General features: G+C 62.2%; 229 protein-coding genes, 6 tRNA genes and 2 pseudogenes (2 of these 237 running past the window's edge). 128 read left to right on the forward strand and 109 right to left on the reverse strand.

Features of this window, described 5'->3' with window-relative positions:
• From dnaK to FR699_RS03400, 7 genes are all read left to right on the forward strand, one after another.
• A protein-coding gene (gene dnaK, locus FR699_RS03370; protein ID WP_158854029.1) for a molecular chaperone DnaK crosses the window boundary here: on the forward strand, window positions 1-1849 show its 3' portion. 80 nt of this gene lie to the left of the window's left edge; the window shows 1849 of its 1929 coding nt (coding positions 81-1929); its start codon lies beyond the left edge, outside the window; the stop codon is at window positions 1847-1849.
• 379 nt (window positions 1850-2228) lie between these two features.
• Entirely contained in the window at window positions 2229-3032 is an 804-nt protein-coding gene (locus tag FR699_RS03375) for an aldo/keto reductase (RefSeq protein WP_158854032.1), read from the forward strand.
• A gap of 49 nt (window positions 3033-3081) precedes the next feature.
• On the forward strand, window positions 3082-4161 hold the full coding sequence (locus FR699_RS03380; protein ID WP_154551803.1) for an ATP-NAD kinase family protein: 1080 nt from the start codon (window positions 3082-3084) through the stop codon (window positions 4159-4161).
• A 160-nt stretch (window positions 4162-4321) separates the two neighbouring features.
• Window positions 4322-5356 (forward strand): phosphate uptake regulator PhoU, encoded by a 1035-nt coding sequence (locus tag FR699_RS03385; protein WP_158854035.1) that lies wholly within the window; start codon window positions 4322-4324, stop codon window positions 5354-5356.
• A 56-nt stretch (window positions 5357-5412) separates the two neighbouring features.
• Window positions 5413-5595: a hypothetical protein gene (locus tag FR699_RS03390; RefSeq protein ID WP_158854038.1), complete on the forward strand. Its 183-nt coding sequence runs from the start codon at window positions 5413-5415 to the stop codon at window positions 5593-5595.
• A gap of 39 nt (window positions 5596-5634) precedes the next feature.
• The gene (locus FR699_RS03395; RefSeq protein ID WP_154551800.1) at window positions 5635-5859 is read left to right on the forward strand and encodes a hypothetical protein; all 225 of its coding nucleotides are present in this window, start codon (window positions 5635-5637) and stop codon (window positions 5857-5859) included.
• A gap of 36 nt (window positions 5860-5895) precedes the next feature.
• Entirely contained in the window at window positions 5896-6324 is a 429-nt protein-coding gene (locus FR699_RS03400; protein ID WP_154551799.1) for an SRPBCC family protein, read from the forward strand.
• 373 nt (window positions 6325-6697) lie between these two features.
• Here the strand turns inward: FR699_RS03400 and FR699_RS03405 are convergent, their stop codons facing one another.
• The gene (locus FR699_RS03405) at window positions 6698-8803 is read right to left on the reverse strand and encodes an AAA family ATPase (RefSeq protein WP_158854040.1); all 2106 of its coding nucleotides are present in this window, start codon (window positions 8801-8803) and stop codon (window positions 6698-6700) included.
• Window positions 8804-8925: 122 nt separating this feature from the next.
• Between FR699_RS03405 and FR699_RS13390 the strand changes: the two genes are divergently transcribed.
• Complete coding sequence (locus FR699_RS13390; RefSeq protein WP_255470249.1) at window positions 8926-9060, forward strand: hypothetical protein; 135 nt, start codon at window positions 8926-8928, stop codon at window positions 9058-9060.
• 1 nt (window position 9061) lies between these two features.
• On the opposite strand, the gene FR699_RS03410 is transcribed toward FR699_RS13390, so the two are convergent.
• Window positions 9062-9490 carry a DUF5796 family protein gene (locus FR699_RS03410; RefSeq protein ID WP_154551797.1) on the reverse strand — a complete coding sequence of 143 codons (429 nt, stop codon included), beginning with the start codon at window positions 9488-9490 and terminating at the stop codon, window positions 9062-9064.
• A 92-nt stretch (window positions 9491-9582) separates the two neighbouring features.
• Here FR699_RS03410 and FR699_RS03415 point away from each other — a divergent pair, with 92 nt between their 5' ends.
• Window positions 9583-10431 (forward strand): shikimate kinase, encoded by an 849-nt coding sequence (locus tag FR699_RS03415; protein ID WP_154551796.1) that lies wholly within the window; start codon window positions 9583-9585, stop codon window positions 10429-10431.
• The gene (locus tag FR699_RS03420) at window positions 10428-10733 is read left to right on the forward strand and encodes a chorismate mutase (protein WP_154553200.1); all 306 of its coding nucleotides are present in this window, start codon (window positions 10428-10430) and stop codon (window positions 10731-10733) included. The genes FR699_RS03415 and FR699_RS03420 overlap by 4 nt, the downstream gene beginning before the upstream one ends.
• A 15-nt stretch (window positions 10734-10748) precedes the next feature.
• Here FR699_RS03420 and FR699_RS03425 read toward each other — a convergent pair whose 3' ends face one another.
• Entirely contained in the window at window positions 10749-11429 is a 681-nt protein-coding gene (locus FR699_RS03425; protein WP_154551795.1) for a carbonic anhydrase, read from the reverse strand.
• 200 nt (window positions 11430-11629) lie between these two features.
• Between FR699_RS03425 and FR699_RS03430 the strand changes: the two genes are divergently transcribed.
• The gene (locus FR699_RS03430; protein WP_370454833.1) at window positions 11630-12091 is read left to right on the forward strand and encodes a DapH/DapD/GlmU-related protein; all 462 of its coding nucleotides are present in this window, start codon (window positions 11630-11632) and stop codon (window positions 12089-12091) included.
• A gap of 8 nt (window positions 12092-12099) precedes the next feature.
• Here the strand turns inward: FR699_RS03430 and FR699_RS03435 are convergent, their stop codons facing one another.
• From FR699_RS03435 to FR699_RS03460, 6 genes and pseudogenes are all read right to left on the reverse strand, one after another.
• On the reverse strand, window positions 12100-12882 hold the full coding sequence (locus FR699_RS03435) for a mechanosensitive ion channel domain-containing protein (RefSeq protein ID WP_154551793.1): 783 nt from the start codon (window positions 12880-12882) through the stop codon (window positions 12100-12102).
• Window positions 12882-13688: a diadenylate cyclase DacZ gene (gene dacZ / locus FR699_RS03440; RefSeq protein ID WP_154551792.1), complete on the reverse strand. Its 807-nt coding sequence runs from the start codon at window positions 13686-13688 to the stop codon at window positions 12882-12884. Before dacZ ends, FR699_RS03435 begins: the two co-directional genes overlap by 1 nt.
• A 205-nt stretch (window positions 13689-13893) precedes the next feature.
• Window positions 13894-14220: pseudogene (locus FR699_RS03445) on the reverse strand (restriction endonuclease); the annotation flags it as partial.
• Between the two features lie 9 nt (window positions 14221-14229).
• Window positions 14230-15606, reverse strand: coding sequence for a hypothetical protein (locus tag FR699_RS03450; RefSeq protein WP_158854042.1), 1377 nt, complete (start codon window positions 15604-15606; stop codon window positions 14230-14232).
• Window positions 15599-17137: a MoxR family ATPase gene (locus FR699_RS03455; protein ID WP_158854044.1), complete on the reverse strand. Its 1539-nt coding sequence runs from the start codon at window positions 17135-17137 to the stop codon at window positions 15599-15601. The genes FR699_RS03450 and FR699_RS03455 overlap by 8 nt, the downstream gene beginning before the upstream one ends.
• A gap of 739 nt (window positions 17138-17876) precedes the next feature.
• Window positions 17877-17960: transfer RNA gene (locus FR699_RS03460), tRNA-Leu, on the reverse strand.
• Between the two features lie 84 nt (window positions 17961-18044).
• Here FR699_RS03460 and FR699_RS03465 point away from each other — a divergent pair.
• Window positions 18045-18353 carry a transcription initiation factor IIB family protein gene (locus FR699_RS03465; protein WP_158854047.1) on the forward strand — a complete coding sequence of 103 codons (309 nt, stop codon included), beginning with the start codon at window positions 18045-18047 and terminating at the stop codon, window positions 18351-18353.
• On the opposite strand, the gene FR699_RS03470 is transcribed toward FR699_RS03465, so the two are convergent.
• Genes FR699_RS03470 through FR699_RS03495 form a run of 6 tightly spaced genes read right to left on the reverse strand, consistent with a single transcriptional unit; the run spans window position 18354 to window position 22478 of the window.
• Window positions 18354-18848 carry a phosphopantetheine adenylyltransferase gene (locus tag FR699_RS03470; protein ID WP_158854050.1) on the reverse strand — a complete coding sequence of 165 codons (495 nt, stop codon included), beginning with the start codon at window positions 18846-18848 and terminating at the stop codon, window positions 18354-18356.
• A gap of 53 nt (window positions 18849-18901) precedes the next feature.
• Window positions 18902-19390 carry a helix-turn-helix domain-containing protein gene (locus FR699_RS03475; RefSeq protein ID WP_154551789.1) on the reverse strand — a complete coding sequence of 163 codons (489 nt, stop codon included), beginning with the start codon at window positions 19388-19390 and terminating at the stop codon, window positions 18902-18904.
• A 46-nt stretch (window positions 19391-19436) separates the two neighbouring features.
• Window positions 19437-20522, reverse strand: coding sequence for a glutamate--cysteine ligase (locus FR699_RS03480; RefSeq protein ID WP_158854053.1), 1086 nt, complete (start codon window positions 20520-20522; stop codon window positions 19437-19439).
• Window positions 20523-20571: 49 nt separating this feature from the next.
• Window positions 20572-21198, reverse strand: coding sequence for a fibrillarin-like rRNA/tRNA 2'-O-methyltransferase (locus tag FR699_RS03485; RefSeq protein WP_154551787.1), 627 nt, complete (start codon window positions 21196-21198; stop codon window positions 20572-20574).
• A complete protein-coding gene (locus FR699_RS03490) occupies window positions 21195-22034 on the reverse strand; it encodes an NOP5/NOP56 family protein (protein WP_158854057.1) in 840 nt (279 codons plus the stop codon). The genes FR699_RS03485 and FR699_RS03490 overlap by 4 nt, the downstream gene beginning before the upstream one ends.
• A gap of 57 nt (window positions 22035-22091) precedes the next feature.
• Window positions 22092-22478, reverse strand: a complete 387-nt coding sequence (locus tag FR699_RS03495) for a secondary thiamine-phosphate synthase enzyme YjbQ (RefSeq protein ID WP_154551785.1) — start codon at window positions 22476-22478, stop codon at window positions 22092-22094.
• A gap of 237 nt (window positions 22479-22715) precedes the next feature.
• Between FR699_RS03495 and FR699_RS03500 the strand changes: the two genes are divergently transcribed.
• Genes FR699_RS03500 through FR699_RS03510 form a run of 3 tightly spaced genes read left to right on the forward strand, consistent with a single transcriptional unit; the run spans window position 22716 to window position 24438 of the window.
• A complete protein-coding gene (locus tag FR699_RS03500) occupies window positions 22716-23102 on the forward strand; it encodes a DUF5820 family protein (RefSeq protein ID WP_158854060.1) in 387 nt (128 codons plus the stop codon).
• A 26-nt stretch (window positions 23103-23128) separates the two neighbouring features.
• Window positions 23129-23578, forward strand: a complete 450-nt coding sequence (locus FR699_RS03505; protein WP_154551783.1) for a UPF0179 family protein — start codon at window positions 23129-23131, stop codon at window positions 23576-23578.
• A gap of 8 nt (window positions 23579-23586) precedes the next feature.
• Window positions 23587-24438 (forward strand): isoaspartyl peptidase/L-asparaginase, encoded by an 852-nt coding sequence (locus FR699_RS03510; protein WP_158854063.1) that lies wholly within the window; start codon window positions 23587-23589, stop codon window positions 24436-24438.
• Window positions 24439-24468: 30 nt separating this feature from the next.
• Here FR699_RS03510 and carA read toward each other — a convergent pair whose 3' ends face one another.
• Window positions 24469-25512 (reverse strand): glutamine-hydrolyzing carbamoyl-phosphate synthase small subunit, encoded by a 1044-nt coding sequence (gene carA / locus FR699_RS03515; protein ID WP_158854066.1) that lies wholly within the window; start codon window positions 25510-25512, stop codon window positions 24469-24471.
• Between the two features lie 102 nt (window positions 25513-25614).
• Here carA and FR699_RS03520 point away from each other — a divergent pair, with 102 nt between their 5' ends.
• The 3 genes from FR699_RS03520 to FR699_RS03530 all read left to right on the forward strand — a co-directional run bounded on the left by FR699_RS03520 (window position 25615) and on the right by FR699_RS03530 (window position 27036).
• Complete coding sequence (locus FR699_RS03520) at window positions 25615-26028, forward strand: Lrp/AsnC family transcriptional regulator (protein WP_154551780.1); 414 nt, start codon at window positions 25615-25617, stop codon at window positions 26026-26028.
• Between the two features lie 125 nt (window positions 26029-26153).
• On the forward strand, window positions 26154-26744 hold the full coding sequence (locus FR699_RS03525; protein WP_158854068.1) for an NUDIX domain-containing protein: 591 nt from the start codon (window positions 26154-26156) through the stop codon (window positions 26742-26744).
• 94 nt (window positions 26745-26838) lie between these two features.
• Window positions 26839-27036 carry a heavy-metal-associated domain-containing protein gene (locus FR699_RS03530; RefSeq protein WP_154551778.1) on the forward strand — a complete coding sequence of 66 codons (198 nt, stop codon included), beginning with the start codon at window positions 26839-26841 and terminating at the stop codon, window positions 27034-27036.
• Window positions 27037-27067: 31 nt separating this feature from the next.
• Here the strand turns inward: FR699_RS03530 and FR699_RS03535 are convergent, their stop codons facing one another.
• Together FR699_RS03535 and FR699_RS03540 are read right to left on the reverse strand one after the other, a co-directional pair.
• On the reverse strand, window positions 27068-28750 hold the full coding sequence (locus FR699_RS03535; protein WP_158854071.1) for a histidine kinase N-terminal 7TM domain-containing protein: 1683 nt from the start codon (window positions 28748-28750) through the stop codon (window positions 27068-27070).
• Window positions 28751-28793: 43 nt separating this feature from the next.
• The gene (locus tag FR699_RS03540) at window positions 28794-29036 is read right to left on the reverse strand and encodes a hypothetical protein (RefSeq protein ID WP_158854074.1); all 243 of its coding nucleotides are present in this window, start codon (window positions 29034-29036) and stop codon (window positions 28794-28796) included.
• Between the two features lie 119 nt (window positions 29037-29155).
• On the opposite strand from FR699_RS03540, the gene FR699_RS03545 reads away from it, so the two are divergent.
• Window positions 29156-29776, forward strand: coding sequence for a molybdenum cofactor biosynthesis protein B (locus FR699_RS03545; RefSeq protein WP_158854077.1), 621 nt, complete (start codon window positions 29156-29158; stop codon window positions 29774-29776).
• Between the two features lie 41 nt (window positions 29777-29817).
• Complete coding sequence (locus FR699_RS03550) at window positions 29818-30519, forward strand: MBL fold metallo-hydrolase (protein ID WP_158854080.1); 702 nt, start codon at window positions 29818-29820, stop codon at window positions 30517-30519.
• 108 nt (window positions 30520-30627) lie between these two features.
• Here the strand turns inward: FR699_RS03550 and FR699_RS03555 are convergent, their stop codons facing one another.
• From FR699_RS03555 to FR699_RS03565, 3 genes are read right to left on the reverse strand one after another with little or no spacing between them, the layout of a single operon-like run.
• Window positions 30628-30942 carry a CTP synthetase gene (locus FR699_RS03555; RefSeq protein WP_158854083.1) on the reverse strand — a complete coding sequence of 105 codons (315 nt, stop codon included), beginning with the start codon at window positions 30940-30942 and terminating at the stop codon, window positions 30628-30630.
• 1 nt (window position 30943) lies between these two features.
• Window positions 30944-31861, reverse strand: coding sequence for a glutamine-hydrolyzing GMP synthase (gene guaA / locus FR699_RS03560; RefSeq protein ID WP_158854086.1), 918 nt, complete (start codon window positions 31859-31861; stop codon window positions 30944-30946).
• On the reverse strand, window positions 31861-33516 hold the full coding sequence (locus FR699_RS03565; protein WP_158854089.1) for a CTP synthase: 1656 nt from the start codon (window positions 33514-33516) through the stop codon (window positions 31861-31863). The genes guaA and FR699_RS03565 overlap by 1 nt, the downstream gene beginning before the upstream one ends.
• 125 nt (window positions 33517-33641) lie before the next feature.
• On the opposite strand from FR699_RS03565, the gene FR699_RS03570 reads away from it, so the two are divergent.
• The 4 genes from FR699_RS03570 (at window position 33642) to FR699_RS03585 (ending at window position 38632) form a co-directional block, all read left to right on the forward strand.
• On the forward strand, window positions 33642-34478 hold the full coding sequence (locus tag FR699_RS03570; RefSeq protein WP_154551771.1) for a PspA/IM30 family protein: 837 nt from the start codon (window positions 33642-33644) through the stop codon (window positions 34476-34478).
• 121 nt (window positions 34479-34599) lie between these two features.
• Complete coding sequence (locus tag FR699_RS03575; protein WP_158854092.1) at window positions 34600-36459, forward strand: threonine--tRNA ligase; 1860 nt, start codon at window positions 34600-34602, stop codon at window positions 36457-36459.
• Window positions 36460-36584: 125 nt separating this feature from the next.
• A complete protein-coding gene (locus tag FR699_RS03580) occupies window positions 36585-37022 on the forward strand; it encodes a universal stress protein (RefSeq protein WP_154551769.1) in 438 nt (145 codons plus the stop codon).
• Window positions 37023-37093: 71 nt separating this feature from the next.
• The gene (locus FR699_RS03585) at window positions 37094-38632 is read left to right on the forward strand and encodes a hypothetical protein (protein WP_158854095.1); all 1539 of its coding nucleotides are present in this window, start codon (window positions 37094-37096) and stop codon (window positions 38630-38632) included.
• Here the strand turns inward: FR699_RS03585 and FR699_RS03590 are convergent.
• Both FR699_RS03590 and FR699_RS03595 read right to left on the reverse strand, forming a co-directional pair.
• Window positions 38629-39519, reverse strand: coding sequence for a Vms1/Ankzf1 family peptidyl-tRNA hydrolase (locus tag FR699_RS03590; protein WP_158854097.1), 891 nt, complete (start codon window positions 39517-39519; stop codon window positions 38629-38631). The two genes, FR699_RS03585 and FR699_RS03590, sit on opposite strands and share 4 nt — an antisense overlap.
• A 26-nt stretch (window positions 39520-39545) precedes the next feature.
• A complete protein-coding gene (locus FR699_RS03595; protein WP_154553199.1) occupies window positions 39546-39902 on the reverse strand; it encodes a DUF5802 family protein in 357 nt (118 codons plus the stop codon).
• Window positions 39903-40144: 242 nt separating this feature from the next.
• Here FR699_RS03595 and FR699_RS03600 point away from each other — a divergent pair, with 242 nt between their 5' ends.
• The gene (locus FR699_RS03600) at window positions 40145-41263 is read left to right on the forward strand and encodes a hypothetical protein (protein ID WP_158854099.1); all 1119 of its coding nucleotides are present in this window, start codon (window positions 40145-40147) and stop codon (window positions 41261-41263) included.
• Window positions 41264-41382: 119 nt separating this feature from the next.
• Window positions 41383-42030 (forward strand): metalloregulator ArsR/SmtB family transcription factor, encoded by a 648-nt coding sequence (locus FR699_RS03605; protein WP_154551765.1) that lies wholly within the window; start codon window positions 41383-41385, stop codon window positions 42028-42030.
• A gap of 5 nt (window positions 42031-42035) precedes the next feature.
• Here FR699_RS03605 and FR699_RS03610 read toward each other — a convergent pair whose 3' ends face one another.
• A complete protein-coding gene (locus FR699_RS03610; RefSeq protein ID WP_158854102.1) occupies window positions 42036-42572 on the reverse strand; it encodes a hypothetical protein in 537 nt (178 codons plus the stop codon).
• 86 nt (window positions 42573-42658) lie between these two features.
• Here FR699_RS03610 and gatD point away from each other — a divergent pair, with 86 nt between their 5' ends.
• Window positions 42659-43900 (forward strand): Glu-tRNA(Gln) amidotransferase subunit GatD, encoded by a 1242-nt coding sequence (gene gatD / locus FR699_RS03615; protein ID WP_154551763.1) that lies wholly within the window; start codon window positions 42659-42661, stop codon window positions 43898-43900.
• 143 nt (window positions 43901-44043) lie between these two features.
• On the opposite strand, the gene FR699_RS03620 is transcribed toward gatD, so the two are convergent.
• Window positions 44044-44325, reverse strand: a complete 282-nt coding sequence (locus tag FR699_RS03620; protein WP_158854104.1) for a ubiquitin-like small modifier protein 1 — start codon at window positions 44323-44325, stop codon at window positions 44044-44046.
• 201 nt (window positions 44326-44526) lie between these two features.
• Between FR699_RS03620 and FR699_RS03625 the strand changes: the two genes are divergently transcribed.
• Window positions 44527-45693, forward strand: coding sequence for an NAD-binding protein (locus FR699_RS03625; RefSeq protein ID WP_158854108.1), 1167 nt, complete (start codon window positions 44527-44529; stop codon window positions 45691-45693).
• A gap of 288 nt (window positions 45694-45981) precedes the next feature.
• Here FR699_RS03625 and FR699_RS03630 read toward each other — a convergent pair whose 3' ends face one another.
• The gene (locus FR699_RS03630; protein WP_154551760.1) at window positions 45982-46842 is read right to left on the reverse strand and encodes a DUF63 family protein; all 861 of its coding nucleotides are present in this window, start codon (window positions 46840-46842) and stop codon (window positions 45982-45984) included.
• A 204-nt stretch (window positions 46843-47046) separates the two neighbouring features.
• Window positions 47047-48933 carry a PGF-CTERM sorting domain-containing protein gene (locus FR699_RS03635; RefSeq protein WP_158854109.1) on the reverse strand — a complete coding sequence of 629 codons (1887 nt, stop codon included), beginning with the start codon at window positions 48931-48933 and terminating at the stop codon, window positions 47047-47049.
• A 155-nt stretch (window positions 48934-49088) separates the two neighbouring features.
• On the opposite strand from FR699_RS03635, the gene FR699_RS03640 reads away from it, so the two are divergent.
• Window positions 49089-50342 (forward strand): tRNA (N(6)-L-threonylcarbamoyladenosine(37)-C(2))-methylthiotransferase, encoded by a 1254-nt coding sequence (locus FR699_RS03640; RefSeq protein ID WP_154551758.1) that lies wholly within the window; start codon window positions 49089-49091, stop codon window positions 50340-50342.
• Window positions 50343-50357: 15 nt separating this feature from the next.
• Here the strand turns inward: FR699_RS03640 and amrB are convergent, their stop codons facing one another.
• Window positions 50358-51185, reverse strand: a complete 828-nt coding sequence (gene amrB / locus FR699_RS03645; RefSeq protein ID WP_158854112.1) for an AmmeMemoRadiSam system protein B — start codon at window positions 51183-51185, stop codon at window positions 50358-50360.
• A gap of 270 nt (window positions 51186-51455) precedes the next feature.
• Between amrB and FR699_RS03650 the strand changes: the two genes are divergently transcribed.
• The 3 genes from FR699_RS03650 to FR699_RS03660 all read left to right on the forward strand — a co-directional run bounded on the left by FR699_RS03650 (window position 51456) and on the right by FR699_RS03660 (window position 56482).
• Complete coding sequence (locus FR699_RS03650) at window positions 51456-53441, forward strand: ATP-binding protein (protein ID WP_154551756.1); 1986 nt, start codon at window positions 51456-51458, stop codon at window positions 53439-53441.
• A 1614-nt stretch (window positions 53442-55055) separates the two neighbouring features.
• A complete protein-coding gene (locus FR699_RS03655) occupies window positions 55056-55457 on the forward strand; it encodes a DUF5805 domain-containing protein (RefSeq protein ID WP_158854115.1) in 402 nt (133 codons plus the stop codon).
• On the forward strand, window positions 55454-56482 hold the full coding sequence (locus FR699_RS03660) for a tyrosine-type recombinase/integrase (protein ID WP_158854118.1): 1029 nt from the start codon (window positions 55454-55456) through the stop codon (window positions 56480-56482). The genes FR699_RS03655 and FR699_RS03660 overlap by 4 nt, the downstream gene beginning before the upstream one ends.
• Window positions 56483-56638: 156 nt before the next feature.
• On the opposite strand, the gene FR699_RS03665 is transcribed toward FR699_RS03660, so the two are convergent.
• The gene (locus tag FR699_RS03665) at window positions 56639-57595 is read right to left on the reverse strand and encodes a carbohydrate kinase family protein (protein ID WP_158854121.1); all 957 of its coding nucleotides are present in this window, start codon (window positions 57593-57595) and stop codon (window positions 56639-56641) included.
• Between the two features lie 59 nt (window positions 57596-57654).
• Window positions 57655-58830 (reverse strand): AGE family epimerase/isomerase, encoded by a 1176-nt coding sequence (locus FR699_RS03670; RefSeq protein ID WP_158854123.1) that lies wholly within the window; start codon window positions 58828-58830, stop codon window positions 57655-57657.
• A gap of 131 nt (window positions 58831-58961) precedes the next feature.
• On the opposite strand from FR699_RS03670, the gene FR699_RS03675 reads away from it, so the two are divergent.
• The gene (locus tag FR699_RS03675) at window positions 58962-60815 is read left to right on the forward strand and encodes a PINc/VapC family ATPase (protein ID WP_158854126.1); all 1854 of its coding nucleotides are present in this window, start codon (window positions 58962-58964) and stop codon (window positions 60813-60815) included.
• Window positions 60816-60833: 18 nt separating this feature from the next.
• On the opposite strand, the gene FR699_RS03680 is transcribed toward FR699_RS03675, so the two are convergent.
• From FR699_RS03680 to FR699_RS03725, 10 genes are all read right to left on the reverse strand, one after another.
• Window positions 60834-63572 carry an ATP-dependent helicase gene (locus FR699_RS03680; protein ID WP_158854146.1) on the reverse strand — a complete coding sequence of 913 codons (2739 nt, stop codon included), beginning with the start codon at window positions 63570-63572 and terminating at the stop codon, window positions 60834-60836.
• 48 nt (window positions 63573-63620) lie between these two features.
• On the reverse strand, window positions 63621-64571 hold the full coding sequence (locus tag FR699_RS03685; RefSeq protein WP_158854149.1) for a metal-dependent hydrolase: 951 nt from the start codon (window positions 64569-64571) through the stop codon (window positions 63621-63623).
• 31 nt (window positions 64572-64602) lie between these two features.
• Entirely contained in the window at window positions 64603-65277 is a 675-nt protein-coding gene (locus tag FR699_RS03690; protein WP_199268282.1) for a hypothetical protein, read from the reverse strand.
• Between the two features lie 2 nt (window positions 65278-65279).
• Window positions 65280-65891, reverse strand: a complete 612-nt coding sequence (locus FR699_RS03695; protein WP_154551718.1) for a hypothetical protein — start codon at window positions 65889-65891, stop codon at window positions 65280-65282.
• A 75-nt stretch (window positions 65892-65966) separates the two neighbouring features.
• A complete protein-coding gene (locus FR699_RS03700; RefSeq protein ID WP_158854151.1) occupies window positions 65967-66245 on the reverse strand; it encodes a 4a-hydroxytetrahydrobiopterin dehydratase in 279 nt (92 codons plus the stop codon).
• 83 nt (window positions 66246-66328) lie between these two features.
• Entirely contained in the window at window positions 66329-67648 is a 1320-nt protein-coding gene (gene hemA, locus FR699_RS03705) for a glutamyl-tRNA reductase (protein ID WP_158854154.1), read from the reverse strand.
• On the reverse strand, window positions 67645-68298 hold the full coding sequence (locus tag FR699_RS03710; protein ID WP_158854157.1) for a bifunctional precorrin-2 dehydrogenase/sirohydrochlorin ferrochelatase: 654 nt from the start codon (window positions 68296-68298) through the stop codon (window positions 67645-67647). The genes hemA and FR699_RS03710 overlap by 4 nt, the downstream gene beginning before the upstream one ends.
• A 112-nt stretch (window positions 68299-68410) precedes the next feature.
• Window positions 68411-68809 carry a DUF5778 family protein gene (locus FR699_RS03715; RefSeq protein ID WP_158854160.1) on the reverse strand — a complete coding sequence of 133 codons (399 nt, stop codon included), beginning with the start codon at window positions 68807-68809 and terminating at the stop codon, window positions 68411-68413.
• Window positions 68810-68914: 105 nt separating this feature from the next.
• Window positions 68915-69109, reverse strand: a complete 195-nt coding sequence (locus FR699_RS03720) for a cold-shock protein (protein WP_154551713.1) — start codon at window positions 69107-69109, stop codon at window positions 68915-68917.
• Between the two features lie 2 nt (window positions 69110-69111).
• On the reverse strand, window positions 69112-69306 hold the full coding sequence (locus FR699_RS03725; protein WP_154551712.1) for a cold-shock protein: 195 nt from the start codon (window positions 69304-69306) through the stop codon (window positions 69112-69114).
• Between the two features lie 98 nt (window positions 69307-69404).
• Here FR699_RS03725 and uppS point away from each other — a divergent pair, with 98 nt between their 5' ends.
• Window positions 69405-70334 carry a polyprenyl diphosphate synthase gene (gene uppS / locus FR699_RS03730; protein WP_158854162.1) on the forward strand — a complete coding sequence of 310 codons (930 nt, stop codon included), beginning with the start codon at window positions 69405-69407 and terminating at the stop codon, window positions 70332-70334.
• Between the two features lie 30 nt (window positions 70335-70364).
• Here uppS and FR699_RS03735 read toward each other — a convergent pair whose 3' ends face one another.
• Window positions 70365-71507: an aldo/keto reductase gene (locus FR699_RS03735; protein ID WP_158854165.1), complete on the reverse strand. Its 1143-nt coding sequence runs from the start codon at window positions 71505-71507 to the stop codon at window positions 70365-70367.
• Window positions 71508-71663: 156 nt separating this feature from the next.
• Entirely contained in the window at window positions 71664-71915 is a 252-nt protein-coding gene (locus tag FR699_RS03740; RefSeq protein ID WP_154551709.1) for a hypothetical protein, read from the reverse strand.
• Window positions 71916-72294: 379 nt separating this feature from the next.
• On the opposite strand from FR699_RS03740, the gene FR699_RS03745 reads away from it, so the two are divergent.
• Window positions 72295-72379: transfer RNA gene (locus FR699_RS03745), tRNA-Leu, on the forward strand.
• A gap of 140 nt (window positions 72380-72519) precedes the next feature.
• Window positions 72520-73506: a Gfo/Idh/MocA family protein gene (locus FR699_RS03750; RefSeq protein WP_158854168.1), complete on the forward strand. Its 987-nt coding sequence runs from the start codon at window positions 72520-72522 to the stop codon at window positions 73504-73506.
• Window positions 73507-74180: 674 nt separating this feature from the next.
• Here FR699_RS03750 and FR699_RS03755 read toward each other — a convergent pair.
• Window positions 74181-74284, reverse strand: a tRNA-Gln gene (locus tag FR699_RS03755).
• Window positions 74285-74606: 322 nt separating this feature from the next.
• Between FR699_RS03755 and priS the strand changes: the two genes are divergently transcribed.
• Window positions 74607-75767, forward strand: a complete 1161-nt coding sequence (gene priS / locus FR699_RS03760; protein WP_154551703.1) for a DNA primase small subunit PriS — start codon at window positions 74607-74609, stop codon at window positions 75765-75767.
• 12 nt (window positions 75768-75779) lie between these two features.
• Window positions 75780-76679, forward strand: a complete 900-nt coding sequence (locus FR699_RS03765; RefSeq protein ID WP_158854171.1) for a hypothetical protein — start codon at window positions 75780-75782, stop codon at window positions 76677-76679.
• 6 nt (window positions 76680-76685) lie between these two features.
• On the opposite strand, the gene FR699_RS03770 is transcribed toward FR699_RS03765, so the two are convergent.
• Window positions 76686-77825 carry a S1C family serine protease gene (locus tag FR699_RS03770; protein WP_154551701.1) on the reverse strand — a complete coding sequence of 380 codons (1140 nt, stop codon included), beginning with the start codon at window positions 77823-77825 and terminating at the stop codon, window positions 76686-76688.
• Window positions 77826-77915: 90 nt separating this feature from the next.
• Between FR699_RS03770 and FR699_RS03775 the strand changes: the two genes are divergently transcribed.
• Window positions 77916-78626 (forward strand): metal-dependent hydrolase, encoded by a 711-nt coding sequence (locus FR699_RS03775; protein ID WP_154551700.1) that lies wholly within the window; start codon window positions 77916-77918, stop codon window positions 78624-78626.
• Window positions 78627-78652: 26 nt separating this feature from the next.
• On the opposite strand, the gene FR699_RS03780 is transcribed toward FR699_RS03775, so the two are convergent.
• Window positions 78653-79495 (reverse strand): TatD family hydrolase, encoded by an 843-nt coding sequence (locus tag FR699_RS03780; protein WP_158854174.1) that lies wholly within the window; start codon window positions 79493-79495, stop codon window positions 78653-78655.
• A gap of 86 nt (window positions 79496-79581) precedes the next feature.
• Window positions 79582-80028 (reverse strand): NYN domain-containing protein, encoded by a 447-nt coding sequence (locus FR699_RS03785; RefSeq protein WP_154551698.1) that lies wholly within the window; start codon window positions 80026-80028, stop codon window positions 79582-79584.
• Window positions 80029-80164: 136 nt separating this feature from the next.
• On the opposite strand from FR699_RS03785, the gene FR699_RS03790 reads away from it, so the two are divergent.
• Window positions 80165-80239, forward strand: a tRNA-Glu gene (locus tag FR699_RS03790).
• A 232-nt stretch (window positions 80240-80471) separates the two neighbouring features.
• Window positions 80472-81653, forward strand: coding sequence for a bifunctional sugar-1-phosphate nucleotidylyltransferase/acetyltransferase (gene glmU / locus FR699_RS03795; RefSeq protein ID WP_158854177.1), 1182 nt, complete (start codon window positions 80472-80474; stop codon window positions 81651-81653).
• Between the two features lie 31 nt (window positions 81654-81684).
• Here glmU and FR699_RS03800 read toward each other — a convergent pair whose 3' ends face one another.
• Window positions 81685-85323 (reverse strand): MMPL family transporter, encoded by a 3639-nt coding sequence (locus FR699_RS03800; protein WP_158854180.1) that lies wholly within the window; start codon window positions 85321-85323, stop codon window positions 81685-81687.
• A gap of 252 nt (window positions 85324-85575) precedes the next feature.
• On the opposite strand from FR699_RS03800, the gene FR699_RS03805 reads away from it, so the two are divergent.
• Both FR699_RS03805 and FR699_RS03810 read left to right on the forward strand, forming a co-directional pair.
• Window positions 85576-86382: a hypothetical protein gene (locus FR699_RS03805; protein WP_158854184.1), complete on the forward strand. Its 807-nt coding sequence runs from the start codon at window positions 85576-85578 to the stop codon at window positions 86380-86382.
• Between the two features lie 87 nt (window positions 86383-86469).
• The gene (locus FR699_RS03810) at window positions 86470-87078 is read left to right on the forward strand and encodes a TetR/AcrR family transcriptional regulator (protein WP_229770542.1); all 609 of its coding nucleotides are present in this window, start codon (window positions 86470-86472) and stop codon (window positions 87076-87078) included.
• A 19-nt stretch (window positions 87079-87097) separates the two neighbouring features.
• On the opposite strand, the gene leuS is transcribed toward FR699_RS03810, so the two are convergent.
• Window positions 87098-89791, reverse strand: coding sequence for a leucine--tRNA ligase (gene leuS, locus FR699_RS03815; protein WP_154551694.1), 2694 nt, complete (start codon window positions 89789-89791; stop codon window positions 87098-87100).
• Window positions 89792-90285: 494 nt separating this feature from the next.
• On the opposite strand from leuS, the gene FR699_RS03820 reads away from it, so the two are divergent.
• Window positions 90286-90651, forward strand: coding sequence for a sterol desaturase (locus FR699_RS03820; protein ID WP_158855704.1), 366 nt, complete (start codon window positions 90286-90288; stop codon window positions 90649-90651).
• A 120-nt stretch (window positions 90652-90771) separates the two neighbouring features.
• Here the strand turns inward: FR699_RS03820 and FR699_RS13460 are convergent.
• The 4 genes and pseudogenes from FR699_RS13460 to nrdR all read right to left on the reverse strand — a co-directional run.
• Window positions 90772-91109: pseudogene (locus tag FR699_RS13460) on the reverse strand (ribonucleotide-diphosphate reductase subunit beta); the annotation flags it as partial.
• Between the two features lie 89 nt (window positions 91110-91198).
• Window positions 91199-92893 (reverse strand): ribonucleoside-diphosphate reductase subunit alpha, encoded by a 1695-nt coding sequence (locus tag FR699_RS03830; RefSeq protein ID WP_158854186.1) that lies wholly within the window; start codon window positions 92891-92893, stop codon window positions 91199-91201.
• A gap of 2 nt (window positions 92894-92895) precedes the next feature.
• A complete protein-coding gene (locus FR699_RS03835) occupies window positions 92896-93906 on the reverse strand; it encodes a ribonucleotide-diphosphate reductase subunit beta (RefSeq protein ID WP_158854189.1) in 1011 nt (336 codons plus the stop codon).
• 132 nt (window positions 93907-94038) lie between these two features.
• Window positions 94039-94527 carry a transcriptional regulator NrdR gene (gene nrdR, locus FR699_RS03840; protein ID WP_154551690.1) on the reverse strand — a complete coding sequence of 163 codons (489 nt, stop codon included), beginning with the start codon at window positions 94525-94527 and terminating at the stop codon, window positions 94039-94041.
• 1056 nt (window positions 94528-95583) lie between these two features.
• Here nrdR and FR699_RS03845 point away from each other — a divergent pair.
• On the forward strand, window positions 95584-96339 hold the full coding sequence (locus FR699_RS03845) for an MBL fold metallo-hydrolase (RefSeq protein ID WP_154551689.1): 756 nt from the start codon (window positions 95584-95586) through the stop codon (window positions 96337-96339).
• 7 nt (window positions 96340-96346) lie between these two features.
• Here FR699_RS03845 and FR699_RS03850 read toward each other — a convergent pair whose 3' ends face one another.
• The 4 genes from FR699_RS03850 to rqcH form a co-directional block, all read right to left on the reverse strand.
• Window positions 96347-96745 carry a PPOX class F420-dependent oxidoreductase gene (locus FR699_RS03850; protein WP_158854192.1) on the reverse strand — a complete coding sequence of 133 codons (399 nt, stop codon included), beginning with the start codon at window positions 96743-96745 and terminating at the stop codon, window positions 96347-96349.
• A 93-nt stretch (window positions 96746-96838) separates the two neighbouring features.
• Window positions 96839-97996 carry an ATP-binding protein gene (locus tag FR699_RS03855; protein ID WP_154551687.1) on the reverse strand — a complete coding sequence of 386 codons (1158 nt, stop codon included), beginning with the start codon at window positions 97994-97996 and terminating at the stop codon, window positions 96839-96841.
• Between the two features lie 71 nt (window positions 97997-98067).
• Window positions 98068-99135 carry an mRNA surveillance protein pelota gene (locus tag FR699_RS03860; RefSeq protein WP_154551686.1) on the reverse strand — a complete coding sequence of 356 codons (1068 nt, stop codon included), beginning with the start codon at window positions 99133-99135 and terminating at the stop codon, window positions 98068-98070.
• Window positions 99136-99265: 130 nt separating this feature from the next.
• Window positions 99266-101362, reverse strand: coding sequence for a ribosome rescue protein RqcH (rqcH, locus tag FR699_RS03865; protein WP_158854195.1), 2097 nt, complete (start codon window positions 101360-101362; stop codon window positions 99266-99268).
• A 139-nt stretch (window positions 101363-101501) separates the two neighbouring features.
• On the opposite strand from rqcH, the gene FR699_RS03870 reads away from it, so the two are divergent.
• The gene (locus FR699_RS03870) at window positions 101502-101726 is read left to right on the forward strand and encodes a hypothetical protein (RefSeq protein ID WP_158854198.1); all 225 of its coding nucleotides are present in this window, start codon (window positions 101502-101504) and stop codon (window positions 101724-101726) included.
• A gap of 15 nt (window positions 101727-101741) precedes the next feature.
• Here the strand turns inward: FR699_RS03870 and FR699_RS03875 are convergent, their stop codons facing one another.
• From FR699_RS03875 to FR699_RS03895, 5 genes are all read right to left on the reverse strand, one after another.
• Window positions 101742-103394: a tRNA uridine(34) 5-carboxymethylaminomethyl modification radical SAM/GNAT enzyme Elp3 gene (locus tag FR699_RS03875; RefSeq protein ID WP_154551683.1), complete on the reverse strand. Its 1653-nt coding sequence runs from the start codon at window positions 103392-103394 to the stop codon at window positions 101742-101744.
• Window positions 103395-103507: 113 nt separating this feature from the next.
• Entirely contained in the window at window positions 103508-105700 is a 2193-nt protein-coding gene (locus FR699_RS03880; RefSeq protein WP_154551682.1) for an OB-fold nucleic acid binding domain-containing protein, read from the reverse strand.
• Window positions 105701-105773: 73 nt separating this feature from the next.
• A complete protein-coding gene (locus FR699_RS03885) occupies window positions 105774-106358 on the reverse strand; it encodes a YIP1 family protein (RefSeq protein ID WP_154551681.1) in 585 nt (194 codons plus the stop codon).
• A gap of 67 nt (window positions 106359-106425) precedes the next feature.
• Window positions 106426-107004, reverse strand: a complete 579-nt coding sequence (locus tag FR699_RS03890; protein WP_154551680.1) for an NADPH-dependent FMN reductase — start codon at window positions 107002-107004, stop codon at window positions 106426-106428.
• 116 nt (window positions 107005-107120) lie between these two features.
• Entirely contained in the window at window positions 107121-108038 is a 918-nt protein-coding gene (locus FR699_RS03895; protein WP_158854201.1) for an A/G-specific adenine glycosylase, read from the reverse strand.
• A gap of 92 nt (window positions 108039-108130) precedes the next feature.
• On the opposite strand from FR699_RS03895, the gene FR699_RS03900 reads away from it, so the two are divergent.
• Both FR699_RS03900 and FR699_RS03905 read left to right on the forward strand, forming a co-directional pair.
• On the forward strand, window positions 108131-108904 hold the full coding sequence (locus FR699_RS03900) for a PHP domain-containing protein (RefSeq protein ID WP_158854204.1): 774 nt from the start codon (window positions 108131-108133) through the stop codon (window positions 108902-108904).
• Between the two features lie 76 nt (window positions 108905-108980).
• Window positions 108981-109310, forward strand: a complete 330-nt coding sequence (locus FR699_RS03905; protein WP_158854207.1) for a hypothetical protein — start codon at window positions 108981-108983, stop codon at window positions 109308-109310.
• 12 nt (window positions 109311-109322) lie between these two features.
• Here FR699_RS03905 and FR699_RS03910 read toward each other — a convergent pair whose 3' ends face one another.
• Window positions 109323-109598 (reverse strand): PadR family transcriptional regulator, encoded by a 276-nt coding sequence (locus FR699_RS03910; RefSeq protein ID WP_154551678.1) that lies wholly within the window; start codon window positions 109596-109598, stop codon window positions 109323-109325.
• 539 nt (window positions 109599-110137) lie between these two features.
• Between FR699_RS03910 and FR699_RS03915 the strand changes: the two genes are divergently transcribed.
• Window positions 110138-110869, forward strand: a complete 732-nt coding sequence (locus FR699_RS03915) for a TFIIB-type zinc ribbon-containing protein (protein ID WP_158854210.1) — start codon at window positions 110138-110140, stop codon at window positions 110867-110869.
• Here FR699_RS03915 and FR699_RS03920 read toward each other — a convergent pair.
• Window positions 110858-111751 (reverse strand): bifunctional methylenetetrahydrofolate dehydrogenase/methenyltetrahydrofolate cyclohydrolase, encoded by an 894-nt coding sequence (locus FR699_RS03920; protein ID WP_158854212.1) that lies wholly within the window; start codon window positions 111749-111751, stop codon window positions 110858-110860. The genes FR699_RS03915 and FR699_RS03920 overlap by 12 nt on opposite strands.
• Before the next feature lie 112 nt (window positions 111752-111863).
• Window positions 111864-113111 carry a serine hydroxymethyltransferase gene (glyA, locus tag FR699_RS03925; protein ID WP_154551675.1) on the reverse strand — a complete coding sequence of 416 codons (1248 nt, stop codon included), beginning with the start codon at window positions 113109-113111 and terminating at the stop codon, window positions 111864-111866.
• Window positions 113112-113341: 230 nt separating this feature from the next.
• Between glyA and tbsP the strand changes: the two genes are divergently transcribed.
• Both tbsP and FR699_RS03935 read left to right on the forward strand, forming a co-directional pair.
• On the forward strand, window positions 113342-114142 hold the full coding sequence (gene tbsP, locus FR699_RS03930; RefSeq protein ID WP_229770539.1) for a transcriptional regulator TbsP: 801 nt from the start codon (window positions 113342-113344) through the stop codon (window positions 114140-114142).
• 37 nt (window positions 114143-114179) lie between these two features.
• Complete coding sequence (locus FR699_RS03935) at window positions 114180-115892, forward strand: YcaO-like family protein (protein ID WP_158854215.1); 1713 nt, start codon at window positions 114180-114182, stop codon at window positions 115890-115892.
• Between the two features lie 6 nt (window positions 115893-115898).
• Here the strand turns inward: FR699_RS03935 and FR699_RS03940 are convergent, their stop codons facing one another.
• A complete protein-coding gene (locus tag FR699_RS03940) occupies window positions 115899-117044 on the reverse strand; it encodes a DUF63 family protein (RefSeq protein ID WP_154551672.1) in 1146 nt (381 codons plus the stop codon).
• A gap of 116 nt (window positions 117045-117160) precedes the next feature.
• On the opposite strand from FR699_RS03940, the gene FR699_RS03945 reads away from it, so the two are divergent.
• The gene (locus FR699_RS03945; protein ID WP_158854218.1) at window positions 117161-117937 is read left to right on the forward strand and encodes a hypothetical protein; all 777 of its coding nucleotides are present in this window, start codon (window positions 117161-117163) and stop codon (window positions 117935-117937) included.
• Here FR699_RS03945 and FR699_RS03950 read toward each other — a convergent pair.
• Together FR699_RS03950 and FR699_RS03955 are read right to left on the reverse strand one after the other, a co-directional pair.
• Window positions 117897-118640, reverse strand: coding sequence for a hypothetical protein (locus tag FR699_RS03950; RefSeq protein WP_154551670.1), 744 nt, complete (start codon window positions 118638-118640; stop codon window positions 117897-117899). The genes FR699_RS03945 and FR699_RS03950 overlap by 41 nt on opposite strands.
• A gap of 58 nt (window positions 118641-118698) precedes the next feature.
• A complete protein-coding gene (locus FR699_RS03955) occupies window positions 118699-120066 on the reverse strand; it encodes a geranylgeranyl reductase family protein (RefSeq protein ID WP_158854220.1) in 1368 nt (455 codons plus the stop codon).
• Between the two features lie 144 nt (window positions 120067-120210).
• Between FR699_RS03955 and FR699_RS03960 the strand changes: the two genes are divergently transcribed.
• The 3 genes from FR699_RS03960 (at window position 120211) to FR699_RS03970 (ending at window position 125241) form a co-directional block, all read left to right on the forward strand.
• The gene (locus FR699_RS03960; protein WP_158854223.1) at window positions 120211-121434 is read left to right on the forward strand and encodes a hypothetical protein; all 1224 of its coding nucleotides are present in this window, start codon (window positions 120211-120213) and stop codon (window positions 121432-121434) included.
• Window positions 121435-121530: 96 nt separating this feature from the next.
• A complete protein-coding gene (locus FR699_RS03965; RefSeq protein ID WP_158854226.1) occupies window positions 121531-122808 on the forward strand; it encodes a heptaprenylglyceryl phosphate synthase in 1278 nt (425 codons plus the stop codon).
• 324 nt (window positions 122809-123132) lie between these two features.
• Window positions 123133-125241 carry a bifunctional UDP-sugar hydrolase/5'-nucleotidase gene (locus FR699_RS03970; protein ID WP_154551666.1) on the forward strand — a complete coding sequence of 703 codons (2109 nt, stop codon included), beginning with the start codon at window positions 123133-123135 and terminating at the stop codon, window positions 125239-125241.
• 154 nt (window positions 125242-125395) lie between these two features.
• Here FR699_RS03970 and FR699_RS03975 read toward each other — a convergent pair whose 3' ends face one another.
• The 5 genes from FR699_RS03975 to FR699_RS03995 form a co-directional block, all read right to left on the reverse strand.
• Entirely contained in the window at window positions 125396-125728 is a 333-nt protein-coding gene (locus FR699_RS03975) for a hypothetical protein (protein ID WP_158854229.1), read from the reverse strand.
• A gap of 53 nt (window positions 125729-125781) precedes the next feature.
• Window positions 125782-126441 carry a DUF420 domain-containing protein gene (locus FR699_RS03980; protein ID WP_158854232.1) on the reverse strand — a complete coding sequence of 220 codons (660 nt, stop codon included), beginning with the start codon at window positions 126439-126441 and terminating at the stop codon, window positions 125782-125784.
• 104 nt (window positions 126442-126545) lie between these two features.
• A complete protein-coding gene (locus FR699_RS03985) occupies window positions 126546-127217 on the reverse strand; it encodes a cytochrome c biogenesis CcdA family protein (protein ID WP_158854236.1) in 672 nt (223 codons plus the stop codon).
• Window positions 127217-127726, reverse strand: coding sequence for a TlpA disulfide reductase family protein (locus tag FR699_RS03990; RefSeq protein WP_158854239.1), 510 nt, complete (start codon window positions 127724-127726; stop codon window positions 127217-127219). The genes FR699_RS03985 and FR699_RS03990 overlap by 1 nt, the downstream gene beginning before the upstream one ends.
• 2 nt (window positions 127727-127728) lie before the next feature.
• Entirely contained in the window at window positions 127729-128394 is a 666-nt protein-coding gene (locus FR699_RS03995) for an SCO family protein (RefSeq protein ID WP_158854242.1), read from the reverse strand.
• A 179-nt stretch (window positions 128395-128573) separates the two neighbouring features.
• Here FR699_RS03995 and FR699_RS04000 point away from each other — a divergent pair, with 179 nt between their 5' ends.
• From FR699_RS04000 to FR699_RS04020, 5 genes are read left to right on the forward strand one after another with little or no spacing between them, the layout of a single operon-like run.
• Window positions 128574-129239, forward strand: a complete 666-nt coding sequence (locus FR699_RS04000) for a nitrous oxide reductase accessory protein NosL (RefSeq protein WP_158854244.1) — start codon at window positions 128574-128576, stop codon at window positions 129237-129239.
• Between the two features lies 1 nt (window position 129240).
• A complete protein-coding gene (locus FR699_RS04005; RefSeq protein ID WP_158854247.1) occupies window positions 129241-131139 on the forward strand; it encodes a NosD domain-containing protein in 1899 nt (632 codons plus the stop codon).
• Window positions 131136-131882: an ABC transporter ATP-binding protein gene (locus FR699_RS04010; RefSeq protein WP_158854250.1), complete on the forward strand. Its 747-nt coding sequence runs from the start codon at window positions 131136-131138 to the stop codon at window positions 131880-131882. Before FR699_RS04005 ends, FR699_RS04010 begins: the two co-directional genes overlap by 4 nt.
• Window positions 131875-132687 (forward strand): ABC transporter permease subunit, encoded by an 813-nt coding sequence (locus FR699_RS04015; RefSeq protein WP_158854253.1) that lies wholly within the window; start codon window positions 131875-131877, stop codon window positions 132685-132687. Before FR699_RS04010 ends, FR699_RS04015 begins: the two co-directional genes overlap by 8 nt.
• Window positions 132688-132732: 45 nt before the next feature.
• On the forward strand, window positions 132733-133662 hold the full coding sequence (locus tag FR699_RS04020; RefSeq protein WP_158854256.1) for an alpha/beta fold hydrolase: 930 nt from the start codon (window positions 132733-132735) through the stop codon (window positions 133660-133662).
• A 25-nt stretch (window positions 133663-133687) separates the two neighbouring features.
• On the opposite strand, the gene FR699_RS04025 is transcribed toward FR699_RS04020, so the two are convergent.
• Both FR699_RS04025 and FR699_RS04030 read right to left on the reverse strand, forming a co-directional pair.
• Window positions 133688-133963 carry a hypothetical protein gene (locus FR699_RS04025; protein ID WP_154551655.1) on the reverse strand — a complete coding sequence of 92 codons (276 nt, stop codon included), beginning with the start codon at window positions 133961-133963 and terminating at the stop codon, window positions 133688-133690.
• A 70-nt stretch (window positions 133964-134033) separates the two neighbouring features.
• Window positions 134034-134531, reverse strand: a complete 498-nt coding sequence (locus FR699_RS04030) for a hypothetical protein (protein WP_154551654.1) — start codon at window positions 134529-134531, stop codon at window positions 134034-134036.
• Between the two features lie 127 nt (window positions 134532-134658).
• Here FR699_RS04030 and FR699_RS04035 point away from each other — a divergent pair, with 127 nt between their 5' ends.
• The 4 genes from FR699_RS04035 to FR699_RS04050 all read left to right on the forward strand — a co-directional run bounded on the left by FR699_RS04035 (window position 134659) and on the right by FR699_RS04050 (window position 139970).
• Window positions 134659-135915, forward strand: coding sequence for a Glu/Leu/Phe/Val dehydrogenase (locus tag FR699_RS04035; RefSeq protein WP_154551653.1), 1257 nt, complete (start codon window positions 134659-134661; stop codon window positions 135913-135915).
• A 40-nt stretch (window positions 135916-135955) separates the two neighbouring features.
• Window positions 135956-136435: an SRPBCC family protein gene (locus FR699_RS04040; RefSeq protein WP_154551652.1), complete on the forward strand. Its 480-nt coding sequence runs from the start codon at window positions 135956-135958 to the stop codon at window positions 136433-136435.
• Between the two features lie 61 nt (window positions 136436-136496).
• The gene (locus FR699_RS04045; RefSeq protein WP_158854259.1) at window positions 136497-139001 is read left to right on the forward strand and encodes a hypothetical protein; all 2505 of its coding nucleotides are present in this window, start codon (window positions 136497-136499) and stop codon (window positions 138999-139001) included.
• Between the two features lie 54 nt (window positions 139002-139055).
• Window positions 139056-139970, forward strand: a complete 915-nt coding sequence (locus tag FR699_RS04050; RefSeq protein WP_199268283.1) for a DMT family transporter — start codon at window positions 139056-139058, stop codon at window positions 139968-139970.
• A 3-nt stretch (window positions 139971-139973) separates the two neighbouring features.
• On the opposite strand, the gene FR699_RS04055 is transcribed toward FR699_RS04050, so the two are convergent.
• Both FR699_RS04055 and FR699_RS04060 read right to left on the reverse strand, forming a co-directional pair.
• A complete protein-coding gene (locus tag FR699_RS04055) occupies window positions 139974-140771 on the reverse strand; it encodes an RIO1 family regulatory kinase/ATPase (protein ID WP_158854262.1) in 798 nt (265 codons plus the stop codon).
• A 91-nt stretch (window positions 140772-140862) separates the two neighbouring features.
• A complete protein-coding gene (locus tag FR699_RS04060) occupies window positions 140863-141396 on the reverse strand; it encodes a GNAT family N-acetyltransferase (RefSeq protein WP_158854265.1) in 534 nt (177 codons plus the stop codon).
• Between the two features lie 96 nt (window positions 141397-141492).
• Between FR699_RS04060 and FR699_RS04065 the strand changes: the two genes are divergently transcribed.
• Complete coding sequence (locus tag FR699_RS04065) at window positions 141493-141903, forward strand: DUF1648 domain-containing protein (protein ID WP_154551647.1); 411 nt, start codon at window positions 141493-141495, stop codon at window positions 141901-141903.
• Between the two features lie 69 nt (window positions 141904-141972).
• Window positions 141973-142662 (forward strand): endonuclease III, encoded by a 690-nt coding sequence (gene nth / locus FR699_RS04070; RefSeq protein ID WP_154551646.1) that lies wholly within the window; start codon window positions 141973-141975, stop codon window positions 142660-142662.
• Window positions 142663-142713: 51 nt separating this feature from the next.
• Here nth and FR699_RS04075 read toward each other — a convergent pair whose 3' ends face one another.
• The gene (locus tag FR699_RS04075; protein ID WP_158854268.1) at window positions 142714-143208 is read right to left on the reverse strand and encodes a hypothetical protein; all 495 of its coding nucleotides are present in this window, start codon (window positions 143206-143208) and stop codon (window positions 142714-142716) included.
• 150 nt (window positions 143209-143358) lie between these two features.
• On the opposite strand from FR699_RS04075, the gene FR699_RS04080 reads away from it, so the two are divergent.
• The 8 genes from FR699_RS04080 to FR699_RS04115 all read left to right on the forward strand — a co-directional run bounded on the left by FR699_RS04080 (window position 143359) and on the right by FR699_RS04115 (window position 148465).
• Window positions 143359-144228, forward strand: coding sequence for a hypothetical protein (locus FR699_RS04080; protein ID WP_233263367.1), 870 nt, complete (start codon window positions 143359-143361; stop codon window positions 144226-144228).
• A 120-nt stretch (window positions 144229-144348) separates the two neighbouring features.
• Entirely contained in the window at window positions 144349-144999 is a 651-nt protein-coding gene (locus tag FR699_RS04085) for a halocyanin domain-containing protein (RefSeq protein ID WP_158854271.1), read from the forward strand.
• A complete protein-coding gene (locus FR699_RS04090) occupies window positions 144999-145397 on the forward strand; it encodes a hypothetical protein (protein WP_154551643.1) in 399 nt (132 codons plus the stop codon). The genes FR699_RS04085 and FR699_RS04090 overlap by 1 nt, the downstream gene beginning before the upstream one ends.
• 2 nt (window positions 145398-145399) lie before the next feature.
• Complete coding sequence (locus FR699_RS04095) at window positions 145400-146269, forward strand: ubiquinol-cytochrome c reductase iron-sulfur subunit (protein ID WP_154551642.1); 870 nt, start codon at window positions 145400-145402, stop codon at window positions 146267-146269.
• A gap of 3 nt (window positions 146270-146272) precedes the next feature.
• Entirely contained in the window at window positions 146273-147076 is an 804-nt protein-coding gene (locus FR699_RS04100) for a cytochrome bc complex cytochrome b subunit (protein ID WP_154551641.1), read from the forward strand.
• A 3-nt stretch (window positions 147077-147079) separates the two neighbouring features.
• Window positions 147080-147847 carry a cytochrome bc complex cytochrome b subunit gene (locus FR699_RS04105; protein WP_154551640.1) on the forward strand — a complete coding sequence of 256 codons (768 nt, stop codon included), beginning with the start codon at window positions 147080-147082 and terminating at the stop codon, window positions 147845-147847.
• Window positions 147848-147849: 2 nt separating this feature from the next.
• On the forward strand, window positions 147850-148209 hold the full coding sequence (locus FR699_RS04110; RefSeq protein WP_195837632.1) for a hypothetical protein: 360 nt from the start codon (window positions 147850-147852) through the stop codon (window positions 148207-148209).
• The gene (locus FR699_RS04115) at window positions 148202-148465 is read left to right on the forward strand and encodes a hypothetical protein (protein WP_154551639.1); all 264 of its coding nucleotides are present in this window, start codon (window positions 148202-148204) and stop codon (window positions 148463-148465) included. The genes FR699_RS04110 and FR699_RS04115 overlap by 8 nt, the downstream gene beginning before the upstream one ends.
• A 303-nt stretch (window positions 148466-148768) precedes the next feature.
• Here FR699_RS04115 and FR699_RS04120 read toward each other — a convergent pair whose 3' ends face one another.
• Window positions 148769-149206: a hypothetical protein gene (locus FR699_RS04120; RefSeq protein ID WP_158854274.1), complete on the reverse strand. Its 438-nt coding sequence runs from the start codon at window positions 149204-149206 to the stop codon at window positions 148769-148771.
• A gap of 65 nt (window positions 149207-149271) precedes the next feature.
• On the reverse strand, window positions 149272-150156 hold the full coding sequence (locus tag FR699_RS04125; RefSeq protein ID WP_158854276.1) for an NAD(+)/NADH kinase: 885 nt from the start codon (window positions 150154-150156) through the stop codon (window positions 149272-149274).
• A gap of 97 nt (window positions 150157-150253) precedes the next feature.
• Between FR699_RS04125 and FR699_RS04130 the strand changes: the two genes are divergently transcribed.
• The 14 genes from FR699_RS04130 to hpt all read left to right on the forward strand — a co-directional run bounded on the left by FR699_RS04130 (window position 150254) and on the right by hpt (window position 163221).
• Entirely contained in the window at window positions 150254-151318 is a 1065-nt protein-coding gene (locus FR699_RS04130; RefSeq protein ID WP_154551636.1) for a polyprenyl synthetase family protein, read from the forward strand.
• A 92-nt stretch (window positions 151319-151410) separates the two neighbouring features.
• Window positions 151411-152052 (forward strand): halocyanin domain-containing protein, encoded by a 642-nt coding sequence (locus FR699_RS04135; RefSeq protein ID WP_158854278.1) that lies wholly within the window; start codon window positions 151411-151413, stop codon window positions 152050-152052.
• A gap of 227 nt (window positions 152053-152279) precedes the next feature.
• Window positions 152280-152696 (forward strand): type IV pilin, encoded by a 417-nt coding sequence (locus FR699_RS04140; RefSeq protein ID WP_158854280.1) that lies wholly within the window; start codon window positions 152280-152282, stop codon window positions 152694-152696.
• 419 nt (window positions 152697-153115) lie between these two features.
• Window positions 153116-154273, forward strand: a complete 1158-nt coding sequence (coaBC, locus tag FR699_RS04145; RefSeq protein WP_158854282.1) for a bifunctional phosphopantothenoylcysteine decarboxylase/phosphopantothenate--cysteine ligase CoaBC — start codon at window positions 153116-153118, stop codon at window positions 154271-154273.
• A gap of 163 nt (window positions 154274-154436) precedes the next feature.
• Window positions 154437-155552 carry a monovalent cation/H+ antiporter subunit E gene (locus FR699_RS04150; RefSeq protein WP_154551633.1) on the forward strand — a complete coding sequence of 372 codons (1116 nt, stop codon included), beginning with the start codon at window positions 154437-154439 and terminating at the stop codon, window positions 155550-155552.
• A complete protein-coding gene (locus tag FR699_RS04155) occupies window positions 155552-155842 on the forward strand; it encodes a cation:proton antiporter (protein ID WP_154551632.1) in 291 nt (96 codons plus the stop codon). Before FR699_RS04150 ends, FR699_RS04155 begins: the two co-directional genes overlap by 1 nt.
• Window positions 155839-156159, forward strand: a complete 321-nt coding sequence (gene mnhG / locus FR699_RS04160) for a monovalent cation/H(+) antiporter subunit G (RefSeq protein WP_154551631.1) — start codon at window positions 155839-155841, stop codon at window positions 156157-156159. Before FR699_RS04155 ends, mnhG begins: the two co-directional genes overlap by 4 nt.
• The gene (locus FR699_RS04165) at window positions 156159-156695 is read left to right on the forward strand and encodes a DUF4040 domain-containing protein (protein ID WP_154551630.1); all 537 of its coding nucleotides are present in this window, start codon (window positions 156159-156161) and stop codon (window positions 156693-156695) included. The genes mnhG and FR699_RS04165 overlap by 1 nt, the downstream gene beginning before the upstream one ends.
• A complete protein-coding gene (locus tag FR699_RS04170; protein ID WP_154551629.1) occupies window positions 156692-157147 on the forward strand; it encodes an MnhB domain-containing protein in 456 nt (151 codons plus the stop codon). The genes FR699_RS04165 and FR699_RS04170 overlap by 4 nt, the downstream gene beginning before the upstream one ends.
• Complete coding sequence (locus FR699_RS04175) at window positions 157144-157509, forward strand: cation:proton antiporter subunit C (RefSeq protein ID WP_154551628.1); 366 nt, start codon at window positions 157144-157146, stop codon at window positions 157507-157509. Before FR699_RS04170 ends, FR699_RS04175 begins: the two co-directional genes overlap by 4 nt.
• Window positions 157502-159016, forward strand: a complete 1515-nt coding sequence (locus FR699_RS04180) for a monovalent cation/H+ antiporter subunit D family protein (RefSeq protein ID WP_158854284.1) — start codon at window positions 157502-157504, stop codon at window positions 159014-159016. Before FR699_RS04175 ends, FR699_RS04180 begins: the two co-directional genes overlap by 8 nt.
• Before the next feature lie 19 nt (window positions 159017-159035).
• Window positions 159036-160718 (forward strand): cation:proton antiporter, encoded by a 1683-nt coding sequence (locus FR699_RS04185; protein WP_154551626.1) that lies wholly within the window; start codon window positions 159036-159038, stop codon window positions 160716-160718.
• A complete protein-coding gene (locus FR699_RS04190; protein ID WP_158854286.1) occupies window positions 160718-162544 on the forward strand; it encodes a Na(+)/H(+) antiporter subunit D in 1827 nt (608 codons plus the stop codon). Before FR699_RS04185 ends, FR699_RS04190 begins: the two co-directional genes overlap by 1 nt.
• 107 nt (window positions 162545-162651) lie before the next feature.
• A complete protein-coding gene (gene hpt, locus FR699_RS04195; RefSeq protein WP_154551624.1) occupies window positions 162652-163221 on the forward strand; it encodes a hypoxanthine/guanine phosphoribosyltransferase in 570 nt (189 codons plus the stop codon).
• Between the two features lie 246 nt (window positions 163222-163467).
• On the opposite strand, the gene FR699_RS04200 is transcribed toward hpt, so the two are convergent.
• The 3 genes from FR699_RS04200 to FR699_RS04210 form a co-directional block, all read right to left on the reverse strand.
• A tRNA-Met gene (locus FR699_RS04200) sits at window positions 163468-163542 on the reverse strand.
• 53 nt (window positions 163543-163595) lie between these two features.
• A complete protein-coding gene (locus FR699_RS04205) occupies window positions 163596-164093 on the reverse strand; it encodes a GtrA family protein (RefSeq protein WP_154551623.1) in 498 nt (165 codons plus the stop codon).
• Window positions 164090-164860: a glycosyltransferase gene (locus FR699_RS04210; protein WP_154551622.1), complete on the reverse strand. Its 771-nt coding sequence runs from the start codon at window positions 164858-164860 to the stop codon at window positions 164090-164092. The genes FR699_RS04205 and FR699_RS04210 overlap by 4 nt, the downstream gene beginning before the upstream one ends.
• 103 nt (window positions 164861-164963) lie before the next feature.
• Here FR699_RS04210 and FR699_RS04215 point away from each other — a divergent pair, with 103 nt between their 5' ends.
• Window positions 164964-167222 (forward strand): DUF2298 domain-containing protein, encoded by a 2259-nt coding sequence (locus FR699_RS04215; RefSeq protein WP_158854288.1) that lies wholly within the window; start codon window positions 164964-164966, stop codon window positions 167220-167222.
• Between the two features lie 8 nt (window positions 167223-167230).
• On the opposite strand, the gene FR699_RS04220 is transcribed toward FR699_RS04215, so the two are convergent.
• Window positions 167231-167482, reverse strand: a complete 252-nt coding sequence (locus tag FR699_RS04220) for an HAH_0734 family protein (RefSeq protein WP_154551620.1) — start codon at window positions 167480-167482, stop codon at window positions 167231-167233.
• Between the two features lie 171 nt (window positions 167483-167653).
• On the opposite strand from FR699_RS04220, the gene FR699_RS04225 reads away from it, so the two are divergent.
• The 5 genes from FR699_RS04225 to FR699_RS04245 are packed head-to-tail and all read left to right on the forward strand — an operon-like array spanning window position 167654 to window position 169845.
• Complete coding sequence (locus FR699_RS04225) at window positions 167654-167935, forward strand: 50S ribosomal protein L44e (protein WP_158854290.1); 282 nt, start codon at window positions 167654-167656, stop codon at window positions 167933-167935.
• Window positions 167936-167937: 2 nt separating this feature from the next.
• Window positions 167938-168111 (forward strand): 30S ribosomal protein S27e, encoded by a 174-nt coding sequence (locus FR699_RS04230; protein ID WP_158854292.1) that lies wholly within the window; start codon window positions 167938-167940, stop codon window positions 168109-168111.
• Complete coding sequence (locus FR699_RS04235) at window positions 168108-168908, forward strand: translation initiation factor IF-2 subunit alpha (RefSeq protein WP_158854294.1); 801 nt, start codon at window positions 168108-168110, stop codon at window positions 168906-168908. The genes FR699_RS04230 and FR699_RS04235 overlap by 4 nt, the downstream gene beginning before the upstream one ends.
• Window positions 168905-169087 carry an RNA-protein complex protein Nop10 gene (locus FR699_RS04240; RefSeq protein WP_158854296.1) on the forward strand — a complete coding sequence of 61 codons (183 nt, stop codon included), beginning with the start codon at window positions 168905-168907 and terminating at the stop codon, window positions 169085-169087. The genes FR699_RS04235 and FR699_RS04240 overlap by 4 nt, the downstream gene beginning before the upstream one ends.
• Before the next feature lie 5 nt (window positions 169088-169092).
• Window positions 169093-169845, forward strand: coding sequence for a proteasome assembly chaperone family protein (locus FR699_RS04245; protein ID WP_154551615.1), 753 nt, complete (start codon window positions 169093-169095; stop codon window positions 169843-169845).
• A 39-nt stretch (window positions 169846-169884) separates the two neighbouring features.
• Here the strand turns inward: FR699_RS04245 and FR699_RS04250 are convergent, their stop codons facing one another.
• Window positions 169885-171060, reverse strand: a complete 1176-nt coding sequence (locus FR699_RS04250) for a pyridoxal-phosphate dependent enzyme (protein ID WP_154551614.1) — start codon at window positions 171058-171060, stop codon at window positions 169885-169887.
• A gap of 105 nt (window positions 171061-171165) precedes the next feature.
• Between FR699_RS04250 and FR699_RS04255 the strand changes: the two genes are divergently transcribed.
• On the forward strand, window positions 171166-172416 hold the full coding sequence (locus tag FR699_RS04255) for an NAD(P)/FAD-dependent oxidoreductase (RefSeq protein WP_158854298.1): 1251 nt from the start codon (window positions 171166-171168) through the stop codon (window positions 172414-172416).
• A gap of 11 nt (window positions 172417-172427) precedes the next feature.
• Here FR699_RS04255 and FR699_RS13395 read toward each other — a convergent pair whose 3' ends face one another.
• Window positions 172428-172550, reverse strand: coding sequence for a hypothetical protein (locus tag FR699_RS13395; protein ID WP_255470250.1), 123 nt, complete (start codon window positions 172548-172550; stop codon window positions 172428-172430).
• 40 nt (window positions 172551-172590) lie between these two features.
• Window positions 172591-173277 carry a metallophosphoesterase gene (locus FR699_RS04260; protein WP_158854300.1) on the reverse strand — a complete coding sequence of 229 codons (687 nt, stop codon included), beginning with the start codon at window positions 173275-173277 and terminating at the stop codon, window positions 172591-172593.
• Between the two features lie 105 nt (window positions 173278-173382).
• Between FR699_RS04260 and FR699_RS04265 the strand changes: the two genes are divergently transcribed.
• The 5 genes from FR699_RS04265 to FR699_RS04280 all read left to right on the forward strand — a co-directional run bounded on the left by FR699_RS04265 (window position 173383) and on the right by FR699_RS04280 (window position 176551).
• Window positions 173383-174147 carry a MarR family transcriptional regulator gene (locus FR699_RS04265; RefSeq protein ID WP_154551611.1) on the forward strand — a complete coding sequence of 255 codons (765 nt, stop codon included), beginning with the start codon at window positions 173383-173385 and terminating at the stop codon, window positions 174145-174147.
• 78 nt (window positions 174148-174225) lie between these two features.
• Complete coding sequence (locus tag FR699_RS13105) at window positions 174226-174372, forward strand: hypothetical protein (protein WP_195837631.1); 147 nt, start codon at window positions 174226-174228, stop codon at window positions 174370-174372.
• A 100-nt stretch (window positions 174373-174472) separates the two neighbouring features.
• Entirely contained in the window at window positions 174473-175522 is a 1050-nt protein-coding gene (gene dph2, locus FR699_RS04270; RefSeq protein ID WP_158854302.1) for a diphthamide biosynthesis enzyme Dph2, read from the forward strand.
• Between the two features lie 137 nt (window positions 175523-175659).
• Window positions 175660-175797 (forward strand): hypothetical protein, encoded by a 138-nt coding sequence (locus FR699_RS04275; RefSeq protein WP_154551609.1) that lies wholly within the window; start codon window positions 175660-175662, stop codon window positions 175795-175797.
• 130 nt (window positions 175798-175927) lie between these two features.
• Window positions 175928-176551: an METTL5 family protein gene (locus FR699_RS04280; protein ID WP_158854304.1), complete on the forward strand. Its 624-nt coding sequence runs from the start codon at window positions 175928-175930 to the stop codon at window positions 176549-176551.
• A 24-nt stretch (window positions 176552-176575) separates the two neighbouring features.
• Here the strand turns inward: FR699_RS04280 and FR699_RS04285 are convergent, their stop codons facing one another.
• Complete coding sequence (locus FR699_RS04285; protein ID WP_158854306.1) at window positions 176576-178306, reverse strand: rhomboid family intramembrane serine protease; 1731 nt, start codon at window positions 178304-178306, stop codon at window positions 176576-176578.
• Between the two features lie 87 nt (window positions 178307-178393).
• Complete coding sequence (locus FR699_RS04290; RefSeq protein ID WP_158854308.1) at window positions 178394-179743, reverse strand: FAD-dependent oxidoreductase; 1350 nt, start codon at window positions 179741-179743, stop codon at window positions 178394-178396.
• 124 nt (window positions 179744-179867) lie between these two features.
• On the opposite strand from FR699_RS04290, the gene FR699_RS04295 reads away from it, so the two are divergent.
• On the forward strand, window positions 179868-180080 hold the full coding sequence (locus tag FR699_RS04295) for a hypothetical protein (RefSeq protein ID WP_158854310.1): 213 nt from the start codon (window positions 179868-179870) through the stop codon (window positions 180078-180080).
• Window positions 180081-180154: 74 nt separating this feature from the next.
• Window positions 180155-181135 (forward strand): oxidoreductase, encoded by a 981-nt coding sequence (locus FR699_RS04300; RefSeq protein ID WP_158854312.1) that lies wholly within the window; start codon window positions 180155-180157, stop codon window positions 181133-181135.
• Between the two features lie 31 nt (window positions 181136-181166).
• Here FR699_RS04300 and FR699_RS04305 read toward each other — a convergent pair whose 3' ends face one another.
• From FR699_RS04305 to FR699_RS04320, 4 genes are all read right to left on the reverse strand, one after another.
• Window positions 181167-182384: a radical SAM protein gene (locus tag FR699_RS04305; RefSeq protein WP_199268284.1), complete on the reverse strand. Its 1218-nt coding sequence runs from the start codon at window positions 182382-182384 to the stop codon at window positions 181167-181169.
• Between the two features lie 80 nt (window positions 182385-182464).
• Window positions 182465-183505 (reverse strand): ABC transporter permease, encoded by a 1041-nt coding sequence (locus FR699_RS04310; RefSeq protein WP_233263416.1) that lies wholly within the window; start codon window positions 183503-183505, stop codon window positions 182465-182467.
• A gap of 64 nt (window positions 183506-183569) precedes the next feature.
• On the reverse strand, window positions 183570-185420 hold the full coding sequence (locus FR699_RS04315; protein WP_158854315.1) for a PrsW family glutamic-type intramembrane protease: 1851 nt from the start codon (window positions 185418-185420) through the stop codon (window positions 183570-183572).
• A gap of 2 nt (window positions 185421-185422) precedes the next feature.
• The gene (locus tag FR699_RS04320; protein WP_158854317.1) at window positions 185423-186343 is read right to left on the reverse strand and encodes an ABC transporter ATP-binding protein; all 921 of its coding nucleotides are present in this window, start codon (window positions 186341-186343) and stop codon (window positions 185423-185425) included.
• Window positions 186344-186442: 99 nt separating this feature from the next.
• Here FR699_RS04320 and FR699_RS04325 point away from each other — a divergent pair, with 99 nt between their 5' ends.
• Both FR699_RS04325 and FR699_RS04330 read left to right on the forward strand, forming a co-directional pair.
• Window positions 186443-187156: an SDR family oxidoreductase gene (locus FR699_RS04325; protein ID WP_154551604.1), complete on the forward strand. Its 714-nt coding sequence runs from the start codon at window positions 186443-186445 to the stop codon at window positions 187154-187156.
• 168 nt (window positions 187157-187324) lie between these two features.
• A complete protein-coding gene (locus FR699_RS04330; protein WP_154551603.1) occupies window positions 187325-188707 on the forward strand; it encodes a sodium-dependent transporter in 1383 nt (460 codons plus the stop codon).
• Between the two features lie 60 nt (window positions 188708-188767).
• On the opposite strand, the gene FR699_RS04335 is transcribed toward FR699_RS04330, so the two are convergent.
• The 4 genes from FR699_RS04335 to FR699_RS04350 all read right to left on the reverse strand — a co-directional run bounded on the left by FR699_RS04335 (window position 188768) and on the right by FR699_RS04350 (window position 192275).
• Window positions 188768-189394 carry a uracil-DNA glycosylase family protein gene (locus FR699_RS04335; protein WP_370454829.1) on the reverse strand — a complete coding sequence of 209 codons (627 nt, stop codon included), beginning with the start codon at window positions 189392-189394 and terminating at the stop codon, window positions 188768-188770.
• A 106-nt stretch (window positions 189395-189500) separates the two neighbouring features.
• Window positions 189501-190502 carry a DUF5784 family protein gene (locus FR699_RS04340; protein ID WP_158854319.1) on the reverse strand — a complete coding sequence of 334 codons (1002 nt, stop codon included), beginning with the start codon at window positions 190500-190502 and terminating at the stop codon, window positions 189501-189503.
• Window positions 190503-190551: 49 nt separating this feature from the next.
• Complete coding sequence (locus FR699_RS04345; RefSeq protein ID WP_154551600.1) at window positions 190552-191379, reverse strand: inositol monophosphatase family protein; 828 nt, start codon at window positions 191377-191379, stop codon at window positions 190552-190554.
• A gap of 110 nt (window positions 191380-191489) precedes the next feature.
• A complete protein-coding gene (locus tag FR699_RS04350) occupies window positions 191490-192275 on the reverse strand; it encodes a TSUP family transporter (protein ID WP_158854321.1) in 786 nt (261 codons plus the stop codon).
• Window positions 192276-192828: 553 nt separating this feature from the next.
• Between FR699_RS04350 and epsC the strand changes: the two genes are divergently transcribed.
• From epsC to FR699_RS04365, 3 genes are all read left to right on the forward strand, one after another.
• Entirely contained in the window at window positions 192829-193704 is an 876-nt protein-coding gene (epsC, locus tag FR699_RS04355; protein WP_158854323.1) for a serine O-acetyltransferase EpsC, read from the forward strand.
• A 340-nt stretch (window positions 193705-194044) separates the two neighbouring features.
• On the forward strand, window positions 194045-194872 hold the full coding sequence (locus FR699_RS04360; protein ID WP_199268285.1) for an alpha/beta fold hydrolase: 828 nt from the start codon (window positions 194045-194047) through the stop codon (window positions 194870-194872).
• Between the two features lie 191 nt (window positions 194873-195063).
• Window positions 195064-196131, forward strand: coding sequence for a CNNM domain-containing protein (locus tag FR699_RS04365; protein WP_158854325.1), 1068 nt, complete (start codon window positions 195064-195066; stop codon window positions 196129-196131).
• Between the two features lie 614 nt (window positions 196132-196745).
• Here FR699_RS04365 and FR699_RS04370 read toward each other — a convergent pair.
• The 4 genes from FR699_RS04370 to FR699_RS13290 form a co-directional block, all read right to left on the reverse strand.
• Complete coding sequence (locus FR699_RS04370) at window positions 196746-197087, reverse strand: hypothetical protein (protein WP_158854327.1); 342 nt, start codon at window positions 197085-197087, stop codon at window positions 196746-196748.
• The gene (locus FR699_RS04375; protein WP_158854329.1) at window positions 197084-197407 is read right to left on the reverse strand and encodes a helix-turn-helix domain-containing protein; all 324 of its coding nucleotides are present in this window, start codon (window positions 197405-197407) and stop codon (window positions 197084-197086) included. Before FR699_RS04375 ends, FR699_RS04370 begins: the two co-directional genes overlap by 4 nt.
• A gap of 456 nt (window positions 197408-197863) precedes the next feature.
• Window positions 197864-197936 (reverse strand) — tRNA-Arg (locus FR699_RS04380).
• A 51-nt stretch (window positions 197937-197987) separates the two neighbouring features.
• A complete protein-coding gene (locus FR699_RS13290; protein ID WP_158854331.1) occupies window positions 197988-198566 on the reverse strand; it encodes a 2Fe-2S iron-sulfur cluster-binding protein in 579 nt (192 codons plus the stop codon).
• A 308-nt stretch (window positions 198567-198874) separates the two neighbouring features.
• Here FR699_RS13290 and FR699_RS04390 point away from each other — a divergent pair, with 308 nt between their 5' ends.
• Genes FR699_RS04390 through FR699_RS04400 form a run of 3 tightly spaced genes read left to right on the forward strand, consistent with a single transcriptional unit; the run spans window position 198875 to window position 201552 of the window.
• On the forward strand, window positions 198875-200038 hold the full coding sequence (locus FR699_RS04390) for a thiolase domain-containing protein (protein WP_158854333.1): 1164 nt from the start codon (window positions 198875-198877) through the stop codon (window positions 200036-200038).
• Window positions 200035-200418 (forward strand): Zn-ribbon domain-containing OB-fold protein, encoded by a 384-nt coding sequence (locus tag FR699_RS04395; RefSeq protein WP_158854335.1) that lies wholly within the window; start codon window positions 200035-200037, stop codon window positions 200416-200418. Before FR699_RS04390 ends, FR699_RS04395 begins: the two co-directional genes overlap by 4 nt.
• Window positions 200419-200460: 42 nt before the next feature.
• Window positions 200461-201552: an aminopeptidase gene (locus tag FR699_RS04400; protein WP_158854337.1), complete on the forward strand. Its 1092-nt coding sequence runs from the start codon at window positions 200461-200463 to the stop codon at window positions 201550-201552.
• Here FR699_RS04400 and ilvD read toward each other — a convergent pair.
• Window positions 201549-203291: a dihydroxy-acid dehydratase gene (gene ilvD, locus FR699_RS04405; RefSeq protein WP_158854339.1), complete on the reverse strand. Its 1743-nt coding sequence runs from the start codon at window positions 203289-203291 to the stop codon at window positions 201549-201551. The two genes, FR699_RS04400 and ilvD, sit on opposite strands and share 4 nt — an antisense overlap.
• Window positions 203292-203353: 62 nt before the next feature.
• The gene (gene tmcA, locus FR699_RS04410; RefSeq protein WP_158854341.1) at window positions 203354-205624 is read right to left on the reverse strand and encodes a tRNA(Met) cytidine acetyltransferase TmcA; all 2271 of its coding nucleotides are present in this window, start codon (window positions 205622-205624) and stop codon (window positions 203354-203356) included.
• Between the two features lie 167 nt (window positions 205625-205791).
• Here tmcA and FR699_RS04415 point away from each other — a divergent pair, with 167 nt between their 5' ends.
• The 6 genes from FR699_RS04415 (at window position 205792) to FR699_RS04440 (ending at window position 209877) form a co-directional block, all read left to right on the forward strand.
• Complete coding sequence (locus FR699_RS04415; protein WP_158854343.1) at window positions 205792-207252, forward strand: methyl-accepting chemotaxis protein; 1461 nt, start codon at window positions 205792-205794, stop codon at window positions 207250-207252.
• A 240-nt stretch (window positions 207253-207492) separates the two neighbouring features.
• A complete protein-coding gene (gene rpl7ae, locus FR699_RS04420) occupies window positions 207493-207855 on the forward strand; it encodes a 50S ribosomal protein L7Ae (RefSeq protein ID WP_154551589.1) in 363 nt (120 codons plus the stop codon).
• A gap of 11 nt (window positions 207856-207866) precedes the next feature.
• Entirely contained in the window at window positions 207867-208094 is a 228-nt protein-coding gene (locus tag FR699_RS04425; protein WP_154551588.1) for a 30S ribosomal protein S28e, read from the forward strand.
• Window positions 208094-208417 carry a 50S ribosomal protein L24e gene (locus tag FR699_RS04430; protein ID WP_154551587.1) on the forward strand — a complete coding sequence of 108 codons (324 nt, stop codon included), beginning with the start codon at window positions 208094-208096 and terminating at the stop codon, window positions 208415-208417. The genes FR699_RS04425 and FR699_RS04430 overlap by 1 nt, the downstream gene beginning before the upstream one ends.
• Window positions 208414-208896 carry a nucleoside-diphosphate kinase gene (ndk, locus tag FR699_RS04435; protein WP_158854345.1) on the forward strand — a complete coding sequence of 161 codons (483 nt, stop codon included), beginning with the start codon at window positions 208414-208416 and terminating at the stop codon, window positions 208894-208896. Before FR699_RS04430 ends, ndk begins: the two co-directional genes overlap by 4 nt.
• 87 nt (window positions 208897-208983) lie before the next feature.
• A complete protein-coding gene (locus FR699_RS04440; protein WP_154551585.1) occupies window positions 208984-209877 on the forward strand; it encodes a hypothetical protein in 894 nt (297 codons plus the stop codon).
• A 33-nt stretch (window positions 209878-209910) separates the two neighbouring features.
• Here FR699_RS04440 and FR699_RS04445 read toward each other — a convergent pair whose 3' ends face one another.
• Both FR699_RS04445 and FR699_RS04450 read right to left on the reverse strand, forming a co-directional pair.
• Window positions 209911-210360 carry a universal stress protein gene (locus FR699_RS04445; RefSeq protein WP_154551584.1) on the reverse strand — a complete coding sequence of 150 codons (450 nt, stop codon included), beginning with the start codon at window positions 210358-210360 and terminating at the stop codon, window positions 209911-209913.
• Window positions 210361-210415: 55 nt separating this feature from the next.
• Window positions 210416-211438: an amidohydrolase family protein gene (locus tag FR699_RS04450; protein WP_158854347.1), complete on the reverse strand. Its 1023-nt coding sequence runs from the start codon at window positions 211436-211438 to the stop codon at window positions 210416-210418.
• A gap of 231 nt (window positions 211439-211669) precedes the next feature.
• Here FR699_RS04450 and FR699_RS04455 point away from each other — a divergent pair, with 231 nt between their 5' ends.
• Window positions 211670-212077: a DUF2178 domain-containing protein gene (locus FR699_RS04455; protein WP_154551582.1), complete on the forward strand. Its 408-nt coding sequence runs from the start codon at window positions 211670-211672 to the stop codon at window positions 212075-212077.
• 2 nt (window positions 212078-212079) lie between these two features.
• Entirely contained in the window at window positions 212080-212292 is a 213-nt protein-coding gene (locus FR699_RS04460) for a helix-turn-helix transcriptional regulator (protein ID WP_154551581.1), read from the forward strand.
• Between the two features lie 29 nt (window positions 212293-212321).
• Here the strand turns inward: FR699_RS04460 and FR699_RS04465 are convergent, their stop codons facing one another.
• Together FR699_RS04465 and FR699_RS04470 are read right to left on the reverse strand one after the other, a co-directional pair.
• A complete protein-coding gene (locus FR699_RS04465) occupies window positions 212322-213545 on the reverse strand; it encodes an HD domain-containing protein (RefSeq protein WP_158854349.1) in 1224 nt (407 codons plus the stop codon).
• Between the two features lie 95 nt (window positions 213546-213640).
• Complete coding sequence (locus FR699_RS04470; RefSeq protein ID WP_158854351.1) at window positions 213641-214189, reverse strand: dual specificity protein phosphatase family protein; 549 nt, start codon at window positions 214187-214189, stop codon at window positions 213641-213643.
• A 111-nt stretch (window positions 214190-214300) separates the two neighbouring features.
• Here FR699_RS04470 and cofD point away from each other — a divergent pair, with 111 nt between their 5' ends.
• The 7 genes from cofD to FR699_RS04505 all read left to right on the forward strand — a co-directional run bounded on the left by cofD (window position 214301) and on the right by FR699_RS04505 (window position 219282).
• Entirely contained in the window at window positions 214301-215293 is a 993-nt protein-coding gene (cofD, locus tag FR699_RS04475; protein ID WP_158854353.1) for a 2-phospho-L-lactate transferase, read from the forward strand.
• Window positions 215293-216087, forward strand: a complete 795-nt coding sequence (locus FR699_RS04480) for a tRNA-dihydrouridine synthase (protein WP_158854355.1) — start codon at window positions 215293-215295, stop codon at window positions 216085-216087. Before cofD ends, FR699_RS04480 begins: the two co-directional genes overlap by 1 nt.
• The gene (locus tag FR699_RS04485; protein WP_158854357.1) at window positions 216084-216926 is read left to right on the forward strand and encodes a triphosphoribosyl-dephospho-CoA synthase; all 843 of its coding nucleotides are present in this window, start codon (window positions 216084-216086) and stop codon (window positions 216924-216926) included. The genes FR699_RS04480 and FR699_RS04485 overlap by 4 nt, the downstream gene beginning before the upstream one ends.
• Window positions 216923-217519, forward strand: coding sequence for a DUF447 domain-containing protein (locus tag FR699_RS04490; protein ID WP_158854359.1), 597 nt, complete (start codon window positions 216923-216925; stop codon window positions 217517-217519). The genes FR699_RS04485 and FR699_RS04490 overlap by 4 nt, the downstream gene beginning before the upstream one ends.
• 24 nt (window positions 217520-217543) lie before the next feature.
• Window positions 217544-217735, forward strand: coding sequence for a 30S ribosomal protein S17e (locus FR699_RS04495; RefSeq protein ID WP_154551574.1), 192 nt, complete (start codon window positions 217544-217546; stop codon window positions 217733-217735).
• Between the two features lie 84 nt (window positions 217736-217819).
• Window positions 217820-218857: an aspartate-semialdehyde dehydrogenase gene (asd, locus tag FR699_RS04500; RefSeq protein ID WP_158854361.1), complete on the forward strand. Its 1038-nt coding sequence runs from the start codon at window positions 217820-217822 to the stop codon at window positions 218855-218857.
• A gap of 44 nt (window positions 218858-218901) precedes the next feature.
• Entirely contained in the window at window positions 218902-219282 is a 381-nt protein-coding gene (locus FR699_RS04505; protein ID WP_158854363.1) for a hypothetical protein, read from the forward strand.
• A gap of 128 nt (window positions 219283-219410) precedes the next feature.
• Here FR699_RS04505 and FR699_RS04510 read toward each other — a convergent pair whose 3' ends face one another.
• Window positions 219411-220421 (reverse strand): NADP-dependent oxidoreductase, encoded by a 1011-nt coding sequence (locus FR699_RS04510; protein ID WP_158854365.1) that lies wholly within the window; start codon window positions 220419-220421, stop codon window positions 219411-219413.
• 222 nt (window positions 220422-220643) lie between these two features.
• On the reverse strand, window positions 220644-221603 hold the full coding sequence (locus FR699_RS04515; RefSeq protein WP_154551571.1) for a D-2-hydroxyacid dehydrogenase: 960 nt from the start codon (window positions 221601-221603) through the stop codon (window positions 220644-220646).
• Between the two features lie 219 nt (window positions 221604-221822).
• On the opposite strand from FR699_RS04515, the gene FR699_RS04520 reads away from it, so the two are divergent.
• Entirely contained in the window at window positions 221823-222461 is a 639-nt protein-coding gene (locus FR699_RS04520; RefSeq protein WP_158854367.1) for a response regulator transcription factor, read from the forward strand.
• 24 nt (window positions 222462-222485) lie between these two features.
• On the forward strand, window positions 222486-223850 hold the full coding sequence (locus FR699_RS04525) for an NAD(P)/FAD-dependent oxidoreductase (protein WP_154551569.1): 1365 nt from the start codon (window positions 222486-222488) through the stop codon (window positions 223848-223850).
• A gap of 687 nt (window positions 223851-224537) precedes the next feature.
• Here FR699_RS04525 and FR699_RS04530 read toward each other — a convergent pair.
• On the reverse strand, window positions 224538-225218 hold the full coding sequence (locus FR699_RS04530; protein ID WP_154551563.1) for a helix-turn-helix domain-containing protein: 681 nt from the start codon (window positions 225216-225218) through the stop codon (window positions 224538-224540).
• A 180-nt stretch (window positions 225219-225398) separates the two neighbouring features.
• On the opposite strand from FR699_RS04530, the gene FR699_RS04535 reads away from it, so the two are divergent.
• Window positions 225399-225698, forward strand: the 5' end (the start) of a protein-coding gene (locus FR699_RS04535; RefSeq protein ID WP_233263368.1) for an amidohydrolase family protein. It continues 1131 nt past the right edge of the window; the window shows 300 of its 1431 coding nt (coding positions 1-300); it begins with the start codon at window positions 225399-225401; its stop codon lies off the right edge, out of view.

Below are 225698 nucleotides of genomic sequence, written 5' to 3' on the forward strand. Positions count from 1 at the left end.
GATCATCGTCAACAGCGAGGGCGATCGGACGACAGCCTCGGTCGTCGCGTTCGACGACGGTGAGCAACTGGTCGGTAAGCCGGCGAAAAACCAGGCCGTCAAGAATCCCGACGAGACCATCCAGTCCATCAAGCGCCACATGGGCGAGGAAGACTATACGGTCACGCTGGAGGGCGAAGAGTACACGCCCGAGCAGGTGTCGGCGATGATCCTCCAGAAGATCAAACGCGACGCCGAAGAGTACCTCGGTGAGGACGTCGAGAAGGCGGTCATCACGGTGCCGGCGTACTTCAACGATCGCCAACGCCAGGCGACGAAAGACGCCGGCGAGATCGCCGGCTTCGAGGTCGAGCGGATCATCAACGAGCCGACGGCGGCCTCGATGGCTTACGGCCTGGACGACGAATCCGACCAGACCGTCCTCGTCTACGACCTCGGTGGCGGGACCTTCGACGTCTCGATCCTCGATCTGGGCGGTGGCGTCTACGAGGTCGTCGCGACCAACGGTGACAACAACCTGGGTGGCGACGACTGGGACCAGGCGGTCATCGACTGGCTGGCCGAAGACTTCGAAGACGAACACGGGATCGATCTTCGTGAGGACCGCCAGGCCCTCCAGCGTCTCAAGGACGCCGCCGAAGAAGCCAAGATCGAGCTCTCCTCCCGGAAGGAGACCGAGATCAACCTGCCGTTTATCACGGCGACTGACGACGGGCCGGTCCACCTGGAGACGGACATCACCCGGGCGAAATTCGAGAGCCTCACGGCCGACCTCATCGAACGGACCGTCGAACCGACCGAGCAGGCGCTGGCCGACGCCGGCTACTCGAAATCGGACATCGACGAAGTGCTGCTCGTGGGCGGGTCGACCCGGATGCCCCAGGTCCAAGAGCAAGTCGAGGAACTCACTGGCAAGGAACCGAAGAAGAACGTCAACCCGGACGAGGCCGTCGCGCTGGGCGCGGCGATCCAGGGTGGCGTCCTCTCGGGTGACGTCGACGACATCGTGTTGCTCGACGTCACGCCGCTCTCGCTGGGTGTCGAGGTCAAGGGTGGCCTCTTCGAGCGACTCATCGAGAAGAACACGACGATCCCGACCGAGGAGTCGAAGATTTTCACCACGGCAGCGGCCAACCAGACGTCGGTCCAGATCCGCGTCTTCCAGGGCGAGCGTGAAATTGCCGAAGAGAACGAACTCCTGGGTGAGTTCATGCTCTCGGGCATCCCCCCGGCACCGGCTGGGACGCCCCAGATCGAAGTCACGTTCTCCATCGACGAGAACGGCATCGTCAACGTGAGTGCCGAAGACCAGGGCTCGGGCAACTCCGAGGAGATCACGATCGAAGGTGGCGTCGGTCTCTCAGACGAGGAGATCGAAGCGATGCAGGAAGAGGCCGAGGAACACGCCGAGGAAGACGAAAAGCGGCGTGAGCGAATCGAGGCCCGCAACGAAGCCGAGGCCGCGATCCGCCGGGCCGAGACGCTGCTGGAAGAAAACGAGGACGATATCGACGAGGACCTCCGTGAGGACATCGAGACCGAGATCGAGGCCGTCCAACAGACCCTCGAAGACGAGGACGCGACGAAAGACGACTACGAGAGCGCCACCGAACAATTGACCGAAGCGCTCCAGGAAATCGGCAAACAGATGTACCAGGAGCAGGCCGCTGAAGGCGCTGCTGGTGGCCCGGGCGGCGCGGCCGGCCCCGGTGGTATGGGCGGCATGGGTGGTGCCGCTGGCGGCCCCGCTGGTGCGGGCGGTCCCGCCGGCGCAGGTGCCGGTGACGACGAGGAGTACGTCGACGCCGACTTCGAAGAGGTCCAAGACGAAGACGACGAAGACGAGTAAACCGAGTGCGAGTCGTCTTCGTCTCGGGCTCGCGAATCTCCGACTTGCGGTGTCTCGGCGTCCGAGCATAGCGAGGACTTCGATAGGCGAAGACGCCTAACCCGAATCTGGCGACCTTTTGGCGGCTCGGAAGACGGCCGAACTGATACCGACTGCAGCGAGACTTCGATGGGAACGGGAAACAAAGTGATCCGTGAGCGAAGCGAGCGAGTCTTCCGGTGTCTCGATGTCCGAGCACAGCATGGACTTCGAGTTTGACCAAGCCCACGAAGACGAGTAACGCGTTCGCTTCGCCGAATGTGGCACAGCCGGCAATTTGTGACGTAATTTCTCGCCGTAGATAGAAACACCCAAACCGTTCCCCGACCATGCGTGAGACATGACGGAACTACCAGACATCGGACTCGGGACCTGGCAGAACGAGGATCCCGCCCAGTGTGCAGAGAGTGTCCGGACGGCCCTGGAAACGGGGTATCGGCACATCGACACGGCGGAGATCTACGGCAACGAGGAAGCCGTCGGTGAGGGGATCGCACAAGCTGCCGTCGACCGGGAAGAGATCTTCCTGGCGACGAAAGTCCACGCTTCCTCGACGAGTCTGAGCTACGACGGCGTCATCGAGACGGCACACAATAGCCTCGACCGGCTCGGCGTCGAGTACGTCGACCTGCTGTACGTCCACTGGCCGACCGGCGACTACGATCCCGCGGACACGCTGCCCGCCTACGACGAGCTGTACGACGAGGGTCTCATCCGGAACGTCGGCGTCTCCAACTTCGAGCCATTCAACGTCGAGACGGCCCTGGAAGTCCTCGATGTGCCACTGTTCGCGAACCAAGTCGAGATGCACCCACTGCTCCAGCAGGATGCGCTCCGCGCCCACGCCGACGAACACGATTACACGCTCGTCGCCTACTCCCCGCTGGCTCGGGGCGACGTCTTCGACGTGCCGGAAGTCGTCGAGGTGGCCGAGAAACACGACGTCAGTCCGGCCCAGGTCAGTCTCGCGTGGCTGCGCGAGAAGGGTGTGTCCACGATCCCGAAAGCCACCAGTGAGGGCCACATCCGCGACAATTTCGAGAGTCTCGCTCTCGAACTCGACGACGAAGACGTCGCGACGATCGACGGAATCGAGCGCGAGGATCGCCACCTCGACTTCGACGTGGCCCCCTGGAACGAGTAACCGCCGGTAACCCCCGTGCTTTTCTGACTGATTGCCGTACGTCTACTCGATGCGACGCGTCGGCTTCCTGATCAACCCGATCGCCGGCTTGGGTGGCCGTGTCGGGTTGAAAGGGACCGACGGGAAGGTCGCCGACGCCCGCGAACGCGGCGCCACACCTCGGGCACCGGATCGTGCCCGGCGAGCACTCGACGGACTGGCTGCTCACGAGGTGGACGTGATCACTGTCGGAGGGGTGATGGGGGCCGACGTGGCACGCAAAGCCGGCTTCGAGCCAGTCGTCGCCTCCCGCCCAGCAGCAGGCCCGTCGGCAGACATCAGCGCGACGTCAGTGGCGGATACACGCCGAGCCGTGGCAGCGTTTGTGGCTGCCGGGGTCGACGTGATCCTCTTTGTCGGTGGTGACGGCACGGCCGTCGACGTGGCCCAGACCCTCGCGGGGCTCGAAGCCGACGTGCCGATGCTCGGCGTTCCGGCTGGAGTGAAAGTCTACTCGGGAGTCTTCGCCGTCGATCCCGAGGCCGCCGGCGAGATTGCAGCGACCTTCCAGCGGGTCGAGCGAGCCGACCTGCAAGATCTCGACGAGGACGCTTTCCGAGACGGGGCTGTCGTCCCCGAACTGCAGACCACCGCGTTGACGCCGGTCGCGGAGTTGCGCCAGTCACCGAAAGAACGAGCCGGCGGGAGCGTCGAAACGCTTGCAGCGGGCGTCGCCCAGGAAGTCGACTCGGGGACCACGTACGTCTTCGGGCCTGGCAGCACCGTCGGGGAAATCGAACGACAGCTTGGAATCGACCCGTCACCACTCGGCGTCGATGTCTGGCGGGACGGCGAGGTACTCGTTGCCGATGGCGGCCAGTCGGCAATCCTCGATGCACTCGGGGATCGCAACGTCGTGATCGTCTCACCGATCGGCGGCCAGGGATTCGTCTTCGGACGAGGAAACCAACAGCTCTCGCCGGCTGTCCTTCGAGAGTGTGACGTCGAGATCGTTGCCTCGCGCCGGAAGCTGGACGGGCTGGGCGTGCTACGCGTCGACACGGGCGATCCGGACCTCGACGAGACGCTTCGTGGCTGGCAGCGCGTCCGCGTCGGGCGACGCGAACGTCGGTTTCTGCAGCTCGTCTGAGCGTGGCTCAGGCCTCCGTTCTCGGCCGGACCGAGCACGGTCGGAAACTGGGTTGACTCTTCGAGTCAGCAGGGGCGGTCCCTAATAGATCTTAGATCGTACTTTAGGACATCCGGATGCTACTCACAAACTTAAGGCCATAGGGATGCCTACACCGAGTATGGATACACGGAAAGTCCAGCAACTCGGTCCATCGACGCTGGCGATGACACTTCCGGCGGCCTGGACGAGCGACACCGACGTCCAGAAAGGTGACGAGCTGTCGCTTCGTGTCGGTGATAACGGAACCCTGACCGTGCTTCCGGATTCCGTTTCCTCGGGAGACTCAGAGGCCACGATTGCTGCCTCGTCGCTGGACGCTGATGCGGTCGAGCGGGCGATCGTCGCCCAGTACGTCCTCGGTCGCCGGGTCATCAACGTCGAGGCCGACGAGGGCGAGACGTTGGCCAGTTCCCACATCAACGCCGTCTACACCGCCGAGACACAGCTGATGGGCCTTGGCGTGATCGAGGAGACGCCCGAGCGCATCTCGATTCGCTGCTCGGTCGACCCGAGTGACTTCACGCTGGATACCCTGCTCGAACGCCTAGAGAGTACGGGCTCGACGATGCGAAACGAGGCCGTCAAAGCCCTCGCCCACGGGAATCCGGATCTTGCCCAGCGGGCGCTCAACCGGGAACGACAGGCCAACAAGATTTTCGTCCTCGTGTTGCGACTGATCTTTACCGCCTACCAGAATCCGAACTTTGCTCAGGCGATCGGCCTGGACGATAGCTTCCCGCTGATCGGGTACCGGTCGATCGCGAAGAATCTGGAACTGATCGCGGACAACGCTGAAGACATCGCAGATATCGCAATGGAAGCAGAAGGGCACAGTCTCAGCGTCGATGCCGACACCATGGAGCGGATTCGGGATCTCACCGAGCAGGTCGACGACCTGACTGAACTGGCCGTGCAGGCGGCGATCGATCGCGACCACACGACGGCTATCGACGTCCGCGAACAGTTTCGTGAGATCGATGCCCTCGAAGACGACTTGCTCGATGGCCTGGCCGAGATGAGCAACGAGGATCTACTCGCCGTTCGAGAAGTGCTCGTTGCCCTCCAAGAGACGGCCCAGTATGCCGTCCGGAACGCCGAAATTGCCACGAACCTCGCGTTGAAAGACCAGTCCGAGCACGTGACCGTCGAGTGAACGGCCTCCTCGCCGGCAGGCAAACTTACAAGCCAGTTCCGGACGATCGAACGGATATGGCCGCGTCCAACGCGTCTGAGAAAGGCATCGGGTTGACGGTTCTGTTCGTCGTTTTCGCATTGGCGGGCGCACTGACGATGGGACTCGGTGCCGAAGATCATCTCCTCGCCGGCCTGGGCTTTGCCGTAGCCGTCGGGGCCGGCTCGCTGGCGGTCGCCGCTGGGCACGTCTACGCCTGAACGGACGAGCTTTTATCGCTGGACGGCCTATTCCCTCCTATGGCGGAGTTTAGTGACGAAGAACGCGCTATCCTCGAGTACCTCCGGGACCGTGTCGGCGGTGGTGAAGGGTACTTCCGGGCGAAAGGAATCGCCGAGAGTATCGGCCTCTCGGCTAAACAGGTCGGCGTCCGGCTCCCGACACTCGCCGAAAAGGCCGACGAGGTCGATATCGAGAAGTGGGGGCGTACCCGTTCGACAACCTGGCGCGTCACTCGCAGCTAGCGGCGGGTTTTTGCCGTCCGCGCCCGGACTAGGCCTATGGCGATTCGCCTGGAGCGGGTGCTCGATGTGCCAGCCAAGCCGGCGGACGTGTGGACATTCATCGCCGATCCGAAATACCGCGCACGTCACGTGAGTGTCGTCGATGACTTCGAAGTCGATGGTGATGGGAGTGCTACGTGGCATCTCTCGTTGCCGATCCCGGTGATCGATCAGACCATCGCTATCGAGACTGAAGATGTCGAACGACGACCTCCGGAGTTTGTCAAGTTCATCGGCCGCTCACGAGCGATGCGCGTGGTGGGCGAACACGAACTCGAAGCGACCGAGACCGGGACCCGACTCACCAACCACTTCACGGTCGAAGGCCGGATCCCCGGCATCGAACGGTTCTTCCGGGACAACCTCGAGGCGGAGTTCGACAATCTCGAAGCCGGGCTCCGTGCGTATCTCGACGGCGAGTCATAATCCGGCCACCCATTCGACTCGGCAGCGAGCCGGGAGTCGTCGAGAGTCACAATCTACGCGATATCGGTCGGGTCAGCGCGCCTTTCCCACGTTTGCAGACTGCGGGCCGTGGTACACACCTGAGTCAAGACTGTCCGTCATACGGGGATTTATATTCGACAGTGACAAATGTCTCACTGCCGGTACGACGCTTTTCTCGTCATCCCGGCACAAAGATCCGACCACGCAACCGGCCTGAAGCTCCCGTCCGGACGACTGATCCCACGTCCTGGACATCCAGTCCCGTCCTCTCTTCGTCGCCGCACTGGCCGACGTACCCCAACGTCGTCTTTCCGCGCCGCTATGTGACGTCTCACAGCTGTCTGTGCCGTAGTCACCGGCCAGACGGATCGACGCGATCACACGCTGTCTGAAGGTGGGCTTGGGTAATCGTCACGTCGTCAGCCAAGTCGTTGCCAGCGTCTGGGTCGTGGTCGCCGGCTATTTCCCGGATCGCTGTGAGTGAGGCCTCGCGGAGAACGGCTGCCAGATCGGCACCCGAGTACCCGTCTGTCCCGGTGGCGATCTCCTCGAGGTCGACCGATTCGCCGAGTGGCTTCCCCTCGGCGTGGACGGTGAGAATTGCGTGCCTGGCCTCGGTATCCGGTGGTGGTACTTCGACGTGAGACTCCAGTCGCCCGGGACGCAACAGTGCGGAATCGAGCGCGTCGCGCCGATTCGTTGCCGCGAGGACGACGAGATTCGGGTCTTCGGCGGCGGTGTCAAGTTCCGTCAGCAACTGAGAGACGACACGCTCGGTCACCTCGTGGCCGCCACCACGTTGGGACGCGATCGCGTCGATTTCGTCGAGGAAGACGATCGCGGGTGCGGTCTGGCGCGCTCGCTCGAAGACTTCACGGACGGCTTGCTCACTCTCGCCGACGTATCGATCCAGTAGTTCGGGGCCAGCAACCCGAATAAAGTTGACACCAGTTTCGCCGGCGAGTGCCCGCGAAAGTAGCGTCTTGCCCGTCCCTGGCGGCCCATACAGGAGGATCCCCGACGGCGGGTCGGTGTTGGTCGCCTCGAACAGCGGGCCGTACTTTAGGGGCCACTCGGCGGCCTCTTCGAGCGTCGCCTTCGCGTCTTCGAGGCCGCCCACGTCACTGAAGTCGACTGTCGGTGACTCGGCGACGTATTCGCGCATCGCAGAGGGGTCGACGCTGGCCAGCGCACGGTCGAAGTCCGCGCGCCTGACTTCGGGCTCGTCTCGTTGTCGCCGGAGCGCAGCCATCGCGGCCTCAGTTGCGACCGCCGCGACGTCGGCTCCGACGAACCCGTGCATCGTCCCTGCAAGTGTGTCCAGATCTACGTCTTCACCCAGGGGCATGCCGCGGGTGTGAACCTCCAGAATCTCGCGGCGACCGGGTTGGTCTGGGACGCCGATCTCGATTTCCCGGTCGAAGCGCCCGCCACGCCGGAGGGCTGGATCGACGGTATCGACGCGATTTGTCGCACCGACGACTGCGACCCGGCCGCGCTCTTCGAGGCCGTCAAGTAACGTGAGCAACTGTGCGACGACACGATTCTCCATATCGCTGTCTTCGTCGCGCGTGCCGGCGATCGAGTCGATTTCGTCGACAAACAGGATCGAAGGGGCGTTGGCCTCGGCCCGCTCGAAGGCTTCTCTCAGTTGCTGTTCGCTCTCGCCTTTGTACTTCGAGACGATTTCCGGCCCGGAGATGGATTCGAAGTACGCATCGACCTCGTTGGCGACTGCTTTCGCGATCAGCGTTTTGCCGGTCCCGGGCGGCCCATACAGGAGGACGCCCTTCGGCGGCGTGATGCCGAGACGATCGAAGACGTCCGGGTCGGACAGCGGCAGTTCGATCATCTCTCTGATCCGGTCGAGTTCGTCGTCGAGGCCACCGATGTCCTCGTAGGTGACGCCCTGGGATCCAGTCGACTCTGCCGCCGTCGATTGCTCGTCGTTACTTGATTCGGTTGGATCGGATTCGACCGGTTGGCCGATGCGGACGGTGGTGTCGGCTTCGATTCTGACCGTTCCGGCCGGATCGACGTCGGCCACACTGAAAGAGCCGAGTTCGGGCACGGTGACCCGATCACCGTCACTAACCGGCTTGTTTCTGAGTCGCTCACCGATCGATCCGCCAGCGTTCCCCTCGACGCTCGCATCGATCGGCCGAAGCTTCACCCGGTTTGCCGCGTCGAGATCGGCTGCCCGGAGTGTGACCGTCGAGCCGATCGTGACTTTGGCGTTCTGTCTGGTGTCGGCGTCGATCCGCACGTATTCGCCGTCACTATCCGCCGGCCAGACTTTCGCGACCGTCGTCCGTTCGCCCTCGATGAGGACTGAATCCCCGCTCAACACACTCAGTCGATCCCGAACGGACTCGGGGAGTCGGGCGATTCCACGGCCGGCATCGCGCTTGTGTGCCCCCTCGACACTGACGTCGATGCCCTGCTCAACAGCGACCATAGCGCCAGTAGCACCGTCCTGCCCTTGAGAATTCTCCCCGTCCCGGCTGCTCAGCACCGTCTTGTGGCACGGTAGGCCATGGCACGAAAACGCATTTATTCGCGGCCCTCGGACGATCATACATGGTCCAGACAACCCAACGCGATGATATGACGTGGTATCAATGCGAGCAGTGTGGGATGTTGTTCGACGAGCAGGCAGACGCTCGCCAGCACGAGGACACGTGCGACGCCGAGGAGCCGTCGTATATCCAGTAACTTACTCGCCAGGGGTGACTTCGAAGGCACGTTCGCCCATTTCGTCCTCCTCGAAGACGAACACGCGCCCATCGACGGTCTCGAAGTCTACATCGACGTGGACGCGATGGGCCTCACTCGTCGCTTTGACGCCTGGGAAGACCGTCGTCGTTTCGCCCGGATCGAGCAGGACGCGACCGACACCGCTCGATTCGAGGATGTCTTCGTGCGTGACGCGATCGTTGACGTAGACGAGGACGCCCTGACTTTCGGACTCGTCGGTCACGAGGACGTGGGCCTGCTTGCCTGGAGCAGTCGTGACTGACGCCTCTTTGCGAGTGGGAACGCCGTGATAGAACGCCTCCCGGCCGTCGAGATACTCGACGACGACCCCCTCCTCGGTCAGTTCGACGCCGATGGTATCCGGTGGGACGTCCTCGCGAATGCTCATACCGCGTTGTTCGGCCGAACAGGGGAAAAACACCGCGCTTGCACGGCGGCGTAACCACCACATCTATATGCGCCCTCGGCCACCCTCGCGCCATGAACGGAACGGCTGTAGCCCCCGCCGCAGGGACCGTCTTGAACGCCCTCGCGACGGGGACTGGCTCGGCGTTCGCCATCGACACCGAGCTTCGCGCGGAGGTACAGCTCACCGCTGAGGACGGCATCACGGGGACAATTGCCGACGATCCCGACGCCGAGACGGCCCTCATCGAGCGGTGTGTCGAACTCGTCACCGAGCGCTTTGGCGACGGCGAGGGCGGGACCGTCCGCACCGAGAGTGACATTCCACTCGCCTCCGGGCTGAAGAGTTCGAGCGCTGCCGCGAACGCGACCGTGCTGGCGACGCTTTCCGCACTCAATGTGGCCGAAGAGGTGTCGAAGGCTGACGCCGCACGTATCGGCGTCCAGGCAGCCAGAGACGTCGGTGTGACGGTTACCGGCGCGTTCGACGACGCCAGCGCCAGCATGCTCGGCGGCGTCACGGTGACGGACAATACGGCGGACGAACTGTTGGCCCACGAGGCCGTCGAGTGGGACGTCCTCGTCTGGACGCCGCCCGAACGGGCCTACAGCGCCGCGGCCGACGTCGAGCGCTGCCAGCAGATCGCCCCGATGGCCGAACTGGTGGCCGAGATGGCTATGGAGGGCGAGTACGGTCGCGCGATGACCGTCAACGGGCTGGCCTTTGCCGCCGCGCTCGGCTTCTCGCCGGATCCACTTCTCGAGGCGATGGCCCACGTCGAGGGTGTTTCTCTCTCCGGGACTGGACCGAGCGTCACGGCAATCGGGAACCGGGAGGATTTAGAGCGCGTGCGTGAAAGCTGGGCCCAACGAGAGGGTCGCACATGGTTCACAACGACACAAAACACGGGGGCGACGACATGACTCGCGAGAACGTGACCGAACAGACGCCCGAGGAAATGGATCTCGACGAGCTCCGGGAGGAAATCCGCTCGATCGACGAGCAACTCGTGGAACTGATCGCCCGACGAACCTACGTCGCCGACACGATCGCGGCCGTCAAAGACGAGCAAGGACTGCCAACGACCGACCAACAGCAGGAACAGCGCGTGATGGATCGGGCCGGCGAGAACGCCGAGCAGTTCGACGTCGACGCCAACCTCGTGAAGGCAATCTTCCGACTCCTGATCGAGTTGAACAAGGTCGAACAGCGAGAACAACGCTAATTCGGATCGTCGCCGTCAGTACGTCCACAATCGCCGAATTCGTGACTCGATGGCCGGCTGCGCGTCCCGGAGTGTCTCGGGGTCGGTCTCGCCGTCGACGTTGATAACCTGTAGCTCCCCACGGCGATCGGTGTAGACATCTTGGAAGTCGTAGACGACACCGATCAGGTCCGTTTCAGCGGGCACGTGCTCGCTCGATTCGAGATACTCGATTTGCCGGTCGACGTTGTACTCGACGAGACGGTTGATCGCTTCTTCGCGATCGATATCGTCGGGCAACGCGTCGACGCCAGCTTCGAGGTGGTCGGCTAAGAGATCGACGCAGTGGTCGATCCCCGGCGGTTCGGAGAGGCCGTCCGTGAGGTGGTCGTACGTCGCGGTGACCGCGCCACAGCCGGTGTGCCCGACGACCACCGCGACGTCGGTGCCCGTGTGTGCCAGCGGATAGAGGACGTCCCCGGAGACGACTGTTTCACCGGCAGTTCGCTGGACGACGCGGTTCCCGATGTTCCCACACGTAAAGAGGTGACCAGGGTCGTCGTTGGAAAAGAGGTGATCTTGCAGCACCCGCGAGTCCGAACAGCACACCGTGACGGCTTCGGGGGCCTGTCCGTCCTGAAGCTCCTCAAACGACGCATCGATCGTCGCTACGTGCTGTTCGTTCCCATCGAGTAACGCCTGGACGACATCGTGCATGGCTGTGGTCAGCGCCCTCGTCGGTTTAGCTTTTGACGTTCGGGCGGATTTCGCCACCACGACGACGGATGGGTCCCCTCTTGACGAAGGCACCCGCGACTTTCTTGGTCGGTCGCGCCGAACGACAGCGCGTGAAGCACGGGCCATCTCGAGGTCCCGACTCGGAGACCTCGCGACACGACCGGCTGGAGCGCCACACAGTGTCCGGACCGCGTAACTCGCTTCGCTACTGGATCCGCACGCGAAACCCGATCTGGATGCTGGTCGTGCCGGCGATCATCTGGGCGCTCGGACTCGTCCCGAGTGTGCGCCTGAAAAACGTCGTTTTGCGCGCCCTCGGTGCTGACGTGGGCGAGGGTGTCGCGCTGGCGTTCGGGGCCACGCCAGACATGCTCTGGCCGGACCGGCTCGTCATCGAGGACGACGCCATCGTCGGCTACGACGCGACGCTGCTCTGTCACGAATATCTACAAGACGAGTACCGCACGGGTGAAGTCGTAGTCGGCGAGCGCGCGATGGTCGGCGCGGGGGCGGTCGTTTTACCTGGTGTCCGCATCGGGGCCGATGCGCAAGTTTCGGCGAACTCGCTGGTGACCGAAGACGTCCCACCCGGTGCGACAGTAGCCGGGGTACCTGCTGAAGTCGTCTCGGCGCCAGAGTGAGTGTCTCCTCAGCGGAAGCGAGTGATCCCGGACCGTACGACGCGCTGGTTCGGAATGATGAACTCCGCTTCGTCGCTCTCGACGTGCGTCACGAACACGTCGATCTCCTGGACGACGCCGCGTCGATCGTCGATCTCGACCTCGTCGCCGATACTGTACGGTTCAGTCAACAACAGGTAGGTCCCGGCCGCCGCCGCCGTCAGCAAGTCTTTGAACGCAAGCGCACTCAGGAACAACAGACCGAACGCGTAGGCGGCCAGCAACACGACGAGCGCGGTCGTCGCGACGCCTAGTTGACCCAGGGCGATCAACGCAGCCACGTAAAAGATACTGTACTTGGCGAGCTTGGGCAACAGCGTTACTTCTGGCAGTTTGACACTCTTGAGGCGCTCACTGATCGCCAGGGAGACCTTATCGCCGATCACTAACCCGACGATGACCACAACGGCGGCGATGAACAACTGGGGCAGATACTGGGGGAAGCGCTGCCAGAACAGATCCGCGTCGAGGATTTCTGCAACCTGTAACGCGACGAATACCGCAAGCACGTAGACGAACAGCGCCGCCATCTGTGACAGCACACCCACTGTCGAGAGACCGAAGTTCTGGATGGTCCGTTCGAAAGCTGTCCCTTCGACTGCCTCCGGAACGTTGAGGTGAGTGAGCACGTTCCGCGTCGTTCGCCACACCAGATAGCCGGCGACCGCCCCGATGAACAGCACACCGATCGCCACGGTCACGGCTGTCTCTTCGGAGAACAGCGTCCGGACAATATCTGCCAGCTCGACCATCAATACTCCTCCGGATCGAGTTCGAAGATCAGTTCACCGCCCTTGAATGCCCTGACGAGCCCGTCGCTCTCGCTGAGAACGATCGCGATGGCGTTGGTATCCCGCGTGATCGCCCCGGCTGCCATGTGCCGGGCTCCCAGGCCCTTTGGAATGTCGACGCCCTCCGCGGAGGGTTCGAGATACCGGTAGGCCGAGACGATTTTCCCCCCGTCGGAGATAACGAACGCCCCGTCAAGCCGCGAGAATTCCTTGAGCATCACGTTGACGATCGGATCGCCCACGTGGACGTGGCTCTTCTCGAAGGGGTTGTAGCTGAGTGGGCGGGACTTGTTCATGACCTTCCCCGCGTCGCCGACGACGAACAGTGCCCCGACCGGCTTGCCCTTCTGACCTTTCTTGCCCAACTCGACGGCCACATCGACGACGTTCCGGATAACTCCCGGTTCGGCCCTGGAGTTGACGAACAGATCGTAGACCCCCGTCTCGGTGAACTCCCCGGCCCGGACGCGCACCGCCGTATCCAGGCTGTCGCCGTACGTCGTCGCCAGACAGAGTACCTGATCGTTTTCGCCGAGGTACTCCTGGGCGAGTGCGCCTTCGATCCCAAAGCGCACTCGATCGCTCAATTCCGAAAACTCGACCGGCAACTCCACGAACCGGTCGGCCTCCCGCTCGTTTTCCGCGCCGATTACGATGACCTCGTAATCCGCGGTGAGCCCCTCGTACAACTCGGCATCCGGACTGAAAAGCACAACTCCATCCAGGTCGGCCGCCAGAGAATCCAGCACGTCTTCGATATGGCTCATTGTCCTATCAGATCATCGGACAGGAAAAAAGCTTTGCGGCCCACCTTTTTACTGCGTCGGGTGCGCTCGCTCGCCCCACACGGCTCGCTCGCTAACCCTCCTCGCAAAAAGCTGGACCAAAAACACCCGCTCGCTCGGGCGCGCCCTGCCGGGTCGCGCCCTCGTTCGCGGTGAACCGCGTCGCGCCTTCGGCGCTCCGCGGATGCTACTCTCCCACTGCTTCCTCGACAATCTCGATTTCCTCGTCAGTCAGCCCATACAACTCGTACACAATTTCGTCGATCAGATCGTCGGTGCGCTCGATCTTCGCTTCCAGTTCCGCGGCGCGTTCCTTGGTCTCGACGTAGCTTTCCAGCCCCGCTTGCACGTCCTCGACGGCGGGCAGCGTCAGCTTTCGCAGGCGATCCACAAGCGAGTTCGTCTTCGTGGCGGTCTCGCGGAAGTCCGCGAACCCACCCGCTTCGTCGACGACGACGGGCACGAAGTGCTCGATCAGGTCTGCCTCCGCCTCGGTGAGGTCCGAGATGCGCAATGGCGAGTGTCAATTGACCGTGTTTGAGAGGTTCTTGTCTTGAGCGTCGAGCAATCGGGTGACGATTTTCGGAAGTTGGGACTCAAGTTCCGACGCCTGGAGTATCTTGATGAGGCGTTGTTTCTCGATCGGAGCGGTCGGTTCGGAATCGATATCCCTGGTTACCAGTACGCCGTTCCACCCGTCTCCAAACATCTGTGTTTCATCGTGTACTAATTCGCCATCGTCCCGAAGAAACGCGAGATATTCGAGTGTCTCCTTGATGCCTTGCTCGACGGTCTCCTGGCGGTTAGAGTACTTGACTTCGGTTATGAGATATTCGACTGTGTCTCCCGACTCGATTTCAAGCACGATGACGTCCGGTCGCCCCGTGTGATGACGTGATTCACTATCGAGAAAGTACTCGTCACTTACTCGTTCTGTCTCGTACTGGATCCGCTCAGTACGGGACAGCGAGATTGGCTCTTTCTCCCGGATATCGGAGACGAACTCGAGATCCTGTGCGCGGGCAGCACTGTCGTGATAGACGGCAATCGCCTGATTGTCTGCTTCGAGGCGAGCAACCTGTTGTGAGCCAGTCTCGATTGTCTGCAACTCGAAACGATCGTCAGTTAATCCCTCGATGACGCTGATATAGCGAAACAGAACGAACAGTTCGAACAATGTCTCGTCGTCGTCCGGCGCGATGGCTGTCGAATCGAGTAATTCCGTGATCGCAGTAGCTTCTCCAGCCAGGGTTTGTCGATAACGTGAGAGTAACCTCGCGGCTTCTCTATACACTTCTTGTCGCGATTCTTGTGCTCGCTGCAGCATCCGATCGGTCGGTTCGTAGGCTTCCGGGCGTCGAATACGAGTGAGGTGGACGTTTCGCTGCACGGCCTCTCGTAGGGTCTCAACCAGGTCGGCTTCTCCCTTCCATCGTTCATTGATCCATGCGTAATCCCTTTCGAGATACTGTTCACATTCCTCAAGCGTTTCGTGAATGATCGCCAATAGCCGCTTCAGGACGAGATTTTCGTCGATATCGTAGTTTTCAGTTCGATTCTCGCAGACGAAGATCGACGTATCGCCGGGATTTCGGCTGTGGCGTTCGCGGTACGTTGCTGACCAGTTTATCTTGCCATCGATTGACCCCTGATTGACCCTCGCGACGTTTTCTGTCTGGGTTTTCACACGACGAAGACGTGCTGGTAGCTCTGCGACGAAATCCACGACATCCGGTCGGAGAATGAAGTGGAGACGAACCAGCATCTCGTAGTCGTGAAACCGCTCCTCGAGTTCGGACGGTGCGATTTCTTGGGCGATGTGTTGCTCGGGAAACGTCCCGTGCATCACGTACGCCAGGATGTCCTGACTCAACTGATCGAGGAGTTCGTCCCTATTCATCGAAACGAATCTGGAGGAGATCGCCCCCGACCGAACGCAATCTGTCTTCGTGCAATTGGTCGAGAGTCGCCAGGCCGTCGACGATCTGTTCTCGGCGACGAACGCCTTCGAGTTGCGGGAAGACGTAACTCATGACCGCTTCCGTCAGTACGTCCTTCCGGTCTTGTTTCGAGTTGGATGCGTGGGCGAGGATGTCCCGGACCAACGCTGGACCGATCCGTCGTTCGTCGACCCCTGCGTTGAGGACGTGCCAGATCTCGCCGACATCCTGTAGAAGTCGCTCCTCAGCGTCGATATCCCAAACGTTCGCGTATTCTTCGACAAGCCGCCCTTGTTCTATCCTATCGTCGGGAACCGCCGGAGCATCGATGTAAATGAACGCAAATCGGCGCATGAATGCGTAGGACATCTCATACAGCGAGGCCTTGTCGTAGCTGTTCATCGTCGCGAAGATTCGCCACGAAGACGGTACGACATACTCGTGTGGCTCGAGGGATCCGTCCGTTTCATTCGCCGGTTGGATAGTAATCTCCTCGTTGTCTCGAGTGAACGGGAGCTCGATACCCTGCCCGGACAGGAGCGTGAACAACTGACCAAATGATTTGTCGATATCCGACCGATTGATCTCGTCGATGATCAGCAGGTCGTTGCGCTGTTGGTTGCGTTCCTTGAGACAGCGAAGTACCTGTCCTGCCTGAAATTCAAGGTCATCGCCGCCCTCTTCACCCGGCATGTACCCACCGACTGTCTCGAATGTGGACCAGTCTGCAGTCGCCGTCGTCATCTCGAAACCGGTGAAAACGTCGTCGTGGGACGAAACAATGTGATCACTCACTCGTCGTGCGATCTCAGTTTTTCCAGTTCCTGGCGGTCCAGTGAAAATGATATGTTTGCCTGCGTTGAATGCATCGTTTATCTTCTCTACGAGGGCTTCCTTCCCCGTGCCGTGGTTCTCTGGGAAGTGGAGTCCATCAAGCGCCTCTACAGGGACTGTTACCTCCGGCTCACTGGTGACATCTACTGTTGTCGGTTCGGAGTCGCCGTATACAAATGATTCTACGGAACCGAACCGCCCTCTGATTCCACCGACCCCCATGTCGTTGAGCGGGGCGAATCCCATGGGATAGTCAATATCGTATCCTGCGAGATCGTGTATCAGCGAGGAATCGACTCCGAGTTCGACAGGCTCGCGAAGATAGATGATACAGAGCCATGGGCTCCCGTCCTCAAAGTTCGGCCAGATGTTTCTCCCGAGTGGTTCGTTCTGCTCCGTTCCGATGACTTCGGCCGCGTATTCGTACGTCCCATCGCGGTAGAAGATGAGAAAGTCACCCGGGGTGATGTTCGACCACGTTCCTTCGACTGATTCTTTCGTCCCCCAGACGCGAACTGGATCAGTATCTGGAACGTCTTCTGCGTAGCCCGCTATCCTCGTCCGGTCAACACCGTCGAGAACCGTGTTGCGGAAGTTCTCCTGTGCAGCAGAATTTCCAATCGGGGCGCGGAAAATAGCTGGCCCGTCGTAAGTCATGTTGTCGGGCTATCTCGGCGCGATATAAAATAAGTGCGGGTCCCGTCCTTTATCTTTGAGAACGGAACCACGTGCACTCGATGCGGTTCCGCAAACATGACGAAGCACTTTGTCGGCACTGTCGAAGGGAGTCTGTCTGGTATGGACTGAAAGAAGAAGCAACCGGCTGGAAGGTTCTCTGTTTTTGCGAACGAGACGAACAGTGTGGACACGAGTGGAAAGCTGGATGGATTCCCGCGAGTCAAGTTGCCTCAAGAGACGAGGCGTATCGGCGAGGGGAAAGACTCTGTGGATGACTAACACTGAACTGTAGCAGTCGACTCACGACTCGCTTCGATCGCTTCTGATTATAATTGAGACACTTTCGACAGTCGTGTCTCGCGCGGGACCGGATTTGAGCCGGACCGAGACATACTCGCTCGCGGTTTCACCGCTCGCAATCCGAGATGCTCCCACAGGTCGGGTCTCGCACTCGCTGTGCCTTCCTCGCAGGGTTCAAATCCCAATCTCGATTGCAGTCGATCGCGAACAAATTCGCGATCGACTCACGGTTCGCTCCGCTCACCGTTCGTCGTTTTCGAGGCGCTCACTCCGTTCGCGCCTCGCTATGCGCGGGACCGGATTTGAACCGAAGGAAGACATTCCGGCTCGCCTCGCTTTGCTCGGCTTCGCGGGCTGTGACTTCCAGGGTTCAAATCCTCATTCGGCATTTGCGGCTCACGTATTGTTCGCCGCAAAATGCGCGGGACCGGATTTGAACCGGCGGACCCCTACGGGACAGCGTCCTAAGCGCTGCGCCGTTTCCTGGCTTGGCTACCCGCGCTCAGCGTACAATTCCCGCCCCGGAAAATGAACCTGACGCTTTGCCCCACAGGGATTTAAGCCGGCGACCACCCTACGCCCGTCCATGTACCGCGCTCGCGATCAGGTCGAAAACGAGGAGTGGATCGACGCCATCGAGGACGCGGCCGAGACACTCGACCTGACCGAGACCGCCACGTCGCGAGCGACCGACGTCTTTCTCACTAACGTCCCGGACGAAGACCGCTCGAAACAGGCGATCCTCGCGGCCAGTATCTACGTCGGCGCACTGGTCGCCGGCGATCAACGATCCCAGGGCCAGGTCGCCGAGGCGACCGACGTCTCACGACTCACTGTCCAGCAACACTGGAAAGAACTGCTCGAAACGGCGGGCTTTGACGCCCCCGACTGGTAGTTACTCTTCGACAGCGGGCTCGCGGCCGTCCCGATCGGGCGTCAGATTCCCGTGTTCGTCGATCTCGCCGCGGACGATCCGCGTCGACGAGATCGGCTTGCCGTCTTCGGCCGTGACGTGATCGACGACATCGATTTCTAAGACTTCGCGGCCGTTCTCCTGGCGGATCTCGTTGATGCGCTTGCCACCGGTCTCGGTCTCGGGCGAGACGACGAGCACGTCGAATTGGGCCTCGGTCGCGATGCCGGTCGGGGCCTCCAGTTTCCGGATCTCGCAGTCTCGGTCGTAGTCCTCGGCAAAAGCCGACAACTCCGCCCGGAGGTCGGCAAGTCGGTCGGTGTAGTCCCGGATCGGCCGTCCTTCCTGACGGGTGTCGGGGGCGAGCTTGTCGCTCGTCAGTCCGACAGTGACGTCGCCGCGTTCGAATGCGCGTTCGAAGAGTGCGCGATGGCCGTCGTGGATCGGATCGAACGTGCCCCCCAGCGCGATCTGCATGTCTCAGTCCACGGCGGCGGGCGATTTAGTGCCTTCGGAACGGCCACTCCCAGTTACGTTTCCGCGTCGGTTTCCCCGGCTTCCTCGACGGTAATCGTGATCGGCTCCTCGGTGTCTGTCTCTTCAGCGTGCAGGTGTGAATCGAGGTTGACCACCGTATTCAACTGCTCTTGGACGTCGCCGACCACGTCACCGACGAGCTCGCTTGGCGCGATCGCACTGTACTCGTAGGGATTGTTTCCGGCCCCATCGTGTTCGCGCTTTGCGCGAGTGACGACTTCTTCCTCGTGTAACTCCGCCAGCGCCTCCCGAACGGTACTCGGGTACAACCCGGTCCCGTCAGCGATCTCCTCGCTGGTGCTCTCTGCCGTCGATCGCAGATAGATGTAGATCCGCGCTCGGGTCTCCGTATCCAGCAGCCACGACAGCAGATCGATCAGTCGCTCGTCGAACTCTTCGACCGCGCGATCGGCCCCCTCCTGAAGCCGCTCGCGGACGTCCTCGCCCTCGGTCGGCTCGTCCGTTGGTGACTCGTCAGTCATGTCCTTTCTACGGGGACAGAAGCCGTGCCGAGCTAAAAATGCTTGGCTACTGCGGATCGGCCACCACTACCGACTCACAGAGGGCGTCGACTCCCGCTTCGGCACGGAGCCGGCGCTGGCGCTCGGCCCCGCTCTCGGTGTCGACCAGCGCCTCGATCCGCGAGACGTCTAGTCGGTCACGATCCCGCTGGATCACGGTCTCCAGAGCCACAGTGCCCTCCCCATCGCGCGCAATAAACGAGGCCTCGCGGCCGTACCGGATCGCTCGCCACTTGTTCTCATCGAGCAGTTCCCGCCGGATGGTCGTCCCAGTCTCTCCGTCTTCGTACCGGGCGGCCAGGTCTACGACCAGTTCCCGGATATACTCGACCAGCGCCAGGACGCGATCGATCGCCGCCTGGCTGTCGGGTGTCCGTATTTCGACAGTCCCATAGCCCGTGTGCGGGCGAACGTCGAACCACAGCTCTCCGCGATCGTCGACCGAATCCGTCTCGATCATCCGGCGTTCGTACTGCTGAAAGGACTCGAAGGAGTCGAAGGCAGAGGGCATCCCGGTGTTCGGTAGCCCCTCGAAGATCTTTGCGCGGGCAGATTGCAGTCCTGTATCGAAGCCATTCCAGTACGGAGAGTTCGCCGACAGCGCCAGCAAGACGGGGAGATGCCAGCGGATCTCGTTTGCGATCCAGACGGCCTTGTCGGGATCGTCGACGCCGACGTGGACGTGCAGTCCGGCCGTCGTATTGCGGTGCTGGGGATACTGGATGCGATCGAGTTGAGCCTGATACCGCGGCTTTTCGGCGTGTTCCAACTCGCGCCACTTGGCTGCCGGATGCAAGCCTGCGGCGGCGATCCTGTAGCCGTGATTCCGGGCGTGTTCTACTAACGCGCTGCGAACGGCAGCCAGTTCGTCCTGCGCAGTCGCCGGATCGGCGATCACTGGCGTCTGGGTCTCGATGACCGTTTTGAACAGCTCGTGATCCAGCCGCTCTTCGAGAATCTCGGGGGGATCAGTTTCGTAGACGAGCGTGTCGGTCCCGGACACCGGTCGACCGTGATCGTCGACGACGTAGAATTCCTCTTCGATGCCCAGCGTCCCCTGACGGTCGAACACATCTTCCGGAGCCGTCGCCATCGCCTCGTTCGTTGGATTCGGTCGGGCTAAAGGGTTCTGTTCGTCACACTCACCGCGGCCGGGCGACCACCGCGAGGTGGTCGTCGTGGTACGGTTCCAGTCGGGTGCGATCGAGTATCTCGTAGCCCGTCGAGAGGGAATCGAGCACGTCCTCGAAAACGGTCTCTGGTGATTGCGTGACGTCCTCGCTGCGGGCCTTGATCGCCATGTACAACCGGCCATCGTCCCGCAAGAACCGGCGGTTGGCCAGTGCCACCGCGGCCTGTCCGCGAGTCGCGACGTCCTGGACGATCACGTCGACTGGTTCGACGACGTGTGCGTAGGTTTCGGGCGCTCGTGCGTCTTTCAACAGCGGAAACAGCCGCTCACGGTCGCGAGCTACCGCGACCAAATCCCGCATCGGTCGGGCCGCAAATTCGACGGCGTAAGTCGGGCCGGCGAAGTCAGCGACGTGGCTCACTGTCGTCCCACTGGCCGCACCGAGGTACAGCACCGTCTCGCCGCCGTCGAAGTCGGTGTGGATGTCCGTCTGTAACATCGCACCGAGCTTCGATCGGTTCGGATCCCAGCGACGCCACCCCTCGACCACCGGCTCGCCGTAGACCGGCGGCCCCTGCGTTGCCAGTCCCGATTGCCCGTCGAACTCACGCCGTTCGACGCCCGCGGGGAGGCTCATTCGCTCTCACCCCGCGACTGGATCGCCTCGATGCGCTCGTCGAGTTCTGCCGCCAGTTCCGGGCGGCGATCCCCACTGTAGTGATCGATCCGTGCGGCGATCGAGAGCTTTCCCGCGAGCGCCCGGGCAGCCGATCCCCGATGCTCGGGGTCTGTCCCTCGGACGTACTCGTGCGTGTAGATAACTCCGTGCTTCGGCGACGGGGCCGATCCCTGCAAGTGGGCAAAGAGGGCGTCCTCCGCACCTAGGACCTGCACCGTCCCGCTGGGCTTTTTCGCCAGCGTCTCTAGCCCCCCGGCCAAGGATAGCAGCCTGGCTGCAAGGACAGGCCCCGCAAGCGCTGCGAGGTTGGGCGCGACATCCGGCGTCGTCGTCTCGACGTACTGTCGCAACGTGGCTGCCTCCTCGGCGAGCCCCGCGACGCGACTGGCCAGTTCGACGAGTCGCGCTTGGGCTGGATCGTCCGGCTCGCGTTCGGCCAGCTCCCGCGCGTACTCGACTCCCGTGCCGGCGTCGTCGAACCGAGTGCCCGCCCACTCGGCGATGCGTTCTGCTAGTTCGTTTGCGGTCCGTTCACAATCATCGAGCGAGCGGATCGCGTGGACCAACTGTTGATCGTCGGCCTGTTCACGTTCGGTCACTCCGGTCTTTGCCGCTTCGATCGTGGCTGTCCGGAGTCGCTCGTAGTAGGTCGCTTCCGCCGGTGCGAACCCCGATTCGACCGCGGTAGCCGGCCACGCAGCCGGCTCCTCCGCCCGTCCGTCCGCGATGGCTGTCGCGGCCGCCCTCTCATCGTCAGGATCGACCCCCCGAAACCAGCCGTCGTCGCTGTCCATGTAGGGAGGTCGGTACCCACGTCGATAAAAGTCCCCAAAGTGAGACCACCGGTCGGATCAACTCGTCTGGACGCGCAGTGTCCGGGTACGCGGCCCGTCACATTCGACGAACAGGATCGACTGCCAGGTTCCCAACTCGAGTTGTCCGTCCGCGACCGGGACGGTCACGCTCGGGCCGATCAACATCGATCGCACGTGTGCGTCTGCATTGTCGTCGATCCGGTCGTGGTCCCAGCCATCATCCGGGACCAGATCTGCCAGCGCCGTCTCGAAATCAGCCAGCAACCGCTGTTCGCCTTCGTTGATCGTAACACCAGCCGTCGTGTGTGGCACGAAAATGGTGCACGTCCCGGTTGCCTCGGGTGGCACAATATCTTGGACACGACTCGTTACGTCGATGACCGACAGCCGCCCGTCAGTGTTGACAGATAGCGTCTCGGACATAGTTCTACTTCCATCGGGTGTCTGTATAAGCGCTCGGTCGAATGTGGGACTCGAAACGTGACTGATTGTCGGCGTTGGGGTCGTCGCTCCCTGCCCGTCCAAAGGGGGGACTCACGATCAGCGATAGGCGACGCTCCCGGATGAACGTCGCCGGACTTCGCGTAGGTGTCCAGTGTGCCTATCGCACGGACCGGCACCGACCGAGAAGTTCTTTGGACCGTGGTTCGTGGTCCGACCGTGCCAATCGATTCGGTGCCCGATGGGTGGTCCGTCTGGAGCGAGGAGCCGACCACACTGGTCTTCGTCTATCGACCGGATGTCTTCGATTCCGAGGCGTTTCCGGCTCCGTGTCTTCCGACGCTGTACGTCACCCGCGGTCGGCGACAGCGACGCCCGGGCCGGCCTGAACCCGATCCCGACGACCCGTGGCGTGTGACGCTGTTTCTGGAGCCGGAGATCGAGAGCGAGACTCGTGAGTACGACGACCGGGACGCGGCGCTGGACGGCGCACTCGAACTGGCTCGTGCGTTCACGGCCGGCGAGATCGACTATCGGACACTGTACCAGCAGCCACGGGCGGCGTACCTCGACCGACTCGATACGCTGACCGGTCGGGAGACTTAATCGGCGCGGCCGCTTATGCCGGTCTAATGACAGAGATCACCTTACTCGGGACGCGGTTGGCCGATCCCGGCAGCGAGTTCGTCTACCAGGGGGAATCGGCCGCCTGTGAGGGTTGTCCCTATCGTGACCAGTGTCTGAACCTCACGGAGGGCCGGCGCTATCGCGTCACCGAGGTCCGGGACAACGCAAACACGTTGGAGTGTGCGGTTCACGACGTCGGCGTCACAGCCGTCGAAGTCGAACCTGCCCCGATCCAGGCGAACGTCGCTGCCCAGAGTGCCTACGCCGGGAGCAAGGTCGATCTCGAAGGCCCCTGTCCACACGAGGAGTGCCCGAGTCACGCCCTCTGTGAACCGGCTGGCGCTGACTTCGAGACGACCTACCGGATCGATAGTGTCGTCGGCGAACCGCCCCACGACTACTGTATGCTGGAGCGAGACCTCACGCAGGTCGAACTCGCCCCGCCCGAGGAGTGACCACGGCCGTGCGCATCATCGCTCACGGCGGCGCTGGGTCGCCACCCGAGCAGCCACCAGAAAGACAGCAGCGAATCGAGAACGCAATCGATGCAGGCCTCGCCCAGGAGACGCCCCTCGAAGCGGTCTGTGAGACGATCACCGCCCTCGAAGCTGATCCGTGGTTCAACGCCGGGGTTGGCAGCGCCGTCCAGACTGACGGGGCGGTTCGGACCGACGCCGGGCTGATGACCGACGACCGGGAGTGTGGGGCCGTCGCCGGGCTCGAAGGCGTCGCCAATGCGATCGACGTCGCCCGGGCGGTTCTCGAAGAGACGCCCCACGTCATGCTCGCTGGCGAACCGGCGATCGACTTCGCTGGGGCCAACGGCGTCGAAACCGACGTCGATTGCTGGGCAGATCGGACCCGGGAGCGCTGGAACGAAACCACGCCGCCTGGGGATGCTGTGGCCGAGCAACTCGACTGGCTAGCTGAGAACTTCGGGGGCAACGATACAGTCGGTGCGGTCGCGACTGACGGCGACCGGATCGTCACCGGCACGTCGACCGGCGGACGGTGGGCGGCACTTGCCGGGCGGGTCGGCGACGTCCCACAGGTCGGTGCTGGCTTCTATGCCACCAAGGCTGGCGGCGCAAGCGCGACCGGTGCGGGCGAGGACATCGCGAAAGAGGCTCTGGCCCGCCGGGCCGTCAGGTGCCTCGAAGACGGCGATTCACCCGAGCGAGCGGCGACGCGGGCGATCGATCGGTTCGACGATCGAGTCGAGGGGACGGCCGGGGTTATCGTCCTCGATCGAGACGGCAGCGCCGGCAGCGCGTACAACAGCGCGGCGATGCAGACGGCCCGTGGCGAGCGATAAGCCCGCTCTGTGCGGCGTACCGCGGGGCGATCACTCGGCCAGTTCCAAAACGTCGTCGAAGAACGACAGCGAGTCGTGCGGGCCGGGATTGGCTTCCGGGTGGTACTGGCGCGTGATGATTTCTAGCTCGTCGTTCTCTAAGCCCTCTGGCGTGTCGTCGTTGACGTTGATCTGAGTCACATCGAGGTTCTCGCCCGGCTCGGCGACCGTGTAGCCGTGATTCTGGGTCGTCATGACGACCTGATCGGTCCGGAGGTCACGAACGGGCTGGTTGACGCCGCGGTGGCCAAACTCCATCTTCTCGGTTTCCCCGCCCAGAGCGTTGGCGACGACTTGCTGACCGAGACAGATACCTGCCAGGGGAATCTCACCGACGTATTCGTCGACCAGATCGGCGGTGGCCTCGAAGTTCTCCGGATCGCCCGGGCCATTGGAGACAAACAAGAGGTCCGGATCGAGGGCCGCGATCTTGGCCGGTGTCGTGTCGTACGGGAGGACGTGGACGACAGCGTCACGCTCGACCAGTGACTCCTGGATCGAACCCTTCGCGCCACAATCGATGAGTGCGACGTCGGGGCCATCGCCGTCTTCGTTGTAGACGACTGGCTCGCTCACACTGACCTGACTGCCGATATCGGTGTGTTCGCTCATGTGCTTGCACTGCCGGAGTTCGGCCAGTGCGTCCTCTTCGGTGACGTCCTCGCCGGCGGCGATCCCACACTTCATCGCACCTTCGTCACGGATCTCGGTGACGAGTTCGCGCGTGTCGATGTGATCGACGGCCGGCCGGCCTTCCGCTTGCAGCCACTCGGCGACGTCGTCGGTCAGCTCGCGAGCGACGACCCCGCGCGGGTGGACGCGATCGGACTCGAATCGTTCCTCGCGGACGCCGTAGTTCCCGATCAACGGGTACGAGAACGTCAGGATCTGCTCCTCGTAGGAGGGGTCGGTGAGGCTCTCCTCGTAGCCGGTGTATGCTGTCGTAAAGACCAGTTCCCCGCGGGTCGTGCCCGGCGAGCGAGCGCGTGCTTCGACGATGCGCTCACCCTCCAGGGCTACATAGGCGTCCGTCATTACGAGATCCGTACGGAAGGTCGGGTGATAAGCGTTGCTTTCGAAACAGAGTTACGAAATTCGTAATCCTCAAGTGTGGACCTGCGGTAACCACACACCTCGATGGATGATCTGGACCGCGAGATACTGAGTATTCTCCGGCGGGACGCCCGCACTCCCTACACGGAGATCGCCGACCGTGTCGAGACGTCGGAAGGGACTGTCCGTAACCGCGTCGAGCAACTCGTCGAAGCGGGGATTATCGAGCGGTTTACGGTCGCAACCCGGACGGGAAACGTCAAGGCCATGATCGAGATCGGTATCGACGTCAACGTCGACCACAGTGCCCTCGCGGACGCGTTCGCCGAGTGGCCCGAGGTCGATTTCGTTTGGGAGGTCAGCGGCGAGGAAGACGTCGTGTTGATCGTCGATTGTGCCGACACGAGCGAAGTCAACGAACTGATCACACGGGCCCGCGAACGTGACGAAGTTGTCGGGACGAAGACGAGGCTGATTCTCGAAGAACGGGTTGGGTGATGGAGTCGTGTCGGTACTGGCGAGAGGAGTTCGTGGGCTAAGAGCAACTGGGAAGTCGCCCCTTCCCGGGGCGGTATCTTCCGCGAGTCGAAGACTGTTTGAACCCGCTCACCGAGAATTCGAGTATGAGCACGAGCGAGGAGTCGGAGAGTGCGTCCGACCCTGCAGAAGCCGAACTGCGGCACGAAAACGAACGACAAGACGTTATCGCTGTCGATGCTGAGGACACCAAACTGGAACTGGTCAATCGACTGGACGCCCACACCGGCGAGGGGATCCGACACCGGGCGTTTACAGCACTGCTGTTCGACGAAGACGACAACATCTTACTCGCCCAGCGGTCGCCGGACAAGCGCCTCTGGGCAACGCACTGGGACGGCACGGTCGCGTCCCACCCCGTCGAGGGCCAATCCCAGGAAGAAGCCACACGCCAGCGGCTCGAAGAGGAACTTGGCATCACGGCCGATCAGTACGACGACCTGCAGGTCACGGACAAGTTCGAGTACAAACGGTACTTCGAAAACGCTGGCGTCGAACACGAGGTCTGTTCGGTCCTACAGGCGACGCTGACCGACCGGACACTCGATCCCGACCCCGAAGAGGTAGCGGGATTCATGTGGGTTCCCTACGAGCGGTTGCACGAACATCCCGAGTGGTATCGCCAGCTCAGACTCTGTCCCTGGTTCGAGATTGCGATGCGGCGCGACGTCGAGTGAGCGACAGTCCCGTTGACAATCCGGACTTCGGTGGCGCTGTGACTTTCGATTCTGAGGCGAAATCCCGAAAAACACTGCTCCCCTACAGTCGTCCATGTCACGCACGATCACGGTCACTGGGATGAGTTGTGAACACTGTGAACAAAGCGTCGTCGAGGCCCTCGAAGCACTGGACGGCGTCGCGGCCGCGAGTGCCGATCACGACGCCGACGAAGCGACCATCGAGGGTGAGGCCGACCCTGGCACACTGGTCGCTGCCGTCGAAGACGCAGGATACGAGGCCAGTCCCTGAGGGTCGTAGACCCTGGACGGCAAGCGGTTCGTTATGGCTCGCTTTTGGGCAGTTGCACGACCACAGTCGTCCCGACGTCGGCCTCAGCAAAGGACAGGGTGCCTCCGTAGGTCCGGACGATCCAGGCGACCAGCCAGAGCCCGATCCCGCTGCCGTGTTCGAGCGCCGTTTCTCGGCCACGCTCGATGACGGCGCGCTCCTGGCGGTTGATTCCCGGTCCATTGTCGCTGATCCGGACCGTCACGTCGGCTCCTGATGGGGGAGCCGCGGTGACTGTTACTGTCACCTGTGGGTGGTCGCTGTCGTTGTGTTCGACTGCGTTGTGCAGCAACTCCTCGAACGCGACGCCGAGTGACGCCGCACCCTCGACGCAGTGGTCCGGATCGCCGTCGAGAGCGATCGTTGCTGCCGGATACTTGGCCGTGACCGCGCCGATCGCGTCTCGCAAGACTGCTTCGAGGTCGATCGAGGCCGGCTCGTCCTCGAAGGCCCGCGTGAGGGTCCCGACTTTGTTACTCCGCTCGGTTACGGTATCGACCGTCTCGACGATTCGATCGACGCGTGAGTGCTGGGATTCTGTCTCGAGCGACTCGCGGAGTAGTTCTGCCTGCCCGCGAACGACGTTCATCTCGTTGCGGATATTGTGCCTGAGTAACCGATTGAGGACGTCGAGTTGTTGTTCCCGTCTGGTCTGTTCGGTCACGTCACGCACGCTCACGATGGTGCCGGAACGCTCACCGAAGGGGCTGTCGAGTGGCGATAGCCGACAGTCGTAGGTTCGAACGGAGCCATTCCGTTCGATTGTGACGATCTGGTTGTCTGGGATGTCTTCGATGGGGAACACAGACGAAAGCGCCGGGAGGAGATCGACGAGCGATTGGCCTACCACCCTGTCGGTCGTCTCATCGACGAGAGTGGCACCAGCGGGGTTGCAGTCGTTGACGACACCGTTGCTGTCGAGGATGAACACTGCGTCGTCGAGCTGATCGACGATCTCGTCGCGGCCGATCTCGCGCGTCCCAGCTGCGACGCTCAGCAACTGTCGGCGAAGGATTGCGGCCGTGATGACAGTCCCCGAGGCGACGAAGGCAATACTCGTCATGTCGATTCCATCCGGGGAGAGTCCAAAGAGTGCCGCCGTATTGGCGACGAGCGGAATTACGATCGCCACGAGCAATGCGGTACTCTGTGTGCGATAGAGCTCGTTCGCACGGAGGATGACACGGACCAAGAGGAGGGCGCCGAGTGCAATCAGCCCGTAGGAGTAGACGACGTGCCCCCAGTAAGCGAGTCCGCGTGTCGCGACGACCGTCGTGTAGGGTCCGATTGCGGAGGGTTGCAGATTCGACCAGACGAGGCCGTGACTCCCGGTTGTCCAGACGAGCCCGGTAAAGACCAGCGGTTCGACGAGCAACCCGAGTAAGTGCCTCGAGGTAAGGACGCGATCGTAGCCGGTGTATTCGACGGCCGTCAGCAGCCAGGCCAGGGGCACGACAGCGGTAATAGCGAGCCCGAGCTTGGCCCAGAACAGCGTCTCCGAAGCGCCGAAGGTAGCCAGACTCAGGCCGTCAGTCGTCGCCCACATCGCGGCCCCCAGCAACAGCAGTGCCAGCGGACCGGCACCAGGTGTCTCCTGGTGCAAGAGCGTGTACAGCGAGAGTGCAGTGCCAAAGACCGCGGCGAAAAACACCACAGCGAGATACAGGCGCCACATTGGCAATCACTTTCGGCGACTGGGTGAAAAAGGGTCGGCCAGGCTACGGGCCTCCTGAGCGAAGGGCTGTCCAGACTGCGAGTGCGCCCAGGCCGAGTGCGGGGACGAGTGGCACGACGAGATACGCGTCTCGGAAGGAGAGCCCGATCCCGCCCACAACGCCCCGGACACTTGGCAAGAGTATCAACGCCCACGGAATGGCGATCAGCGCAACGAACAACCCCCCGAGCAACACCCAGTGTGCCGGATCGGCTCTCTCGCTGTCGTCGTCTACAGCACTCGCCATACATCGCGGATCGGGGCCGGCGAACTAAACCGTGCCGCTCCACCCCAGGTGCTTTCCCACCCTCCTGGCGGTCGGCCGAACTGACGGTCTATTTGAGGGTAGAAGCGCAACGGAGAGTCATGGTCGACTTTCAATCCCGGGACACACGTCGAGGGCGGTCGGACGACGAAGCCGAGACACGGACCGGAGACGAGCGCGACGAGCAGTCAAACGGGTCTTCGAGTGACCCAGCGACTGCGAAGCCGGACGAGCAGCCACGCAGTGTCGAGACCGGAGTGTTCGTGCTCCGTATCGGCGATGGCGCAGACGAGATGGCTGCCGATCCAGTGGCCGTCGTCATCGACGCGCTCGACGGTGACGGCCGAACCGTCGCCGGGCAGGATACCGTCGAATCCGGATTCGACGCCGTCCAGACGGCAATCGACCGGGTTGTCTCCCGTCGGGACGTCGACGTCGTCCTCACTGTCGGTGGCACGGGCGTCGGTCCATCGGACGCAACTGTCGAAGCCATCGAACCGCTCTGGGAGAAAGCGATGCCGGGGTTCGGTGAGCTCTTTAGGGTGAGCTATCACGAACAGGTCGGCCCTGAGGTTATCAGCATGCGGCCAACGGCAGGTATTATCGACGACGTCCCCGTATTCTGTGTCCCCGGCGAGGCCGACGCCGCTCGCTTTACCGTCTCCGAGATCGTCCTCGAAACGCTCGATGGACTCCTCGAAGACGTGGCTGACCCATCGTAGCGACGCCGACACTTTTGGCTACCCCGGTCCTCCCGTCTCCCATGGCCACCGAACTCGACGACGGAATCTGGTGGTTCGACCTTCGCGGCGTCAACGCCTACCTGCTGGTCGCGGACGGTTCCTCGGCCGACGAGACACACCGAAGCGACGACGTGACGGTGATCGACGCGGGCGCTCCCTGGACACGCCGGGCGCTGTGTCGACAGCTCACCGAGGCCGGGTTCGATCCGCGTGACGTCGATCGGATCGCACTCACCCACTACGACCTCGATCACGTCGGCGGTCTCGGCGCGCTGGGATTCGACTGTCCAATCTATGCCGGCCAGCCGGACGCTGCGATCGTTCGGGGCGATCGCTCACCCGGCTGGAGCGACCGGAAAGCGGCCTTTCAGTCGCTTGCCCATCCGCTCACGACGGCGCCAGACCACCCTGTCGAAACGATAACAGAGGGGGACACGGTGGGCGCACTCGATGTGTACACGACGCCTGGACACACCCGTGGACACGTCACGTACGTCGATGCGTCCCGATCGGTCGCCTTCATCGGCGACCTCGTCAGGGAATCGGGCGGCCGACTCGAAGCGTCACCGTGGGCACTGAGTTACGACACGTCGGCACTCGCGGACAGCATTCGTCGGCTGGCCGAACTGGACCTCGACGTTGACGTTCTGGCGATGGGACACGGCACACCGTTCGTCGAAGGGGCCAGTGAGCGGCTGGCAGACCTTGCCGCGCGGCTGTAACTGCGCGGCATGGCCGGCCACGAACTCCACACACGCGTTGGCTCTCGAAAACGAGCGGTGGGATCCGTCCACCGTACCAGCCAAAACGAGTCTGTCCGCCAGGAGACGTTACTCCAATTCCTCGGCGACGGCCTCGGGATCGAGCAGCCGCGGATCGACGACCAGATCAGCCTGTCGAGTGGCAAACTCAGGCAACGACCCCTCCGCGTAGACGACGACTCGGACGTCCGGATTGTGGTCTTTCGCGACCGCAATCGAAGTAGCCTGGCTCATCTCGGTCAGGACGTACGTCTCAGCCTCGACGATCCCTGCGTCCGCAAGAGACTCGCCAGTCCCGACGTCGACAGTCGTCACGTCGTGGCCTTCTTCCTCGATAGCACTGGCGATCTCGGTGTCGTCCACACCGGCGACGATTACCTTCATCTTACTCGTACTCGATTGTCGCGGGCGGTTTGTGTGTTACGTCGTAGACGACACGCGCGACCGACTCGTTTTCGCCAGTGATACGACTCTGGATGCGCTGGAGGGTCTCCCAGTCGATCTCCTGGGCGCGGGCGGTCATGCCGTCGCGGGACTCGACCGAGCGGACGGCCACAACCCAGCCGTGGACGCGGTTGTCGCCTTTGACGCCAGTGGCCTTGCCGATCACTGCGGCCAGCGCCTGCCAGGGGTCGTATTCTTCGAGTTCTTCCTCGACGACGTGGTTGGCCTCCCGCGCAACTTCGAGTTTCTCCTCGGTCACTTCGCCGATGATCCGGACGGCCAGTCCCGGCCCGGGGAACGGCATTCGCTCGCTGATGATCGCCTCTAAATCGAGTTCCCGAGCGACTTCCCGAACCTCGTCTTTGTAGAGGTCAGCCATTGGTTCGACGATGCCGTCGAAATCGATGCGTTCAGGCAGGCCGCCGACGTTGTGATGGGACTTGATCGTCCCTTCACTCTCGATGCGGTCGGGGTAGATCGTCCCCTGGACGAGGTGGTCGGCGTCGACCTCCTCGGCGACTTCCTCGAACTCGCGGATGAACTGCTCGCCGATCGCGTGGCGTTTCTCTTCGGGGTCGGTGACGCCCGCGAGTTCATCGAGAAAGCGGTCTTTGGCGTCGACGATCCGAAGACTGTCCATGTAGTCGAAGGTCTCGCGGATCTGGTCGGTCTCGCCTTTCCGCATGAGGCCGGTGTCGACGTAGACTGGCGTGAGTTGATCGCCGACGGCCTCGTAGGCCAGGGCGGCAGCAGTCGAGGAGTCGACGCCACCGGAAAGGGCAATGACGGCCTCGTCGGCACCGATTGCTTCGGCGATCTCGGCTTTTGCCTCGGGGATGAACGACTCGACGTCGACCATCAGTGTTCGACCTCCGCTGGCGCGTGTTCACGCTGGTCGAGTACTGCTTCGACGAGTCCGACGAACGGTGGCGACGCGCGGGTCGGCCGCGACCGGAACTCGGGGTGGAACTGGGTCCCGAGGAAGTACGGGTGCTCGTCGGTCGCGAGTTCGAGAATCTCCATGCGTCGGCCCGAGACGCCCGAGAAGGTCATGCCGGCCGCTTCGAGGTCCTCGATGTACTCAGGGTTGACCTCGTAGCGATGGCGGTGGCGTTCCCGACAGGTGGTGTCGTCGTACAGGTCAGCAGCGAGTGTGTCCGGGTCGATTTCGGTCTCTTGGGTCCCCAAGCGCATCGTCCCGCCCATATCTTCGACACCCTCCTGTTCGGGCAGGATGTCGATGACGGGGTGGGGTGTCTGTTCGTCCATCTCCGCCGAGTGGGCACCGTCCAGATCGAGGACGTTGCGTGCGAACTCGACGACAGCCATCTGGAAGCCAAGACAGAGCCCGAGGAAGGGGATATCGTTCTCGCGGGCGTAGCGGATCGCCTCGACCTTGCCTTCGGTCCCGCGAGCGCCGAACCCGCCAGGAACGACGACGGCATCCACGTCCGCAAGTTGGCCGTCGTGGCCGTCCGCCAGATCCTCCGAATGGATCCACGTCGTCTCGACGTCGACGTTGGTCTCTAAGCCAGCGTGCTTCAGCGATTCGTGGATCGAGAGATACGCGTCTTCCAGCCCGTACTTACCGACGAGAGCAACGTCGATCGAGCCGCTTTTCTCCTGGGTGACCAGTTCGCGCCAGCCGTTCTTCCGTTCGTCTTTCGGGAGGGCCTCCTCGGCCAGGTTGAGTTGCTCCATGACGTACTCGTCGAGTCCCTCGTCCTCGACGACCAGCGGGACGCGATAGATGTCCTCGACGTCGGGATTCGAGAAGACGGCATCCGTCGGCACGTCACAGAACAGGGCGATCTTCTCTTTGACGTCCGGGTCGAGTTTGTCCTCACACCGGCCAACGAGAATGTCCGGCTGGAGGCCGATCGATCGGAGTTCCTTGACGCTGTGTTGGGTTGGTTTCGTTTTCTGTTCGCCGTTTTTCGAGTAGGGCACCAGCGTGACGTGGGTAAAGAGAATATCGTCGTCGTCTTCCTCGTGGGCGAACTGCCGCAGGGCTTCGAGATAGGGCATGCCCTCGATGTCGCCGACGGTGCCCCCGACTTCGATGAGACAGACGTCGCTTCCCTCCGCGACCTCCCGGATGCGACGCTTGATGTCGTCGGTGATGTGCGGGATGATCTGGACGGTGCGACCGAGATAGTCGCCGGCGCGTTCTTTCTCGATGACCTCTCGGTAGACCTTCCCCGTGGTGACGTTGTGATCGGAGGTCATGTCGATGTCGAGGAACCGTTCGTAGTTCCCCAGGTCCAGATCGACTTCGCCCCCGTCTTTCAGGACGTACACCTCGCCGTGCTGGTAGGGGTTCATCGTCCCGGCGTCGACGTTGAGATACGGGTCGATCTTGACCGCAGTGACGTCGAAGCCGGCGTTGGCGAGCAAGCGGCCAGTACTCGCGGCGGTAATGCCTTTCCCCAGGCCTGACATTACCCCGCCGGTGACGAAAATGAACTTCCGTCCCAGCTCCTGATCGTAGTCGGTTTCGGGCTCGTTCGGCATACCGACGGTGGGCGTGCCCGGACCTAAACCGTTTCGGGAACGGCCGGGTTCGGTGGTCACTGGCACGGATAAGCGATGGACCAACGAGTGCGACTTTTAAGACGGCCCATCCCTAACAGACGCCCATGGGAATCCTCTCGCGCGCCTCCTACGTCATCCGGTCGAAGGTCAACACCCTTCTGAATCGGGCCGAAGACCCCTCCGAAACGCTCGATTACTCCTACGAGCAATTACGGGACGAACTCCAAGACGTCAAACAGGGGATTGCGGATCTGACGACCCAGAAAAAGCGCTTAGAGATCCAGAAACGCCGGCTCGAAGAGAACGTCGAGAAACACAACGACCAGGCTCGGGAAGCGGTCAAGCAGGATCGTGAGGATCTGGCCAGGCGAGCCTTAGAGAAGAAAAAGCAGAAGATGAACGAGATCGAGGAGTTGGAGAGTCAGATCGCCGACTTACAGGCCCAACAGGACCAGCTCGTCGAGCAGAAAAGCGAGCTCCAGGCCCAAGTCGAGCAGTTCCGGACCAAAAAGGAGACGATGAAAGCTCGCTACGAGGCTGCAGAGGCCTCCGCCCGTGTCTCCGAGGCGATGTCGGGTGCCGGCGACGAATTCGAGGACGTCGGCCGGGCAATCGATCGGGCACAGGAACGAACCGAAGAGATGGAAGCCCGTGCGTCCGCGATGGACGAACTACGCGACAGCGGTGCCTTCGACGACGCGATTACCGACCAGGACCAACTCGACCGCGAACTGGCTGATTTACAGTCCGACAGTGAAGTCGAATCCGAACTAGAGACCCTCCAGGCAGAGATGGGCGCAGAGACTGGAGCAACTGAGGCGACGACGGCCGACGAATCAACGACGACACAAGCAGCTGGCGACGTCGACGGTGAGGGAGAAGCAGTCGATACGGATGCCATCGACGAGGAGCTAGAGACACTCAAAGACGAAGAAGCGTAGCGGAATAGTTCGGCATCGTGCCACACGGAATCTGGGTTCGTCGTGGCTCGCTGGCACGAGCGTCGACGGTTGTGTGATCGCATTCGGCACGCTTTTTACCGGCCGTCGGGAGTCTATGCCTATGCGACTACTGTTCATCCACTCGGACCATCTGGAGTTCGAGACGACCGACAAGGCAGGCGGCGGTGACCTCGCCGAAACCGAGGGCGTCCCGATGGAGGGACGCATGGAAGACTGCGTGACGGTGTTCATCAGCGTCGAGAGCGACGACGAGGGCGACATCGAGGGCGTCGTCGAGAACGCACTGACGGAACTACAAGACGTCACCGACCAGCTCAACACGACTGACGTCGTGCTGTATCCCTACGCCCACCTCAGTGACGACCTGGCCGCGCCGGACGCTGCAAAGGACGTCATGCAACGGCTCGAAACGGAGATGGAAGCCGCTGGCTACACCATCCTCCGTGCGCCGTTTGGCTGGTACAAATCCTTCGAGGTCTCCTGTAAGGGCCACCCGCTCTCGGAACTGTCCCGCCACGTCGCTTCCCATCGCGACGAGGACGAGGGAGGCAAAGCCGATGGCGAACCCGACCGTGAGCCAAGTGACTGGAAGGTAATGACGCCCGAGGGAGACGTTCAAGACGCCGTTGCGGCGAAGGATTCGGTTGGCGAGGACCTCACGGCGTTCATCGAAGACGAAGTAGAGGGCATCCTCAGCAACGAGGGCGAGGAACCACCACACGTCGACCTGATGCAGGAGAAGGGCCTGGTCGGCTACGACGAACTCTCAGACGTCGGTAACCTGCGATGGTATCCCCGTGGGAAACTCATCCGGGACGCTCTCATGGAGTACGTCAACGATCTGGTCGTCGAGTACGGCGGGATGCCCGTCGAGACGCCGATCATGTACGACCTGGGCGCCCGTTCGATCGACGAACACGCCGGGAAGTTCGGCGAGCGCCAGTACCGCTTTGAGTCGGGCGATCGCCGGATGATGCTGCGCTTTGCGGCCTGTTTCGGCCAGTTCTCGATCATGCGAGACATGCACATCTCGGTCAACGATCTGCCGATGCGGATCTACGAGATGTCGACCTACTCGTTCCGTCGTGAACAGAAAGGCGAGGTGACCGGCCTCAAGCGTCTGCGCGCGTTCACGATGCCGGATATGCACACGGCCACGGAGGACATGGACCAGGCACGGGAAGAACTGCGCAAGCAAGCCGAACTCGCCCTCCAGACCTCCGAGGACCTCGGCATCAACTACGAACCCGCCCTCCGGATGACTCGCGAGTTCTACGAGGAAAACGAGGCGTGGGTCGAAGATGTCGTCGCCGAGCTCGGGAAGCCATCGCTCGTCGAGATCATTCCCGAACGCCACCACTACTGGTCGGCGAAGATCGACTTCGCCGCCATCGACGGCCTGGGCCGGCCCATCGAGAATCCGACGGTCCAGATCGACGTCGAGAGCGCAGACCGGTTCGACATCGAGTACACCGACGGCACCAATACGCACAATCCACCGATCCTCCACTACTCGCCGTCGGGCGGGATCGAGCGCGTGCTGGCTGCTCTCTTAGAGGACACCGCATCGATGGAGACACCCCAGTTGCCGACGTGGCTCTCGCCGACGCAAGTACGATTTATCCCGGTCAATCCCGATTCGCACTTGGAATATTGTGAGGGCCTCGTCGACGACCTCGAAGCTGCAGACGTGCGGGCCGACGTCGACGACCGCGACGAGTCGGTCGGCAAACGGATCGCTCGGGCCGAGACCGACTGGGTACCCTACTACGTCGTCGTCGGTGATCGAGAGATCGAAAGCGACGAACTCGGCGTCAACGTCCGACTCGACGACGACGAGATCGATATGACGCCCGCGGAACTGCGCGAGCGCGTCCTCAACGATGTCGAAGGGCTCCCACAGCAACACCGCTACCTGCCCCGCCACGTCAGCGATCACCCGAACTTCACCGGTCGATAACCCGCTCGCTCTCGCGATTTTCGCCGTTCGACTCCGCGAGGGCTCCCTCTCGAAAGCGTAACTTTCGTCGCGTGGTACCGTGGCACGTACAACTATTTACTAGGCCCGTGAAGATCTAGGTGGTCATGTACGATACGATCCTGGCGCCGACCGACGGCAGCAGCGGGACCGCGGCAACGCTCGAACACGCCATCTCGATTGGGGCGGACAACGATGCGACGATTCACGGACTGTACGTGCTCGACCGGCGGATGTACCTCGCCGCCGAGAAGGAAGCCCAGGACGAAGTGATCGACTCACTCCGGGAAGACGGCGAGGCCGCGCTCGATCGTCTCCGGACGCAAGTGGCAGACGCCGACGTTCCGATCGAGACGGCGCTTCGGAAAGGGATCCCACATCGAGATATTCTCCGATACGGCGAGGAGATCGGCGCGGATCTGATCGTCATGGGTACGCACGGTCGCACCGGTCGAGACAGACTTACCAATCTCGGCAGTGTGACCGAACGCGTCGTCGAGAACGCGACCACGCCAGTGCTGGTCGTCGACATCGCCGAGGAGTGAACGCGGTGGAGCCGGGCGGGTCAGTGCCGCTGTACGTACGTATTTGTGGGGGGCCGGCGAACGGACCCACAATGACTGGGCCGATCGACCTCGTTGCCCGCTCGCTGCGGACCGAAACGACAGCCCCCTTTCGTGAACGACTCCACGAGCAAGCGGCGTTCCTGCGAGAACAACTCGATGCCGGCAGACTGGAGACGGCGGACTTTGCGATCGGTCTCGAAATGGAAGTCTATGCGGTTGGGGCTGGTGACGATGGCCACGCTCTGGCCACGATCCCGGCCGATTTCTTCGGCGTCGACGACCGCATCAGCAAGGAATTGGGTCTTCACAACGCCGAGATCAACACCGACCCCGTGGCTCTCCGGCCCGGCGGGTTCGAGCGCCAGTCGACGGCCGCAGCAACTGGCCTCGAACGGGGACGTGAGGCAATCGGAGACGACAGGACGCTCGTGACGGACGCCATGTGGACGATCCCGCCTGCACGCGGGAGCGATGCGTACCTTTCGGCCCACGAAACGCGTGACGGACTCACGATCGCGACGCACATGCGGTCGAATCCACGCTACTACGCGATCGACAACGAGGTCCTTGACCTGACCGACGGCGCGGTGCCGTTGGACGTACCCGGTGTCTCCCGCTCGTTTCCCAGTATCCTCTTTGAATCTCTCGCCACGTCGATCCAGCCACACCTCCAGATCCCCGACGTTGGGGCGTTTCCAGCGTATTTCAACGCCGCAATCCGGACGCTCGGGCCAGTCCTTGCGCTGTCGACGAACGCGCCGTTCATGCCACCGGATCTGTACGACGACGGTATCGATCCGTGGGACTTACTCGAAGAGACACCACACGAACTGCGCATCGCCGTCTTCGAGCAGTCGGTCAACCACAGCGAGCACCCGAAAGTCCGCGTTCCCGACGACATTGCCACGACAGCGGACGGTATCGACCGCGTCGTGGCCGACGATCTCTATGCCCCGTTCCTCGCTGACTGGGCCAACGGCCACGACGACGAAACCTTCAGCGCCCAGTTTCCCGAATTCGAACACAAGCGGGGGACCTACTGGCGCTGGGTCCGAGCCGTTATCGGTGGCGATCCAGTCCCCGAGGCCGGCGACGAGCGCTCGATCCGTCTCGAATACCGTCCGCTCCCGACACAGCCGACGGTTGCCGACAATATCAGCCTGCAGGCCCTGACGGCTGGCTTACTGCTCGGCCTCGTGGATGCTGAACATCCCGTAACAGAACTTCCCTGGACGGACGCTCGGGACAGTTTCTATGCCGCCGCCGAAGATGGCCTGGGAGCCGACCTGCAGTGGGTGGACGCTGACGGGGAACGAACGACAGACAGCGAGACGATCTTTGCAGAAGTATTCGAGTACGCGCGCCGTGGCTTGGCCGTCCAGGGCTTTGCCGACAGCCGGATCGACGAGGTGCTCGGCCCGATCGAAGCGCGGTGGACCCAGCAATCGACGCCGAGCCAGTGGAAGCGTGAGACGGTTCGACGCCGGCTTGCCGACGGGGCGACATTGGAGAGCGCGATTCGGGAGATGCAACGGGAGTACGTGCGCCACAGTCAGCGGACGGACTCTTTCGCCGAGTGGCTGGACTAAATCGCGTACAGCGTCGTCGTCCAGAAGTCCCAGAAGGCATCTTCGAGGGCGTCCTCGGGATCGCCGGTCGCGTCGACAGCTGCTGTGGCGTTTGCCTCGGCGGCGACGTCACCCAGCACCGAGCGTTCACCGACGACATAGAGGCGGTCTGTCGTCCGCTCGTCGAGTGCGGCCCGGCAACGATCGAGGTGATTGTCGATCTGTTCGTCACGCAGGCGCTCGAAACGGGCCTGTGAGAAGCCCCCCTTCGAGTGGTTGCGCCCGAGGTCGCTGTCGAACCCGTGAAACGCGACTCGTTCTCGACCACGATATTCCCCCATCGCGAACAGATCGGACCGGACCAGCGCCAGGGTAAACTCGCCAGTCGGCTCGAACAGTGAGCGATCGATGTCGAATCCAGGTCCCCACTCGACGAACGGCATCGGTGTGATCGGCGGATCGAGTGCGACACTGCAAACGCCTGCATCGTCAGTGAGTGCAAAACAGGGGCTTTTCTCGGCGATGAGTGGAGCTCGGTCACCGAAGGCCTCACGAACGTGGGCCGGAACGGCTCCGTTGCCGATGAACGCTGTGAGCGCTCTGTCTGGGCCGGCGTCGATGGATTCGAGTCGATCCAAGACGGCGGTAAGGCGCTCTCCCTGAAGGCGCTCGCGGTGCCGAACGGAGAGGTCACGATCCGTGTTCTGTAAGCGCTCGATCCGGTCTTGCAGTTGGGCAACTTTGTCTTCGAGCTCGTTGACGCGGCGCTGGGCCGCTTGGCGCTCCGTCACCGCGTCTGCCCGTCGGTCCGATTCGGCCGCTAGTTGCTGCTGTAGATCTTCTTTCTCGGATTCGAGTGCCTCGATCCGTGTTTTGAGGCTCTCTCTCCCGAGTAGCTTATCGAGCATTACTTCGATCCGACAGCCCGAGCGGCTTAAATCCCAGCAGGCTCGTTGGCGACGCCGACCAGCGCAAGGAGTTGCTCTGCCCGGTCTTCGGTCGCCAGGAGCACCTCCCGTAGCGCCGGTGGGTGCTCGACGGGTGTATCTGTCAGCACGTCTGGCGGTACGGCAAGCGTGTCACTGGGGACCGATCGCGCACCGGTCACGGGAAAGTGTCGCGATCCGAGTTTCATCACGAGCGGGTGTCCGTCCGAAGCGGGTGGGGACTGGCCGTACAATTGCGTGTGGACGTGCTGGTATTGCTGGTCGCACATGACTGCAGTCTCTCGTTTGCCGGACTGGACGTACAACCGGCCGAGATAGTACGACCGTGAGAACTGTTCAAACATGCGGTACACTAACATGTACCATACCAAGTCGAAAAAGCGTTTTGACTGCGGCGGTCATTGCCGCCCGCGGGCACGACGCTACGTCAGCCCCATCAAGGGCGCTTTCGACACATTCCCGCAGTCACGAGATCCATCGAGACAGCGCTATAAACGCTACTGGACAATTAGCACGTGTTACGTTGATGAATGAACAGCACGAACGAAGCTCTGGGTTTTAGTAGATACCGGTGGGACGATTGGGTATGACCGTCCGAGCCAGCGTGTTCGTCACACTCGTCGTCGCGTCACTTGTCGTTGCCCCGGCGCTGGCGTTTACGGGTGGGGGATCGCTTACCGCGGTGTCACAGTCAGCCGATGCGCCATCGGACGCAACACCATCGACAGAGGCGAACACGACGGCGACCAACGAAAGTTCGCCATCACTTGGCAGCCAGCTAAGTGCCTTCATGCAATCGAACGCCGTCGAGGCGAACGCATCCGTCGAAACCGGGATGTGGGCTGCCAGTGTTCGGGCTAATGCATCCGCGGCGAATCGCTCCGTGTCGAACCGCATTCGCACGCTCGAAGGCCGTCTAAACCGACTCCAGACTCGTTTGGATCGCTTCGAGAACGGCAGTTCCGATGTCGCTGGGCCGGCCAAGGCCGCCCAGGTGTCGAGACTCGCAGCTCAAATCCGGACATTACAGTCCGCAATCAACGAGACTGATCGGGTCGCAACGCAGACAGGTGTCAACACCACACGACTCGAGTCGCTACGAACGCAGGCCGCAAACATGACTGGCCGAGAGGTCGCCTCCATGGCCCGGAATCTCTCCGCTGGGCCGCCTGATGCCGTTCCCGGTGGCCCGCCCGCCGGTGCCGAACGCGGCCCACCGAACGGGACCGCTGGGCCACCAGCCACTGACGAGCAAGGCCCGCCGAACGGGACCGCTGGGCCACCAGCCACTGACGAGCAAGGTCCACCGAACGGGACCGCTGGGCCACCAGCCACTGACGAGCAAGGTCCACCGAACGGGACCGCTGGGCCACCAGCCACTGACGAGCAAGGCCCGCCGAACGGGACCGCTGGGCCACCAACCACTGACGAGCAAGGTCCACCGAACGGGACCGCTGGGCCGTCATCCGGGCCGGGAGACGGGACGACTGAAACCGATCATCCGACAAACGGGGCCGACGATGCTGCGGAAACTGGGGATACTGGACAGTCGAGCGACGATACTGGGTCGTCGAAAGACTCCGGCGGGAAAGACAGCAAAGATACCGATACTCCAGGCGGGAGTAGCCAGGGTTCGAGCGGTGGACCGGATTCGAACGGGGCGGCGACAGGATCTGACGACCACGGTCGCGACCGACCGAACTGAGCGGTTCTACGCGCCGGGGCGTTCTCATGGAGACATCCCTCACATCGTCTGTTGTCGCGTCAATACGGTTTCGACCACGTAGGAAAGAGTTATCAAGGGTAAGAGGTAACGTCACGTAAATGGACTCCGCGGAGTTGCTCGATTTATTGGGGAATGCAAATCGGCGACGGATCCTCCGTCTGCTGGCGCGCAAACCCTGCTTCGTCACCGAAATCAGCGACTACCTCGGTGTCAGTCCAAAAGCCGTCATCGACCATCTTAGACAGCTCGAAGAGGCGGGGTTAGTCGAGAGCCGAACCGACGATCGGCGCCGCAAGTACTTTTATATCTCTCGGGGGTTCCGGCTCGAAGTCTCGGCATCTCCCTACAGTTTCGGGACGAAAACGGCCTATCCCGCGAGTTCGGGCTTGGATATGGCCTCTTGCAGACATCTCTCGATCGATGTCGATCCCGATGGGGCCGGAAATCTCTCTGAGCTAGCGATCGAACTCCGACGACTACGGCGACTCCAGAACGAACTTTCGTTGGCACAGCGATGGGTCCAGGGCCGACTAACCGATGTCATGGAAGGGATCGGCGATCATATCGACGACGACAGTCGGATCGTCGTCGAAGTGATGGCAGCATTGGCTGACCAGCCAACTGACATCGAAGATATCAGTCGCGAAGTCGAAGTACCACCCTCGGTCGTCGAAGACGTGTTACACACCCTAGAGTCACGTGGTGTCGTCGAGCAGGATGGCCAGCAGTGGCAACTCGACGGGTGAGGCCGTCACTGGCCCTCGATATCTGTCGTCATGCCGGTTCGGAGGTCACGCCCGAAGTAGTGGCCAAGCAGTGCCGCGATCGCACCGCTTCCGGCGCCGAAGATCGCGAGTAATTCGCCTTGTCCCACGACGGCGACGACCATGAACTTCGAGATCGTGCCCAGCGCTGCCGTCGCCGCACCGGCGAGTGTAAATTCGAGATACGATCGACGTGAACCAAACACGCCCGCGACGAATGCGGCGGTAAAGATCCCGCCAAGCGCCGCGAGCGAATCGAAAAACGGGATCGCAATGCCAAACCCAATTGCCCCCAAGACGCTCCCCGCGAGCGCGAGCAGAAACGAGCGAATCGAGAAGATGCGACCGAGCTGGGGGCGAACCGAGACCAGCCCGCCCAGCCGTGCGCGAATGCGGGCGAGACGACCGCCCGATGGCGCAGTCGCGTCTTTGGCCGCGTCCTCGGGCGTGTCCAGTAACTCTTCGAGGTCAGTGTCTCCCATGGATTCCTCGCCACGCGAGAGCTGATCGGACCGCTCTGCCATACTGTCTCTCAGTTCCTGGGAGACTTGGACTTTGCCCCCGGGCGAGAAAGATGGTTTCAAGTCGCCTGCCCCGGTAGCCGGCCTACATGAACCCAGGAGATCGCGTGCAGGTCGATCGCGACGACCAGACCTTCGAGGGGGTCTTGTTGCCGTCCTCGAACGACCAACGACTCGTCGTGAAACTGGAGAGTGGCTACAACGTTGGCCTCGATCGCGAGGCGGCCGAGGCGACGGTCCTCGAAGCCGACGTCTACGATATCGAATCCGGTGACGCCAGCGACCAGTCGACCGTCGAGTTCGACGACGACCTCCCGACGATTTCGCTCATCTCGACGGGCGGGACGATCGCCTCGACCGTCGACTACCGGACCGGTGCTGTCACTGCTCAGTTCGACGCCGAAGACGTCCTCCGGGCCGTCCCTGAACTGGCTGGTCTGGCGAACTACCGCGGCCGTGTCGTCGCGAATATCCTCTCTGAGAACATGACGCCGGACGTCTGGCAGGATCTCGCCGAGGCGATCCACGACGAAATCGAAGCGGGCGCCGACGGCGTCGTCGTCATGCACGGAACGGACACGATGCAGTTTACGGCCAGCGCGATTTCGTTCATGCTCGAGACACCGGTCCCGATCGTCTTCACCGGCAGCCAGCGCTCGGCTGACCGGCCATCGTCGGACAACGTGATGAACGCTGTCGCTGCCGTCGCAGCCGCCAAAAGCGACGCCGCAGAGGTGATGATCTGCATGCACGCTGCCGAGAGCGACGACGTCTGTGCTCTCCACCGAGGGACGCGAGCCCGCAAGAACCACACGTCCCGTCGGGACGCGTTCGAGACGATCGGTCGTGAGCCCCTGGGCACAGTCGAGTACGAGACCCGCGACGTCACGTTCAGACGGGACTACGCCGAACGTGGTGAGACAGAACTCGCCTTCCAGGCCGATCTCGAAACGGACGTCGATCTCGTGAAGTTCGCCCCGGGAGCCGGACCGTCGATGCTCGATCCGGTTGCGGGATCGGCCGGACTCGTGATCGAAGGGACCGGATTGGGTCACGTCAACACCGACTGGATCGACCGCATCGAAGCCCTGGTCGAGGACGGGACGACGGTCGTGATGACCAGCCAGTGTCTCGACGGCCGGATCTGTGATCGCGTCTACGACACCGGGCGTGACTTGCTCGATGCGGGCGTCATCGAAGGTGAAGACATGCTCCCGGGCACGGCGATGGTCAAACTCATGTGGGTACTGGCAAACCGTGACGACCCTGCGGAGGCGATGCAGGAACCACTGGCCGGTGAAATCACCGACCGGTCGACACCCTGGGAGTGACGACACCAATCAGCCTGTTCGTGTCATAACTGATTTCTGGTCTCGACTTGCGTTGCCAGCAGTTGGAACAACCACGCCGACCCAGAACGCCTTTGCTCGATCGCTGCGGGCGTCGATGCTGACGTCTGCTACCCAGCGCTCGCTCACCCGCCACTGACCGGCGGAAACAGCGCGAGCTCGTCTCCGCGTGTAACCTCGCGCTCGGATTGTAGCGGCTCTTCGACGTCTTCGCCGTCGTGGAGCGTTCGAACGTGTTCGTAGACACCCTGCTCGTCGTCACGAGCTTCCTCGGCGACGACGGGATACGCTTCAAAGAGAGCCTCGATCGCGGTAGCAACAGTCGGGTCTCCCGAAACGTCGACGGACACCTCGTTGTCACCGGCCGCTTCGCCCAGCGTGGCAAAGAGTCGCCAGGTTACGTGCATAGGTAATCTGGGGACCGCCGACGGAATGAACGTTCCGGGCTGCACTCACTCCGGTCTCGGTCTGCTTGTATCAGTCGTTTCGGTCACTGTGCCCCAATTCGAGCGTGGTCGAGACGAGAGCTCCCAGGGGAGGCCAGTCTCAGGTCAGTGTCGGCGATCGCAGGCGACGGATTTTATTCGCTCCCAGTCGGAACTCTGGGTATGGACGAGCTACGGGACTGGCTCGGTCCCAGGCCGGCGATCTACCTGACGGCTGCTGTCGCCGTCCTCTCGGTAGCCACTGGTCTGATCAACGTCGGCGCACAGTCCATCTCCGGGCCGCTTTCCGCTATCGTGCCGCCGACGATTCAGCGGACGGCCGGCTTTACCGGCGCACTCACGGGCTTTCTGATGCTCGGTTCGGCATATGGCCTGCGCCATCGGCTTCGCTCGGCGTGGTTCTCGACGATGATCCTCTTGCCGGTGACGGCTCTGCAGGGGCTCGTCCAGACGAACGTCGCGTCGCTCCCGTTGATCGGGCTATCAATACTTTCGATGCCGACGGTGCTGGTGAGCTACCGACGATTCGATCGGACGATCGACCTCTCGACGGCTCAACTCGCTGCCCTGGCTGCCCTCGTCGGGACTCTATCCTACGGGACGATCGGGACCTACACCCTCCGAGACAGCTTCGAGGGTGTCCAGACGCTGACGGACGCCCTCTACTATACGATCGTGACGGCCTCGACAGTTGGGTACGGTGACGCGATCCCGTCGGGGAGCGACGGTGTGCGACTGTTTGCACTGTCGGTGGTCCTGCTCGGGACGGCATCGTTTGCCCTCGCACTGGGCTCGCTTATCGGCCCACTCATCCAGGCACGACTCGCAGCAGCACTCGGTACGATGACCCGCTCACAACTCGACCAACTCGAGGATCACGTCCTCGTGCTTGGCTACGGCGATCTCACGGAACCGATTCTCGAAGAACTGCAGGCAACGGTCAACTTCATCGTCGTCACACCCGACGAGGAGACCGCGACGATGCTCGGAAATCGCGACATCAACGCCATCGTCGGCGATCCAAGCGACGAAGAGCCGCTCCAACGCGCTGGGATCGAACGCGCACGCGCCGTCTTGGTGGCAACGAACGACGACGCTCAAGACGCACTCGGCATCTTGACAGCGAGCCAACTCAACCCGGACGCACGGATCGTCGCTGCCGCCACTGATCGAGAGAACATCGAGAAACTCCGTCGGGCCGGCGCAGAGTCGGTCATCAGCCCCGCTGTTATCGGTGGCCACCTCCTCGTGCAGTCGGCTATGGGCGGGATGGGGATGGAAGCGATTGCCGATCGATTACTCGAAGTCGAAGACGAATCCGAGATCTAACCGAACCGACGTGCATACTGCTGTAGCCCTTCAAGCCCACGGCCGCAGCGGAAACCGTCAGAATCTGAGTTCGTCCAATCGCTCGAAATTTGACTCGCCATTGTGTGTGATTGCTTCGGCCACTGTACACTGGCTGATCTGGGCGACGCACCCGCGACCATCCGGAACCAATGCAGTCTGAGGGCGGTCGCCGGGTTCGACCAGTGTGGCTGTTTTGTCATCGCCGAACTTCCACACCCGAGAGTAACAGGAACGAACAGTCTGGCTCGACGGTTGCTGTGGGTCAGGTCACCCGAGCGTGAAGATGACGAAGTTGTTCGCGGCCGGCCCCAGACCGACCGCTGTGACGAACACCAACAGGAGACTCCCCTGTATGGGGTGTTCATCGAGCGTGTCCGCGATTGCGACCACGATGAGACCGGCCACCACCAGTTTCACGAGGACGAACAACCAGCCAGAGCCGAGATACTCCGCCGTCGGTAACGACGCCGCAAAGTCCATGATCGCTTCGGGAAGGGGGCTTCGCTCGGTCACATCCAAAATGTCTGTGCCGATCGCTGTCGTGATGCCGTCGAAGGCGTGTGCGAAGACGACACTGCCACCGGCCAATCCGGCACGGGCGGCCTGTGTCGTCCACCGAATACTAACCAGTGCGTACGTGATGCCAGACAGTGGCACGGCGATGATGAAGCCGACGATCGGCCACAGGGGCGAAAAGTCGAGAGCGTCACCGAGTCCTTGCCAGACGATCGCCCCGAGGAAGACGAGCAACACGCCAGTCCCGACAGCACCCAGGTACGTCCCCACACGATCGAGACGGCCGCTCAAGGCCCCAACCATGGTCAGTGCGAGCCAAACGCCACCGACGACAACGTAGATCGTCACGTACACTGCCGGTGCTGAGAACAATGGCGCGACCCACTCCGGATACAGCCCCGGTGGACTGGTTACCGTCGGCGGCACCGATAGTTGATACAACGCGTGGCTGATACCCCCCACTGCGATCCAGGGGACGAACGCGACCACGTGGCCTTTCCTCACGGGCGGTTCGATCCCCACGAGAAAGACTGTTGTCAGCAACCCGCCCAACCCGAGCGCGAGGAGGTACGGCAGATCCGGCACAACGAGTCCGCTTGGCAATAGCGGCATATGTCATATCCCTTTTGCCTCTGTGGAAAACGTTCCGGTCTCATCGACAAGAGACTGTCAAGGCCACACACTGGCCACGGCCCACTGTTTGCTATCGGATCGTCCCGCGGCTATCGGCGCTCAGAGGGCTTTGGGCCAATTACTGTGGACATGGCGAACAAAAAATATTTTCCGTCGATAGCGCCGACTCGCCGGGTCAGCCACTCACCGCCGCCAGACGTAGACGACCGCGCCTGCGGCCAGCACCGCGACACCGGCGCCGCCGCCCAGCAAGGGCAGCGGGAGGTCGCCCGACTCAGAAGCTGCGGCGTTGGGGACGTACGAACGCACTGACTGGGCGTCCATCGTCGGGAACGACGCCGACTCCTGGTCCCATTCGTCCGATGAGTGAACCGTCGTTTCTTCTGAGACCATTTCCAACTGGCGAACAGCAGACTCGTTGGACTCACTATCGACGGCGTTGGCCATCCGGAGATAGGCCGTCGTCCCGTTGTCGGCCTGTTCGACGTACGCTCGCTCGATGGTCCCGTTGCCTGTTCGGTCCGCGACCTGACTCGTGATCGCCGAAAGATTCTCGAAGGCCATACCTCCTTCGAGGACAGCACCAGATCGATTCACCGACGCATCGAGGCGTGCACCCTTGAATCCAGCCGCTTCGAGGTCACCGAGCCACTCGACGGGTGCCGTCGTCGACTGTGCTACGGACTGTTGATAGCTCTCTATCGTCCGATTGTAGAGGTTCGCCTGCTGGACCCAAAACGAGCCGTTCCCGTCGATCCGATCGTCAGTGGCTGCCATCTGGAGCGAAAACCGCTGGGTACCGATCGGCGGCAGATCGCGGTCTTGTCGCTCAGTGACCAACGTCTCCCAGTTTGTCGTTCGCGTCTTGGCGTCGAGGTCGAGTTCGATCGTTCCCTCGTCTGTCGACTCGACCGTACTGTTCCAAGAGAGGGTCCGCGAGAATTCTGCGGCCGCCATGGCGTCGAGTTGGGAACGGAAGTTGTCGATGCGGTCTGAGACGTTCCCCTCGACGGACGCTTCCATGGCCGTGAAATACGCCCGTGCGAGACCGTCGTAGTTGTCGACCGTCAGGTTCCAACTCACATTGCCACCGCTCGATCCCAGGTCGGCAGTGACGACGGCTCGATCGATCGAAACGTTCGCCAGGCTGTCGCTGATCGCGTCAGTCGTCGGCCCGAAAGACTGGTCAGCACCTCCTGTCTGAGTGGCCAACCCGTCCGTGACGGCCTGTTGCAGCATCTCGTTGAGGCCTTCGATTTCGACCGTGTACGCAAGTTCTAGAGTCGCTCCATCGTTCGTTCGCTCGAAGGCATAGGTATCGAGGGAGACCGCACTCGATGTCCCGTCCATCGAGGAAATGCTTTCGAACTGTCGGCGGAGCCGGTCGGCAGCCCGCTCGCGGGTCGCCCACCGATCGGCGTTCCGTCCGGTGACGTGACTCTCGCGGGCGACCTCGAGGACGTGGCCGTCCTCGGTGGCACGCAATCGATAGTCGACGCTGGTCGAGGACGTACCGGGTAGCATCATCGAGAGGTTCGCTGTCCCCGCAGTCGAGAGTCGCGTGCCGCTCGTGTAGATCTCACCACTCGTTTGGGCCTGACTGAAAATGGCGGCGAGCATCTTGCTGTCGTCCGGGAGCGCGATGGTTGCGTCCACCGTCGCGTCACTCTTGGCGACATCTTCGGTCTGGCGACTCTGGACGTCGACGTCGAGCTCTTCGAGGGCGTCCGGCCGCGGGGCGGAGATCGTTCCCGACCCGTTGAGCCGCGAGCGATTGGCGGCCATCGTCATCGACCCGGTGACGTTCGATTCGACCGCCGCCCACTCGTAGATTCCATAGGCGAGGCCTTTCTCGACGTTCATGCCGAGGTGGCCACTCCCCGGAGTCGAATCATTCTCTTCGAAGACCAGCACGACGTCCCCGTCGCCGGCGACGTACGCGTCTTGGGCACCACTCGTTTCGTTTGCTGTCGGTTCTCCGCGTTCTGCAATCCCGATCGCCCCAACTGTCGAACTCCCCACCAATCCAAGGAGGACTACAATCAGGACGGCTCGCTGCAGTCGTGACATGCAAGTGGATGATTTGGTGAGCGACAGTTAACTGTTGTGAGAAGCGATTGCGGCCTCGATTGCCGCTATTCTGGCTTCTGACGGGCTGCACTGGCGATTGAGTCGCCTTCGATGCGTCGCCCTTTTGTTCGCGTACCCGTAGACATGGATAGCGGATGGCCCGATATCACATCGAGACGTACGGCTGTACGTCAAATCGTGGCGAGAGCCAGGCGATCGAGCGGTCGCTCCGCGATGGGGGCCACCACCCGGTCGACGATCCATCTCAGGCGGACGTCGCGATTCTCAACACCTGTACCGTCGTCGAGAAGACGGAGCGCAATATGCTCCGGCGGGCCGCGGAACTCGACGAGCAGACGCCCGCGGATCTCGTCATCACGGGCTGTATGGCCCTGGCCCAGGACGAGGCCTTTCGGGACGCTGGCATCGATGCCGAGATCCTCCACTGGGATGACGTCCCCGAGTACGTTCGCAACGGCGAGTGTCCGACAGTGACGCCCGATACTGACGTCCTCCTGGATGGTGTGACCGGGATCCTCCCGATCGCTCGTGGCTGTCTCTCGGATTGTTCCTATTGCATCACGAAACACGCGACCGGGACGATCGATTCCCCGCCCGTCGCCCACAACGTCGAGAAAGCCCGCCAACTGCTCGACGCCGGCGCACGGGAGCTTCGGATCACGGGCCAAGACACCGGCGTCTATGGATTGGAAGACGGTGAACGGAAACTCCCAGAGCTGCTTGGGCGGATCTGTGAACTGCCCGGGGAGTTCCGTGTCCGGGTCGGCATGGCGAACCCGAAAGGCGTCTATGGGATGGCCGACGAACTCGCTGCCGTCTTCGCCGAGTACGACGAACTGTACAACTTCCTGCACGCGCCCGTCCAGTCGGGCAGTGACGACGTGCTCTCGGATATGCGACGCCGACATCGCCGCCCGCAATTCGAAGAGATCGTCGCCGCGTTCGACGAACACCTGGACTACTGGACGCTCGCGACCGACTTCATCGTCGGCTTCCCGACCGAGAGCGACGCCGATTTCCAAGCGAGTTTGGATCTCCTCCGGGCGGTCGAACCCGAGAAGCTCAACGTCACCCGGTTCTCGAAGCGACCGGGCACCGATGCCGCCCAGTTGGACGGTCTGGGCGGCACGGTGAAAAAAGAGCGCTCGAAAGCTATGACCGAGGTGAAAATGGATGTCGTCGGCGCGGCCCACGAGGCGATGGTCGGTGAGAACCAGCGACTCCTCCTCGTCGAAGACGGGACCGAGGAGTCACTGGTGGGCTACGACGAAGCTCACCGACAGGTCGCCGTCCCGAAAGCGGAAACGATGGGGCTGTCGCTCGGTGATTTTGTCACCGTCGAAATCACCGGCCACAACACAGTGTACGCGCTCGGCGAGCCAGTGTAGACAGCGCCGGGCTGCTCAGGACTCGATTGCGACGGCGCCGTATCCGACGACTTCTGCCATCGAACCGGCCGTCTCTCCGCTACTCGCGTGGGCGAGAACGTCGACGCTTCCCTCGAGGGCATACAGCAGTGTCGCGATCGCCCCGTACCCACAGACAGAGAGGGCTTCGCGCTCGACTGTCTCGATCAGTGCGTCCGGGTCGTGCTCGCGGATCGGGTCTAACGCCAGTTCGTCACGTGCCATCGCGACGTCGTGGGGTTCGTAGTGCGTGAAATCCGACGACGCGATCAGGACTGTTCGTTCGGTGAGTGTCTCGGCGATTGCACTCCCCAGCTCTCGGGCCGTGGCTTCGTCCTGTTGCCGGAGGCTGATCGGGAGGACCGAGACGGAATCGTACAGCTCTTGGAGGAAGGGGAGTTGGACTTCGGTCGCGTGCTCTCGGGCGTGTGCTCGATTATCGACCGTTGCGTCAGTCGTCTCGACGAGCTGCTCGCGAACTGTCCCGTCGATTGGGACCGTGCCCAGCGGCGTTTGCCACGCGTCGTGCCCTGGGATCGCGATGTTCGCACCGATCCCGGTGTGATTCGGGCCGATGACGACGACCGTCTCCGGTGTCCCTCCGGTACCAAGGGCGGCGTAGGCATGGGCGGCGACAGGCCCCGAAAACGGCAGCCCAGCGTGGGGTGTGAGAAGGCCCGCGACAGCCGGTGTCCCCGCTGGTGGGGATGGACGAGTCCCTGGACCGATTTGGTGATCGTAGCAGGCGCGCAATTGCTCCTGTAGCGCCTCTGCCTGGCTGGCGTAGAACCGGCCGGCGACTGCCGGCTCTCGCACGCCAGCCATTATGCACCCTCCCGAACCCGAGCTGCATCCGCCTGCACTTTCGGCTGTGTGTCCATATCTGAGTGGTGGAACGCCTGCTGTTCAATAGTTGTGGCTGTGTTTGTCCATCGCATGGGCTTGCGGACAATCGTACTCACTCTCTGGGTGCCCGGGCCTTCGATCGGTTCCGATCGGGCCCGCGCACGATATTCCTGATATGCTACACGTGGGGGAGGATTAACGTGGCCCGACGCGGAACGGTTGGGCACTGTGGAGTTCGCGTATCACTATTTGAACCAAGAGCCCACTGTTTTGCTCGTCGGTGCGAGCGACGAAGCGGCGCCGCTCACTCGGGCGCTGTCGCCGGACGACAATTTCTATCGAGTCGAACACGTCGAGACGGGACGCCAGGCACGTCGCGCCGTCGACGAGTCCGTCTGTTGTGTCGTGGCGGACCAAGAGTTGCCCGCATCACGGGGCGTTGATCTTGCTCGGAAACTCGCCGAGACTGCGATCGAGCCACCAGTCGTTATCAACGCCGAGACTCTCGACCCCGAGCTCGTTGCAGCGACCGGCGGGCCCGTCACCGCGGTCGTCCCGCCGTCCCATCGAGAGACGCTTCCCGAGACGGTCCGCACGCAGGTCGAGGCGCACTTACAATCTTTCGAAGAGACCCTCAAGACAGATGCCATCGAAACGCTGTTCGAGAACCTCGAGTACACGGTCATGGTCAAAGACGACCAAGCTCGCTTCCTGCAGTTGTTTTCGGGGTTGACTGGGCCAAGCGACCAGGAGGCACGCGGTCGGACGGACCGTGAACTGTACGCTGGGCGGTTCAACCTCGGCGAGCAGTGGTATGCCGACGATATGCAGGTTCTCGGAGGCGACCCGATCCACCAGGAGGTCAAACAATACGGCGAGGAGAGCCCGTTCTGGATCGAATACACGAAGCTCCCCTGGCGGGACGAAACCGGTGATATACGCGGACTCGTCGGGTTCTCCCAGCAAGTCACCGACCGGGTGAGACTCAAACAGCAGCTAGCCAGACAATCCAAGCGACTCGAAGCGTTTTCGGACTACATCGCACACGACCTCAAAAGCCCGCTGCAGGTCGCCAGTGGTCACCTTGACCTTGCGCGGGACGGCCAGGAAGCGAGTTTCGCGGAGGTGCAAGGCGCCCTCGATCGCATGGACCGCATGATCGACGATATCAAGATTCTGGCTCGGCGGGAGCGAGAAGACCAGCTACGGCTTCACGAAGTCCCGATCGTCGAACCCATCCGGACGATCTGGGAGAACCTCGAGACAGGCGAGGCCACACTCGAACTCGAACTCCCTCAAGATATGTACATCAATGCGGCCAAAGGCGAGTTTCGCCCTCTCTTGGAGAACCTGCTTCGAAACGCTATCGATCACGGGGGCTCTGACGTGACCGTGACGGTCGGGCCGCTCAATGCAGGCTTCTTTCTCGAAGATGACGGGCCTGGGATCCCGCCCGACGATCGGGACGCTATCTTCGAACACGGCCACACCACGGCCGACGATGGAAGCGGTATCGGTCTGGCGATGGTCCAAGACGTCGTCGATTCACACGATTGGACCATCGAAGTCTGCGACAGTTCCGAGGGCGGCGCACGATTCGAAATTACGAACGTCCTCTCGGTAACCGAGCCGGATCGGAACGTCCAGACTGGCGAATCCGTCTCGCTCACCACTGCGACTGATGTCGGCAACCCGGTCAGCGCAGGTGACGCGATATACGATCCGAATGCCCAAACGTGGTCGATCACGGGCGCTGGAGCGGACATCTCGGGCCCGGAAAACGAGTTTCACTACGTCTTCACGCGAGTTGCCGGTGACGCGCGAATCCAAGCCCACGTTGCCGATCTCGAGGCCGTCGGTCCGTACAGTAAGGGCGGGGTCATGGTCCGTAACTCGCTCGATGAAGACTCGCTGCATGGGTTCGTTGGGCGGACAGCCGAACACGGGACTGAACTGCTCTGGTGTGATCGACCAGGAACCAAAACGACATCCCAGCACCTCGAGGAGGCCAACGACGACTACGAATGGCTCCGAATCGACCGAGAGGGCGACGTGCTCACCTGCTCGGTATCACGGGACGGGGCCACTTGGAATCTGATCGACCAGCGACACGTCCCGCTGGCCAAAGAAGTCTTGGTCGGATTGGCAACTTGCAGTGCTGTCGCCCGACGAGCCACGACAGCTACATTTGAAGACGTTACTGTCCGACGAATCGACACTGACGCCCCTTCGTAGATCTGTGTTCTATGGATCTCACGTCTCACGAGTTGACTCGCGTGTATCCGTAACTCGTCAGTCGGTCGCTCGGACTCGGATGGAGCTGTGCTATATTCGATCACCCTGATCGATCACGTTCCGACGTCGAATTCGATCTGTGGTGGCCGATTGTACACGCCTGTCCGCGAATACTGAGCGAGGAACTGCTCTCTCCGTGCCTGATCAGCGTTGACGCCAGCACCGATCGATTCGCGGCCACAGGCTACACGTTCGGCGATTCGTGCTGTGTACGGTCCCAAACGAAAGGCCCGTGTCACACTCTTCATTCGATATATCGTTATTTGGTTTACGTCTCGACCACGAAACGAGAGCACTGGCACCACTTTGCAGTTGTATAAACGGCCCTCCTTGGGATAGTGTACAGGCGGCCAGAAACGAGGTCACGGTTAGACAGCCAGCGAGGGAAGACACGTCGATTACACCTGGGTAGCAGTGCAGCCGAGCCGGTTGGGGGCCAACGACATTGCCTCTCCTCCCAGTTGGATTGTCGACGAGACCGAGAACGAATCGCAATCGTGAATCGGCTCGCTCGGGCGAGCGGTGGATTCACCGGTCGTGGGATTGCGCCGAGAGCGGTCGCTCACCTAGTATACGCACTACGATTTCGAGAAGCTCGAAGTACGCACGATATACGCTCAGGGACAGCATGTGGGGCTCGGACGGCGACACTGTTACCGTAGGGCAAGGGGTGGAAACGCAGTGACAGCCACTCGAAACACACGTACGGGAGGATCTGCCCAAGTCAAAACCACGGCCAGAGGAAAAGTTCTGTCTCCACGAACGATTGTAGACTCCAACGCTCCCAGAGCCTCAGTAATGGTCGTGGTAGACGTAGTACCGATTGCGGGCAGCTAGCCCAGCCAGACACAGGGAAACATGTGACTACCGGGGTAGGGCTATCTTCCGTGGACCAGCCCAATTCGAGGAGAGGCCCAGACTACAGAGAGACGAACACGGCAATCGTACCAGTGGTGCCCAGCAGCGGGACGTGATACTGGGTGTCGGCTCAGCGTTACGGATTCGACACTGCGCGTCGTGGCGATACTCCAAACGTCGCCAGACTGTCTCTGTCCAGGAACTCCCCCCTGGTCGGACCGGCCGATAGCTATCCTCCTCCGCTCGTAATTCGAGAACTGGGACAGGCTCTCGAACGTCGCTGGGCATCGCTTCGTGGGACACTGGATCGCGTTTCACGCATACCAACTACTCGTGCTGGCGGTCCGTGTCGAAATCGTTTTGTGGCCAGTTGTGAGCTATCGGCCCTCGGTGATCGCGATATTGGGATATGGCCGAGAAATGGCATTCGTGGGGTGTGGCCCCTGGGGTCGAAGCACCGAGATGCCCTCTCCTCGAACGGGTGGCCCGACTGATACTCCGAGAGAGGGGAACCGTGCTGTGCACTTGGCGTTTGACTTTTATTTGGTTACATAGGCACAATAGGCAGATTATGGGTCCAGATATGCACCTAATATTTGCATATCGGCCGAATAGAGAGTTACACAATTACAGATAACTCCCCTTATCTGGGTTTGTAGGGATAGATTGAAGGACATCACAATCCAAGCACCGACAATGGCCGACGAGACGCCTACATCTCGAAAATCAGTAAAAACGTACATCCCGGCGTATCAAAAAGAGGCCTGGCAGGACCACGCGGACGATCTCGACATGAGTCAGAGTGAGTTTGTCCGGACCATGGTCCAGGCCGGTCGTCGACACTTTTCGGACGAAGACCTCTCTGAACAACCGGCGTCAGAGTCACAGTCAGCATCGTCCGCCAGCGAGCAGATCGAACTGACCGAACAAATTCGTCAATTACTGGAGGCCCACCAGGTACTGACGTGGGAGGAGTTGGTCGAAGAAGTGATCGGCGACCTCGAACGGGATCTCGAAGAAAGTCTCGACGAGCTCCAGGAAGCAAACGTCGTCAAATACAGCGGTCGTGACGGTGGCTACCGCCTGGTCGATACATGAGTAGTGCAAACGTCGATCCGGAGACAGTAGAAGATCCCATCGAATACTTCCTGACAGATATTTCCTACCAGGGTAAAAGTGAGCGGACGCGAGACGCCTACGAGCGTGTCCTCCGTGACTTCGAGCAGTTTTTGACAGCCAACATGGGGAGTATCAAAGAGGCTTCACATCGAGATTGCATGGCGTGGATTCACGAGCAACGTGCCGGCAGCGCCGAGAGTACCGTCGCGACCTACGCGTCGTACTTACACCGATTTTACTCTTATATGACCCAGGTCGGCGTCTTCGATTCGAACCCGATGGCGATCGTCATGGAAGAACTCGATGAGAGTATCGAGACTGACCCGGCACGACGAGATCTCTCGATCGCCGATATGCGGGGTCTCGTCGATACCGTGACTCATCCGCTCGAACACGCACTCGTCCTCACACTCCTCAAAACAGGGATGCGTGTCGGGGAGCTCTGTAATCTCGATCAACGGGATTTGCACCTCGCGGACGATCCTCGCGACGACGTGGCGCTTCGGCCAAGCCTCGAACAACGGCCGGATTCGCTGTACGTCTCGAGTGAACCACAACGCGGTAGCGTCGTCAACGGTGACCGCCGGTCAGCTTCGAACAAACGCCGACGTGATACCGTCATTCCCGTCGATGCGGAACTGGCAGCGGCGCTGCGTGCCTGGCTCGATATTCGCCCGGATCCGGTCTCGGACGCACGGCCACTGTTTACCCGGACAGCAGATAACTGGGGTGAGCGCGTGACAACTGACGCAGTCCATCATATCGTGACCACCCGTGCGAGAGACCGAGGGTGGTACGATAGCGGGAGCAACGCTGCCGAAAACGTCACCCCCCACTACTTCCGGCACTTTTTCACCACCCATCTCCGGGATCGAACCGGCGATCGTGGCATCGTGAAGTACCTGCGGGGCGACGTCGCCGAAGATATCATCGACACGTACACCCACGATTGGGGCGACCGCGTCCGGACCGTCTACGAGGCGAACATCTACCAACTGCGCTGAATAGTTATCGGGTGACTGGCTTGTTGCTCGCGTATGGCCACAGGACTCTGTTCGACCAGCGACTCGTAAATCATATATCGCTATATGAATGGTGTGGCTCGTCTCGCATCTCTTTCGATTGGCGTGGCGCGATAAGACTGTTGTGTGGGTAGGGATCTACCCGAGGAGCTGTTCGACGTCTGCACGTGTCGGGAGGGGAGCCATGGCGCCCACCTCAGTCGTGGTGAGTGCGCCGACTGCGTTGGCAAACTCGACTGCCGCTTCGAGTGACTCACCGTCGATCAGACTCCTGATCGCGCCAGCAGTGAACGCGTCTCCGGCACCAGTCGTGTCAACGGCCTCGACGTCGGCAGCCGGCTCATCAGCCACAGCCGGACCCCACGGGGCGCTCTCTGTCGCCAGCGCGTAGGTACCTGCCTCACCCTGCGTGAGCAAAACCGTGTGCGGGCCAAACGTCGTCAGTTCTTCGGCAACCGCACTGATCGCTCCGTCGGGGTCGGACAACAACGACGCCAGATCCTCGCGATCGGTCTTGATCACGTCGGCGAGCGCGAGTGCGTCACGCATCGTTGGCCCTATTTTTTCGGGATCCGGCCAGAGGTCCTCGCGTGTGTTTGGATCGAACGAGACCGTACAGCCGGCGGCCTTCGCGCGTTTGGCGAGGTCGAGCATCGCCGTCCGGGCCGGCTCTTCACACAGCATGACACCGCCAAAGTGGACCCACGACAGGTCGGCGAGCACCTCATCTGGCACTGTCTCGGGTTCCATCGCCATCGTCGCCGTTTCCTCCTTGTAGAAGACGAACGACTGGTCGGCGTCGGGATCGTCACCGACCAAGGTGTGTGCCGTCTTTCGGGACGGATCGATTTCCAAAAAGCGGTCCGGAACCCCCTGTTCGGTCAGGACGTCTTCGAGGTGGGTACCAAACGGATCGTCGCCCAGCTTCGTCCAGAGATACGGTGCCGTTCCGAGGCGTGCCATCGCGACGGCGAGATTCGCTGGAGCACCACCGGCCCGTCGTTCGAAAGTGTCGACAGCAGCCAATCGCCCACTGGTCGTCGGAAACATGTCGATCAACGCTTCACCGGCCACGAGCGCGTCTGGTGTTGTCATGGCTGTGGCCTTGCAGGCCGTGGCTTATTGTTCTATCTACACCGATCCCGGCGAGGCAGTCACAGCGAACGAAGTCCCTCGAAGCACGCGCCGATCGGGTGGTATCCAGGTTCGACTGCTGGGCCGTCGTCTGTCGAGGATGGCTCGTTGTCGCGAGTGAGTTTGACGTAGAAATTCCCCTCCGGGGCAGTCAGATTCGCCTGGGCGTATGCCCACAACCGGTCGTACCAGTCCAGATACTGCGCGGTTCCCGTCCGTTCGTACAGGGCGGCAGCTGCCCCGATACCTTCCGCGACCGGCCAGCCGTACTTGTCGTCGACGATGGGTTCGCCGTCGGGATCGAAATTGTAGTAGAAGCCGCCGTAGTCGTCGTCCCAGCCGTCCTCGATCGCGATTTCGAACAGCTCCTCGGCCCGTTCGATCGCCCAGTCGACGTCGGCGTAGCGATCGAGCACTGCCAGCAATTTGGCCCACTCGATGTGATGGCCGGGTTGGTAGCCCCACGGACGGAAGAGATCGTCTGGTTTCTGGCGGTTGTAGTCCATGTCGTGGTCCCACTCGTCGGTGTAGTGTTCCCAGAGGTAGCCGTCGTGGTCGGCTGCGAGATCGACTGTCAGCGCGTGGGCGATCTCTCGGGCGCGGTCGAGATACCGCTGCTGACCAGTCGCCTCGTAGGCGGCGAGCATCGCCTCACAGGTGTGCATGTTAGCGTTTTGGCCGCGATACGCCGACGCGTCCTCGAAGTCGCCGTCGAATTCACTCTGACAGAGGTTGTATTCGGGTTCCCAGAAGCGATCCAGCAGGAGGTCGTAGGTAGCTTCGAGATCGGCTTTGGTGCCGTCGATTCCCGCTTCGACGGCACGAGCGTAGGCCAGCAGGACGAACGCGTGGCCGTAACAGACGCGCTTGCGGTCTACTGTCTCTGTCCCCTCAAGAAGCCAGTCGTACCCACCAGTGTCGGGGTCGTGGTGGCCTTCTCGGAGAAACTCGATGCCGTGTTTGGCCGCTTCGAGCCACGGGTCCGGCCCGTCGAAACGCGCCCCGAGGCAGAAATTCACGACGTATCGAGAAGTGGCGACGAGGTGCTTCGAATCGCGGTCGTAGATCTCGCCCGATTCTCCGTCGAGTTGGGCAACGTAGCCGCCGCGGTCGTCGATACCGTCGGGATAGTAAAACTCGAGGATATCGCGGAGCCGAGCTGCGAGCCACTCGGTATCCTGGTACTCTGGGGCCATCGTCGGACGTTCCACTGGCGTCGACAAGAACGTTGGGTGCCGGCCGGTATCCTGTTGGACCATCGCGACGGCCCGGCAAGATGGGGAGGTGGATGCGGGCGTTTATCAGCGACGGGACCCCACTCACAGACATGAACGTCGTACCGGACACGAGCGTCATTATCGACGGTCGGGTGTCCGATCGCGTGGCCGAGGGGGAGTTCGCCGACGCCACCATATCGGTCCCCGAAGCCGTCGTCGGTGAACTCGAAGCCCAGGCCAACGAAGGTCGCCAGACCGGCTGGGACGGCCTCGAAGAGTTACAGCGACTGGCCGACCTGGCCGAGGAGGGAACGATCACTGTCGAGTACATCGGCCGACGCCCGGAACACGCCGAGAAACGAGCAGCCGCGGACGGAGACGTCGACGCACTCATTCGGGATCTCGCCGAAGAGCGCGGGTCGACGCTGGTCACCAGCGATGTCGTTCAAAGCGAGGTCGCCCGCGCGAAAGGACTGGACGTCGTCTTCATCGAACCCGTCGGTCGGGACGTCGAGGAACTGGACATCGAGTCGTTCTTCGACGAGACCACGATGAGTGTCCACCTCAAAGTCGGCGCGAAGCCAATGGCAAAGCGCGGCGAGATCGGCGACATGCACTACGAGTCGATCCGGCAAGATCTCTCGACAGAAGACCAACTCACGGCGTACGCCCACGACATCGAGGAGAGCGCCCGGGCGAGTCCCGAGGGGTTCATCGAGATCGACGAACCGGGCATGACGATCGTCCAGTTCCGGGAATACCGCATCGCGATCGCTCGGCCGCCCTTCGCGGACGGCTTAGAGATCACGGCTGTCCGCCCGATCGTCCAGACCGACCTAGACGATTACGAGTACGCTGAGGAACTGCGCGATCGGCTGCTCGAACGCCAGCGCGGCGTGTTGATCTCGGGTGCGCCAGGAGCCGGCAAGTCAACGTTCGCCCAGGCTGTCGGGGGTTTCCTCGCCGACTCGGACTTCTCGGTGAAGACGATGGAGAAACCGCGAGACCTCCAGGTCGGCCCGGAGATTACCCAGTACACGGAACTGGCCGGCTCGATGGAGCGGACCGCAGACTCTCTGTTGATGGTCCGGCCGGACTACACGATCTACGACGAAGTCCGCAAAACCGACGACTTCGAAGTCTTTGCAGACATGCGCCTGGCCGGCGTCGGCATGATCGGCGTCGTGCACGCGACACGAGCGATCGACGCCCTACAGCGCCTCGTCGGCCGCGTCGAGCTGGGCATGATCCCACAGGTCGTCGATACCGTCGTCTACATCGAGGCCGGCCAGATCGAGACAGTCTACGACGTAAATACTGAAGTGAAAGTCCCCGAAGGCCTCATGGAAGAGGATCTCGCCCGGCCGGTCATCGTCATCGAGGACTTCGAGACGGGGGTTCCGGAGTACGAGATCTACACGTTCAACCGCCAGGTCGTCACCGTGCCACTCGGCGACGACGAGGGTACCGAGAGCGGCGTCGACCGGATCGCTCGCCAGGAGGTCGAAGGTGAGATTCGGAAGATAGCCGACGGCCACGTCGAGGTCGAGGTCCGCGGGCGCGACCGGGCGGTCGTCTGGGTCGAACAGCACGATATCTCCCAGGTCATCGGGAAAGGCGGGGGCCGGATCACAGATGTCGAGAACCGCCTCGGTATCGACATCGACGTCCGGACGCTCGACGAGCGTGAGGGCAGCCAGTCGAGCGCGCCGAGTGGGACATCAGGCAGTTCCGGCGGACAGGCGGGACGGACGGTCACACCAGAGATCACGTCCAGACACGTGGTCGTTCCTGCCGAAGGCCTGGCCGGCGAGACGGTCGAGGTGCGGGCCGACGGCGAATATCTCTTTACGGCGACAGTCAGCCGCGGCGGCGAGGTCCAAGTCTCCCGTGGGAGTGCCATCGCCGAAGAACTGGAACGGGCGATCGATCACAGCCGGCAGATCACTGTCGTCCCGTCTTGAGGAACCTAGGGATCGGGATCACTCGAAAGCGACCGCCGCGTCGTCGATCGCCTCCTGAACCCGTTCGTGAAACTCCTTGAGGACGGCGGACTCGTCTTCGGCGAGGACGACGTCGCTGGCCATCAAGGTAGCGAGGCCAAAGGCCCGCGGCGTCGGAGAGTCGACGCGATGATGGACGACATCGATCTCGTCGTCACTGATTGCGCCGAGCACGCCCTCGATCGCTTCGACGTTGAGTTTGTCTTCGAGGATTTCCCGGTAGGTCTCTTCGACGACGGCAAACTCATCGAGATCCTGTGCGAACCCGAGGAGCATCTCGCTGTTTACCTGCTGTTCGCTGGCGGACTTCTCGTAGCCTTTGTAGCGTTTGAGGATCATCAGCGAGCGCGTCGCGTTGATCCGGAAGTACCGATCGAGGAGGTCCGTCCCGTCGAGGCTTTGACGCAAGTCTGTACGCACGTCGTCTGGGTCGATCGACCGGAGGATACCGGCGACGTCGACTTTCCGGTTGAGCGGCATCGAGAGCGTAAAGCCGTGGTCGGCGACGGCGACCTGCACGTTTGCGGTCGCTTCTTGAGCGACGTGAGAGGCCAACAGTCGTGAAAGGCCATCGTTGAATCGCCGTCCGTAGTTCGAGTGGACGTAGTAGCGTCGCTCGTACTCGTCGCGATCACGCTCTTCTTCGATCACGAGGCGCTCGTCCGTGCTGATGCTGTCAGTACCGGCGTACTGGCGTTGGTCATCGAACATCCGGACGATTGCCCGGACGCTGTTTTCGTCGAGTGGGAACTCCCGCAGCCAGACGCGGGCCTCGGCCCGCCCGCCGCGATCGAGGCGTGAAAGCAACTCGCGTTGGAACGACAGGATCTCCCGGCCGAGATCGTAACTGAGAGGGAGGCGTTCGGAGTACCACGAGGGGACCGTCGGTCGCGCGCTCGTGGGGTCGACGTAGACCTTCGAGCCGCGGCGGTACCGGTACTCATAGCGGTCGCCGCCGAGGACGAACACGTCGCCGGATTCTACGGTATCGAGATACGACTCGTCGAGTTGGCCGACCCACTCGCTGTCAGCGCGAGTGAGGACGTCACACGTGAACGAATCCGGGATCGTGCCGATGTTCGTCATGTAGATAACGCGGGCCAGGCGGCCGCGCTTGCCGATCAGTGGTTCGCCGACCGGGAACTCCTCGTAGTGGTACTCGCCGTCGGGCGGATCGTTCGTGTCTCGCCAGATCTTCGCGTAGACGTTCTCGTCTTCCATTCCCGGATAGTCTGCGGTGAGATATCGGACCAGTTGCTCCCACTCCTCGTCGCCGTACTCTCGGTACGGATAGGCCTGCCGGAGGATGCCTGTCACTTCAGCCTCGGGCCGAACTTCGTTGATCGCCATGCCATAGACCTGCTGGGCGGCGACGTCCTGGGCATTCTCGGGAACGAACACGCGATCGACGAACCCCTCCTCGGCCTTCTTGAGCATGACGGCACACTCGACTAGCTCGTCTCGATCGAGAGCGATGACCCGTCCTTCGACGGTCTGGCCGAGTTGATGACCCGCCCGGCCGACACGCTGGAGCAGCGCCGCGACGGACTTGGGCGAACCGACCTGGACTACCAAGTCGATGTGAGGCATGTCGATCCCGAGTTCGAGGCTCGTCGAAGTCGTCACTACATCGATGTCGCCCGATTTCAGGTCGGATTCGATGGCTTCGCGCTTGTCCTTCGAGAGGCTGCCGTGGTGACAGCCCGCATTGGCCTCGTCGTAGGCGTCGAACCGTTCTCTGAGGTTGTGCAAGACGCGTTCGGCCCCGGACCGCGTATTGGTAAAGATCAGCGTGTTCGTGTGATCCTGGATTAGCTCGTGCAACTGGTCGTAAAACCGATCGTTGACGGTCGATTGCGGGGTGTGGATCAGATCATCCGTCGGTGTCGTAAGCTCGATGTCGAACTCGCGGGCAAAGCGGGCGTCGACGAGTTCGTACTCGCGTGGATCCCCGCCCGGTTCCTGGCGGCCGACCAGAAACTCCGCCATGGTGTCGAGCGGTTCGACCGTCGCCGAGCAGCCGATTCGGGTGGGCGAGGTTTCGGCCATGGCTTCGAGCCGTTCGAGCGAGACCGACAGGTGCGTCCCACGCTTGTTTGCCGCCAAACTGTGAATCTCGTCGACGATGACGTACTCGACGGTCTGGAGTTTCTGCTTGAATTTTGGGGAGTTGAGCAGGATAGCGAGTGTTTCCGGGGTCGTGTTGAGGATGTGTGGCGTCTCTTCGAGCATCGCTTGCCGGTCGCTATCGGAGGTGTCTCCGTGCCGGATCGCGTGGCGAATGTCCACATTCTCGCCACGCTCGTCGAGTTTGGCGGTAATTTCCTCGAGCGGGACAGCCAGATTGCGGTGGATATCGTTGGCGAGACTCTTCAGCGGGGAGATATACAGGCAGTACACCGAGTTTTCCAGGCCATCGGTACGGCCGCGTTCGAACAGTTCGTTGATGATGGCGGCGAAGCTCGCCTGGGTCTTGCCCGAGCCCGTCGGCGCGGCGATCAACGCGTTTTGGCCGTCGTGAACGAGCGGAATGGCGTCTTTTTGCGGTGGGGTGAAAAAGCCGCCGTTGTCGGGGACGAACGGGCCGAACGTCTCGACCCACCACTCTCTGACGGCAGGCTCGAACAGCTCCAGCACCTCGCCGTCGTCGATCGACACCGCTCTCGGGTCGAATTCGACCGACTGTTCGACGGCTGCCAGCAGCTCTCGGCCTCCCATAGATTCACTCGAATCAACGAGGCCGATCGCCTTGTGCACTCGGGTTAGTTATACCGGACCCGTGACAGTCACGTACGCGAGCGTGAATCCGAGCCAGGCGAAAGTGATCGTCGCGAGGGCAGTGAGGGCAGCTGTCACGGTCGTGTCGCTACTCAGCGGCCGTCGAAAGCTAACGACACCGACCACGCCGACGAGGAGGATCGTCGCGACGAACGGCGTCGCATTGTCGACGCTGGGTTGGCGTAAGACGAGTGCCATCGGGGCGTAGGCAATCCCGACGGTGGCGGCAGCATGGACGTGTCGACGGCAGTCGATACCGGCGAGCCACAGCCCGACCAAGAGACCAAACCAGATGACAGCAAGTTCCGTGCCGAACGCCAGGAGGAGATTGAGCGTTGGATCTACGAAGGGCTCGATGCGACCGCCGATCACGTCGAACTCCCAGGGGGCGAAAAACAGCGGAGGCTCTCCCGTCAGCAGATCCGTAAACGGGTGGATCGAGAGCCCAACCACCGCCGCAGTAAAGATCGATCGTCCCGCGAGCCCGGTCTTGAGGGCAAGCGTCACGACGAGGAGGCCGACGAGTACGAAAACGGTCATGACCGCACCGCCCACGATGCCACCAGCCACTGCGCCGAGTGCGACGACACCGGCGAGGACGCCCAGCCCAAGCCAGCGGCCAACGGGCCAGAGCGCGAAGCCAACACTCGCTGCCACTGCGACGACCAGCGAGTGAGTCGTCGTCCGATGGCGTTCGCTGGTGGCTGCCCAGAAGTGATCGAACGCCGTCGACTCCTCCGGGAGCGTCACGACCTGGAAGGCCGCGTGAGCAACGTCAACGTCGGGGAGTGACGAAAAGAGGGCGGCTGCGAGCCCGACGGCGACGGCGGACCCGACGGTCACGCCGCCAGGGAGCCCAAGCGGGCGGGTCTCGGGCCCGTAGCGGCCTGCGATCAGCGCGACGATCCCAAAGGCGAGGAAGGCGTGACCGACGAACACGGATAGATTTGGCGACCGGTGTATAAAACGGTCACTCCCCGCCGTCGGCGTCGTCGTTTGCGATCCCAACGGCTGTCAGGAGCTGGGTCACGAAGTCGTTGAGATAGATGGTTCCCCACGACGCCACGACGATGGCCCCGATCGTGTTGAAAATTAGGTCTTTCATCGTATCTTCCAGCCCGTACTGGGTCAAGACCGGCGACCCACCGATCGCCGTTGCGGCGGCACTGGTCGTAAACTCGATGACTTCCCAGATCACCCCGAACGCGAGGACGAACATGAGGATGAACACGAACACGAACTGCTCGGGCAACTGCACGTCGTCCCAGTGAACATCCAGGGCTCGCGTCGTCGCGTAGCCGACGCCTGCCACGACCGATGCCGACAGCGCGTGCGTGAGATGATCCCACCCCGGAATCGTGCTGTAGAATCCTTCACCGCCGGGGATACCGACAGTCCCCAGCGAGTGCAGGAAGACGGCACTCGTGATCCACAGCGTCAGCCGCGGGTCCATCGAGACGCTGTAGTCCCGTTCGAGCAGCGGCGGAATCTGGAGGACCAAAAGCCCCATCACAGCATTGATCGAAATCCCGGCCGATCGGCGTTCCAGTCCGATGAACAACAGCCCGATCAACGCGACTTCCATCACCCAGGTAAGCTGGCGCTGTTGGGCCTCGGTGAGACGGAGGCGTGACGTGAGTCCCACGCTCAGTCACCCCCTGGGCGAACGTGGACGTACCGGCGGACGTACAACTCGAAAGTGAGACCGGCGAGGACACCGGCAACCGCCGAGGCGACGAACTCCCACATGAGCTGTTCTTCGATCACGGATTCGGCGATTGCCGGGTCGACGAGCAACGTCGTTCCGAGGTACAGATCTGAGAGCCACCGTGCGACCGCCCAGAGGCCGGCCAAGGCGAGTGTCGAGACGACGACAAACAGGAGCGCGAACTGGTAGTTCATCTCGACGTCAGTAAAGAGGTGGAGCTCTACAGCCACGATGAGTGCAAGCGCCGCCACCGAAAGGTAGGTCGGTATCCCCCTGAAGGCGAGGCTGACGCCGAACGTGTTCCCCAGCAAGGGCAACGCGGCCAGGACGAACACCTCCCAGGGGATCATCGCCATCGGATCGCCCTGTGCCAGCGGGGGAAGCACAGCCAACCCGCCGACGACGGCCGCGAAACCAGCCCACAGGACGTTCCCCAAGAGGACGTTTCCGCCAACGATCATGGCGATCACGCCGGTCAACAGCCAGCCGAGAGCGGCGTTGAGTCGCGTCGTTCGAAGCAGCGATGCAATCCCTTCCGCACGCGAGTCCATATCCGTACACGGGATGCCGACAGGCAAAAAACCAGCCGTTCACACGGGGGACTCGATCAACACCGTTGCCGGCAGTCAGTCCCAGATCTCGTTCAGTCGAGCAGCCAGATCGAGGTCGGCCTCGGTGATGCCCCCGGCGTCGTGGGTCGTCAGGCGTATCTCGACCTCTCGCCACCCGATCCGTATCTCCGGATGGTGAAAGGCCTCTTGAGCGAGGCCCCCGGCGGCCGACGCGAATCCGATCCCGTCGAGATAGGCGTCGAATTCGTAGGTGCGAACGATTTCGTCCCCGTCTCGCTGCCAGTCGCTTGGCAGTCGGTTCTCGATCTCTTGGTCGCTCAACAGATCTGCCATGTGTGGCCACACACCACCGTGGCAAAAGAACGTTCGGCCGGCGGCAAACGAGCGCGTCGACGCGGACTGTCGGCACTGCCTGTTCAGTCGTCGGCGTCGACGAGTGCCGAGAGACGGTCGTGGACCTCGTCTTCGGCCATCGCGACCGACGGGGGCTGTTCCCCGCTGCCGAAGTGTGGATCGAACAGCCGCAGGGCCGTATCGATGGTCGTCCAGTCGTCGTCTTCGGCGGCGTCCCTGAGCGATTCGGTGGGGGCAGCGAGCAATTGATTGACCAGTGAGTCAGCCATCGACTCGACGACTTCCTGTTGGTCGTCGTCCAGATCCAGTTTGCCAAACGCCTCTTGGAGTTCCCGGGCTTTGACACGCTCGGCACTCTCGTACATGCTCGAAATCACGTCGTCAGCCCGGTTGCGTTTGAACTGGGTGAGCAAGTTTCGGAACTCCGACTCGACGATCTCCTCGACGGCCTCGGCGGCCGCGTCCCGACTGGCTCGCGTCGCTGCAGTGATCGACTCCAGGTCGTCGAGATCGAAAACCGAGACGCCCGCGTACTCCCCAGCGCCGCGTGGCACGTCCCGCGGCTGACCGATGTCGACGACAACTGTGTCACCCACCGTCCCAAACGTCTCGACGTCGAACACTGGCTGGGGGCTGGCGGTCGCCGAAACGACGAGATCCGCCGTGTCTACCGCCGAAGGAAGCGCCCCGAGGCCGGTCGCCGAGGCTGAGACGTCGACGGTCGAGACAATGTGTTCGGCGTGTGGGACCGTTCGATTTGCGACGAGTAAGTGGTCCACCCCTGCTCGATCCGCGAGCGCCTCGGACGCGAGCGTCGCGATCTCGCCGGCTCCGACGACCAACGCAGTCGCCGACGCGAGATCACACTCACGCCCGGCAAGTTCGACGGCGGCACTGCCAAGCGAGACCACACCGTCGTTAATGGCGGTCTCGGTCCGGGCGCGTTCGCCAACGTGAATCGCTTTCGTCACTGCGTCGTCCAAGACCGGCCCGAGTCCGCCAGCGTGGCGTGCGTCCTCGCGGGCATCTCGCACCTGGCCGAGAATCTGGTCTTCGCCTGGGACGAGCGATTCGAGTCCCGCCGCAACTCGCAACAGGTGTCGCAGACTCTCCTCGTGGTCCATCTCTGCGACGGTTCCCGCCGGGAGATCACTGGTCGAGGACGCGAGGACGTCCCGGCCCCGCTGTGGGTCCTCGGTGACGACGTACCGCTCGGCACGGTTGCAGGTTTGTAAGACGAGGGCTTCAGCGACGCCGTCTCGTGCCAGTAGCTGTTCGACGGCCTCACGTTGACTCTCCGCAGAGGCCGCGTCGATGGCTTCGACGCTGGCGTGGTGGTGGGCAACGCTCACGCCCGAGACAATACCTGGCTCTCGCGTCACGATGTATCACCGATCACGTCCGAGATCACGTCTGCTGCTACTTCCAGAGTGTTAGAACCGCTGCTATCTAAAGCCTTCCAAACCCGGTCCCGCTTGACGACTTCGCGAATAGCTTGCTGGCGACGGTCTGGATCTACGCCTGTTTCCTGTAGCTGCTTGCGCAACTCGGAAGTGATTCGAGCCATCTCTCCAGCCTGTCGGACGTAAGTCTCGTTTTCGAGCCGTTCTCGAAGCACTCGACTCACGGCCGGACTCTGGCCACCCGTTGCGATCGCGAGGACGACCGGATCCTGCCGGATCGTCGCCGGCACGACGACGCTGCCGGCGTCTCGCGCACCACGCTGGTCTGCGCGATTGAGCAGTATGCCCCGCTTGCGGACTGCCGTTTCGATCGCCCCGTTGAGTGACTCGTCGTCGGTCGCGGCGACGACCAGCGCCGGAGCGGTGCGGTCGAGCCACGTGTCGACGGCGGACTCGTCGGGGGCAGCACGGATCCGCTCGGCCCCACCGAACGCTACGTCGGCGAAGGTCGGGCTAACGACGATCGTTTCGGCCTCCCGTGCGAACCGACGGGCTTTCCGAGCACCGACGCTCCCGCCGCCGAAGATCAACACGCGCTCGCCATCGAAGTCGTGGAAGAGTGGAATCATCCGTTCGCTGCTCGCTTTGTGGGGTCACGATGCCAGACGACCATTACCGTCGAGCCTGCCTGTTGTACTGTATTTGTTCCGTTCTCATCGGGTGTGGCTCTGTTCTCTCCGTTCAGGGAGATTCGACGTCGGTGACTTCGTGGTCGTTCTCACGAAGATCCTCGAGAATGGCATCCGTCTCAGCGCTGTCTCGATAGTAAAAGACCACGTCGAAGGTTCCATCCCGGAGGAGTTGCTGGCACTCCCAGACGAACTCGTCGCCGTCGATCGTCAGTCCCTGGTGCTGGTTGAGGCCAAATTCCGGATCCTCTGTACCCGAGTAGACGTACGTGTCCGCGTCGGTGGCGGCGTGTTCGGCGATCGTGTCTCCAACTTCGATGGTCAGTTGATTGAGTTCCGGCTCTTGATCGTTCGACAATTCGGTGTGGACGATCAACCCGCGAAGCTCGATCTCGCCGGGTTGCAGTAGCTTTCGGGTCTGTGCGTAGAGATCATCGACGTTCGCGTCCATATCCGTACGTCGGCGTCGCTGGTAATACGACTCACGGTCTCAGACAGCGCAGCTGCTCGACGGGATGAGAGCGGTAGAAGACGGGTGGGACCCGCCGTACCGTGTTTACAGCCGCGTCAGGTTCGTCGCGCGCGGGCCTTTCTCGGCTTCTTCGATCTCGAACTCGACTTCCTGACCCTCCTCTAGGTCAGGGCCGCCGACGTCTTCCATGTGGAAGAACACGTCGTCGTCGGCCGCGTCGGTCTCGATGAAGCCGTAACCACCCGTATCGTTGAAGAAGTCCACGGTGCCTTCCGCCATGCTTAGAGCCTCGTGAGATTCTTCGCGCGGGGGCCTTTCTCGGCCTGCTCGATGTCGAACTCAACCTCTTGGCCTTCTTCGAGGTCAGGACCGCCGACGTCCTCCATGTGGAAGAACACGTCTTCGTCTGCGTCCTCAGTCTCGATGAAACCGTAACCGCCAGTGTCGTTGAAGAAATCAACCGTACCGGTCGCCATTGCAACTGGTACGTCGTGGTCGACACATTAAAACCCTGCGGGTTCTCCGGCGAAGCGAACAGAAGACTCATCCCATCCGCGCGTATCGGTTCTGTTAAATGGTCTCTGTGGTGCGTCAGTGGGCCTCGAAGCTCTACGAGCAGTTGCTCGAACGGGAGGTGTCGGGCGCGCCGGACCACGTTGCTGTCATCCAAGACGGGAACCGACGGTATGCCCGCGCGCACGGCGAGGAAACCAGCAACGGGCATCGTGCAGGCGCACAGACGACGGAATCACTGCTCGAATGGTGTGACGATCTCGGGGTGGCAGAACTGACGCTGTATGCATTCTCGACAGAGAACTTCAACCGGCCGGCAGATCAGCGAGCCGTCCTCTTCGATCTCATCGAGGACAAACTCTACGAGTTTGCCGACCACGACCGGGTCCACGAAGCCCAAGTCCGGATCAGAGCGATCGGAGAGTTGGATCGGCTCCCCGAACGCGTCCGTGAGGCAGTCGCCTACGCCGATCGGCAAACGCGTGGCTACGACCAGTTCTACCTCAATATCGCGCTGGCCTACGGCGGGCGGGCTGAACTACTCGGTGCAACGCGCTCGATCGCCGAAGATATCGAAAACGGCTGTCTCGATCCGACAGACATCGACGCTGGGACGATAGAAGATCGATTGTACGACGGGCCGACCAGCGACGTCGACCTCATCGTTCGAACCGGCGGTGACGAGCGCACGTCGAACTTCCTCCCGTGGCACGCAAACGGCAACGAGGCTGCGGTATATTTCTGTGCCCCGTACTGGCCGGAGTTCCGAAAGATCGACTTCTTGCGTGCGATCCGAACCTACGAGCATCGCGCAGAGTCCTGGCGACAGACGCGTGCACGGCGGGCACTCGCCCTGCTTCGGGCCGTCGGGAGTGCGGAATTGAGCGAGGCAAAAGGGATCGTCCGGCGGTTCCGGGACACGTTACCCTCCCGAGAACTGGAAGACGTCGATCTTTCCAGCGAGAGCGACCCGGAGCCACAGGCCGACTGAGTTCGGGACCGGTTGGACTCTCTGGCACGGTCAAGCGCGCACAGCGTCCAGTCGGGCGTGAGTTTCTTCCAGCAAAGAGATGATCTCGAGGTTCTGTGGGCAGGCAGGTTCACACTCGCCACAGGCAACACAGGCGTCGGCTCGTGCGTGCTCGTCCAGCTGTTCATACTCGTCTAGCACGGCCGTCGGGTCGTCGCTCGTCTCCAGGCGGTTGTACAGATCGAAGTTGCCTGGAATATCGACGCCGGTCGGACACGGCATACAGTAATCACAGCCCGTACAGTCGACAGCCATCAGTTCCTCGAACCGCTCACGGGCTCGCTGTACGGTCTGGAGATCGCTCTCGGAAAACTGGCCGACCCCGGATTGGGCGGCGAGGTCGACGTTCTCACGCACTTGCTCGAGGGTGGACATCCCGCTCAAGACGGTCGACACTTCAGGCTGGTCCCACAGCCACTGCAACGCCCATTCGACGGGCGACCGCTCCGAATCGGCCTCCTCGAAGGCCTCGCAAACAGGATCGGGCAGATCCGTCGCGAGTGTCCCGCCACGGAGCGGTTCCATGACGACGACGCCCAATCCTCGCTCGGCGGCGTACTCGAGACCCGCCCGCCCAGCCTGAAATTGCTGGTCGAGGTAGTTATACTGGATCTGGCAGAAATCCCAGTCGTAGGCGTCGACGATTTCCTCGAAGAGATCGAGATCGTCGTGGAAGGAAAACCCGACGTGACCGATTTCCCCCGCAGCTTGTTTCCGTTCGAGCCACTCGAACGTATCGAGTTCTTGGTATGTATTCCAGAACTCCTCATCGAGTGCGTGCAGAAGATAACACTCGACGTGATCGGTAGCAAGTCGGTCGAGTTGGCGCTGAAAGTACTCCTCGAGGTCCTCGTTCGTCTCGAGTTTCCACGAAGGCATCTTGGTCGCGAGAGAGACGTCTTCGCGATAGTCGCCCGTGAGTGCCTCGCCGACGACCCGTTCGCTCTCGCCGTCGTGGTACGGCCAGGCGGTGTCGACGTAGTTGACGCCCTCGTCGATCGCTGCCCGAATCATGTCGATCGCGTGTTGACGGTCGATCGTCCCCTCTTCTCCCTCGGTCGGCAACCGCATCGCACCGAATCCCAGGGCCGACGGTTCGAAATCGATGGCCGTCCCGAAGTCTCTGTATTCCATCCCGTCTTGGACTGCTGTGAGGCCCCTATTTATTGTTTGGTTACGTATTTCTTCAGAGAGCGGTTACCGAAGCGATGTCTCTCGTAGGTCGATCCGCATTCACGGCACACGACACAGTTACCCAGGCAGAAAGACAGGTACTCGATCGCGTTGTGGTCAGATATCCCGGCCCGTGTTCTGTCGAACGCGATCGTACATGTCGTCAGGGGGATCCACGTCACTGGTTACGTCGGTACCATCGTAATCGGAAACCCGAAGCAACACCGGTCCATTGGCCCCGATCTGCCAGTAAAACGTATAGCGCTTGGTCTGTGTCTTCATCGCCACGTCTGCTGTTTGGTCGGTCGTCACTTCGTGGGCAGTGAACGACGTCCGGTTAGCGGGAGACGCGTTACTTTGACAACTCATAATCCTATCGTACACTATGTAACTCCAACCTTATAAGTACCTATATTCGAACAGTATTTTCATAGTGTGCAATGGTACCATGGTAACACGTGTTACGGGCATCTCAGCCGAGTATTCTCCATATTTTCTATCCCAGGTAAGATATCTCGCAGTCGTTTCCCAAATACCATAATATTACTTTCATACTTAGAAGACGATTATAGACAATATTCTTATCATACTCCGGTCGAATAGTATCGGACGGTCCATCGAGACAGGCCGCTCTCTACGAACTATCCACAGAGCGAAATGACGCCACGGGAGACAACTGGACGGGGCGAATCGACAGTCATTTTAATCCCCCTCCGGAACAATGAAACGCGAGTTAATCGCAGGAAGCGCGTGGGTAGCCAAGCCAGGCCAACGGCGCAGCGTTGAGGGCGCTGTCCTGTAGAGGTCCGCCGGTTCAAATCCGGTCCCACGCACTCCTCTTATCGGAGAACAAAAACTCGACAGTCGGATCGTTCGCCAGAGCCAGTATACGCGTAATACGATCATCGACAAGTGGCGATTGACTTCTGCCAGAGCCCGGAGCTTCAAGGCAGTGCCAAGCGAAGCCAGTCGTATGCGATTTGGGATCATTAGTACGGCCGGGATCGCACAGAAGGCACTCATCCCCGCAGTCGAGCGCAGCGAACACGAGGTCACGGCAATCGCGTCTCGGGGTGGTGATCGAGCCACAGCGGTTGCCCAAGAGAGGGGCATTCCCAACGCGTACGGGAGTTACGAGGCGCTGTTCGAGGAGGCCCCGATCGATGCGGTGTACAACCCGCTCCCGAATGGCCTCCACGCGAAGTGGACAAAGCGGGCCGCCGACGCTGGAGTGGACATCCTGTGTGAGAAGCCGATCGGAGTCGACGCCGACGAAGCGGCGGAGATGTTCGAATACTGCGCCCAACAGGACGTGACGCTAATGGAGGCGTTCATGTATCGGTTCCACCCACGAACCGAGCGCGCAGCCCAGATCGTTCGCGAGGAGTTGGGTGATCTCAGAGCTGGGTCCGCATCGTTCACGTTCTCGTTGCGCGGTCGCCCTGACGATATTCGGCTGAATCCGGATCTCGCCGGCGGCTCACTCATGGACGTCGGCTGTTATGCCGTCAGCGCGATGCGGTTGTTCTTCGGCGAACCGGAGCGCGTCTACGCAACGCAGGCCGACACGCGCGACAGCGGGGTCGATACGCAATTGACTGGCATTCTGGAGTTCGAGTCCGGGGCGACGGCCCGTGTCCATTCCGGATTCGATACACAGCTCACCGAATCGTACCGTGTCGACGCCGTCGACGGATGGCTCCGTGCGACGGACGTCTTCGGAGCCGATCCCGACCAGCGTGTCTCGATCGAATACGAAATCGACGGCCGGCGCGTCACCGAAGAGTTCGAACCAGTTGATCCGTACCAGCGTGAGGTCGAACACTTTGCTGATGCAGTCGAACGTGGCGAGACACCACGCATCGACGTCGAAGAATCCGTCCGAAATATGCGGGTCATCGACGCATTAGCTGAAAGTGCCGCCCGCGGCGAGCCAGTCGCGATTACCGAATCGTCGTAGCGCGCCAGGGGGATGATGGAATCGGCGTGCTGTGGGCAGACTCTCCAGGCGGCACGGGCCGAGGCGGTTCACAGTGCGGAATATGATGATCTATACTAACCTTTTTACTCAACAGTCGCGTACCCTTCAGGGATGGCGCCCTCGCAACCGTCACCGGGAAGTTGTGGGCCACGACGACGAAAGTCAGTGTTGTTCTGTGCGAACTGTGGGCACGATAGCCACGTCGACGGAGACTGGATTCTCCACGAGCGGAGTGGCTCTCGGTCGATCTGGTACCAGTGCCCGGAGTGTGGTCGCGCCGTGTCGGTCCGGCCCTCACAGTCACTCGAAGACTCGCGTCTCCCCTCACCCATATCGCCACGCCTCGCGCGGGGGAGGTATGGGATGCCACCCGATGGCACGCCAGACGAACGACTCTGGCGGGACTTCTGGACGACGTACCGTAACGTGACCGCAGCCTGGTTGCGGCCCTGAGGCCCGTCTCCGTTCACGCTGCGTAAGGCCGACATCGGGGACAAAACGAGCTACCAGCGTAGAATCAACGGTGTCGCTTCCGTAACTGGTCGCGAGAAGATAGTCCCGGGCGGATTCGAACCGCGGGAACTCCGCGTCGCATCGTTCCCAGTTTCGAATCCCAGACACATCTCTCGCTCACAGAATTGGTCGCGAGAAGATAGTCCCGGGCGGATTCGAACCGCCGTCAGAGGCTCTCTTCCGGCATCTGAACACTCAAATCCCGTCCAAAGGCCTCTATGATTGGCCACTACACCACGGGACTTCACCCCAGGCTATTGGACCTGACTTCTTATTCGTTCCGACATCCGGTCACGGCCCAGTGGGGCGAATCCCGCGGGCGTCTGGGTTTCGATCCTCGCGTGTCTGTGCCCGATGGGATACGACGGCGGACGCGAACGGAGGGCAGACGGCCGCCAAAGCGAACGAGCGTGTCCTAGCCGGCTACTTGCAGGTGTGAACGGCCTCGGGGTCAAGTCCCGAGGCACTCGGCCTGCTCCGCTTAGAGTAGAGACACGGCACTGGGAGCTCGCTTGCGGGCAACAGGATCAACACGCCTTTGCTGGTCTCGCCCGAAATCGGGGACGATGGAAGAGCGAACCCGTGCCTATCTCCGGGGTCGGTTCGGCGATCACTACCGGCGCGTCGACCTTTCGCCGCCACCCGATGCCCACGAGCGTGAGTGGGGCTACATCCCCTGGACCGAGGGGCCGGGCGAGACAATGGTTCGGCACAAGTCGTTGCTCGATCTCGGCGAGTTGGAGTCATTTCTCGCACGCGAGCGCCCCCGCCACGTGTACTTCTCGGCAGGCCGATACGCCGACCCGAGCGCCTCCTCGATGGCTGAAAAGGACTGGCACGGGTCGGATGTCGTTTTCGACCTCGACGCAGATCACCTCCCGAGTGTCGATCCGGCCGAGACGACCTACGCGGAGATGCTCGCTGCGTGTAAGGACGCGCTCATGCGATTGCTCGACTTTCTGGAGACGGACTTCGGATTCGAAGACTTGACGATTGTGTTCTCGGGCGGGCGCGGGTATCACGTCCACGTGCGCGAGGAGGGTATCCAGCAACTGGACCGGGAAGGGCGACGCGAGATCGTCGATTACGTTCGCGGGATCGGACTCGATCTCGACGGCCTCGTGACGACCGAGATGCGAGGCAACGTCACCGCGCGCCGTCTCCGAACGGACGGTGGCTGGGGCAAGCGCGTCCACGAAGCGCTGCTGGCGTTCGTCTCCGAGATCGAATCGCTCTCGGAAGCCGACGCCAAAGATCGTCTCCAGGAACTCGATGGGATCGGTGAGGGTCGTGCAACGACTGTCTACGGGGCGATCGATGCAAACCGGGATGCCATCGAGAACGGGAATCTCGAAGCCGGTGGCCCGGGCATCCGCAAACTCGTCGATGCACTTACCCACGAGGTCATCACAGCCCAGAACGCGCCGATCGACGAACCGGTCACGACGGACACGAACCGCCTCATCCGCCTCCCTGGAAGCCTTCACGGCGGCAGTGGGCTCGCAGTCCGGACACTCCAACGAGACGAGATCGACAGCTTCGATCCACTCGTCGATGCGATCCCAGACACGTTCCGGGGCCACGAGATCACTGTCGAAGTGACAGCGCCAGGGAAGGTAGAGCTCGACGGCGATACCTTTACACTCTCGGAGGGAGTCAGTACCGTTCCGGAGTACCTTGGCGTGTTCCTCATGTCGAGAGGGCGCGCACAGAAGGGACCTGAGTAACGCAGAGGAGATATGGACTTAGACGAGATCCAATCAGTACAGAGTCGCGAGCGCCAAACCGACAGCCTCCAGCAACTTCGCGATTCGTTCTACGAGGAGGCTGGCGAGTTCGTGCGTGCGCTCCGTAAAGAACGCGAGCGAGTGGCTGCAAACGCGGACGATCCCTTCGATGCGCCCGAAGTCAACCGGCTGAGCGACGACATCGCGACCGCCGAACAGACACTCGAAGCCATCTACGAACGACGGGTCGGGAAACTCGTCAAGATGGCCTCGATGGCGGCCGCGGACATGCCAACCGAAGACGGCGGACTGACAACCGAAGAGCAAGACCTCTTCGAGACGCTCGTCGAAGCGATCGAGAACAACCGGACGCGTGTCTTCGACGTCCTAGACGGCGAGACGGCTGATATCGGGCTCGACGAGACGGCCGGGATCGAAGCCTCCACAGACCCTGCCGGCAGCGACCCGGCCGAGGAGGATCCCGAGTCCGGCCAGCCGAGTAAGGCTCCCAGTCAACAGGAAACACAGCCCGACGTCTCTGCCGCCGATCTCATGGGGAGTCCCGATCCCGTCCAGCAGGACGACCCCGACGACATGAGTGACAAACCCGTCGACACGCCGCCGGCCACAAGTGCCACGTCCGGCGGGAAGACAGTCGACGAGGCGACGCGGGGCGACGGCGGCACACCCGGACACGGTGGGGCGAGTGGCAGCGATGGCCCAGGGGCTGTTCCTGCAGACGGCGTGGCTGACGGTATCGACCGAACCACGGTCAAGATCACTGACGACGTCGGCGAGATACTGGGTATCGACGATCGAGCGTACGATCTTGCAACTGACGACGTGGTAGCACTTCCCGAGACCAACGTGGCGCCACTACTCGAACAAGGCGTCGCCAAACGGCTAGAGTAACCTCACTTACTGGGGCCGCACACCGATGTCGACTTCGACAGACTGTTCCGATCCGTCCCGCCAGATACGCAACTCGGCTGGTTCGCCGGGCTGGGTGCCCAGTGCCAGCACACTCGCGAGCGCGTCCGACGTCGGGACTGGCTGGCCTGCAACGCGGAGAATGACGTCGCCACCGACAGGGACAGATTGGCCATAGACGTATTCACGGCCCGTCGAACCACGGAGGACGCCGTCGGCCGGCCCGTCTGTGACGACGCGAGTGACGTAGACCCCGGTCGCTTCGGGCATGTCGTTGGCCGCAGCCAGTTCCGGAGTAACGTTTTGCAGTCCGATCCCGAGGTACGGGTGCTCGTAAGAGCCGGTCGCGATCAAATCAGGGATGACCTGTCTGGCCAGCGGTGCGGAGATCGCGAGTCCGATATTGTCACCGCCACCGGCACTGATGACGCCGACGACTTGTCCTCGTAAATCAACCAGTGGCCCCCCACTGTTGCCAGGGTTGACGGGAGCGTCGGTCTGTATCGCATCGGGGATGTTGAAATTATTCGGGGCCGACAGCGTTCGATCGACACCGCTGACGATCCCGCTTGAAACCGTTCCCGAGAGGCCGAACGGATTGCCGATCGCGATGACTTCGGTGCCGACGGCTGGGTCTGCCTCGACAAGCGGAAGGGGTTGGGCCGCATCCGGGTGATCGTCGACACGAAGGACAGCTAGATCGCTATAGACGTCGGTTCCCACGACTTCGGCGTCGCGCCAGCCGGTTGTTCGATATCGAACGAACAAGTCCTGGGCATCGGCGACAACGTGTTCGTTCGTCACCAGATGTGACTCGTCGTAGATAAACCCCGAGCCCGCACTTTCGCCGCTCGCTGTCAGCACCCTGATCTGTACAACCGAATCTCGAACCGCTTGATAGACTTCGCTAAATCGAGCGGTCCCGTCGTCATTTAGTTGATCGATCGGTTCTCCGTCGATGAGATCGCCATCCTGGAGTTCGATCGGCGTTTGCGTCGATCGATCCGAAGTGGCAGTCTGGGTCGGTGTCCCACTCGACGGTGAGTCGGCACACCCAGCCAGGCTGAGGGCTGTCGCGGCACCGACCGTCCGGAGGAAGCCACGCCGTGAGACGCCATCCTCAGACATACACGTACCTAGGTAGCGGTTCGCATAAACGCTTGGGCCAGGGCCGCCCTGCAGTGTTAAGTGACCGACACCCATACGACCGGATGACGTATGCACCTCACCTGGCACGGTCATTCGACCTGGAGTGTCGTCGTCGACGAGACGCGCCTGCTCGTCGACCCATTTTTCGACAATCCGAAAACAGCCCTGTCACCTGCCGAGGTCCAACAGCCGGACTTCGTGTTGCTCACGCACGGCCACGCCGACCACATCGGGGACGTAGGTGCCTTCGACGCGACTGTCGTGGCGACGCCGGAACTAGCTGCCTACGTCGCAGACACCCACGGCAACGAGACGATCGGTATGAACCTCGGCGGCACCGTCGAGGTCGGTGACGCCTACGCGACGATGCACCGGGCCGACCATACCAACGGCATCAACACCACCTACGAGGTCGGTTCGGCAGGCATGCCCGCCGGGTTCGTCATCTCGGATGCGGAACCGACGCGGACACGCGACGAGGAGACGACGGCCTTCTATCACGCCGGCGATACCAGCCTGATGACCGAGATGCGGGACGTGATTGCCCCGTTCCTCGAACCCGACGCTGCCGCCGTACCGATCGGTGATCACTTCACGATGGGGCCAGAGCAGGCCGCCGTCGCAGTCGACTGGCTGGCGGTCGATCACGTCTTCCCGATCCACTACGATACGTTCCCGCCGATCGAACAGGATCCCGAAGACTTCGCCCGCGAAGTGGAAGCCGTCGGTAGTGACGCCGACGTGCACGTCCTCGACGGTGACGAGACGTTCGAACTGTAAGCAGCGGTCGTCTTTCCACTTGGCGATTACAGCGTCGCTTCCGTGTCGATTCCGTAGACTGACGCCGGCGTCTCGACGTGTGCGGTCCGGACGGCATCTTCGTGTCCGTTTTCGAGCAGCCACTCGGTGCGACGCGGAACTGTTTTCGGCCCCAGGACTGCGCCTGGCCGGTCCGGATCGTCGATGAAGTCCGTCTCCAAAAAGAACGGCTCGGCTATCTCGGCGGCGATTTCGAGTTCATCTTTGTCCGCGAGAACGCTTTTGGTTGGGCCGTCGAGACGGCCCTCCGAATAGTGTTTGACGACTTGCGTTGCGGGGAGGCCCCGCTCCTCGGCCCATGCCCCAACCTGAGTAAAATCCTCGCCACCTTCCGTGTGCAACTGGACCGCACAGCCAGTTTCCGCGCCGAGTTCGAAGGCGTGTTGCATCACGGCGTTCGAGGCGCCCCAGACCGGATCACCGACCTCGTAGTGAGGCCGTCCGGATTTCAAGCCAAGCGCCGGGCCGTCGGCAACGTACTCGGCGGCGATGTCGAGCCCAGCCTGCATGATCTCTCGGGCTTGTTCGGGCGTGTAGCCACGACCAGTCAGCTTCGAGATCAGTGCCGGATGGACGCCCAAGATCGGCCAGGCACGTCCGTCCAGGACGTCACTGGCTTGTTGGACAGCTTCGATCGTCGTCTCGAAGACCGACTCGAAGATAGCCTCGTCTTCGGGAATCTCGGCGATCATCCAGGAGGGCTTGTTGACGACGAGCATGTGCGTACCACCGGCCCGGGCAAAGTCCTCGACGGCGTCGATCCCTCGTCCGTGCTCGGGATCGAGGTGCAGGTGGTTGTCGAGGATTGGCCCGTCGTACGTGTCGGTCATGTGCTGAAAGGCAGGCGCGGGAGTCAAAAAGACGTTCGTCTCCGAGTGATGCCCCACCCAGGGACAACACCCCGGAGGACCGTCGATCAGTCTCCCAGCGTGTGACTCTCGTGAGCGGTCGCTGCCAGCCCAGCAGAGCGACCGTACTCGCCGGGCGCAACTGCGACGGTCTGGCAGCCAGCTTCCGCCGCGACTTCGAGAACCGGTTTGAAGTCGATGTCCCGAGAGGCAACCACGACCGTCTCGAGGTGATTCTCGCTGACCGCCCGCGTCCCGTCGACTGCGAGTTTGACGTCCACATCCCCGCTGGTGGTCACGACCGCGAACCCGTGTGCCTCCCCGGCCTGGATGAGCCCCGGCGTCGCGTGTTCGTCGAGATAGAGCTTCGCGGTCCGAACGTCACCGTATGCGGAAGCGATCGAACGTAGATCGTCGAGATCGACGTCGAACTCCGAGCGAAAGACGTTCGGGCCATCGACGAACAGGCCAACGCCGGCACGTTCTCGGCCGAAAAGCTGTCCAACCAGTCCCATGCTACTGACGTGGGCCAGCGCCACCTTGGAGGTTCCGTCTCGGGCATCGACTCTGTGGCTCCATAACACGCCACAGAGCAGCGACGATTGACGGCATTTATTAGGCAGCAGTCCCTCGATTCGATTGCAGTTGATCGCTCGGTTGGTGTAGTCCGGCCAATCATTTCGGCCTTTCGAGCCGATGACCTGGGTTCAAATCCCGGACCGAGCATTTCTCAGCGAGCAAGTCCGCGAGCTATGGCTGTGAACGGAGGGATTTGAGTTAGGGGAGATCGAGCACAGTGCAGTCTGGTCTCGCGTCCACATTCCAGACTGGCTGTTCGTTTTCGTGCCGTCGCCTGCCTGAGCGTGGGGATGGGTCAGGACGCTGCTTGGCGAGTGGTGTGGGGAACATAGCGCCGTCGAGCGGTAAGTCTATCTGTCCGCATCGAGAGGCCACGGGCATGCAGACAGTTATCCTCGCCGCCGGGGAGGGGACGCGGATGCGTCCGCTGACGGCGAAAACACCAAAGCCCATGTTGCCGGTCGTCGATCGCCCGGTACTGGCACACGTCGCTGACGTGGCCGTCGACGGAGGTGCGTCGGAATTGATTTTCGTCGTTGGCTACCACGCCGAGAGTATCCAGTCTCACTTTGGGGAATCGTATCGTGGCGTGCCCGTCACGTACGTCGAGCAACCGAAACAAGACGGGACGGCCGACGCTGTACGTGCGGCCGAGTCCCACCTCGATGGTTCATTTGTCGTTCTCAATGGGGACAATCTCTACGACGCCACGAGCGTCCAGGCCCTCTTCGAGAACGGGCCTGCCCTCGGGACCTACGAGGTTTCGACGCCCTCGAACTACGGTGTCGTCTCTGTCACAGACGGCAGCGTCACGGATATCGTCGAGAAGCCGGCCGATCCGCCGACGGATCTCGCAAACGCCGGTGCCTACGCCTTTCCGGCAAAGGCCCGCGAGTGGCTCGACGTCCCCCGGAGCGAACGGGGCGAACACGAGATTACCGATGTCGTCACGAAAGTCATCGACGCCTACGACGTCAGTGCGGTCGAACTCGACCGGTGGCTCGACGTGGGTCGGCCCTGGGAGTTACTCGAGGCCAACGAGACCGTCCTTGCGAGCATCGAGCGGGATATCCGGGGTACCGTCAGCGACGACGCGGATCTCCGCGGCTCGGTCGTCATCGAAGCGGGGGCGACAGTCGAACCGGGAGTCGTCATCGACGGCCCAGTCTACGTCCGTTCCGGGGCAGAGATCGGGCCCAACGCCTACGTTCGGGGCGCGAGCATGATCGGTGCCGACGTCCACATCGGTAATGCCGTCGAGATCAAGAACAGTGTGGTCCGAGCGGACACGAACGTGGCTCACCTCTCGTACGTTGGCGATAGCGTGCTCGGGAAGTCTGTCAACTTCGGTGCGGGGACGAAAGTAGCGAACCTCCGTCACGACGGGGAGACGATCCGGGCGACAGTCAACGGGGACCGTGTCTCGACCGGCCGACGGAAGTTCGGCGTCGTCGCCGGCGACGACGTCAAGACTGGGATCAACACCAGCATCGATCCGGGCGTTATGCTCTCGACAGGGATAGTAACAGACCCAGCCGAGCGAGTCTCACGCGACCGATAGCCGACGAAAGTACTTCTCCAGTCGTCGTTAGCTACCGTTCGTCCTCGATCCAGAGCCGACAGAGCCGTTCGAATTCACTCTCCGAGAGGCGGCCGTCGGCAACGTGTCCAGTCGCCAGCCGTAACTCGCCCTGTGATATTTGCCCTTCCGATCGGACCAGATCGAACAGGTCGGACACGACGGTAACCGAGTCCTCTCCGTCGATGGCAACATCCGGGCCGGAGGTCAAGACGACGCCGTCGAATTGCAGTGTCGAGCCGTCGGAGGCGTCACCGGCAATCGTCGCGTCGTATTCGACTTCGATCGGCGCTTCGGGGTCTTCCCAAACGAGAAACGCCGTCGAGTCACTGACGGCGAACTCGGCGGGAGCGGGACTGGCCGTCCGGAGAGCGATCCCGGCTCCGTCGAACCCGTCTCGGACGGCGAGACGACCGCTCACGCCCTCGATACGGACGGTGACGGTCACGCCATCGCCAGGTGTGACACGCGTGGGTTTGACGGACCGTTCGGCACTGATCGGCGTCGCGTCCACCTGTTGATCGACGGCCCGGGTGTTGGCTGTCGACGCGTCCGTGTCAGCGGAGCTGCCATCGGTGTCATCGTCCGGTTCGTCCGCGCTGAACGTCCACTCCGGGCCGAACAACCGGGTCCAGACGACCAAGAGACTGGGGAGGACGAGGACCGCTGCCAGGAAGGCATAGATGATCGTCAGTCCGGTGATCAGGCCGAATTGCTGGAGCGGGGGCAGGATGGCGAACACGAGGACGCCGAACCCACCGACGGTGGTTGCCGCGCTGCCGAGCAATGCACCGCCTGTGCCAGTCACCGAGCGGTCGAGTGCCTCCCAGACGGAATCGGCGCGTTCGAGTTCTTGATTGTAGCGTTCACTGAGGTGGATGCTGTAGGCGACCCCGAGCCCGACAGTCAGGCTCGTGATCATCCCCGTCATCACGTTGAACGGGATATCCAGCAGGTACATCGTACCGAGAATCCAGGCGACGCTGAACACGACCGGCAACAGGGTGACGAATCCGAGTGTCGCGCTCCCGTCACTGATTCGGTAGACGACCATCAGGAACGCGAAGACGGCCACGAGTGTGATCAGCAGACTCTGAATGACCGTCTCTAGTAACTGATCTTGGATGATCTCGAAGAGGATCGTCTGGCCGGTCGCCGTCGCCTCGATACCGCTGCCGGACAGTGAATCGGCGACAGCCCGCATCTCCTCGGTCACGGCCGAACTCGAGGCACCGCCTTGAATCGAGACGACGATCCGGGCTGCTTCGTACTCGTCGCCGTTCTTCGAGAGGACGGCTCCGGCCTGGTCCGGTGCGACCTCGAACAGCGTCTCGTAGACGGCAGAGACGTTCGTCTCGGGCACCCCATCACCGTTTGCATCTGCGGCCTGGAATGTCGCGTTGAACGTCTCGTTTTGGGCAGCGACCGTCTCCATCACCGACAGCGGGGATTGGACGTCGGGCTCTCCACTCGAGAGCTTCTGGGTGACGTTTTTGCCGGCCATCTCACTGCGTGCCTGATCGAGTCGTTCGATCGCGTCGGGCGTGGCCAGATCACCCCGTATCAGCAGCTGTGCTTGGGAGTCCTCGCGGATGAAGCGGTCGTTGACGTAGTTGAGGTTCTGCTTTGCGGTGTAGTCACCAGGCTTGAACGGCTCGGGGAGTTGCTCCATCCAGCCGGGCGGATCCTCGGCGAGGAAGTCCTCCTGTGCGAACGTCGTATCGACCTGTGAGCCACCGTAGGCCCCAGCAGCCGACAACAACAGTGCGAAGACGATCACGGCATAGGGGGCTTTCCGAGCGCCGACCGAGCCGATCTTGAGTACCTGACTCAGGCGGCCCCCGCCAGTCCCGATCGCTCGCTTGTGCCGATCGAAGCCACGGCCTTCGAGGAACTCGTCGAGTTCGACTTTCAATGCCGGGACGAGCACACCGAAGATCAGCAGTGCAGCCACAATCCCGACTGAGCTGACGACGCCGAACTCCTGGATCGGCGGTACCGGACTGGTGACATTCGAGAGGAAGCCGATCACGGTCGTCGCCGTGACCAGCGTCAGTGCGACGCCGACACCGGCGAGGGCGGTCCGCATCGACTCTCGTGGCCCGAGTTCGTCACCGGCGGTCCGTTCCTCCCGGTGACGCATGAAGATATGAATTGCGTAGTCGATCGAGAGCCCGATCAACAAGACCGGGACGGCGATGAAAATCTGGTTGAATTCGATGCTCGCCCACCCCATGAACCCAAACGTCCAGACGAGGACGGCACCGATGCCGAACACGCCTAGGATGATGTCGAGGATGTCACGGTATCCAATCGCCAGGGCCAACAAGACGAAAAGGAGCGCGAGCGGGCCGACGATGAGCATACTGTCGGTCATCGAGCGGTTGATCTCGTCGGTGATGATACCGCTCCCGAACACGAGATACTCTTGTTGGAAGTCCGCGCCGAGATCCTGGAGTGCCAGTTGGGCGTCCGTAATTGCCTCGGGGGCGGTTCCGCCCGGTGGCAGCGCCGTCTCCGTCTGCTGGGTTACCAGCAGCATCGTCGCTTGGGCACTCCTCGACCCCTGATCGTAGTTGGTCGACATGAACGTCAACGCCCTCGATGGGCTGTTTCCGTCGGCACCGAGAACCAGCCCGACTGTCTCTTCGATCGCCGACGCGTTCATCGATTCGAGCTGGTCGATCTGCTGGGTCAGGGTTGCCGCGGTAGCGTTCTCGAAGGCTGCCCGTGTTTGCTGTAGTTCTGTCCCAAGGTCACGGAGTTGTTCGCCCCGTTCGCTGAGTTGAGCTGCCTGTTCCTGCAACGCAGCGCCACGCTGTTGGAGCTGGGCCCCCCACGTTTCGAGGCGCTCTTGTTGTTCGGCCAGTGCGGTGTACTCCGCGGCGAGGACACCGCGTGTGCCGAGTTGATAAGCCTCCTCGATCGCCGCTGGATCAGTTGTGTTCCGAAGTTGCTTGGCGGCCGTCTCGAATGTCGCGTAGTCAGTTTCGTTCAACTCGACCGACGCACTCGCCGCCACAGCGTCGAACTGATCACGAATGCTGGCGGTCGGCTCCTGCTGGATGGTCTGGAGTCCCGCCTTTAGTGCATCTGCGGTCGCGTTCACTTCGGTCGCTCGGGCCGTGACAGCAGCTTTCGTCTCGTTGAACTCGGTCCGGTTTTTGGCGAGTCGCGTCCGCTCTGCTTCGAGAGCAGCCCGTTGCTCTTGGACCGTTTCGTTTACGCGCTGAAACTCCTGGGCGGTCGCCTGGAGTGCCTGGCCGCGCTCTTGTTTGATCGCCGCTGTGGCGATAGCGTTGGCGATGCCGACAGTCGCACGCTCTTGGGCCAGCGTCTCCCCGATCGCTGGATCGGTACGGATCTGTTGCTGGTAGCGGAGCGTCTCGAGTAGTGCGGACTTACTCAGGACGTTATCCCCACGGACGATAACCTGTGCTGTCGTGGTGTTAGCCGAACCGGTCGAGAAGTGTGTCTCGATGTAATCGAGGTCGTCTGCCTCCGGCGTCTCCGACTGGAACTGGTCGAGCGACGAGGTCTGTGAGACCTGTGCCGCCCCAGCCCCGATGACCATCGTCAACACCAGCATGACCGCGATTGCGAGTTTGCTGTAATCTGTGATGGCGTCGACGATGGTGTCAGACACGCTCATTGAACCACGTCCCGTTTCGAGGCGAAGATAAGCATCTGTAGTCGTTGCGTTGGCACGAGCGGGTAATAGGCTTGTTGGAATTTACTGAATGTTCGGTCAATATTGCCGCTGGACGGGTGCGTAAGTGAGATCCCAAACTTTGATGCTGACTTACCGTTCAGTTACTACCATGCACCGGGAGACAGACACGGCCAGATTGACGGGACCGGCTCGGGGGACCGGGAACCGGCTGGCGGTCACGGGGGGACATGGATGACAGCTTCGAGTGAGTCCGCCGAGACGGACATTGCACGTGCGATCGACCGCCAGATTCAGACCTGGTTGAAAGCGGCGCCAGCACAGTTGGTGACGGACGCGACTCGTCCGATCGAAGAGGCGGCCGATCAGTTCAGTGGCCGATATCTAGTGCTTGCTGGACAGGCACTTCCGGGGACGGCCGATCGCGAGCAACTGCTGTCTGCAGCCGCGAGCGTGGCGTGTCTCTCGGCGCAGATGCGACTCAAGGCGAACGAAGCCATCGAGGCAGACAGCGACGACACGACACGGGCCGTACTCGCCAGTGATTTTCTCCACTCGCTTGCATACGCCGGTGTCCCAACGGATGACTCTCCGGCCCAAACGCGCCACGCTACGGAGTCGATCGGTCAGGCCTGCTACCGATCGCTCACAACGGCGAGTCAGCGATTCACGCGTTGCTGGTTTCGATCGGGAGCCAATGACTCAGCCCAGACGGCACCGATCGAGCCGATCGTCACCGCGGCAGCAGGCGAGCTGGCTGGTCTTCTGGAGGAAGCGAACGACAAACGCCTCGACGCACTACGGTCACTCGGGCTGACCCTCGGACTGCAACGGTGGCGACAGCGGACGAGCCGAACACAGTCACGTCACAGGACGGCTGAGAGCGACCCAGAACTCCCACAGGGACTACCGGAGACCCTCACCCAGACAGAGGTCCAAGAGGCACTGTCGATGCTGCCAGAATCGTCTGATCGGTCCGTTCTCGAGCGATTCGTCGACAGCGTTTTGACCATCGGTCACAGTAATCCATCAGAAACATGACTTGTATGCATCGATGGCCGAGGCGCGCCTGGGCCACCCAGCAATCAGTCGCGCCGTCGATCAGGGACCGCTGGATTGGTGATAACAGTGCCTGAACCATCGGATTCCGAGGACGAGCGGACCACTGAAGAAGCGATCATGACCGCGACCTACCGGGCGCTCTGTGCCCACGGGTATGCCGGGACCAGCATCTCCCGCATCGCAGAGGAGTTCCCAAAGAGCAAATCACTCCTGTACTATCACTACGAAGACAAAGACGAGCTGTTAGCCGATTTTCTCGGCTTCTTGCTCGACCAACTCGAGGCCGAACTAGAAGCAGATACGCCAGATGGCCCCGAAGAGCGCCTCGACGACTTCCTCGACAAACTCGTCCCGACAGGGATGGATGAAGAGCACCTCCAGTTCTTCCAGGCGCTGATCGAAATGCGCGCGCAGGCTCCCCACGACGAAACATTCCGCCGACAGTTCGACCGAACTGACGACGTGATCGTCGCAACGCTCACCGAGACGATCGAAGCAGGGATCGAGCAAGGCGTTTTCCGACGGGTCGAGGCGACCCAGACGGCAGAGTTCATCCACGCGATGGTGTATGGCATGCTAGTCAGGAGTGTACTCGTCGATGACGAAGCGGTCCTCGAGTCGACCAGAGAAGAACTCGACAACTACGTCGATCGTCACCTCCGAATCGAGGCATAAGCGAGTAGAAAGCGGTTGTTCAGTCGATATGGATAGCTGGCTTGCCAGGCGTGGCCCTGCCGGCTAGGTCCTCGTCATCGACCGTGTCTGCGGTGGTGATCCGAACCGTCGCGTCGAATTCCGTCTCGAACAGCCAACGCGCCTGATCGAGCAAGGCGCGTTCTCGATCGGGTTCGAGGACCGGTTCCAGCGAGCGCCGACGGGTTTCGAGATCGGCGAGATACGGTCCAGCACGGTCCCGATGGTCGGCGACGAGTTCGTCTTTTAGAGCCTGGCTGACGACCGCAGCCTCTGGATCTGCGGTCCTGACGGACTCGTAGGCCCGGTACTTCCATGCAGGGGCGACGACGAACGTGATCTGGTCTGGATCGTCGATGCCCGCTACGTCACAGATGTCACGGACGTCCTCGCGAGTGCTCTCGATGAGCGCGCGTTCGATTTGGTACGCTGTGACGTTGCTCGCTGGGTCGGGCCACTCGGCCTCGACGACCAGCCCCTCACACCGGAGGGTGTTCCAGAGCTCTTCGGCCAGATATGGGGCGATCGGGCCGATCAACAGGGCAAGCGTCTCCAGGCCGCGCCGATAGACCGCTTGCTGTGGGGTCCCAGCATCGAGGTACTGGCCAAGGAGTCCAGCCAGGCCACGGATCTCGGCGATCGCCTGGTGGAACCGGAAAGCATCGAACTCCGCGGTCGCAGCGGCGATGGTTCGGTCGATCGCCCGGTCGAGATACTCATCTCGTGGGGCAGGCTCGTCGCGGAACTGCTCGCGTTCGTCGAAAGCTCGCCCCATCTCGTGGAGTTGCTGTTGGAACTCGTAGGCCGAACTGACGTCCTTTGCGGTCCACTCGAAGTCCTGTCGCGGGTGGGCCGCGCTCAGGACGAACAGGCGCGTCGTCTCCGGGCCGTACTCGTGGGGCGTGATCACGTTGCCTTTCGTCGTGGACATCTTCTCCCCGCCGTGGAGGACCGTTCCCTGGTTGACCAGCCGCTGGACGGGTTCCCGGACCGAAAGCAAGTCAAGATCCGACAGCACCCGGGCGAAAAACCGGATGTACAGCAGGTGTAACACGGCGTGTTCCTCGCCGCCGACGTAGACGTCGACGGGGAGCCACTCCTCGGCGAGATCGGCCTCGAAGGGCGCGTTGTCGCTGTCGGGCGAGAGAAAGCGCAGGAAGTACCACGAGGAGTCGACAAAGGTGTCCATCGTGTCCGTCTCCCGGCGCGCGGCGGCCCCACATTCCGGACAGGTGGTCTCGACGAATTCTTCGTTCTCGGCGAGGGGATTGGCCCGCGAGTGCTCGTAGTCGGGGAGTTCGACCGGTAACTCGTCTTCGGGGACCAGTACCGGTCCGCAATCGTCACAGTGGACAATCGGGATCGGCGTCCCCCAGTAGCGCTGACGGGAGATGAGCCAGTCCCGGAGTCGGTACGTGACAGCCGAGTCCGCACAGTCAAGTTCCGAGCGCAGTTGCTCGCGGGCATCCCCGGTTTCCAGTCCGTCGTACTCCTCGCTGTTCCGGAGGATCCCCTCGCCCGTGTACGGGGCCGATTCGAGTTCCACGTCTGCGTCATCGTCCGCCGGGTCGATCACCGGTGCTATCGTGAGGTCCTGTGCCGTTGCGAACGCGTGATCGCGCTCGTTGTGGGCTGGCACGCCCATTACTGCGCCAGTGCCCACGTCGTCGAGGACGTACTCGGCGACGTAGATGGGCACGTCCTCACCAGTCAGTGGATGGATGGCGTGGACACCGGTGAAAACACCCGCGTCCACACTGTTCGAGCGGCCGCTGTCGCTTGCCCGAACCGCATCGAGGTACTCGGCGACGCGCTCGTCGTCTGCAGCCAGCGTCCGGGCAAGTTCGTGACCGGGCGCGATCGCGAGAAAGGTCGCCCCATAGATCGTATCGAGTCGCGTCGTAAATGCTGAGACGTCGCCATACTCGGGGACCTCGAACGTGACTTCAGTCCCGTCCTGTTTGCCGATCCAGTTGCGCTGGATCTCCCTGACGCTCTCGGGCCACCCCTCGAGATCATCGAGGCCATCGAGTAGTTCCTCGGCGTAGTCGGTGATCGTGAAGAACCACTGATCGAGCTCGCGGGTCTCGACGGGTGTTTCACATCGCCAGCAGAGACCACTCGTTCGGGCCGGCTCCTCAACGTCCGGACCGTTTCCGTCGCTTGTGGCCGGTCGCTCGACCTGGGCGTCTGCAAGGACCGTCTCACAGTCCGGACACCAGTTGACCGCGGCCGCGTCGTATTCCACCAGGTCGGCCTCGTAGAACTGTCTGAACAGCCACTGGTTCCAGCGGTAATACGACGGATCGCTGGTGGTGAACTCCCGTGACCAGTCGTACCCAAAGCCCATCGCGTCCATCTCCTCGCGCATGCTCTCGATGCACGATTCCGTCCAGGAGCGGGGATCGGTGAAGTGCTGTTCGGCGGCGTTTTCCGCAGGAAGGCCAAAGGCGTCCCACCCCATCGGCTGGAGCACGTCGTCGCCACACATCCGCCGGTAGCGGGCGTAGGCGTCGGTGATGGCATAGTTCCGGACGTGGCCCATGTGGAGATTGCCCGACGTGTAGGGAAACATCCCGAGGACGTACGTCGGGTCAGTCGCGTCGTCCGGACATTCGTAGACGTCGCGGCGGTCCCACTCGTATTGCCAGAAATCCCTCACGACTTCCGGAGAATACCTATCATGGTGTGACATATGATGTATGACGGTATCTCTCACGTCCCAAAGCAAAAATGTACGGTCGGGAATGGCGTGAGGTTTGATTAATCAGATCGAAACTCGCGCGTTACGTTCGTTCGGTTGGCGTTTTATCGAAAACAACGTTTCGTCAACGAAAACTCACTAGTATCTAATACTACTCCGCAGGAGGGAGAGTACCCGTCAAAGCGTACCGATTAAGTCACTCAAGGAGGCCGAGAGTATCCTTGTGCTTCGAAATTAGGTCACGCACTCGCTTTCGATAGGCAGCTTTCGGTCCACTGCCGGCCATCTTTTTACTTCTTTCGCTCTTGCGTAGTACATTGTTGATGGCACGCAGTCTTGGGATTTTGGATTACGTCGGCCGATCACTGATCGGGTCAGAGAGCCGTTTAGACCTCTGGTCATGACCCTCCATCAGAGTCCGACGACAGTATCAACAATCGCTCACCCAAGAGCGTTTAACAGCTATCTGGATTACAGAACAAGTGATGGGCAGTTCTCATCACAGGGTGGTTGGTATTCTCGTTACACTGGTCGTCACCGGTGGACTCTATTGGTTTGTGGGGCATTTTGCACTGGCGGCAGTCACAGGATTGCTGTGGGGAAGCGGTCTCCTTATGACGCTTCGAATCGCCCGCCAGCACTCCTCTCACACGACTGGTGATGACTGGGAGGATAAACGTTGGACCGGGGCCGGGACGGGGCTCTTCACGCTTGCCGCGCTAGTCGGTGTCAGTCTGACACTGCCGATCTCGGCCGAACTCCAACTCGGCCTCGAATTCCTCGTTATCGGCGCTGGATTTGTCGGATACATAGCCGGCACTATGGCCGAACTCGAACGGAATGCGGAGTAGTCGTCTTTCCCCATCTCGAACGCTCTGTATGTTCTCTGTACTGACCGGCTTTTCACCTTTCACACTGGATAAAGAAACCGCATTTTCAACTACTGCTATGCGGAACGCGGTCGGATGGTACCAATTGAGGCTTCCCCCGCTCTGGTATTCGGTCATCTGCGTCTCGAAGGGATCCCCTTCCTTGTTCAAGTTGACTTATTCGGACATCCACAGGAACGGATTGTCAGTCCCGTACTGTTCCGGTAAGTTGAGTTGTCCAAGGCGCGGGTCGGTGAGGTGTTCGACGTCCTCGGCGAACTGCTCGGCACTCATGCCAAGTATTTCGTCAGGACACGCCTCGTAGGTGTGATTCCTTCTAACTCGACCGCTTCGGTAATCAGGTCGACTACTTCGTCGCCGAACTCGTCGGTCCACACGCTGGGATTCTCCGACCAAATCTGTTTGACGAGATCCACGCCTAAGCTGTCAAGGACCGAGGCACGCATACGCCGAGGGATAGGGTGGCGTAGTTTACATGGACTACTCTATTATACCGGCCGATGGGGGATCAGCTCTCACAGGCCTTGCATTCGAGGATGTCTCGGCTGAACTTCTGTGCGGCGTTCACGCTGTGTTGGTAGTAGAGACTCTTCACCCCTTTTTTCCAAGCCTCGATGTAGAGCTGGTTGATCTCCTTGACGCTCACTTCGCTCGGATCGATCGAGACGTTCAGGCTCTGTGCCTGATCGATGTGTTTCTGCCGCTGCGCTGCCTGGTTGATGATCGCCATCTGTGGGATCTCGGCGAAGGTCTTGAACACCTCCTTCTCCTCGTCGGTCAGGCAGTCGAGGTGTTGCACACTCCCGTCGTTCTGTGCGATGCTGTCCCAGACCTCGCGTTCGTCTCTGCCTCGCTGTTGCAGTATCGCCTCGAGGAACCGGTTCTTCTGCGTCGATTTCAGCTTCGCACCGTCGCGGACGAAGTAATTCGATTTCAGCGGTTCGATGCTCGGACTGACCTGCCCCAGGATGACACTGCTGGATTTCGTCGGGGCCACGCTCATCGTCGTCGCGTTCCGGCGACCGTAGCCCTCGAGCACCTCCGGCTCGCCGAACTCGTCGGCGAGCCGACGACTCTCCTCGTAACTTCGCTCCTTGATGGTGCGGAAGATTGCCTCGTTTTTCTCCATCGCCTCCATGCTGTCGAACGGAATCATCTCGCTCTGGAGATAGCTGTGCCAGCCGAGGACGCCGATGCCGATCGCCCTGTGCCGTTTCGCAAACCGCACCGGGCGATCCATGAACTGCGTCCCCTCCGCCTCTTGAATAAACTCCTCCATGACGGCATCAAGGAACCGCGTCAGCGTTCCCACTGCGTCGGTATCCTTCCACTCGTCATAGTGGAGCGCATTCATCGATGAGAGACAACAGACGAAACTCTCATCTGGCGTGGCTGGCAGTGCAATCTCGGTACACAGGTTGGAGGCATTGATTTCGTAGCCCTTGTCCTTGTAGACCTGTGGCTTACCTTCGTTCATGTTGTCCCGGAAAATGATGTACGGGACACCGATGTTGATCCGCGCCTCAATGATTTCTGCCCACATCTCTCGCTTCTCCTCGTCGCCGTCGACCATCGCCCGAAACCAGTCGTCACCGATGATGACGCCGTAGTAGATGTCCTGTACGGGGTCGCCCTCGGTCTTGATGTTGAGCCACTCGTCCAGATCGTCGTGTTCAACGTCTATGTACCCCGCGAACTGGCCGCGCCGCGTCTCGCCCTGGCTGACGACGTTGATGATCGTGTCGAACAGCTCGGTGAAGCTGTAGCTTCCGTTGCTCTTGCCGTTGTTCGTGATCGGGCTGCCTCGGGGCCGGATCTCGCCGAAGTACCCGCTGGTCCCGCCGCCCAGCTTGGTCATCTCGCCCACTTCGGCCTGCGTGTAGAGGATGCTCTCCATGTTGTCCTCCATGTAGCTACCGAAGCAGCTGATGGGCAGGCCTCGATCCAGACCGAAGTTCGACCACACCGGACTCGCGAGGCTGTAGAAGCCCCGACTCATGTAGTCGTAGAACTTCTCCGCGAAGCCGTCGTCGTCCAGGATCTCCTCGGCCCGCTCCGCGATCTCCCTGACACGCTCCTCGGCCGTGACACCCTCGATCAGGTACCCCTCGTTGAGGAACGCCCGGCTGTCCTCGTTCAGCCAGTAGAACGGTTCCTCGTGCTGCTGGTTGACCTCGTCGAGTGCTGGTTCTGTTTGTGCCATCGTTAGAACATGTCCTCCGCGGTGATGCTCTGTGCGTGTTTGTTGTACGTGGTCGACCGCTTGCTGAAGAAGTCGTTGTCCTTCGTCATCATGATGTCCTCGTCGAACCACCGTGTCTCCTCGAGCAGGTCATCGTCCGGGTCGAATATCGGCTCGACACCGACGTTCTCGAGGCTCTGGTTGAACCGGTCCCGCAGGAACGCGTCGACGTGCGCCCGGGGAAGAAACTCCAGTTCGCCCTCACCGAAGATCCAGTCCAGTATCTTCATCTCTGCCTCAAACGCCTGCTGACAGGCCGCTTGGACCTCTTCTTCGAAGTCCTCGTCGAAGAGATCCGGATTCTCCTCGCGAATCGTCTCCACGAGTTCGACACCGAACAGTCCGTGAATCTGCTCCTCCTTGCTGGTCGCTTCGACGGCGTTCGCGATCCCCTTGAACTTCTTTTCGTGTTTGTCGAAGCTCGTCATGATGAGGAACTGCGAGAACAGCGAGACGTGCTCGACGAACGTGGAGAACAGCAGGAGACTCATCACGTACTCCTGTGTGTCGTCGCTCTCGCTCTTCTCGAGGTACTCGTCGAGGTAGTCGATCCGCTCCTCGATTGCGGGGACGTCGGTCACCTCCTCGAAGTCCTCTGTGATCCCCAGGATGTCGAGGAGGTGGCTGTACGCGTCCATGTGTCTGACCTCGCTCTCGGCGAAGGTCATGCCGACGTTCCCAACCTCCGCTTTGGGCATCTCGTCGTAGATCTCTGCCCAGAAGGTCTTGACCTGGACCTCGATCTGCGCGATGGCCAGCATCGTCCGTTTGATGACGGTCTTTTCGGCCGGAGTCGTGTTGACCTTGAAGTCCTGGACGTCTCCCGAGAAGTTGAACTCCGTGTGAACCCAGTAGCTGTTCCGTATCGCGTCTTTGTACTCGAGGACGTCGGGGTACTCGTACGGTTTGAGCTGCGTCCGTTCGGAGAAGATGTCGGTCTCCGGACCTCCGCCTGTGGTTTTGTTTTCAGTCATTGGCACGTACTCCGGAGGAATCGTCCTCTGTTGGTTGGTTTCTGTTTCCGTCGTTGTCTGTACGTTTGGACATGGATCATGCTTGCCCGGTCAAGGATGACCGAACATTCGTTTGATCTGCGTATGTTTGTGTCATAGTGAGCTGTTCGAGGCTTCGAAGTCATCAAGTTCTGCATCCAAGACTGCATCAAGTTCTTTCAGGAATTCCTGTGGCTCAGAGAATGCTTTGTAAACGGAGACAAATCGAATGTAGGCTACCTTATCGAGCGTGCGGAGGTTCTCAGAGACGAGTTCGCCGATGAGACTCGAAGCGACGATACGTGCCTCTCGACCTTGCAGTTCGCTCTCGATATCGTCGACGAGAGCAGTCACTGTTGTCTCGGTTATATCCCGCTTCTCAACGGCTCGCTCGATCCCTGCGCGGAGTTTCTGTCGGTCGAACGATTCAATGGTTCCGTCGCGTTTTTTCACTTGGAGGGACTCCCACTCCGGACGTTCGTAGGTGGTAAAGCGGAACGAACAGCGTTGACACTCGCGGCGCCGTCGGACGGAGGTTCCGTCGGCACTGGTCCCTGTATCGATGACGCGTGTTCGCTCGTTCCCGCAGTCCGGGCAGTTCATAGTTGTCACTGCTTAATCCTCTAGGCTCTTAACCCTATATGTGGCGTCTCTCGATTTTGACCGCAATATCTGGTGGTGAAGGCTGTCACATAAAACTTCCCCAATAGGATTGATGTAGTACAATTAAAATTGATTAGTGGGGTGGATGATTGGGATCATATACATTGAGAACACCAGTCTCAACTTCTGTGAGCCGTGGGTCCCACAGATTCGGCGTTTAGATTTCTACAAACAAATAACTCAACAACACTTATGGGCGATATCGAGCTAATCAGCACTTCAGGAGGGGCGCACAACCTCGGGGGATTGATTTAATTTGTAATTATTTATAATATTGAAGAGAGAATCAGCCGATCAGTAGGTGTAGCAGTAAACGATATCTACGGAGACGACGAACTTGTTGCCATTCTCGTAGACCGTGTCTGGTGGAAACTCCGACCAGACCTTGTCGATACACAGCAATTGTCCGAGATCGCTGATGCTGCAGCTAGCGATAGCTGTGTGGCTATCGGGATACTTCGTAAAGCGGTCCACCGATTTGCCCGCACTGTGGAGCCCCTCGCCGAAAATTTTGGTCGCCCTAAAATTCAAAACCGTTTTATACTTTAGGCGAGCCTAAATCGCGTGGAAGACGATTCCAGCGGCCACGAGGCACCGACACGGCGTGAGTACATGAAGTACGGCGGAGCAGTTGTGGGCGGGGGGTTGCTCGCCGGCTGCACCGGTGGGAGTAATTCGCAGTCTACGACAACAGAAGCGGGCTCCACACAGACCACCACGGAAACAACGACCGAGACAACGACGGAAAAACAGTTGGTACTCCGTGACAATAGAATCACTTTCTACTTAGCAGTATTCTATGCAAGTACTTTGGGTATAGTTACATACTCCTGTACTCGTGCGTGGTTGTAGTGACTTCGATCTATGGCGACTCCGTGGCTGAATGTGGCTCACTCCGGCGGCGGGCGGCGTAAACCTGACCGACGGATCGGGCGGCCGTTTCCCGCTTCGTGGGTCTGACACCAGAACTTTCCGCTCGGCCGACCAGGTGTGGCTATGCGCCTGAGGTTTCTGGGCACGGGTAGTGCGATGGCGACGGGCGAGCGCAACCAGACCGGACTCCTGTTCGAGACAGCCGACAGTCGCATGCTACTGGACTGTGGCAGTGGCGTCCTGGGTGGCCTGGCAGCGACCGACGGTGGCTACACCGATCTCGATGCCGTTCTCCTGACACACCACCACCTCGATCACGTCGCCGACCTGCTGCCGCTGTTGAAGGCCCGCTGGCTCGCGGACGCACCGCCGCTCACGATTGCCGGTCCACGGGGGACAAGAGAACTCGTCGACGACCTGCTGTCGGTCCACGCGTATCTCGACGATCACGTCGACCCGACTGTCACCGACCTCGATCCGGGAGCGGGCACGATCGGCGGGTTCGACATCCGCGCCCGGGGCGGAAAACACTCGATGCCGGGCTTTGGTTATCGAGTCACGCCCGCGAACAGCGACGGCCCCACAGCCGTCTTCAGCGGCGACACCGTGGCGTTTCCCGAGTTTCTCTCCGTGGCCGACGGGGCCGACGCGCTCGTTCACGACTGCTCGTTTCCCGACGACGTCGAGACCGACAACCATCCCACGCCAGCGTCACTCGGCGCGGCACTGGCGACGGCCGACATCGACGTTGGGGCGGTCTATCTCACCCACCTCTATCCCCACACCGACGGCCGCCACGGGGAGATGCTCGATTCCATCGCCGACTCCTACGACGGGGAGGTCCGAATCGCCGCGGACGGCCTCGAAGTGACGCTCTGACTGTCAGTCACTCGCTGGTGAGGACTTCCACGGGCCGGATCCGCAGGAGAACGCGTTCGGTCTCGATTGGATTCGGGTACTCGTCTTCGCCCATGTACCGCTGTGCCAACGCGTCGATGTGCTCGCGTGCCCCCTCGGTCGTCGTCTCGGCGACCTCACCCGTGACCGAGAGAAATCGATACGGGTCGTCCGGGTCGACCATGCTCACCGACACTGTCGGATCCCGAGCGACGTTCCGTTCCTTGCGTCGCCCGCGCTCGGTGTTGACCAACAGCCGGTTGTCTTCGGCATCGTAATCGACCCAGACCGGCGTAGTGTGTGGCTCGCCCGCTGGAGTCATGGTCGTGACGTGTGCGAACGTGGCCGTCTCGAAGAGGTCTTGGAACGTGGACGGGATCGTCGCCATAGCGGGCAATTCACCGGCCGAGGGATTAACAGTACTGGCCGGCGAGCCCACTCCAGCTGTGGGGTGTCGATGCGGCCGGCCCCCGACGAGCCCTCAGACCCGATCGAGCCTAACGCGGAAGTCCGCCCCGCCGGCTGCACTCTCCCGGACGTCGACAGTCCCACCGTAGGACTCGGTGAGTGCCCGGACGAACCCGAGTCCGAGTCCGGTGCCAGTACTCTCTGGACCTTTCCGCCCCATCTCGAAGATGTCGTCGCGAATCTCTTCGGGGACACCCGACCCATCGTCGGCAAATCCGACGATGACTGTTTCGGGGGTCGGTTCCTCGACGTAGATCGAGACAGTCACGGGGTCGTCGTTGTGAATGGCCGCGTTCGAGAGGATGTTGGTGAACACGGAATCGAGCAAATCGCCCCCGTATACCTGACACGCGAACGCGTCGGGATCGAACTCGACGGTCAACCCGTCGTACTGGGAGTCGACGTCTCGAACAGTCTCCTCGAGTTCGGCCCTGAGGGACTTGGGTTCGGGTTCGGTGGCCTCTTCGAGTGTCGAGACGAGGTCCCCGACCCGACCGATCAGATCCGACGCGCTCTCGGCGGAGCGTTCGATCCGCTCGACGTACTCTCGGGTCTCTCCGTCGACCTGATCGGCAACCACGTCAGCGAACCCGGTGATGACTTGCAAGTCGTTTCCCAGGTCGTGTCTGAGCAGCCGATCGTACATCTCGACCATCTCCTTGCGCGTTTCGAGATCGTTGCGCGCTCGTTCGAGTTCTTCCCGAGACCGAATATTGCTGATGGCCGTCGCCGCGTGGGAAGCCAAAATTTCGAGGGGCTCAGCGTGTCCGTTGTCGATCTCCTCGATCGCCGTCGCCCGCATGACGAGAACGGCGATCACGTCGTCGACGATGCTCGCTGGCACAGCAAGCTCTGCTTTGACCGAGGAATCCGCTGTCAACCCGGCGTCCGCTCCGGTCCGGCGAACTGTCTCGCCGGTCTCGATTGCTTCGAGCACGACCCCAGAGGGCTCGTCACCTGCCTCGAGGTGTGGGTTCATGCTCTCGCTGACTTCTGGGACTCCGTTGCGGACCTCGACGAACGTCGAGTAGGGATATTCGAACAACAACGACATCGCTTCCAGCGTCAGCGACACCACTTCGTCGACCGACTCACAACTGTTCAGCGCTTGTCCGTACCGGTTTAGATCGGCGACTTGCGCAGCGAAGTCACCCTGATCCTCGAAACCCATCGGCAATGTGATCTCCGTCGGTGTATCGTCGTGCCCCCATCAAAAAACCATTGCGACAAGTGGCTGAGACGTCACTGGAGTCGATACCGCAGCAACGCCGCAATGCCACCGAGATTGGCGAGTTGCTGGCCTGGATCGAACTCACCTGAGAAGACAGTGACATCCCCGCCCTGTTGTTCAGTCCGCTCGACGATCTGATCGATGTCGACATCCCAATCGCCCTCGCCAGCACGGGCGCTTCGCAGTCGATCGTCGAGAACGAGCAGGCGCTCGATCGCGCCGTACTCTGCGGCTGCTGCCACTTCGTCGGGGCCGTAGGCGACTTCGACACCCTCGGCGATCCGCTCCATCAGTTCGTCGATCAGCCCGGCTTCCTCGGCGATCCGGGTCTGCTCTTGGACGTCCTCGACGGCACCACGTTTGAGAACCTCGTGAACACCGCGATCCCCGACAGCGCTGGTGTCGACTGTCGTAATCGCCTCGGCGACCTCGGGTGCTTCGTCTTCGATATAATCGAGCGCGTCCTGTTTGGTAAACCCGGGGCCAGCGAGGATAATCGCGTCAGCGTCGGTACGGACCAACACGTCTGTCAGTTCGCTGAATAGCTCGGCACGCGGGCGGGCGTAATCGCCTTTCCCAGTCGGCCCGCTGATGCTCGCCCGCTCTTCGGTTCCGTATTGAGCGACTGTATGGACGTAGGCCTGGCCTTCCTCGACGGTCGCGACCGCCACGTCTGGTGCGTCGGTGGCCTCGACCGCATCCTCGATGCGATCGAGTTGGTCGGGTTTCCAGGCTTTTTCGACGTCGATCTCGTCGTGCTGTTCGACGTTGAGTGTGTGATGAGCACCGAGTTGGTCCTCACGGGAGCACTCGGCGATGACGCCACTGACTCGCAGACGATTGGCAAAGCGGGCAAATTCGACATCCTCGACGTCGAGACCAACCCAGATGTGTTCGCGTTCGCCACCGGTATCCCGGAGCTGGTCGTCGTTGCGCTGGATGCGGCGGGTCGTGTCGCCGGAGACACGATCGTCCGGCTCGATGACGTAGTTGAGATGCCAGAGGTCGTCGAGGCTCTCGGGGACGAGCGTAAGGCGCTCGCGGCCACCCTCGACGCGTTCTCGCTCGTCGATTCGCATACGATGATTCAGTTCGGAGCCGACAAGTGCCTACTGTTTCGATCGGGTCGTCTCTCAGCGCCGACACCGGACCTCGACACGCGGATCGACGACAGTGGCGTCGGGGCTGTCGTCACTTGCCTTCCTCACCCTACTCTTCGACCATGCGGCTGCCCCCCGGCGGCAAGAACTCCTGGATCAGGTCCGGGCTGGCGACTTTCCGAACGAACGTCTCGTCGGCGAACCGGCCCTTGAATTCCCGGTAGAGCTTCTTTCCGATATCGTTCTGGGCAAACCGGCCGGGTTCGACGGTAATACTCGTCTCCGCCTGATCGCGGATTGCACTCGGTGGTCCACCGACGACACGTGTCTCCGGCTCACAGGTAATCCCGACCGCCACGCCGACGGGCGTGTCGTCGTAGTACGTCCGATCGCCCCTGATCGCGAAGCTCCCTTTCTCCAGATACTCGCCACTCTCCGGGGTCTTCGTGACTTGATCGCTGTCGACAGAGTAGACGTCACCGGCGTACTTGCCGTCCTTCCAGAGTGTCGAATAGGAGACCGCAAACTGTGCGGCTTCCTCCCGGCTCCGTTCGGGTATCGTCAGATCGTCGGGGGCGGCCTCGCTCGGGCCAGTTGCTTTCAGAATCGTCGCCGGAGCGCCGTGGGCCTGCGTGTGGAAAAACAGGTCGCCGCGATCGAGGTACTTCTTGACCAGCTCCTCGTTGTGGTCGGCGTTGCGTCCACCGATAACCAGAAAGTCGTCGCTGGTTCGAAACCACCGAAAGCGGTCGTACCAAGTCTCGGACTGTCGAACTGGAATCGAGTCTCGGGACAGCCAGTCGACGTCTTCGTCGGCTTGCTCGTCGTCCCCGTCCTCGCTTTCCTCGGCTTCCCACGCCTCACGGCGCTGCTTGACGGCTTCTAGCTGTTCGCGAGTTTCCGCGATCGCGTCTTCGGCCCCGGCTTTCTTTGCCTCGATGCGCTTTGCCTCTTGGTAGAGCCGATCGGCGTTCTTCTCGACGCCCGTGTCGGCTTCGAGTTCGATGCGGTGGTCCTCAAGTTCGATGGTGACTGTCCCACGACTCCCATCGACGTCCCGGACGGCTGTTGCGGCTGGAATCCCCTGTTCTTTGCCCGCTTCGAGGGTCGACTCGATCTCGTCCCAGGGCGTCTCGGCCGCCCGGGCATCCTGGATCGTCGAGAGAACGTCGTCGACGAGATCGTAATTCGCATACAGAAGTTGTGCCCGCTCCCGTTCGCGCTCGGCGTCGGCCTCGAAGTCTTCGATTGCCTGCTCTTGTTGTTGGATGATACGCTGCTGTTTTTCGATCTCGGCTTGGAAATCGGGTCGATCACTCCCACCGGTTTGTTCGTCTTCGGCACGGTCGAGTTCGCGGAAATACGCCTCCAGTGCTGCGGTAAACGAGTCGTACCGCTCACTGTCGAGGTGGTCGTACTCACGCAGGGGTACCGGCGTGGCGTCGACCGGTTCCTCGTCCTCGTGGTAGAGTCGGGGATCGAGATCGCCGGCCTGTAACCGCTCAGAGAGGGCCGTAATCGACTCATAGAGGGCTTCGAACTCGGCCTCGGTCGTGTCCGCGATCGGCTGGTTGTACGGCACATCAGCCCGCGAGCAGAGTTCCTCCCCGTAGAGACCACCGAAGTTGAGCTGGGTAGCGAGCGTTCGTACCACGTCAGCGTCGGACTGGCTCATGCGGTCGAGGAAGTCCTCGTACTCGACTGTGAGAGGGTTGAAGCGGGCCTCGGGGAACTCGTATTGGCCGCCCGGCGCGACCGTCCGGGACTGCAACCGGACCGTCTCGAAGCTATCGATAACGGTGTCGGTTTCGTCGAGAATCACGACGTTCCCGTCGCCAAACAGTTCGGCGACGATCGTCGTGTGGTCGTCGGTCCGCTCGAACCGGAAGGTGAGGATGCGGTCGAACTCGAATTGCTCGACGGCAGCGAGTTTCGACCCATCCAGCCGGTTGCGCAACATCATCGCGAAGTTCGGCGGCCGTTCGGGTGCGTCGGGGACCCGCTCGGGGGCCATCGTGTGCACCCGCTTTGGGTCGTCGACTTGGACTAGCAATTCGATCCGGCCGAAGTTCGGGCCGCTCAGCTTCAGTCGTAAGAGATCGTCGTCGTAAAGATAGGATTTATCGTGGTGTGCACCGGTGTACTGGCTCAGCTCACCAGCGAGTGCAGCACAGTCCACACTCGTCAGTTCCCGCTTGCGATCCATGCCTGGACTGGTCGGGCGCGCGTGGTAAGCGTGTCGCTCGGACGTCGTTCCAGTGGTCCGTGCCACCATCGCTGCCAGCCTCTATGTCGGCTAACTCACCCGCCGAGGATTTTAGTCACGGTAGCTGTTACCATAGACCGTGATTAGCCCCGCCGGCCTCTCAGTGACGGACGCGGACGTCGAAGCATCCTTCCGGGACCATCCCGTCGCTCAGTGGCTCGTACTCGCTGTCACGACGGGGATCCTGTGGACTCTCATCCAACTTGCTGTCAGTGACTCGACGGCGGTGGCGTTGTTGAGTGGCGGTGCATTCGGGGCTGTGTTCGCGACTGTCTTCGTGCTCGTCCGGCGAGCAGACCACTGATCGGTTGCCTGCCGCTCAGAGACGTTTGCTCACGTACGGCCCGTCCTGCTGGTAGTCGAGTTGATCGCGATAGTACTCTCGTGCGCCGATCCCGCTCAAGACGGCGAGTTTTTCGTAGCCAGCCTCGACGGCCAATGTCTCTGCGCGTTCGATCAGTCGCCGCCCGTACCCCTGGTGTTGCCAGTCTTCGCCTCCAGAGTCACCGATGGCGACTTCACTCCCGTAGACGTGTAACTCCCTGACAACGGCGGCATCTTCGAGCTCTCGGCGGACGACCTCACTGGGGAAGCGGAGCCGACAAAAGCCCACGAGTAGGTCGTGTGCGCGATCTTCGAAGCTGATGAAGTGTTCGGTCCCGCCGGCGACGGTGTAGGTCTCGACCGAAAGCGTCACGTCCTCGGGTTCCTCGTCGCGGTGGCCGACTTCTCGACACCGGATGCACGAGCACGACTCGCCCCGAGATTCCATCCGCTGTCGGGCAAGCTGCCGGAGATTTGATTTTTTGACCCCAGACTCGATCAACGGTGCTGGAATGTCTCGTTGGACGCGCTGGAGCCGGGTGTAGCGTGGGATCGTTGGCTTGACGTCGGCAACGAGTTCCGCGGCTTCCTCGCTGGTCAGCGGGTCGAACTCTCCACGGCGGTGCATGTCGTAGGTAACGGTCCCGCCGACAACCAGCGTCGGGTAGATCTTGAGGTAGTCCGGTCGCCACTCGGGTCGCTCGAAAAGCCGCCGGAAGTCCTCCCGGACCATCTCCGCGGACATGCCGGGCTGGCCAGGCATCATGTGAAACCCGACCTTGAACCCGGCATCGCGGAGGCGTCGATTGGCCTCGATCGAGGCGTCGACGCCGTGTCCACGGTGCATCTCGCGGTTGATCGCTTCGAAGGTCGTCTGGACGCCGACCTCGACTTTCGTCCCGCCAAGGCGAAGCATGCGATCGACCTGTTCGGGGCCACACCAGTCGGGTTTGGTCTCGAAGGTGGTCGCAATGTTACGCACGTCGCCAGTCTCGTTCTCTGCGATGACGTCTTCCAGATACTGAAAGTCGTACTCCGAGGGGTCCTGGGCGAAGTTCTCGGTCTCGGATGGTTGTGGGTCACAATCGACGTCGTAGTCGTTCATCGCCGCCAGGGCACGCTTGACGAACCACTCCTGGTAGTCGTGGCTGCGGGCAGTCATCGTCCCGCCCATCAAGATGAGTTCGACTTTCTCGATCGGATGGCCGATTTTCCGCAGTTGGTGCAAGCGCAGCGTCACCTGCCCGTAGGGGTCGTACTCGTTTTGGACACCCCTGGCTGCGGCCGGTTCCTGGCCGGTATAGCTCTGTGAACTCTCGAATTCCGAATCCGGGCCGCCCGGACAGTACAGACACTTCCCGTGCGGGCAGTTCTCGGGCGAGGTCATCACGGCCACGGGCGATACCCCCGAGGCCGTCCGCATCGGCTTGCGACGAACGACGGCAGCCAGTTCCTCACGCCGCCCGTCGGGCGCCCGGTCGAGTAACGCGGAGTTCTTTGGCACTTTCTGTGCGCTGTACGTCGAACAGACCTCCCGCTTTGCAGCTTCGAGGCCGTCACGGTCGAGGTCGCCGTCGAGAATCCGTTCGATCAACTCCTCGCACGCAGCCTCGAACGGGTCGCGTTCGCTCACAGCGTCGGAACTCATTCAGTTGTCTGTGATCGCCGTTTCGTGCGAATAAGCGTGTCGTTCGGGGTGACGCCGGCCGGATCACTGGCCGGCAATCGCGACAACGGTGCCGAAATCGCGACGGCTCTCGTCTAGAAGAACTCGGCCAGGGCCTCGACGACGGCGTCCTCGACGGCCGACCGCTGGCCGGCAAGGAACTCGATGCGGTGGCTCCGTGTACTCAGGGGCTGGAGGTCCGCCCCTTCGACGGCAGCTTCGGCAGCGGCTGCCAGCTCGCCCACGTCGACTGCGCGGTCGCTCCGGACGTGGAGTTCGTCCTCGTCGATGCCGACGATCGCCGCGAAGTCGCTCCCAAGCCGACGATACAGCGCATCGAGCAGCAGCATCGTCGTCGGGAAGTCATAGCCGTGCGTGAACTGTTCGATGTCGAGAACGCCGACCGTCTCGCCCGCGACGTCACGGCGGGCCAGGTTGGCCTCGGCCGTCTCGACGGCCACGTCGAGTTTCTCACGGAACTGCTCGCTGACGTGACTCGCCAGGCCGCGGCCATCTTTGCCAGACTCTCTTTGGCCGTCGAACAACAGATCGGTGACCAGTTCGCGCTTGTCCTCGTAGGACTGATAGAACGCCTCGAGTGCAACCGCTTCCCGAATCTCCTGAACGGCAGTTTCGTCGTACCCGGCTTGCGCTGCCGCATCACCGTAGGTCTCGGGCACTTCGCCCCAGTAACTCACGGCCGGCAGATGGGTGAGGTCGTCACGGACGTCCGCTGTGACGTGGGCTGCAACCGTCGCGGCCAGCGTCGTCGCGGTCGGCCCGCGAGTCCGTCCGTCGGCGGTCGCGACAGTGGCCGCGTCGGTCCGGGGTGCAAGGGTGGTTTCGACGGCCTCGTCGATCGCGGGTTCGACCACCGTGTCGACGACGACTCGCTGTGCATCGTAGATGTCGAGCAATTCGAACCCATCCAAGGAGGCTTCGGTCCCGCCAGCGCCGACAAACACCAGCAACGGGAGGTTCTCGTCGTGACGATCGCGGTTCGAGAGCATCCGTGTCACGTCGGTGGTGGCATCGGATAGATCGTAGACGTCACCTTCCAGCGGGCGGCGGTCGATGTAATGATACGCTGCGTCTTGCCGGCTGTGACGGTCACGAACGCGGGGCAACACGGCACGTTCGATCGCGGCTGCGCCGACGTAGCCGTCGGTCGTCGCGCTGTGGCGGACGATCACCGGCCGATCTGCCATGATCGCTCGGCGGATCTCTTCGACGATATCCGCGATCGGTTCGCTCTCTGCGGCGATCGCATCGTCGTCGACGAGTGGGTCTATCTCGTCGGGACGGGCTCGCTCGCGCAACGCGGCCTCGATCTCGTCGAGGACGTCCTCGCGGTCTGGCCCGTCCAGTACGGTGAGATCTTCGGTCTCGACCTGTAAGTCCCCGCGACGTTCACGAACTTCACCGTCGATCCGGACGACGTCACCGTCTCCGACACTCGGGTAAGCGCGAACGCCCGCCTCGACGAAGGCCGCACAGTCGACCGTTCCGGTACCGTCTCGGAGCTCGAACACCGTCGGTCCGCTGGTCTGTCGGGCGTCGACGATCTCGCCAGTGACGCGGATCGTTTCGCCAACCCAGTCGTCGAGTTCACCGACGGTGACTGCCGGCGCTTCCGGAGGTTCCCGGTCGAGTGGTTCTGAGGGAGCGGCGTCACTGTCAGCCGCCTCCTCGGTGTCGGCCGGCGAGTCACTCGCCTGCTCGGCGTCACCAACCGATCCGACAGTCGCACTCTCTTGGTCACTCGCCCGGACGGCACCAGCCGCTGGCTGGGCTGGCTCTTCTTTGCCGTCGTCGGCCGCCGACTCGTCACTGTCGTCGCCGCGGTCGTCGGACTGGTCTGTCGTTTGCTCGTCTGTCTCTGCTTTCTGTTCGGAATCAACTTCCGCTGGGAGTAGCTCGTGGGCAGCGTCAGGATCGTCGATCAAGACGCCGCGGAACTCGTCGTCGGCCTGCCGGATCGACCAACTGAGATCGACGTTACCGTTGTCTCGAACGTTCGTGACGCGAACGTAGACGCGCTCTCCTGGTTGCCAGTCGAGTGTCTCTAAGCGTTGATCCAGCTCGCTTTCGTGAAGCAAGCCAGTTACCGATTCTCCGACGTCGACGAACACACCGAACTCCGCGAAGCCATCGACCGAGCCGCGGTAATAGCGCCCTGCCGTGAGTTGGTCGGGCGTACTCCCGCGAAACTCGAAGACAGCATCTTCTTCGTGGACGTCACAAATGTGGCCGTCGACAGACGTACCGCAAATGATACACGAACCCATTGCATCAAGCAAGCATGTCGCGCCTAAAACGGTTGTCGAATCGTTGCTGGCAACGTCCGGGTAGGGTGGCTCATCACACGAGCGTGGCGATCGCGTCAAATCCACCGAATACAACGCCATAAACCAGGACTATCGGAACTGCTCCGGCAATCACCCCCTGGGCGTAGTCGATATCGTGGACGGTGGAGAGACCAACGACGAGTAAGACGGCGCCGTAGCTGGCAGCGACAATCGTGACGGCCGGGATTGGAATACCCGCGAACACGCACGGCGCGGTCGCGTACGCGAGAACTTGGACCGTCTCACTGATGCCAGCCCGATCCGGAGTGATCGGCCACAACAAGACGGTCTGGAGTGCCGCTAGGACGTGCAGACCCAGGGGAGCAACGAGCAGAACAGTCACGAGCAAGACAAGCACGGCCGAGACCACCGGCTGACTGCCGACGACCGGTCGTGTCTCCGGATGGAATATGTAGCGACTCCCCGCTTCGATCCCGACGACGACGAGCAGGAAAACGAGGCCAGGGGCCTGATCCCCGGGCGCGACTGATCGACGGAAAAATCGCCGCGGCGTGGTCACCACGCCGATCCACGCCCACAAGAGCCCGAGAGGGCCTTTCTTTCGCCCGCGCGTGCCCGGATCAACCCACTGTGTCACAGCCGGCGGTACGACCGCTACCCGTTAGTCGATTTGGATTCCGGACAGCCAGACCGGCCGACCCGGGTTAATCGTCCGCACCGACGTTCTCGCCGCTCTGGAAGGATTCGGGATCGGGGTCGATATGTGCGTACTGGACTGCCTCGCGGCCGAGGACATCGAGTAGTTCCCGGAGTTCGTCGTCGAGGAGTCGTTCGCCATCGAACACTGAGGACGCTCGTGGGATCGCCACCTGATGGGGGATGACCCACGCGTCCAGTGCGCGACTGACGGTCCGTAACTGTTCGAGGGCACTGATCGGGAAACGACCGCCAGCAACCGCGAGGAGGCCGATCGTGGTGTGTTCGAACTCATCGAAACCACAGTAATCGAGCGCGTTCTTCAGAGGGGTCGCAAACGAGCCGTGATAGACCGGTGTGCCCAGAAGCACCGTATCGGCCGTGCGAACGCGTTCTCGAAATGCCGGCGCATCACCCGCGTCCCCATCGTCGGCGTCGAAGACGGGTAACGTCCACTCCCGCAGATCGAGCAACTCCGTACTCGCGCCGGCGTCCGCGGCAGCTTGCAGTGCGAGACGGAGTGCTTTCCGTGTGTGGCTGTCGTCTCGAAGACTCCCACAAATACCGACGACGTCGGTCTCTGTCATATCGTCGGTTTGGGAGGGGCGCCGTCAAAATCACACCGGTCGAGGACGCAGGTTGCTGATCTGCTCGCCCGTCTATCGTGGCGTGGCGTTTGGCCCTGTGCCAGCAACGGGGCCACCTACCGGTGGAGCCGAGCCGTCGTCTGCTCGCCGCGATGGTCGAGCTCGACCAGTCCGTCGTCAGCGAGATCACCGAGCAGTTCGACGAGCCATTGGCGACCGTACTCGCCTTCGGGGGCGTAATCGACCCGCACTTTCGGCCCCAACTCGTCGAGGGCCAGTCGGTCGTGCTCTTTCAACGCCCCAATTGCCCGTCCACGCATCTGCCGGCGACTCCCCTCGAAGCTGGGCTGGGTTGGGACGTCCGGGGCGGCAAAGTCCCCCGTCTCGTAGGCGTCACACCACTCCCGCCAGGGACAGTGGGCCTGGTCGCAGGCAGGCGTCTTTTCACAGGCCACGCCGCCAAGTTCCATGATAGCGTTGTTCCAGACTCGGGACTCGCCGTCGGGCATGAGCGCACTCGCGGCGTCCTCGAAAGCCGCGTCCTCGTCAGGAATGGAGAACGCCCGATACAGCACCCGCTTGACGTTGGTATCTACGACGGCATCGCCGGTGTTGAACGCGAAACTGGCGACGGCGTTGGCGGTGTACGGGCCGACACCCATGAGGTCGGTCAGTCCCGCCGGTGATTCTGGAAACTCCCCATCGTGGTCCTCGACGATCTGGGTGGCGGCCTCGTGGAGGTACTTCGCCCGGTTGTTGTACCCGAGGCTGTGATCCGACCAGAAAGCGACTACCGTCCCGCGGTCGGCCGCCGCCAGGTCCGCGACGGTCGGCCACCGATCCAGAAAGTCCGCCCAGGCGTCGACCACGCGATCGAGCTGGGTCTGTTGGCTCATGACTTCCGAGACCAGAATCGCGTACGGGTCGTCAGTCTCGCGCCACGGGAACGCGCGGTGGTCCGTCTCGTACCACTCGATCAACGCATCTTGGACGGCCTCGTAGCGCTCCGGAACGCGCTCCGGCAACTCCGTCATTGGTTCGGATTACGGGTGGCAGCGTTTGGACGTGACGGTCTGGCAAACTCGATCGCACAACTGTTTTGAGCGAGCCCATCCTCGTGGCGGGGGTGCGCGACTTTCACTCCCACTCCAACTATTCGGACGGCGAGGTACTCTGGAGTATGGTGCAGGCGGCACAAGAGGCGGGCCTGGACGGTGTCGGGATCGCCGACCACTGTCAGTTACCGGAGAGCGATTCGTTACGCGATTCCCGTGCCGCGCTCGGCCACACGCTCGACGTGACCTACGAGCGACGCCGACGCGGGATCGAGACGGTCCGCGAAGAGTCCTCGATCGCGGTCTACGACGCTGTGGAGATGGATTACGCCACTCACCAGGAGGATCGCATCGCCGAGTTCCTCGACGTGGCTGGCTTCGATTACGTCATCGGTAGCGTCCACGCTGTCGAGGACCGACCGATCCAGTATCCCCCGAACTTCGCGGACGACACCGAGGCAGAACTCGAGGCGGTCGTCGACGAGTACTTCGAGCAACTCACAGCGATGATCGACTCGGGTCTGTTCGACATCGTTGCCCACCCCGATCTCGTCGAACGCAATCCACACCTCCGTGGACGGGCGAGCACCGAACACTACGAACGGGTTGCCGATGCACTCGCGAACGCACGGGCCGTCCCGGAACTCAACGCTGGTCGTGCGCTCCGGGAGACCGGACAACTGCATCCAACAACCGAGTTTGTCGCTGTCCTCCGCGAGCACGGTGTGGCGTTCACGATCGGTACAGACTCCCATCATCCCGGGGAATACGCACCACGCATGGAGTTTCTCAGGTCCGTCCGCGACGACACTGGAGTGCCGACGGTCACGCCGCCGTCACTGTGACCAGCACTGCTCGTGGCATGCTAGACGACCGATGGAGGCCGAAAGACGTTTTCCCACGCTCACCGACCCACTGGTTATGACGCTCGATGACCTCTCCGACGACGTACAGTCCCAGTACAGTGCCCTGGGCGAGGACCTCTCGGTCACCCTCGATCGTGAGACACGAAACGAACTCGCGATGCTGGATGCAGCCCTCGACCCAGCAGAGACGGACGAACTGGTCCGGCGGGCTATCCACATGTTCTTCCAGAGTACTGTCGAAACTGGCTCGCTTGACTTCCAGCTCCGAAGCGAATACGACGTCACGTACGACGAATATCTCTCGGGAATGACCTTCGACGAGATGACGGGGGGCGGCTTCCAAACCGGGAGCGGTGATCCGGACGATCGACGCTACCAGTTCTGAGCGCGCTCGAACCTACAAGTCGACGTACTGCTGTTCCCAATCGTAGCGCGCCTCGATTTCCCGGCGGCCACGTCGTGTCAGGCTGTAGTAATTCGTTCGTCGGTCACGTTGTCCCTTCTCGACGAGACCTTTATCGACGAGAGTGTCGAGGTTCGGATACAACCGGCCGTGGTGGATCTCTTTCTCGTAGTAGTCTTCGAGTTCTTCCTTGATCGCCAAACCATGCGGTTCCTCCTCCCCAGCGATGACATATAGGAGGTCCCGCTGAAATCCTGTCAGGTCGTACATCGGTAAAGTACAGGTGAAGGTTATTATCCGACTACCTTAAACATGTTGCCTCCGGACGGAGAAACGACTGGACAATCGGGGTGCAAGAGGGTCTTCTGCGCACCGAGAAAGATAACACGGATGAGAAAAGTGGACTGACTGTCTGCCAAGTGGTACGTCAGTGTTGTGGTCCTCAATCGTGTCTGGTAGTTATACTTCCAGAGCATCTGTGCCGAGCCCAGATTGCCCGCACGCAGTTCCGTTGGGGCGCGAGCCAGACACGATGAACTGAATGTCTCTACCGAGTATCGTTCGAAAGAGTGGAAAGCGTTCGCGCGGGAACCCGCGCGAACGCTTGCCGCCCTGAATTGGTCCCCGCTGACGCTTCGGCCCTCCAAGCGAAGCGTCATTTGATTGTGGGCGACGGATTTACTTAAGTTTACCGACCTCCATTCGAATCCCTCACGCATTGATGAATCAGTACCAACGTGACCGGACTGGAGTGTACGATACCGAGGACGAACCCATCGATTAAGCCAACACGGTCCAACAGTGTAGACATGAAGATCCGCGGGGAACGGGAGTGTCAACGCTGTGGGAACCGATGGTCGTACTACGAGACCGGGAGTGTCGCGTGTCCCGACTGTGGCAGTCAACGAAGCGTCGGGCTCGAAGAGCGTCGGGAACACACCGCCGGCGCCGAGTCACTGGATCTACAGCCCGCCCGGGAAGCTCTGGAATCGGAACCACTGACGACAGTTGCCCGCTTGGGGGCCAAGGCGGCTGCCGAATTCGTTCGTCAGTACGGGTTCATCCACGCAGGCGACCTTCAGGCGCTGGATTCGGTATTTCTCGCCGCCACGGAACTCCGCCACGTCGGCACAGAGCTCGCACGATCGATCCGCATCGACGAGCAGGCAGAGGCGTATTTCCTCGCGCTACTCGACGGTGCCAAAGACGGTGATCGCCCATCGCCGGCGGCAGTCCCGGACTCGCTGTGTTCGGCACACGGTCTCGCCGCCACGTCGGCTGTCGACGACTATCGTCGGGACGTTATTCGGTACCTAGAGGAGCACCCAGACGAGCAGGCCCGGCGCGTGCTTGGCGTGATCGACGACCACCGGACCCGGATCGAAGCTCTCGATGGGAACGTATCGCCGGGTGAGGCCGAGGCACTTATCGACGCAACACGGGCCGTTGGTACAGCTCTCCGGGACGAAGCAACATCGATCGACAAGGCCAGGGAGTTGCTCGACGAACTCGATCCGAACGACTCTCGCTCAGGGGAGTGAGACGGACACGTCGTGGTGGCGGCCGGCCGCTTTGACCGTGTTGTACAACAACATCGCCCGGGTCATCGGTCCGACACCACCCGGGACAGGCGTGATGGCGCTTGCTTTCTGTTTTGCACTCTCGAAGTCGACGTCACCCACGAGTTCGTAGCCCTTCTCGGTATCAGCATCGACGCGATTGATACCGACGTCGACGACGGTGACGCCATCCGAGAGCATCGCGCCGTCGATCATCTCCGGGACGCCCGCTGCAGCGACGACGATATCTGCCGCCCGGGTCTTCTCCGCCAGATCGGCAGTCCGCGAGTGGCATACCGTGACTGTCGCGTTCCCGCCCTCTGCCTTCTGAACGAGGAGATTCGCCATCGGCTTGCCGACGATATCCGAGCGGCCGACGATGACGGCGTCTTTCCCCTCCGGATCGACGTCGACGGATTCGAGGAGTTTCTGGATCCCGTGTGGGGTACAGGGCTTGTAGCGGGCGTCGCCGGCGACCAACCGGCCGACGTTTGCGGGGTGGAACCCGTCGACGTCCTTTTCGGGATCGATCCGGCGCAGCACCGACTGTTTGTCGACGTGTTCGGGGACCGGCATCTGGACCAGAATCCCGTCGACGTTGGCGTCGGCGTTGAGTCGATCGATCTCGTCGAACAGCTCCTGGGCTGGCGCGTCCGGATCGATCTCGACGTCGATGGCCTCGATGCCGACCTCCGCACAATCGTCCTGTTTCATCGAGACGTACGTCTCACTTGCGGGGTCGTCACTCATGAGCACCGTCGCGAGCGTCGGGGTGGCGTCGGCGGCCGCCAGGGCGTCGATGGCGTCGCCAAGATCGTCCCGAATTTGTTGAGCGACCGCGTTCCCGTCGATGATCTCAGTCATCAGGTAGACGGGTGTGGGGACACCTCTTGAACGTCCCGGAACGATATGAAGCGAAATGCACTCGTCGAGAACAGATGATCCGGACTCAGTAGACGAGCGCCTGGCCAGTCAACTACTCGTAGACGGGATACTCGTCAGTCAGTTCGTCGACGCGCTCGCTGACCTCGTCGATGACGGCTTCGTCGTCGGGCGCGTCGACGACCTCGTAGATCAGGTCTGCGACTTCTCGACAAGCTGCTTCGTCGAATCCGCGCGTCGTCAGGCCGGGCGTACCAGCACGGATCCCCGAGGGGTTGAACGCCGAGCGCGTCTCGCCGGGGACGGTATTGGCGTTGAGCACGATGCCGGCGTCTTCGAGTGCTTCTTCGACGTCTTTCCCGGGCGTGTCGGGATGTGATGGCCGCAAGTCGATCAACACGAGGTGATTGTCCGTGCCGCCCGAGACGAGTTCGAGTCCGTGTTCCTGCAGGCGCTCGGCCAGGGCAGCTGCGTTCGCGACAGTCTGTTCGGCGTACGCGTCGAAATCGGGATCGAGGGCTTCCTTGAACCCGACGGCCTTGCCAGCGATGTTGTGCATCAGTGGACCGCCTTGCATGCCGGGGAACACCGCCGAATCGATGTCGTCGGCGTATTCTTCGTCGCACATGATGATGCCGCCACGACCGGCCCGGATCGTCTTGTGGGTCGAGCCCGTCACGAAGTCGGCGACACCGACCGGCGAGGCGTGGACACCCGCCGCGACCAGGCCGGTGATGTGTGCGATGTCGGCCAGGTGGTAGGCATCTACGTCGTCGGCGACGTCCTGAATTGTCTCCCACTCGACCTCGCGGGGATAGGCCGAATACCCCGAGACGATGATGTCCGGGTCGAACTCCGCGGCCGTCTCGGCGAGCCCCTCGTAGTCGATGTAGCCCGTTTCGGCGTCGACCTCGTACTGCTCGACGTCGTACACCTGGCCCGCGAAGTTCGCGGGGTGGCCATGGGAGAGGTGGCCGCCGTGGGTCAGATCGAGTGAGAGAATCTTGTCACCTGGTTCGAGGACGCCGAGGTAGACGCCCATGTTCGCCTGGCTGCCCGAGTGGGGCTGGACGTTGACGTGCTCGGCACCCCAGAGTTCCGTTGCACGCTCGATCGCGAGTTCCTCGACTTCGTCTGCGTACTCACAGCCGGCATAATAGCGCTTGCCGGGATAGCCTTCGGCGTAGATGTTCGTCAGTGCCGAGCCCTGCGCTTCGAGGACGGCCTCACTGACGTGGTTCTCACTGGCGATCATCGCCAGCGTGTCTTCTTGTCGCTCCCGCTCGCCACCGAGGGCGGCCGCCAGTTCTGGATCGACCTCGCGGACGGTCTCGTGGGTCATATCTATCCCTGACGGCCCCCTCCTAAAAGGTCTACCTGTCCGCGTTTGGGAGAGCCCAGTCGACTGATCGAGCACACGCCAGACCAGCGATACCCGAAGACACACGAATGGACTCAGATCTACCCAGAGCGCGCCTGACATAATGCAACCCAGCTGATACAGGATTGCCTAGAGAATAAGATTAAACACTCTCGGTTGTTATATATAAGTATCTCATGAGCACTCAAAATATGGTAGGGCGACCACTACGCACGATTATCGCGGATACGGTGGGGTCAGCCCAGAACGTCATCGTCGTCAACCCGGCACGGGAGACGATCAGGGAACTCGTCACGACACTCGACGAACTCGATGCGCCGCCTGCAGTCGACGTCCTCGCCAACGAACGCGCACTCAAAGACGAAATGGACGACTTTTTGATCGGGAGCCTCGCTGCCGATTTGATCGATGCAGATATCCTCACAATCCGGGTGCTCGACGATCCGCCGGTAAACTCCTTGCTCGTCACGAGCGAGGCTGTTGTCTCGGTCGTCGAAGCCGGTTCGACAGCGGCAGGCCTCGGGACTGCCGAGGAGTCGTTTGTCGAGGCGACGCGTGCATTCTACGACGAACGGTGGGACGAGGCCGATCCATTCACGCTCCGAACACCGCCACTCACGGCCGTCAGATCGACCCTCGAAGACGAGCTGGGTGCTGAGACAGTCGCGGATTTCGACGCCGTCCTCGATTCGCTCTCCGTGGCCCGTGGCGACGGCGACGGACTCGACGAAGTGACCATCAGTCTGCTCGTGGCAGCGCGCAACGAGCAACTGCTCTATGACATCAGCAAGTGGGGCGAAGACGTTGGGCTCGCCAGTAAGGCCACGTTCTCGCGAACGAAGACCCAACTCGAGGATCGAGGCCTCCTCGATACGGAGAAGGTACCGATCGACGTCGGGCGCCCGCGCTTGCGGTTGTTACTCGGCACGGACGCCCTCCGGGAAGCTGACGCCAGCGAACTGGCCGAGCAAGCGATGGCACAGCTTCGGTAACGCGGCCTTTTTGCCGTTCGCGCGAGCATCCAGAGGCATGGCTGTAGGTATCGTCGGATCGGGGCCGGCCGTCGCGGCCATCGAGGCCGCACTCGAAGACGTCGACGTAGAGACACAACGGCGCCAGGCCCTCGACCCTGGGGCCGACGAGCTGGGTATCGTGGTCGACGTCGCCGGTGCGACGACCTTCGAACGCGCCAACGACACTGCCCTGGAGGCAGAGACGCCCTGGATTGCAGTCGAGCTCGGTGGGGTCGGCGGTGTCCCGGTGGTCGACGCGGCAATCACTGGCTTTCGGAGCGATAGTGCCTGTTATGAGTGTCTGGGGACCCGAGTCCGTGCAAACGTCGATCCGAGCGAACAGCCCACCAGAGCCCAGCCTCCGGCGACTGCTCGGTACGCAGGCGCAATCGCTGGCCGGGCCGTCGCAAGCGTCCTGGATCCCGGGACAGACGGCCCAGATCCCTTCGGGACCGTCATCGAGGTACCACACGCTCGACGACGAGTTTTGGCCGTCCCTCACTGTGCGTGCGGGACGGAACCGGACCGGACGATCGGCCGGGAACGGGTCGATCGCGAGGTCGATGAGTCTCTGGGACGAGCCGAGCGCGGTCTCGACGAGCGGGTTGGCCTCGTCCGCGAAGTGGGCGAAGTCTCGTCCTATCCGCTGCCGTACTACCTGGCCCAGTCCGCCGATACCAGTGGGTTCAGCGACGCCAGTGCGGCCAATCAGGCAGCGGGCGTGGCCCTAGACTGGAACGCATCGCTGATGAAAGGGTTCGGTGAAGTATACGAGCGATACGCAGCCGGCGTCTATCGACAAGCGAACTTCCAGGAAGGCACGCCAGCGGATGTAGCGACGCCGGTCCCGCCGTCGTCGTTCGTCGGCCCGTCGAAACCGGCCAAAGAGGCCACGTGGTCGTGGATCGACGGGGAGAACCTCGCGACGAGCCAAACAGTCCAACTCCCGGCGTCGCTGGCTGTCTACCCGCCACCGAACGAACGGATTCGGCCGGCAACGACCACCGGCCTTGGCTTTGGAAACGACGCGATCGAAGCCATGCTTGCGGGCCTGTACGAGGTTATCGAACGCGATGCGGCAATGCTGTCGTGGTACTCGACGTTCGAACCCCTCGGGTTGTCCGTCGAGGACGACAGCTTCCAGACGCTGATTGGACGATTGGAGGCCGAGGGGTTGTCGGTCACGACGCTGCTGCTCACCCAGGACGTCGATGTCCCGGTCGTCGCCTGTGCCGTCCACCGGGCCGAGCAGTGGCCCCGGTTCGCACTCGGATCGAGTGCGCAGCTCGACCCGACCGAGGCCGCCCGATCGGCCCTTTCGGAAGCCACCCAGAATTGGCTCGAACTGTCCCGGATGGGGCCAGAGCAAGCCGCCAGTGCCGGCGGAGCAATCGGCGAGTACGCATCTTTCCCCGAGCGCGTCAAACAGTTCATCGACGCCCCGAGTACGGTGCCAGCGACGGATGTCGGGGTGCCCGATCCGCCAGTAGGGCAAGCTGAACTCGAAGCCGTCGTCGAGCGTATCACAAAAGCAGGTATGACGCCGTACGCGACACGGCTAACGCCACGCGATATCGACGAGCTTGGTTTCGAAGCAACCCGTGTCCTCGTCCCGAAAGCCCAACCGTTGTTCCTCGGGGAGCCGTACTTCGGCGACCGGCTCGAATCGGTGCCGCCGGAACTGGGCTTCGAACCGCGCCCGGACCACGCCTTCCACCCGTTCCCGTGAGTGGCCTTAGATCGCGAGGGCCGCACGCACCATGTCACGGGTGCCGGGGCCGAGGCCGACGGCGGTCACTGCCACGAGTAGGAGATACGAGAAGCGTGGACTCTCTTCGACGAATTCCTCGGTAAACAGCCAGACGAATCCGAGTGGGACGGCGAGTTTCACCAGGAGGAACGGCCACGACGTCCCGATGACGTCGATGACCCCTGGTGGCAACACGGTATTGGTCACGTCGATAATGATCGCGTTTGCAGGGTGTTTCGCCGAGTAGGTCAGCGCCTCGGGCAGTCCGATGGCGTGGATCCAGTCGGCCATCAGCACGTTCGCAACCCCGTCGATAGCCTGGCCCCACAGCACAACCAGGCCGGCGTAGCCAGTCCCGCGATTGATCTCGGGAGCGAAGCGATCTGCCAGGACATACAGTCCGTAGGCAAACAGCGACGCCAGTCCGACCGTCAGAACGATGACTTGTGGATAGAACCCGACGTACTCGGCAGTGAGCCCGAGCATCCCCAGATAGGCCGTCGTGACCGCCAAGACGCCGATTCCCATCGCAGCGAGCGGTTTGTGTGTCGTCTCGACGATGTCGCGATCGGCCAGTTCGACGCTCGCGAGGAGTGCTGTCAGGGCGATCGCAAAGACGGTGAAGTAGATGACGGGACTGATGAAAAGCGAATTCAGCGGATACGACAGGAACGAATCGACGCCCGCTGGCACTTCGTCGGTGGCGTCCTCGACGACACGCAGCGCCCCACCGAACAGCATGAACGGCACCAACGCATACAGCATGTTTCTGTCGAGTGAGAGGTCGAGCCGTCGCAACAGCAGGAAGACCCCGATCACGAAGAAAAAGGCAGTGATCATGTAGCCGACCTCGGAGACGATGGTGTACCCTGGCTCCGCGACGACGGCGTTCCCTTGGATGGCACACTGGGCCTGATTCGACCAACTGACGAGCGTCGTCTCGCCCTGGGCCTTGATCGCACAGGCGGCGTTGTGGGCATCAGCGTACACTGGTCCCCAGAAATACTGCCAGATGAACCGATCCCAGACTGTTTTGGTGAACGCGAGTGACCCACCGGCCACCGCGAGGACAGCGACTGCGAAGGTCGCGAGCCACGCCCGGCCGGGGTTGTCTTTGACGAACTCGTTCATGAGCGGGTAGCCGAGAGCCGGGGAGTTGAGCGTTCCGGTCCCGGACGCGGACTGACAGGCCAAAGAGCGATCGGAAACCCCGCCCGTTTTTGCCCGATGGCACCGACCGGACGGGTATGGATCCGGAGGTACTTGGCGATCTCGTCGCTCCCGAGCGCCGGAGCGAGGCACTGGCCTATCGTCGGGCCGACGACAGGGCGCGTTCCCACACCTACGAGAGTTTCTGTGCGACCGCCTGGAAGACGGCGAATCTACTGCGGTTGTACGGTGTTCACGCGGGTACAACGGTCGGCATCGTCGATGCCCCGAAACGGCCGGATGGACAGCCGCCAACGGATCCGACACGACAGGCGACAACTCCCATTCCGGAAGTACTGTTGTCGTTTGTCGGGGCCGGGACTCTCGGGGCGAACGTCCAGTTCGACCCAGCGCCGCCGTTCGATGGCGGAGCGCTGCTCTGTCCGGCGGCCTGGAGCGAGGCCTACGAGACGAGTGCGGGCTGTACGACACTCGCCTACGGTGGCCCGCCGACCGACCCCGAAGTCGTCCACTTCGAGAGTGAAGTCTGGAGCGAGACCCCGATCGCTCCGCCCGAGTCGGTGTCGCCTGACGCTTCCCTCGTCACGACGGCAAGGGAATATACGCACGAAGAACTACTCGGGGCCGCACAGACCTTCATCGAGGACGTCGAACTCGAAGCAGGCGACGCTATCAGTATCGACGCCAGGTTGGGCCACCCTGGCACGATCGCGGGGGGCGTCGTCGCACCACTGGTGGTCGGTGGAACGATTCACGTTGGGGGCAACGACGTTGCCGTCCGGATCGGTGACAACGGCGTCGATCCCGACCGGATTATTCAGGACGACTCGGACGAACGAGATTCGCCAACGTGACGACAAATCCGACGAGCCAGCCGACCGGGACCGAGATACCGACCCACATCCCAACGTGGGCAACCCCGCGGAGGTCGTAGGTCCGGCGCAACCGATCGTTGATGTCGAAGACGTCGAGAAGGTTGGTGTTGATCCACTTCGCGACGGCCTCACTCTGGGCAAAGACGACGTCGGCAATCGTCGGCGAGTACAGCGCAGCGACGACCGGTGGCAAGAACAGTGCTGTCACGCCGAGGGGATAGGCCACCAACACCGTGGTGAATCGCCCGCCGACGCGGCGAAACAGGTAGGCAAGCAAGCCAGCGACGACGGCAACGAGGCTCGCGGCCAGCACGGCGATGAATCCGGCTCTGGTGAACTGGTCCCAGGCGACGATCGACAGCCCGCCCCAGAGTACCGCGAGGGCACCGACGACACCGATCGCGCCGAGACGGGCCGCGACACCGTCCAGGCGATCGGCCTGGGCACGGACCACGTACCCCAGCAGCACGAATGGGTACAGCAGGCCGATGACCGGCACGCCAGCGATACCCCAGAGGCGGTAGGTAATTCGGCTCCGCCGAGAACTGGGTGTCCACTTCCCGAGGACGGTCTCGTCTGCGTCAACCTGGCGCGGATAGACGATCTCCATCCACGTCTCGTGGAGCCGTTTGAGGTCGATGCTGATACCGGCGACCAGTCCCGACGCGTTCCCGCCCGACATGTCCCGGAGCTTTGGTACGGGCGCGTATAATTGCTACGAGGGCGAAATCGATCGGGGCTCAGTACTTCGGGTCAGCGTCGAACTCGGCGAAAAAGCGCTCCATAAACGCGTCGCGGCGCTCCTGCCAGGCGTCGAAGTTCTCGGGGAGTGTCGGGTAATCGTCGTAGATGGCTTTGAGTTCACTCGCCCGCTTGTTGACCTTGTAGGCGTCGTACAACGTCTGCCAGTGGCCGAAGGTATCTTTCAACGTCTTGAGCTTCAGGCCGAGGCTCATCGAAGCCGTACCCGACCGGCCCAAGATGTCGATGAGCTGCTGGGCGGGCAACGCCGACAGGACCTCGGTGAGATCCTCGATCGAGTGCGTGCCGCCGAAGATATTGTACAGATCCATGGCGGCAAAGCGCTTCCCAAAGTCGGTCTGGACACGGCGGTTGTACTCCCACAGCGCGGCTTCGCTGACGTCGCCCTCGGCAATAGCGTCAGCGGCAACGTCGGCTGCCCAGTGACCGGCTTTGGCCGCGCCGGGAATGCCGCCCCCGGTCGTCGGATTGACGTGTCCGGCGGCGTCGCCGACGGCGATCAGTCCCGGGGCCGTCGCGGAATCGTACGGTCGTCGGGTCGGCAACGCGGCTCCGAGCTTGTCTTTGACGGTCGCGTTCTCGAACTCGGGACGGTTTCGGAGGTCTTCCCGGAGTACCTCGACCAGTTCCATCGGCTCTCGATCCATCTGGAAGCCGAGACCCACGTTGATTTCCGTGGGCGTCCGCGGGAAGTACCAGAGATAGCCCAGTTCCTCGGTCGGTTTGAAGACGATCGCGTCGTCCCAATCGACGGGTTCCTCGACCTCGATGACCTCTCGATAGGCAGAGCAAAACTGCTGGTAGTTGACGTTCGTGTCGAACGTGGCTCCATCGAGGTCGGCTTTGTCCTGCAGGATCGACAGCACACCGGCAGCGTCGATAACGATGTCGGCTTCGTAGCGATAGTGATTGCCCTCTCGGGTTGCCTCGACGCCCTCGACCCGGCCGTTCTGGATGACGTCGCGGACGACCGTATTGTAGTGAATTTCCGCGCCGACGCGATCGGCCTCTTCGAGCAATACGTCACCGTAGCGTTTGCGGTCGACGATAGCCCCGGAGCCGGTATCGAACGGATAGTCGATCGTCTCGCCGTCCGGGATCTCGAACAGTGCGTGGTTGATGTTCTCGTTGGTGAACGATTCGTCACGGAGATACTCGAGATCGATAACATCGGGGAACGTACTCTTGCCTTTGATCGCGTCACCACAGGCGATGTGGCCGGCCTCGTCTTCGGGTTTCCGTTCGAGAAGAACAACGTCGAGCCCCTGCTGGGCAGCGGTCGCCGCGGCGAAGGTTCCGGCAGTCCCGCCCCCAACGACGACGATATCATAGACCTCTGTAGACATTGGCCGTGGGTTGTTTTGGGGGTCACAAAAACCTGCCGTGTACCGATAGTTCGGCCGTCGTCGTGACGAAAGTGTCATGGTCGGGCCGAACGCAGGCTGGAGCAGGCGATGGCCACGATCGGCCGTCGCGGTGATCCAATGGCTATGCGCAGACGACTCGCTGGCTGGCTGGCAAATCGAGAGATCGTTCCAACCGCCGGACAAGCTGTCTTCGGGTATTACGCCGACACGGGCGTATTCGACAGAGAAAGCATTCAGCTCAAGCGACTGGTCGATGAGCGGACTGAAGCGATGATTCGTGACGCGTTCGAGCCCGTCGAAGACGGACTCGCGGCGGCTTTCGATGTCGAGGACGTCACCTTCGAGTACGATACCAAACTCACGCTCCCGGCAGAGTTGACACTGGGGCAGCTATACCGGGCCGCTCGCGAGCGAGCCGGCGACGGTACCGATCCGGTCGCGTTGAGCGTCTGGGCGGACAACGCGACGACGAGCGAGGTCGACGGATCCGATGCCGTCGGTCCGATCCGCTTCCGACGGCCGATCACTGAGACGGCGTGGGAGGACGGCCCGACCGACGCCCAGGAAATCGTCGACCGTGGGGAGTACCTGACGCGGCTGGTGATCGCCGCGCTGATCGACGGCGACATGCGTGACGCGATCAACGACGAGGAGTTCGAAGACTTTGGCGTCTCGTTCAGGCTCGAACCCGGCGAGCGTGAACGCGTCGCCGAAATTGCCCAGTCGACGTTGCAATCGGAATTGGACGCGGCCTTCGACCGGTTGCCGGACGAAATCGAAGCGATATACGGCTGGGCGGTCGACATCTCCGAGCGACACCAAGAGCGGGACCCACAGTTCCGGGAGCTGCTCGCAGACGCCCAGGCCGGCGACCAGCAGGCTCGTGACCGGATTCGCGAGACGTATCGTGACGCTCCGATCACTGACCTCGATATCGCTGTCGACCGGTTTGCTGGGATCGAGGAGCTACCCTATTTGAAGACCCAATATGCCCGGGTCGGCGTCATCTACGACGGGATGATCGAGATGTACCGTCGGGCGGGACTCCCAGTCGACGACGCCTTCAAGCGCTCGATCGTTCTGGCGATAATCGGGGCACAGATCTGGCTGGACGACGTCGACGATTTCGTCGCGGATCGTGTCGATAACCAGTTGACACCTGCAACTGCCGAGTACGTCCTCGCCGCGGACGATCGGGATGCCTACGAGGCGATCGTCCAGATAAGCGAACGCTATCTGGACCTTGCCGCCGAGTACGCGACCGAAACTGACTCGCCATTGACGGGGATCGCCGCCGAGTACATCTATCGCTCGGGCGACCCGAGTGTGTTGCCGGGTCACGAATAGTGGCCCGACGGGCCGGGCCGGCTCGGTGCCCGATCTGGACTGGTGGCGTCACCGTTGTGACACGCTTTTATACCGGTGGCTTACACAGTTAGGGTAATGACGACGCTCGTCGACATCGCGAAACGGCTCGAATCGGCCGCCGCCGCGGCGACGATCGCGAGTCGGGACCTCTTCTCGGTAGACACCAACCCGGTCCCGGCAGACTGGACGCATATCACGAAGATCGACCCCGAAGACGAGAAAGAGCTTCCCTTGCTCTATCCGCTCTATCTCCAGCACACGAGTGCTCTGGAAGTCGGTGGCTCGAAGGACGTCACCGGGAATAACACACAAGAGACACTCTCACTGGTAGCCGATCGACCCGCTCCAGCCTTCCAGGAGCCGTCCGGGCCGGCCCAGGTGACCGACGAAACGCGAAAACAGGCTGAGTTTCTTGCCATTCCGGAAGTGCTCAACGGCGATGCGGAATCGCTGGTCGGACAACTCGGCCGCGGCGTCGAGCATATCGAGGAGGAAATCGCCCCGACGATGCTCGCAGAGAAATTGCCGATTCCGTTGGGTGAGACTATCGAGAATCGGCTGAGTCGCGCCGCCACGACGTGGATGCTCGAGGAGTCGATCTTCGAGGCGTACATCATCCAGAACCCCGACAGTGCAGCCGCACGAGAGGCCAACGTCGGGACAGCGGATCTACTCGAACCGACGGCGGCCAAACAGCGTGCGATGGCGGCCGAACGCTATCACGAGGCCGAGATCATCTACCTAGAGTACTCGGGAACGTTCGGTGGCGAGGAAGCCGCGGACATTCTCGACGCCGTCGACGACGGGATCGAGTGGTCGCGAATCTGGTATGGCGGTGGCCTCGACGACCGAGAGAACGCCCAGGCGATGCGTGACGCCGGTGCGGACGCCGTGGTCGTCGGGAATATCTTCCACGAGATTGCCACTGAGGAAGCCGACATCTGTGCCGACGCTGTGGCGGCACTGGATCCCGACGCGGGTCGCCCGGCCATCGAGGCCTGGGTCGATGAGGAAGTCGACCTGGCTGAAACGAGTGCCGCGGATTACCTCTCGACGATCACGTCCTTGTCGAATCCTGTCGCCCGCGCCCGCGAGTATCTGGTTGCGACTATCGAAGCGTACCTCGGGCTGTCGGCGTTGGCCGCGGACCTCGCCGACGAGGTTTCGGACGCAGCGTCACTCTCGTCGGCACTCACCGAACGTGAGCAGCTACCCGGTGAGATCGAACTTTCCAAAGTGCTGCCCGACGACGAGCAATCGCTCCCGCGGGAACTCGTCACTGGACTGCTCGCCGACCACTTCGATATCGAGGCCGACACACCGCCGGTCTCCCACATCTGCGTGACGCTATGACGGTCAGGGCGAGCAACCAGTCGATCGGTCCGTAGACTGACTCGACTAGTGCCACTGGCACCGGGCGACAGATGTGAGAGTCAATTCCGTGCGACAGGTCTCGCCAGGACGGGACTCACACCCATCAGTTCGACTGTATCGTGAGAGGATGTGTAATATAACTTCATATAAACACGCGTCAATGAATAATATTTTTCCTCTGTATGCGTGTCGACAAACGATGACTTAGCGGGAAAATCACCTCGCCTGCAGCCAGTCTCTTCCCAACGGTAGATTTCCACACAAAAAATTATATGTGGCTCGGGGCCTGGTGCTTATATTGTAATGGACTTAAAAAGAAGTAATCCAGAATCGGACGGAAGACCCACAGCCACCGTAGCGCTCTCCGGGACCGCGATCCTGGCAGCGCTGGTTGTTCTGACGGCACTGTCGGGAGCGGTCGTCGGTGCGGAACTGTCGGCGGACACGGCGCCAGCTGAGATTAACGAATCTGTCGCGCCCAGTAACGGGACGAATCTAACCATTCTCCAGTATAACGACGTCCAGACAGCGATGGCCAACCCCACAGCGATCGGCACGCTTCAAGGGGCGATCACCGATCGACAGGCCGCCCTCGACAATCCGACGCTCGTCGTGGGTGGCGGTGACGAGGTAAGCCCGAGTTCCCTCTCGGCGGTCTCCCAATGGCGTGTGCCAACGGACGCGTTGAACGTCATCGATCCGGCTGCCGAGGTCATCGGGAACCACGACCTCGACTACGGGTTCGGGCCAGTCGCTGACTTCAGTGACGAATCCGACTTCCCGTGGCTCGTCGCTAACATTCGGAGCGAAGACGGCCAGAACATCCCCGGGACAAAGAACTACACGACCGTCACACGCGATGGCGTGAAAATCGGCCTCCTCGGTCTGGTCGACGACGCCGTCAAATCGAAGACGGCAATCGACTTCGAAGAAAACGGCTACAAAGTAACTGACTTCTCGAAAGCCGGCACCCAGGTCGCCGAAACGCTACGCGAAGAAGAGAACGTCGACGTAGTCGTTGCGCTCACACACACTGGAATCCCCGAATCCAAAGAGCTCGCCAATAAGACGAACAACATCGACGTAATCGTCTCCGGTGACGACGAGGTGACGTACGGGCCGAAAGTCACGTCCGGGTCGGTCATCGTCGAGGCCGGTGGCAACGCCGAGTACCTCGGCGAAGTCAACGTCACCGTCAGTGACGATGGCGTCGGCTTCAACGATGGCCAGCTCTACAATCTCGGCGAGGGCAACTGGACGGTAAACGAATCGGCCAAAAACGTCGTCGAAGCCGGACTCAGTGCGGATCTTTCGCAGGTGGCCGGCAAAACCACGGAAGCACTCGATTCGACGGGCCGGAACTACGCAGACGACACCAACTGGGGACGCATCATCGGTGATGCGTTCATCGAGCAGACTGATTCTGACGTAGCCGTGACCAACGCGGGCGGTGTCCGCGGGAACTTCGTCATCGACGAGGGCAACGTCACGTACGACGACGTATACACGTCCCTGCCGTTCGGTAACACGCTCGTCACCAAGGAGATGACTGGCGAGCAACTCGAGAATCTCCTCGCGAGTCAAGTCACCGCGCCGACTGACAACTACGGGGCACAGGCACAGCTCCAGGTCGGTGGCGTGACGTACGAATTCATCGATCAGCCAAATGCCTCGACGGCGGTCGGCGACATCTTCGTCGACGGCGAACGGCTCGATCCGGACGCGACCTACAACGTGACGGTCAACTCCTACATGGCTGGCTGGGACGACCTCAGCACCTTGCCGACAGTCAGTGAAGACTACACGCTGTACGGTACCGCTGTCGTCAACTACATCGAAGAGCGCGGGACGATCACGCCACCAGCGGAGGACCGCATCCGCCGCGCGACCCGCATGCTCGAAGACCCGTCAGTGTCGACCGACGGCGACCTGACGACGCTGACCTACGACGTTCCGGCTGCCGTCAGCGAGATCAACGCCTCGACGTTCACCGTGATGAACGAAACTTCACAGACAGCCCCCGTCGAGGACGTGACCCTCGAGGACGGCACCCTCGCGGTCACCGTCGAGACGGAGCCGCTCGAAGAACTCTCGACGACGAGTGACGTTGTCGACGTCTACGGTCACTACGCGGACAGTGAGATCGACGAACTCCGCAACGGCCGCGAGAACTCGGTTCTCAACGCAGATGCGATGATCGAAGTCGACGACGAACCCGAACCGACAGAAACGGAAACCGAAACAGAAACGCAGACGGAAACGACGACCGCGACACCGACGGAGACGACCGAGCAGACGGACACGACTCCCGAAACGACGACAACCAGCGGCCCAGGGTTTACCGCAGTGCTGACGGTAACGGCACTGTTCGCACTATCGCTGGGTATCATCGGTCGCCAGCGTCGCGACTAATCGTCTCCTCGAATCGCTTCCCAATCACAGAGCGGTCCACTCGTTTCTCCCGCTGATTGAACGAACCGGTTCGAAAGCGGTCCTGTCCTACAACCCCCATCCATCGGCGTAGTAACGATGCTCCGAGAGCACGCGCTCAGGTGACCCAACAGCCTCAGCTGTCAGTATCGCGTTCCGTTGGTCGTTCGCTCGTCTCTGCTTGGTCGGAACGTGACCGATCGATCTGCAGTGTCTCTTTCTCGGTGGACTCGATACTGTCACCGCCGTCGAAGGCATCGAGGGCCGCCTGGCGACTGTCGGCCATCTCCTCGAGCGGGTCGAACAGAACGCTGCCCTGGCCGCTAGTGTACTCGTAGGCACTCCACTCCGGATACGTGAGGACACCGCTCACTTTCCAGACGCGGATTTGCTTGATGAGGGCGTCTTCGACGAGTTCCTCGTTGAGGCACATCTCGACGATGCCGTCGGTCATGTACGTCAGAACCATTTAATGGTCCGGGTTGGCAGAGTCCGAGCTGTCGCCGAATCCGAGAGCCCGGCTCACGCGGTCGGATCGAGTGCCGACACGATCCGATCGACGGCCGGCCGAACCCCTACTAACGCGAGAACGGTTGCATGTCGTGGTTCCCACCCATAGACGTGATTGAGCAGGACGTACGTGATGACGCCAAGCGCCAGACTCACCGACCAGGTGGCGACGGCGATCCGACCGACGCGAGCGTGGTGGGTGTCACGGAGTTCGGCAGGCGTATGTGACAGTCCGAGGACGACCGCATAGAGGACCACTGGCACGGCGACGACGGACAGGAAGATGTGAACGGCGAGCATCAGGAGATAGGCAATCTTGGGTAAGCCACTCGCGGTAATCGACTTCTCGAAGCCGCCACCGACTTTCCAGAGGTACAGGACGAGAAAGACCAATATCAGGGCAAAGGCCACGAGCATCGCCGCGCGGTGTTTTTCGACTTCGTCGCGTTTGATGTACCGCACCCCGAGCAGGATCGCACCGAGGGCCGCCGTGTTGACGGCCGCGATGAGGTGGCCAAACAGCAATACAGTGTCACGACCAAGCGCCGGAAACAGCGGGATCATACCGGTAAAGGCCCCAGCAACGAGTGCGTACCCGATCGCCGAAACGACAGCGGTGATGGCGACAGGGCGCTCACGACCCAACTGTCTGAGACGAGAACTCATACGCATAGTTGGCCCATCGAGTGCCGGAAGTATGTGCGTTGGCCCTCGGGCCGACGATTCGACAGTCCGTCCCTGTGTTTCGGGGCACCGTCCCACTCGGTAGCGGGCGATCAACTATACACGAACACCGCGAGGACAATCTGGGCACCCCCGGCGATCACGAGCACGACACCAGCGAGTTGGCTTGCCCGTTCAGCAACACCCGGCAGGCGAGCGCGCCCAGCATCGACGCCGACGGCGATAGCGACTGTCGCTGCAATCATCATGACGGCCATCCCGGTTGCATAGGCACCGAGTACGGCGATCGTCCCGGGCACGGAGAACGTTAGCGCCTGGGAGACGAGCCCCAGGAAAACCGGGGCGAGACAGCCGGTCGCGGCGATGGCGTACAGCCCACCGAAAGCAGCGAAGCCAGTGATCGTCGCCCGCCGTTGTGGGAGCCTGACTCGCCAGCCGGGCGACCACTCGGTGAGCGTGACGACGCCGAGGACGAGCAACGTGAGTCCGACACCCACCTCCAGCGTCGAGACGTACTGGGTCAACGTCTGGCCGATTGTCGCCGTCAATGCGCCAAGCACAGCGAACGTCGCAACGATTCCGACACTCGCAGCGACCCCACCCAAGAGCGCGCCGGTAACTGGTGATTTCGCCTCGGCCGGGCGCTCCCGCAAGTAATAGCCGACGTATCCCGGCAAGAGTGGGTACGCACACGGTGCAAAGAACGTCGTGATGCCGGCCCCGAACGCGAACGAGACCGTGGCCCCCAACGCGATCGTGCTCATCAGCGAACCCGCTCGATCGCCTCGCGAACGCGGTTCGCGTCCGGGACACCGGTATGTGACCATGCGGCGTTCCCTCCGGAGTCGATCACGACGGTGTGGGGCAGCGAGCCGACATCGAGCTGTTGCATGAGACGACCTTGTTCGTCGTACCCGACTGGCCAGGGTCCGCCGTGGTCGGCCCACCAGTCGATGACGTCTGCACGCATCCGGCCGCCGCCGAGATACTCACTGGTGACCGAGACGAACTGGACCTCACTGGCGTCACCCTGGGCATCGCTCAGCGCGTCGAGCGCTGGGACACAGGGTGGGCAGGTCGTCGCAAAGAGGTCCAGGACGGTCACCTCGCCGGGAGTCGGAACCTGCATCGTCCCGCCTGGGCTGGCGGCGGTCTCGAACAGATCGACGGCAACTGGATCGACGTCTCCACTGGCCCCCGAGAGAGCAACGTAGCCGCCGGTAGCGACGACCGCTGCCCCGCCAACTCCGGCAAGCAAGTCTCGGCGTCGCACGGTCACCCCTCCCGGTTGCGAAGGGTCTGGAGGTCCTCGTAGATCGGTTGCCACTGTGGGGCTTTCCCGGTATAGGCTCGCTCGACGTAATCGTCGGCGTTGACCAGCAGGATCAACGCGAAGTGCGTGAACATGTACTGGGCCATGTCTTCGGGATGGGTCCGCTCGAAGCCGACGCCGAAGGTGTCTTCGACGATGGATTTGGCGTCGTCCGGCGTGTCCGGGCGGAGGAACCGCCAGTTTTCGGACAACGACACGTCCATGCGCTTGGCGTATTGGCGGAGCCGTTCGGCGTCGTCACGATCCGGATCGAACGTGACTGCCCGGAAGCGTACGTTGTCGACCATTCCCGTTTCGATGGCTTTCGCTTGGACGCCCCGGAGTGCCGAAATGAGCCGCGGACAGACCGTCTGACAGTGGCTGTAAAAGAACGTTAGCAACTGATCGCCGTCACCGCCCGTCGTCTCGATCGCCTCGCCAGCAATCGGATCCGCAATGGTGGCCTCGGGCAGTTGCTGGCCGTACGCGGGATATTGAACGGCAGACGAGTCGTACTCACGATCCGGTTCGGCGAGATACGTCTCCGCAGTGCCGCTGGTACCGAGACACCCCGCCGTCAGCGCAGCGACCCCGCCGGAAAGCGAGCCCAGATACGCGCGTCGATGCACGATTTCGTCTCACAGCCCAGCGCATTAAACCGTTCGCTATTGGGCGTGTCTTGCATGATTCTCTGCTGTTTTCGACGCCCATTCGATCCGTGTCTCCACCATCGCGAAGGTCTCTCGGTTGGGCAATGTTCGATAGTCGAATCACTGCCTCTTTAGTGCTGGCTGTGAAGCTATCGACAATGAGAAAGGCCGAGTCTGTGATCGAATGGGGGCAGGATCTAGTCGCTGACGTCCACCAGGCGTCCGTTCGCTCACCTGCGAATGGGCCACAGACAGGCACGCAACACTCGTCGCTGACGCGGCGGCGCGTAGTCAAACTCGCAGGCGCGGGGACAGCAGTGGGACTTGCCGGCTGTTTGAGCGCGGAGACGCCCGCTCCGGTCGCGCTGACTGACGGGGACGCGTGTGACGTCTGTGGGATGGTGATTCCGCACCATCCAGGTCCAAGCGCCGAGGTATTCTACCGGAACAAAGATCCGTCCGGACACGAGAATCCGGCCCGCTTCGATAGTACCTGGGAGGCCTTCGAGTACGACTTCCAGCGACTCGATCGGGGCTGGACGCGGGCGGCCTTCTACGTCACCGATTACGCCGCCGTCGACTACGAGATATTCAGCGAGGGCGAGCGGACACTCATTTCGACACACCCGGAAGCGGCGGCATTCACACTGGCCGAGGACGTCACGTTCGTCGTCGATTCTCGCGTCGAGGGCGCGATGGGCCGTGATCTGATCGGATTCGGCACGGACGAGGCTGCCAGGGCCTTCCAAGACGAGTACGGCGGGTCATTGGCGACGTTCGACGACGTGACACGGTCGATGATCGCGGGACTGGCCCAACGTTGAGATGCGCGTCGTCGTCGTCCTTGCGGGCCTGGCGGTGGTTCTTGCCGGCGGGAGCTTGGCCTTTGCCGTCCACCCCGCATCGGGCGTCACGGTCGAGCCAGTCGCGTTCTCCGAGACCCTCACCACCGGCCTGACGGGGGTCGACGTCCGGCAAGCCGAAGACGCCGGCTACGAGGTCCCCCGCGTCGAAGTCTTCTTTTCGGAATATCAGTACGTCCGTGGCTACTATGGAGTACAATCGGCAGTCAGCGAAGTCACGGCCGATCGTACGACGCGACAGTTTGGCCGCCCCGTGGGCGTGTTCGTGACGGATTTCGCTGACGCCGGCCCGTCTGTGACCGAGGCGGGGTATCTGACTGTCGCCTCTGATCCGGCAGTAGACTGGACGAGGGCCTCGACAGCGTACTTTGTCGTCGATAGCGCGGCCCGGACGCCGGCCGGCCCGGCGATCGTTCCGTTTGGCAACCGCGTGGCTGCTCGATCGTTCGCTACCGAATACGGCGGCGAGATTCGCCAGTGGACGGACCTTCGGAGCCGAGACGATACCGAGCCAGCAGTCGCCGTCGAAAACCAGGTGACAGACCGACGAGAGTGGGCAAGTCGGACGGTCGATGATCGTGGTGACTTGCTCGATCGGCGGACGTCGATCGTCGTCGGCGAGGACGCTCCGACGCTGCCGGCCGCCATCGAGGCAGCGCCACCGAACACGACCGTTCGACTGCCGTCCGGGACGTATCGGGCGAACCTAACGATCGACAAGCCTCTGACGATTCGTGGTTCGGGGGCTGAGACACGCATCGTCGGGGACGGAAACGGGACTGTCCTACGCGTGCGGTCTCCGCGAACGGCCCTGCTGGACCTCTCGATCACGGGTGGTGGGAGCGACAACACCGGCTCACCGCCCGATGCAGGGGCAAACGGCTCCTGGGACGAGACGATCCGGAACACGTACGGCTACGGTGACGCTGCTGTCGGTCTCGATGCAGCCAACCGCTCGCTGGTTGCTGGAGTCGTCATCGAGACGCCTGCAAACGGCATCATCGCCCGTGACAGCGACGGGGTCGTCGTGGGAAACGTCTCAATCGAGGGGAGCCAGACGTGGCGCGAGGGATTTATGAGCGTGCTCGCGATCGAGTCCCGGATGGTCGTGCACAACAGCACGTTCCAGGGCGGGCGTGACGCTGTGTACACTCACCACGCAGACGGGATCGTCGTGCGAGACAACCGAATGACTGGGATGCGTTTCGGCGTCCACGAGATGTTCACATCACGGTCGCTCGTTGCCAACAATACCGTCAGCGAGACGAACATCGGTATCGTCGTGATGACCCGGCCCCGTTCGAATGCCGTCCTCGACAATCGCGTTACCGACAGCGGTGTCGGCGTCTCGATGTCGGGGAGTGCGTCGCTGACCACCGGGAACGTCCTTCTCGACAATCAGTACGGACTGGATCTGGGTACCCAGCGATCGTTGTACGCACGGAACGTCCTCCTCGGCAACGAGGCCGGATTACGGACCGGGACGATCGTGCCGACGAACCGCGTCACGGCAAACGATATCGTCGACAACGACCGCTACGTCTCGACGGGGCGCGGACCGGTGCGACTCTGGTCGGGGAACTACTGGGGGCCGATCCCGGGCCGGGATCGTGACGGTGACGGGACGATAGCACGCCCCTTCCGCCCGAGTGGGGTCGTCGATCGAACCGTCGGAACGAGCGACGGTAGCGGGACACTTGCACGCTCGCCGGCCGTGGCCGTCCTCCAGCAATTCCAGGCGTCGGTCCGCGGACTGCGAAGTGCCAACGTCGTCGACGACGCGCCACGCAGCCAGCCGGTTCGACACGAGGAACTGACGGCCGCCCGAAATGCAACGACCACACGAGCGGGACACCCATGAGCGAAGATCACACCCCAGCACTCGAATTACGCGACATCACACACGCCTACGGCGACGTATCGGTCCTCGAGGACGTTTCAGTCACGGTCGAACGTGGCTCGGTCGTCGCCTTGCTCGGGCCAAATGGGTCGGGGAAGACGACGCTGTTGTCGATCGCCACGGGACTCCGCGATCCAGATTCCGGGTCAGTTTCCCGTAGACAGGCCGCCGCCCGGACAGTCGGATACGTGCCCCAGCGACCGGCCTTTCGCCCACAGTTCAGTGTCGCCGAGACGATCGAATTCTACGGGACACTCGTCTCGGGGGCTGTCGATGTCCCGGCAGTTCTGGATCGCGTCGGATTGACGGCCGTCGCGGACCGCCACATCCCGGCCCTCTCGGGCGGGATGGTTCGCCTGCTCGGTCTCGCCCAGGCGACGATCGGGGAGCCCCCACTCCTGACGCTCGACGAACCCGCGAGCGGACTCGACCCACAACTCCGCCATCACATCGCGGATGTGATTGTCGACATCGCTGCGGATGGCACGGCAGTCCTCCTGGCGACACACGACCTGGCTGCGGCCGAGCGTATTGCCGACGAGATTCTCGTCCTCGACGGCGGCTCGATCGTCGCCCGGGGTAGTCCGGCACACTTACGCGAGCAAGCCGACACGGACTCTCTGGAAGGGGCCTTCGACGCGATCCTCGAGAGGGACGGACTGGTCGGCGTTCGCGCAAGCGCGGGCGGTGAGACAGATGACTGACCAGCGCCGGCGAACCCTGTCGGTCGCCCAGCGATCCTTCGAGTCAGTCTTGCGAAATCGAACGCTCGTTGTTGTCGCTGTAGGGTACGCCCTCTCGATAGTCGGGTTCGCCTGGGTGAGCAGTGGTGGCGGGTATCTCGCACTCTCGCTCAATCTGTTGACGCCACTGGAAGTGCTGGTCCCACTGGTTGCTTTCGCCGTCGGGTATCACTCGATTCTGGGCGATCGCACTCGCGGGGAACTCGCCGTCTTCCGGACCTACCCGCTCTCCGGTCGGTCCTACGTCCTCGGCGTGTATCTGGGTCGGCTGGCCGCGCTGCTGGTCGCCGTGTTGGTACCACTTGTCCTTGCCTCGGGCGTCGTTGTGTTCTTCCAGGAAGAGTCCGTCTCGGTTATCGCATCTCACGAGACCGTCGACACGCCCATCGTCTACGTCCGGTTGTTCGTACTGACAGCCGCTTTCGCCGCGACAGCCCTGGCGGTCGCGATCGGCGTCTCCGCGCTGGCTGGGTCCCGCGCTAGCGGAATCGCACTGTCGATGGGCGCTGTCCTCACACTCTTGGTGGGCCTTGACTTCGGCCTCGTCGCTGGACTCGCCACTGACCTGATCGGGGCTGGAACACTCGAGGCGCTCCTTGCGGTCAGTCCCCTCTCGGCGTTCCGGGGGCTCGTGCTGGAACTCGTCGTAGCCCCGATCGCTGCCGAGCCCATCGCCGGCGGTGTTCATCCAGTCTGGGCGATGCTCGGATTGGCCATGTGGACGATCGGCCCGTTGGCGGTCGCGAGTCGGTTCGTCTTCCGGTAGCCAAGTGGCATCACCTATAAGCCACTCACGCGCGTCGAATCGCATATGAAGCTTCGAACGGCCCTGGGGGCTGCCATCGGGACCGTCGGTGTGGCAACGGGGATCAACCGACTACTCAGTCGCGAAGCGGGCGAACTCGAAGCGCCGTTCCCGGGCGTCTCCGGGACGTACCACTGGCGCGGCTTCGAGGTCGCGTACACGGAAGCCGGTGACCCGGACGATCCGGACCTCCTGGCGGTACACGGTGTTTCGGCCGCTTCCTCTAGTCGCGAGTTCGTCGACGTGATCGAAGCCCTCTCGAAAGACTATCACGTCGTTGCGCCCGACCTCCCCGGATTCGGTCGCTCGGATCGCCCGCCACTACTGTACTCTGGGTCGCTCTACGAGACGTTCCTCGGTGACGTGATCGACGATCTCGTCGACGAACCGACAGTCGTCGCGTCGTCGCTTTCGGGTGCGTACGCGGCCGCCGGAGCGAACGACACAGCAGTCGAGTCGCTGGTGTTGATCAGCCCGACCGACGAGACGATGGGCGACGGACGGCGGCCCTTGGTGCGGGCGCTGTTGCGATCGCCGGTCGTCGGTACCGGCTTGTTCAATCTGCTGGCCAGCAAGCCGAGCTTGCGACACTTCCACGACGACCACGGCTATGCGGACATGGCCAATCTCACGGACGAGACGCTGGCTTACGAGTGGCGGAGTGCCCACCAGCCGGGCAGTCGCTATGCCCCTGCCTCTTTTCTCGGGGGGTATCTCGACCCCGACGAGGAACTCGGCGAGCACCTCGCGTCTCTCGACGTGCCGATCACCCTCGTGTGGGGACGAGACACCGACACGACCCCGGTCGAGGCTGGACGGGAACTCGCCGACCGGGCGGACGCACGCCTCGTCGTCTTCGAGGACGCGAAACTCCTCCCCCACGTCGAGCATCCCGAGAAATTCGTCGACGTGGTGACTGGCGACTTCGACGCCTGAGTCGACTCGTGAGGAAGCTGAGACGTTACATCCCCATGTCTTTGGCGGGCTCCGGGATCGGGAGCGCCGATGGCTCGACGCCCAACAGTTCTGCGGCGTGATCGACGGCCATATCGAACCCGTAGTACCGTTCGAGTTCGTCGCCGTCGGGGCCAGGCCGGACCTTCAACATCGCGTAGCCCTCGATGTTTTGTGCGATCGCTGCATCGCCTCTCTCGCCCTGGAAAGAAAGAATCCGTTCGCCGTCGGTCTCGAAGTACCGTGCGGTGATCCCACCAGCAGTGAGTGTCTGCTCGGACATGGCCCTCTCTCAGGGCGCGATCATATCGTAGTTGTCGGTCGCTTGGGCTCCCCGTGACACCCGAGATGGCTCAGCGACCCGCGATCCAGCCACCGAGGCCGCCAAAGACGAGTGGAAAGGCGAGCCCAGTCGTCCCGACGATCACGGCGGTGACGAGTGGGTCGGCGAGGAGAGATCCGTCGACGGAGATCGCGAACGCTGGCAGCGAGAGGATCACCATCCCGAGGTACCCGACAGCGACCTCAGCACCACGAACGAAGCCGTCACGGCCACCGTTGGCCCCAGCCCGAAGCGCTGCACGGAAGCCAGCCCAAAACAGTACCAGCATCGCGATCGGAGCGAAGACGGCGGCACTGGCACTCAGATCCGCAGGGACGAGGATGAGTGGCCACAGGTGAAAGGTGTAGTAGAAGACGACACTGGTGGCAAGCAGGTCGAGGAACCCACCGTCGACCGTCGAGAACAGCGCCAGGAAGACGAGTGCGATGGCGACACCCAGAATCCACGCGAGCGCCCCCGTAGCGGTTCCTCCCCGCAGATTGCTTGCATTGTCGATCGCATCCGCCATACCCCTGGGTCTGGGTCCCGTGGGCAAAGTCATTTGGATCCCACCCGATCAATCTCGAACGATCGATAGTCTGGTATGTTGTGTCTATCCCGATGGGCTTAATAAAGGGCAGGGTGAGATTGGACGTATGTCAGATTCAGTCAATCCGTTCGAGAGTCTGCAAGACCAGATCGACGACGCATCGTCGTCGATCGAGGCCAGTGACGACGTGATTGAAGCGCTGAAACGGCCACAGCGAGTGCTCGAAACGAACCTCACCGTCGAGATGGACGATGGCTCTTACGAGACGTTCAAAGCGTTCCGCTCGCAGTTCGACGACGCGCGCGGGCCATACAAGGGCGGGATCCGGTACCACCCCGGCGTCTCTCGGGACGAAGTGAAGGCACTCTCGGGATGGATGGTCTACAAATGTGCCACCGTCGGGATCCCGCTCGGTGGCGGCAAGGGCGGCATCGTCATCGACCCAGCCGAGTACTCCGAGGCGGAACTGGAACGGATCACCCGCGCGTTCGCGACCGAACTCCGTCCGTTGATCGGTGAGGACCGAGACGTCCCGGCCCCCGACGTGAACACGGGCCAGCGGGAGATGAACTGGATCAAAGACACCTACGAGACCGCAGAGAACACGACCGAGCCGGGCGTCGTCACGGGCAAATCCCTCGCCAGTGGCGGCAGCGAAGGGCGCGTCGAGGCAACGGGACGGTCGTCGATGCTGGTCGCCCGCGAAGCCTTCGAGTATCTCGATCGAGACATCGCCGAGGCGACTGTCGCAGTCCAGGGGTACGGGAACGCCGGCTGGATCACGGCCGACCTCCTCGACGACCTCGGCGCGTCCGTAGTTGCCGTTTCTGACTCCTCGGGCGCAATCGAAGCTGCGGACGGTTTCGACCCGCGTGCGGTCAAAGAGCACAAACGCGAGACGGGAAGCGTCGTCGGCTATGCCGGAGCGGACAGCGAACTCACCAACGAAGAGCTACTGACGCTCGATGTCGACATCCTTGTCCCGGCTGCTCTGGAGAACGCGATCGACGGCGATCTTGCAAAAGACGTGAGTGCGGACGTGATCGTCGAGGCCGCAAACGGCCCACTGACGCCCGAGGCCGACGACATCCTCGCGGACACTGACACGCTGGTCATCCCGGATATCCTCGCCAACGCCGGTGGCGTCACAGTCTCGTACTTCGAGTGGGTGCAAAACCGCACCCGGAACTACTGGAGCGAACAGCGCGTCAACGAGGAACTGGAAGACATCATCGTCGAGTCGTTCGACGATCTCGTCACGGCATACGAGCAAGAGAACCTTGCGACGCTCCGCGTCGCGGCATACGTCGTGGCACTCCGGCGAGTCATCGAGGCACGCCAGCAAGCCAGTAGCTGGCACTGAGAGCCCGCGTCGTTTTGTCGAGCGAGTTCGTATGTAACTCATGGCCACCTACAAGCGGTCGGTGCAAGTCGACGCCGCCTTCGACGCCGTCTGGGATTTTCACTCCGCGATCGACGGGCTAGAAGCACTGACACCGGAGTGGTTCAACTTGCGTGTTGAGACAGTTCGCGGTCCGGACGGTGAGACCGATCCCGACGTGATGGATGCAGGCGCGACAGCGGAGGCCTCAGTCCGGCCGTTTGGCGTCGGGCCGCGCCAGCAAATGACGACGACGATCATCGAGCGCGAGCGCGACGGAGACACTGGGTACTTCGTCGACGAAATGTCGGGTGGTCCGTTCGCCCACTGGCGACATACGCACAAGTTCGAGGCTGTCACGGGCGGAACGCGCATAACGGATCACGTCGAATATCGACTTGCCGGTGGCTCGCTCGGGCGCCTCGCCGGCCCGCTTGCCGTCGTCGGCTTCGCGCCGATGTTTCGGTATCGCCACCGACGGACGAAAGCTGCGCTCGAATAGCCGCCTGGAGGGCCCCGGAACTGGGGGCAGAATTTTTGGCACGTTCCCGATAAAACCAACTATGGCCAGCGAGCGACTCCGAGCGTGTGTCGAGAAGATGGACGACGAGGCGCTCGCTGCGGTCGTGTGTGCCGTGCGCCGGGCCGACGGTGACGATGCAGCTGTCCAGACGCGTGGGTCCCACGTTTTCGTATTGTTCAAAGGAACCGACGATTCGAAAGGAGTCGCCTGGATCTGTACAGAAGAAACGCCGACGACCGACCGTCTAGAGAAATTCCCCGCACTCGTCGACGATCTCGGTGCCGATCGCGGAATCGTCACGAACGCGACCGGTGAACCGGTCGACGACGTTCCCGATGGGGTCGAATATCTCGATTTCGACGGTATTGTCGACGCCATCGAGGCAGCGGGCGTGACCGAAACAGTGCTTGCGACGCATGGAGATATCTCCGAGGACAGTGCTGAGGCGGCGACTGCCGCCAAAGAGGTGACGGACACCGGCAGTGACACGCCGGCTCCAGACGATCGAGAACAAGCACAGCCGGAGACCCAGCAGCCACCAGCTGACGAACGGCTGCCCGGAAGCCAGAGTCACGAACCACCTCCACAGGAAGAACGGGCGGAGACGTCACAGCGACAGGACGGGCCACAGACGGACCAACACGTTCGGGACGACCACCCGTCACCTGCACAGTCTCAGCGTGGTGGACAGCCACGGTCACAACAGCCGCCCCAACAAGGATCCCATCAACCACAGGGAGGGCAGCCACAACAGGCTGGTCACCGACAACAGGGACAACCACAACAGGCTGGTCACCGACAACAGGAACAGCCACAACAGGGGATACCCGGAGACGGCGACCGCTCGCCACAGGCTCAACAGCCCCAACGTGGCGGGGAACCTGCCACTCAGCCTCCGGGGAGGAATCCTCCCCAGAGCGGACCTGCTTCTAGCCAGCCACCTCCTGGCCAGCCAAGAGAGGACCAGTCACAGCAGGGCCGGCCAGCCGGCGGTGGCCCGCCAAACGCTGGTCCGAACAGACAGCCGGGCCAACCCGGGCCGGCCAAGGAACGAACCGGACCCAGCCAGGCGTTCGATCGACTCCGCCGGTCGGCACTCCCGCTCGTCGTACTGGTGGTGGTCGTCGGTGGGGCGGCAGCCGCCGGTGCCTGGCAACTCGGATTGATCGGCGATTCCGTAGACGAGCCTGGTGGAACGAACCTGGCAGCACCGTCGGACGGGACGATTCCACAAACCGTCGATTACGTGCTCGCGATCGATCCCGCGGTGACCGACGACGAGGTGACACGAACGCTCGTCGAAACCGCAGTACAGCCCGGCGGGACGCCGTTCGATTCTGTGTCCAGTGGACTCGCACAGTTCCAGGCCACCACGGGCATCGAGCCGAACCGGATCGAACAGGCCGTCGTCTTCGGCCGCATGGAGCAATCGAGACCAGCCGTCGCGATGGAACTGCAGCTTGCTGACCAAGCGTCGCCGCGTTCGGTTGCAGAGACGGTCACGCCGGACAGTGTCGAACAGACAACGTACGCGGGAACGACCGTCTACCAGGCCGGCAAGGCCCGACCGGACGGCGTCGAGCAGTGGGTGACCTCGCCTGCGGAGGGGGTCGTCATCGTCGGGTACGCACCGGCAGTCAAAGATGCACTCGACGTTCGAAACGGCGACACCGCGGCCTGGGACGGCCGCTTGCGCGAACGCTTCGAGTCGATGGACGCGGAGCCGATCCGCCTGGCGACGCGTCTCCCGGCCGAGCAGTTCGGGGCCGACGGGCTCGGTCGAGCAGACGTCCTCACAGCGAGCTACGGGGCGGCTGGTTCGGCTGTCTCAGTCCAGTCGACGGTGTACACGCCGGATCCCGAGACGGCAAGCGCGATCGCAAACAACGTCGACGGAACGATCGGCCCGCTGACCGAGGATCTCCGGGACTCAAACCAGTTCAGTTCCGGCGCAGACGCCCTCGCACAGACGACCGTCCAGCGGGAGGGCTCGACGGTACGTATCGAGATGGCGGCCGATCCGGAATCGGTTGGGACCCTGACGAGTGTGTTGTTACAGACAGGTGGGTTTCTCCAGACCAACCCGACCGTCGTAACTGAAACGAACACGCCGGCCCCGACAGCTGATCGGATTGCGGTGGTCAACACTGTCGGATCGAACATCGAAAACGAATCCGTCGGGACTGTCTCGATGACGGTCAAACTCGCGCCTGGGTCCGGGCCGATCGACGTCACCGAGACGACCGTCCAGTGGGTCGGCTCCAGCGGTACGTACGTGCTGGTCGCCGACGGTGTCGGTGGTGGTGACGGCCAGTTCACTATCGAGGCCATCAAAGACGACGATAACTCGATTCAAAGTTCGGGGACGCTCAACAGTCCCGAAGACCGGGCACAACTCGTCTTTTCGCCCGGCGACGGCTTCGGTGCTCGACTCGACGCTGGAACGCAAGGTCAGCTCACGTTCACCACGGAGTCGGGAACGACCACGACGGCGACGATCGTCGTGCCGGATTCTCTGGCCGGGAAAGACGCGGTTGCATTGTGATTCCAGCTTCGCGACGACAAAACGCGTAAGCCTGCCCGCCACGAGTGCTCGCCCGTGGCCGAGTCGAATGCGGAACTATCTGGCCAGATATCGCCGCTCACAGGGCTGTCCGTGGCAATCGTCGCCGTGAGTACCAGTGCGATCCTCGTCCGCTGGAGTGAAGCCCCCTCGATCGTCGCGGCGTTCTATCGCGTGGTGTTGACGACATCGTTGCTCGCGCCACTCGCGTTCGCTCGCCATCGCAATCCGTTCGCTTCCTTCCAGCGGAGCCACTTGCTCGGGGCGACACTTGCCGGGCTGGCGCTGTCGGTCCACTTTGCCGCCTGGTTCGAGAGTCTCGCCTGGACGAGCGTGGCCGCGTCCGTGACGATCGTCCAGTCACAGCCGCTGTTGGTCGCTGTCGGCGCGGCGCTACTGTTAGACGAACGGGTCACCGGCGGCACCGTCGTCGGTATCCTCGTCGCGATCGTCGGCATCGCCATCATGTCGGTACCTGACCTGCTCGGTGGGGCTGCTGTCGGGGCGGACCCAACGTACGGAAACGGACTGGCGCTCTTGGGGGCAGTCGCGGCCGCGGCGTACGTCCTCGCGGGCCGGTCGATCCGCCAGCGCGTGGCCCTACTGCCGTACGTCCTCGTCGTCTACGCCGTCTGTTCGATCGGGTTACTCGCCGTGGTGGCGGTCCAGGGTGCAGCCCTGTCCGGGTATCCACCACGGGAGTGGCTCCTGTTTCTCGGGATGGCTGTCGGCCCAGGCGTGTTCGGTCATACAGTCCTCAACTGGGCGCTTGCCCACGTCGAATCGAGCGTCGTCAGCGTCTCCTTGCTGGCCGAACCGATCGGTGCATCCGTCCTCGCGCTGGTCTTGCTGGCCGAAGTGCCCGACACCGTGACCATCGTTGGCGGTGTCGTCGTTCTGACTGGGATCTCTCTCACGGCGCGAGCACGACCGAACGGAGACGACCTGTGATCGTCACCGGGTTGCGCGGTTCTCGATCTCGGCTTTGACCGCCCCGGCGTCGAAGTCGTGGTCCGGCCGGATCGTGACGAAATCCAGAAACTCCCTGGCCTGAAGCAGTATTTCGGTCTCGAAGTGCTCTGACGCCAGAGAAACGGCGTCGCGAGGCCCGATCAACGGCGCAAGGACACCGAGCGCACAGGCGAGATCGTAGGCTCTGGCTTCGCCGATACCGTCCCTGACGCTGGTCGCGTCGATGAAGTACAGTTCGCTATCGGCAACCAGAACGTTCTCAGCGCGGAGATCGCCGTGGGCGAGTTCAGCCCCGTGCATGCGATCGAGCGCGGCATAGAGGGTCGGGGCGATCGCTCTCACCGCCGGCTCGTCGAGTTCGCCCAGCGTTCGAAATTCGGGGAGGTATTCGAGGACGAGAACCCCCAGCCCCTCGACTTCGAAGGCCTCCAGCGGTTCTGGGACACTGAGGCCGACGGCCTGCATCTCTTTTGTGGCGTCTCGCTCGTGTTCGGCCATCTGCAGTGGTGTTCCGAAGTGCTCGAAGAAGCCTGCTGTCCCGCTGGTGAAAGCCCCGATGTTCCGGCCTGTCGTGAGCAACGCGTGGACCAGCGAGTGTTGCTCGGAGATGACCTTCACGAAGTACCGATCGTTGATGACCATCGGTGTCGACAGCCAGTTGTTCGCGTCCAGAAACTCCACGCGGCCCGCCGGCTCGTCGTAGCGCTCCAAGACAGCTTTCGCGGCTGCTTCCAGCCGGGGCCAGGCGATCTGTCCTCGTAACAACTGGCGAAGCGCCATATGTAGGCGGGGCGACGGGGCCGGTAAAGGTTTTCTGTCAGCCGACGAGACGCCAGCCACCCCGACGCCGTTCGATCGACGTACCTTCGACTCACTCGCCCGTCTCGAACTCGCTTGCAAGCAGGCCGTAGCGGAACACGTCGACGCGTTCACCGCGCATGTGTGCGTGCTCCCGAAAGGTCCCTTCCTGTTGGAAGCCGACGGATTCGAGCACCCGCCGAGAGGCCTCGTTGCCGGCCAGGACGTTGGCGTACACTTTCTGTAAGCGGCGGTCCTCGAAACTGTACCGGACGATCCGTGCAGTGGCGTCAGTCGCGTAGCCGTTGCCTTGGGCGTCGGGGTGGACGTAGTAGCCCAGTTCCGCGATCCCCCAGGCGTCGTTGAGTTGATTGAGCCCGACCGTTCCGACTGGATCGCCATCAGCACAGATCAACAGATGGACGTCCGCACTGTCCCCGATGGTTTCGATCCACGCCTGTTCCTCGTCCGTGTTCTTCGGGGCGTAGGCCGCCAGCATCGGCCAGACGTCTGGGTGGTTGATCGTCTCGGCGAGGAACTCGGCGTCTTCGGCTTCGATCGGTCGCAGCGTCACGCGGTCACCGCGAAGGAACGTCGGGCCTGGCATGCGTTATCGGTCACTGCTCTGTCGCAAAAACCTATCGACAGGTGTCCACTGCGGGCCGTCGCAACGTTTAGGGAACCTACACGCTAGTCGCCGACGATGGCAAGCTTGAACGGCTGGAGGCGCCTCTCGTGGACGATCGTGGCGCTAACTGCGGTGGGTGGTGTTGCCGCCTGGCCGCGACTCCCCGAGGAGATGGCGATCCACTTCACCGCGGGCGGATCGCCCGACAATTTCGTCCCACGGGCCGTCGGCATCTTGCTCATGCCAGCCGTGATGGTCCTCACTATGGGGATCCTTCGGGCAGGGATGCGTCTGGACCCGCCCGAGAATCACCGGGTCCCCCAGGTCGTCGCAGTTTCGACGCTAGCGTTCATGGGCGTGTTGCATGGTCTCGTGCTCGCGTGGAATCTCGGGTATCCCGTCCCCTTCGAGTACGTCCTCATCGGCACGCTCGGGTGGGCAATAGCCATGCTCGGCTATGCACTCAAGGCCGACCCTCCGTGGTGACGGATTCGCCAGCCGGGGGACCCGCGTGAACCCGACAGGGCAAAGGGAGTCCGGCCCGGCCTCGGGAACATGGGAACGCCACTGGCAGACCGCGAGGAGCAGGCGGCGGTGGTCATCGAACGGTTGCACGAGGAATACCCCGACGCGACGATCTCGCTGACCTTCTCGAACCGTCTCGAGTTGCTCGTCGCCGTTGTCCTCTCGGCTCAGTGTACCGACGAGCGCGTCAACGACGTCACCGAGGACCTCTTCGAGAAATACGAGACGCCAGCGGACTACGCCGAGGCCGAGGAGGCCCAACTGGCCGACGACATCTACGGTATCACGTTTCACAACAACAAGGCTGGATACCTGAAAGGAATCGGCCAACGCCTCCTCGAAGAGCACGACGGCGAGGTCCCGGACACGATGGACGCGCTGACGGCTCTGCCTGGTGTGGGGCGGAAAACAGCCAACGTCGTCCTCCAGCACGGCCACGATGTCGTCGAGGGCGTCGTCGTGGATACGCACGTTCAGCGCCTCTCCCGGCGACTTGGATTGACCGACAACGAACGCCCGGAAGCCATCGAACCAGACCTGCAGGAACTCGTCCCGCGAGGGGACTGGCAAGAGATTACACACCTGTTTATCAGCCACGGCCGCGAGGTGTGTACGGCACGGTCGCCCGATTGTGACGCGTGTCTGCTCGAAGATCACTGTCCCTCATCACAACTGGATCGCGACGTCGATATGGCCAGTGGCGAGCCGTGGGATGCCTGAGTTGGCTCGGAACGTAACGCGACGGTGATTGCTCCGAAGCAACCAGGATCGTCAGCCCAGGATATCAGTGTACTTGGACACGTATCGAGCGACACCAGTGGCGTAGGCCAGCAGCCAGAGCACCGTGTAGCCGACGACGCCGATCCGCAGTCGCGCACGCCAGTGGCCAAGGTCTTGAGTCGAGTCGTCGAGTGCATCGAGGTCGAAATCGTCCGCCTGGCGAAATTCAGTCGAGGCCCACTTCGCGCGCAAGATCCGGACGATCCCAGTCGCTGCCAACAGGAAGAAGGCGTAGGCTTGAACGCCGAGGAACGCGTGGACGACAGCCAGCCCAGTGTACTGGCTCCAGAATTTCGGGATCATCCAGCCCACGAGCGGGACTGTCGTTAACAGGAGACCCAGGCCGACGACGACGAGGTGTCGTTTGAGGATGCGCCAGGTGATCGGGTCACTGACGATCATCAACCAGGCACCGTACAGAAAGCAAGGCAGGCTAAGCGTCACCGAAACGACGACCAGCGCCGCGATCGTGCCAGATCCGACCATCGGGGGCCTTTCGGCGGGCAGTCGCTAAAACGTGCCGAAGCCGGGGCCGATCGCTGCCCGACCATCGACACCGGCACGGGCCACGAGACTGTCCCAAACTGGCCGACGACGACCAGAACCGGTAAGCCGACGGGAGTCTAACGTCCCCCAATGACCCCCGCCGAGTCCGCTGACGACGAGCACGGCGGTGACGAGCGGCCAGTGGGCGATGGGACTGCCGAGAACGGGGCTGGTAGCGATGCAGCCGAGGGAGACAAGACAGCGACAGGGGCCGGCGACGACGGGGACCCATCGCTGGCAGAACTCCGTGAGCAGGTCGAAGACGAGTACGACTTCGACTCTTTTGGCCCAGCCGAGATGGCCGACATGGAGCCCGAAGAGTGGGAAGCCGCGTTCGATCCGGACACCTGGATCACAGGCGAGAAGCTCCTCGAACGGCTCGAAGCCGACCTCCGCCAGCGGGTCGCCGATCGGGACGTCTTCGCCCGGATCGAGCGCGAAGAGAAGCGGCTAGTAGCTTACTCCGACGAGAGTTACGCGATCGTCCATCCCGACGGGACCGTCGAAGGCGAAGGGACCGTGCTGCGAGACGTCAAACCGTCAGTGGCACTCTGTTCGATGGACTCCTACGAAGTGCCTACTCCTCCGGACGGGGAGCTGTTGCCAGCGCCCGAAGACGTCCGGGAAGGAGACGGTGAACTCGGGAACATCGTGGTCCAGCTGCTGGCAATGGCGCAGTTACTCGCCGCACTCGCGTTGCTAGGGTTTGGCGTGACTGGTGGCAACGCTATTGCGTTCGTTGCCGGTCTCGGGTTCCTCGTGATTGGCCTGCTGTTGCTTGCTGTGGTCGCCAACGCCCGCCTCTCGGACGCTTTCCGGGCCGAACAGTACCGGGATCGCCTTCGGGCAATGGGAGAGGCTTCCGACGAGCGGCCAGCGTTCGTCCCCGATTCGGGCGAGACAGTCCCGGATCGGCCATCGGGTGCAGCAGGCGGCGAGCAGGCCGCTGATGACGCTTGAGAATGTCTCACGAACCCGCTCGCCAAGTCTGCAGTCAAATCCGGCCGGATAACCGGCAAAAGGCACCGAGATTGGGGCTTCCGGTGGGTTTATACAAATACGCCTCTCAGCATGTTGCATATGCACAGGCGGGAATTTCTGCGATCGGCGGGCACGGTCGCCGGCGGCACGGCGGCCGCCGGCGCAGCAGGTTCCGCCGCCGCTGCCGAGGACGGTGACGGTGGTGGCGGCGGTGGCGGCCAACCGGATTACGGCGGTTGGCTGTCCGACGTGGGCAACTTCTCGGCGACCGAAGACTTCCGTGGGCAAGACGAGGTGACGGTGGAAGTCGGCGTCGAGGGCAACGGCGATTACTGGGCGTTTGGCCCACCGGCGATCCACGTCGACACGGGAACGACCGTCATCTGGGAGTGGACAGGCCAGGGCGGCGGCCACAACGTCGTCGGCGAAAACGACGATTACTCCTCTGGCCCCTCGACGGGCGAGGCCGGCACTACGTTCGAACAGACCTTCGACGAACCAGGTATTTCCAAATACTACTGTGATCCCCACCTCTCGGTCGGGATGAAAGGTGCCGTCGTCGTCGGTGATGACTACCCAAGTGTGTCAGCCGGGGCTTCGACGCCAGTCAATCCCGAGCACATGGGAGTCCCCATTCAGGCACACTACGTCGGCATCGCGACGGTACTGGGGATTTCGGCGTCGCTGGCGTTTACGTTCTACCTGCTCAAGTACGGCGAAACGCCCCATTCGAAAGGAGGGTCAGACTGATGTCCTCCTCGGGAAGCACGTACGGCGACATTCATCGGTACGAACCACCACGGGAAAGTACGGCCGCAGCGCTCGCTATCGTGTTACTCACGGTCGTCGAAATCATCTTCGTGGGCGTCTTCACCTACGGCCTGATCAAGGGCTGGGGGATCGCCTCTCTGGACGGCGGCTTCGGGAACATGTTTCTGGGAACGGTCATGGCGGCCATGTTCGTCAACCTCGCGTTCATTCTGCTGTTGTACCGCAAGGAGTTCCTCCCGGACGTCATGATCGTCAAGAAGCGACGCCGGAAGTGGGAGGACCTCTACATCCGCGAAGATGACGTCGACGGCGAATCGATGACCGACGGGGCGACCGAGAGCCTCAAACGCGCACTCTATCCGTACATGAAACGATAACCATGCCAAACGAAGACAAATATCCGACCGAATCAGGTCGACGACGGTTCGTGAAAGGCGTCGTCGGGTCCGCCGCCCTCGGGAGCGTTGCGACAGGCGGTGCGACCGCCGTCGGACTGGTAACCTCACAGACCGGCGTCGGGGGCGGGATCACGGAATACTTCGGTATCGCGAACACCGACGGACCAGCCCCCCGAGCGATGCCGATCGTCCCGGTCGAAATTCAGGACGATGGGACGATCGCTGGTATCTGGCCGGACACGCGGACCGAGACCGTCCAGGGACAGGACGTGACGATCGCCGAGATGGATGTGGGTGGGACGAGCTACAGTTCGTCGTGGTTCCAGTACTGCGGCGTCCAGACGTACGCGGGCATCGATCCGGGGGCCGATGCGGACAACGCCTTCCGGGCCGTGCCGGGGACGTACGACTGGCAAGGTGATATGGAGGCCGGCGACGCACTGACGCTCTCGGAGTTCGACGATTACGAGACCTGGAGTAACGACATCGGTGAAGGCGGCTTTGGCAAACCAGCCAAGGCCAGTTGGCGCTCACAGAAAGCGGACGTCCAGACCATTCCCGTCCAGGTACTCCGGAGTCCGGAAGTGTCGAAGATGGTCAACGGAGAAGGCGATTACAGTGATCTCTCGGGTGACGTCCGACAATTCCTCGAGGCGGCCACAGAAGACGACGTGATGGCCTGGCTCAACAAGTGTACGCACTTCTGTTGTGTCCCTGGATTCAAGGCCTATCCCGGGAGTGAACGGTTCAACGCCGAAAACGAAGTCTACTGTCAGTGCCACCAGTCGGTGTACGACCCGTTCCAGCCCGTCAAAAAGCAATTCACGGCGCTCCCGCGCCCGGGTGACTGACCGATGAGTCTCGAACGCAAAGACGACCACGACCACGAAGCCTGGATCGAGGACCGGGAGTTTACGCGCTTAGAGACGGTGTATCTGACCGTCCTGGTGTGGCTCGATAAGCGCCTCCGGATCGTCGATTATCTCGAGATTCTGGAGAATCTCTACTACAAGGTCAACATGCAGATGCCAAAGAGCCACACCGAACAGTACGGGCTGGACAACAAGTTCTGGTACTGGTACCCGCTGTACGCGCTGGGCTCGTTCTCGACGATCGCCTACATCGTCGCGGCCATTTCGGGCGCATTACTGGGCTTCTACTATGCGCCTGCAGCCTCGGGCGCTTCGGGCAACCCCACGATCGCCTACGAGTCGATCACGATGATCATGACGGACCTGAACTTCGGGTTCATGCTCCGGAGTATCCACCGCTGGTCGGCCCAGGTGATGGTCGCTGCGGTGTTCTTGCACATGCTTCGCGTGTACTTCACCGGGGCCTACAAGGAGCCACGGGAACTCAACTGGCTCATCGGGATCGTCCTGATCAGTCTCACGCTCCTGTTTGGATACACGGGCTACCTCCTGCCGTGGGATCAGCTGGCCTTCTGGGCCGGCCAGATCGGCGTCGAGATGGCTCTCTCGATCCCGCTGATCGGCGAGTGGGCCGCCCAGTTGATCTTCGGCGGCTTCACGCCAAACCCCGCGACCCTCCAGCGGATGTACATCTTACACGTCTTCTTCCTGCCGTTCCTCGTGACGGCGTTGATCGCGATCCACATCGCGATCGTCTGGATGCAAGGCATCGCCGAACCACACTGACCCATGACAGGAAACACAGATACCTCCGAGGTACGCACCGACGGGGGCGAGACAGGTATCGTCCCACCGGACGACGAGACGCCGTCCTGGAGTGAGCGCAAGGCACGCAAGCAGGGTCTGGCACGGACGACCTACGAGTACTTCGAGCGAGCGCGCCGGGAAGACCAGGACCTGCGCCAGGAATCAGACTACGTTGAACGAGACGTGCTGGGCTTTCCGACCTGGCCCCACGAGATGATCCGCAACCTGGCGCTGACGAGTTTCTTCGTCGGGATGATCATCTTTCTGGCGGCGACGCTCCCGCCACACATCGGCGCGCCGGCCAACTCCGGGGTGACGCCGCCGATCATCCTGCCGGACTGGTATCTCTACTGGTCGTTTGGCCTGCTGAAACTCGGCCCGCTCAACCCCGATCTCGCGTTGCTCGGCGGCCAGAAGCTGATGGCAGACCGGACGTTCGGGGTGCTGGCAAACCTCGTCGTCGTCGGGGCGATCGCGATCGTCCCGTTCCTCAACAAGGGCAGTGCGCGCCGGCCGGTCGAACAGCCCTTCTGGGCGTCGGTCGGCGTCTTTGGCGTCATCCTCTCGGTGACACTGGCGGCGCTCTCGGTCAAGAACCTCCTGCCGATCGACTCCCACCTCACGTTCGATCTAACGTTCCTCCTGCCGTTCGTCGGCGCGTTCATCACCTACGCCGTGTTGAAGTCGATGCGCGAGGGATACATGTTCGAACTCAATCGCCGGTACTACCGGCTCCGACCACCGAAGTGACCATGAGCTACGCAACCCACTCCAACGCATCGGCGGAATCGACGAGCGAAGAGACCGCGACAGAAAACGAGACAGTCGGCCCCGAGGACACGACCGCCGGTCGCCGAGACGTCGTCGTGCCGCTTCGCGTCTACAAGGCCGTCTCGGTGTTCTCGACGCTGTTTGCCATCCTCGCGATCGTCGTCGGGTTCGTCACGCTCGATGCAGCGACCAACCGCGGGACGGCGGATCTGGCTGCCGTCGACCCACTGGTCGCACTCGTCGGACTCGGCGTAATGGTCCTTGGCGCGGTCGTCTACGCGTTCTCGACGCGGTTTCGCACAGCTGGCATGGGACCGGACGGAGGTGAGACCGATGGCTGACGAGTTCATGAAAGGGTTCGCGATCTTCGTGACTGCGAGCCTGGGTTGGTTGGTCATCGCGGGCTGGTACAAGACACCAGCCTTCGAAGGCCCCCAGCTACTCGGCACGTATCCCGAAAGTCCGGACGTCTTCAGCCAAATCGCCATCATTGCCGGTGAGGGGATGTTCTACTTCGCGATCTTCGGGACGCTTGCCTTCTGGGTGCTCGTGCCTGCGATCAACGAAGCTCGTGAAGCGTACAACGACCGGTCGTGACTTCCCTGCCCTGATCGAAGTCGGTCCGAAGATTTCGCACGGAGTTGAGTCGTCCCCGACTAACAGGCCTGGAGCACTGTATTTTGAGACGGTATCGGGGTTGACGAACAGCACCCCAACAGTCTGCGTGGTACCGATTCGTCGGTTCGGCACAGGCTAACGGCTCCCACGAGGAGAGCAAGCAAGGTCACCGCAGCGAAGCGATACGTCCAGGCCAGGGCAGGCATACTGACGAGTGTTGTGCTAGCAAACTGTTCGTTGTGATGTTACTAGCGTGGCGAACACACCGGCAGTATCGTCGCTTTAGACCAGTGCCGTCCAGATCGGTTCGACGACGAAAAAGAGACTCTGGTACCCGACGTACGTCAACGTAAGCAGCGAGGCGGCGATAGCCCCTTTCGGCCGTTCGAGCGGGATGTCACGACGCGCTTCGACCTTGCGAGCCTCGAACTCGAAGAAGTCCGTGATGAACAGCCCCAACACGAGTACCGAGGCGACGATGCCGCCGTGGTGGTGCAACGTCAGATAGTAAAACGACACCAGCACGAGGAGGACGTTCGAGACAGTATGTGGGAGAGAGCGCGTCATCGCGTCTGCGCCCCCTTGGGCGGCTTGCTGGACGTGTTGCCGGTGGGCGAGTATCCGTGTTACCAGATTCGCGAGGACGACAGCGAGTAAGACGTACTCGATGTGGTCGCCGACCAGCGCATCGAGGGGGCCAAAGAGCGAAACCGGTGGCATACCCGACCCCACGAACGGTATCCATTAGAGTGTTTCCAAACCGGCACTCCCGCGAGGCCAATCGGTCACTCGCGGGGAAACGACGCATCCGGAAGTCTCGCGGACTCCTCGCTGCTCTGGGTTTCGGGAGACGATGCGAAATCGGTACTGCCACGGTCGTCCACGGTGCGTGTCGTGTGAGGGCGATCCCCGAGCGGTCGATAGACCGACTCACTTTCGGGGACCGACATCAGCGAGATCACCCCACCGTGCGCGAGTGTCAACTGCTCGTCGGCCGCGACTCGACGAGTATCGTGGCCGTCAACTAGCAGCGACACGGGAGCTTCCTCCCGTTCGACCGATAGCTTGAGTGCCCACGTCTCCTCGGGAACAGAGACGACCCAGTGATCACGTTCGGTTTTGAACGCACCGATCGGGACGACAGAGAGCGCCGCGACATCCGGGCTAAGGATCGGCCCACCGACCTGTCGGGCATACCCAGCACTGCCGGCTGGCGTCGCAACGACGACGCCGTCTGCGCGGAACGTCGAAATCGATTCGGCCGGCCGCTCGACAGTGTATTCCGAAATATGTGCCGGCTCGGCAGTCACCAGCATCACGTCCGATACAGCAGTCCCAACGGGATCACCGTCGAGAGTGACCGACAGTAGCGGTTGGTTTTGGATCGTGTAGGTCCCGTCGGCTAAGTGCCCGAGGGCAGACTGGAGCGCCCCTGGAGGGACAGCTTGGTGGCCTGCCGAAACGTCGACCGGCAGGATCGGTGTCGTTGGCCACTCACGAGCGACCTCGAAAAGCGCCGGCTCGCCGATTGCGATAGCGACAGTGGCCTCCTCATGATCCGTTGGCTCGCCCGACACCGTTCGCAGCCCCATCGATTCGACGAGTTCTACCACGGCGCCACCATCGTCACCGACAACCGCAACAGGCCCGTTTCTGGGCTCCGGACTCATCACACGAGACCACGCTGTTCCCGGGCAAAAACCCTCCGCACTCCACTCTCGGGCTGGGGAAGGGAGTTTTTTAGGCCCGCATGCCGAGTGGGGAGTCATGCGGGACCTACTTGCAGAGTGGCGACCGGTCGTCGACGATGCGATAGCAGCGTTGCTCCCGCGTGCCGTCGACGACGACTATCTCCAAGAGTTCTTCGGAGAACCGACCTACGAGTACGATCCAGAAGCGATTCAGCGAGCGCTGGCCGACCCGGTGTGGGACTTGCTCGACCGGGGCGGCAAGCGCTGGCGGGCGATTCTCTTTCTCATTCTCGTCGAGGGGTTCGGCGAGGAACCCGAAGAATACCTTCCCTACGCCTGTATCCCGGAAGTGCTACACAACGGGACGATTATCGTCGACGACGTCGAGGACGGGGCGTCGATGCGCCGTGGCGAGACGGCCTTACATCGAGGCCACGGCGTCGACGTGGCGCTGAACGCTGGCAACGCAATGTACTTCCTGCCGTTGAAAATCATCAGGCGGAATCCAGCCGACCTCGACGCCCAGACCCGACTGGCCGCCTACGAGATGCTCATGGACGAACTCAACCGCACGCATCTCGGCCAGGGCATGGACATCCACTGGCACAACGAGTCGATGGTCCGGATCGACGAACAGCAGTACTACGAGATGTGTGCCTGTAAGACGGGTTGTCTCGCCCGGATTGTCGCCCGTCTAGCAGCGATCGTCACCAATCAACCCGAAGCCGTCGAACGCGCAGTTGCGACTTACGCCGAGCGGATGTCGATCGCTTTCCAGATCGGTGACGACATTCTCGACGTCGAAAACACCCTCGATCAGGCCGGCGATTTCGGCAAGGAGTTCGGCAACGACATTCGGGAAGGCAAGAAGACGTTGATGGTGATTCACGCCGCTGAAAACGCGCCGGCCGAGGATGTCGCCCGCCTCGAAGCGATCCTCCAGGCCGAGGACAACACCGACGAGGAGATCATGGACGCGATCGAGATCCTCCAGTCGACGGGGAGTGTCGAATACGCTCGTCAACGAGCGCTCACGCTGGCTGCAGAGGCTCGCGAACAGTTAGACCGTGTTGATCTCGAACCGGATCCCGCAGCGCACCTCAAAGAATTCACGACGTTCGTCGTCGAACGCGAGCAGTGATCGGCCCCAGATGACGAACGGGCAGACGATTCCAACCGGCCACCATTGTCCCGACCAACATATTCACTATCCGGGGCCACGAACCCGCAGATATGACCGACGACGCTCCCGAGCGATCTCGCCGGGCGTTCCTGCGATCGGCGGGCACGGTCGCCGGCGGCACGGCGGCCGCTGGCGCGGCCGGCACTGCCGCTGCCCAAGAAGAAGACGGTGGCGGCGGTGGCGGCAAACCGGATTACGGCGGTTGGCTGTCCGACGTGGGCAACTTCTCGACGACCGAAGACTTCCGTGGGCAAGACGAGGTGACGGTGGAAGTCGGCGTCGAGGGCAACGGCGATTACTGGGCGTTTGGCCCACCGGCCATGTATGTCGACCCCGGGACGACAATCATTTGGGAGTGGACCGGTCGCGGCGGCGGCCACAACGTCGTCGGCGAAAACGACGATTACTCCTCTGGCCCCTCGACGGGCGAGGCCGGCACCACGTTCGAACGGACCTTCGACGAGGCCGGGATTCACAAGTACTACTGCGATCCCCACCTCTCGGTCGGGATGAAGGGTGCCGTCGTCGTCGGTGAAGACTATCCGACCGTCTCGACCGGTGGCAACACGGGACCAGTCGTCCCTGAAAGTGCCAAACTGCTCGGCGTCTCTAGTGGCTTCGTCATGACGGCAGTGCTTGGATGTACGTACTTCTTCATGAAGTACGGCGGCGATTACGGCGACGAATCCTGACGTCTTCGCCGCTGGTTCGAGCAGATTCGAGATAGGAACGTCCCGCGGCGGATCGCCGGACAATCCCGAGACTAGACAGCGATTATCACACGCCTTCCGGTATTATCAGCCCCAATAACCCACCACGAACCTTTATACGTTGACGAGACCGATATACGGGTAGAAGCTGCCATGGCGATGGACACGTGGCTGTCCGTCAGTGGCGGCGATATAAACGGAACACAACCATGCAACTGAAAGAACTCTTCGACGACGACAATGCAGTAAGTCCGGTCATCGGGGTCATCCTGATGGTCGCGATTACGGTAATTCTCGCAGCCGTCATTGCGACATTCGTTCTCGGTCTCGGTGAACAAATCAGCAGTACGGCCCCACAGGCGAGTTTCTCGTTTGATTACAACGATACAAGCGACAACCTGACGGTAACGCACACGAGTGGGGAAACGCTCGATAATGCGACGGTGACGTTCAAGAATAGCAACACTACGAACTCGAATGTGGTTTACGGCGGCACAGGTGAAGAGATATCAGCGGGAGATTCAGTAAAAATCACAAACGTTACTCAATCAGCTGGTGATGAGGTCAAAGTCATCTGGAAAGAGCCGAGCGGTGACAAGAGTGCAACGCTGGCCACTTGGCCCTAGATCGGCTCACTAGGTCATTTTCTGTTCGTTCGTTTGGCAGTGCAGGTAGATCGTTCAGTATGCGCCACGTCGCTGGAAGCTGTGGGACTGATCCGCCACACCGTCAGTGAGCAGCGTCATCTGGACGTGGCAAGTCTGGGCGCGCAGGTACGTCAGCGAGCAGCAGATGACAGCAACGCTCGAAGTGTCTTGACGTTGCGTCCGCCCGACGGCATCGTTCCAGCCTCGGAGACGAACCACAGGCGACCGATAGCCAAACAACGCGCCGAGAAGAGTGACGACGAGACGAACCCATTCGCTTTCGGTGGCCAAGGCGAGAAGAAGATACCGTCGCTTGGGAGGCGCCCGCTTTCGGTGGTCCGTCAGCTATCGGGGCGCGGTGGAATGACTTTTGCGACCGGCTCTCGAATCGCCGAGCAATGCTCGAAGATACGAACGTCGTCCTCGGGGTGACAGGGTCTATCGCAGCGGTCAAGACCGTCGAATTGGCCCACGAACTCCGGCGCCGTGGGGCGACAGTCCGGGCGATCATGACCGAATCAGCGACGAATATCATCCATCCCTGGGCGGTCGAACTGGCGACTGACGGCGATGTCATCACGGAGATCGGCGGCAGTGTCGAGCACGTTACGTTCTTCGGCGAGGACCCGTGGGGAGACGTGCTGTTGATCGCACCCTCGACAGCCAACACGGTGGGAAAAATCGCCGCGGCGATCGACGATACGCCGGTAACGACCTGCGCGACGACAGCGCTCGGGGCAGGCATCCCCGTCGTGATCGCGCCTGCGATGCACGAACCGATGTACGATCATCCGGGTGTCTTAGACGCCATCGAACGCCTGGACTCGTGGGGTGTCGCCTTCGCCGATCCGCGCATCGAGGAGTCGAAGGCAAAAATCGCAAGCGAGGAAGCGATCGTTCTCGAAACGGCACGCGCCGCGGGCGAGCGGCCGCTTGCGGGTGAGTCGATCGTCGTCACCGGCGGCGCGACGACGGAGGCAGTCGATCCGATACGAACACTCTCGAACCGGGCGTCGGGAAAGACCGGCCGGGCGATCGCGAAAGCCTGCTACGTCCGGGGTGCAGACGTGACACTGTTGCACGACGGGCCGGACGTCCCCTACGCGACCGTCGAGAACGTCGAGACGGCAGCCGAGATGGTCGCTGCCGCCCAAGAGTGTGCCGCTGGTGCCGACGCGCTCGTCTCGGCAGCAGCGATCGGCGATTACACGGTCGAGCGCCGTGACGAGAAAATCCGCTCCGGACAGGACAGACTGACGCTCGAACTACAGCCGACACCGAAGCTTCTCGATCAGGTCAGACAGCGGGCCCCCGACTTGCCGATGATCGGTTTCAAGCTCGAACCCGGCGCTGACGACGACGAGATGATCGAGGCAGCGCGCGATCTCCTCGAGCGGGTAGCCCTCTCTCTTGTCGTCGCAAACGACACTGGGGCCGCCGGGGGCGAAAAGACGCGGGCGCTGTTGGTCGAGGACGACGCTGTTACCGAATTCAGCGGGTCGAAAGCGGCGCTTGGCGGGCGCATTGCCGACGAGCTAAGCCGAACGTTGTCGTGAGGGTCGAGCAGCCTATTCGATATCGGTCGTGGGCGCCCCAAGCAGACGTCCAAAACGAGTAAAAATGCCAAACTGCTCCGGGAGAGAAACCTGTCAATCCGATCGAGCGAGGAAGAACGCAGTAGTTTTCTTTGGGGACTGTAATGTGACGGATACGTAGCCAATGACCAACGCCCAGCGCGTCGTGGAGGCTGAGGAGCCGCCCGACGATCGACCACTCGACGTCCTGGTTCCGGTGGCACCGTCGGAGACGCTCCGGAACGCCGTCGCCTACGCGGTACGGGACGCCCGGGAACGAGCCGGCGAACGTGGCCGTCAGGCCACTGTTCACTTCGTCTACGCACAGGGTCGTCGAACGTTCCAGGAGGAGCGCTCGGACGGCGCTGACCTCCTCGAACGGGCGACTGTCTGGGCCCGAGAGGACGCCGACGTCGACGAAGACGATCGGCCGGAATCGATCGCGATCGAAACAGCAGTCCTCGGTGTGGATGAGTACCTGTTCCGGCCGGACGACTTCGCCCAGGTGATCACCGACTACGCCCGGCAACACGGACTCGAACGCGTCGTTGTCGACCCGGAATACGCCCCCGGCGGCCGGGTTCCACTCTTGCGTCCGTTAGAGCAAGGGCTCAGGGACGCTGGCCTCACTGTCGAGGAGGCACCGATCGATCGGGCGGCTCGCCGCACCCGTCTCGTCCGGAGTAGCGGGATCGGGCAGTTTCTGGCGGTGTTCGGCGTCTCGTATCTATTTTACCTTGTAATCGGTGGGTTCGCGGGGACGTTCGACCTCGCGACCGGGGCGATCAGCGCCGGCATCGTTGCCGGTCTCCTCTCGCGAGTTACGTTTTCCCGGCCACCAGTCTGGCGGCGGTGGCCGCGGATCTTCGTCCGGGGGCTGCTGTTCGTTCCCTACTTCCTCTGGGAGATCGCCAAGGCCAACGTCGCCCTCGCGAAAGTGATACTCGATCCGAAGCTTCCGATCGACCCGAAGACCGTCGGCTTCGACGCGATGGTCTGGGACGAGCTCTCGGTGACGGGACTGGCAAACAGTATCACGATGACGCCGGGGACGCTGACGGTCGACGTCGACGATCAGGAGTTCCACGTCCATTCGTTGACGGCCTCGGCCCGGTCTGACCTCTTCGATGGGGGACTCGAACGTGCCATCCGGTTCGTGTTTTACGGCCGGTCGGCGGCCCGGATCCCCTCACCTCGTGAACGGGGCGATATAGACGAATCCCCAGACGACGAAACCGATTCCGCGGAGGTGTCAGCCTAATGGCGTCGGGACTCGATCCGGTGGTGACGGGCGCACTACTCGGGACGGCGGCCGCATTCATCGCCTTTGCCGTGATTACCCTCTATCGGGTCTGGCAGGGGCCGACCATGCAAGACCGGGTCATCGCGGTCAATCTCATCGGCTCGAACACGGTCGTCGCGATTGCACTGATAGCCGCGGCACTTGGTGAACCCGGCTTCCTCGATATCGCCCTCGTCTACGCCCTGCTGAACTTCCTGATGAGTATTGCCATCTCGAAGTTCACCGTCGAACGCGGAGGGGTCATATGACGCCCGTCGAATACCTCATCGTCGCGCTTGTCGCGGGCGGGGCGTTCTTCGGGTTCGTCGCAGTGGTCGGCGTGTTGCGTCTGCCGGATCTCTACACGCGGGCCCACGCCACCTCCAAGAGCGACACGCTCGGAGCCGTGCTGACACTCGCTGCCGTGGCTCTCGCCTTCGGGCCACACACACCGACCGTCAAGACGCTGTTGTTGCTCGTGTTCATGTTCATCACGAACCCGACGGCTGCCCACGCCATCGTCCGGGCGGCCGACGACCAGGGGATCGAACCGTGGACGACCGACGACGAAGGGGGTGAATCCTGATGCTGTCGCCGCTGATGGCGACAGTGCTCGTCTTCGTGATCCTGACGGCACTGGTCACTGCGCTGCTGCGTGACGTCCTTGCCGCGATCATCGCCTTTGCGGCCTACAGCCTCGGCGTGTCGGTCATCTGGGTACTCCTGCAGGCACCCGACGTGGCCCTCACCGAGGCGGCGGTCGGCGCCGGCGCGATGACGATCCTCCTGTTGGTAACGATCGCGAAGACGGTCCGTGCGCCCGGGGACCGATTGGTCGAGCGCGTCAAACTCGGTCCACTGACGGTCGCCGGTGCGTTCGCGCTGGCGATCGGCGCGACTGTCCCGGCACTGCCCCGGATCGGCGACCCGAACGCTGCAGTACCGGCCGATGCCGTCACGACGACCTATCTCGCGGACGCATACAGTGCGACCGGCGTCGAGAACGTCGTCACAGCCGTGTTGGCAGCCTATCGTGGATTCGATACCTTCGGCGAGGTGGTCGTCGTCTTCGCCGCCGGGACAGCACTGCTGGTCGTCCTCAAACGGGAGGTGTTTGCATGAGTAGTGAGGAAACGCCCTCGACGTACGTCGAGAGTCCGATCATCATGACGACCGTCAGAGTCGTCGCCCCGTTCGTCCTCGCCTTTGGCCTGTTCGTGATGTTCCACGGTGCCGAATCCGCTGGCGGGGGGTTCCAGGGCGGCGTGATCGCCGGCGCAGTGATCCTCATGCTCGCCTTTGCCTACGGAATCGAACCGACCCGCGAGTGGCTCGGGTCCTCGCTGCTCGCGATCGCGGCCGTCACCGGCGTCGTCGTCTTCGCCGTCGTCGGACTCGGTGCGATCGTTCTCGGCGGTAGCTTTCTCGAGTATCCCGTCTACGGCATCCATCACGCCAGCAAGTACGGGATCGAACTCGTCGAACTCGGGATCGGTGCGACCGTCGCAGGCGTGATCACGTCGTTGTTCTTCCTGCTCGCTGCAGGCGTCTCCGAGGAGGTCGATGAGGCATGATCGACGCATTACTCGCCCGGTACGGGTACGTGGCGATGGTCGTGTTGCTCGCGATCGGGGTCTACGTGATGATCCGGTCGCCGAACCTCGTCAAGAAGGTCATCGGGATGAACATCTTTCAGACGGGCATCTTCCTGTTTTTCATCTCTTCGGCCTACGTCGAGGATGGCGTGCCGGCGATCGTCGGCCACGGCGGCGCGGAGGCGACCTACGTCAGTCCGCTTCCGCACGTCCTCATTCTGACGGCGATCGTCGTCGGTGTGAGCCTGACAGCCGTCGCACTCTCGTTGATCGTCCGGATCTATCGGGAGTACGGGACCTTGGAGGAAGACACCCTCCGGGAGGTACTGGCCAATGAGTGATCTCGCTGTGCTGCCGGTCGCGCTCCCGATCGTCGGGGCGGCGCTGGCTATCGCGGTCGGGATCCGCTTCGATCGGGTCGGCTGGCCGATCGCCGCCGTCGTCGCCATCGGACAGGTCGCCGTCACAGCGACCCTGGCCTGGCTTGTCGCGACCGGTGGACGCATCCGGTACGAACTCGCCGGGTTCGCCCCGCCCGCGGGCATCGAACTCGTCGTCGACGGCCTCTCGGCGATCGTGGCACTGCTGGTCGCCGTTGTCGCTGCTGGTGTGCTCGTCTACGCTCGCCGGGCCGGGCCGCGTTCTTCGGCCTTCTACGCCGAGTACCTGCTATTGCTGGCAGGACTCTCCGGAATGGCCCTGACCGGCGACGCGTTCAACCTCTACGTCTTCTTAGAGATCACCGGCCTGGCTACCTACGCACTGATCGCGAGCGGGGAGTCCGGTCGGGCGGCCGTCGCCGCGCTGAAGTACCTCATCATCGGGACAGTCGGTGCGTCGATCTACCTGCTCGGGGTCGGCTACGCGTTCATCGCGACGGGGACCCTGAACATGATCGACCTCGCCGACCAGCTGGCCGCTGTCGGCTACGACGCGACGCTCGTCCAGGCGGCGTTCGTGTTGATGGTCGGCGGCCTGGCGGTCAAGACCGCGATCTATCCGCTGCACGTCTGGCAACCTGACGCCTACAGGTTCGCCCCGGACAGCGTCTCCGCGTACGTCGCGGCGCTGGTCTCGACAGTGTCGGCCTACGCGCTCGCGCGGACGATCCTCACGGTCTTTACCGTCGAGTTCCTCGCAGCGAACCCGATCCTCCAGACTGCCGTCGTCTGGATCGCCGCACTCAGCGTGATCGCTGGCAGCGCCCTGGCGGTGATGCAAACGGAGGTCAAGCGCATGCTCGCGTACTCCTCGGTCTCGCAGTTCGGGCTGGTGATCGCCGCGTTCGCGATCGCCAACGAGACCGCGGTTCTGGGCGGGACGATCCACCTCGTCGGTCACGCGATCATGAAGGGGGGGCTGTTCCTCGCTGCCGGCGTGATCGCACTGTCGACCGGTGCACGGACCGTCGACGGGTACCGCGGACTGGCTCGGCGGGCGCCCGTCCCTGCGGTGGCCTTTGCCGTCCTGGCCATCGCGATGGTCGGCGTCCCACCGACGGTCGGGTTCCTCGGGAAGTGGAACATCGTCCTCGGCGCGGTCGAGGGCGGGGCCTGGGTCGTCGTCCCGGTCCTCGTCTCCAGCGCACTGTTGACGCTCGCGTACTTCGGCCGCCTGCTCGAACGGATGTTCGTCGCCGAGCCCCTCGAAGACACCGCGGAGGCAGCCGTTGCTGAGGGCACCGACGTCGCTGCCGACGGCGGCGTCGAATCGGCCGACGACCGCCCGGTCTCGCTCGGTATGATCGGCGTCGTCGTTCTGGCGGCCATTCTGGCCGTCGCGCTCGGGTTCGCCGGACCGATCTTCGAATCGCTGCTCGAACCGACGCTCGAGAGGGTGATCGTATGACGACAATGGAGGGACCTGCATGACCGAGATACTCTCGTTGCGACCGCTTGCGGCCGTCCTCGTATCGGCACTCGGAGCACTCGTAATCTTGGCGTCCGGGAAACGACCCAACGTCCGGGAATCCTGGACGATCCTCGTCGCCGTGCTCAAGTTCGGACTGATCGGGAGCATGGTCCCGGGCGTCCTCGCCGGCGACACGTACGTGACGAACCTCGGCGAAATCGTTCCCGGGATCGAGTTCGCCCTCCGGGCGGACGCGCTGGGTGTGCTCTTTGCGCTACTCGCGAGCATGCTCTGGATCGCGACGAGTTTCTACAGTATCGGCTACATGCGTGGCCTCGAGGAACACGCCCAGACGCGGTACTTCGCTTCCTTCGCGGGCAGCCTCTCGGCGGCCGTCGGGGTCGCCTTCGCCCCGAACCTGGTGGTCCTGTACGTCTTCTATGAGTTGCTGACGGTGATGACTTACCCCTTAGTCACCCACGACGAGACGAGCGAGGCACGGGCGGCTGGCCGGAAGTATCTCGCCTACACCTTCGGTGGGGGCGTCGCCGCCCTGGCTGGGACAGTGCTGGTCTACACGATGACCGGCACCGTCGCCTTCACCGCGGGCGGGATCGCCGATATCGCAGCGGACCCGGCGCTCGCGCGGGTGGCCTTTGCACTACTTGCGACCGGCTTCGGCGTCAAGGCGGCGCTGATGCCGATTCACTCCTGGCTGCCCGACGCCATGGTCGCGCCGACGCCCGTCTCCGGACTGCTGCACGCGGTCGCGGTCGTCAAGAGCGGCGTCTTTGGCATCGCCCGGGTCGTGCTGGATGTCTTTGGCCCCGAGGCCGTCGCGGATCTGGGCGTTGGCGTCGTGCTCGCGGCCGTCGCGGCGTTCACCTTACTTACGGCGAGCGTGATCGCGCTCCGCCAGGACAACCTCAAGCGCCGGCTGGCCTATTCGACGATCAGCCAGCTATCGTACATCGTCCTCGGGCTGGGCGTGCTCGGCCCCTACGCTCTGGTCGGCGGACTACTACACATCCCTGCTCACGCATTCATGAAGCTCACACTGTTCTTCTGTGCGGGCGCGATCCACGTCGAGACCCACACTGACGATATCAGCGAGATGGCCGGCATCGGCAAGCGCATGCCCGCGACGATGGCCGCCTTCGGCGTTGCCGCGCTGGGCATGGCCGGGATCCCCCTGCTGGCCGGGTTCGTCAGCAAGTGGTACCTCCTGATCGGCAGCCTCCAGGCCGATCAGGTCGTGTTCGCGCTGGCGTTGCTGGTCTCGGGCGTGCTCAACATCGCGTACTTCTGGCCGATCGTCTACCAGGCCTTCTTCGAGAGCGAGGACGCCGTTGGGACCAAGCCCCTGATCGAGAACCCGCTGGGCGGGCGGGCAGTGGCTGACGGCGGGCAGGTCGCAGACGGCGGGGGTGAGAAGATCGAAGGGGAGCACGTCGAGGACGTATCTGACGCCGACGAGCACCCCGAACACGTCGATCACGTCGCCGACGGCCACCACGGCGGCCCGCCGGAAGGCGGCTGGGAGCGCCGCACGCCGATGACCGAGACGACGTGGTTCATGCTCGGGCCGATTCTGGGGGTGGCCACCGGGGCCGTCATCCTCGGGATCGTCCCTTCACAGGCGGTCTTCCTCGAACTCGTCGTCGACATCGTTGAAGCTGCCACGGGGGTGCTGGTCTGATGCTGGATGCTGTCGTCCCGGGAGTTGTGGTGTTCGCCGTCGCGCTGATCGTCCCGTGGCTAGGTAGACGGACGGGTCACGCTCTCGGTGCGCTCGCGACCGCCGCCGTCACTGGCTGGGCCTGGCTCGTGCCCGCAGGGACCTACTACCAGGTCCCGTTCCTGGGCTTTGAGGCCGTCCTGTTGCACGTCGATTCGTTCTCCCGGCTGATGGGCCTGATCTTCGGATTTATCGGGACCGTCGCCGTGCTGTATTCCTGGGCCAGCGACGCCGAGACCCGCCAGACCGCCTTCGCGCTTTCCTACGTCGCGACGAGCCTCGGGGCGGTCTTCGCGGGCGACTGGCTCACGCTGCTGTTTTTCTGGGAGTTGATGGCCATCACGAGCACGCTGCTGGTCTGGGACTACGGCGGCCGGGCCGTCCGGGCAGGCTTCCGATACGCTCTCCTGCATGGCCTGGGCGGTAGCCTGTTCATGGCCGCCATCGTCTGGCACTTCGTCGAGACCGGAACCTTCCTGTTCGCCGCCGTCCCGGGCGGTCCCGAGACCGCGGGCATCACCGCCGGGCTCCCGGCCGCACTGGCAGCACTGGGCATCGGCGTCAACGTCGGGTTCGTCGGTCTGCACGCCTGGCTGCCCGATACCTACCCGCGCCCGCACGTCGCCGCCAGCGTCTTCCTGTGTGTCTACACGACCAAGACTGGCGTCTACGGCATGTACCGCGCGTTCCCCGAGGGCGAACTCGCGATCGCCTACATGGGCGGCGTGATGGCCGTCTTCGGGGCCGGGATGGCCCTACTGCAAAACGACATGCGCCGACTGCTGTCCTATCACATCCAATCGCAGGTCGGCTACATGGTTGCCGGCGTCGGCATCGGGACGGCCCTGGCCCAGGCTGGGGCGTTCGCCCACGTCTTCAACCACATCCTCTATAAGGGCCTGCTGTTCATGACTGCCGGCGTCGTAATCTACCGGACCGGCCGCGAGAACCTCAAGAAGCTGGGCGGACTGGGCAAGGAGATGCCCCTGACCGCCGTCGCCTTCACCGTCGCCGCGTTGTCGATCGCCGGGTTCCCCCTGTTCAACGGGTTCGTCAGCAAAGGGATGATTATCTCTGGCAGTCACTACGACTTCCCGGCGGGACCACTCGCATTCGGCGACTTCCACACCCTCGAGTGGCTCCTCCTGTTGGGCGGGATCGGTACGTTCCTATCCTTCATCAAGTTTGGCTACTACGCATTCTTGCACGGTGAGTACGACGGCCCCGTTGCCGATGCCAACCTCGGTCAGAGCGCCGCGATGGTCGTCGTCGCCGCGTTGTGTGTCTTCTTCGGTGTCTTCGACGGTGCACTGTTCGCCCTGCTGCCCTTCGACGTGACAGACGGTGACGTCGTCTCACACGTCTATCAGACCTACACAGTCGATCACGTCGTCGAAGGCGTCGCGCTCGCCGTCGCCGGCGTCGTGGGCTTCATCGTCCTGAAGAAGCCTCTGGAAAAAGTCGGCGGGGCCGTCCCGGATATCGACGCGCTGTACAACCCCGGCACATTCTACGGCATCCGTGCCCTTGTCGTGGGCGTCACTGAAACCTACGCCGCGGTCGATCGCCTCGTCGTCCGGACCGCCGAGACGGCGATGTGGACCGCTCGCAACCCCGACGTGTTTGTCCACCGCGCTGCGCGGACGCTGCCTGCGGGGGCAGTAAGCGACAACTGGCGTGGCCAGGAACCCCCGGCGCGGATCTACCTACGTGCAGGAATCGGAATCGGCATTCTCGTGTTGGCAGGACTCGTTACGCTCGGATTAGTAGTCGTGGCGTTGCTCTAATCGCGATCCGTCGGTTGGTCTGGCCGCGGTCAAAGGTCTCGTTCCCACGCTTCGGAAGTCTCGATTGATTACGTGGTACTTTTAATTGCGGGTACAGTATCGCCAGCATGGATCGGCTCAAGCAGTCGTTGCTCGACGCTCCGGTCATCGAGAAAGGAGAGTACCAGTACTTCATCCACCCGATCAGTGATGGCGTCCCGATGCTTCGGCCCGAACTCCTTCGGGAAATCGTCATCCGGATCATCCGGAAGGCCGAACTCGAAGACGTCGACAAGATCGTCACGCCCGCAGCGATGGGCATCCACATCTCGACGGCTGTCTCGCTGATGACTGACATCCCGCTCGTGGTCATCCGCAAGCGCCAATATGGCCTCGAGGGAGAGGTCTCCCTACAGCAGGTCACCGGCTACTCTGAGAGCGAGATGTACGTCAACGACGTCTACGAGGGCGACAAGGTGCTCGTTCTCGACGACGTGCTCTCGACTGGCGGCACGCTCGTCGGCATTACCGGCGCGCTCGAAGAGATCGGTGCCGATATCGTCGACATCGTTGCCGTCATCAAGAAAGTCGGTGGCGAAAACAAGGTTGCAGATTCGGACCTCGACGTCAAGACGCTCATCAACGTCGACGTCGAAGACATGGAAGTCGTCGTCATCGACGAGAACGGCGACGGATAAGACTCCCACCGTTTCGTTCGAAGGGGACCGATCGGTACCTGCACTACCTACCTGAACCGTTAGTCCCGGCCGACTCGCACAGCCTGGACGCAACCCCCCTCGTCGCTCACGATGTTGTGCGGGACAGAAAATAGCGGGCGGTCGATCTGAACTGCCCGAACGGCGGTCGCTTCGCTTTCTCGTCGTCTACTTCAAATCGACTCCATGAAATATTCGTCGCCCACGAGTTTGTGAGCGGCAAAAGTATAGCGGGAGGTAGATTTGAACTACCGATCTGCGGGTTATGAGCCCGCCGGAATCTCCTGGCTATCCCATCCCGCTACCTTTTGGTATTCTCGGTCGAGCATTAAGGGTTGTGATTCGGATGCCGTCCGTTACTTCTTCCCGTGCTCGGCAACCTCCCCGTCACGGTGGACTTGCCAGGTGAACAGGCTCTCGAAAACGTAATTGACGACCATCGCAACGGCGATGGCGATCGGACTCGCAGCGAGGAACCACAGGTCCGTCCCGAAGACGTACAACGTCACTGCGAGATGCTGTGTCAACACCCAGTAGATGCTCAACTGGACGGCGACGCCACCGGACCGAACCAGATGAGATCGCACGAGGCGCCCGAGAAGCGCTCGCGTTCCCGAGGTCCCTTCGGTGGCGAACGTCCAGCGCTCGTTGACCGCGAACATAACGAGGATGGCCGTTTCGATTCCTGCTGCCTTGGCCCACATCTCGGGGACTGCAAAGCCGAGCCCGAGGATGGCCAGGACAGTGTTGTCGCTGATCGCCCCGATCACGCCGACTGAAACGAATTTTCCGAACCGAGCTCCCGAAAGGAGCGATGCGACGTGCCGACCGAATCGCGAATCAGCGTCAGTCATTGACTCTCCCGGTCGATGAGTGCAGTTGCGTCACTTCGCTGTGAGGCGATCATCTGGTGCAGGCGACTGTCTCTGAGCCGCTTGGCGCGATGTCTAGCCGCGAAGACGGCCCCAGCTAGATCGAGCGATGTCCGAACAGGCGAGACTGTCGATCCGGGCTTGTCCTCCCAAGTGATCGGCACTTCCGCGATGCGGAGGTCTAATGCACCAGCGATCGCCACCAGTTCGACATCCCAGGCAAAGCCAGGCTCGAAGAGATGGCCCCGAACGTCTGCCCACGCCGAGGCTGAGAGTGCCTTGGCCCCACACTGGTAATCGTGGAGTTCGGCATCGAGCATTCGACGAGCGAACCACGCGAACCCATCGCCGAGAAAGCGCCGGGCGAACGTCTGATGTGACTGGATAGTGGCTTCAGGATGGCGGCGCGATCCAGCCGCAAGGTCGACCTGATCAGCCGCCACCGGTTCGATGACGGCTGCGAGCGACTCAGCAGGCGTCGACCCGTCGGCGTCGGCGAAGGCGAAGACATCTGTTTCGAGGGCTTCGAACCCCGTGGTGATTGCCGCACCCTTCCCGCGTCGGTACGGGACGGCGTTGACACTGACGTCGAGGGCGTCAAGCTGCTCGATCGTCTCCTCGCGCGGGTCGTCGATCTCGATACGCACAGTCGCGAGATCGACCTCAGAACGGATGGCGGCCACGTACGATTCGAGGGCAGGGACGTCAGGGCGATAGGCCGGCACGACGAGTCCGACGGACCGACTCATTGACTGTGCGTTCACGGGAACGAGTAAAAACAGTTCGAATTCCCGACCACACTCGGCGGGGACTTCACAAGACGTTTAGGGAACTTCCTCGTTGTCGCGTGTGATGGAATTCGGGTCCGTCGTCGTCTGGCTGGTCGCCTATCTGGGACTGCTCGCTATCGGTATGTCGATCACTGGTGCGGTGTTGTCGCGCCTCGACGATCGCGGTGCCGGCGTTGCGATCCCAGCGGCGATTGCGATCGTCTGGATCGTGACCTACGTACTCGGGCGTGTGTCGATCGACACTGGGCTGTTGGCTGGGATCGCCGTGTTGGGTGGGCTCGCTATCGTCGCCCGTCTGCGTGGCTCCGAGATCGACCGCTCGATATATCTCGAAACGGCGGCTGTGTTCACCGTCGCATTTCTGTTCATGGTGGCGGTCAGAGCAGTCGACCCAGCCGTTCATCCCGGCGGTGGCGAGAAGTTCCTGGATTTCGGGCTACTCCAGTCGCTGCTGCGGGCGAACACGCTCCCACCGGAAGACATGTGGTTCGCAGGCGAGTCGGTGCAGTACTACTACGGCGGGCATCTGGTGGCGTCGTTGCTGGCGCGGCTGACCAACACCTCGGCGCGATTTGCATACAATCTCGCACACGCGGGCTTCTACGCGATGGTGGTCACGGCAGCCTACGGACTGGCGAAGTCTATCGCTGCACATCGGGGCTACCCCGCACGTCTCGCCGGCGGCGCGTCGGCGTTTTTCGTCGGCTTTGCGAGTAACCTGCTCGTTCCCGCGAAGCTGATCCTCCTGGTATTGCCAGGAGCGATCTCGGAGGCGGTCGCTGGGATACTCGGGTTCGAACTGCGGGGCGTGGCGATCAGTCTCAGCGAGTTCAACTACTGGACGGCGAGTCGCATCATCCCAGGGACGATCAACGAGTTCCCGCTGTTCGGCTGGCTCAACGGCGACATGCACGCCCACATGATGAGTACGCCCTTCCTGTTGCTGGGCGCGACGATACTGTACGGCTACTACCGGACGCCCGCCGAGTACCGGGGTCGCCGGCTCGGACTACTCGGAGCGCTTGGGCCACTGGCAGCGATGCTCGCCGTCGTGAACACGTGGTCGTTCCCCTCGATCGGCGGCTTGACTGTGCTGACAGTTGCCCTCGCGCCGGCCAGCCCGACGTCGTTGCTCCCCACACGGGCGAAGAAGCTGACCGACGCCGGTGGCTGGGTCCGAGATGAACTCGCTCGACACACCCTCGCGGTCATCACCGGCGTCGGCGTGCTGGCGATCGGGGGCGTGGTATCCCTGCCCTTCTGGCTACAGGCAGCCAGTGGCCAGCGCGGGATCGGCTGGCTCCCGGAGCGCAGTGGGCTGGGCGTCCTCGTGATCGTCCACGGGGCGTTCCTGGCAGTTTTCGCGCTGTATTACGCTCGCTACGCGAGACCACAGCTCCGTCGACCGCTCCGGGCAGTAGGGCTGGTGGGCATGATTGTCATCCTCTCGTTGGTCGTCGATGCTGCAGCCGTCGCGCTGTTCGTGCCCCTGCTGATCGTCGGGTGGCTACTCAGACGACTCGGCGAGTACGACGAGTTGCCGACGCCCGGATTCGAGACGGTCCTGATTCTCGGTGGGATCGGGCTGGCGCTGCTCGTCGAATTCGTCTACGTCAAAGAACAGGCCGGGCCGGGCCGAATGAACACCGTCTTCAAGACCTACATGCAGATCTGGGTACTCCTGGCGACGGCCATGGGAGTTGCACTGGTCGGGCTGTTCGCCGATCGGCGCCCATCACTTGGCTTCGATGGACCGCGTTGGCGACGTGGTTTCAGCGTCCTGGCGGCCATCTTGTTGGTGTCGACATCGATATACGGTGGCCTGGCTATGGCGAACCACTTCCGGGCGGATGGTGGGTACGCCCAGACTGACGACCCGACACTCGACGCGCTCGCGTTCGCCGAAACGTACCATCCCGACGAGTACGACGCGATCCAGTGGATAGATGAGAACGTCGAGGGGCAGCCGAACATGGTTACGAAGCCCGGAACAAATATCTACCAGTGGGTCAACGCACCGTCGAGCCTGACCGGTGTGCCGACGCTCGCGGGCTGGGTCCACGAGGTCGGCTATCGCGGGACTGACGCCTACTGGGATCGGGTCGGCGACGTCGAAACGATATTCACTGGTCCGCCCGCCCGCCAGCGGTCACTCCTCGCGGCCTACGACGTCGAGCTGATCTACGTCGGTCCGCTCGAACGTGAAGCGTACCCCGACACGACGATCCAGGAGTTGGATGCAGTCACCGTCGAAGAGCGGTTCGGAGACGTGACGCTCTATCGGGTCGATCAGGCAGCGCTGGACGGATCGCCGTCGTAAAACGAGACTCAGGCCGCTTCGAGGACCGTGATCGCCTCGGCGTCGGTACTTTCGGTCGCTAAGTGCATCGGGATGAAATTCCGCAGTTCGAAGTCCTCTTGTTCGTCTTCCGTGCCGATCGTACACCACAGTTGTGGGCGATCCGGCCCGTGCCAGTCACCCTGGCGAGTGATCCCGAAACAGACGTACTGCTCGCCGTCGTATTCGATAGTTGCACCCTTTCGGATCCCGGGATCGCCACGGACGATAAGTCGCATCATACAGTTGGCCGGACTTCGCCCATGACAGCATTAAGCGCTTCGGAGGCCACAATGTGGCCAGAGCAATGGGACGGATCTGGTGTGTGAACGGCCCACGTCCCACGGCTGTGGCGCTTCGGAACCAAACGGGTTTTAAGCGGGGCTGACCAATCCACCCGCAAGGTCGATATCATGGAGATGCCACGCCGGTTTAACACCTATTGTCCCAACTGCAACGAACACCACGAACACGAGGTTGAGAAAGTCCGTCAGGGCCGGGCCACGGGAATGACGAAAGTCAACGGTCGACAGCGCGAGCGCCAATCGGGTATCGGGAACAGCGGCAAATTCTCGAAGGTCCCCGGTGGCGACAAGCCGACCAAAAAGACCAACCTGACCTACCGCTGCTCGGAGTGTGGCAACGCCCACCTTCGTGAGGGATGGCGCGCCGGTCGACTGGAGTTCCAGGAGTAACTATGGCCGGGAGCTTCTACAACGTCCGCTGTCCGGACTGTGAGAACGAACAGATCGTCTTCGGTAAGGCCGCAAGCGAGATCGCGTGTGCGGTTTGTGGACACACGCTGGTCCGCCCGACTGGTGGCAAGGCTGCAATCGAAGGCGACGTGATCGAAGCCGTCGAGCAACGATGAAGTTCAGTGGCTGGCCCGATCCAGGCGAACTCGTCGTCGGTCGCGTCGACGAGATCGAGGACTTCGGTGTCTTTGTCGACCTCCAGGAGTATGACGACAAGCGCGGGCTGGCCCACATCAGCGAGGTCGCCTCCGGATGGATCAAAAACGTTCGCGACCACGTCAACGAAGGCCAGACAGTCGTCGCGAAGGTCCTCGATGTCGATCGGGACGCCCAGCAGATCGATCTCTCGATCAAGGACGTCAACGATCACCAGCGCAAAGAGAAGATCCAGGAGTGGAAAAACGAACAGAAGGCAGACAACTGGATGACAATCGCCTTCGGCGAGGACATCGAAGACGACACGTACGGTGCCATCGCCGAGGAACTCCTCTCTGGGTTCGGCTCGATGTACGACGGCTTCGAGCAGGCCGCCATCCACGGCACGGAAGCGCTCGAAGACACCGACCTCGACGAGGGAGATATCGAAGCGATCGTCCAGACGGCTCGCGAGAACGTCTCGGTGCCGTACGTCAAAGTCACCGGCTACGTCGACCTGACCTGTCCTGACAAAGACGGCGTCGATGGAGTCAAAGAGGCCTTGCAGGCGGCCGAAGGGGACGGAGACGTGTCCGAGGAGATCGACCTCGACGTGACCTACGTCGGTGCGCCCGAGTACCGCATCGAGGTCCAGGCCCCGGACTACAAGACCGCCGAGACGGCCCTCGAAGACAGCGCACAGCGGGCCGCCGACACGATCGCCGACTACGGTGGCACCGGCCACTTCCACCGCGAGCGCAATACCGACGAGGAATGAAAGCCGACATCCGGGTGTGTGCGGCCTGGGGCGACCGCCACGAACGCCCGGTGTACACGCTGGCCGATTCCTGCCCCGAATGTGGAGCACCGACCGAAAACACTGCTCCTGCACCCTTCTCTCCGGAAGATCCGTACGGCGAGTATCGACGCGCACTTAAGCGCGCCAATCGGGAATAGACCGTATGGACGAGTACGAAATCGAGACACTCGAAGCGGTAGATCTGGAGTCGCCGGTGCTGATCGAAGGGCTACCCGGCGTCGGCCACGTCGGGAAACTCGCGGTCGAACACTTGCTCGAAGAACTCGATAGCACGCCGGTCCGGCGGGTTTACTCTCAGCACTTTCCCCCACAGGTGACCATCGACGACGGGATCGAACTCGCAAGTGCCGAATTTCACGCCATCTCGCCGGAAGATGGACAGGATATGCTCGTCCTCTCGGGGGACCACCAGGCGCAGGATAACGTGGGTCACTACGGCCTCGTCGAGGCGTTTCTGGACGTGGGGGCTGCGTTTGGCGTCGAGCGCATCTTCGCGTTGGGCGGCGTCCCAACCGGCGAACTCATCGAGGAGTACGACGTGATCGGTGCCGCGACGACAGACGGCCTGACGGACGAACTCGAAGACGTTGGGGTCGAGTTCCGCGAGAACGAACCAGCCGGCGGCATCGTCGGCGTGTCCGGGCTCTTGCTCGGGCTCGGACAGCGCCGTGACCTGCCTGCAGCCTGTCTCATGGGTGAGACATCCGGGTATCTCGTCGATCCGAAAAGCGCCCAGGCAGTTCTAGAAGTGCTGCAGGACGTACTCGGCTTCGAGGTCGACTACGGATCGCTCGAAGAACGTGCAGACGAGATGGAAGATGTCGTCCGGAAGATCCAAGAGATGGAAGGCAACGCCTCGGCTCCGGCCGAGGAAGATCTCCGATACATTGGGTAATTCGACGGGAAAGACGTGCTGTGCGGTCGTATCGATCACTCACACGCCGCGACTCATCAAATGGCTTCGCAGGAGATCGCTCTCCCCAGCAGCGGCAAGTGGGTCGATGACCACCACGGACTCGTCTTGTGTGACTGCACCGCGATCAATCAGTGCCTCGAGGCCAGCGAGTGCGACGCCGCCCGTGGCACTGCACTCGATGCCGGCCGAAGCGTTCGCATCGACAGCCGCCGCGAGGGCATCCTCGTCCGAGACAGTCGCCGCCCCGCCTCCAGATTCACTGATGGCAGTTACCGCGCTCGCTCCACGGACCGGATCGGGAATTTCGAGGGGCCCGATGACAGTGTCTGGGGCGTCGGTCGAGTCGATCGCTGTCGCTGCCTGGCAGGCGTCAGCGATGGGTGGACACCCCTCGGGCTGGATCGCGTACAGTCGTGGGAGAGAGCCGACGTATCCGGCCTCGCTGGCCGCTTTCAGGCCGGCTTGCATGCCAGCCACTCGCTGGCCGTGACTGACAGGGACGACGATCGCGTCGGGGGCCGTCCAGTCGAGACCAGCCAGCCCGTCCCAGGCGAGTGTCGCCGCCCCGAGCCGGCGGAACGGCGAGCCTGGACCGACGGGAAAGCCAGTCGCCTCGTCATCGACGAAGGCCGTCTCGGCGTCGCTGTACCGGCCTTCGACGACCGAGAGTTCGCCGCCGTGGACGTTCGTCATCGCCTTGTTGAGAAACGGCGTCCGGGAGGGGACGTAGGCCAGTGACTCGATATTTGCCCGGCCAGCGTATGCGGCTGCTGACTGTGCAGCGTGGCCCGTCGAAGGGAGGACGATGCGATCAGCACCGCGCGCCACAGCCGTCGCGACGGCAGTCGCCATCTCTCTGTCCACAGCGCTACCGGTCGGATTGCGCCCCTCGTCGACGACGGCGAGGGAATCGACACCGTACGTGGTTTCGAGCGTGGGACAGCCGATCGGATTGCCACCACCAACGCCCATCGCCAGTTCGGAGAGATCCACGTCGAGGCTGTTCGAGTAGCGGGCAATGCCTGACCCGGGGGCGCTTGACAACGCCGTGGGGTCGGCAGGTAGCGCGTCCGGATCGAACGTAACGCGGACGGTCCCGCCACAGTCCGGGCAAGGCCCCGTCACGTCCGCTGGCGGCACGATCGAATCGCACTCGACACAGCAAAACTGAACTGGGGTGGCCGCGGCGTCCATAGCCACAGTATCGGGCGTCGCCGACAAGTGTCGTCCGGTCGAGCGCGAGTGGTACCGGGCCAACCCGGCCGTGGAATTTTGCCGACTGAGATCGTACGGTATTGTATGATAGACGTGCTCGTCGCTGGTGGTGGTCTCGCGGGGCTGGTTGCAGCGAGTCGACTGGCAGAGACAGGACAGGACGTGACCGTCTTCGAAGCCAAAGAGACTATCGGCGGTCGTGTCCGGACCGAGCACGCCGACGGGTACACGTTCGATCGCGGGTTCCAGGTCGTCTTCGACAGCTATCCGGCCGTCAGGCGCGAGCTCGACCTCGGGGCGCTCGATCTACGGCGGTTCGGGCCTGGGGCGACGATCGGGAAACCTGGCGAACGATCGGTGCTCGCTGATCCGCTCCGGGACCCGAAGACACTGACCCAGACACTGTTCAACCGCGACGTGCGCCTCGGGGACAAATTACGAGTACTCCGTCTCCGGCGGGAGCTGGCACACAGAGACGTCGAGACGATCCTCGATCCGAACCGACCCGACCAGACGATCGAGTCGTTTCTGGCTGAGCGGGGCTTCTCCCGGCTGTTCATCGAGCGATTCGCTGGGCCGTTCTACGGCGGGATCACCCTGGACCGGTCGCTGTCGACTGACGCTCGCGTGTTCGAATACACGTTCAAGATGCTCACAGCAGGCGCGGCAGCAATTCCGGCCGATGGCATGCAAGCGATCCCCGAGCAACTCGCCGACCGGGCCCGGAATGCCGGCGCACGTATCGAAACCGGCAGATCCGTCGACGCGATCGACGACGGCGGCACCGTCACGGTCGACGGTGAGACGGTCGATAGCGACGGTGTTGTCGTCGCAACGGACCCACAGACGGCTACGGAACTGACTGGCGTCGAGACGCCTTCCGGGACCCGCGGCTGTGCGACGGTGTACGTGAGTCTTCCCACCGAAACGCCCCTGGATACGGGGACTCGACTGCTGTTGAACGCTGTTGAGGGCCAGCCAAACCAGCTAGCCCAACTGTCGGCCGTCGCCCCCGAGTACGCGCCCGACGGCGAGCAGTTGCTCGCGGCGACGTTCCTCGGGGAACCCGAAGAAGACGACGCAAAACTCGTCAGAGACGTCCGCGAAACGCTGGAATCGTGGTATCCAGAACGGTCGCTGTCGGGCTTGGAGCACCGTCGCACCGAGCGGGTTCCGTTCGCGCAGTTCGACCAGCCGCCCGGGTTTCTGGAGACGACCCCGGAGCCGACTGCGCCCGACGGGCCGGTGGTGCTTGCGGGCGATTACACCCGCTGGTGTTCGATTCAGGGCGCACTCGAAAGCGGGCGAATTGCGGCCGAGGTGCTCACCGAGTGAGCAATCGAGGACTAGTGGCCAGCAGTGCTTTCGGGCTCTTCAGCGAGTGTTTTCGGGACGAGCCACCGCGTTAGCGCGACCAAGATGCCGATGGCGAGCAGCGATCCCAGGAGGATGATGACAGCAGCTTCCATAGATGGACCTACCACGCCCCGGCCAAAAACCGTTGCCCTGTCAGAGGAGCCCACGCAGCGAGCCAAGCGGGGGAAACGAGAGCGTTTCTCCGGCGGTATCGTCCCGGACGATCGGTCGGAATGTGTCGACGTTTTCGATCAGCGGTGAGTGAAACCCATCGGCGCCGATGTGGTTGATCGTCACTCCAGCGACGAGTTCGTTGAACGCTGGCAAAACCAACACATCGGCATCGCGATACACATCGGTACCGTGGAGGTAACACGGTCGCTTCTGGCCCTCGATTTCGATCGCTGGATGATCGTGCCCGATCACGTACCGGTCGGCATCGGTCTCCGGCGGTTCGTGACCGTGGCAGACGACCGTTTGTCCGTCCGAAAGCGCGTATTCCTCGGGAGATGGCCCGTCACGGACAGCATCGAGCAGGACGTCGTGATTCCCCGGCGTCACGACCAACCGGCACCCGTGATCGGTCACGACATCACGGAGTTGCTTGTAGGAAGCCACAACGTCTGGCGGGAGTGAATCGAACGCATGTAAGAGATCGCCGGCGACGACCACCTCGGAGACGGAGTGGTCTTCGATGAGTCCAGAGAGACGCTCACGGAGCGATCGCTCCGAGCCGACCGATAGCTCGACCGTCGAGGAGCGCTCGCGGCCCAGGTGGAGATCAGCGACGACCAGCGCCTCTCCGAGGACTACACCGCGATCTCGAAGCGTCAGGTCCATTGTCCCTCCCTGCGGGAGTGACGGCTATCAACGTGTCGCCGCCGGCTGGCAATTTCGTCGCCGTGGGTCCCGGGGTTTATCACCCAGCGCACCGACCAATCGGGCATGATAGACGTCCTCGACAACAAGCGGGCGGCGACCCGCTTTCGGATCCTGGTGGAGATCGCCGAACGCCAGCCGGCGGTGAGTCAAGGTGAGATCGCCCAGGCGGTCGGCGTCACGAGCCAGGCCGTCAGCGAGTACATTCGTGAACTCGTCGAGGATGGGTTCGTCGAGAAAGAGGGACGCTCACGATATCGCGTCACGAACGAGGGCGTCGACTGGCTGTTCTCCGCAGCGACGGACGTCCGTCGGTTCGCCGATCACGTGACCGAAGACGTCCTTGGCAGTGTCCAGGAAGACGCAGCCCTCGCCGTCGAACCCATCGTGGAAGGCCAGTCCGTGGCCCTGTTCATGAAGACGGGCTTACTCCGGGCTCGCCCGGGCGAAGACGGTGCGACGGGGGTCGCGACGACCGATGCCGACGCGGGAGAAGTCGTCGGCGTCACCGGATTCGAAGGCGTCATCGAACTGCAACCCGGCGAGGTCGATATTCTCCAGGTGCCGCCCGTCAGGTCCGACGAGACGCCGGATCTCGATCGATTGCAGACAGCGGCCCACGACGCGGATCTCGTTACAGCGGCCGGGGTCGAAGCTGTCGGTGCACTCAAAGAAGCCGAGATCACCCCGACGACACACTTCGCGGCGGGTGAAGTCGCTGCCGACGCAGCGAGCAGAGGGTTGAGCGTGGTCGTCGTGGCAACGACCGACGTCGTCGGACGCGTCACTGACGCACTCCGGGATAGCGACGTCTCTTATACGGTTCGATAACGATTGAGTGTGGTGACTGGAGACTCACCGTCTTGTCGTTCCGGAACGCTCAGGGGCATGCCCATCGAAAGCCGAGATATGACCGATGTAGACACGGCGGTCGAAACGTTCCTCGAACAGTCCGAAACAGCCCTCGACCAGTACGAACAGGGCTATTCCGACGCGGATGCGACGATCCGCGTCCTCGAATCACATATCGAGACGTTGCGCGAGCACGTCGAGTAACTGTCACACAGGGTGGCCACGAGAGACGCTACCGTGGCGGAAACCGGCAGCTGTGCCGGGAGCGCCGTCGTTTTACGCACTGGTCCGTTAGGCGCGTTCAATGAGTCACGAAAGCGAGCAGTCTGCGGGCGATCTGACTGAAACGGGGATGGCACTCAAACACGATCGTGAGTGGGACTACGAACTCGATCGGATCAGCGAGGCTGTCGATGAACGAAACGCTAACACGGTTGGCCTGCAGTTCCCCGAGGGACTCAAACGCCGGGGGCCGGCTGTCGCAGACGACCTTCGACAGGCCCTGCCCGAGGACGTGTCAGTGATGCTCTCGGGCGAGCCGTGTTACGGGGCCTGTGACCTCGACACGGAGTTGATGCGTCACAGTGACGTGTTCGTTCACTTCGGCCACAGCCCGATGAACGAGTCAGAACAGATCATCTACGTCCCGCTGTTCTCGAATGTCGACGTATTCCCGATCATGGAGGAAGCACTCGCTGAGTTCGAGGACCCCGACGACGACCCTGACATCGGACTCGTCACGACCGCCCAACACATGAACAAGTTCGACGAGATGCGGGCGTTCCTCGAAGACGAAGGATACACTGTGCACGTCCGCCGGGGCGACGAGCGCCTGACCCACGAGGGGCAAGTCCTTGGGTGCAACTACGCCTCTGCGGACGTCGATGCCGACCAGATGCTCTACGTCGGCGGTGGGAAGTTCCACCCGATGGGCCTGGCGATGGACCAGCCCGAGAAACACGTCGTGATCGCCGATCCCGTCAACAACGTCGTCGACATCGCCGACGCCGACGCGTTCATCAAACAACGCTACGGAGCCGTCCATCGCGCGATGGACGCCGAAACGTGGGGCGTCATCTACTGTACGAAGATCGGCCAGGGCCGGTTCGAACGCGCCCGCGAGATCGTCGCCGAAAACGACGATGCCTATCTGCTCACGATGAACAACGTCACGCCCGACAAACTCACGAACTTCGGGTTAGACGCCTACGTCAACACGGGCTGTCCGCGGATTACGACCGACGACGGTCCCCAGTTCGACCAGCCGATGCTCACACCGGGCGAATACGAGATCGCGATCGGCGAGAAACCCCTCGACCAGTTGGAGTTCGACACCTTCCACGGCACCTGGTAAGACAGCGACATCTTCGACTGTCGCTGTGATCGGGGCTCTACTCAATTGTACCGGAAATATTATCCTGTATCACGTTTTATCATCAAAATGTAGTCGGCGTCGTTGCGAGCGGCGCCGCTCTCCCGGAGGCAAGAACAATGGCAACCTGGTACTGCATGGACTGCTCGGAGTACATCGACGAGCGCATGGCGTCGTGGCACGAATCGCAGGATCACAAGGTGATCGGCTATCGATCACCGAAGTCGATGGAAGACCGGCACCTCTGGAGTAGTTGAGCGGGGACGACACGGTTTGGCGGTGAGGCGAGAAGCGGCGGCTGGTCGGTCCGTATCGCCGTTCCGTCGAAGCTTTTTCCCAGTCTCGACTCCAGATGTCAGAAAGACGCATCCCCGCGTCGGCACATCGATGAGTACGAAACGCGAACTCGCGGCCAAACTCGGTGTCGTCGTCGGCTTCGACGACCCGACGGCCGACCTCGAACAGTATCGTACGCCGCCCGCAGTGGCGTCACATCTGGTCCATCTAGCGGATCTGAACGGCGATCTCGACGGCCAGTGGGTCGTCGATCTCGGCTGCGGGACGGGCATGCTCGCGCTCGGTACCGCTCTTTGCGGGCCAGAACGCGTCGTCGGTGTCGACCTCGATCCCGATGCACTCACGACGGCAGCCGGGAACCGCCAACGCGTCGGGACGACCACAGCTGTCTCCTGGATCCAGGCCGACGCCACCGGCCACGCGGTGTGTCCCGACGAGCCGGTGACGGTGCTCATGAATCCACCGTTTGGCGCCCAAAACGGGAACGAACACGCCGACCGGGCATTTTTGGAGACGGCTGCCGACATCGCCGCGGTGTCGTACTCGATTCACAACAGCGGCAGTGCCGAGTTCGTCGAATCGTTCGCGGCGGACCACGGCGGCAATGTGACGGCTGCCTACCGGTCGTCGTTTACCCTCCCTCGACAGTTCGAGTTCCACGAGGCCGACAGCCGCGAGATCGACGTCGAACTGTTCCGCATCGAGTGGGCCTGAACGGACGCATTCGAGCAGTCGCAGTTATCGCCGTCGTGTCGGTGGAATGCGTCGCTGGGCAATCCGCAGCGTGGTGCCATCGGCCGACGCATAGAGGTTCTGTTCTGTGCGCGCGAACGTGATACCGCCGACGGTCACGTTCGCCCCACTGTCGGGAAACCCGCCGACGCCAAGCGTCTGATTGCCCCGCCTGACGACTACCTCGAACCCGTCAGTCCCGGAACGGATCGCGACGGTACGGTTGTCGAGGATGACGTCGGCGACCGCGGGCGAAGCCGTGTGGACCAGCGTTGGTTCGTGCCCTTCCGGACGGAGAAACACCTGGTAGGTAGTGTCTCCGCCCAGAGCGTCCCACCCCGACCGGTAGGCATAGACTGGCCGTCGCCACCCGACGCCGCCGACTAGAACACGAGCGCTGCCCCGCGATTCGAGGTTGCTCTCGCTGATGACCTGGTGCCACAGCCGCCGCTGGTCACTGTAGACTACGACGCCACTCGTTTGAACGTCCGTCACTTGATCGAGCAACGGCAAGTCGACGACGGCGATTTGCTCGTTAGTGACGTTCTGTACGTAGGCGATCTCGTAGTCGCGGACTTCGATGCTATCGTCCGGGAAGTCCGCACCCGTAGGTGCCGAGAGGTTGATCACGACGCCGATCATCGACATCGAAACGAGGGCGAACAAGATCGTCCCGACCGCGATCTGGCGGGCCGATGGCACGGAGCGAGCAAAGCGCCCGAGGGAGGGGGCAACGAGTCGATCCGATGGCGAGCGGTCCCGGCCCGCGACGACGAGCACGATCAACCCGGCAAGGACAAACAGCAACACCGTCCCGAGCGTCCGAAAGCGGATATACTGGCTATTCCCGAGGTACCAAAAGATGCTCCAGAGCCCGTTAGCCACGGTGTAGATCATCGCTCCGAGCCAGATGCGGCCCGGACTCGCCGACCGGCGACGCCGATGGAGGATCGCGGCCCCGATCAACACGCCGATGAGAAAGCCAAACGCATGGCCCTGGATGGCGGTGCCCGCGAACCCGACGCCCGAATAGCCCACGTTCGGTTGGGCGATCTGGAGTGGATCGTTGAACGCGCTGAGGAGGTGCCACAGCCTTGGCCAGGCGACGATACCGACGAGTGTCGTGATGGGATAGAAGACCAGCGCGATCCCGGCTAACAGATAGACGACACCGGAAAAACCGATGAGCGGACCCCAGGACAGAGCCGCCGTCAGGAATCCCGCGACGATGATCCCACCGAAGACGACACCGATCCTGACGTAGGGATTGTCACGCCACGACGTGAACGATTGCTCGCCGCGGGCCGTCGGATAATGACTCCAGCCGTATTCGGCGATCGAACCGAAGACGAGTCCCGAAAAGAGATTCCCGAGCAAGTGCCCCCAATCGAGGTGGGCAAAGCCAGCCAGTGCCACGCCCAGCGGGTGGGCATAAGAGGTGGCACGGAACGGGAGGTTGACGGGATCGAACCGGTGGGCCAGCCCACCCTGGACGAAAAAGTAGACGCCCAAAACCACGCACAACCCCAGCACTGTCCCCCACGGGACGCCGAGGACGAACCGAGATCGAAGTCGCTGCCCCCAGCGACCACCCGGCTGGGCGACGCGATAGAGCACGCCCAGAGAGAACACCATACTTCCGAGCAACAACGCTTGCCACACCTGCAGCGGAATGCTCTCTGCCAGCGCTCGGACGTCGAGGGCACCGGGAGCGACGACGGCCGACAACGCAAACATGGGCGAGCCAACGGGCCAGGCCGATAAATCAGTGACGCCGGGTCGGGGACACACAGCGTGGCCCTCGCGACGACCCACGCCTGACGCTCACTGCGATGGGTCAGACGCACGTGGGAAGTTGTCGATCGTCGCCGCTCTGAAGGCCGCGTCGTCGAACTCGATGTCGAGCCACTCGGTCAGTTGCTCGGCGTCGCACATTGCATTCTGCAGACACGTCGAGGCACCGGGGGAGGGCGTGATATTGAACAGAATTCCATCGCCCGTGATTTTGGCCTCGCCCATGTCTAGAGACTTGGCGTCGGTGTCGACGATCTGTGGGCGGACGCCGCCGTAGCCTTTCGCGCGCTCGATGTCTTCTGGCTGGATCGTCGGGACGACTTTCCGGACGTGGGGCAGGAAGGCCCGTTTGCCGACCACTGGTAAGTCGTAGACGAGATTTTCGAGGACGTATGGCAACAGCACCCGGTCGGCGAGGATGTTCCCGTAGCTCAGGACCGACGCCGGTGAGAGTTTGAACACGTCGAAAAAGTCCCGGACCGTCGAGAGTCGTCCGCGCTCTAAGGCCGGGACGACCTTCGCAGTTGGGCCAAATCTCGTAAGCCCCTGATCGTGAACCTCGGCGTCCCCGTGGACCGCAGCGAAGGGGAGTTTGGCCATCTGGAGCGTGTACACTTTCCCGTTGAGCATGCCGTCTTCGGCGACGAAGAAACTCCCCGCGACCGGGAGCAGCGACATATCCTGGCCGTAGCCCATCGATTTGGCGATCTGGAGGCTATGAGAACCAGCGGCGACGACCGTTGCCTCGCTCTCGTACCACCCGCGTTCGGTCTCCAGAAGGAATTCCTCACCAGTCTCGTGGATTTGTTCGACTTCCGTCCCGGTGAAGACGTCGACGCCATCCTCGCCCTCGACACGACGAACGAAGTCCGTCGCGAGTTCGCCGTAGTCGACCGTGTAGCCGTCTGGCGTCTGCAGGGCGAGCATCTCGGTGTCGAGATCACGGCCCTCGACGACGTTCGGTTCGATCTCGGCGATCTCCTCGCGGTCGATCGCCTCGAGCTTCGGGAACAGCTCACCGAATCCGTTTTCGTGATACCGCCGCTGAAGACGGTCGACTTCTGCCTCACCGACAGCCAGCGCCATCTTCGAGCGCTTGGCGTGCATGTCGCCGTCGGGATCGTTGGCCGCCAGATAGCCGGCGACCATCTCCGCGCCCGCCTTGACTTCCGTGGCCTTCTCGAGGGAGTAGTTGGTCTCGATGTCTCCGAAGTGCAGCGTCTGGGAGTTGTTCGTGTGGTGGGAGTTGATCGCGGCTATCGTCGGCTCTTTCTCGAAGAGGGCGACTGACTCGACGTCGGTGAATGTCGCGACCGTATAGAGGAGTGCAGCCCCGCTGATGCCCCCTCCCACGATCACGAGATCGTACTCGCCGTCCATGCCCCGCTGGAGGTGAGTGACACACTTGAGTCGCCGGTCACCGGAACGGAATGCCTCAAGACGCCAGTGGGAGCGAACGCATCACGACAGACCCTTGAATACCACTCCCGTAGATCCCGTTTCGATGCCCGAATATCCGATCGTCGTCCGCGAGATCGGTGGCCAGAACCGTCTCGGTGTCGAGGAGGCCGAGGACCTCGCGGCCGACGTCCGTGAAGTCGTCACCGAGGGGTACAACCGGATCCACGTCGACGAATACGACGACGGCGACCAGATTGGGACCGTCATCGCGAGTGACGATCGAGAGACGATCGAGGACGTCCGCTGGGACACCTGACTGAACGACTGCTGTCTGCCGTGTCCACGCCAGGAGGGCGGAGCTTTATGCGCCACAATCCCGTTTGAGAAGTAATGCGTTCAGATTCCTGGGACCATACCGCGATGGGCGATCACTCCGGACGGACAGCCCTCGTCACGGGAGCCAACAGCGGGATCGGCTTCGAGGTGACGAAAGCTCTCGCCGCCAACGATGTCCACGTCATCATGGCCTGCCGGGATCTGGAACGGGCTCGGTCGGCCCGTGAACAGATACACAATTCGGTAGACGAAGCCACACTTTCGATCGAGGAACTGGACCTCGCCGACCTCGCCGGCGTCCGCGCGTTCGCCGAGACGGTCCGAGCAGACTACACGGAGCTTCACGCCCTCTGTAACAACGCTGGCGTGATGGCACTCCCGCGGAGGGAAACCATCGACGGCTTCGAGATGCAGTTCGGCGTCAATCACCTCGGCCACTTCGTACTCACTGGCCTGCTGCTGGACAAACTCGAGGAAACACCCGGTGAAAGTCGGATCGTCACCCAGAGTAGCGGCCTGCACGAACGCGGAGAGATCGATTTCGACGATCTCCACGGCGAGGAGTCTTACGACCGCTACGACGCCTACGCCCAGTCGAAACTCGCGAACGTGCTGTTTGCCTACGAACTCGACCGTCGGCTGCAGGCGACCGACGCCGATATCACGAGCGTAGCCTGTCACCCGGGATATGCGGCGACCAACCTCCAGCGACGCGGGCCTGAACAATCCGGGTCGCGAGTCCGCCTCTGGCTGATGAAAGTCGCCAACGCCGTGTTTGCCCAATCGGCAGCCACGGGTGCATTGCCGATGGTGCGGGCCGCAACCGATCCGGATGTGACTGGCGGGGAATACGTCGGCCCTGGCGGCTTGCTGAACATGCGCGGATCGCCCGAGATTCAGCGCTCCAGTGATCGCTCGTACGACCCACCACTCGCCAGGGAATTGTGGGACCGCTCGGTCGCGCTGACCGGCGTCTCTTATGACTTGCCGGATCCACGTGCCGAAACTGCATCGGCAGCTGAAACCGACGCATAATCGGTGCCTCCTGCGGGCGCTGTCGCGGTATTCAGGTGGCGTCTGCTGACTGTTCCACCCAGGGGCAGAGCGGATCACTCGCCAGCGGATTGTCCGTCACAGCGAACGCCCGCGATCGTGAGCCGCCACAGACGTCGAGGTACTCACAGGAGCTACAGGAGCCGACGAACTGCCCAGTGTCTCGAAGTCGCTGAAATAGATCGCTATTCTGGTAGATATCGACCAGGCCCCGCTCGGTGACGTTCCCGCCGCTCTTTGGCAGAAAGCCAGACGGGTAGACCTCGCCCTCGTAGCTGACGAACACGAAGCCCTTCCCGGCGCGGGTCGAGCCGACGCGGACTCCCTCCCCGGATTCCCGTCGTTCGAGTTCGTCGGCGACCCGGCGATAGTGCGGGGCCTCGACGGTAATGACGCGATACGGTGCTTCGCGCTGGCGGCGGTAGAGCCACTCCATGACCTCAACAGTCCGGTCGGCATCGAGTTGTTGCAGGTCTTCACCACGGCCGATCGGCACGAGGAAGAACACTTCCCACATGGACGCCTCGAAAGATGCGACCATGTCGGCGATTTCGGGGAGATCGTCGACAGTATCGGCGGTGACGGTCGTGTTGATCTGGATTTCCATACCGGCCGCGCGGGCCTGGCGGGCTGCTTGCTCGACGCGGGCGAACGACCCATCTTCGCCACGGAAGTCGTTGTGAGCGGCCGGCGTTGCGCCATCGAGGGAGAGCGCGATCCGCTTGACGCCCGCCTCGGCCAATCGTTCGATCACGTCCGCCGTGAGATTCGCGGTCGGCGCGGGCGTTACGGCCGTCGTGATTCCCTGTGCTTTGGCGTCTTCGAGGAGATCGAACAGATCCGGCCGTTCCAGTGGGTCGCCACCGGAAAAGACGAGAATCGGCCGGGGACGGCCAAAGTCCGCAATGGAGTCGATGAAGTCGCGGCCTTCGGCTGTCGACAATTCGGCGGGATCACGCTCGGGTTGGGCTTCCGCCCGGCAGTGATCACACTCCAGTTCGCAGGCCTGCGTGACCTCCCAGGTGACGATCAATGGCTGTTCGTCGTAGTTCCTGCGACCCGGATGTCCGCCGGGATGGGCACTGTCTTGCCCGCCGGGGTGGCCGCCAGCGCCTTGCTGGTCGCTCGTGCCGGGGTGGCCGTCTCCGATCGGATCAGTGTCAGCGTGTTCGGACGACCTGGTGGTACGGTGCGGTGAGTGTCCCTCGCTGTGTGGGTGGTCCGCGGGCATCTATGTCGGCGAACCTGGGGCCGTCAGGGGGATAAATTGCCGGACGATTCCCGCCTACCGACACTACCAGCCCAGGGCCCTCAGTACCGTTCGGGATCCAACGTCCCGACGTATCGCCGCATCCCCGCGTACAGCAAGATAGCACTGAGAGTGAGTGCGAGGACAGTCGCCGTCGTTGTCGCCGTCTCACTCCCGACGGCGAGTTTCGCGACGACCGTCGTGGGATGCTCGGGGAGCAGCGCCAGGCCGGCGAACCCGATCAAGACGAGAATCGAGTACAGCAGCTGGGCCTGCCGCCGTCGAGCCGTGACGAGCCCGAGCACGACCCCCACGACGACCACGAGGACGGCGGCTGCCCCGACGAGAGTGACGAGCCACGGGACGTTCCGGACGGTAATGCCGTTTGCCCCCAGCAGGACGATCCAGAGAATCGCCTGCAACGGGGCCAGTATGGCCATCCCGAGGGCCTTGCCGTCGACGATATCCGTCAGTGAGACGGGCGCGACGCGCAACAGCTCCAGGGTCCCGCGTTCGATCTCCTCGGTGATGGCGTCGACGGCGATCGAGCCGCTGATGAACGGCGGCAAAAAGAGGAGGAGCGGTACCAACACGGTGTAGGTGAACCCGAAGTACGGACTGGCCGAGGTTTCTTGGGGTAGTGGGAGGGGCGGCCGATCCAGCCACTCGGCGCGCTCGATGCGTTCGGTCCGTTCGAGCGTTTCGAGAATCGTCCGAATCTGGACGACAGCCAGCGTCGATTCAATGCTTCCTTCGGGGACCGTTGCAGTCACGGCGATCGTCCCATTTTCGAGGCGGCCATCGAGCACGGCGTCGACGCGGCGGTCCTGAAAGCCGACCATCGCAGTGGCTGGGCTGTCGAACCGAACCGTCTCGACCCCATCGATGTCACTGGCAGCCTGCTGTAGCTCCGTCGCTGCATCGCCCGAAACACCAACTTCGAGGCCGCCTGCTTCGACCGAGCCTGGATCGTACAGTGAGGTGAGCCCGACCACCAGGAACGACGAGAACGCCGCGATGAACAGTTGAATGAGCAGTGCCAACACGATCGTCTTCTCGCGGGACAGCGACACGACGTCACGCTTTGCGATCGCCAGCCGGATGCTCCCGGTGTCTGACTCGCTCGCTGTCTGGTCGGTGGCTGACGAACGCTGCGGTCGTGGCGGCTCACCCGACAACGAAACTCACCACCGTTAGATTGTACGCGAGATGGATACCGATTGCGACCGTCAGCCCGACGACGTAGCCACGCCGACTCCGGGCCGCACCGATCGCAGACGCTGTGGCCGTCACCGCGTGCAGCGCAAGTGGTGCCAACAAGAGCGCGATTGCCACGGCCGCCGAGACGGCCGGTCCCGCACCGCCAGTGAGGAACGCCGCCTGCTCGACGTCGGGAATGTCCCCACCGAGCAACTGCACGACCAGCGATACTTTCTCGGCCAGGAAAAAGCCGAGCCCGGACAGTGACCCGACGATCACGGCATTCCGGATCGTCCGGACGTACTTCCGGTGGACGAACCCGGCGTAAATGTGGATGCTTTTGGCGAGTTCCTCGACGACTGCGACCACGATCAAGATTGCCGGCAGGGCAAACGACTGGGGGACGGCAAACAGCATCGCGACCGCGACCAGTTCCGTGACGAACACGAACGGGAGGAGAAGCACACTCAACTTCGCCGCGCTCGACCGGCGCTTGATCCGGCCAGAGAGGGCATCGAGGGCTTTCAGTGGGATCGGCCGCTGGGTGAACATGTCTTCCTCGCGGTAGAGTCCGGCACCGAGGCCGAAGGTGACGATCGCCGTCAGCATCGCCGGCAGCGTCGAGAAGCCAAACTCGACGAGACTGATGGCCTGGCCCTGCAAGTCCCGGACGACGATCGTCAGCGGCGAGATGAGCGCGATCGGGGTCACGTCCGTGAAGATCGCCGGCACGAACGCGAAACTGGTCAACGCGACGGTAATCGTCACAGTCACGAACGTGAGTTCCTTGAACGAACGGGCGAACATCGCTCCGAGGAAGGTCGCCCCGAGGAACAACAGGACCAGCGGCGTCACTGCGAGCAGTGAGATCCAGCCGGTGGCTCCAGAAGCCCCGACGGTCAGCAGGCCGGCGGTAATCAGCCCCTCGAAGAACATTGCCCCCAGGAAGTACGGCAACGTCTTACCGACGATGATGTCGCCCCGAGTGACCGGCGAAACGAGCATGAGCTCCCCCCGGCGGTTGATCCGTTCGCTGAGGATCGTACTCCCGTAGGCCTGGATGACGAAGTTCAGCGGAAGGACGAACACGAATGCCAACACGAGCGAGCCAAACGGGAACGGCGGGGCGATATCGGAGGGCGCTCCAGAGGTCCCCCCGCCACCGAGTCCGCTCGTCAAGCCGCCGAGGCCGCCCAGCGAGCCGCCACCGCCACTGTCGCCCCCTCCACTCTCGGTGCCGCCCGTCGTGCCATCGGTCGTCTCTGAGCCACCACTGCCCCCGGCGCTCCCGTCAGTCCCGCCGCCACCGGTGGTGCCGTCACTGCCTCCAGTGCCGTCGGTCCCCTCGGTAGGGCTCTGGGTGGTCGTCAGCGAGCGTTCGACGTAGCGCAACGTCACCGACACTGGCGATGCTGCAGTCTGATTGGACTGATCGCCCATCAGTTGATCGTTGAACCGCTGGACGGAGCTGCGAAGTTCTGCCAGGGCGGCCCGGCCCTTCGCGGAGTCAGCCCAGTCGACGACTCGCGGCCCATCGATGAGGATGTCGACGCGGCCCTCTTCGACGGCATCGGGACTCGCTGGGTGGACGGCAAACGTCGCGTCGTCTGTGAGCACCTCGTGGTACGGGCTCGATTCGTCGACGCCGGCCCGGTAGATGCCGGCGTCGAGTGCGACTCCCTGGGTGGCGATCAACGGGGCAAGCACACCCAGTACGACCAGCGCACCGACGGTGATCGCCGCTGTCCGCCGATCGATCCCGCCGGCGTTTTTGGTCACCTCCCACCGGGCGATCCGGAGGAACTTCCGCACGTCCACGGTTAGGCCTCCGGTTCGGCGCTCTGGTCGTCTGGTGTCGCGGTTGCTGACTCGGCCCGGTCCGGGTTGGCGACGTTCAGGAACACCTCTTCGAGGCTGGACTCTTCGGTCCTGATATCGATGACGTCACCGTCACGGTCGGCAGCGGCCTCACGGGTTTGCTCGACGGCCTGCATCGAGGTGACGCTGCGTTTGTAGCTGCCGTTTTCCCGAACGCTTCCGGGCACTTCGACGGACGTGTAGACGTGATAGGTCGTCTCGCCGTGTTCCTCGCGAAGTTTCGAGAGCGGTCCGCGAGCGACAATCTCGCCTTCGTTCATGATCGCAACGCGGTCACAGATACTCTGGACGTGATAGAGATTGTGCGCGCTAAAGACGATGGTCTTGCCCTCTTCGGCGAGTTCGGTCGTGAAGTCGATGATGAAATTCGTCGTCAACGGATCCAGCCCACTCGCCGGTTCGTCGTAGACGAGCACGTCGGGGTCGTTGATGAGCGACCGGGCAATGGCGACCTTGCGTTTCATCCCCTTCGACATGTCACCGAGTTGTCTGTCACGGTGGTCCAAATCGAGCCGGTCGAGCGTCTCGTGCATTCGACGGGTCGCCACATTTTCGGGGACGTCGTAGAGATCGGCGAAAAAAGAGAGATACGAGACGGGGGTCATCTCCTCGTAAAGCGGGGATTCTTCGGGGAGAAAGCCCAGCTGGCGTTTCATGTCGGCGTCGTCGGTGTCTAGGCCCGCCACCTGAACAGTACCATCGGTCGGTTCGATGAGGCCCGCCAGCATCTTCAGCGTCGTCGTCTTGCCCGCGCCGTTTGGGCCGATGATGCCGAAGACCTCACCGCGCTCGACGGAGAACGTGCTTCCCTCCACGGCCGCAAAGTCACCGTATTCCTTGCGCAGGTCTCGGACCTCGATCATTCGCCTACAGGTAGCAGGTCCAAGCCCCTATACTTTGGCTCTCCGGCGGTCCGGACTGGTCGGCGTAGCTTTATCTTGTGTGCGTGTGATTATCATCCAATGGGAGTCGAATACGACTTTCGCGATCGAGTCGTTTTGGTCACGGGTGCGGGCGGCGCACTCGGGAGTGCCACCGCCGAGGCGTTCCTCGATGCCGGGGCGACGGTCGCCGCGGCAGACGTCATCGCCCCGGACGACGATGCCCACATGCTCGCCAGTGATTCGACGCGGCTCTCGACGCACGTGGTCGACTTCACCGACGAGCGGGCCGTCGAGTCGGCAATCGAGACGGTGGTCGAAACGCACGGTCGATTAGACGCCCTCGTCGCCGTCGCTGGTACCTGGCGCGGTGGCGATCCCGTCGAAGGGACCGACATCGGGACCTTCGAGTTGCTGTTCGACGTCAACGTCCGGACAGCCTTTCTCGCGACGAAACACGCCCTGCCACACCTCCAAGACAGCGAAGGCTCGATCGTCACTGTGGCCTCGCGCTCGTCGCTCGAAGGCGGGAAAGGCGATGCCCTCTATCGCGCTTCGAAAGCCGCCGTGCGGTTGCTAACCGAGTCGATCGCCGCCGAGAACGAGGGCGTCGTTCGGGCGAACGCGATCATGCCGGGCGTAATCGACACGCCAGCCAATCGAGAATCGATGCCTGATGCTGACTTCGAGGCGTGGACCGATCCCAGTGAGATCGCCGAGGTGATCCAATTCCTGGCTAGCGACGCCGCCACCCCGACCACCGGAGGGGCCATCCCGGTGTCCGGTGACTCCTGAGTGGCAGTCGTGGGAGAGGAGACAAGCACCAACGGCCGTCCGAGATTCAATTTTGAACGGTTGTGTATCTGTCCCCATACGTCCTCGAAAATCGTCACACTATTCCCCTGACAAATCCCGGCAAATATCGACGTTTTAATTTACGGGGCTGGGAAAGGCTCCCAGTGTATGAGTACGAGTGGTGCAGAACGTGAAACGTGGTCGACACGAATCGGATTCATCCTGGCGGCAGTGGGGAGTGCCGTCGGGCTTGGCAACATCTGGCGGTTCCCCTTCCAGGTCGGTCAGGAGGGTGGGGCGGCGTTCCTCGTCATGTACCTGGCGTTCGTCCTCTTGATCGGCTTCCCGGCGATGATGGTCGAGTTCGTCGTCGGCCGGAAGACGGGGCTGAACACGGTCGGTGCAATCCGCGAATTCGCCGGGGGTGCATGGAAGTATCTCGGCGGCCTGTTCGTCTTCATCGGATTCGTCATCATGTCCTATTACAGTGTCGTTGGTGGATGGGTCATGCGATACATCCTCGGGAGCGCGAGCGGGGGCTACACGGGTGACGTGGCAGAGGGCGCACCATCGATGGCAGCCCAATACTTCGGCGAAATCTCCGTTGGATGGGACGCGTTGTTGTTCCACGGGCTGTTCATGCTACTGGTCGTCGGGATCGTCGCGCTGGGCGTCCAGCGAGGGATCGAACTGGGTGTGAAGATCATGGTGCCGGCCATCATCGTGATCTTCGCGGCGCTTGCCGTCTACGCGTTCACGCTGTCGGGTGCGGCCGAAGCCTACAGCTACTACCTGTCGCCGGATCTGGGATACTTGCTGGCTAACTGGCAGAGTATCGTGCCTGCGGCTGCTGGCCAGGCATTCTTCACACTCTCGCTTGGGATGGGCGTGATGATCACGTATGCGTCGTATCTGTCCGAAGACGAGAACCTCGGTGTCGACGGGGCGAGCATCGTCGTGTTCAATACGGGCATTTCGATCCTGACCGGCCTCATCGTCTTCCCGATCCTGTTCTCGGCAGACGTCAGCCCAGCTGATCCGGGGGCGGGGGCCATCTTCGTCAGCGTCGCCAAAGCCCTCGGGAGCATTCCCCTGGGAACAGTCGTCGGCGTGCTGTTTTTCGGCACCGTCGCGATGGCGGCCCTATCCTCGGCGATCAGCCTCATCGAGGTTGTCGTCTCCTATGCGATCGACGAATTCGGCTTCGATCGATTCACTGCAACGGCGATCATCGGCGGGTTGATATTCCTGCTCGGTGCGCCAGTCACGATCGACACCGTCATGGTCGATCTCTATGACATCCTCGCGGCGAAGATCCTGCTGTTGACGGGCGGGATTTTACTCGTCACCCTCGTCGTCTGGGTGCATGCAGACGAAGCGCTCGGCGAGCTGAGCAAAGGCATCGGTCGGTTCGGCGCGATCGGGTCGGTCTGGCTGTGGACTGTCCGCGTGCCGGTCTTGATCGTGCTGATCGTCTCGTTGATCCTCGGCATCCAGGAGTACGCGACTTTCCTGACGGGAGACTTCGCCGAGTTCTTGGGAGAGTTCTAAGGGTACAAGCGATCGGCTACGGTCGGTTGGCGGTCTTTTCGGCGCGCATCCAGACATCGGCTACCGAACGAAATAAGGATCGTCACCGCCGACCAGCCGGCCCAGATCAGCCTCACGGCGATAATCGCGCTCCTGAAGCTCGATCAGTGCCTCACTGAGTTGCTGCCCGTCGTCGTCGGTCCACGTCGCCGGTTCGGCGACGGGATAGACGAGCCACCCACTACCGAGGACCTCGGTGGCGTGCAATGCCTGCATGTCGATCTCGTCGGTCGATCTGGTCGTCATGTTCTCGAACACCCACTGGGTCGCACGCTCGCCGACCGGGAGGAGGACGTGGGCGGTGATAGCCCTGATCTCAGCCTCGGCGAACGTGGCATATCGGTCGTACTCGGCCTCGGTTGGCGTCCGATCCGGGACACACAGGTGCAGATACGAGAAATACGTCCGGTCGACCGTCGGCGGCGTCCCAGTTTTGTCCAGCAACCCAGCTCGCACCAGCGCCCGCTGGAAGGCCTTGGCATCGTCAGTTTCGGTGAACGGCACGCCCGAGGTGACGCCGCCGTGGACGCCAGGATGATCACCGATGACGTGAAAGTCCGCTTCGACGTCACCGAAGCCGGGAACGAACCGATCACAATCGGGCTCGACGCCGAACGGATTCGATTGTTCGTCAGCGACGTAGGTCACGCCGGACCATCGGCCCGTCGAAAGCATCAACGTCTCGATTCCGGCTCAGTTCCGGGACGGCAAAGCTACGCTAGTTGTCCGACCTCGGACAGGACTCACCTCCAGATTAGGCGTCTGTGACGGACGACGGGAGATCGATCGGGACCGACCCGATCGGATAGGCGGCTGTCTCCTCGCCGGGACAGACACGGAAGACGACCGCCGGACGGTGGCCGACGTCAGGTCGGTCCGCACGGAGCGCCTGCCACTCTCCATCGTCGAAGGACGAACAATCGACGAACAGCGTGACACCACCACCGTGGCGCTGCAACTGGCCGGACGTCTTTGTCTGGACGGTCTCACGGATCGACTTCACAGCCGATCCCGCGCTGCGATCGCTGGGCGCGAGTGGACGCGTCACTTCGACCAGCTGCCCGGTTCCGTCACGGTCGGCCCGAAAGTCGATCGCGTGGCCCGTCGTCACGTCGATCTCGGGAGTGACGTCGTACCCCGCGTCGAGCAGCAGTTTCGCGACGGTGAACTCGCTCATCGCCGCGCTCATGCGCGTCAGATCGAGTTGTTTGGCCGTCCCGAGTTTCGCTGCCATCACGTACCGGTCGTCGAACGGATCGGTCGCGAGGAACTCTTCGTAATAAGAGAGGCCTGCCTCCCGCGAGGAATGGGGAAAGCCCGCGGCGTGTTCATAGAAGAACTCCCGGGTGGTATGTCGCCCATCTTTCGAGAGCAGGACCGGCAGGAAAAACGTCGAGATGTGCGGGTACGCTTCCAGCCACGGAGCTTCCTCGTGGAGATGAGCGAGGAGTTCCCGCTCGGCCCACTCGGCGATCGGGTCGGCCACTTCGGTGAAGGTGTACTTCTCGGTGTCCCAGAGGGCTCTGGGAGTCTCCGTGTTACCCATCCAGTACCCACGGTTGTCGTCCCAGACGAACAGCGCGACGTCGCCGTTGTCCATATCGAATCGGCGCGCGTCGTAGCCCTCCGGCTGGCGGTACCACGGCGTGTCCATCGTCGCGCCGATATTTGCATCGAGCGCGGCATAGAGGTCCGAACGTACACGGCCGCCAGTCCAGCGTTCGTCCGAACGCCGGAATCGAAGGGGCGTCGCCACATCGGGATGTCGACCGGTGGGGAGTTACGTGTTTCGCGTCGGCTGAGGGTTATCGCCCGCGACCAGTCGTGTGTTCGACCAATCCTTCGAGTGCCGACTGAATGTGGCCGTTGGAAGCAATCACCTGTGCGTCCATCGGTGTCGTCTCCCGTCGGTTGACGGTCCCGCCGGCTTCGTCGACGAGCAATTCCCCGGCGGCGAAGTCCCAGACGTTACTCGATCCCACGACGTAGCCATCGGCGTTGCCAGTCGCAACCTGACAGAGGTTCAACGCTGTACTCGCCGTGCGTCGAAGTTTCACTCCGCGTTCGAGCAGTGGGACGACGACCGCCAGATCCCGGGCTCGCCGGGCGGCACTCCGTTCGCTGAGCCGCGCCTGGACGAGTGCGCCATCGAGCGTGTCGTGATCGCTGACGTGGATCGGTTCCCCAGCAAGGTCCTGGGTGGTGCTACAGTACGCGCCCTCACCCACAACGGCGTAGAACGTTTCTCCGAGTGCCGTCTCAGGTGAGTGGACGACACCGACTGTGGGATCGCCATCGACGTGCAACGCGATCGAGACACAGTAGTAGGGAAAGCCAGTCGCGAAGTTGGCCGTCCCGTCGATCGGATCGACGATCCACTCGCGACCGTCGCCGGTCGCATTGGGCTGGTCGTCCTCCTCACCGACGATTCGGTCGTCCGGAAACCGATCGCGAATCGTCTCGACGATCGCGGCCTGGCAGTTCCGATCGACGTCGGTCACGAGGTCGTTTCCGCTTTCTTTGGCAACAGTCGCCTCGGCCGCCCGAAAATCAGTCCCGACCCGATCGTCGATGATCGAACCCGCTTTGAGCGCACTCTCGTGGGCGGTCGTTAGCTCCGATGGGGCGTCCATACTTGCCGATTGACAGCGAATCGGGTTATCACTGGCGCTCGATAGCCGCTGACGGACCACTGAACGCGAGTCCCAAACAGTCGAAGACGGTGTCGCGTTGGCGCGGGCGCTCACGCGATCCCGAGCCCACCACTCACGAGCCGGAGACCGATCACGGTCAGTAAACTGCGGACGATGAACCCTCGTCCGCGCTCGCCGACGACCGCGCGCAGTCGCTTTCCGACGGCGACGCCGACGACAGCCGGGCCAACCGCCACGAACGAGGCCACGGCGACTCCGAGGCTCGGATAGAGTCCAAGTAGGCCGGCTGCGCCGATCCGGACGCCGTTGAGTCCCAGAAAGACCATCGCCACGACCCCGACGAACAGCCCGTGAGAGAGGTTGCAACTCCGGAGATACGCCACTAGCTGGACGCCGACGTTCGTGCCGCCAAAGAGGAGTCCCGAGACGGCACCCACACCGAGCATGCCGGGTGTCGATTCGACGACACAGCCCTCCGTGGCGCCGTCGAGTCCGGGAACGGGGACCGTCTGCTGTGCGCTGGCGACGAAGGCAAGCGAAATCACGCCCAGACCGACTTTCAGCGGAGCCTGGGGGACGCGATCGAGGACGACCAATCCGACCAGTGTCCCGATCAGCGCGGCGCCAATCAGTGGCCAGAATCGACGCCCACAGGTTCGCACGTCCTCGACAGAGAGGTCCCCCAGCAACGAGAGGTTCACGCCCAGGATCGGCGCGATCATGAACACGACGGCTGTCGTCGGATCGATGGCCGTCGCCAGCGCCATCGTCCCGACGAGGGCGAAGCCGAAGCCAGCCAGGCCGTTCACTGCGCCAGCGACGACGATGACAACCGCCATGACCCCGATCAGTTCAGGCGTGAACGCCGAAAGCATGTGTCGTGTTACGATAGCCCGCCGCTAAACAGTATGGTCACTTGCAGGGTGACACGAAGATGACAAGGCTGGTCGCCTGGCGATCGAGTGTCACTACTCGCAGGTGTGACAGTGCCTCCCGTATGTTCGAAGGTGTCCCGCCCGACTTTATCATGAGCTAGCATTATCCGTCGTGGCCGCAAAGACACTCGAGATGAGTGATGACTTCGCAGTGAGCGAGCCGGAACTGACTCGTAATGAGTTGCTCGTCTTCGAAGACCCATGGTTCTCCGCGGAGAGTGTGGCGGAACTGGAATGCAGCGGGCAGCTCAACGAGTGGGTCACAGACGGAAACTCCCGGAAGCGGAGTCCTCCCAGACCAACGTCCACCGGATCGAGATGGGCAAGCGGTTCCACTCCTCGACGAAAATCGACCGCGATCCGGGTTTCATCGACGACCTGTTCGCGCTCGGGAACCAGCGGTGTGAAACGTTTCTCCAGAACCGTCAATCAGACTGTCGTCTATCGGCCGACAGCGCAACGAATTTTGTTCGGCTCTAATTAGACCTACCCAATGAAATACGAGTACACCGGTGACGTCCACAGAGAACTCGTCGACTCGTATCGAACGGACGAATCGCCGTTTCCAACGGATTCCTCACGGACGTATCCACCCCGTGAGTTTCTGCGTGAGGAACCCCCGCTTCTCAAACAGCTTTTGTTCCCCAGATGCTGGAACGCGACCGAGTTGCTGGACGATCCCGAGAAGACCCACACTCGCCTGACTGCACTCGGTCGCTGCATGCAGAAAGGTATCTCGGCCTATTCGGACCACGACGCGGATACCGTGGCCGCGATCGTCGACAGAACGCTCGAGGAGTTGCCGGCAATTCGACGCGCCCTCAAAAAAGACGTCGAAGCCGCCTACAAGGGCGATCCAGCAGCAAAGAGCTACTGCGAGATCATCCGATCGTACCCCGGGTTTCACGCTGTACTGACCCACCGCGTGGCTCATTTCCTCTACGAAGAAGATATTTTCGCCTACGCCCGGGAACTGGCTGAGTACGCGAGAACCGAGACAGGGATCGATATCCACCCTGGGGCCGAGATTGGCGAGTACATTTTCATCGATCACGGATCGGGCGTCGTCATCGGCGAGACCGCGACGGTCGGTAACTGGGTCCGAATCTACCAGAACGTCACGCTAGGCACGCTCCACTTCGAAGAAGAGGAAGAAGGCGAGGGCCACATGCTCGCGAAAGACTACGATCGCCACCCCAATATTGGCGACCACGTCGTTATCGGCGCCGGAAGCAACGTACTCGGAACGGTCGAGGTTGGCGATCACGTGAGCATCGGTGCGAACTCCTGGGTGACTGAGGACGTCCCCGACAACACGAGCGTGTTTATCGCCAACCATCCAAAGCAAAAGCGGAAATCGAATCGGTAGCCAGCGACACTTTGGGCTCCGTTGGGAACGACAGCGGGCGGGGTCTGTGCAAGCGAGGCCGGGAGTGATACCGATGTCGCGTCGCCCGAGAAGCGTCTCAATACGCGACGGGGAGTCGACTCTCCGTACGTGTGGCAGTCTCCAGCCCCTCCGAGAAGTCAGTCGGGGATTCCTGTGACTTCCTCGTCACGAACTGGCCCCTGCGCATCCAGCACGTCGGGGTCGGGCGGGGAGTACGAACTATTGAGTGGGGTGATCGACCACATAGAGACATGCCTTCACTCGATGGCAGGTGTCCGAGCCGAACCAGTTAATTACCCTGTTAACAGTAGCGTCTAGTGTGTCTTCTCCCACGATGTCTGTCGACGGGCTGAAGACGATCGAGTGTCGGCTTCCCGACGGACGGACACTAGCCTACACGGTCGCCGGCGAGGCGGCTGGCCCGACTGTCGTCGCCAATCACGGCATCCCGGGTTCGCGACTGTTCGCTCGGTTGCTCGACGGCCCTGCCAGCAATGCCGGGGTTCGGCTACTCGTTCCTGACAGACCGGGATACGGCCGCTCGGACGCACCCCCGGGAGACCGAGGACTGATGGACTGGCGAGGCGACTACGAGGCGCTGCTTGCTCACGAGTCAGTGGAAGCCGCGACAGTCTTGGGGTTTTCCGGCGGTGGGCCCTTCGCACTCGCCGCCGCGACTAGCGACCGGACGGACCGGATCGCACTCGTCAGCGCGACGATCCCTGGGGGCGGCGATGTGCTCACAACGCTGGCTCGCGTGCCGTTCGTGCTCCGTGCGTTCTTCCGACTCGGGGCCTGGCGAGCCCGCTGGTCTGGTCCCGAGGCCGTCGCCAACCAACTCACCGACCGTGACCTGTCGCCCGAAACTGTCGAGACAGTCGCAGCCGACTACCACGAAGCACTCCAACAGGGTGCCCATGCTCCGGTCCGGGAACTGCGATCGGCGGCGACGACACAGCCGTTCGACCTGCCCGACACCGCCCTCCGTGTCTGGCACGGAACGGCCGACGAGAACGCGCCACTCGACCCGGTTCGCAATCTCGTGACCGAAGTCGGCGGCGAGTGCACGTCAGTTGATGCCGACCACCTCGGAACGCTACTCGAATGCCGGCCCGACGCCATCGCGTGGCTCTCTCAGGAGTCGTAAGTGGGACTGGCAGACAGCATTGGCTCCATCAGGTGGGTCTGAGTCGGTCACGCAATCACTAACAGAAGATCAGTACACGATAGCACCTGCACGAGAGAGAACGCGCGTTTCTTGCAGTCTGGTCCGGTCAAAGTGACGTATTTGTTCTCATTTATACACTGTTTTGTGTCTGGGATTGATGTAGCCAGACAATGGAGCCGCTTGAGATCGGGTTGCGGATACTCGGTGGTATCATCCTCATCGGGGTGAACGCGTATTTCGTCGCAATCGAATTCGCGCTGACCCGAGTTAGACAGTATCCCGAATCGGAGTTCGATACGCCTGGGCTCGAACTCGCTTGGGAGATGACCAACGACCTGGAATTTTATTTGACGACGTGCCAGGTCTGGATCTCTGGGACCAGTATCGCACTGGGGATCATCGCTGAACCCGGACTAGCAGCCCTGTTCGAACCGCTGTTCGAGAACACGACCCTCGCATCGATCGGGGCCGGTTCACTCCTCGGGTTTCTCCTTATCAATCTGATCCATCTCACCCACGGCGAACAGACTCCGACGTATCTCGGCGTCGAACGCTCTAAACAGGTAGCCCAGTACGGCGCACGGCCACTGTACTGGTTCTCCAAGATACTCGCTCCGGCCATCTGGGTCGGTGATTCGGTTGCAAAAGCCACACTCGGTCTGTTCGGTGTCAAGATGACCCAGTCGTGGACCGAAACCGGCGAGGAAGTTATCGAAACCCGTGGGGACCTCCGAAACAAGCTTGGATCGGTGCTCAACGAGGGTGAGCTGGCCGAGGAGCGCAGTGAGGAGGTTATGAACGCTCTTGCCATCGGCGAGCAATCGGTGGGAGAGATCATGATTCCGCCCGCGGAGATCGTGGCGCTGTCTACTGAGGACGATCCTGAATCGAACTTCCGGAAACTCGAAACCCAGCCACACACGCGGTATCCACTGATCGGTGAGGATCTCACCGAGTTCCATGGCATCGTCTACAGCCCGGCTCTGTTCAACCGCCGTGAGGAACTGTCTGCTGACAACGGTGCGTTTACTGAATTGGCAGCACCGACGATGACACTCTCACCGGATACCGACGTCAGTGATGCGATTGATCAGTTCCAGACAGAACGACAAGAGATGGCGCTCGTTATCGAAGACGGTGAGGTGGTTGGACTGATAACTGTCACCGACCTACTGGAAACGATTATCGGCGATATCGAGGACCCACTTGACCAGGACAATCCCGATATACTCGATTAGAGAGAACATGCGCGGTCAGGTGCCGAATTTCGTTGCAGCGTCGGACCGATAGCTTCGAGTGACTTGCACGGGACTCTTGCTGCGATCTCTCACCCAGGTGGTGAACTGAACCCCTGTATACAGCATGGACCTTCTGACAGGCCGCGACTGGATCGAACCGCACCTCTCTGCGGACTGCAATCACACCCCATCAATCAGCGATTGATTTTCTGGAAGCCGACCAGTTTGGCTGTACGCGAATTGCCGTACCAGTCACTCGCCTGCTCGCCCATCGAACGAAAGCATCCGGCGCTCTGTTGGTTCGGAAATAACCCCGATGCTGTCGGGCGATTATGACCGCAAAAATCTGCGACGGGCGCAAAGGGATGCTGATGTACGGCGAGCGTTGCGAGCCGTTTCGCTCGACCGAGCGATAGCGAGGGCGAGGTGTTTTTGGCCCAGCTTTTTGCGAGGGGGGGTTCCCACAGCGAGCCGCAGGCTCGCGAGGAAACCCTCCGAAGTAAAAAGGTGGACGGGCGCGAAGGGCTCTCGTTCGGCTGTCGAACGGATCGTCCTTTAGCGCATGAGACGATTGAATTCGAGGGTTTGAAAATCACAATGGCCGAACTGATCTATCAGTCCAGCGCACCAAGGTGAGTAGCTGCTTCACGCGCAATCTGCTCAACGGTGTCCACTGCTAGTTGGCCTTCTATCTCGTGAATATCGGCGTGTTTGATCGTAACGAGGACCCATGGATTGACGTAACTCTCACGGGGAAGCCCGCCATTCGTGAAGTCCGTCTCGGCGAGTGGAACCGCTGCCGAGCGTCGTGTCGTCGTGACGACCGCATAGACGGCTTCTTCGTCCCGAAACGGCGGCGTTTCTGTACTCAGACAGACGTAGGGTCGATACTCGTGGGGACCCAGGAGGTCCGGTCCTTTCACGACCGTCCCACGAGCATACTGACGCTCCGTCATTCCTCGGCCTCACGATAATAGTCGTCTGTCGTTGAGGCGGAGCTTGCAGCCTGCTGTGCAGCGTACGAGGCCAAGCGTTCATCGTCTCCAATCGCCCAGTAGCGTCCCTGATGTCGGACGAGTCCGCGGTCTTCGAGACGGGACAGGACGACCCCGACGCTTCCCCGGGGGATGTCAGTCGCTTCGTGTATTTCGGTCTGTGTGAACGCTTGCTCGTCGTTGATTGCTAAGAAGGTGAGAACGGTGTGTGGCTGTGTTCCCTCCTGAATATCGAGAGTGTCTTCAGGATCGTTCTCGAATCGATCGATGTTGATCGGCATATGTAATAGATAGTTATAACACGTAATAAATAGTTCGGTGGGGCGGTCTTTTCAACCTCTGTATGCAGCACGGGCCTTCTGACAGGTAATGAATGGTCTGAACGGCGACCTCTCTTCGGACTGCAGTCAACGGCCATCAATCAGCGATTGATTTTCTGGATGGGGACCAGTTTGGCTGTACGCGAATGCCCGTGACAACCCCTCGGCCGTTCGCTCATCGAACGAAAGCATACCAAGGGTCACAGCCGAAGAACCCCTCGAAGTCGTGCGATTAGAACCGCAAAAATCCGCTACGGGCGCGAAGGGATTTGAACCCGATGGCGAGACTCACTCGCGGTTCCACCGCTCGCTTCCGAGGGCGTCGCTTCGCTCCGCCCTCGCTTCGTTCGTCTCGCGTGATTCAAATCCCTTCGATGGCACATTTGCTGCTCGCGGATTGCTCGCAGCAAAATGTTACGGGCGCGAAGGGATTTGAACCCCTGACCTCTTGGTCCGGAACCAAGTACTCTGTCCACTGAGCTACGCGCCCTCTCGTGGTTGTTTTCCAGGGACGAATAAAACGGTTGTGAACCGCACTGGGTCAGGGCGTCTCGCTCGTTTCGATCGTCAGATCGCTCGTCGGATAGGACGTACAGGTGAGGCAGTAGCCTTTCTCCAATTCGTCATCGCTGAGGGTGTCGTTGTTGGAGTGGCGAATGGACTCCGCGGCATTTCCGTCTTTGACTTGGCCGCCACACGAGAGACACTGGCCCTGCCGACAGGAATATGGTAAGTCCCAACCTTGTTCCTCGCCAGCTTCCAGAATGGTCTCGTTGTTGGCGACCTCGATCGTTTCGCCCTCTTTGGCGAACTCGACTTCGTAATACTCGACGTCGTCCTCGGCAATGGCGTCGGGATCGAACCCAGCTGCTTCGGCTTCGGCCTCGCCTTCAGCGAGTTCAGCGTCCCCTCCTTCCGCAGGGAGTGTGGCGCCACCGCCACCGATTGCGCGGTTCATCGGTTCCGGAAAGTCAGTCTCCGGGACCGTTGTAGCCCGGCGTTGCAGTACCTCAGTGGAGATATCCTCAGTGGGCTCCCAGTCGGTCCCGCTGACGTAATGCAACAGGACGGCAACGGCCGCGAACCCGGCGCCCAGCGCGACGCCCAGTGTTTGAACCATGTTGTCGGCGGGTACGGAACAAAGGTTTAATTAGCTGTTGCTTGTGCCAATCAGCCCCGGAAGGTGTCGTATCCGAATCCATCAGTTGTACTATCGTCTACCGAGAGTTCGACGATAGACGAATTTCTATTGGCGGCTCGATAGGGCAGTCTCGGCGCCGTCAATCTACAAGCTGGCGATTCGGGGTCGACGAATCGAGGATCGAAACGGCCGTCGATCACGCTGTCGACGCCGGGATTTTCGACACGCGTCGGACTCAAAATATATCAACGAGTGGAACGACGGATCTGACGGAGGATTACGCACATATGTCAACACCGATAGCTGGGGTAGGGATGACGAAGTTTGGCGAAATGCCCGACCGAACGGGCCGGGATCTATTCGCCGAGGCAGGTGAGACCGCGATCGGAGACGCCGCGATCGATCGCGAGGAGATCGATGCCCTCTACGTGGGCAATTTCATGGGCGAACTCTCCGAGCGCCAGGGTCACATGGGACCACTCATGGCCAAGATGCTCGGATTGGACGTGCCTGCAACACGCGTCGAAAGCGCGTGTGCCTCGGGCGGAATGGCCGTCAGGCAGGGACTGCAGGCCATTCGGGCCGGGTCGGCCGATGTCGTCCTCGTCGGCGGCGTCGAACGCATGCACAACATGGGCACGACCGGCGCGACCGGTGGCCTCTCTGTCGCCGCCGACGACCTCTGGGAGATCAAACACGGGATCACCTTCCCAGGGGCCTATGCCCTGATGGCAAAACGATACTTCGCTGCCCACGGCGGCGACCGTGAGGACCTCGCCGAGGTCGCGGTCAAGAATCACGCCAACGCCGCGAACAACCCGCTGGCGCAGTACCAGTCCGAGATCAGCGTCGAGAAAGTCCTGGACGCGTTCCCGGTTGCCGACCCGCTGGGACTGTTCGACGCCAGTCCGATCACGGACGGCGCGGCCGCCGCAGTGCTCGTCAGCGAGGAGTACGCTGCCGAGCACGATCTGGATGCCGCCGTCGCGGTCGCCGGGACGGGCCAGGGCACCGACGATCTCGCCTTACAGCACCGTGACTCCCTGACCTGGACGCCCGCGACGGCCGACGCTGCCAAAGAGGCCTACACCGACGCCGGCATCGAGGCCGAGGATGTCGACTTCTTGGAGGTCCACGACTGCTTCACGATCGCCGAAGTCCTTGCTCTGGAGGGGCTGGGCCTCTACGAACCGGGCGAGGCGATCACCGCCGCCCGCGAAGGTGAAACAACTGCCGACGGCGAATTGCCCGTCAACCTCTCGGGTGGCCTGAAAGCGAAGGGACACCCAGTCGGTGCGACGGGTGTCGCCCAGATCACCGAAATGACGAAACTCTTCCGCGGCGATCACGTCAACAGCGATGCCGTCGAGGATGCCGAGATCGGTCTCACGCACAACGCCGGTGGGACAGTTGCCTCTGCTGTTGTTCACGTCCTGGAGGTGGCACAATGAGCGATGACGTTCGTGACGATGGCTACGACGAGTTCATGGACGCCCTCGAAGATGGCGAGCCGTACTACGTCGAGTGTGCTCAAGGACATGCCTCCCTCCCGCCGCGGCGTCTCTGTCCCGAATGTGCCAGCGACGAGTTGGGCGAGGCACCGCTACCGGAAACGGGCGAACTGCTGACCTACAACGTCACGCACGTCCCGACGCCTGCTTTCGAAGACGACGTACCCTTCGTGCTTGGAATCGCCGAGTTCGGCGACGTGCGCTTGACCGGGCAGGTCCGGGCCGACAGTGAAGACGTCGAAGTCGGTGACACTGTCTCGATCGGCACCGACATCAGTGAGACCAACGACGAGCGCTACATCGCCTTCGACCTCGCGTAACGGCTTCGCCGCCGTTTTCTTTTGGCCGTGTGGTTGGGGTGTATGGACGAGCGCATCAGGGAACACGCCGAAATTTTGGTCGAGTGGAGTGCACGGATCGAGGCTGGTGACAACGTTGTCCTCTCAGTCGACGAAGGAGCACACGAACTGGCCGTGGCGGTCGCCAAAGCCCTCGGCGACCGCGGGGCCAATCTCGTCAGCGCCTATCGATCCGCCGAGATCCAACGCGCGTATCTCCGGGCACATGACGGGGACTTCGAGACCGACCCAGCCTTCGAGAAATCACTGTACGAGGACGCAGACAGCGTCCTAATTTTGAAGGGATCACGAAACACAGCCGGAACGGCCGACGTGCCCGACGAGCGCCAGCAGGCACACTCCCGAGCGCGGGAGGGGATCCGCGAGGCGCGCCTGGCGACCGACTGGGTGTCGACACTCCATCCGACGCGAGCGCTCGCCCAGCAGGCCGGGATGGCCTTCGAGGAGTACCGCGAATTCGTCTACGACGCCACGCTGCGAGACTGGGAGTCCCTGGCCGAGGAGATGGACCGACTCAAGACGATTCTCGATGACGGGAGCGAGGTCCACATCGACGCTCCTGGCACCGACCTCACGCTCTCGATCGAGGGCCGCACGGCGGTCAACAGCACCGCGTCAGTGGCCGACGACTCGCACAACCTGCCCAGCGGCGAGGTCTTTACCGCACCGGCTGACGCCGAGGGCGAAGTCACCTTCGACGTGCCGATGACGGTCCGCGGGAAGACGCTGCGGGACGTTCATCTCGTCTTCAAGGACGGTGAAGTCGTCGACTATTCGGCAGCCGCTGGCGAAGAAACACTTGCGGCATTGCTGGAAACTGACGATGGTGCCCGTCGACTCGGAGAACTCGGCATCGGCATGAACCGCGGGATCGACCGCTACACCGACAACATCCTCTTCGACGAGAAGATGGCTGAGACCGTCCATCTGGCGTTGGGTCGAGCGTACGATGCCTGCCTGCCGGACGGAGAAGCCGGCAACGACAGTGCGATCCACGTCGATCTGATCGCCGAGACGAGCGAAGATGCGACGCTGAGCGTCGATGGCGAGGTCGTTCAAGGAGACGGCGTCTTTCGGTGGGAAGAGGGGTTTTAGTCGTCAGCGCTGGTCGCGCCAGTCGTTTCGTCCGGCACTTGGATCGAGGGTGTCGGCAGGTCCGGCACTTCCAGCACGCCACCGGTTGCTGCACTGGTCGCCAGCGCGGCAAAGCGCTCTAAATTCCCGGTTGCGTCGAGTTCCGGCGGTTCCCACTCAGAAGCCCGTTCGCGCAGTTCCTCGTTCGAGACGTCGAGCGACAGCACGCCCTCGTCGACATCGATCCGGATGGTGTCGCCCTCCTCGACGAGTGCGATCGGTCCGCCCGCGGCCGCCTCCGGGCTGGCGTGGCCGATCGCCGCCCCGCGGGTGCCGCCGGAGAAGCGGCCGTCGGTCAAGAGTGCAACCTCGCCAGAGAGACGGGGCGACCCGCTGATCTTCGAGGTCGGTTCGAGCATCTCGGGCATGCCCGGACCGCCCTTTGGCCCCTCGTAGCGGATGACAACGAAGTCGCCGGGCTCGATATTGCCCTCGTCGTAGGCCGCAAGCATCGCCTGCTGGGACTCGAAGACTCGCGCCCGACCTTCGAAGTTGTGCATGTCCTCGTCCATCGCACCGGATTTGACGACTGCACCCTCGGGCGCGAGATTCCCGCGCAGCACGGACAGTCCGCCTTCTTCGTGGACCGGATCGTCGCGGGACTGGATGACTTCGCCCGGTGCGTCGCCGCTTTCCATGCGTTCGCCGATCGTTTTCTCGTCGATCGTGGGCCGATCGAGATGGAGTAGATCGTCGATGCGCTGGTAGAGTGCGGGCAAGCCGCCGTCCTCCCGGAGGTGTTCCATCCGCCAGGGACCGGCCGGACTCATGTGCGCGAGGTGGGGCGTCCGTTCGGCGATCTCCTCGAAGTCGGTGAGCGTGATGTCCAGGCCGGCCTCCTGGGCGATGGCGGGGATGTGCAACATCGTGTTCGTCGACCCCCCCAAAGCCAGATCGACGGCAACGGCGTTCTCGAAGGCCTCCCGCGTCAGGAAGTCCGAGGGACGAACGTCCTGCTTGACGAGATCGAGGATCTGCCGGCCGCTTTCGCGGGCGATCTCGAACTTCCGGTCGTCGGTCGCGCCGTGGGTGGCACACTCTGTCCAGGAGAGACCGAGCGTCTCCGTGACACAGGCCATCGTGTTCGCGGTGAACATCCCCGCACACGACCCCTCGCCGGGGCAGGCCGAACATTCGAGTTCGTACAGTTCCTCGTCGGTCATCTCGCCTTCCTCGTGCTGGCTGACGCCCTCGAAGACCGTCACGAGGTCGGCGGGCTCGTCCTCGAATTCGCCGGCGGCCATGTGTCCGCCGGTGACGACGATCGCCGGGATGTCAAGCCGGGCGATCGCCATCAGCATGCCGGGGACGATCTTGTCGCAGGATGCCAGCGCGACGATCCCGTCGAACTGGTGGGCGTTGGCCATCAGTTCGACAGAATCGGCGATGACCTCCCGGGAAGGCAGCGAAGAGCGCATGCCCTCGTGGCCCATTGCGATGCCGTCGTCGACGGCGATCGTGTTGAATTCCAGCGGTGTCCCGCCGGCTTCCCGGACACCCTCCTTGACGTACTCGGCGAGTTCGTCGAGATGGACGTGGCCCGGGACGATCTCGTTCCAGGAGTTAGCGATCCCAATGTGAGGATTGTGGATCTCTTCGTCGCTCAATCCGGCAGCACGAAACAGCGAGCGGTGGGGTGCCCGATCGGCCCCCTCGGTGACCTCCGCGCTCCGGAGGTCTTCGTTCGGTGAATCGGCCATTGCTACCGATATTTCGGTCACTCCTGCGGGTGTAGGTTTCGGTTCCCGACCGAGTGACACACTCACTCGAAGCGATCGAATTCCCGACGGGCGTTGTCAGTGCCGTACGCTTCGATCAGTGTGCCGACCGCCGCACCCAGTGTACGCATGCACTCACGCCGGGAGTGATAGTTCAGTGCGTCAGTAACGGTTTCCCAGGGCCGATGTTGGAGAGTCTTCGTCACTAGTAATCGCTCCTGGCGGGCAGACAGGAGTGATTCACCCGCGGGTTCGACCAGGTGCCGGAGCGCCAGTCGTGCAAACGCTGCCGGCGCGGTGTCGTACAAGCCTGCACCGTGAGGAGAGCCGGCAAGTACGCGCCACTCGAACGCGGAGAGATCCAGTTCTGGCGGCCGATCGATCGATCGGAGAACAGCCCGCACGACATCGGGATCGAGAGCAGAGAGTGGGGCCGAGAGCGTGCCTTCGATACGATCGAGAAGCCAGCCAGTGTGTCGATCGAGCAGTTCCTCGCCATCTGGTGAGGTCGGCCTGAGCATGATCGCCGAGTGCTCGCCACTGCGTTCGTTGCGCGAGGTCGAGAGGTGAACGGTACTGTATCCGTTCTCCCGCCAGAAGTCGACCAGTTCCGGCGTCGCGCCATAGCCGGTACCGAGCCAGTCGACAGTCTCGGCGAACTCGTCGTGGATTGCACTCAGCAGCCGCGACCCGAGTCCGCGTCCACGAACGGCATCGTGGGTGGCGATCCGCATGACCCGCTGGCCGCTGGGGACGGCTGCCGCCTCGTCACGGAGTTGACTCGTCAGTACATCGGGGATCATGTTGCCAGCGACGCGGCCGCCCTCGTACATTTCGCCCCGGATATCGGCCGGCAGTGCACCCTCTCTTGCCAGTAACGCGACCGAGACAACGTGGCCGTCGAGAGTGAGTGCCCGCACGGAGACGTTTGGTGCGTCCAACAATCGGGCGAAGTCGGCCGGTTCCGTTCGGTAATGGGCGACGACGAGCAGACCGAAAACCTCCCCCAGGAGGGGCTCGTTTTCGAGTAAGGTTGTGGATTCGAGTTGCCGGTAGGCCACATTTTCTGGTGTCGCGTCGGTAACGAGCTGGGCGGGGGCTGGTGTCGCATCCAGCAATAGCGCCCGGAACAACCAGGTCTCGATCGGATCGCCCGCGGCGTATCGGATCGGGTCGTCCATGTGCTGTTCTGTTACATCGAAGTCCGACTCGGCAAGCCGATCACGAAAACGGACGTCGAAGCCCCGGCCGGTCCCTTCATAGCCCCGCACAGTGCTTGTGAAGCCGACGCTCCGGGCGTCCAGCAGTCCATCGAGGACGGCGACCGGGAGTGCCGCTGCCTCGTCGACGAACACTACGTCCGCGTCCGATGCCTGCTCGACCGCAACATCTGGGCGCTCGTACCGAATCGATCCGGCGTCAAACTCGATCGGCAGTCGGCTGTCCTCGCTGCCCCCATCGGAGGGCGCTTCAGACTGGTCCCCACCGTCGCCTCCGGCATCGAGATCCGCCCGGAGTTCCCGAGCGCGATCGAATAGTTCCGTGGCGTTGCGACGCTCGGGGGCCGTCACGAGGACGTCCCGCCCGGCTGCAGCGAGACTTCCGGCAGCGAACCCGGCAGCACTCGATTTCCCCCGGCCGCGATCGGCCTCCACAACGACCGCTCGCCCCGCCGCCAAGAGTGTCTCGAAGGCTGCTACTGCCTCGACCTGATCGGCCGTCCGACACCGTCGATAGACCGCTGCAGGGAACGCATGGTCGTCCGGCGTCGATGGCTCGGCCGTCCGGAGTCGCGGAGCAGGGTCTCTCAGCCCGTCGCTCTCGATGGTCTCCGTGTCGGTGTCGACGATCGCGATTCCCGGGTGGGACCGCAGTGTCGCGACGATTCGCCGCCGGAAGTGCCCTGTCACGTCCCCAACCCCGAACGGCGGAACCGCGAGCGTGCTGTCGAAGCGGTCACGTCGATCTGGCCACGTATCCAGGGGTGGCGTCAAGAGGATGCCCAATCCGCCACCCGCAATGGCACCGACGACGTGGGCGAGTACATCGGGATCGAATCGTTCGGTTGCGTCGTAGACGACACCGTCACGAGTCTGTCCGAGAAGCTTATCGCTGTGGGTCGGGTCGATCCGCTCACATCCAAGGAGCGACGCCTGACTGACCACTGAGAGCGTCTCACTGTCGAGGCGAGCGTCGGCCACGACGTCCCGCAAAGCGGGCTCACGGGTCCCGGACTCTCCCGCTAAGACGACGAGTCGGCGCTCGTCGGTCCGTTGGGCTTCGGCCCGGAGCCTGCGTCCAATCGAATGGCCCATCGCCAGTGCGTAGACTGGGTGGAACCTTGGGTGTGCCGGACGCTGAATCGAACACATGGCCACCACGAACCGACGCGCCCCTTCTTGTGTTGTCATGTTCTCAGAATTGATAATCAATAATCGCTATTTTATCTGATGGGTGTGAATCAGATTCTGGCAGGACCAGCATGACAGAGCAGACCCAACCACCCTCCACGAACCGCGTAGATGCTGAAACGGTACTGGACGTCATCAGCCTCCCGGCGCTCGTCCTCGACAACGACGGTACCGTTGTCAACTGGAACAGACATATCGAGTCGCTTCTCGGGGTTAGCTACCACGAGGTCCGTGACGTCGACAACATCGGCCACGTACTGTACGAAGACCCATCGAAATCACTCCTCGCGGAGAAAGTACTCGAATCACCACAGAGCGCAGACAGCGACTTTCCCGGGGTTAGCGTCGTCGACGACGACTACGTGATGCTCGAAGGCGATAAGACGCCAGTGTACGAAGACACGGCCAGTCTGCGTGGGGATATCTGGTTCATCGCGACCCCAATATACGAGGACGGCGAGCTGATCGGTGTCATCGAGATCGTTCAGGATCTAAAGCACTCGGCACGGTACCGTCAGGAACGCGCCGACTTGTTAGAGGCGATCGAGCAGACACTCAGTGCCTACGAGCGCGGACATCTCGAAGCGGCCGTCGATTTCGAGGCCACGGAGAGTATCCTCGACGAGGAACTCCTCACGCTTATCGACGTCGTCGACGAAATGGGAACGACGATACAGGAAGTCGTCGCAGAGATCGATAGCGACATCGAGCAGTTACAGGCGTCTGTCGACGGGATCGCCGAGTACTCCCAGGAGATCTCAGGCCTGGCGAGCGGGCAGGCCGACGACATGGGTGAGATTGCAACCGAAGTCTCCGACCTCTCGGCGACGATCGAAGAGATCGCATCGACGGCCGACGAAGTCCAAGATACCAGCAACGAAGCCCAGACCCTCGCCGAAGAAGGGCGTGACTCCGCCAGAGAGGCTGTAAACGTCATGGAAACGGCTGCCGATTCCGCTGACGAGGTGACCGAGGATGTCCACGCGCTCCAGCGACGCGTCGACGAGATCGACGAGATCGTCGAGGTGATCAACGATATTGCCGACCAGACGAACATGCTGGCGCTGAACGCTTCCATCGAGGCCGCCCGGGCAGGCGAAGCCGGAGAGGGCTTCGCCGTAGTTGCAGACGAAGTCAAGAGTCTCGCCGAGGAGTCCCAGACCCACGCCAGCGACATCGAAGCGATGGTCGGCGATATTCAAACCGAAACGCAGTCGACTGTCGAAAATCTGGAGCGGACGACGACGCAAGTAAACGAGAGCATCGAGCAGGTCGATGAAGCAATGTCCCGCTTCGAAGCGATCGTCGAGACAGTGGTTGCGACGGTCGAGGGGATCAGTCAAGTTTCCGATGCGACCGACGATCAGGCGGCGAGTGCGGAAGAAATCGCGGCAATGGTCGACGACGCGCTCGGGGAAGCCCAAACAGTCGCGGCCGAAGTACAGGAGATCGTTGCGAACACGGAACAGCAGGTAGCGATGATCGAAGCGGTCGAGTCGTCGATGGATCGGCTAACCAGCTCGACACAGTAGTTGGTGTCGTTGGCCTGTGTGCTGGGCTCCCACGGGCAAGTGGCTTCGAAAGCGCTTTTACGTCCGCCGGGCCACGTTGGAGTACAGCCTGCACGGGGTTGATGATGCTCCTAGCCATCTAGGACTTTCACAGCGTCCGGGGACGTCGGTTCGCCGGGCGACGTCGGGCCCGCCGGAACGGCCGGCACGGGTCCGAAACGGCGGGGGAGCGCGAGCCCACGTGCAGGAGGTGATCCAATCATGCCAGTATACGTCGATTTCGATGTTCCCGCGGATCTCGAAGACGACGCCCTCGAGGCGCTCGAGATCGCGCGAGACACAGGCCAAGTAAAGAAAGGAACCAACGAGACGACCAAGGCGATCGAACGCGGCAACGCGGATCTGATCTTCGTCGCCGAAGACGTCCAGCCGGAAGAGATCGTCATGCACCTGCCGGAACTGGCAGACGAAAAGTCAGTTCCGTTCATCTTCGTCGGCGCCCAGGACGATCTGGGCCACGCTGCCGGGCTCGAAGTCGGCAGCGCGGCGGCCGCGATCGTCGACGCGGGCGACGCAGATGATACCATCGACGATATCGCCGAGAAGGTCGAGGACCTTCGCTGAGGTGACCAATAATGAGCGCTGAAGAGACAGAAGACGACGGATCCACGCCCGCGGAGGTCATCGAGGTCGTGGGCCGGACGGGGATGCACGGCGAGGCCATGCAGGTCAAGTGCCGCATCCGCGAGGGCGAGAACAAAGGCCGCATTATCACGCGAAACGTCCTCGGGCCGGTCCGCGAAGGGGATATCCTCCAGCTTCGGGAGACCGCCCGTGAGGCCGACGCCATTGGAGGGCAATAATGCCACAGACACGCGAATGTGACTACTGCGGCGCCGAGATCGAGCCGGGCACCGGGACGATGTTCGTCCGAACGGACGGGACGACCATCCACTACTGCTCGGCCAAGTGTGAGAAAAACGCAGACCTCGGTCGGGAAGCCCGGGACCTCTCCTGGACGGAAGCCGGCAGCGAGACCGCCGGCGAGGCAGTCGAAGAGGAGCCGGCAACGGAGCCGGACCCAACCGACGATGGCTCCGCCGTCGCCGAGGATGACGCCGGTGACGAAGACGAGACCGACGAGCAAGCAGACGAGGACAGCGAACCCGAGGAGGTCGAACAATGAGCCATCACGACGAGCGCACCTTCGTTATGGCAAAACCCGACGCCGTCCAGCGCGGACTGGTCGGCGACATCATCACCCGCCTCGAAGATCGCGGGCTAAAGCTCGCTGGTGCGAAGTTCATGCAGATCGACGAGGACCTCGCCCACGAGCACTACGCCGAACACGAAGACAAGCCGTTTTTCGACGATCTGGTCGCGTTCATTACCTCCGGACCGGTCATGGCGATGGTCTGGGAGGGTGCCGATGCGACCCGACAGGTTCGCCAGATGATGGGGGCGACCGACCCCGCCGAGGCCGCGCCCGGAACGATCCGTGGTGATTACGGGCTCGACCTGAGCCAGAACATCATCCACGGCTCGGATCACGAGGATCCGGGTGCCAACGAGCGAGAGATCGAGCTGTTCTTCGACGACGAGGAACTCCTCGACTACGAGCGGGCGGACGAACCCTGGGTCTACGAAGACGTCGGCGATCACTGAATCGCCGTCGCCTCGATTCTCGTCCCAAATATAAGCGGATAGATAGTTCTCGGTAGTTGTTTGTCGGGTGCGGTCGAACCGCCAGCCATGGGTGAGACCACTGCGGAACTGATTTCGTATGCTGGCTGGGACGATTGCATCAAACTCGGCAACGATGACATCGAGTTGATCGCAACGACAGAGGTTGGGCCACGAATCGTCTCGTTCGGGTTCGTCGATGGCCCAAACGAGTTCCATCAAGTAGCGGAGGATCTCGGTGAGCGCGGGAGTGACGAGTACCGGATTTACGGCGGGCATCGGCTCTGGTACGCCCCGGAAGTCAGCGACCGAACGTTGACACCCGATAACGAGCCAGTCGAGTACGAGCTCGGTGACGGGGCCGTCACACTCCGCCAACCCACCGAGTCGGGAACCCACATCCGGAAGGAACTGACCGTCGAGATGGTCGACGACGAACCGGCAGTCACCGTCACCCATCGCGTCACGAACGAAGGGCTGTGGCCGATCGAACTCGCTCCCTGGGGCATTACCGTCATGGAGGGCGGCGGGACCGGATTTCTCCCGGCGGCACGGGCCGGAACCCAGGACCGGCTCCCCGACCGCTCGCTGACGTTCTGGCCGTACACGAGTCTGGGCGACGATCGGCTGTCACTGCGCGATGGCCACCTCCGGGTCGAACAGGATCCGGACGGCGACGGGGCGTGCAAAGTCGGGTCGACGGGCGTCGACGAGTGGATCGGGTACGTCAACAATGGCCACGCCTTCGTAAAATCCATCGAATACGACCCGGACGGGACGTATCCCGATCGTGGCTGTGCGCTCGAAGTGTACACCGACGCGGACATGGAGGAGATCGAGACGCTCGGCCCATTGCGGACTGTCGATCCAGGCGAGACACTCGAGCACGTCGAGTCCTGGCGGTTGTACGACGACGTCCCGAACCCTGACGGGGCGACGCTCGAGGACTATCCGTTCAGCTAACCCGGTTGAAGCAGTTGCACTGGGCGGTCGCTCTCAGGCCTCGCTTTCGCTCGAAGCTATGGCGACACGGATCGTCGTCACGGGAACGGGTGCAGTCCGGATGACTCGTTCGGCGACACTCCCGAGCAGGAGCCGATCGAGTCCGCCACGCCCGTGAGTACCCATGACGATCAGGTCGATATCGTGGCGCTCGGCGTACTCGACGATCTCCTGATTCGGGACACCTTCCGTCAGCGATCCCTCGACGGGGACGTCACCGGTACTGTCCCGTACCTGATCGAGTGCCCGTTGGCCCTCTTCGCGCAACATTCCCGAGACGGCTTCCCAGGACGTCTCCATAGGCATCCGGCTCATCGTGGCCGTGTCGACGACGTGGACAGCGTGGATCGTCGCCCCGTGATGGCGAGCCAACCTGGCAGTGTGCTCGATCACCCGTTCCATCCCTTCAGAGCCATCAGTCGGCAAGAGGATCTTATCGTACATGAACGTATGTTAACGTTTGGCGACAGGCCGTTTAATAGTTCGTGTCGGTGGGCCGTCAGGAGCCACCGAGAACGACGTCAGTGACGTCGGCGACACCGGCACGTCGAACGACGGCACGGACGATATCTTCTGCGCCAGCGAGATTGTCCGACTCGCCGTCGAGCACGAGCAGGCGACCGTCGCGACCGGGCTCGATCACGCCACCGTTCAGATTGGCGATGTCCGCCCCAGCGACGGTCGCCATGCGAAGGACCTCCCTTGCGGAGACATCGTAGAGTTTGGCCGCGAACGCCATCTCCCGGAACATCGAGGGGCTGTTGAGCATCACGTTGTCCGTTCCCAGCGCGACCGTCGTCCGGTCGAGTAACTCGCGTGCGGGAGCCGTCCCGACGCCGGTGACGAGGTTCGACCGCGGACAGAGCACGACCGGTGTCTCCTCGTCGTCGAGTCGCCTGTAGTGGAGGTCCTCTAGGTGAACCATGTGAACCAGAAAGTCCGGATCGAGATCGAGTGCGGGGTTGACATCGGCGCTGTCACGTTCGCCGGCGTGAATGCCGAAAAGTTTCCCCGCGTTTGCGGTCGCCGTCCGTTCGGCACCGAACTCGCCGTCCCGGGCACCGCTGGCCCCGAAGCCGTCGGCTTCCTCCATCGCCTCGACCGTCTCACGACCGAGGATGACGCTCTCGATATCCTGTCCGTCCAGGGCTGTTTCGATCGTCTCGACACCTTCGATACCACCCTCGCGAAATTCGATAAACGCCCCTGTCCCGGCTTGCTCCATGAACTGGAGTGAACGCGCCATCGCGCCGATCAGTTCCTCGCGTGTCGCTTCCCGGAGTAAGCGATGTTTCAGCCCATCGGGCGGCGCAACCAGTTCGTCCAGGCTGAGACCGCCACCGGCTTCCTTAGCGATCGAGTCGCCGATGTGCGTGTGGGCGTTGACGAACGCCGGGAGGACGATATTGTCGCTGTCAGTGCTGGTCTCCTCGACAGCGGCAATTTCGCCGTCCTCGAGGACAACCCGTCCATCGATCGGCTCGAAGTCACGCCCACGGAGTATCGTCCCTTCCAGTTCCATGCCCGTTCGTTCGGGCGAACATGGTTTGACGGTTTCGAGGAGTCAGACGCTTTCAGTCCGTTCGAGTCGGGAGTCGTTACTTGTGGACAGAGACACCCGCTGGGTGGTGGTCGGATCAGTTGCGAGCGTGCTGTCGTGAGACCGGACGAACGGGACCGATCCCGAGTGACATCAACCTAAGACGACAATTAGGAAAGTTTTATAGTCAAAGAGGAAAGCGTACTTTACATAATGATGCGAAACAACTGGAGTTCCTTCGGTCGGATCAGACTCATGTTCGTGGGTGCGGTCCTTGCAGGCCTCGTCCTCGGTTTCGGCAGTGCGATGGTCGAGGATTCGCTTCCCGAATTCTCGCCGTTCTGGATGGGTATCGGGTTGATGGTGGTCGGTAGTGTGGCCGGGTACGGGTACTACAAACGGTTAGAGCGGGCCGGAATCGCCGACGAGCGAAGCAAACAGATCACCTACAAAGCGACCGCAATCTCGTGGAGTGTGCTGCTGATCTGTCTGTCAGTGGTGCTGTTAGTGCTGACGATGACCGAGATCGACCTGCCGATGGTCCCGATACTCCTGGGATGTACCCTCGGGAGTGTCTTCCTCCAGCAGGTGGCAAACGAGTATTACCGACGGCAGATGTGACGATGGAGAACGATCTGAACGTCTGGCGGGCAAAGAAGGATATAACACAAGGTGAACTCGCCGATGACGTCGATGTTTCGCGACAGACCATCAACGCCATCGAGCGAGGACGGTACGATCCGAGCCTCGAATTAGCCTTCGAGCTCGCCCACTACTTCGAGTGTACGATCGAGGATATCTTCGAGTACGATCCCGCAGACGACGGCGAGGCCTGACCGTCGCCTCGCCGCCCACAGACGGCCAGTCACTGGAACTCGTCGAGGGTCGCGTGAATCCCTCGGTGGGTGTCGCTTATTCGGGCTCCGTCGATATTCAGGCCGAGGGTACGAACCGCCACGTCGCCAACGCGATCGCGGACATCGGCAGGCGCATACACGCCGAGTCGCCACTGGTCACGGCGGGCTGTCTGTAGGGCACTGACCAGCGTGGACTGTTCTCCGAGGCGGCGGACCTCACCGTTGACGAGCACACGAGAACTCGACTCGACCATCGATGGATCGTCGGGCACGTCGACGATAACCGACGCAGGATCGACGTCGACCTCGGCTGCGATCGTCCGTTCGAACTCACGGATCGTCTCCTGGGACGCCTCGAGAACGTCTGTGGGTACCGCGTCCCGTTCAGCCCAGACGGCCCGCTTGTAGAGGTCTCGATACGTGAGGCGGCGAGCAACCTCGGTCGTCGATGCAGTCGATCGGAGTGCCACGAGGAGGTCCTTATCGTCCATGCGGCGAAAGCGTCCCGCCGATGTCTCGGTCGTTTCGAGGAGGCGCGCGCTCGCTCGCCGGAGCATCGCCTTGGCGATGCGGGCGACGTGGTGACTGTAGACGGTCGGCGTCATCAGCGCGCGAGCGAGCAGGAGGCTCTCTGCGGTCTGGACGTTGCCTTCGGCGAGGACCAATTCGCCGTCGCGGAATCGTAACTCGCGGACGAGGCGGCCGTGATCGATCGTGCCATAGGGAACGCCAGTGTGGTGGGCGTCCCGCGCGAGATAGTCCATGCGGTCGACGTCGAGTTCACCCGAGACGAGCTGGCCGAGTTCGCCGTCGCCCGCGACCAGATCAGCGACGGCATCCGGATTGAGCCCGTGCTCGGCGAGGACACGCGCGACGGCCCCGTCGCCGAGCAGGTCGTGGACGTCGTCGTGGTACTTGCCTGTGTGGCGGTAGATGAGTGGTTCGACGTTGTGGCTGTAGGGGCCGTGGCCGACGTCGTGCAACAGTGCAGCCGCGCGAACGCGCTCGGCCTGCTGGCCCTCGATACCGAGGTGGTCGAGTGCCTGGTCGGCGAGATAATACACTCCCAGGGAATGCTCGAAGCGGGTGTGATTGGCAGACGGGTAGACCAATGAGACAGTGCCCAATTGGGTGACGTGCCGGAGTCGCTGGACGGGAGGCGTATCGAGCAGATCGCGCGCGACGCCCTCGATTTCGATGTGATCGTGGACGCTATCTTTGATCGTAGTCATAGTTCGATTTGGTCGGCCCAGAGCAAAAGGTGTCGGGAGGCAGGGAGCCGACTAGCCGTGATACGCGAAACACTCGTTGGAACTGCCACCGGCCATCACTCGAAGGTCGAAAGCAATTCGAACAGTTCACCGCGTCTGGCGTTCCCGGCGTCGACGGCCTGCGTTGGGACGCGCCCCATCTCACGGACGGTATCGACGGCCTCGACGGGCGTATACCCACGGCCAGAGACGAGCCACGCCGCGAGAACGTGGCCGACCCGTCCGATCCCGGCGAGACAGTGGACGACGACCCGCTGTTGACCCTCGACCGCGTCTTCGAGGAACGGGAGGACATCCTCGGCGAGTGTGTCACGATCGGCAAGGTGGTGGTCAGGGATTGGGACGTGCGCGACGGATTCGTCGCCGAACGCTTCGCGATACCTGGCCACGTTTGCGTCCGTCCGGTCGAGTTGGGAGCCAGTCAGGAGGCTCAAGACGCGTTCGACGTCGTGTTCGCGCATGAACGCGATCCACTCGTCGATGGCCTCGTGGTGATCTGCCGTCGAGTGCCAGCCCGGACAGCAGGCGCCATAGACGTAGGGTTCGTCGGGTGCCGCCGGCGCGAACCGGTGGGCACTGACGCGCTCGTCGTATATTTCGGCCATTGTCTCGTGAGTGTTCGTCCAGTGACTTGAAGCTACCACTCCAGTTCTCAGCGCTGACAATTGGACGAGACGGGCGTGCGATTTACGGCAGCGACTACCCTATCGGGCGCTATGGCTACGTTTCTCGCTGGGGGGACCGGAACCCCCAAACTCCTTGCCGGCGCTGAAGCAGTTTTTTCACCCGCCGAGACGACAGTCGTCGCGAACACGGGCGACGACATCGAGATCGGCGGGTTTCTGGTCTGTCCCGACGTCGACACGGTACTGTTCCTCGAAGGCGGAATACTCGATCGAACGACGTGGTGGGGTATCGACGACGACACCGCAGAAACCCACGAGTTCCTCCACTCGCTTGCAGCCGAGGCCGAGCTGGATCGCGGACCACGGTATCTCTCCGCCGATCGGCAGACGGCCGGTCGGTCGATCGCTCGCTGGCGTCGCTTCTCGGGGGTCGGGGAGTTCATGCACATCGGTGACCGCGACAGGGCACTCCACATCACGCGGACGAGCCTCCTCGACGAGGGGCACTCACTGACGGACGTCACCCGGATGCTCGGCGATGCCCTCGGGATCGAGCGTGAGGTCCTCCCGATGAGTAACGATCCCGTCGCGTCGCTGATCCACACGCCCGAGCGGACGATGCACTTCCAGGAGTTCTGGGTCGCCCGGGACGGCGAGCCAGCAGTCGAAGCCGTCGATTTTCGAGGGGCCGCGGCGGCGACAGCGACCGACGCGGTACTCGACGCACTCGATGAGCCTGTCGTGATCGGTCCCGCGAATCCGATCACGAGCATCGGCCCAATGGCAGCCATCGACGAAATCGCCGCGGCACTGGCCGAGACCCCGGTGGTCGCCGTCTCGCCGTTCGTCGAAGATCAGGTCTTCTCCGGCCCGGCAGCGAAGCTCATGGCCGCCGAGGGATTCGATCCGAGTACCGCCGGCGTCGCCGAGGCCTATCCCTTCGCCGACGCGTTCGTCCTCGACGACGCGGACGGGACGGAACTCGATCGGCCGACCGTGCGAACGGACACGACGCTCGACAGCGACTCCGATTCCGAGCGCGTCGCCCGTGCCCTAAAGGAAGCCTTGGGGGTGGTGGCCTGATGGGAGAGACCGGGGAAGTCGTGACCGATCCGTCACTGCCGTTTAGGCCGCGCGTTGCGGCAGCCAGTCTCAGTGGGGCCTCGGACGCCGCATGGGCGAAGTCGGCGGCCCCGTCCGTCGGCGCGGCTGTCCTCGGCGGGCTGGCAGTCGACGAGCCGACGCGAACGGCTGCCCGGACGATGGTCGAGGACCGGGATCGCGAGGAGTTCTTGCCCGACGACCCACTTGCTTTTGCCGAGCAACAACTCGCTGAGGTCACGGATATGTCGATCGTCCCCGGCCTTAATGTCCGGGGTCGTACCCTCGAACCACTCCGGAGGGTTGCCGACGTCTGTACTGTCCACGACGCGATCTGTGAGATCAACGCTCACTGCCGCCAAGCCGAAATGTGCGACGTCGGCGCGGGTCAGTCGCTCCTCAGAGAGCCAGACCGACTGGCCGCCCAGGTCGCGACCGCCGCGGAAGCAGGGGCGACCGTCAGTGTGAAAGTCCGGACAGAGGTCCCTGGCGTCGACGTACCAGGCATCGCCCGAAAGATCGAACAGGTGGGCGCCGACGCGATCCACGTCGACGCGATGGACAGCGAAGGTGTCGTCGCCGAAATCGTCGCCGCGACGGACCTGTTCGTGATCGCCAACAACGGCGTCCGGGATCGTGGGACGGTCCGGGAATATCTGGCCTACGGGGCCGACGCCGTCAGCGTGGGACGACCGAGCGATCGTCCCGTCGTCCTCGATCGCGTCCGGGACGCGACCGACGCGTGGTTCGGCGAGCCGATGGAGGGAGGCCGATGACGCGATCGATCGCCGAGCAGGCCCACCTCGCCCTGCTGCTGGAAGTCGCCACGACCCCAACGCCGGGCAACGTCGACCGGCACAGAGATCACGACGACCTCCGGTTCGAGCACTTCCTGGCGGGGGCCGTCGGTGCAATCGACGGCCTCGACGCGCTCGCAACCCCGGATGGCCCGTCGATCGGCGTCGCCTTCGAGCGGGCAGTTGCGGGCATGAGCGAGGGGGCCGGCACCAACACGCAGTTCGGTGGGCTGTTGTTGCTGGCGCCGCTGGTGCGGACGGCTGGGACGGGCGAGCTGACTCCGGCTCGTGCCACGGCCGTCGCCGAGTCGACAACCGTCGTGGACGCCGAAGGCTTCTATCGGGCATTCGAACACGTCGATGTCGCCGTCGCCGACCCGCCAGACGACATGGATACACTGGACGTTCGTCGCGGGGCTGACGCGATCCCGGCACTGCGTGCGCGCGACCTGTCGTTGTACGACGTGATGGACCGCTCGACCGACCGGGACGGCATCGCCCGGGAGTGGATCGGCGGGTTCGACCGAACCTTCGAAGCCGCAGACGCAATCGAACGACGAGAGGGACCGATTACCGACCGCGCGGCAGAGACCTTCCTCGACCTGCTCGCGACCGAACCGGACCCATTCGTCGCGATCAATCACGGCGAGGCGGTGGCGGCGACCGTCCGCGAGCGGGCGGCGGCCGTCCGAGACGAACAGGTCGACCCCGCGGAACTGGCTGAGGAACTCGTCGCCGACGGCATCAATCCGGGGACGACGGCCGATATCCTCGCTGGTGGCCTGTTCGTCGCGCTGTCCAGGGGGGCCGAGATATGAGCGAGGCGTGGCCCGTCGAGGTTCGGGGCGTCACCGAGTCGATCGTGACGACGCGCGGCCCGGGCGGACGGTACAACGTCGCCGCCCTCGGCTTGCATGCCGGGGAGATGGTAACGGCCCGGACCTGGGGTCAAACGCGGACGCGAGTGAATTTCGAGCGGGAGGGCGAGGGCTACATCCAGTTCACCCGAGACCCCCTCGATTTCGTCGAAGCGGCGTTGACGATTCGTGAACTCGACGACCCCATCCTCGACAATGCGGATGCCTGGGCACACGTCGAAGCCGAAGATTCCGAGACGGGAACGGAAGGTGGCACTGAGTGGGTCGACTGGCAACTCACGCCGGTCGAGACAGGCACAGAGAACCGCGTCGTCCCGACGATCAACCGCGGCCACGCGGCCGTGATCGAAGCGACAGTGGCAGCCTCACGACTGGACGTCCCCGCATACGACGACGAACCGTTAGCAGCGCGACTGGCGTATTTCGCCGACGTCATCGAGCGAACCGGTGGCGATCGCGAAGTGGCTGCTCTCGACCGGCTCCGGGAGGTCGTGGAGCTCCCGGAGACCGACGGGCGATTCGAATCCTTTTAGGGGCCGACTCGGTAACGACTCGGTATGGCAATCAAACCCGCCTACGTCAAGAAGACCGCGACGACGCTTCGAGAGCGCTATCCGGAAGTGTTCTCGACGGACTTCGAGCACAACAAGGAACTGGTCTCGGAACTGACGAACGTCGAATCGAAAGGCGTTCGCAACCGCATCGCAGGCTACGTCACCCGGAAAGAGGCCGGCGGCGTCGAAGCCTGATCACTCGGTCACTATCTCTCTGCTCCGCTCGCGAGAACTGCCGATCCAAACAGTTTTGACCGGTCCTCACCCAAAGATCCAGTCATGCCTGTAGATGTCGGTATCCTGGGTGCGACGGGTGCTGTCGGCCAGCGGCTGGTCCAGTTGCTCGATCCACACCCGGACTTCGAGATTGGTGCGCTGACCGCAAGCGAAGACAGCGCCGGAAAGTCGTACCGCGAGACAGCCAAGTGGCGGATCGACGCGCCGATCCCCGATCACGTCGCCGAGATGACCGTCGGGGCGACCGAACCCGACGCTGTCCCCGAGGGCGTTGACCTGCTCTTTTCGTCGTTGCCCTCAGCTGTCGGCGAGGACGTCGAGCCGGGCTTTGCCGAGGCGGGCTACGTCGTCTCCTCGAACTCTTCGAACTTCCGGACCGATCCGGACGTCCCGCTGACGATCCCCGAAGTGAACCCGGAACACGTCGACCTGATCGAGGTCCAACGCGAGCAGCGCGGCTGGGACGGGGCACTCTTGAAGAATCCCAACTGCTCGACGATCACGATGGTGCCCCCGCTTGCAGCACTCGAAGAAGCCTTCGGCGTCGAACGCGTCGACGTCTCGACGCTCCAGGCCGTCTCGGGAGCCGGCTACTCCGGGGTCACCTCGATGGAGATTATCGACAACGCGATTCCACACATCGGCGGCGAAGAAGACAAGATGGAAACCGAATCGCGCAAGCTCCTGGGTACCTTCGATGGCAGCGAAGTCGAGTGGCTCGAAGCCGACGTGGCTGCCTCCTGTAATCGGATCCCGACGCTCGACGGCCACTTAGAAAACGTCTGGGCGGACCTTTCGGCGGACGTGACTGTCGAGGAGGTAGCCGAAGCGATGGCCGAGTACCCCTCGGCGGAGCTCCACAGTTCGCCCGACCCCCTCATCAACGTCTTCGCGGAGCCCGATCGCCCGCAACCGCGCCTCGACCGCAACCGGGAAGATGGAATGCAGATCAGCGTCGGTGGCATCCAGGCGACCGAGGCGGGCGTCCAGTTCAACACGCTTGCCCACAACACCCTCCGCGGGGCGGCCGGCGCGAGCATCCTCAACGGCGAGTTGCTCGCCGAGAAGGGGTACGTCTAACCGGCGACAGCAACTGTTTTCACGACCACCAGCGACCAGGTAGTATGGTCTCCCGTGAAAATACCGTCTATGGAACCGCCGTCGTCGGGGCATTCGCACTACTCGTTGTGATCGCAGTAGCCTCACCGCCGGACTGGCTTGCGGGCGTGGGGCTTGTCGGGTATTACGCGGTCGGCGTGGGCGCCGGCCATCTCTACCTGGCTCGTCGCAGTGAGACAGGTGACCTCGCTGTTGGTTCTCACTGGCGATTTCTCGCCGCGTTAGGTTGCTGGCTCACACTCGGTGCGTTTGGGCTTTTCGGCCCGGAGTGGCAACTCCGAGGTCTCGAAACAGACACAGTGTTGACCGTGGCGGGTCTCGGTGTTCTCATCGTGTACTGGCTTCTAGAGGCCCATGACGGGTATCTGACGAGTCGACCGTCCTGAATTCCTGACCGCTTGGTCGGCGTTTCGAGCAGGTGCCGCGTCGAGTCACTCGACTGTTGAGTCCCCAGAGCCTAGTCTCGGGCAAGAATCGCGAATGGCCGGAAACCGTTCGCGACAAAAGGTCGCGGTTATTCCGAGACGGCGACGACCTGCTTGCCGATGTTGTCGCCCGAAAACAGCCCGAGGAACGCATCGGGCGCGTTTTCGAGTCCGTCGACGATACTCTCTCGATGCTCGATCTGCCCGGATGTGACCCACGTCCCGAGTTGCTGGCTGGCTTCCTCGAAGCGAGTCACGTAGTCACCGACGAGTAGCCCCTGCACCGTAGCCCGGGGCGCAATGAGCTGGGGCAGCTTCCGGGGGCCGGTCGGGACGCCTTCGTCGTTGTAGTGGGCGATCTGTCCACAGACAGCCACTCGTGCGTCGAGATTCAGTTTCGTGAAGACGGCATCGGTGATCGGCCCACCGACGTTGTCGAAGTAGACGTCGACGCCGTCGGGCGCGGCGTCGTCGAGTGCTCCTCGGTAGTCCTCGACGTCTTTGTAGTTGATCGCGGCGTCGAACCCGAGTTCCTCGGTAAGCCACTCGGTTTTCCGGTCGGAACCAGCAAAGCCGACGACCCGACAGCCGTTCAGTTTCGCGATCTGGCCGACGACGGACCCGACCGCACCGGCCGCACCCGACACGACGACCGTCTCGCCCGGCTTGGGATCGCCGACCTCGAGCAGGCCGTAGTAGGCCGTTCGGCCGGGCATACCGAGGACACCGAGATATGCGGGCAGATCGGCGATCGACGGATCGACCGGCGCGACGTCGGCGGCGTCCAGCACCGTGCAATCAGCCCACGTGCCATTACCCGTCACGAGGTCGCCTTCGTCGTAGCGTTCGCTCTCACTCTCGATGACTTCGCCGACAACGGTCCCTTCCATCGGCTCGCCGACGTCCCAGGGCTCGGCGTACGATTCGGTATCGCGCATCCGGCCGCGCATGTACGGATCGACCGAGAGATACCGCACCCGAACCAGCAGTTCACCGTGTCTGGGCTCGGGAACGGCACTCTCCTGCAGTTCGAAACTTTCCATGTCCGGCTCGCCGTCGGGACGCTGGGCGAAAATCCACTCGCGATTTGACTCACGCATACTATCGTTGCGAGTTCGACGACAAGGAACGTTGCGTTTCCAAGACGGCCGACGGACGATCGCTACTTCGATCGGGCAAAGCCCGCTCCTCTCGGGAGGAGAGCCCAACCGTCAAGCTTGGGCGGTCGAAAGCCACGATCGCGGACGCAACAATGGCTGTCTCGAGAAGATTCGTCGCTTCGATCGGCTCGTGAGAAGCTGCCGTGAGTACTCCAAGCGACCTCAAACGACGCGGTTTCGCAGCGACTCGGGAGAGTTCTCCTGTAGGACCGATTCGACGTTCGGTGCCACGATATCGGCCAGTCGTTCGTAATAGTCGGGTGTGTGTCCCGACGTATGGGGCGTGATAAACACGTTTTCGAAGTCCCACAGCGGGTGATCGTTCGGCAGGGGTTCTGGCTCGGTCACGTCGAGTGCCGCCCCGCGTAGATGGTTGGCCCGCAACGCATCGACCAGCGCGTCCGTCTCGACGATCGGGCCGCGGGCCACGTTGACGAGGACGGCCGACGGGGGCAGCGTCTGTAACTCCTCGGCCCCGATGAGGCCACGCGTCTGTTCGGTCAGCGGCGTGGCGATCGCGACGTATTCCGCGCCAGCGAGGGCCTGGTGGATCTCCGCGAAGCCATACACTTCGTCGGTCGGGCCACCCTTCTCGGGCGTGTAGCGGACGCCGACGGTCGTCACGTCGAATCCCTGCAGGCGTTCGGTGATCGCCTGTCCGATTGCTCCCATGCCAACGATGGCGACCCGACTGCCCGCGAGCTCGCGGGACTGAAACCCTCGCCACTCGTGGTTGCGTTGCTGGCGACGGGCCTGGAAGAACCGGCGGGCAAAGGCCAGAAACGAGCCCAGAACGTGTTCGGCGATGTTCGGCCCATGGACGCCTGCCGCGTTCGTAACGGCAATGTCGCGTTCCGCCATTCCCTCCAGCGGGAGGTGGTCGTATCCGGCATACATACAGGCAAAATAGTCGAGTGCGTCAGCGTCTGCAAGCAGCGATTCGTCGAAGTGTCCGCCCGAGACAATCGGGGCCGTCGCGATCGCCTCGCGTTCTTGAGCTGGCGTCTGTGCGGCCTGGACAGTCGCGACCTCCCCGAGGCGCTCTTGCAACGCCGCCGCATACTTTTGCCCCGGGAGGCCGTGGGGCTTCTCCCGTAACACGAGGACATCCGGACTAGTCACGGCTCGTTCCTCCGTCGTGAGCGATCAAACGCCGCATACAGACCAGAGGCAGTGGCACGGACAAAAGCGTGGCGAGGGATACAACCGACCCGTGCCGCGATCAGTCCTCGGCTACCGAAAAACAGCGCGTAAAGACGCCCAAACCGCCGAGTAAACGATCTTGAACGGTTCGAACGGAAACTGGTATTGACGGTGGTGCCGCCGAGAGTACGAGCCAGTATGGGGACGCAGGAAACTGTCTTGGTTGTCGAAGACGACAGCGACGTTCGGACACTCCATCGACTCTGGTTGGCCGAAGAGTATCACGTACGGACGGCAGCGGACGGCGAATCGGCAGTGGCCGCTGTCGATGACGACGTCGCTGTGGTCCTTCTGGATCGAAATCTCCCTGGACTGAGTGGTGATGCAGTTACGGCCCGGCTTCGTGGTGGGGAGTACGACGGCGTGATTGGGATGGTGACGGCGAACGCACCGGATCAGACACTGCCCGACCTCGGGATCGACGAGTATCTGCAAAAGCCAGTTTCGGGCGCCGAATTGCGGGCACTCGTCGAACGAAGCCTATCGCGTCTAGCAATGCCAAGATCGGTCCGTGCGTTGTTTCGACTCGTGTCTCTTCGAGCGAGTCTGACTGAAACCCCTGAGCGCACGGGCGCGGAGACGAACGAGGCCATTCGATCGCTCGACGACCGGATCGAAACGGCCTATCGAGAGGCGATTGATGCGGGGGTATCGCCAAAGCGCCTCTCCGAGTTGGCACACGATGGACTCGCCGAGGGCGTCACGCTGCCGGAGATCACGCGGAAACAGCGATCGCGCCCGGCGAGTGCCATCGGAAGTACAGGACACGAGTTTTAAGGCCCGCCAGGTCGCGGTTGCGGTATGGAGCGGACAGACGTCGTGATTGTCGGCGGCGGCCCGGCAGGTTCTTCGGCGGCCCGTGCCGCAGCGAACAGCGGTGCCGATGTCGTCCTCGTAGAGAAGGGGGTTCCCCGTACCGATAGGGACGAGCTCGGTCCGGACTCGACGGATGCCGCCGGTATTTTGGATTACTGGGTCGACATTATGGGCGAGCATCCTGAAGACATGCCCGCAGACGTCGTGTTACGTGAACTCGACGGTGCGACGTTTCACGGCCCCTCCGAGTCAGTGACGATCGAAAACACCCGGATTGGGTCGTCCTACGACGGGTTCGGGTTTACGGTCGATCGAGCCCGATTCGACGACTGGCTCCGGAGTCTGGCCGAAGATGCCGGTGCGGATTATCGGGTCGGGACGAGCGTTACCAACGTCGAATCGGCCACCAGTGGATCGACACCGACCCATCGGGTCCACCTCGCGGACGGTACCGAGATCGAGGGTGACGCGCTCGTTCTCGCAGATGGTCCACAGCGAACGGTGACGATGGACGTCCTCGATCAGTTCTTACCGGCTGAAAGGAGTGCCACGGACCATCTCGCTCCCGATCAGGCCAACCACATCGCCTACCAAGAGTATCGCCAGCTGCCAGCGGAACTGTTCGATCCCGACCACATCGAGTTCTGGTGGGGAGTCATGCCCGGTCACACCGCGTATCCGTGGATCTTCCCCAACGACGATGGCGTCGCTCGCATCGGACTCACGATGCCGATCGGGATGGACATCGAGGACGTGGCCGATCCTGCGGCGTATGCCCTCCTGGACGACGAGGACGACGCTATCCCCCCAGGTCGAGTCTACATCCGGCGGTTGCTCGAACAGCAGTTCCCCGAATACGAACTCGATGACTTCCCGATCGTCGAAGATCGCGGGAAGCAATCCGGGAGGGAGGCGTATCCAATCTCCTCGACGCAACCGATCGAGTCCCCGACAGCAGCCAACGTCGCCGTCGTCGGCGGTGCGATGGGTGCCACGTCGGCGTTTCACGAAGGTGGCGATCACGTCGCGATACGAACAGGCAAAATCGCCGGCGAACTCGCCGCAGAGGGGCGAATGACGGAGTACAACGACGCCTGGCAACGGGCCATCGGCGATGAAGTCCGCCGGAACGTCACCTTCGCCGCGCTGGTCCGTGGCATGGAGCCAAACGACTGGGACCGATACTTTGCCATCATCAACCGAATGTTACGGACCGACGGCTCACGCAAGCGCCAGGCCCTTTCGGCAGGCCTGGAAGGAATCGGTATCTATCTTCGCTACCGGCGCAAACGATGGTCGTACCGGGGTGATCGGTACGTCCAACTCCAGGAGTCGACGTATACGGTCTGACTACCACGAAGCGCTTTACTGTCCACGGCGAGAAGTTCTGCGTGCGTGCCTTAGTCCCCGCCCGAGTGTACCCAGAGTGGTGCGATGACAGCGCGGCGAACCCGGGCACGCGACATTTCGAGGCGGCTTCGCCGCCTCCGCAGTCGGTGGCCTACAGGCCACCCGCACTCGCGGCATCCGCCGCTCGTGCATTCGGTGACGCTAACGCGCCACCCGCCTTGGCGGTTACCACCGTCTCGGCACCTGGAGACGCCTTCGGCGTCTCCCGCCCGGCACGAGGGTTTCCCGGCCAACCCGGCACGCCGCCAGGAATGAGGTCGGTCGTTAGTGTTCCGGGCGTACATTTCGTGTGCCCTATTAGAATTATCTGCAAGCAATATGAAGAGCTTCGGGCACCATCTCTCGGTGAATGAGATTCACTTGTAGTGCCCGCTCTTTCTCGCTAGATCTCGGACACTGCCGATGATGACGAGCCTGGAATGAGGTCTGGCGGTGTGACTGACAACTGTCAGCTTTGGAGACGCATGTTAGATACAACGCGTACAATAGTGTCGTACCCAGAGTCAGTGTCCCACACGCTAGCTATCGGGGATATCGGCCCCAATATCACGGGAATACGGCAGATTCCTTCCTCTCCAGATCTACTAGTAGAGACTGTATTTGGAACGATGGTAGTTCCAATCGATACTACGGCCCAGAGTTACGCTGCGAAACGAGCGCTTTGATGAGTTTCATTTCAGCTTTCTGTAGATGTTCGCTGACCGTGTTCGGCGCACATCCAAGTTTATCGGCTAATTCTGCGTGTGTTGTCTCCCGAGGGTGCCGATAGTATCCGTGTTCAAACGCGAGGCGAACAGCTTCACGCTGGCGAGTGCTCAACTTCGACAATGGATCCGTCCGTAGCGACGGGCGTGACCCGATTTCTTCGATAGTCACGTCGATAGTACTTGGTGCGGTGTCAACTGCGGCCTGAAGTGCCTCGGCGTCTCCCACCACCTCACCGCTCGTTTCGAAGTCGCTGTACACGACTGGGGACCTGACAAGTAACCCCGCCCGTGCCGTCAACACGAGAAAGGTCCTGAAAAACGGGAGTGCCTCAGGGGTCGCAGTGACCAGCACGAATCCCGAGCCACCGGTAGAAGGAGGTACCGTTACGTCCTCGATCCCGTCGGTCCCACGAGCTGCATCGACGAACACGTCTGTGTCTCCGTCAACATCGTACAGCACAGTTGCCACGTCCTCTGCTGCGAGATTCCAGTCAACGAGCCGCAACTGCGAGATCGCCGGCGACTCCGTGACTGTGACGTAGAACGACGGGAGAACCGAGGGTGCCAACGACGCCGAAATCTGGAGTCGAGTCAACGACATCGTCAGACGTACCGCCTGTTTCAGCACCTCCGGTATAAAAACCCCATGACGATACCCGGCAGAACGCTCACCGGACATACTGTCCTACCTGCAACTATGACGGTAACTACCGGTGAGTTGGAATATAACACTGAGGGCACGGTTAACGACGCGGATCTCGTGGTACACGACGCAGTGGTTATGACTGTTGACGAAGACAACAGAATTTACGAGAACGGGACGGTCGTGGTCAAAGACGGTCTAATCACCGATGTGCGAACGACACGAGAACGTGATCGGGCCTGTGACGCCGATCGGCTCGTTGATGCCGAGGGCACCGTCGTGATGCCCGGTCTGGTCAACGCGCACACTCATCTCGAACTGACGCCGCTGCTCGGTGCGTTTAGCGACCTCAACCTCATGGAGATGGTGGGCGGGATGACCGCCATCTTTGGCCACATCGCTGCGGGAGAGTACGACTACCTCACCGAGGCAGGCTAC

The organism is Halorhabdus sp. CUG00001, assembly GCF_009797925.1.
In the GTDB taxonomy this organism is placed as follows: Archaea; Halobacteriota; Halobacteria; order Halobacteriales; family Haloarculaceae; genus Halorhabdus.

Bases quoted from the DNA above. Each gene is read 5' to 3' on its own strand.
- FR699_RS03375 (WP_158854032.1), top strand. From the start codon at position 2,229: ATGACGGAACTACCAGACATCGGACTCGGGACCTGGCAGAACGAGGAT.
- FR699_RS03380 (WP_154551803.1), top strand. From the start codon at position 3,082: ATGCGACGCGTCGGCTTCCTGATCAACCCGATCGCCGGCTTGGGTGGC.
- FR699_RS03385 (WP_158854035.1), top strand. From the start codon at position 4,322: ATGGATACACGGAAAGTCCAGCAACTCGGTCCATCGACGCTGGCGATG.
- FR699_RS03390 (WP_158854038.1), top strand. From the start codon at position 5,413: ATGGCCGCGTCCAACGCGTCTGAGAAAGGCATCGGGTTGACGGTTCTG.
- FR699_RS03395 (WP_154551800.1), top strand. From the start codon at position 5,635: ATGGCGGAGTTTAGTGACGAAGAACGCGCTATCCTCGAGTACCTCCGG.
- FR699_RS03400 (WP_154551799.1), top strand. From the start codon at position 5,896: ATGGCGATTCGCCTGGAGCGGGTGCTCGATGTGCCAGCCAAGCCGGCG.
- FR699_RS03405 (WP_158854040.1), bottom strand. From the start codon at position 8,803: ATGGTCGCTGTTGAGCAGGGCATCGACGTCAGTGTCGAGGGGGCACAC.
- FR699_RS13390 (WP_255470249.1), top strand. From the start codon at position 8,926: ATGGTCCAGACAACCCAACGCGATGATATGACGTGGTATCAATGCGAG.
- FR699_RS03410 (WP_154551797.1), bottom strand. From the start codon at position 9,490: ATGAGCATTCGCGAGGACGTCCCACCGGATACCATCGGCGTCGAACTG.
- FR699_RS03415 (WP_154551796.1), top strand. From the start codon at position 9,583: ATGAACGGAACGGCTGTAGCCCCCGCCGCAGGGACCGTCTTGAACGCC.
- FR699_RS03420 (WP_154553200.1), top strand. From the start codon at position 10,428: ATGACTCGCGAGAACGTGACCGAACAGACGCCCGAGGAAATGGATCTC.
- FR699_RS03425 (WP_154551795.1), bottom strand. From the start codon at position 11,429: ATGCACGATGTCGTCCAGGCGTTACTCGATGGGAACGAACAGCACGTA.
- FR699_RS03435 (WP_154551793.1), bottom strand. From the start codon at position 12,882: ATGGTCGAGCTGGCAGATATTGTCCGGACGCTGTTCTCCGAAGAGACA.
- dacZ (WP_154551792.1), bottom strand. From the start codon at position 13,688: ATGAGCCATATCGAAGACGTGCTGGATTCTCTGGCGGCCGACCTGGAT.
- FR699_RS03450 (WP_158854042.1), bottom strand. From the start codon at position 15,606: ATGAATAGGGACGAACTCCTCGATCAGTTGAGTCAGGACATCCTGGCG.
- FR699_RS03455 (WP_158854044.1), bottom strand. From the start codon at position 17,137: ATGACTTACGACGGGCCAGCTATTTTCCGCGCCCCGATTGGAAATTCT.
- FR699_RS03465 (WP_158854047.1), top strand. From the start codon at position 18,045: ATGTACCGCGCTCGCGATCAGGTCGAAAACGAGGAGTGGATCGACGCC.
- FR699_RS03470 (WP_158854050.1), bottom strand. From the start codon at position 18,848: ATGCAGATCGCGCTGGGGGGCACGTTCGATCCGATCCACGACGGCCAT.
- FR699_RS03475 (WP_154551789.1), bottom strand. From the start codon at position 19,390: ATGACTGACGAGTCACCAACGGACGAGCCGACCGAGGGCGAGGACGTC.
- FR699_RS03480 (WP_158854053.1), bottom strand. From the start codon at position 20,522: ATGGCGACGGCTCCGGAAGATGTGTTCGACCGTCAGGGGACGCTGGGC.
- FR699_RS03485 (WP_154551787.1), bottom strand. From the start codon at position 21,198: ATGAGCCTCCCCGCGGGCGTCGAACGGCGTGAGTTCGACGGGCAATCG.
- FR699_RS03490 (WP_158854057.1), bottom strand. From the start codon at position 22,034: ATGGACAGCGACGACGGCTGGTTTCGGGGGGTCGATCCTGACGATGAG.
- FR699_RS03495 (WP_154551785.1), bottom strand. From the start codon at position 22,478: ATGTCCGAGACGCTATCTGTCAACACTGACGGGCGGCTGTCGGTCATC.
- FR699_RS03505 (WP_154551783.1), top strand. From the start codon at position 23,129: ATGACAGAGATCACCTTACTCGGGACGCGGTTGGCCGATCCCGGCAGC.
- carA (WP_158854066.1), bottom strand. From the start codon at position 25,512: ATGACGGACGCCTATGTAGCCCTGGAGGGTGAGCGCATCGTCGAAGCA.
- FR699_RS03520 (WP_154551780.1), top strand. From the start codon at position 25,615: ATGGATGATCTGGACCGCGAGATACTGAGTATTCTCCGGCGGGACGCC.
- FR699_RS03525 (WP_158854068.1), top strand. From the start codon at position 26,154: ATGAGCACGAGCGAGGAGTCGGAGAGTGCGTCCGACCCTGCAGAAGCC.
- FR699_RS03530 (WP_154551778.1), top strand. From the start codon at position 26,839: ATGTCACGCACGATCACGGTCACTGGGATGAGTTGTGAACACTGTGAA.
- FR699_RS03535 (WP_158854071.1), bottom strand. From the start codon at position 28,750: ATGTGGCGCCTGTATCTCGCTGTGGTGTTTTTCGCCGCGGTCTTTGGC.
- FR699_RS03540 (WP_158854074.1), bottom strand. From the start codon at position 29,036: ATGGCGAGTGCTGTAGACGACGACAGCGAGAGAGCCGATCCGGCACAC.
- FR699_RS03545 (WP_158854077.1), top strand. From the start codon at position 29,156: ATGGTCGACTTTCAATCCCGGGACACACGTCGAGGGCGGTCGGACGAC.
- FR699_RS03550 (WP_158854080.1), top strand. From the start codon at position 29,818: ATGGCCACCGAACTCGACGACGGAATCTGGTGGTTCGACCTTCGCGGC.
- FR699_RS03555 (WP_158854083.1), bottom strand. From the start codon at position 30,942: ATGAAGGTAATCGTCGCCGGTGTGGACGACACCGAGATCGCCAGTGCT.
- guaA (WP_158854086.1), bottom strand. From the start codon at position 31,861: ATGGTCGACGTCGAGTCGTTCATCCCCGAGGCAAAAGCCGAGATCGCC.
- FR699_RS03565 (WP_158854089.1), bottom strand. From the start codon at position 33,516: ATGCCGAACGAGCCCGAAACCGACTACGATCAGGAGCTGGGACGGAAG.
- FR699_RS03570 (WP_154551771.1), top strand. From the start codon at position 33,642: ATGGGAATCCTCTCGCGCGCCTCCTACGTCATCCGGTCGAAGGTCAAC.
- FR699_RS03575 (WP_158854092.1), top strand. From the start codon at position 34,600: ATGCGACTACTGTTCATCCACTCGGACCATCTGGAGTTCGAGACGACC.
- FR699_RS03580 (WP_154551769.1), top strand. From the start codon at position 36,585: ATGTACGATACGATCCTGGCGCCGACCGACGGCAGCAGCGGGACCGCG.
- FR699_RS03585 (WP_158854095.1), top strand. From the start codon at position 37,094: ATGACTGGGCCGATCGACCTCGTTGCCCGCTCGCTGCGGACCGAAACG.
- FR699_RS03590 (WP_158854097.1), bottom strand. From the start codon at position 39,519: ATGCTCGATAAGCTACTCGGGAGAGAGAGCCTCAAAACACGGATCGAG.
- FR699_RS03595 (WP_154553199.1), bottom strand. From the start codon at position 39,902: ATGTTTGAACAGTTCTCACGGTCGTACTATCTCGGCCGGTTGTACGTC.
- FR699_RS03600 (WP_158854099.1), top strand. From the start codon at position 40,145: ATGACCGTCCGAGCCAGCGTGTTCGTCACACTCGTCGTCGCGTCACTT.
- FR699_RS03605 (WP_154551765.1), top strand. From the start codon at position 41,383: ATGGACTCCGCGGAGTTGCTCGATTTATTGGGGAATGCAAATCGGCGA.
- FR699_RS03610 (WP_158854102.1), bottom strand. From the start codon at position 42,572: ATGGCAGAGCGGTCCGATCAGCTCTCGCGTGGCGAGGAATCCATGGGA.
- gatD (WP_154551763.1), top strand. From the start codon at position 42,659: ATGAACCCAGGAGATCGCGTGCAGGTCGATCGCGACGACCAGACCTTC.
- FR699_RS03620 (WP_158854104.1), bottom strand. From the start codon at position 44,325: ATGCACGTAACCTGGCGACTCTTTGCCACGCTGGGCGAAGCGGCCGGT.
- FR699_RS03625 (WP_158854108.1), top strand. From the start codon at position 44,527: ATGGACGAGCTACGGGACTGGCTCGGTCCCAGGCCGGCGATCTACCTG.
- FR699_RS03630 (WP_154551760.1), bottom strand. From the start codon at position 46,842: ATGCCGCTATTGCCAAGCGGACTCGTTGTGCCGGATCTGCCGTACCTC.
- FR699_RS03635 (WP_158854109.1), bottom strand. From the start codon at position 48,933: ATGTCACGACTGCAGCGAGCCGTCCTGATTGTAGTCCTCCTTGGATTG.
- FR699_RS03640 (WP_154551758.1), top strand. From the start codon at position 49,089: ATGGCCCGATATCACATCGAGACGTACGGCTGTACGTCAAATCGTGGC.
- amrB (WP_158854112.1), bottom strand. From the start codon at position 51,185: ATGGCTGGCGTGCGAGAGCCGGCAGTCGCCGGCCGGTTCTACGCCAGC.
- FR699_RS03655 (WP_158854115.1), top strand. From the start codon at position 55,056: ATGGCCGACGAGACGCCTACATCTCGAAAATCAGTAAAAACGTACATC.
- FR699_RS03660 (WP_158854118.1), top strand. From the start codon at position 55,454: ATGAGTAGTGCAAACGTCGATCCGGAGACAGTAGAAGATCCCATCGAA.
- FR699_RS03665 (WP_158854121.1), bottom strand. From the start codon at position 57,595: ATGACAACACCAGACGCGCTCGTGGCCGGTGAAGCGTTGATCGACATG.
- FR699_RS03670 (WP_158854123.1), bottom strand. From the start codon at position 58,830: ATGGCCCCAGAGTACCAGGATACCGAGTGGCTCGCAGCTCGGCTCCGC.
- FR699_RS03675 (WP_158854126.1), top strand. From the start codon at position 58,962: ATGAACGTCGTACCGGACACGAGCGTCATTATCGACGGTCGGGTGTCC.
- FR699_RS03680 (WP_158854146.1), bottom strand. From the start codon at position 63,572: ATGGGAGGCCGAGAGCTGCTGGCAGCCGTCGAACAGTCGGTCGAATTC.
- FR699_RS03695 (WP_154551718.1), bottom strand. From the start codon at position 65,891: ATGGACTCGCGTGCGGAAGGGATTGCATCGCTGCTTCGAACGACGCGA.
- FR699_RS03700 (WP_158854151.1), bottom strand. From the start codon at position 66,245: ATGGCAGATCTGTTGAGCGACCAAGAGATCGAGAACCGACTGCCAAGC.
- FR699_RS03710 (WP_158854157.1), bottom strand. From the start codon at position 68,298: ATGATTCCACTCTTCCACGACTTCGATGGCGAGCGCGTGTTGATCTTC.
- FR699_RS03715 (WP_158854160.1), bottom strand. From the start codon at position 68,809: ATGGACGCGAACGTCGATGATCTCTACGCACAGACCCGAAAGCTACTG.
- FR699_RS03720 (WP_154551713.1), bottom strand. From the start codon at position 69,109: ATGGCGGAAGGCACCGTGGACTTCTTCAACGATACGGGTGGTTACGGC.
- FR699_RS03725 (WP_154551712.1), bottom strand. From the start codon at position 69,306: ATGGCGACCGGTACGGTTGATTTCTTCAACGACACTGGCGGTTACGGT.
- uppS (WP_158854162.1), top strand. From the start codon at position 69,405: ATGGTCTCTGTGGTGCGTCAGTGGGCCTCGAAGCTCTACGAGCAGTTG.
- FR699_RS03735 (WP_158854165.1), bottom strand. From the start codon at position 71,507: ATGGAATACAGAGACTTCGGGACGGCCATCGATTTCGAACCGTCGGCC.
- FR699_RS03740 (WP_154551709.1), bottom strand. From the start codon at position 71,915: ATGAGTTGTCAAAGTAACGCGTCTCCCGCTAACCGGACGTCGTTCACT.
- FR699_RS03750 (WP_158854168.1), top strand. From the start codon at position 72,520: ATGCGATTTGGGATCATTAGTACGGCCGGGATCGCACAGAAGGCACTC.
- priS (WP_154551703.1), top strand. From the start codon at position 74,607: ATGGAAGAGCGAACCCGTGCCTATCTCCGGGGTCGGTTCGGCGATCAC.
- FR699_RS03765 (WP_158854171.1), top strand. From the start codon at position 75,780: ATGGACTTAGACGAGATCCAATCAGTACAGAGTCGCGAGCGCCAAACC.
- FR699_RS03770 (WP_154551701.1), bottom strand. From the start codon at position 77,825: ATGTCTGAGGATGGCGTCTCACGGCGTGGCTTCCTCCGGACGGTCGGT.
- FR699_RS03775 (WP_154551700.1), top strand. From the start codon at position 77,916: ATGCACCTCACCTGGCACGGTCATTCGACCTGGAGTGTCGTCGTCGAC.
- FR699_RS03780 (WP_158854174.1), bottom strand. From the start codon at position 79,495: ATGACCGACACGTACGACGGGCCAATCCTCGACAACCACCTGCACCTC.
- FR699_RS03785 (WP_154551698.1), bottom strand. From the start codon at position 80,028: ATGGGACTGGTTGGACAGCTTTTCGGCCGAGAACGTGCCGGCGTTGGC.
- glmU (WP_158854177.1), top strand. From the start codon at position 80,472: ATGCAGACAGTTATCCTCGCCGCCGGGGAGGGGACGCGGATGCGTCCG.
- FR699_RS03800 (WP_158854180.1), bottom strand. From the start codon at position 85,323: ATGAGCGTGTCTGACACCATCGTCGACGCCATCACAGATTACAGCAAA.
- FR699_RS03805 (WP_158854184.1), top strand. From the start codon at position 85,576: ATGACAGCTTCGAGTGAGTCCGCCGAGACGGACATTGCACGTGCGATC.
- leuS (WP_154551694.1), bottom strand. From the start codon at position 89,791: ATGTCACACCATGATAGGTATTCTCCGGAAGTCGTGAGGGATTTCTGG.
- FR699_RS03820 (WP_158855704.1), top strand. From the start codon at position 90,286: ATGGGCAGTTCTCATCACAGGGTGGTTGGTATTCTCGTTACACTGGTC.
- FR699_RS03830 (WP_158854186.1), bottom strand. From the start codon at position 92,893: ATGGCACAAACAGAACCAGCACTCGACGAGGTCAACCAGCAGCACGAG.
- FR699_RS03835 (WP_158854189.1), bottom strand. From the start codon at position 93,906: ATGACTGAAAACAAAACCACAGGCGGAGGTCCGGAGACCGACATCTTC.
- nrdR (WP_154551690.1), bottom strand. From the start codon at position 94,527: ATGAACTGCCCGGACTGCGGGAACGAGCGAACACGCGTCATCGATACA.
- FR699_RS03845 (WP_154551689.1), top strand. From the start codon at position 95,584: ATGCGCCTGAGGTTTCTGGGCACGGGTAGTGCGATGGCGACGGGCGAG.
- FR699_RS03850 (WP_158854192.1), bottom strand. From the start codon at position 96,745: ATGGCGACGATCCCGTCCACGTTCCAAGACCTCTTCGAGACGGCCACG.
- FR699_RS03855 (WP_154551687.1), bottom strand. From the start codon at position 97,996: ATGGGTTTCGAGGATCAGGGTGACTTCGCTGCGCAAGTCGCCGATCTA.
- FR699_RS03860 (WP_154551686.1), bottom strand. From the start codon at position 99,135: ATGCGAATCGACGAGCGAGAACGCGTCGAGGGTGGCCGCGAGCGCCTT.
- rqcH (WP_158854195.1), bottom strand. From the start codon at position 101,362: ATGGATCGCAAGCGGGAACTGACGAGTGTGGACTGTGCTGCACTCGCT.
- FR699_RS03875 (WP_154551683.1), bottom strand. From the start codon at position 103,394: ATGAGTTCCGACGCTGTGAGCGAACGCGACCCGTTCGAGGCTGCGTGC.
- FR699_RS03880 (WP_154551682.1), bottom strand. From the start codon at position 105,700: ATGGGTTCGTGTATCATTTGCGGTACGTCTGTCGACGGCCACATTTGT.
- FR699_RS03890 (WP_154551680.1), bottom strand. From the start codon at position 107,004: ATGACAGAGACCGACGTCGTCGGTATTTGTGGGAGTCTTCGAGACGAC.
- FR699_RS03895 (WP_158854201.1), bottom strand. From the start codon at position 108,038: ATGACGGAGTTGCCGGAGCGCGTTCCGGAGCGCTACGAGGCCGTCCAA.
- FR699_RS03905 (WP_158854207.1), top strand. From the start codon at position 108,981: ATGACGCTCGATGACCTCTCCGACGACGTACAGTCCCAGTACAGTGCC.
- FR699_RS03910 (WP_154551678.1), bottom strand. From the start codon at position 109,598: ATGTACGACCTGACAGGATTTCAGCGGGACCTCCTATATGTCATCGCT.
- FR699_RS03915 (WP_158854210.1), top strand. From the start codon at position 110,138: ATGAAGATCCGCGGGGAACGGGAGTGTCAACGCTGTGGGAACCGATGG.
- FR699_RS03920 (WP_158854212.1), bottom strand. From the start codon at position 111,751: ATGACTGAGATCATCGACGGGAACGCGGTCGCTCAACAAATTCGGGAC.
- glyA (WP_154551675.1), bottom strand. From the start codon at position 113,111: ATGACCCACGAGACCGTCCGCGAGGTCGATCCAGAACTGGCGGCCGCC.
- tbsP (WP_229770539.1), top strand. From the start codon at position 113,342: ATGGTAGGGCGACCACTACGCACGATTATCGCGGATACGGTGGGGTCA.
- FR699_RS03935 (WP_158854215.1), top strand. From the start codon at position 114,180: ATGGCTGTAGGTATCGTCGGATCGGGGCCGGCCGTCGCGGCCATCGAG.
- FR699_RS03940 (WP_154551672.1), bottom strand. From the start codon at position 117,044: ATGAACGAGTTCGTCAAAGACAACCCCGGCCGGGCGTGGCTCGCGACC.
- FR699_RS03945 (WP_158854218.1), top strand. From the start codon at position 117,161: ATGGATCCGGAGGTACTTGGCGATCTCGTCGCTCCCGAGCGCCGGAGC.
- FR699_RS03950 (WP_154551670.1), bottom strand. From the start codon at position 118,640: ATGTCGGGCGGGAACGCGTCGGGACTGGTCGCCGGTATCAGCATCGAC.
- FR699_RS03955 (WP_158854220.1), bottom strand. From the start codon at position 120,066: ATGTCTACAGAGGTCTATGATATCGTCGTCGTTGGGGGCGGGACTGCC.
- FR699_RS03960 (WP_158854223.1), top strand. From the start codon at position 120,211: ATGCGCAGACGACTCGCTGGCTGGCTGGCAAATCGAGAGATCGTTCCA.
- FR699_RS03965 (WP_158854226.1), top strand. From the start codon at position 121,531: ATGACGACGCTCGTCGACATCGCGAAACGGCTCGAATCGGCCGCCGCC.
- FR699_RS03970 (WP_154551666.1), top strand. From the start codon at position 123,133: ATGGACTTAAAAAGAAGTAATCCAGAATCGGACGGAAGACCCACAGCC.
- FR699_RS03975 (WP_158854229.1), bottom strand. From the start codon at position 125,728: ATGGTTCTGACGTACATGACCGACGGCATCGTCGAGATGTGCCTCAAC.
- FR699_RS03980 (WP_158854232.1), bottom strand. From the start codon at position 126,441: ATGCGTATGAGTTCTCGTCTCAGACAGTTGGGTCGTGAGCGCCCTGTC.
- FR699_RS03985 (WP_158854236.1), bottom strand. From the start codon at position 127,217: ATGAGCACGATCGCGTTGGGGGCCACGGTCTCGTTCGCGTTCGGGGCC.
- FR699_RS04000 (WP_158854244.1), top strand. From the start codon at position 128,574: ATGAGAAAGGCCGAGTCTGTGATCGAATGGGGGCAGGATCTAGTCGCT.
- FR699_RS04005 (WP_158854247.1), top strand. From the start codon at position 129,241: ATGCGCGTCGTCGTCGTCCTTGCGGGCCTGGCGGTGGTTCTTGCCGGC.
- FR699_RS04010 (WP_158854250.1), top strand. From the start codon at position 131,136: ATGAGCGAAGATCACACCCCAGCACTCGAATTACGCGACATCACACAC.
- FR699_RS04015 (WP_158854253.1), top strand. From the start codon at position 131,875: ATGACTGACCAGCGCCGGCGAACCCTGTCGGTCGCCCAGCGATCCTTC.
- FR699_RS04020 (WP_158854256.1), top strand. From the start codon at position 132,733: ATGAAGCTTCGAACGGCCCTGGGGGCTGCCATCGGGACCGTCGGTGTG.
- FR699_RS04025 (WP_154551655.1), bottom strand. From the start codon at position 133,963: ATGTCCGAGCAGACACTCACTGCTGGTGGGATCACCGCACGGTACTTC.
- FR699_RS04030 (WP_154551654.1), bottom strand. From the start codon at position 134,531: ATGGCGGATGCGATCGACAATGCAAGCAATCTGCGGGGAGGAACCGCT.
- FR699_RS04035 (WP_154551653.1), top strand. From the start codon at position 134,659: ATGTCAGATTCAGTCAATCCGTTCGAGAGTCTGCAAGACCAGATCGAC.
- FR699_RS04040 (WP_154551652.1), top strand. From the start codon at position 135,956: ATGGCCACCTACAAGCGGTCGGTGCAAGTCGACGCCGCCTTCGACGCC.
- FR699_RS04045 (WP_158854259.1), top strand. From the start codon at position 136,497: ATGGCCAGCGAGCGACTCCGAGCGTGTGTCGAGAAGATGGACGACGAG.
- FR699_RS04055 (WP_158854262.1), bottom strand. From the start codon at position 140,771: ATGGCGCTTCGCCAGTTGTTACGAGGACAGATCGCCTGGCCCCGGCTG.
- FR699_RS04060 (WP_158854265.1), bottom strand. From the start codon at position 141,396: ATGCCAGGCCCGACGTTCCTTCGCGGTGACCGCGTGACGCTGCGACCG.
- FR699_RS04065 (WP_154551647.1), top strand. From the start codon at position 141,493: ATGGCAAGCTTGAACGGCTGGAGGCGCCTCTCGTGGACGATCGTGGCG.
- nth (WP_154551646.1), top strand. From the start codon at position 141,973: ATGGGAACGCCACTGGCAGACCGCGAGGAGCAGGCGGCGGTGGTCATC.
- FR699_RS04075 (WP_158854268.1), bottom strand. From the start codon at position 143,208: ATGGTCGGATCTGGCACGATCGCGGCGCTGGTCGTCGTTTCGGTGACG.
- FR699_RS04080 (WP_233263367.1), top strand. From the start codon at position 143,359: ATGACCCCCGCCGAGTCCGCTGACGACGAGCACGGCGGTGACGAGCGG.
- FR699_RS04085 (WP_158854271.1), top strand. From the start codon at position 144,349: ATGCACAGGCGGGAATTTCTGCGATCGGCGGGCACGGTCGCCGGCGGC.
- FR699_RS04090 (WP_154551643.1), top strand. From the start codon at position 144,999: ATGTCCTCCTCGGGAAGCACGTACGGCGACATTCATCGGTACGAACCA.
- FR699_RS04095 (WP_154551642.1), top strand. From the start codon at position 145,400: ATGCCAAACGAAGACAAATATCCGACCGAATCAGGTCGACGACGGTTC.
- FR699_RS04100 (WP_154551641.1), top strand. From the start codon at position 146,273: ATGAGTCTCGAACGCAAAGACGACCACGACCACGAAGCCTGGATCGAG.
- FR699_RS04105 (WP_154551640.1), top strand. From the start codon at position 147,080: ATGACAGGAAACACAGATACCTCCGAGGTACGCACCGACGGGGGCGAG.
- FR699_RS04110 (WP_195837632.1), top strand. From the start codon at position 147,850: ATGAGCTACGCAACCCACTCCAACGCATCGGCGGAATCGACGAGCGAA.
- FR699_RS04115 (WP_154551639.1), top strand. From the start codon at position 148,202: ATGGCTGACGAGTTCATGAAAGGGTTCGCGATCTTCGTGACTGCGAGC.
- FR699_RS04120 (WP_158854274.1), bottom strand. From the start codon at position 149,206: ATGCCACCGGTTTCGCTCTTTGGCCCCCTCGATGCGCTGGTCGGCGAC.
- FR699_RS04125 (WP_158854276.1), bottom strand. From the start codon at position 150,156: ATGAGTCCGGAGCCCAGAAACGGGCCTGTTGCGGTTGTCGGTGACGAT.
- FR699_RS04130 (WP_154551636.1), top strand. From the start codon at position 150,254: ATGCGGGACCTACTTGCAGAGTGGCGACCGGTCGTCGACGATGCGATA.
- FR699_RS04135 (WP_158854278.1), top strand. From the start codon at position 151,411: ATGACCGACGACGCTCCCGAGCGATCTCGCCGGGCGTTCCTGCGATCG.
- FR699_RS04140 (WP_158854280.1), top strand. From the start codon at position 152,280: ATGCAACTGAAAGAACTCTTCGACGACGACAATGCAGTAAGTCCGGTC.
- coaBC (WP_158854282.1), top strand. From the start codon at position 153,116: ATGCTCGAAGATACGAACGTCGTCCTCGGGGTGACAGGGTCTATCGCA.
- FR699_RS04150 (WP_154551633.1), top strand. From the start codon at position 154,437: ATGACCAACGCCCAGCGCGTCGTGGAGGCTGAGGAGCCGCCCGACGAT.
- FR699_RS04155 (WP_154551632.1), top strand. From the start codon at position 155,552: ATGGCGTCGGGACTCGATCCGGTGGTGACGGGCGCACTACTCGGGACG.
- mnhG (WP_154551631.1), top strand. From the start codon at position 155,839: ATGACGCCCGTCGAATACCTCATCGTCGCGCTTGTCGCGGGCGGGGCG.
- FR699_RS04165 (WP_154551630.1), top strand. From the start codon at position 156,159: ATGCTGTCGCCGCTGATGGCGACAGTGCTCGTCTTCGTGATCCTGACG.
- FR699_RS04170 (WP_154551629.1), top strand. From the start codon at position 156,692: ATGAGTAGTGAGGAAACGCCCTCGACGTACGTCGAGAGTCCGATCATC.
- FR699_RS04175 (WP_154551628.1), top strand. From the start codon at position 157,144: ATGATCGACGCATTACTCGCCCGGTACGGGTACGTGGCGATGGTCGTG.
- FR699_RS04180 (WP_158854284.1), top strand. From the start codon at position 157,502: ATGAGTGATCTCGCTGTGCTGCCGGTCGCGCTCCCGATCGTCGGGGCG.
- FR699_RS04185 (WP_154551626.1), top strand. From the start codon at position 159,036: ATGACCGAGATACTCTCGTTGCGACCGCTTGCGGCCGTCCTCGTATCG.
- FR699_RS04190 (WP_158854286.1), top strand. From the start codon at position 160,718: ATGCTGGATGCTGTCGTCCCGGGAGTTGTGGTGTTCGCCGTCGCGCTG.
- hpt (WP_154551624.1), top strand. From the start codon at position 162,652: ATGGATCGGCTCAAGCAGTCGTTGCTCGACGCTCCGGTCATCGAGAAA.
- FR699_RS04205 (WP_154551623.1), bottom strand. From the start codon at position 164,093: ATGACTGACGCTGATTCGCGATTCGGTCGGCACGTCGCATCGCTCCTT.
- FR699_RS04210 (WP_154551622.1), bottom strand. From the start codon at position 164,860: ATGAGTCGGTCCGTCGGACTCGTCGTGCCGGCCTATCGCCCTGACGTC.
- FR699_RS04215 (WP_158854288.1), top strand. From the start codon at position 164,964: ATGGAATTCGGGTCCGTCGTCGTCTGGCTGGTCGCCTATCTGGGACTG.
- FR699_RS04220 (WP_154551620.1), bottom strand. From the start codon at position 167,482: ATGATGCGACTTATCGTCCGTGGCGATCCCGGGATCCGAAAGGGTGCA.
- FR699_RS04225 (WP_158854290.1), top strand. From the start codon at position 167,654: ATGGAGATGCCACGCCGGTTTAACACCTATTGTCCCAACTGCAACGAA.
- FR699_RS04230 (WP_158854292.1), top strand. From the start codon at position 167,938: ATGGCCGGGAGCTTCTACAACGTCCGCTGTCCGGACTGTGAGAACGAA.
- FR699_RS04235 (WP_158854294.1), top strand. From the start codon at position 168,108: ATGAAGTTCAGTGGCTGGCCCGATCCAGGCGAACTCGTCGTCGGTCGC.
- FR699_RS04240 (WP_158854296.1), top strand. From the start codon at position 168,905: ATGAAAGCCGACATCCGGGTGTGTGCGGCCTGGGGCGACCGCCACGAA.
- FR699_RS04245 (WP_154551615.1), top strand. From the start codon at position 169,093: ATGGACGAGTACGAAATCGAGACACTCGAAGCGGTAGATCTGGAGTCG.
- FR699_RS04250 (WP_154551614.1), bottom strand. From the start codon at position 171,060: ATGGACGCCGCGGCCACCCCAGTTCAGTTTTGCTGTGTCGAGTGCGAT.
- FR699_RS04255 (WP_158854298.1), top strand. From the start codon at position 171,166: ATGATAGACGTGCTCGTCGCTGGTGGTGGTCTCGCGGGGCTGGTTGCA.
- FR699_RS13395 (WP_255470250.1), bottom strand. From the start codon at position 172,550: ATGGAAGCTGCTGTCATCATCCTCCTGGGATCGCTGCTCGCCATCGGC.
- FR699_RS04260 (WP_158854300.1), bottom strand. From the start codon at position 173,277: ATGGACCTGACGCTTCGAGATCGCGGTGTAGTCCTCGGAGAGGCGCTG.
- FR699_RS04265 (WP_154551611.1), top strand. From the start codon at position 173,383: ATGATAGACGTCCTCGACAACAAGCGGGCGGCGACCCGCTTTCGGATC.
- FR699_RS13105 (WP_195837631.1), top strand. From the start codon at position 174,226: ATGACCGATGTAGACACGGCGGTCGAAACGTTCCTCGAACAGTCCGAA.
- dph2 (WP_158854302.1), top strand. From the start codon at position 174,473: ATGAGTCACGAAAGCGAGCAGTCTGCGGGCGATCTGACTGAAACGGGG.
- FR699_RS04275 (WP_154551609.1), top strand. From the start codon at position 175,660: ATGGCAACCTGGTACTGCATGGACTGCTCGGAGTACATCGACGAGCGC.
- FR699_RS04280 (WP_158854304.1), top strand. From the start codon at position 175,928: ATGAGTACGAAACGCGAACTCGCGGCCAAACTCGGTGTCGTCGTCGGC.
- FR699_RS04285 (WP_158854306.1), bottom strand. From the start codon at position 178,306: ATGTTTGCGTTGTCGGCCGTCGTCGCTCCCGGTGCCCTCGACGTCCGA.
- FR699_RS04290 (WP_158854308.1), bottom strand. From the start codon at position 179,743: ATGGACGGCGAGTACGATCTCGTGATCGTGGGAGGGGGCATCAGCGGG.
- FR699_RS04295 (WP_158854310.1), top strand. From the start codon at position 179,868: ATGCCCGAATATCCGATCGTCGTCCGCGAGATCGGTGGCCAGAACCGT.
- FR699_RS04300 (WP_158854312.1), top strand. From the start codon at position 180,155: ATGCGTTCAGATTCCTGGGACCATACCGCGATGGGCGATCACTCCGGA.
- FR699_RS04305 (WP_199268284.1), bottom strand. From the start codon at position 182,384: ATGCCCGCGGACCACCCACACAGCGAGGGACACTCACCGCACCGTACC.
- FR699_RS04320 (WP_158854317.1), bottom strand. From the start codon at position 186,343: ATGATCGAGGTCCGAGACCTGCGCAAGGAATACGGTGACTTTGCGGCC.
- FR699_RS04325 (WP_154551604.1), top strand. From the start codon at position 186,443: ATGGGAGTCGAATACGACTTTCGCGATCGAGTCGTTTTGGTCACGGGT.
- FR699_RS04330 (WP_154551603.1), top strand. From the start codon at position 187,325: ATGAGTACGAGTGGTGCAGAACGTGAAACGTGGTCGACACGAATCGGA.
- FR699_RS04345 (WP_154551600.1), bottom strand. From the start codon at position 191,379: ATGGACGCCCCATCGGAGCTAACGACCGCCCACGAGAGTGCGCTCAAA.
- FR699_RS04350 (WP_158854321.1), bottom strand. From the start codon at position 192,275: ATGCTTTCGGCGTTCACGCCTGAACTGATCGGGGTCATGGCGGTTGTC.
- epsC (WP_158854323.1), top strand. From the start codon at position 192,829: ATGAAATACGAGTACACCGGTGACGTCCACAGAGAACTCGTCGACTCG.
- FR699_RS04365 (WP_158854325.1), top strand. From the start codon at position 195,064: ATGGAGCCGCTTGAGATCGGGTTGCGGATACTCGGTGGTATCATCCTC.
- FR699_RS04370 (WP_158854327.1), bottom strand. From the start codon at position 197,087: ATGACGGAGCGTCAGTATGCTCGTGGGACGGTCGTGAAAGGACCGGAC.
- FR699_RS04375 (WP_158854329.1), bottom strand. From the start codon at position 197,407: ATGCCGATCAACATCGATCGATTCGAGAACGATCCTGAAGACACTCTC.
- FR699_RS13290 (WP_158854331.1), bottom strand. From the start codon at position 198,566: ATGGTTCAAACACTGGGCGTCGCGCTGGGCGCCGGGTTCGCGGCCGTT.
- FR699_RS04390 (WP_158854333.1), top strand. From the start codon at position 198,875: ATGTCAACACCGATAGCTGGGGTAGGGATGACGAAGTTTGGCGAAATG.
- FR699_RS04395 (WP_158854335.1), top strand. From the start codon at position 200,035: ATGAGCGATGACGTTCGTGACGATGGCTACGACGAGTTCATGGACGCC.
- FR699_RS04400 (WP_158854337.1), top strand. From the start codon at position 200,461: ATGGACGAGCGCATCAGGGAACACGCCGAAATTTTGGTCGAGTGGAGT.
- ilvD (WP_158854339.1), bottom strand. From the start codon at position 203,291: ATGGCCGATTCACCGAACGAAGACCTCCGGAGCGCGGAGGTCACCGAG.
- tmcA (WP_158854341.1), bottom strand. From the start codon at position 205,624: ATGGGCCATTCGATTGGACGCAGGCTCCGGGCCGAAGCCCAACGGACC.
- FR699_RS04415 (WP_158854343.1), top strand. From the start codon at position 205,792: ATGACAGAGCAGACCCAACCACCCTCCACGAACCGCGTAGATGCTGAA.
- rpl7ae (WP_154551589.1), top strand. From the start codon at position 207,493: ATGCCAGTATACGTCGATTTCGATGTTCCCGCGGATCTCGAAGACGAC.
- FR699_RS04425 (WP_154551588.1), top strand. From the start codon at position 207,867: ATGAGCGCTGAAGAGACAGAAGACGACGGATCCACGCCCGCGGAGGTC.
- FR699_RS04430 (WP_154551587.1), top strand. From the start codon at position 208,094: ATGCCACAGACACGCGAATGTGACTACTGCGGCGCCGAGATCGAGCCG.
- ndk (WP_158854345.1), top strand. From the start codon at position 208,414: ATGAGCCATCACGACGAGCGCACCTTCGTTATGGCAAAACCCGACGCC.
- FR699_RS04440 (WP_154551585.1), top strand. From the start codon at position 208,984: ATGGGTGAGACCACTGCGGAACTGATTTCGTATGCTGGCTGGGACGAT.
- FR699_RS04445 (WP_154551584.1), bottom strand. From the start codon at position 210,360: ATGTACGATAAGATCCTCTTGCCGACTGATGGCTCTGAAGGGATGGAA.
- FR699_RS04450 (WP_158854347.1), bottom strand. From the start codon at position 211,438: ATGGAACTGGAAGGGACGATACTCCGTGGGCGTGACTTCGAGCCGATC.
- FR699_RS04455 (WP_154551582.1), top strand. From the start codon at position 211,670: ATGATGCGAAACAACTGGAGTTCCTTCGGTCGGATCAGACTCATGTTC.
- FR699_RS04460 (WP_154551581.1), top strand. From the start codon at position 212,080: ATGGAGAACGATCTGAACGTCTGGCGGGCAAAGAAGGATATAACACAA.
- FR699_RS04465 (WP_158854349.1), bottom strand. From the start codon at position 213,545: ATGACTACGATCAAAGATAGCGTCCACGATCACATCGAAATCGAGGGC.
- FR699_RS04470 (WP_158854351.1), bottom strand. From the start codon at position 214,189: ATGGCCGAAATATACGACGAGCGCGTCAGTGCCCACCGGTTCGCGCCG.
- cofD (WP_158854353.1), top strand. From the start codon at position 214,301: ATGGCTACGTTTCTCGCTGGGGGGACCGGAACCCCCAAACTCCTTGCC.
- FR699_RS04480 (WP_158854355.1), top strand. From the start codon at position 215,293: ATGGGAGAGACCGGGGAAGTCGTGACCGATCCGTCACTGCCGTTTAGG.
- FR699_RS04485 (WP_158854357.1), top strand. From the start codon at position 216,084: ATGACGCGATCGATCGCCGAGCAGGCCCACCTCGCCCTGCTGCTGGAA.
- FR699_RS04490 (WP_158854359.1), top strand. From the start codon at position 216,923: ATGAGCGAGGCGTGGCCCGTCGAGGTTCGGGGCGTCACCGAGTCGATC.
- FR699_RS04495 (WP_154551574.1), top strand. From the start codon at position 217,544: ATGGCAATCAAACCCGCCTACGTCAAGAAGACCGCGACGACGCTTCGA.
- asd (WP_158854361.1), top strand. From the start codon at position 217,820: ATGCCTGTAGATGTCGGTATCCTGGGTGCGACGGGTGCTGTCGGCCAG.
- FR699_RS04505 (WP_158854363.1), top strand. From the start codon at position 218,902: ATGGTCTCCCGTGAAAATACCGTCTATGGAACCGCCGTCGTCGGGGCA.
- FR699_RS04510 (WP_158854365.1), bottom strand. From the start codon at position 220,421: ATGCGTGAGTCAAATCGCGAGTGGATTTTCGCCCAGCGTCCCGACGGC.
- FR699_RS04520 (WP_158854367.1), top strand. From the start codon at position 221,823: ATGGGGACGCAGGAAACTGTCTTGGTTGTCGAAGACGACAGCGACGTT.
- FR699_RS04525 (WP_154551569.1), top strand. From the start codon at position 222,486: ATGGAGCGGACAGACGTCGTGATTGTCGGCGGCGGCCCGGCAGGTTCT.
- FR699_RS04530 (WP_154551563.1), bottom strand. From the start codon at position 225,218: ATGTCGTTGACTCGACTCCAGATTTCGGCGTCGTTGGCACCCTCGGTT.